The organism is Herpetosiphon llansteffanensis (genome assembly GCF_003205875.1).
GTDB classification, from domain to species: Bacteria; Chloroflexota; Chloroflexia; order Chloroflexales; family Herpetosiphonaceae; genus Herpetosiphon; species Herpetosiphon llansteffanensis.
Map to the genome: position 1 here is coordinate 1 of NZ_PUBZ01000081.1, position 230686 is coordinate 230686.

Sequence of the window (230686 nt, forward strand, 5' to 3'; positions counted from 1 at the left end):
CCCCTGACCCCTGACCCCCTCGCGTCGCAACTTTAGACTTGATTATTCTGCTGATTCCAACTTACCCAATCGCCATCAACAATCCGGTGATCGTTGGTTAAATGTTGGCTAACTCGTTCGCTGGGGTAATACATCCAGGCTAAAATGCGTTGCTCGCCAATCTCAACATAACGTGCAACCCGCAAATACCAACTATTGCTAGTGGGGCTAAATTGCTCTAACTCATCGATGTCGCGCATTACTGCTTCGTATAGCTCTGGCTTAATTTCGACTAACGTGCCAACCACGCTGCCTTCGCCTGGAATCATATACGGGTAGCGGTTGGCATACAGTTGATGTTGATGCACAATGGCTGGAGTTTCGCTGCGGGTTTTGCCTTCAAGATAGATTTTCCAGTTGTATTCGCCTGTGCGTAACGTGCCATAGACAAACAATGGCAAATGGGTATCGTAGCTTGGTTGCTCGCTCATTGCTTAATCCTCGTTAAGCCGCGCATAGGCGCGCACCGGAAATGTGCCAAATTGCTTGACTTTGACGGGCACTGCCGAAAAATGAAAGCCATTGCTTGGTAGCTGCTCAAGCTGGCAAAGATGCTCAACAATTGGAATATTGTTGCCCAACAAAATCGTATGCACTGGCCGTCTGCCATCGGCAGTATCATCAATATTGTATGAATCGATGCCAACCAAGGTAACTTGGGCCTGCACCAAAAACTCAGCTGCTGCCGCTGTTAAGTAAGGATGGCCCTCGAAATAGTGGTCGGTGCGCCAGTGCTGTGACCAATTGGTATTGACCAATACAGCCTTGCCTTTGAGGTCAAGCCCTGCAAATGCTGAAGCCTCAATGGCCCGACCATTCGCTAGATCATGGCGAATCAGCACGCCCTCAAGTTCAGCAATTTGGGTTAATGTTAATTCGGCTAAATCTTTGCCATCGGCAAAGCGATGAAACGGACTATCAATGTAGGTTCCGGTGTTGCCAACCAGCTCAATTTTGCCAATATGAAACTCGGTGCCTTCTGCATAGACGCTGCGCGAGGCTTCGCGGCTCAGAAAATCGCAGATAATCGGGGCTGGCAGGCCCTTGTAGGTTATCATTCCAGCTTCAACAGTATGGCTTAGATCGATAAATTGTGACATAGGCCGATCCTTGTAGTAAGTAGGGTTGGTTGAGTATAGCATAGGTGAACGATGACGCTTCAGACGAGTTTAAATTGTTGGAAACATCATGCCCGTTGGGTATTGCAAACCCTCGCAAATTTCCAACAGGGCGAGCAAACAGAGCTGTTGGCGGCTTTGCAAAAAATCGGCAATTCCCAGATGGATCTGTATCTTGGTGAATTAACCCCAGCGCTGATCGATCACCAAGTGCTGACCCAACTTCAGCAACGTGGGATTGAAACTGAAGCCGAATATGCTGCATGGTTGGCAAGCAACGACCACTATCAACTATTAACCTTGAGCGATAGTTCAGCTTGGGTTTTACGCTGGGGCGATGGTATGGATCAGCGCGTGCATTTGCACCCAGCTCGTTATAGCCCGCTGAGTGTGCGCGTGCGTGCACCAGTTTTGCGCTCGGCCTATGCATTGTTGCTCTGGCAACATTGGCATGGCGGAGATTTACATAATATTTCATTGGTGAATCAAGTGCGCACAACCTGGCTCCAGCTTAGCCCAATTGCCAAACTGCCGCCAAACGATGGCTTAAGCGGATTATTGGCCCGCTTGCAACCGCTCAACGTGCCATATCTTCGGCAACCAACAAGCCCAAATCTGGATTTATAAAATTTTATTAAGAAAATGCTTGACATTGTGGCTTGGCCTATGCTAAGGTGATAGTAAGTAATTTCATTGAAATTACGAAGCAACAAGCCGACTCCCAAGTTGTAGGAGGATCAGTGTATGGCACGTTGGCGTTTTGCAATGATTAGCATTTTTTGTTTGCTCTTTTTGGTATTCAATCTTCAGGCGCGCCAGGTTCCGGCGGCGCGGGCAGCGAGCTTGCCCAACGGTTTTAAGAGTATTGGCTATATGCCTTCGTGGGCAGGCGATGTCAATAGCATCCAATATAGCAAAATCACCCATATCAATTACGCCTTTTTGTTGGCCAACGCTGATGGCAGCTTGCGCAGCTTAGATAACCCAGGCAAATTGCAATCGATGGTGACCTTGGCGCACAACAACAATGTAAAGGTCTTTATTTCGGTTGGCGGCTGGAGCGGCAGCTCAGTTGATGCTACGTTTGAGGCTTTGGGTGCTAGCCCAACCGCCCGCGCAAACTTCATCAATAATATGGTGAATTTCGTCAATCAATATAATCTTGATGGCGTTGATATTGATTGGGAATATCCCAAGGCTTCGTCTGCTGGCAATTATTCGGCCTTGATGAGCGGCTTATCAACCGCAATGCATAGCCGAGGTAAATTGCTGACCGCCGCCGTGGTTTCCGATGGTTCTGCTGCCGATGGCGTGGCCGCCGATGTGTTTGGCTATGTCGATTGGCTGAATATTATGGCCTACGATGGTGGTGAACCTCACGCCAACTACGATTGGTCGATCAATAGCTTGAACTTTTGGCTTAATCGTGGTTTGCCTGCCTCGAAAGCTGTGCTTGGCGTGCCCTTCTATGCGCGGCCTGGCGAAAGTTTCACCTATGCCCAAGCAGTTGCCGCCAACCGCGATAATGCCAACCGCGATTGCGCGACGGTCAATGGCGTATATGGTTGTTACAACGGCCAGCCAACAATTCGGCGCAAAACCCAATATTTGCTTACCCACGCCGCTGGAATTATGTATTGGGAAATGTCGCAGGATACCAAAGACAGCACTTCGCTGGTGAGCACCATCTACGACACGGTGATGGGCAATAGTGGCCCGACCGCAACGCCAACGCCAAATCCAAATGGCACAAATATCGCTCGTGGCCGCAATGCCACTGCTTCATCGACTGAAGCCAGCAGCTATGGCGCAAATTTGGCGGTTGATGGCAATAGTTCAACCCGTTGGTCGAGTGCTTGGAGCAATCCGCAATGGTTGCAAGTTGATCTTGGCAGCAGCTATGCCTTGAATCGGGTGATTCTCAATTGGGAAGCAGCCTACGCCAGCGGCTATCAGGTGCAGGTTTCCAGCGATGCCAGTAATTGGCAAACGATCTATAGCACCACTAGCGGCGATGGTGGCAGCGATAATTTGAGCCTCAGCGGAACCGGACGCTATCTGCGGGTTTATACCACCGCCAAGGCTACCGAATGGGGTGTATCATTGTTCGAATTGGAAGCCTATGGTACGCCAGCTAATGGCCCAACCGCTACGCCACGACCAAATCCAACTGCGACCAGTGTGCCGAATCCAACCGCTACGCCACGGCCAAACCCCACTGCTACGCCAACCACGGGCACGCCCGCTTGGCAGCCAAATACGGCCTATGCAGCTGGCGCAAAAGTCAGTTATGCAGGCAAAAACTATACCTGTTTGCAAGCCCACACCTCGCTTGTAGGCTGGGAGCCAGCCAACGTTCCGGCGCTCTGGCAAGTACAATAATCCGAATACGCTAGCGATGTTAAAACGGGGCAATTTTGCCCCGTTTTTTGCTGCGGATCGAGATCTGCTATACTTTTGCAGAAGCTCGGTTGCAAGCCAGAATGTGGAGCATAAGCAGTTCATGATCTATCGATTGGATATTTTTGGGCGTTCGAGTGATGCCAGTTGTGGCTATGGCTGAGGCCCGCGCATGCCTTCGTTGAAGGTTGCGAGTAATGTTGCGCTCTCATTGGAGCGCTTAGTTGGTGCGCAAGTCAGCGTCAACTATTATGATCTTGATGATCCGGCGGTGCAAAATCAACACGCCAATCAGCTTGAGTATTTTGCCGAAGAAGCTTGGCCATACCCAATTGCCTTGTTCGAGGATGAGGTGTTGTTTGTTGGGGGCTTACAGCCACTTAAATTGCTGGCCGCCGTCGTCGAGCAACTCCGTCGGCGTGGGATCAACCTCGCCTAAACCCACTGCTATTACTTGCGCATCCAGCACGAATCGCGCACAACCAGGTGCGTTGGCACGGTATGCAACAATTGCGCCGATTCGCGATTTTGCAGCCTATCGATTAAGAGGCGCACGCCCAACGAACCCATCTCACGAATCGATTGATCGATGGTGGTCAGGCGTGGCGTGGTTTGCATGGTTTCGGGAATATTATCAAAGCCAATTACCGAGAGATCTTGCGGCACGTTGAGGCCTAGTTCTTGAGCCGCTTCAAGCACACCGATTGCGGTGCGGTCGTTGGCGGCAAAAATGGCGCTTGGCGGATTGGGCTGGTTCATGAGGTGATAGGTTGCTGCTTTGCCGCAGGCCGAGGTAAAATCACCTTCGCAAACCAGTGCGGCCTCAAATTCGATACCCGCTTTGTGCAGCCCAGCTTTGTAGCCTTCAAAGCGTTGCAATGCACTCCACGCTGTGGGATGGCCTTGCACGAAGCCAATGCGGCGATGGCCAAGGCTGACCAAATAATCGACAGCTTGAATTGCCCCTTCGTGATTGGTTGCTACAACCGATGGCACTTCTGCGCCCGCTCCATGGGGATCGATCACCACAATATTGGCGTTTTGTTGGAAGGTTGGGGCTGAGGGCGAAACGATAATGCAGCCGTCGGTCAAGCCACTGCTCAACAAAGCCACGTGCTCGCGCTCCCAAGAGGCCCGTTTGTTACGGGTTGGGCTGCCACTGGTATAAATCAATAAATCGTAGCCAGAATTTTCGATTGCTGCGCCAACTCCTTTGATCACTTCGTGGTAGTAGACCTCAATCAGCTCAGGCACCAACAAACCAAGCACATTGGTTGTGCGGCTGCGCATGCTTTTGGCGGCTAAACTAGCGGTGTAGTTCAGGTCGTCAATCACTTGGCGCACTTTTTTGTAGGTTTCTGGCGAAACATCAGCTTTGTTATTGAGCACCCGCGATGCTGTGCTGACCGAAACGCCTGCCGCTTTGGCAACATCGTGAATGGTGATTGTTGATTGTTTTGAGCGCACAGCACTACCTCTCGCTATCCATGAAACACGCTGGAAACGATACCGGAAACGCGATCATCATAACAGGTTGACCATGAATGTCAATTAGCGTTTGATCCACGAAGGGCACGAAAGAATGAGGGGTCAGGGTGTTTTAACGCAGAGGCGCAGAGAAACGATGGCTATAGGCTCTTGGCTTTTGGCTTTTAGGATTCAAATGTCATCCTTCATCCCTCATCCTTCATCCTTTCGGTTAGCCACAGATTGGCACAGATTGATTTGATTCTTATTCGCCTAGCCCTGCGCCCAGAGCCAAAAGCCCACAGCCTAGCTGTATTGGTACATTGGATTAAAAACAAGCAGCATGCCCTCACCCCCCAGCCCCCTCTCCCACTGAACGCGGGCGAGGGGGAGCATCGGTTTTCACGAAGGAATTGGGGGTGAACCACGGTGTTAAAGCCCCTCGCCCGCGCCACGGGAGAGGGGTTGGGGTGAGGGGATCAGGCAATGGTTAACGTGATGAACCAGTACAGATAGCCGATAGCCCACAGCCCATAGCCCATAGCCTGGCCCCTCGCAGCGCAACCGCGAAGAACGTTTTAGCCACAGATTGGCACAGATTGATTTGATTCTTATTCGCCTAGCCGATAGCCCACAGCCTAGAGCCTTGCCCCTAACACCCGATCCCCAATCAGATCTATTTCCATTGCTCGCTGTTTGTGCTACACTCCAAATGCTATGTTTTGATTGAGGAGATGAACCATGACCACGCTCAATTCCTTTAAGAACTCCACGTTAAGCCTGTTGCTCGCCCGTATGTTGAATGCAGCCAGTTTTGGTCTCGTGCTGATGCTGGCCTATCCGAGCAGCCAAATCAACCAGCTGTATGGAGTGCTGGGTTTGGTGGTGGCGATTGGCATGCTTTGGCTGACCACCCGCTTGACCAAAAATCTCGCCGCGTATCAAGCACGCTGGGTCTATTTGCACGCTGCAATTGTGCTTGGCCTGCTGGTGCTTGGCTTTAGCTTGGGCTTTTCGAGCCTGCAATTGTTTGGCGGTACACTAATTTGGCTGGTTGTTGGCTTGATTGATGGGGCTTTTCGGCTGCGCAAACAACGCTAAAACGTCAACATCTTCGCTGCATCGTGCTAGAATGAAGCTAGATTAACCCTAGTTTGAGGATCGTTCTATGCCACGCTGGCGCGAAATTGTCCAAGTTGATGCCTTCGCTCGGGTTCCGTTCACTGGTAATTCAGCGGCGGTGTTGCTCGATACTGCTGGGCTTGATCCGGTGGTGATGCAACGTTTGGCCCGTGAGATGAATGTTTCCGAGACGGCGTTTGTGCTGCCAAGTAGCCAAGCCGATTTGCAATTGCGTTGGTTTACGCCAACCGTCGAAGTGCCGTTGTGCGGCCATGCCACGGTAGCCGCCTGTCACGCCTTGGCCGAACGCGGCCATTTGGTGATTCCTGGCCAATACACGATTGAAACTGCCTCAGGCATTTTGGCGGTCGAGCTGCAAGCAAGCGAAACTTCGGCCTGTAAAGTGTGGCTCGATATTCCCGTGCCCGAATTCGAGCCGCTTGATTTGCAAATTGTGGCGCTGGCTGCCGCACTTGGCTTGGATGAAGCCGATATTCGCAGCGATATTCCGCCGACGCGCGGCGGCGAATATGGCTATATTGGTTGTCATAATCTGGCGAATCTTTTGGCAATTAAGCCGAATATGAATGATGTGCGCTTCCTCTGTCAGAGCCATCAACTAACCGCATTAACCCTGTATTGCTTGGAAGGGCTGGATGCTGAGAGTGCGGTGCATGTGCGCTTTTTCGGGCCAGTGATTGGCATTGACGAAGATCCGGTGACTGGCTCAGCTCAAGGCCCACTTGGTGCATTACTGGTTGGCGTTGGGGTCATTGCCCAAGCTGATGGCAGCAATGTGGTGCACTATCGCGCTGAGCAAGGCGATGCAATGGGGCGGCCAGGGCGGGTCGAGGTTGCCGTCGAGTTCGATCAAGAAGCCCAAGTTATGAGTTCGCGAATTGGCGGCGAGGCTTTGACGATTCTGCGCGGCCATGTTTTAGCATAGGTAACCGATTGTGGAATATCAATTTCCCTGCGTCAGCGATTGTGTTTCGCAGGCAGAAGGGGTTTATATTGCGCCCCAAGCCTTGGTTTGTGGCGCGGTCGAATTAGCCAGCGATGTGAGTGTTTGGCCGATGACGGTGATTCGCGGCGATAAGGGCCTGATTCGCATCGGCGCACGCTGCAATATTCAAGATGGCTCAATTTTGCATGCCGACCCCGATGCTTGGCTGACAATTGGCGCAGGCGTGAGCATTGGCCATGGCGCAATTGTCCATGGCTGTACGGTTGGCGATGATGTGCTGATTGGCATGGGCGCGGTGATTTTGAACCATGCGCAAATTGGGGCAGGCTCGCTGATTGGTGCGCGCGCCTTGGTTACCGAAGGAATGATCGTGCCGCCCAATTCGCTGGTGTTGGGCATCCCAGGCAAAGTACGCCCGCTTGATGCTGCCCATCTTGAGCGCATTCGGCGCACTGCCGAAAACTATGTTGCGCTCAAAAACGCCTACCTTGCAGCTGCCGCTAAGAGTAGAGATACATAATAATGCACCGCTCACCAGCTTGCTAGAAGTATTTTGTTTAACAATCGCATGAATCCTACATCATGAGGTTATTAGGTTTAAAAACTATAAAACTTTGTGATTGAATATCAGTTGGTATTTGTTCTAGTTGTGGTTGCATCATGCTTGGGGGTATTGCTATATCCTCAAGCATTTGATATTGGGCAAGATTGGTTTCAAGGATTGTATTGCGTTGAACGAGTCGTTGCATTAATGATATAAGCAGTTCGTATTCATTCGATGTATTGCTAGACCATGGCATGAATCTTGAGGCAGATTGCATGTTAACATTAATTGGAATATTTTTTGGAGTTATTTGACGACGTAATTCATCAATCCATAGTAAGCCTTTTGATTCTCCGTGTGCAAAATCCATCCAGTCTATAAGGGTTATTGTACTAATCTGTTCAACGAAATTGCTAGACAAAAAACGTTGTGGATTAGTGGCTAACACTGAATCGCGAGCAATTCGCCTGGAATGTTCTTGCCAAAATAGGAGTGTTTCTTGCGCAATTCTGCTGGCTTGTGCACTTTTAATATCGAACTCAGCATAAGCATGAGCACGTGCGGTTGCAGCTAGAATAAAAAGTTCTTCTAATGCATTGAATTTATGCCAATCATTAATTTTAGAGAGTTGCTCCATATAAAGATGATAAAGGTCGTTGAGATCAGTTAATACATGACTAAGAATGGTCATCCGCCTATCTTCGGTTGAAATTGTATCAAGTATTTGAAGTTCTTCTATCCGCGCTTTGAGTTTTGTTCGGCTTTGTGCTTTAAGTAAATCAAGAATCTCGCCAACATGAGTATTAAGTTTATCAATTTTTGCTGAAAGAAGTTTAAAACTTAAGGCTATTGCAAATACACTAAGCCCAGAGAGCAGTAAGCTCCTGTTTGAAAAGCTAGCAAGGTGATTAGTTATCTGCAATGGCGATAGAGAAGGATTTATGCCATTGCTCATGAATCTTAATAGTAAATATGGGCCAGTCGTAGGTGCGTGAAGATTTGGATCTATTTTCAACCCTGTAGATGGTAATAAATGGCGTACAATTTGTCCTGCATTAGGAGTTCCTGCTGCCCAGCGAATAACTCCTCCAGAAAGTATCATTTGACCACTAAATAAATAGGTTATTAAATCTTTTGGAATAGTTCGCTCTATTGTCCATCCTGAAAACGAATAAACCATGATCACTTCCTTATTTGCTGTATCATATATTCTCTATAAGATTACCATCTTAGCTGATGATTTTCTCTCTAAAAAACGATATTATAATGATGATAAACAAGCACAATTCCATTGGCGGGGCAACTCGTGCTCGCAAACAGCACAAAAAAACCAGTGCTCTTTGATTAAGTTGAGCATTGCACAGGCTGGGCAGCGCCGAAACTCATAGCTGGTTGCCCAAGCGCCAGCATGCGGCAGGCCGATTGAATCGAGCACCTGCTGAACCACCGTCCAGGTTGTTGGCTCGGGGCAATAGCCAGTTGATTGATTGGTTAATTCACAATAGATGAGGCGGTTTGCTTCTAGCACAAAGCTGATCTCGCCAGCTGCCAAAACCGCCGCGCCCCGAGCACAAACCACATGCTCAGAGCGTTGATCAGCAAGCCACAGCTGTAGCGCTTGATCGATGATAAACGTCGCAGTTAATTGCTGATGCTTGCCTGTGTCTCGGGGTTGCGCTGCAATCCACGCCTCCACATCAGCTCGCTGGCGAATTTGGCTACGGCTTGGTAATGGCTTAGGCATGTGGCTTAGTTCGATAGGGCCAACATACCAATACATGCGGGCCATGCGGAAATTCCTCATTATTCAAAATCCCCTCGCCCACGATGTAGGCGAGGGGTGGATCAAGCTTATTCCAAATCATCATCCTCGAACGAATCTTCGTCTAGCTCTGGCGTTTGGGGGCCGAAAACAAAGAGAGCGGCGGCTGCAACCATCTCATCAGGGTCGGCTTTATATTCTGCCAAGCGTTGATAATCGGCTGGCTTCCAGCCGAGCCGATTGGTTTTAAAGACGAAGGCTGCTAAGCCAATTCGCCGCAAATATGGATCGTTGGATGGGTAGAAAAAGCTTTCAAGTTGGTCAGGCTGGCGGAGCCAAATAGTATTTTGAACATAGTGGAGTTCGTCGAGCACGGCGCGAAAATTATCAACATGCAATAATTGCTTTTGGCGCAACTGTTGCACTAAATCGAACCATGCTTGCTCCGTATAGCAACGTGCAGCCAATTGAATTTGCAATTGGATTGTTAAACGATCGCTGGCCAATTCGGCCACAATTGCGCGACCCAAGGGAAAGAAGCTTGGTTGGATTTCGAGCAGCGGCGTAAGGTGCTCAACAAATCGATAGAGAAAAAAGCGTTTTGTCAGAAAGCGACGCACAATGCTGGCGACAACTTCAATGTCACTAATTCCATAGATCTGAACGAGCGATATAATGCAATTTTCGAGTAAATCGTGGCTATCGCTAGCAATGATCGCAATGATTGGTTGGACTAGCAGCCGATCAGGGTCAGGAATCAAACTAAGTGCCAAAAGTGCATCTCCGCGAACTGTTCTATCAGGATGTTCCAATAACCCTGCCACTAGTTTGAGATAGCGTTGCTGAATTGCTGGTGGGTGGCTTCTGACCGAAATATCAGTCAAGCTATGGACCACATTTGAATCATCATGCTGGCGAATGGTTTCTAAAATTTGCCAGGTTTCTGGTTGATCAAGATAGTTGCTCAACGCATGGACAAGGGCAATGCGCACGTCGTTATGCAGCTCAAGCCCATTCCAGCGCAATAATTCTTGGTAGGCAACGTGATTTTTGAGGTCGCCGATCAGGCGGACGGTTTCTTTGACAACGGTTACTTTCGCACTTGGCACATTGCGCAGAATCGCTAAAGCTTGGTGCGTTGACATGCGCAGCAATACGCGGCGCAGCGTATAAATTGCCACGCGTGCGCGGCCATCATCCAAAGCTTCGATCAGCGTTGGTACGCCATCGCCATTTTCGCGGCGACTTAATGCTTCGAGCGCTTTATCGCGCACGACCTCAATTGGGGCGTTAAGCTGGGCCAACTCAATCAAGCGCGTTGGTTCAACCTCGCTAAGGCGGGCCAAGCGTTGCACATAATCGATCAAAGTTGGGTGCGGCAGATCAGGATTATGGGTTTGCTCAATCAGCGTTTGGGCAAATAGCTGTTGTTGGGCGGTTGTCCAACGCTCAAAGCCCCGCTGAATTGGTATCGTATAGCTATCTTGGTTTGTGCTGAATTTGCCTTCGTAGGCTTGGGCTGGCAAAAATGGCGTGAGCAAATCTTGGCGTTTGGTCTGCACAAAATCCAAAATTAGCTTTTGCGTAATCCAGCTTGGGTCGTTGGCGAGCAGCTGTGGCACAAGCTGGGTAAAACGTGGGCGAGCGTCGTTGTAGAGTTCCTGCACGGCGCTGCTTGCTGATGTATTCGGCTCTGTGGTAGCTATTTGCTCAAGCATGGCGATTAGTTCGGGCACCTTCTTGCTTGAAGAACCCATAAAAGCACTCATGCTGAGGATCGCCTCAAGTTGCTGGTTGCGTGGCCATAGGCGGATTATTGGCGAAAGCGCATCCCACAAGGCTTGAGCATTGGCAGCATTCAGCTCATTATGGGCTTGGATAAACAGGTAGCCTTGCTCGCGGCTAATCTGGCTAATTAATCCAATACTTGCTTGAGGATGAACTTCGAGCAATTTGCTGAGCCAGCTTTGTAAGAGCTGAATACTCCCACGTGAGCAATCGCGGGCATTGAGGCTAGTACGAATAATCTGCTCAATGCTGGTGAGATGGTCTGTTTGCCACCGCCGCGCTGGCAATTCGCTTAATGCCATTAGCAACTTAAATCGCACTGGATCTTGCTCGTTGCGCCGCTCATGCACTAAATCCAAGACGGTTTGGGCATATTCTGGCTGATAGCGCACAATCTTGATTAACGAAGCAACTGCCTCGCCACGAAACGCAGCTTCGCTATGATTAAGTGCTGGTTGCACGATTGGCCATGCTTCATCCCACGGCAAATAGGCTACGTGCTGAATTTTTAAAATAGAGACCATTTCCACATACGGCAACTGCTGCGCGCGGCGCACTTCATGCTGGCGTTCATTGCTTGGCAGTGCTTGCCAGACATAATCTTGGAGCAACAATCTATCATCGTACCATTTGCGGTGATTGGCTGCATACAAGGCTGAGCGATAGCTAAGCGGCGTTTTTTTCAGCCATCTAGCCCATTTTGGCAACAGATTAAGCTCGGCCAACTGTAAGACTTGCTCTAAGCGTAGTTTGCTGACTAAGTTGCCCCAATCAAGCTCCACCGCTTGTTGCTGCTGAATCATGAGGTCTGCAATCGCTTGGGGTCGCTGATAGGCCAAAGCTTGGAGTGGTAAAGAGCTTAGCTCTAGGTGTTGATCGAGCGCTGTTTGCACCAATTTGAGCGCCAGATCTGGCTGGCGAGCGGCTAATTTTGGCAGGGCAATGCTCAAAGCTGCCTGTTTTTGTTGCAGACTATGCGCTGGTTGCTGCAAGAAGGTATTGAGCGATTCGCCACACGCAAGCGGCTTGAAGCGTGCCAGTTGGCCCCATTCGCGTGGGCTAAGCCGCTCGATAATTGTTACTTGATGGTCGTTGTAATACTGTTGCGAGCCAAAAATTGCATACTGCACCAATTGCTGTGGCTCTACGGTTGCCAAAAATGCATCAATTAATTGAAATCGCTGGTGTTTCGCCAATAATTTGAGCGCTTTACGCCAGAATAGCGGGGCTAATTGGCTTAAACTGGCTGCAACATCAGCATCATTGCCATAAACCATGAGTACATTAATTGCTAAGCGAACTAACGATTGAGCAGGATCATTGATAAAGCGCCGAATCAGGCTGCTATCGTGGCTGCCGTAGCAACTCCACAAAGCCAAACGGCGTTGATAGATACTGAGACTTTGGGCTAATTGTTCAATTAATTGGCTGCTTTGGGGATTATTGGCGGCTTGTTGGCCCAGCGCAACCATGCGTTTGATTCGTTGCCCATCGCTTAATTGCTCGAACTCGGCCAGGAGTTGATCATGATTCATCAACACACTCTCCATGCTAGTTAACTCGCGCTAGGTTACGAGCACCAGCAAACAATATTCTCCCTAGCCCATCACTATACCAAGCCTGTCAAGCTGGCTGAGAATGCTGCGCGTCGCCCATAAGCAACGCGCAAGCTTGATTTATTTGGTTGGCTCTGTTGTTTCTAGTTGCGGCGGAAAGATAAATTGAGCGGGCACTGCAACCAGTTCAGTGGGATCAGCCTGATACTCGGCGAGTCGTTGATAATCGGCGGGATACCAGCCGAGGCGTTTGGTTTTGAAGCTAAAGGCGGCGAGGCCAATCCGCCGCAAATACGGATGGTTGGATGGATAGAAGAAGGTTTCGAGTTGCTCAGGTTGGGCGAGCCAAAGCCGATTTTCGACTGTTTCAACAACTTCCAAGATTGCCCGAAAGGTATTAACATTCAGCAAACCTTGTTGCTGCACCTGCTGAACGAAATCAAACCATTGTTGTTCGCTGTAGCAATGGCCCGCTAATTGAATTTGCAATAGGATCGTAAAACGGTCGCGAGCTAACTCGTTGATTACCGCATGGCCTACTGGGTGATACGCTGGCCACATTCGCACATGTAAATTAATTGTGCTAAATAGGTGGTTGATAATAACCCGATTCGCTAAGTTAGCGCGTACAATTTCCGCAATAACAGCCTGATCTTTAATTGCATAGATATTCATAATTGCTAAAATGGCTGAATCTCGGAGTTTCGTAATCCCAAAATTAATAGCCTTATTCAATGGTTCCATCAAAATTCGTTGCGGGTCGGTGCCGCGAAATAAGAAACAGCGGGCAACTGCTGCTTCGCAAACTTCAAGATTGGGATGTTCGACCAGCGCTGCCAATAAGCGCAGCACAGGTTGGTGCAGGCTGAGCGGTTGCCCTGCGAGCGAAATTGTGGCTAGGCTTTTGACCACCGTTGTTTCTTCATGGCTCAGCAGGCGTTCAAAGATTTGCCAAGTTTCTGGTTGCTCAAGATAGTTGTTAAGCGCATGGACGAGGGCAATCTGCACATCGCGATGTAACTCAAGCTCGTTCCAGCGTAATAATTCTTGGTAGGCAGCCCGATTCTTGAGGTCGCCGATTAGGCGGATAGTTTCTTTGGCAACGGTTATTTTGCTGGTCGGCACTGTGCGCAAAATTGCCAAGGCTTGGCTGGTTGGCATGCGCAATAAAACGCGGCGCAAGGCATAAATTGCCACGCGTGCGCGGGCATCGCCCAAGGCTTCGATCAGGATTGGCACGCCATCGTCAGTTTCGCGGCGGCTTAATGCCTCAAGAGCTTTATCGCGCAGCACCTCAATTGGCGCATCAAGCTGGGCCAACTCGATCAGGCGGGTGGGGGCAACCTCGCTGAGATAGGCCAAACGCTGAGCATATTCGATTAAATATTGGTGTTGTAGGTCTTCTTGCTCAGTTTGGATGCTGACTGCTTCTGCAAAAATATGTTGTTGGGTGGTTGTCCAGCGCTCAAACCCATGTTGAATTGGCAAAATATAGGCAGCGTCGCCGGTGCTAAATTTACCTTTATAGCGTTGGGCGGGCAAAAATGGCGTGAGCAAATCTTGGCGTTTGGTATGCACAAAGTTTGCTATCAGGTCTTGGGTAATCCAGCTTCGGTCATGGGCCAAAATTCGTGGCACAACCTGATTAAACGTTGGACGTGCATAGCGATGCAGCACATGAATGGCCCGCATGGCAGCCCAATCGATCGTATCATTGGCAATTTCCTCAAGCATGGCCAATAATTCGGGCACATCTTTGATCGTCCGCCCAACAAAATTGATGATGCTCAAAATATCTTGTGCTTGCTGGCGGCGCTGCCAAGATTGCATAATCGGCAAGAGGGCAGCGCACAAGGCTTGGGCCTCGCTGGCGTTGAGTTCGCGGCCATGGCGTTGCACAAAAAGCTTGCCCCGTTCGCGGCTAATTTGGCTAATTAATTCGATACTTGCTTGGGGATGAACTTCGAGCAATTTGCTAAGCCAGCGTTGTAATAAACGAATGCTGGCATCGGAGCAATCGCGGGCATTGAGGCTACCACGAATAATTTGCTCGATGCTGGCGAGATGCTCTGTTTGCCAACGCCGCGCAGGCAGTTCGCTCAAGGCTGACAGCATTTTAACTCGCACCGGATCTTGCTCATTGCGTCGCTCATGCACTAAATCCAAGGCGGTTTGGGCATATTCTGGCTGATAGCGCACAATTTTGATTAACGAAGCAAGTGCTTCGCCGCGAAACTCAGCCTCGTTATGTTTGAGCGCTGGTTGCAAAGCCGCCCATGCTTCATTCCATGGCAAATAAGCAGCATGGCGAATTTTTAAATGCAGATTTATATTTACGTCTGGGAGTTGCTGCATCCGCCGTGCTTCATGCTGGCGTTCGTTGCTTGGCAGCGCTTGCCATACACCATCTTCGGGCAGCCGCAATTGCTCATCATACCATTGGCGATGATGCGCAGCGTACAAGGCTGAGCGGTAGGTGCTGGGGATTTTGTGCAACCATACGCTTGGTCTGGGCAACAAATTGAGTTCGGCCAGCTGCAACATTTGCTCTAGGCGCAATTTCTTGACTAAATGCGCCCAATTAATCGAGGCTGCTTGTTGCTGCTGAATCATCAAATCGGCAATGGCTTGGGGTCGCTGATTTGCCAAAGCTTGGAGTCGCAACGCTTGGAGTGCGATTTGTTGATTGATCGCTGTTTGCAGCAATGCGAGCGCTCGATCAGGATCATAGGATACAAGATCGGGAATGGCTTGGTTGAAAATATGTTGCTTATGAGTAAGATTATGTGCTTCATTTGCCAAGATGCTCTGAACTGCATCGGCACATTCGCGCGGCTTGAGGCGGGCAAAGTGGCTCCAATCTGCTGGTTTAAGTTGATGGATGATCGATGCTTTATGCTGATTGTAATACTGTTCTGAGCCAAATAATTGGTAGGCTGGCAGCTGTTGTGGCTCTAGGGTTGCCAAAAATGCATCAACCAAGTGAAATCGCTGGTGTTTGGCCAATAATTTGAGCGTTTTACGCCAAAATGGGGCAGCTAATTGGCTCAAACTGGCTTGCACATCAGCATCGTTGCCATAAACAGCCATTAATTGAATCGCTAATTGAACTAACGATTGAGCAGGATCGCTGATAAAGCGCCGAATCAGGCTGCTATCGTGGCTGCCGTAGCAACTCCACAAAGCCAAACGGCGTTGATAGATACTGAGACTTTGGGCTAATTGTTCAATTAATTGGCTACTTTGGGGATTATTGCGCGCTTGTTGACCCAGTGCAACCATACGTTTGATGCGTTGGGCAGCGCTTAATTGCTCGAACTCAGCCAAGAGTTGATTATGATTCATTACGACACTCTCCACACTGGTTAACTCGCGCTAGGTTACGAGCACCAGCGAACAAATTCTCCCTAGCCCATCACTATAGCAAGCCTGTCAAGCAAGCAGTTTGGCCAATTTGCCCCAGTTTTACCCCTCTAATTCCCCCGGTTGTACTCGACGGTTTCGCTTTATACTCTTAATACTTAATTAAGTAATTTTAGGAGTGATTGTTCATGATTAAGCGTGTTAAACCGTTATTTCAGCTGCGGATCTGCTTGCTGCTAGGTTTTTTGGGGTTGTTTGGGTTGCTTGGTTTGCCGCGTTCGATTCAAGCGCAAACAGGGGTTAATCTCGCATTAGGTCGGCCTGCGCTTGCTTCATCAATTGAAGGTACTGGCTTTGAAGCGAGCAAAGCCGTTGATAGCAATGCTGCAACGCGTTGGGCCAGCGCCGAAACCTCGGTCGAATGGTTGCGCATTGATCTTGGCGCGACCTATACCCTTAATCGAGTGCTGCTCAAATGGGAAGCTGCATACGCCAAAGCCTATCGGGTTGAAGTATCAACCAATGCCACAAATTGGACGACGATCTATAGCACAACGACTGGCGATGGCAACAGCGACGATTTGAATGTTAGTGGCAGCGGGCGCTATCTGCGGGTGTATGCGACTACGCGCGGCACACCGTGGGGCTACTCGCTGTGGGAGCTTGAAGTCTATGGCACATCGACTACGAATCCAACCCCAACCCGCACACCAAGCCCAACGCTTACGCCAACCCGCACGCCAACGCCAACCCAAACTGGCAATTGGAACTTAGTTTGGAGCGATGAATTTAACCAGACGACGATTGATCAAAGCAATTGGCGCTACATTGTCAATGGCGATGGGGGCGGCAATAACGAGCGCCAATATTATACCAATGGCCAAAATGCCAGTATCACCCAAGATGCCACTGCCGACGATGGCAAGGCCCTGCTCATCGAAGCGCGCAAGGAAAATCCCGCCAATTACACGTGTTGGTATGGCAAGTGCCAATATACCTCGGCGCGCTTGGTGACCCAAGGCAAACGTTCATGGCAATATGGCCGTATCGAAGCCCGTATGCGTTTGCCCTATGGCAATGGTATTTGGCCCGCCTTCTGGATGATGGGTAACCAAGGCAATTGGCCAGCTTCTGGCGAGATCGATATTATGGAATTGGTGGGTGGCAACCAATGCGGGAGCGAATGTGGCGATAATCGCACCCATGGCTATATGTGGTGGTCGGAAAATGGCGACCGCAGCGATGGTGCGCAAGCCAAAAATCTGCCCAGCGGCAGCTATGCAGATGCCTATCACGTATTTGGGGTTGAATGGGATGCGCAGCAAATTCGCTGGACGATTGATGGTCAGCCATTATTGCGCAACGATAATGGCCAGCCGCTGGTGTTGCCGATTACCGGCAGCGGCAAAACCGAATTCCATCAGCCATTCTATATTTTGCTCAATATTGCAGTTGGCGGCGATTGGCCACTTGACCCACCAGCAAGCAGCGTTTTTCCCCAACGCATGTATGTTGATTGGGTGCGCGTGTATCAACGCTAGATTGCTAAGCTAAAATTGTAGTTTCTTTCAGCTCTCGTTGGGTTTGCAACGGGAGCTGATTTGTGTTTGGGCATGATTTTGATCACATGGCTGAAAGGTAGTTTTGGTACTTGAATTGGCGCAATCCTCGCATATAATGACCCTATTCTGCGAGAGAATTTGCTATTTCCCAATCAATTATTAAGCTCGGATTTGGGTCGTTGCCGTAGCAGGTTTGCTGTTACGCTTGGCTTCGCCTATTTGCTGTGATCCATGCTGTACTGCGAGGAGAGTTTATGCGTCAAGAATCACGTTTTCGGCCAGCCCTGCTTTGGTGGATTATCGGCCTTGTACTGCTTGTGCTGGTGCTACCCAAGTCGCCCACCCAAGTTATGGCCGTGCCCTTTGTCGATACCTATACGCGAGTAAGTGCAGGCGGTGCCCATACCTGTGCGATTAAAACCACCGGAACAATTCGGTGTTGGGGATTTGATCAATCGTATGAAACAAGCCCACCGTCTGGGGAATATCGTGAGGTTAGCTCGGGTAGTTCTTTCAGTTGTGCAATCCGCTATGATGTCAGAACTCTTGCCTGTTGGGGATCGAATACTTATGGGCAGACCAATGCACCAAGTGGCATCTTTACCGCCCTTGATTCGGGTGTATGGCATAGCTGTGGGATTAAAACAGATCAAAGCTTGCAGTGCTGGGGCTATAATAGAAATGGCGCACTCAATGCCCCAGCAGGAGCGTATACCAAAATTAGTGTTGGTACTTTGTATTCTTGTGCGATTAATACAGATCAGGCACTAATCTGTTGGGGTAGCGAAGATAGTGAGAATCCATCGCTACCGTTGCCAAGCGGTAGCTATCGTGATCTTAGTGTTGGAGATCGTACTTCTTGTGCGCTGGCAGTCGATAATAGTATCAGCTGTTGGAATAACCATAGCCAAGACCAAGATAGCCCCGAAGTGCCGGAGCTGCCGTTTAGCCAAATGAGTATCGGTGGTTCACATAGCTGTGGAGTTTACAATACTTCACAGGTTTCGTGTTGGGGTTTAAGCGAATATATTCGTGTTCCGGCTGGTAGTTTTATGTATGTTAGTGTTGGTGGTGGGCATAGCTGTGCGATTAAGAGTGATCGCCGGATTTTGTGTTGGGGTGATAATCGTTATGGGCAACTCGATGTGCCAATTGAAAGCACCCCCACGAGAACCCCAACCAAAACCTCAACTGCAACGCGCACGGCAACTCCAACCAATACAGCGACTGCAACTGACATTCCAACAGCCACAGCCACGGCAACAGACGAACCAACAGCGACCGCGACCGATCTACCAACCGATCTGCCAACCGCAACGGCAACACCGACCGATGTGCCAACCGCAACCGATATTCCAACGGCAACCGCGACCGCGACGGACGTGCCCACAGCAACTGCGACTGATGTGCCAACGACGATGGCAACAGCCACCGCAACGGCAATGGCGACTAATGAGCCAACTGCGACTGCGACCGATCTGCCAACGGCAACCGCGACTGACGTGCCAACCGCGACCGTGACTAACATGCCAACGACGACCTCAACGGATGTTCCAACTGCAACAGCCACCACGACTGCAACCACCGCAATATGGCGCTGCTATATTCCTTGGGCGGCAACGAACTAAGGTCTTAATTTGCCGCGATCGCGTACAGCACTGGTGCGCGATCGCGGCGCTAAGCCACTCGCTAAGCACCTGCTGCGTTATTCGCTGCTGCCCTAGCGGAAGGGATGCTTGATCCCACTGCTGGATTGGACTAATGGCTCTGGTTGCCTGCTGATAAGCACGTATAATTGAGCGATCACCATCTTTTATAGAGTGCGTATCTGGGCAATCGTTGTTGAGGAGCTGTGTGGTTATGGATCGCATGCACGTTCGTTTGCGCTCGCCAATCCTGTGCTGGCTGCTTGGCTTGGCGCTACTAATCTTGATGTTGCCCAAGTCCAATCCACAGGCTATGGCTGCGCCCTTGGTCGATACCTATCTGCGGGTAAGTGCTGGCTACGCCCATACATGTGCGATTAAGACCACCCGAACCGTTCAATGTTGGGGTGCTAATTATGATAATGAATCAACGCCGCCGACTGGCTCATTTGAAGAAGTAAGTGCAGGCGATTCATTTACCTGTGGCATTCGCTCCTCGGATCGGACGTTGCAATGCTGGGGTGATAATAGCTATAACCAAACAATTGTCCCAAGTGGCATATTTACTGCACTGGATGCTGGAGTGCGAACTTCTTGTGGGATTAAGCTTGATCGTAGTATTGCTTGTTGGGGTGCAAATTTTAACGGCATCCTCGAAGTTCCAACCGGGAGCTATACGAGAATTAGCATTGGTGAGGAATATGCGTGTGCGATCAATACAGCCAAAGCGTTAGTCTGTTGGGGCAACGAAAACGTGGAAAACCCACCACCGCCAGCGCCAACCGGCAGTTATCGAGAGATTAGCGTTGGGCATGTGTATGCATGCGCTATCGCAACTGATAATAGTGTTAGCTGTTGGAAATATTCGTATGGGTACGATCTGCAGGCTCCACCCAATGCTCGATTTAGTCAAATTAGTATGGGCGCATATCATGGATGTGGCATGATCAGCAATACCACAAGGCTTCATTGCTGGGGCTATTTCGCTGCGGCAATTGTGCCAGTCGGTACGTTTATGCAGGTTAGTTCTGGATATGGCCATACCTGCGCAATCAAGGGTGATCGGCGGATTCTGTGTTGGGGTGATAATAGTTATGGCCAATTGAATGTGCCAATTGAAAGCACGCCGACCCCAAGAGTAACCGCAACACGTACGCCTACTGCTACACCAACCGCTACTGACGTACCCACAGCAACTGCTGAACCAACGGCAACTGCAACCGCTGAACCAACGGCAACCGCGACCGCGGAACCAACCGCCACCGATATTCCAACCGCCAACGCAACTAATACGGCAACTGCAACCGCTGAACCAACGGCGACCGCGACCGACGAGCCAACCGTAACGACCACCGATGTTCCAACCGCCACCGACATTCCAACCGCCACCGCAACTGTCACGCCCACCGCGACTGCAGAACCAACCGCGACCGCAACCAACACTGCAACGGCCACGGCAACAGATGTGCCAACGGCGACCGCAACGGCGACCATACCCGCAACAAATACTGCTACCGCGACTGACGTGCCAACCGTGGAACCGACGGCAACGGCGACTTCGCCCGCAACGAGCTTACCGTGGCGCTGTTACATTCCTTGGGTGGTTAGGTAGCCATAAAAATCCCCGCTCCAATTGCTTAGGAGCGGGGATTTGTTGCTGTTTTTGTGGTTTTGCGTTATTCGCTGCGGACTGGAAAAATCGCGCGTAGCCGTTGATCGCTGAGATACAGGCCACCCCACAATAAGCCCCCAATAATGATTGGAAAGATCAACGAGAATAGCGGATCGCCAACCCGTACATGGCTGGCGATGGCTCCACCAAGATAGCCCGTAAGCAGAATCGCCCCCAGCACTGCTGTGCGTGGAATCGCATACACGATGGTACAGACAATCAGCAGCAATCCCAAACTCAAGGCAATACCATCGGGGTAGCCTAGCGCCGCGAATGATTCGGCAACTGGAGCCGGATTAAAGAGTTTGTAGCCGCCATCAAAAAGCAGGAATAGAATTGGTAACCCACGCATGATCCTGCTGGCCCATAGACTCGTTTTTGAGCTAGTTGCGGTTAGCGCTGTCATGAATTCTCCATTCCACGAAGCCGAATCAACCCTATACGTGCCATCGTGATGTGCGAAACCGATTTAGGCTTCGACTGCTGTTTGTGCAAGCAATTCGAGTGCGACTGCTTCAAGCGTTGCCAATGCGGTTTGCATGCCCGATTCCATGCCTGAATTGACATGGGCATCACGATGTTCTTGACAGCTATGTTGCACCAGCAACGTCAAACGTGAGCCACCTTCGCGATCTGCGAAGCTCAGGCTATTGAGCGCTTCGCCATCGGGCATAGCTTCGTAGACTTCGGTGCAAACGAGCCGCTCATTGGGCATCAGTTCGCGATATTCGCCATGAAACGCTACTTCAAAGCCCGTGTCTGTAACCGTTACCCAACGCCACATGCCGCCAATTTTTAGATCAATATCAGCAATTGTGACCGTGCCATGGCCTGCCGACCACCAGCGTTTCACCAGTTCAGGCGTGGTCCAAGCGCGATACACCAGCTCCTTGGGCACATTAAAATCACGGGTAATCTGAATTTGGGTGTCGGTTGGCAGCGTCACGACTGCTGAATGTTTGTTGACAAGCGTTGGCATGGGTTAATCCTCCTGATCATGCAATTCTTCGAGCACATCATCCAAGGCATCAAAGCGCTCGTTCCACATTTGTTCATAGCGCCGAATCCAATCGTGAATGGGCTTGAGTGCCCGCCCATTTAATCGGTAGTGGCGTTGCCTGCCATCATCGCGCACGAGCACTAGCCCGACTTCGCGCAAGACCTGCAGGCGTTTGGATACCTGCGGTTGAGCCAGCCCAAGCTGCTCAACCAGTTCGTTGACCGAAAGCTCGCCATTGGCAAGCAGGTCGAGAATCTGCCGCCGCCCCGGCTCTGCGATCGCGTTGAATACATCGGTTGTTGTTGCTGCACGTGCCATAAATTTATTATATACCAATATGGGAATATATCAAGCCCCAATTTGATTGCATGAACAAATTGAGCTGATCAAAAATATAAAATGATAGAGCAAAGCCTCTCGCCAGTGCCGTAGAAGCGCGGTTGAGGGATTTTCGCTTAGCGATCAGTTGGTCGCTGGGCAACGATTTTGCCAACAGCTATAATTGTATAGCCATCAATGAGTTTTATCAGTTCGCCACATTTGAATTGTTCTTTGTGTATTGGTATAGCGGCGATGAATTTGCCCAGCGCATAGCCTTGACTGGTGATTTGGTCATATTCCAGCTGTATCCATTCGATCATCCGCATCGGAAATTGGATACATTCTCCTCGAATGCGTGTTTGCATTCGTACAAACGGCGACTGGCTATGGCCGCTGAATTGTTCGGGCAGCCAGAAAAAATCAAAAGCAATTAAATTTGACATAATATTTATCCTTGATCGCTATTCAAGCGTGTTGGTACGATCTTGGCAACTGCTACGATATGTGCTCCCTCACACAGTTCAAGTAATTCGCCTGGTTCAAGCCATGCCTGAGGAAATGGATCATCAAAGGGGAAGATACAAAATGCACGGCCTAAGCGAGTCTGTGGATCATATTCAAGTTCAATTAATTGAATACTCCTAATACTATTCGGGACTTGATAGAAATAGCGCTGCCAACGCACATGACTATACATATTTTTGGAAAATGGATATTTGCGCCCGCCAAACTGGTGTGGAATCATCACAAATTCGATATTCATCGAAACAGTCATCGATGGCTTCTCCTTACGAGGATTCGATTCTGCTGTACTATACTGGGCTTTGAGGTGTAAAGTTCGGCTATACGCTGCTTTGGTGTATCCTAAGGGCGCATACCAAGTTGTTGCAGCAAAGGAATATGTATGGATTCAGCCGAGCCATTTGATGATCAAGCCCACTATCACGCCGTTTGTAGCTTGATTGAAACCGATTTGGCGGCCTTGCCCGCAGGCTTGGCCCACGCTTTGCAAACCCAATTCAGCCAGTTCAAGCAGGGCCGATTTAGCCAGATTGCCGCGCTGTTGCCTTGGTGGTTGCGTGAGCAGTTTCCGCTTGCAAGGCCGTTGTATGCCCACCTTGGTGCGGCCCAACTGTATGGCTGGTGGTATTATTGGGCCCAAGATCAGATATTGGATGGCGATGGCGAAGCAGCGTTATTGCTTGGCGCTCATTTGGCATTGCTGCGCCAGCTTGAGCTGTATACTGAATTGGGTTTGGCGCAAAGCCCAATCTGGCCGTTATTTCGCCAATTGACGCTGGCATCGGCGCTTGGACATCAGCAGGAATTGCGCTACCGCTTGAGCGAATTGGCAAACTTGGGCATGGAGCAACTGGCGCACTTTGATCAAACCGTATTGTTGGCGCGTGCCCAGCCTTTCTTTTTCAACAGTCGTGCTCAGGCTTGGCTGGCTGGTCACGATCCATTTGGCCCAACCGCAAATCTCGTGATCGAAACACTTGAATGCTTGACCTTGGCACGCCAGTTCAGCGATGATGCCAGCGATTGGATCGATGAACTCAAACAGGATAAACTCAATAGCGTGGCTTGTCGCTTTTTGGTCTATTTGCACCAGCAAGCGGTGTTTGGCGATTTTAGCCAGTTGACGGCGGCGCAGGTTGCTGGCCAGCAAATTTTGCATGAGGCATTTTGGCGTGAACTTGAACAAGCGAATCAAAGCTTGATTGAGCAGATGTTGGCCAAATTGCGCGCAGCAAATGCGCATAACTTAGCGCAATTGCTTGAACAGCAAGCCCAAGCCAATGTGGCACTGTGGGCTAATCATGCGACCTATCGCCAACAATTACGTGGTTTTTTTGGCTTAGCAGCGAGTGAATAACGCTTGATGAAAACGCATTACGAGGTTCTTGGGGTTGCCACCAGCGCCGATGCTGCGACGATTGACGCAGCATTTCGCCGTTTGGCGCGCCAATATCACCCTGATATTAATAAAGCTCCCGATGCTACGGCCTTGATGCAGGCCTTGAATATTGCCTATGGCGTACTGAAAGATCCGCAAAAGCGTCAAGCCTACGATCGCGAGTTGAGTGGTCAGCGTGAACAACCGCGCCAACGCCAACAATCGAGCGGCAATGCGATTAACGATTTGTTTGCGGTGGCGTGGCATGCGGCTCATCCGGCAGTGTATCTCTACGAAAATCACACAGTTGAAATTGCTGGCAATAGTTTTCGCTTTGATTTTGCCTATCCTGCGCAAAAAATTGGGATTATTTGCCAAGCTTCGAGTAGCTCGCAAACAACTTGGGCCGATTGGCAGGTGATTCAATTAACCGCCCAGCAAATTTTGAGCAATCCGATGGCGGCGGCAGAATCGGCCTATCAAGCTTTATCCGAAACCGCCTATGCCAGCACCAATCCTGAAGAATATGCTGCTGCACAGGCCGAATTGCGCTGGGCCGAAGACTTGCTTGAGAAATATGATCAAAGCCAAGCCACTGGCGAAGATTTTGAGGAGCAAATTCGGGCTAGTCTGGCCCCGCAATACAAACCAATGCTCGATTTGGCCTTGGTTGGCGGCGTTGGCGCGATTGTCGCTACAACCGTAGTTGGCGCAATGATCAAGCTCGCCATCGTTGGCTTTGTGGCCATGGTTGTCGGCGCGTTGGCGGCGGTGCGTTTTCTACCAAGCTTCATTCGGCCATGGTCGGATGATCTACGGATTAAGGTATTTGGTGGGATTGCTGGAGTGTGTTTGCTCTTGTTGCTGGTGGTGCATGGCGGCAGCGCAATTGGCTTGGTGGTTGGGGCCAGCCTGATTGGCGGCTTAGTGGGCTATGTCTATGCCATGCGCCAACAAGCCCAACCCTAATCCGAGGTGAGCGATGCTGATGCCGCGCTGTGTGCCCTATCAACGAGTGATTTTGGCAACCACGCCTGCCCAACCAAGCTGGCGTTTAAAGCGCCTACTGCTGGAATACGAGCGTTATGTGCGCCAAATTCCCAATACAGAGCGCTTTGCAATCGTGGGTATGCGCCTGATTCCGCAACCCAATCACCTGCTTAGCTTGCGCGATTTAGCTCCGCGCGATGGTAAGTTTTTGGCTTTTGAAGAATTGGCTTGGGCGGTGCAAATTATTGGCCAAACCTTGCTCGCTGTTTTAGTCGAACAACAAGCAGCAGGTCGGGTGATTACTGGTTTGCACTGCGATATTACCAGCTGCGTGGTGCATCCAGTCGATTCTTCTGAGCGCCATTTTGTGCAAGCAACGCGCACTATTTTGGCTCGCTGTTTTACTGACGAGCATCTGTTCTATATTCCATGAAGCTTCGCAATCGAGAGTAAGATACCAACTTTCATGCTTTTTAGCATGCCTTTGGCCAACACTAATGCTCCTTTGAAAGCTATGTCATCAAGAAACTAGTTTGAGTATGTGTTGCCCTCGGCTAAAAAGCACGCTCAAGCCGCTGAAATTCAACCAGCCTGAGCGTAAAGATTAAACTATAAACCTAGTTGCTGGCGTTGTTCAGGGCTGAGCGCCAAATTGCTTAGTTGCATATTCAAGCGCTCAACTTGGTCGCTTTGCTCAAGTGCTTGGGCCAATTCAAGCCGCGCCAGCAGCGCTTGAGCATACTCGAAGACTGGCTCATCGGTATAACGGGCAAGCGCATTGTCGAGGGTTTTGGCGGCAGCCTGATCATCATTTTTGAAATCGCGCAGCCGTGCAGCCACTGCCAGCGCACGTTGTAATGGCGATTGGTCGGGGTTTAGGTAAGCTTGGGCGGCGGATTCATCCTCATCGCCTTGCTTGATGAAAATAATCGAATTGCCAGCATTATCGGTGAGCGTGAAACGGCTTTGGCTCGGCTTCATGCGCGAGATGCGCGGAAAGCCTTGAGCTGGCACTTTGCCTAAACTAGCCTTCAAACGCTCGGCAAATTGCTGGTGCAATTGTTCAACTTCCGCAACTATAATCAGACAAGTGCTATAGTTTTCGGCTGGGGGCAAGTGTTTCAAGCCAAAGAAGTGCAAACAATAATCGTGGGCGTTGATGACGGCGTAGGGGTTGGGCTTGCGTTGGGTATAACTGACCGTAAAACCAAGGTTGCGCCAAAAATCGATGGTCTGGTCGAGGTCGGCGCAGGGCAGTGCTGGAATTGTGGTTGGCATAATCACCTCCAGGTTAAACCGCTTAGGCTGGCAGTATACGCTGGGCAAGCTTGATTTGGCTCAGTCTTGGGCTGCATTTTCTGCTTGGGCGGCCAGTCCCTCGAAAAAGCGATCAAGCCCGCCTGGAATCGCGGTGATCAAAATGACACATGTTTCGGAGTGGTCATTGCGAAAAAAGTGGCGCGTGTTTTGGGGAAAGTGGGCGATGCCGCCAACTTCAAGTACCCATTGATTGCGTTCGTCGCCAACCGTGCAACGCCCCGCCTGCACGACTAAAATCTCCATTTCGACCTCGTGCTGGTGCAGCACCGCGCCTTGGCCCGCCAGCAACGTCACTTCCAAGACGGTGCATTGGTCGTTGGTGGCGGCGCTGGAGATTTTGCAGCGAATATCACCAATTAAAGTTGTGCCCTCGTCAGGCAAAATCACAGCTATCGGCATAAATTGCTCGCTCATGGGCAATCCTTCCTTGCTCAATTGATGATCTATGATACTCGGATTTGACTGGGAAGGTTCATTGCTCAAGCTGAGATTAACGCGATTAAAAAAGAAAGCTGGTCGAATATTGCAATTCGACCAGCTTTCAAACTTAATTTATGTACTGCGTTCCTCAACGATTTTGCCGATTGCTAAGATTCGATTGCCACCAGATACAAGTTCAATCAATAACCCTGGTTTAAGCCAACCTTCAGGTAAGGGCGTATCGATCAGAAACTGACAGCGTGCATAGCCTTCTCTGGTTGTTTCGTCATAGTCGAATTCTACCCATTGTATCGTCCGTGCTTCGCCATTGGGACTATCTCCATAGTTTTGCCAGCCAATAAGCGTCATCAGATTCTTAAAAGGGGGATGGGGATGCCCACCAAAACGGTGTGGAATCCACATAAACTCAAAATGAATCCAAATCGGCATAGTTAATCCTCATAATGAATGCTCCCATCTTGCGAAACCAAGCGATTTAAAAATGAAAGCTGGTCGAATGCTGTAATTTGATCAGCTTTCAAGCTTAATTTATGTCCTGCGTTCCTCAACGATTCTGCCGATTGCTAAGATCCTTGGCCCATTTAATATGATAATAAGTTGATCAGGTTTGAGTCTTGCTTCTGGTAATTGATGATGCGATCCAAAGCTACATTTCGCATACCCTTGGCGGGTTGTTTCATCGTAATCAAATTGAACCCATTGAATATCTATGGTGAATTCTTGGAGTTCACCAAGATGACGTTGCCACCCAATTTCTGTTCGCATATTAGGATAAGGCGTACCTTTGTTCCCTCCAAACGCTGAAGGAATCCACATAAATTCAAAATGAATCCAAATCGGCATAGTCTGTTCCTCAAGATTATCGCGTGCTGACCTACTTTACCCCCGCTTCAGCAAAATAGTTCACTGTTGACCCCTCGCTTGGTGCTAATTTAATGACTTTTGTGCTAAACAGCAAGCCTAGCATAGCCTAGTTGCTGGTGGGCTGAGCAATCCCATTAGAGGTTATTTTTGGATAGGACTATTGGTCGGATTGACTTTGGCTTTGCGTCGGGTAGACTCTGGCTATCCACTGAACCATTTGCCGTATAGATGGAATGACCGTTGATCATGCGATCAAGCGTTCATGGCACTAGTTTGTGACGAGGAGTCCATTCATGAAACGTTTTTCCCTAAAACTCCTGCTCGTATTGTTGGTAGCTGGCACATTTAGTTCAATTACCCTCGCCTCGGAAGGCCAATCGCTTGACAGCGCCGAACGCAACCGTTGCCGCCGCCCAGGCGTTGATTGTGTGTTCGAAAAGGTCGAAGCCTATGTTGAAGCACGCTATGGCGTTACGTCATTGCCAGACTTGGCTCCACCAACTGCCAACTATGTGAATGCCTCACAAGCTGGCGAAATTGTTTTCATCTCATCGGCTGGCCCAGAAATCTTGACCGGTAGCGGTGGATTCCTCAAAGGCGAGTTGCCAACGCTTTCGTTAGCAACCGCTCAAGAAGCTGCAATGTTGAGCTGTGTGCGTGGCTTGCGCTTCCTTAAATCAACCATTGGCGACCTCGATCGGGTTGATCACATTGTGATGGTAACTGGCACGGTCAACGTTGTTCCAACCTACGATGATGTTACCTCAGGCCCAGTTGTTGGCGCACTCGGCAAAACTGTCGATGGCTGCTCAGACTTCTTGGTAACGATTTTTGGCCCCGAAGCTGGCAAACACGCCCGTTCATCAGGCGGTAAAGTTGCCTTACCATTCAACATGGCCACCGAAATTGAATTGATTGTTGAAATCAACTAAATTGGTTGCGTGGGTATGCCGAGCATTCGTTTCGGCATACCCACGTTCATGATACCCCGCTTCTCACAAGGCCCACCGCATTCTTCAATCATTGCGCTCGGGTTCCAGGGACAAGGAGACGCTCCTATGCAGCTTGCAACCAAACGCTCATTTTGGGTTTTAGGCAGTTTATTGGCCTGTAGCTTGGCCGCTTGTGGCACGGCTCAACCAACCACCCAGCCCACGCATACTCCCAGCGCAACGACCGCACTGAGCCAAACCAGTACCAGTGCTAGCTATCAGGTTGAAGTCTGGAACCCACCATTCGACTTTGCTAGCCCACGGACGACCACCGATTATGTGCCGCTCGTGCTCGCTGATAAAGCTGAAACGATTTGTGTTTCGATTCCACATATCAAAGATAGCTATTGGCTGGCAGTTAATTATGGCATCGTTTCCGAGGCCGAGCGTTTGGGCGTGAATGTGGAAATTGTCGAGGCTGGTGGCTATGGCAACTTGCCCACCCAAATTACCCAAATTCGCCAATGTGTGGCCAACGGAGCCAAAGCAGTTATGATTGGCTCAATCTCACTCGATGGGCTAAACGATTTAATTGTCGAGCTGCAAGGCCAAAAGATTCCAGTAATTGCGTTTATGAATGATATTTCGTCCAAGGCTGTTACCGCTAAATCACTTTCGGTGCCAGGCGAGGGCGGCCAAGAAATTGCCAAATACTTGGTGCAAAAGCATCCCAAAGGCAGCGAGCCTGTCGATGTTGCTTGGTTCCCCGGCCCAGAGAAGGCTGGTTGGTCGAAAGCAGCAGACGAAAAATTCAAAGCTACTATTACCAATGGCGCAATTAACCTCGTCGAAACCAAATATGGCGATACTGGCAAAGAAGAACAGGCAAAATTAATCGAAGAGGTCTTGATCGCGCATCCTGAGATCGATTATATTGTAGGTACTGGCCAAACCACGGTTACTGCTGTCGAAATTTTGCGCGAACGCAAGCTGCAAGATAAAATCAAGCTGATGGCCTATTACATCAGCCCAGAAGTCTATGCTGAGCTGCAAAGCGGCGATATTGAAGCAGCAGCGGTAGCGCCACCAGTTACCATTGCACGGATTGCGCTTGATCAAACGGTGCGGATTTTGGAAGGCAAAGAGTATATGGCCCATGTTGGCCCCAAGAGCTTTGTCATCGACACAACATCACTGACAACGTTTGATCCAACGACTTCAATTCCACCAGAAACGTTCAAAATGACACTGCGTGTGTCGCACTAGGTTGTTGTAGGCGGAGGATGGACGATGCTCCATAGTTTACGCAGGCAGGTTATTGTTATTCTCTTATTGGGAACATCACTGTTGGCGTTGCTTAATTTAGCGATTAATACTCGTGGCTTGGTGGCTGTGCGCAACCAAGCCACTAACGATAGCACCGCCGCGCTGCAAGCCCAAGCCGAACAATATCTCCTGCGGATTGCTCAAAGCCACGCTGCCAGCACCGGCCAAACAGTGCGGGCTGTGCAGCAGTTGGCGGTTACCACTCGCACCTATCTGCAACAACCAACCACCCAAAGCCCAAGCTTGCCTGAGTTGAGCGTGGCGCGTAATGGCCGCCAATATGCGAGTGGTGCAACAACAGTCTTGGTGATTGCTAATCCTGATCAGGCCCAAGCGCTGGCCGATATTGGCTATAGCCAACGGCTCGAAGATGTGTTACCAAGCTTGCAAATTAGTGTTCCCGAAATTGTACGCATCTCGTATTTGACTGCCAATACGCTGCGAACCTACCCCAACATGACTCCCAACGATCCACCGGCTGATTGGCAACCAAGCCAAGAAGCAGCCTACGTGGCAAGTCTGCCAGCCAATAATCCCAGCCGCGCCTTGACCTGGACAGAAGTCCACCAGTCGATTGATCAATCGCAAGCTTTGATTTCGGTTGCTGCGCCAGTCTACGATAATGCCGAATTTTTGGGCACGGTTAGCGTCGATGTCGGCCTTGATCGCTTGGCGTTTTACCTCAAAGGCTTGATTCTTGATGAATCGAGTTTTGCCTTTTTGATTACCCAAAAGGGCGAGGTTGTTGCTGTAACTGAGGCTGGCCAAGGCGGCGTTGTGCAGCAAATTTTGACCAATCAATCGAATAACACTGCATCTTCGATGATTAACGATTTACAAGCTGGCCGCGATGGCGTGACGACGATCTTTATGGATGGTCGCGGCTATGTGGTGGCCTATGCAGCAATTAGCGGCATTCCTTGGGCCTTGGGTTTGGCTTCGCCATTGGATGAAATTACTGAGCGCACCCAAGAAACTGCTAACCAAATTGCCACGATTACCAACCAGAGCCTCGCCCTGAACATTGGCCTCGCCTTAATTGCACTGGTTCTGTTTGGCTTTGGCATGGCCATGATTCTGCGTCGCCAATTTGTTAAGCCATTAACCAGCCTGATTGGGGCGACCAACCGCGTTGCTGATGGCGATTTGCAGCCGATTGAGGTTGAAAGTAGCAACGAACTTGGCCAATTGGCCAGCTCATTTAATAGCATGACCGCTGCATTGCAGGTTGCTCGCCAAGAAACTGAGGCCAAAGAAGCTGCCCGCGAAGCAGCCATGCAACGGCTCAACGAAGTGGTAGCCAACCTCGAACACTCATTGGCTGAACGCCAACAATTATCCCAATTGCTGCGCGATGTTGCCTCGCCAGTCATCCCAATTCTCAAAGGCGTATTGGTCATGCCCTTGATTGGCAGTTTGGATGGCGAACGCATGCAACAAGCAACCACGATTATCTTATCGCGGGTTGAACGCGAGCGTGCCAAGAAAGTCTTGATCGATATTACTGGCGTGCCAATGATGGACGAATCTGCGGCCCAAGCTTTAGTAAGTATGATCCATGGCTTGCGGCTGTTGGGCGCGACAGTTACCTTGGTCGGAGTTGGGCCTGAAGTTGCCCAAAGCTTGACGGCGCTATCAGTCGATTTGAGCGCAGTCCAGACCGCAGCCGACCTGCGCACCGCAGTTGCTCAACTCAGCCGTTCGTAATACTATTTGGTTTATTCAAGAACCCATGCAGGTTGTTGCATGGGTTCTTACGATTAAATTGAGCAGGAGTGTGCCATGATTATTGAGCTGACTGGGCCAATTTGGTTTTGGAAAGGGCCAGCACCATGGTATTTTGTGACTGTGCCCGCCGAAGAGAGCCGCACGATCAAAGCAATTGCTGGCTTGGTGACCTACGGCTGGGGCGTGATTCCAGCACACGTGCAAATTGGCAAAACCCGTTGGAGCACTTCATTAATTCCCAAAGATGGGCTGTATCTTGTGCCAATTAAAAAACCGATTCGACTGGCTGAACAGCTCAACGAAGGTGATGAGGTTACGCTGCAATTGGAGATTGGCCAATAATGGTAATGCCTAAACTATCAACCACCAACCTCGTTTTAGCCGCCGATGCAGCCATCGATTTGCAATTGCATACCACTGCCAGCGATGGCCAATGGGAAGCAGCCGAATTAATAGGCTATCTCAAGCATGAAGGCTTTGGTTTGGCCGCCATCACCGACCACGACCGGCCTGAGATTGCCCAATCGTTGCAGGAATTGGCCTTGGCCGAGGCTATGCCGCTCTTGGTTGCCGCTGAAATGAGCTGCGTTTGGCGCGAACAAATGGTTGACGTGTTGTGTTTCGGCTTTACGCTCGAGCCAAATCCACTAACGACGCTGGCTGCGGATCTGCAGCAACGCCAACAGACAATCATCACCAATGCTTATGCCTATTGTTGTGGCGCAGGCTTTTTAGCCGCCGAAATGCAACCGCAACGTGATGCTATTTTGAGCCAACCCTCGGCCAGCCAGCCGCATGCCTTCGCGGCCTTGGTCAAACAGCACAACCCTGATCTGGCTCCAGCCCAGTTTTCGCAATTGATGCAGGCTGCTGGCTGCGATTTTGCCACCACGCCAATTGCAACGCTGGTTGCAGCTGCCCAGCAAAGTGGCGCGCTGTGTATCTTGGCCCATCCAGGTCGGGATGATGGCTTTGTTTGTTTTGATCAAGCGCTGCTTGAACAATTGTGGGCTGAAGTGCCCTTGGATGGGCTTGAAGTTGAGTATCCATTGCATACGCCTGAGCAAATCGCCCTATATCGTACTTTTGCAGCGCAACGGAGCTTGTTAACGAGTGCTGGCTCAGATTCGCATCGCCCTAGCAAGCCGCCAATTCGCTATCGAGCAGGCGATTATCGAGCGTTGCTGGGCCGTTTAGGCATTGTGGTTGCTGAGGAGCAGCCTGCATGACCTACTTTGTAAAAAAGATTGAATGGGAATATGGTGAATCCTATGGAGATGTCTTTTATCCTCGTAATCAAGCGGAATTCCAAGCTCAACTTCAAGCACTTGAGCTACAAGCCCTGCAAAAAAATTATCCATTCTACGTTGAATTAGCATTTGAAGATGCTTGTTATATCGGATTTATTGTTGGGCATGCTCTAAGCTGTTTTAATTTTGGGATTTTTACAGCCGATGATCACCAAGCTGTGAATTGTAGAACGCAGTTTGATAGTCATTATGATCCACAGGTTGATCATCCTGAGATAATGATAGAGTATTCGTTTAAAGCAGACCATGGCGAAACATCTATGCCAGAGTTGCTGCCTCGTGAGCAGATTCTACAGGCAATTGATCAGTATATCGAAACCCAGAAATTACCTGCGTATATTCGATTAAGTAAGCAATCAATTATCGATCGCTATATCGAGCATTAATCAATTGAACGTGTCATCGGCTAAAAGCTAGCGATTAAATAGTAGCCGACTATGCTGCTGAATTGCTGCTTGCAGATCGCGGAAAACTGCTACGTTATCAAGTTCATTGCCCATACTGACCAAGGCTTGGGCCGCCTCAGGCCGAACCCCAATGAAGGCCACTACCGCGCCAAGTAAGCTGCTAGCCTGCACAATTCGCTGCAACATGGCTGCCCCAGCATAATCAAGCACCGCCACGCCAGTCAAATCCAACAGCAAGATTTTGGCGCGATAGGTGCCAACTGCTGCTAAAAGTTGCTGCTGAATATCCTGCAAGCGTTCCTGATCAAATGTACCAATCAATGGAACCAGCAACATCTGTTGATGCAAGGGCAAAATTGGCAAACTCAAGGCGCGAATCGTTGAGCGTTGTTGGTCGTTTTCCGTTAATAATTGAGCTTGTTGATCGATTAAGTGTTGCGAATTTGCCAAGTTTTGGCGTAATTCTTGGGTACTTTCGGCTACGCGCTGGCTCAGTTGATCGCGCTCGGTTTGCAACGTTGAAGTTAATTCGCGGCTACGCTGTTGCGCAAGATTCATGGCATAAATCGCTTGGTGGGTGGTACGAGAGCCAACATAGCCCAGCCCAATGATAATCAACAAGAGCGTGCTGGCCAAGCCATATACATCGCTATTTTGCGGCAAGCTTTGGGGAATATGTTGAGTTAATACTGCTAATAAACCAAGTGCAGCCAAACTTGCTGCGCTAGCAACCAACAAGCCACGGGGCGAGAGCGTCACAAAGCCAATCAAGATTGGTAACAAAAAGAAAAATGGCGTAAATGCAACTCGATTGGCCAAAACTGGCGCAACTACCAAGGCAATTAATGTGACTGCAATCAGGAGACCTGCACCGCTATTGGCTGAGCCACGGCGGGCCAGCCCAATTGCTGCCAAGCCCAAAATGCCAAATGGGCTAATTAGCGCTGTGGTTTCGCGCCAACCAGCAGCAAAAATGCTAAATATGCCAATTAAAACAATACAGCAAACCAAGAAAAAGGTGATGCCGACGATTGCTTTGCCACGTCGCCGTATATTGGCATCGGCGTGTTTGATGCGGAAAAGCAGAGCGAGTAAAGCCTTAAGACGCATAGTGCTATGGTATCCAACTAAATAAATAATCTTTGGTTACTGTAAAACAGTTGCTAGAACTAATCGATATGAATTGCCTTGACTGGGTATATCAAGAATTGCATAACTAATTGTATATGGTTTAGTTCTTTCAGTTTCCTTGTAGCCTAAAATTACATTGTTAAATTCACTATCAATGATTGTTCCATAAAGCCGAATTCTAGTTAAGTCTATCTGATCATAAAACTTTTGTAATTCATCGATCCTAAATGTTGTACTAAATAGTTTTTGCTCAATAATAGTAGCCTGATCAGGATATTCGGTTACGATTGCTTCCTGTAAAATAGTGTAATATTGACTTAATGTCGAGTCTTCAAGTGCATATTTAACTGAGCCTTCAGGGATAATAATTCTAGGTGCTGGTATCACTGTTGGTTCTGGTTCATCAGGAATATCAGTCGTTAATGTTTGAATTACTAAGACTTGATCAGGATGGGCTTCAGAATCAAATAGCATCATGATAACAGTAATCGCAACTGGTATTTGATCGACTGTTTTACTGTAAACGATATGTGAATAGCGATCATCACCTTGACCGCTAATCCGCTCCCAGTCACGATTATTAAGCTTTGAACTAATAGTTGCATACACCAAACTAAGTCGATCTGTACTAATGAACACATTTCGGCCAAGAATAGGCGTATAAGGTTCTGCTTCATCCCAATTGATTAATAGTTGATCAATTTTTTTATCGGAACCAACCGTATAAGCATCACCTAATGTTGGGATTTGATACGACTCAGGAATTGCAACCTCGTAGCCTTTAAGGGTACTGACGACTTTAGTTTGGGTTGGCTCAGCAGTTTGGGTTGGGGCGTGGGTTGGATTTGCGGCTGGAGCCTGACTACAGCCCACCAAAACCAACACCAGAATCAAAAACCAACGCTTCATCTGAACACTCCTCTGCTCATTGGCTTATGCCACAACGAGACTCCAAGTACGCAACTTGGAGTCTCAAACAACCATGCTATTTGGATGAATAGTTGCTAGATATTATCTTTGGTGATCAATTTCAGCTCAGTGCGAATCCAGCCGCTGAATTTCTCGCCCTTGAGCGTGCGGTAGCCATAATCCATGCCGATTGCGGCCATTTGCGCCCCATATTGTTCAACCGTTGCCAGCATTTTACCATCTTTGATCAATGGTTGCACAGCTGGAATGTTATCGAAGCCAACGACCTTGACTTTATCGAGCATTCCTGCTGCTTCGAGCGCTTGCACAGCGCCAAAGGCCATCGAATCGTTGGCCGCCATAATGCCTTGCAGGTCGGGGTATTTTTTGAGCCAAGCGGCGGTGATGCTTTGGCCTTCGCTGGTTTCCCAGTGACCACTTTCTGCTACTACAAGCTTCAGGCTGCCATCGGCTATTGCATCATCGAAGCCCAAGCGGCGTTGCACTGCATTATCAGCCTCGGGATTGCCTTCGAGAATCGCGACCTTGCCGCCAACCCCCAAGGCTTTGGCTAAAACGTCGCCCGACATTTTGGAGCCAGCCCGATTATCTGGACCGAAGAAGGCAAGATCGATGCCTGCGGCTTTTTTGGTCGCCTCATCGAGCGCAACATCAATATTAATCACCACGATGCCAGCTTTGATTGCTTTGGCAACAGGTGCGACCAAGGCCACCGAATCTGCTGGAGCAAGCACAATCACATCATATTGTTCGGTAATCAGGCGCTCAAGGGCGGCAATTTGGGTCGCAAAATCGCGCTCGTCGTTAATGCCTGTGGCCATGAAATCGAAGCTGGTGGCATTTTGGCGGGCATATTCTTCAGCGCCAGCCTGCATTTGTTGAAAAAACTCATTGCTTAGCGACTTCATCACCAAGCCAATTTTGGGCTTGGTTGGGGTGGCGGTGTTCACAGGCGTGGCCTGGGTCGTGCCACAGCTTGCCAAGAGGCCAAGCGTAGCTAGCCCACCTAAACGTAGAAAATCACGGCGGGAATATCCGACGGAGTTTACCAGACCCTGTGCATTGTTAAGTGGTTTTTCCATTGGATGATCCTTCTGCCCATGGAGCATGCGAAAGTAGCGTCAGACGAAAAAATTGAATTAGCTGATCAATCTTGATTAAATTCGTCATAATTTACGAACAAGTTAACTAGCCCATTTTTACGATACTAGATAGTAGGTTTTATGTTAGCCTGCTCTAGGAGTATGCTTAAACCCGTTTAAGCGCTTTTTAACATATCTGCATAATGATTGTTAAAATTTTTTGACAAATCTGTTAAGATCCTTTAAGATATAACTAATCCACTGATATGGAGCTTGATCGTACTGTTAGGGTAGTTTGCTGACTGCGTAAGGAGGACGCAACATCAGGATCATCGGCCTCACCGATCCTTCATGACAACGATGTGCAATAGGTGTAGGTACAGCCGCTGTTGGTTTGGTACTGCACGATTTTGGTTAAATAACCCACATGTTGAGGAGGCACCTTTGAAGCGTCTGTTTGTTTCGAGCATGTTGATCTTAGCGGTTAGTGCGTTTGCTGGCTCAAATTCATCGTTCGCACAGTCACGTGATGTAGAAAAACCCGTCGACATTGGCGAAGCCGTTGGTCTCGACCTCAATGCCCCTGCTGTTCCTGGTCAATTCGTCATCAAATTCAAGGATTCAACCACCAAAGCCAATCGCACCAATACCTTGAGTGCTTTAGGTGCTGTGCAAATCGATCGCATCGAAGCTCTCGATGCAGAAGTTGTCGAATTTGCCAGCCTGAAGAGCAACGATAGCTTGGCTTCGCGCACGGCGCTGGTTGAAAGCTTGCTCAAAAATGACTCCATCGAATACGCCGAACCCAACTTTATCTATGCTTCAACCTACACACCAAACGACCCAGGTCGTAGCTCACAATGGGCTTGGGGTGTAACGCAAGCATACACTGCTTGGGATATTACCCGTGGTAGCAGCAGTGTTGTTGTTGCGGTCGTTGACACTGGGATTCAAAGCAATCACCCTGATTTGGATGCCAAAGTCGTTGCTGGCTATGACTACATTGATAATGACTCAACGCCAACTGATGGTAACGGCCACGGCACCCACGTCGCTGGGACGGTTGCTGCTGAAACCAACAATAGCACCGGCGGCGCAGGCACCTGCCCCAACTGCCGTGTGATGGGCGTTCGCGTGTTGAACAACAGCGGTAGCGGTACCTTGGCTGGTGTGGCCAACGGCATCACCTACGCTGCTAACAATGGCGCGAAGGTCATCAACTTGAGCCTTGGTGGCGGCGGTTCGACCGCATTGCAAAATGCTGTCAACTTCGCTTGGGGCAAAGGTGTATTCTTGGCGTGTGCCGCTGGTAACAGCAACACCTCAAGCACCACCAGCGCCTATCCAGCAGCCTACACCAACTGTTTCGCGGTTGCTTCAACCACATCGACCGATGCTCGTTCATCGTTCTCCAACTATGGTACCTGGGTCGAAGTTGCTGCCCCTGGTTCGAGCATCTACTCAACCTGGATTGGCAGCGGCTATAACACGATCAGCGGTACCTCAATGGCTACCCCGCACGTTGCTGGTTTGGCTGGCTTGTTGTCATCACAAGGCTTGAGCAATAGCCAAATCAAGAGCAAAATCTGCTCAAGCTCCGACCAAATCAGTGGGACTGGCTCACGCTGGACCTGTGGCCGGATCAATATCTACAAAGCTGTTCAATAGTTCTTCTTTCGCCTTGACGGAATAAGTGGTCGGATGACCGCTTGGTGTGTGGAAATGTTCAAGTGATCCTGAAATCCCTAACTTCAATATCAGATCAAAAGCCCATGGGACTAGCTAGACCATGGGCTTTTGGTTTTAGCCATGTGGCTGAAATGGGCGTGGATCAAAGCCAAAATAATGGCGAAAGGCACTTAAATCGGCGATGTTGCCTTGTAGCAGCAGGCTTAATTCAGCTCGATTAATTGGCCCCAAACCTGTCGCTGTGCCAATAGTGGCAAGCAGTTGGCTTAGCCAGTTTGGCACAAACCATGGGCGTAATTTGCGGCCTTGGCTCGCTGCCAAGCGTGCGAGCAGTTGGTGAAAATTCATCCGCTCGCCACCAGCCTCAATTGTGCAATTGGCAATTGCTTGCTGTTCAACGCACAATTTAATCGCTCGTACAAGGTCGTTAATATGAATTGGTTGCACCTGATAGCCGCCATCCCCCAAGATTGGCGTAATTGGCAGCTTGGCCAAACGGCGAAAGAGCCGCATTGAATAGCTGCCTGCGCCATAGACAAAACTTGGTCGCAACACAACCCACGGAATTGCTTGCTGGCTCAAGGCCTGATCGGCCAACGCTTTGCTGCGTACAAAGGCTTGCGCTGCTGTAACATCCGCTCCCAAGGCACTTATTTGAATGATTTTTTGCAGCTTGTGCTGGGCGGCTGCTTCAAATAAGGCAATTGGCACGTCAGCCTGCACTGCTTGAAAACTGGCTTGGCGAGTTTCGCGCAAAATTCCCACACAATTGATCACAATCTCGTGGCCAGCCAATTGATCGAGCCACTGTTCAGGTTTAAGCCACTCAGCCACCAGATACTGAATCGCTGGATCTGCTTGAATTGTTGGTGCTCGCCGCACCAGGCAGGTTAATTGATGGCCGGCATTGCTTAATTCAGCGGCCACATGTCGCCCAATAAAGCCACTTGCTCCCGTCAGAAAAATTCGCATTGCGCACCTCATTGCTCAGTCATGAGCACCTTGCGACGATAGCCACGCAGCCAACGATAGGCGATTGGCTGAATTTCATAGCAAATTTCTGGTTGTACTGGATACTGCTTGAGCAATTGAAAATCAGCCTGTTGGACATGGCGCAAGCTGTGTTGCCATGCAGCTTCATCACGTTCAATGCTCACAATGTTGGCTTCACCTGGCTTGCTAATCGCAATCCCACGGGCCGGATATTTAAGCAGTTTAGCTGCTTGCTCAAGGCTCGCAAATGTTGAATCGCTAGCAAGCGTTGCTGGCTGCTGCTGATCGATCAACACATGCGCGTTTGCGATCGTACTCTTGATTGAAATACTTGTTTGCTTTACAGAACGATTAACAATGATGGGCGTGGAATGAAAGTTGAAATTGGTTACGAGATTGCCGGCCCATGCCAACAGCCTATTATCACAATCGCTACGTACAAAATACAGGCCTTGTTGTATACCAAATGGTGTTTTTAGATTGACATAAATTCGATACGCCGCATGCCAATAGTTAACGCCCACTGCTTGCGGCGCAAACCACGGACGCATATGCGCAACATGGCATATTACGATATTCCAAAAACCGTATCCTTGATATTCGGTGGCGGTTAATTCTGCTGGCAGGATGGCGCGAAACTGATCGATCGGCATGCGATAGGTCAAAAGCCAGCATTGGTCGATTTGGCCTTGCATAGTGATTGGGTTATGCAGGAGTGGCATCAGCAGCCTCATTTCGCTAAAAGATGGCGCAAACGATAAAAGCAAACTGCGCCTGTGCCATTCAGCAGCAGCATCCACAGCAGCCAGGTTTGCCAACGAGCCAATTTAATCACGCTTAGTTGCTCGGCCAACGTGCTGGCCATAGTAATGTTGGCGATTAACACGAGCAACAGATTGCGTTGTTGGGCATAAGCTTGGGTTTTGAGCACATAATTGAGCAAAGCGCCAATTAATAGAATTGTTTCGCCATAGCTCATGCTCACCAAACATGCCTGAATACAGCTATTAATTCGCCCTCTGCTGGCCAATACGAGCGCTGGGCCAAGCGCCAACCAGCCAGCACCCGCCGAGATTGTCAGCCAACCAGCCGCGCCACGCCGCGACCATTGCGGCACTGCTTGCTGAAGCGAGCCACCGTAGATCAGCGAGCCGCCGACTGCTAGCCCAGCATGTTGCAACCACGCCCGATATGGCCATTGCTGGGCTGGCTGATCATGCTGGTCGGCTAGGGTTTGTTTGGGCTGGCGCAATTGCTGAAAAAATGTTTGCATTGAATTCACCTCACATCAACTGATGCAGCAAGCATACAGCGCCTACGTTACAAGCCCGTTACAGCCAATGCTTCCGCCAAGCTCAGCGACGCAAAACCCCTCGACCGCATTCTGGTCGAGGGGCAACTGTTGGCGCAAATAGAATAGACGATCAACACTAACCTTATTAATTGATTTGACGCAGTGGCGAACCAGCCAAAAAGGCCTGAATATCTTCTAGCGCTTCGCCAAAATAGGCCCGATAATTGCGCTGCGTGACATAGCCCAAGTGCGGCGTTGCCAGCAGATTGGGCAAGCGGCGCAACCGATGATCGGCGGGCAACGGCTCTTGATCAAAAACATCTAAGCCTGCGCCAGCGATCCAGCCTTGTTCAAGCGCACTTATTAACGCTGCCTCATCGACAATCGGCCCGCGTGAGGTATTAATCAAATAGGCTGTGCGACGCATCTGCTGTAATTCAGCAGCGCCGATTAAACCACGAGTGCGCTCGCTGAGCACAAGATGAATCGAAACAATATCGCTTTCGTTTAGCAGCTGCTCTTTTGATTCGGCGCGTTGTACGCCAAGTGCTTGTGCATGTTCAGCGCTGAGATTCTGGCTCCAAGCCAGCACGTGCATGCCAAAGGCCTTGGCAATCAGCGCAACCTTGCTGCCAAGTTTGCCTAAACCCAACAAGCCCAGCGTTTGGCCAGCGAGATCCATGCCCATCGTGTGTTGCCATGGGCCATTATTGCGAAAAGCTAAATTTTCGGGCACGATCTGGCGCGCCAAACCTAAAATGAGTGCCCAAGTTATTTCGACTGGTGGTTCTGGGTAGGTGGCTGTGCCGCAAACGATGATGCCTTGGGCTTTGGCAGCAGCCAGATCAATCGAGGCATTGCGCATGCCAGTGGTGACCAGCAGTTTAAGTTTGGGCAATTGGGCCAGCAAATCGGCTTTGAATGGTGTTCGTTCGCGCATCATTACCACAATTTCGCAATCGCCAATTGCCTGCACCAACGCAGCCTGATCGCTAAAATGCTCTGAAAAGACCCGTACATCAACCTGATCGGCGATACCTGACCAATCGGCCATGGTTAAGGCGACCTGTTGATAATCGTCAAGAATTGCACATTGCAGTTTCATAGGGTTTGGCTCCACACTAAGTCATTGCTTTGGTAATACATACTATTTATCATGGCAGTGTTACCCATGGATGGATAGAATTTATTATAACGATACGCTGTTATGAGATTGTAATATGATAAAATTGTTCTACTAACTGAAGTGATTGGTATGTGTTGCCCATCGAAAGACGAAGGGTAGAACATATGAATATGGATAATTATTTATGAAAATTGCTACTTATTCTAATCCGGTAACTGCTGTTTTTTTTGCGAATACTAGCGTGGGAATTGTATATTGCTCAAAAAGAATTGCGAGTTCAAGATATTGTGACGGAACAAGTTCAAGCAGCTCGTACTGATCTTGGCTTACCCTTGTTCAATACTACTGGTGGGGCTGCCCATGATTTTATTCAAAAGTTGCGAAAGCAAGGATTGCTATCAGCCAAAAATACACCCCCCGCTCCCACTGAGATGATTTGGAAAACTGAATGGCGACTACTGTATTTGCCCTCACATCGCATTGTCCGCCAATTATCGTGGTCGCCTGTTATTGATACAGTTCCTATTACGAGTAATGAACAAACACATCATGCATTTCTTATCACAGTACGAGATCCCGCAATTCCAACATTTCGTGTTACAGTTGGGAAGGACATGCCAAACGCAAATCTCTTTCGCCATCGCCGAGGGTTATATTTCTTGCGGCTTGAAGATAGCCTTTATATTGGTAAGTCTGATGAATTTCATGTGCGATTCTCTGGACATCAACAAAAGAAACCGCTTTGGTGGGTATTTATTGCGCTTGAAGCCCATGATACGATGTTCACACTTGATGCAATTTCTGCCGCTGAATCCTTATTAATCTCGTTTTGGAATGAGACCACAGTTATTAAAAACGGAAATCGAGGCAGTGATCAACGGCCTGCATTTTTGTTTTTGCAACAAGCAGTCCTTTTTTCTATGGCGGCATCAGCTGCATTTTTGTGGCTCTTGCGAACGCAAGTATTTGATTATACAGAATGGACGATACCATTTAAAAGTTGGCGTGGGGCTGGATGGCCGCAATGCTATATTGATGAGCAATGATACAGTTTTTGTATTGGTTTGATGGAACCTCGTATTAACATCCACTATCTACGATAATGATGGTGCATGCTGAATTAATTATGAGGATATATGAACTATCATGTTCCCGACAATAATGCGCCAAAAACCACGTATCCCATACGAATATGGAGTATAGTGCTGTGGACAAGTCTGATTTGCATACCGCTTATGGTAAATGGTTTGGCTGTTATGGTGGATGTCCTTCGAGGCTCGAATCCCTTTAACGGTTTCAGTGTCTATGATATGATTGCATTGGGATTGCTCGTACTATCATTCATTGCAAACAGCATAATACTTGTGATTGAGCGCTCTCCAAAACCTCAGTTGTATACCATAAAACGATGGGTCTTGCTTCTATCGCTAGTATGGACAATAATCGCACTTTATTTGTATCTCGCTTATACCCCCTTGATTGCCGTGTAATCGAACCTTACTGGATCAAGGGTGTGGCTCCTTATCAAATGGCTGAATTGCAAGGCTACTAACCCAAGCATTGAGCCATACAGCAAGCAGTATTCTACGCCCAAACAAGCGATTGTTCATCATAACTGCTTGAAATGTGGTTAATTGCCTCACTATTCTTTACAAGCAATCGTTGCTGCGCTAGCATGACAAGGTAACTGAATGGGTGAGGAGGTGCTTGGATGCGACGTTGGCTACTGCGATTTCTGTTGGGATTCAGCTGTTTGGTTGGCTGTCAAACTGCGCAGCCTGCTGCTCCATCGCCACCGCCCACGCCAACAACCCCAATTGATACAATTTACTTTTCGGAAACTCCGTTTGACGCTGCGCATTCGATTGCTGGAATTGCAATTGTTTCATCGCCTGAAGCATTAGATGCGTTATTAAGTCAAACGACGATCAAAATCCTCTATCTTGATCAAACAAGCATTGATCGTGTTTCTAATCAAACATTGTCACTGCTGTATCGAAAAAGCGTTATGCTTGCCTCATTTGATACACCATTGAGCATGCTTGCTAAAAAATCAGGTCATCAGCAAACAATGCCCGATCTTGAACTAAGCGAACCAAGAGTCTATATTTCAGCCTTGGTTCAAATGAAAAATGTTACTTCTGGTACTAAGTACGAATATCATGATTTTTTCTATGGCGATTTTACTGAAACCCATCGCTTGATTCAACTTCAATGGCGTATGAGTCGCTGTAACGCAAAGCTCGATCCTCCATCACAATGTGCTGAATTTCGCTAAAATACAAATCGAGAATTATTAAATTGACAAGCACAATATGCAGATTCTCGTGCTTATTTTATTAATCACGCAGTGCTACGCGATTGATTCGGCACACGTGTTGCCTGTCAAAGAGTATGCTATAATTCGCATTTTGTAGGTGTACTTTGGAAAGGGTAGGAATGACCATGATCCCTGTGCTTGAGCATTGGAATTCCGATGCCCTGCTTGCAATGCCCTTTGATCAATATCAGCGCTATCGGGTGAGTGCTGAAGCGATATTTTTATTAAAACAAGCTGCTGGCGCACACGATCAGCGCTGGCGGATTCTTGATGTTGGCGGCTTTTTTCCGCCGCGCAATGGTGTGATGCCGTTGCAAGCGTTTTTCCCCGCCGATGAAACCTTGGTCGTGGATACTGCTGAGTATGTGGGTGCTGGTTATCAGCAGGCTGATGGCACCAAGTTGCCCTTTGATGATCTGGCTTTTGATATTGTACTTAGTTGCGATACGCTTGAGCATATTCCGCTCTCTGGCCGCAATAGTTTTTTGGCCGAACTGCGGCGGGTTGCCAGCAGAGCGGTTTTTTTGGCAGCACCGCATAATTTAACCAATGTAGCCACTGCCGAAGCGATGTTGCGCGCCTATCTGAGCCAATTGCAGATGCACAATCCCATGCTCGATGAGCATGTTGCATATGGCTTGCCCCAAGCGGCCTTGGTTGAGGCGTGGCTCGCCGCCGAGCAGCTTGATTATCTGGCCTTTGAAAGCGGCTACTTGCCACATTGGCAATTATTGATGGTGCTGAAACATTTATTGTTTCGCCAAAACCAACGCGATGCGATGCACGCCAATTTCGATGCGCTGTATAATCAACGCTTTTATGCCTACGACCAGCGCGGGCCTGGCTACCGCAAAATCTATTTAATTGCCACCAACGGTCAGCTGGATTCCAGCCTACAAGCCTTGGTCGAGCGTTCACTCCAGCCTACGCCAACCGACCCTGCGAGCGATTTGTTGAGCATCGTTTTGCCTGTTTTGACCAGCACAGCCTACGATACGGTGCTGTTTCAGCAAGACCTCACTGCTCAACTTGCTGAATTCAAACAGCACCAGCAGGCACAAAGCCAGCAGCTTGAGCAATTGCAGCAACAACTGGCCCTGCAAGCAAGCAGCTTTGATCAGATGCACGATTTAGAGCGGCGTTTGCTTGATGCATCGGTGTTGGCTGCGCAGCTTGAGGCTGAAAAACGCGGCGTACAAGCCCAACTTGAGTATCTACACTGGCAACATAGCTTGGTTCAACAGCAGCTTAATCGCTCGCTACCACAACGCATAACTGATCGTTTACGCCAGCTTTGGAGGAAATTTCGTTAATGAGTCAGCGTCAATTAAACGTCGTTTTCTGGAGCGGTTGTGGCGGCGAAACCCAGCGCTATCGCTGTCAGCATGCAATTGATCAATTAAAGCAACGCGGGCACAAAGCTCAATTGTTTAACCAGACCGATTCGGCGGTTATTTCAGCAATTGCGACTGCCGATCTGGTGATTGCCCATCGGCCCAAAGCAAGCCATTTTTGGGAAACCGTCAAGCAAGCAGCAGCAGGCAAGCCATTAGTTTATGAAACCGACGATCTGCTGTTTGACCCACGTTTGGTCGATTCGATGCCGATTGTCGCCGAAAGCACTGGCTTCGAACGTCAATTTTGGCGCGCCTATGTGCTGGGCAATGTGCCCGTTTTTGAGCAATGTCAGGCTGCGATTGTCAGCACAACCCCGCTTGCCGAGGCGGCAAAAGCCTTTAATAAGCCCGTTTGGACGCATCGCAATGTGCTTGGCGACGATTGGTTGACCTGGTGCGAAGCAGCGTATCAAGCCCGCGAAGCGCATGAGCATGTGACAATTGGCTATTTTAGCGGCACATTTTCGCACGATGCTGACTTGCGCTTGATCGCGCCCAGTTTATTGAGCCTCTTGCAGCAAAACCCCAAGTTGCGCCTCGTTTTGGGTGGCAAAATTACGCTGCCTGAGGTTTTGGCTCCCGTTGCTGCCCAAATTGAGCAATTGCCGTTTGTGCCGCTGGAAGAATTGCCAAGCCTGATGGCGCAGGCCGATATTATTTTGGCTCCCTTGGATGTGGAAAATGCCTTTACCCGCTGCCGGAGCGAATTAAAATATTTGGAAGCAGCGGCGTTACGCTTGCCAGTCGTGGCTAGCCCTATTCCCGCCTTTGCCGAAGCGATTAGCCATGGTAACAATGGCTTTTTGGCCGCTACTGAAGCGGAATGGACCAGCCATCTGCGCAGCTTGATTGCCGATGCAGGTTTGCGCCAAAAGCTTGGCCAAGCGGCATATGAACATGTGCAAAGCCACTATACGATTGCCGCCGCCGCCGCCGAATATGAAGCGCTGCTGTTAACCATTATTCAACGTTTTTCAACCAATGCTATTCAGCCAGCCAGCCAACCATTAATTAGCCAATTTCAGCGCGATTTGTATTTTACCGATCGCACGGTGCATATGATTACTGGCTGCGATATTGGCAATGCAGGCAATTATCGTTGCCGCCATCGCCAAGAACAACTCGAATGGTTTGAGATGTATAGCGGCGTTACTAGCCTCTATAACGAGCCATTTAAAATTGCCGATAGCGTTAAATTTGGCATTTTAATTTTGCATCGAGTGGCGCTCGATTCGAACATTGAAGCATTAATCAATGCCCATCAGGCGCTTGGGCATCCAGTTATTTTTGATACTGATGATTTGGTGTTCCGCACCGATTTACTGCACTATATCGATGCAATTAAAGATTGGCCCGCCGATGAGGTTGCGCTCTATCGCGATGGTGTTGAGCGCTATCGCAAAACAATGATGCTGTGCGATGCAGTGATTGTTTCGACCGAACCGTTGGCCGAACAGGTGCGTGCTTTAGATCTCAATGCCTATGTGGTGCGCAATGCACTAAGCCAAAACCAAATCAATTATGCTGCGCCGATTGCAGCGCAACGCCAAGCCAAGCCTGTGGCTCAAGCGAATGATCAGGTTGTAATTGGCTATTTCAGCGGCACTGCAACCCATAATCGCGATTTTGAGCAAGTTGAAAAAGCGATTTTGCATATTTTGGCCAAGCACGAGCATGTGCGCTTGCGCATTGTCGGGCCATTGCAATTATCGTCAGCCTTCAATGACGTTGCTGCGCGGATTGAGCGCCGCGATCTCGTGCCACTCGAACAATTGGCCGATGAGATTGCTGCGGTTGATTTTGCACTCGCACCATTGGAGCTTGATAATCCATTTTGCCAATCCAAGAGCGAAGTCAAATATATGGAAGCAGGCTTGGTGGGCGTGCCCTTAATTGCTACACCAATTGAAGCCTTTGCTCATGCGATTACCCACGGGGTCAATGGCATGCTTGCGGCAGATGAAACGGAATGGATTGCAGCACTTGAAGCCTTGGTAACTGATCCCGAGTTGCGCCAACGCTTGGGGCGCGAAGCCTTGGCTGATGTTCACGAGCGCTACACGCCCAAAGCTCGCAGTCGCGAATTACATAATGCCTTGATTCAAGTTTGGGTGATGTATGCCCGCCAAATGTCGTTGATCAAGAGCAATGCGCTGTTGCTTGGCGCGAATAAATCGTTATCGAATGGCACCGAAGTGTTGGTGATGCACATTGATGGCCTAATTACCAGCAATCAAGATTTACATTATCGCGTTCAAGAGCTTGAGCGTGGCAATGCAGAAGCCAAAGCCTATGCCCACCAATTAGAAATTCAGCTGCAAAACATCGCCAATGGCATGTTGATGCAGTTGAGTGGCAAAGCTAAAGGGCTGCTTAAACGTCTTGTAAACCGTAAAGGATAGAACCGAGTTATGCAAGTTACTGAACATCCTCGCCTGCGAATCGCTTGGTTGCTGACGGCACCGATTGTTGGTTCTGGCGGGTATACCAATATTTTTCGAATTATTAATCTCTTGGCGAGCTTCGGCCACGAGCAAGTTATCTTTATGAATCCCAGCGATTACCCAACCGAGGCGCTGGATCGGCCTGAACATTTTGTGCAACGCTATTTTGGCGTGGTGCATGCGCCAATTTATTTTTGGCCGCAAGAAATTAAGGGCTTTGATATTGTTTTGGCAACCCAATGGACGACGACCCAAGGCTTTGATATGTGCGATCCGGCGATTACGCGGGCCTATTTCGTGCAAGATTTCGAGCCATTTTTCTATGCCATGGGCGATGAATGGCTGAGCGCCGAGGCAACCTATAAGCAAGGTTGGCCCTGTATTACCTTGGGGCATTGGTTGGCCAAACATTTGCACGAGCAATATAAGGCTACAACTTTTCCATTTGATTTTGCCGTCGAGCACGAACGCTACTATCCTCGGCCTAAGTTGTTGACCAAAAAACCGCGGGTTATTTTTTATGCGCGGCCATCAACGCCACGGCGCTGTTTTGATTTGGGCATGCGGGCTTTGGCGATTGTCAAAGAGCAACGGCCTGATGTTGAAATTGTGCTCTTTGGCGATAAACATCTCAAACATTTCTCTGCGCCGTTCAAATTTACCGCCATGGGCATTTTAAACCCAGAAGAATTGGCTGAGTTGTATGCTTCGGCCACCTTGGGCTTGGTGATTTCGTCGACCAACCCTTCGTTGATGCCGCCAGAAATGATGGCATCGGGCTGTCCGGTGGTCGATATTGATCTCGCGCCAAATCACTTTTTGGTGACCCACGGCAAAACCGGCTTGTTGGCGACAGCAGAGCCAAAACCACTAGCCCAAGCCTTGTTAAGCGTTTTGAGCGATGAGCCATTGCGCCAACGCTTGATCAAAGCTGGCCTTGAGCATGCCAAAACCTTGCGCTGGGAAAGCTCAGCCCGCGAGGTCGAAAAAGCCCTAGTTAAACTGGTTACAACTGCTTCTGGGGTGATCAACCAACGCTTGCTGACCGATCACGAACATTTGCAAGGTGATGGCGTGAGTGCGGCCTTGAACGCCGATTTTAATATTGGCCAGCGCTTGGTTTGCCAACACGATGGTGTTTGCGGCTTTGAAGTTGCTTTGGCGCAACCTGCCAGCGGTTCGTGGCGGTTACAGATTTACGATGCGCTGATTAATCCCAATCGCAGCTTGGTTGATGTGGAATCGAGCAGCGTTGATCAACAGTGGCTGCATTTTGATTTTCCAGCCTTGCCTGCCAGCCGCAATCAAGCCTTGCATTTTGTCGTGAGTTCGACCAACGGCTCAAGTATTCGCTTTGATTTTCGGGCTGCGGTTGGTGGCTCGCTGAGCTTCAACCATATGCCGCAACTTGGTCAGCTATGTTGTCGCGTTTTGTATGCCGCTGCCTACGATACCCGTGAGCGCAGCGCAACGCCCGAGGTTGACTTTTTGCGTGCCCAACAAGCGCTGGCAAATAGCGAATATATTCTATTAAGCGAATTTACCGAACGTCTGCATAATTTGATTGTACCCAAGAAAACATGGCAAGAACGGAGCAAGAAAACTTTGCAATTAATTCGTTCTGGCAAGTTTAATCATCTTGCCCTCGAAGCCAAACAATATGGCCGTTGGATGTACGATCGAGCTAAGGCTCAATTTCGTAGTTGGCGCTAAAGCATTGAGCAACGATCAACGGCGATCGTTGCTTATGCTTGGTATATTCGTTATCCGTCTATAGATAATGAGGAAGAGTGTATGCCGAAATGGTTTAATCGTGCGTTATTGCTTAAGTTTGCACCAATCTTCTTGGTTATGCTTGGCTATACTGCACGTTTATTGATAATGCCTGTAACTGGACATAACGATGTGCTTTTTATGCCATGGCATGCGCATTTTGTTGCTCAAGGCCATTTCAATGTTTACGAGCATCTACTAAATACCTATGGCGATAGCGTTATCAATATTCCGGTTTGGGCACCATATCCCTATGGTTTTTATGCTTATACTGGGTTTTGGACGAAAATCTACGATCTGCTTGGCTTAATCGATATCAGTAATTGGTCATCGCCATGGGGACTTGCCGACCCAATGCGGGCTGTTTTTCTGTTTAAATTGATCTATTTGCCGTTTGATATATTAATTGGCTGGGCCTTGAAACGCTATATCGGCATAAGTGCACTCATTATGTGGGCACTTTCACCAACTGCCTTATATATGCTTTCAATGGGCCAAAACGATGTGTATGCGACTGCTTCGATGGTACTTGGCACTGCTTTGGTTGGTCAAGCGCTAGCAGCAAGCGAGCAAAAAATTCAATGGCGACGAGCTTGGCAAGCAATGCTTGTTTTAGGCATTGGCGCATCATTCAAGATGATTCCATTATTTTTGGTTGTACCATTAATTTTATTGCTTAATCTATCGTGGACTCGGCGAATTTTACTTTTTGTGATTGGCATATTGCCATTTGTGCTCTTATCGCTACCATTCTTAAGTAGCAAAGCCTATATTACTGGAGTACTGTTTAACCCTGAAGGTACGCGGATATTTAATGAATCAAATTTACTGAGCGAACCTGTATCATTCTTTTTATTTTCATACAGTGCCTTGCTGATCTTTCTCTTGAATTATCGGCGAAAATGGGTCAGCGATTCTGCGTGGTGGGTTGCGGTAGCCGTTATGGCAATGTTCTTTTTGTGGATTCATATTCCAACCTATTGGCTCTATTGGTTTATTCCTTTTGCTATTGTTATTGCTCTACGCTTTGGCTATCGCTATATCAGCATTTGGTTTTTGGCAGAATTTTTATTTGTGATTCAGATATTTAGTAAAAGCCGTGATATTAACATCGGTTTATCGCGCTATTTAGTTAACGAATTTACTTTTATGCATCCAGTGCATGCATTATCCCTTCGCTCACCATTACTCGCCCAACTATTTACCCGTTTTGAAGGATTTATCCAAAGCTTTCAATTGGCATTATTTGGCTTTGTGCTTAGTTTAGCGGTCTATTGTTTATATCGCGTCCGCCAAGCGCAACCTTTGGCGCAACCAGCTAGCTCATTGCTGCGTTTATTGCCAATACCCTTAGTTGTTAATATTGGGGTTATTGTTGCAGCGATCTTGTTAACGAGAGGCATGGTTATTCCCTCCCCAGCGTTTGCCGAAGCCCATTTATCGATTCAATTAAATCAAAATGCGCCGACAGTTGCCCAAACATTCACTGGTTCTGAAACAGCATTAACTGGTTTTGCCGTTCAATTTAGAGAACCAAGTAATAATTATCCTAGCATTAATGGCTGTGTTACAACGATTCAGGAAACACGTTGTGCTCCATTAACCGCACCAAAAGGCGATGTTTGGGAATATGTTGGCTATAACGTTATTTATCCACCAATGGCTACATTTAACCAACCATATACGCTTAGTTTGCAACTTAGGGAATTAAATCGTAAACTCGATTTGGGTTATCGCTCAAATAAAGAGAAATTTAGCTATGGCGATGAAACGATTGCTGGTATTTTACCATTTATGCCGATGCATGAATTAAGTTTGGGTAAAGCTATGAGCCAATTAACCCAACACATTCGTAATGATTGGCTTTTTATTCCTATTTGGCTTGTGGTTTATGCGAGCATCATGATTTTTTGGTGGCGCATGTTGCGTTCTGAAGTTGCTCAATCTACACCAATCGCCGCAGAAATTTAATTTATATGGGATGCTCTGCCATGCAATTGCAACCAATGCCAACTGAAACCCTCAAGGCCTGCCCAAGCTGTGGCGCAACCCAAGCAGATTTGGTTTGGCAGCAACCAGAAACATTTATTGCTGAAGGCTTAAATTTGTACATGTGTTGCACATGTGCTCAAATTTATCTTAATCCGCGTTTGACCCTTGCAAGCACCACCTTGCTCGAAAATCAAAGCGAGGTCTATGCCTATAGCGAGGCCACAGAGCAGCAAGAAATTGCATTAAAAGCCAGCATTCTTGCCCATATTGAACAGCATGGTCAGTTGAAGCCTGGGCGAGTGCTTGATCTTGGCTGTAATCGCGGGTTGTTGTTGGTGGCTGCGCAACATCGTGGCTGGCAACCAGTTGGGATTGAACTTTCGCCAGTGGCCGCCGAAATTGCCCGCCAACGCTACGGCTTGACGGTCTATAGCGATCCCACCAGCCTTGCCCAGCTTGAAGCCTTCGATCTGATTACCTGTTGGCATGTGCTTGAGCATCTGCACGAGCCATTAGCGTTTGTACAAGAACTTGCCGCCGCGCTCATACCAGAAGGTGTTTTGGCGATTCAAGTGCCAGCCTATCAATTTCGCGATCAATTTATTGACGATGGGCAAGCTGGCAGCCTTTTGAGCGTTGTGCATACCTTGTATTTTACTGCGCCAACGCTCATCAGCTTAGTCACCAAAGCTGGCTTGTGTGTATTTTATTGCGATGAATCGCCGGAATATCGTATGTTGACGGTCTATGCCTGCCATCCACAGGCGTTAATGGCTCGTTTAGGACCGCCAGCGTGGTTGTTGTATGATTTGCAGCAAGCGACCATGCGCAATGCTGAATTGACAACCCAGCTGCGTGAAACTCAGGCCCAGATTCCACCATTAACCACCACGACCATCGATCTTCAGCAGTATGTGGCGACGCTTGAAGCAACGCTTGCCAGCAAAAATGCGCATATTGCCCAGCTTGAAACCCAGATCAACACGCTTGAATCGGGCCGACTGCTGCGTTTGCTCAAAGCATTGCGGCGCTCAAGCTAAGCATTACAAAAGCGAGTTAATAAATGAAATATCGATTAGGTTCGTTGCCTAAACTTGCTCCTTTGGGCTGGATTATTCTGGCTGGCTATCTGGCGCGCTTTTTGATTATGCCCTTGGCAAGCCAACACGATGCGCTGTATATGCCGTGGCATGCGCATTTTGTGGCTCAGGGCCATTTCAATGTGTACGAGCATTTATATACAACCTATGGGCCGCGAGTGATCGAAATGCCGGTTTGGGTTCCTTATCCCTATGGATTTTATGCGTATACCGGGTTTGCGGCCAAAATCTACGATCTCTTAGGGCTGATTGATCTCCAAGCATGGCCTTCAACCTGGGAAATTGCCAATCCAATGCGGGCGGTTTTTTTGTTTAAACTGCTCTATTTACCATTTGATCTGTTGATTGGCTGGATTGTGCAACGGGTTGCAGGCCGCTTGGCTTGGGTAATGTGGGCTTGGTCGCCAACTGCGTTATTTATGTTGGCAATGGGCCAAAACGATGTGTATCCAACGGCTGCGATGCTGTTGGGAACCTATTTGGTTAGTCGGGCGCTTGCTGCGAGCGATAATCAGCGCAAAGCGCGCCGCTATGGCTATTGGGCAATGCTGGTGCTTGGCTTGGGAGCTGGCTTCAAGCTCGTGCCATTGTTTTTGGTGCCACCATTAATTGTGCTGCTGACGCGTTCGTGGTGGCAACGGCTCAAACTATTTGGAATTAGTGTCGCGCCATTGTTCCTGTTAAGTTTACCTTTTTTGCGTACTCCAGCCTATGTGAAAGGGGTGTTGTTCAATCCCGAAGGCACGCGCATTTTTGATCAGGTGAATTTCCTCAGCCAGCCTAGCTCGCTCTTTTTGCTTTGCTATAGCCTGTTCTTGATCTTTTTGCTGCTGTATCAGCGGCCTTGGGTTGGCGATAGCGCTTGGTGGGTAAGCATCGCAACCTTGGCGATTTTTTTCCTTTGGATTAAGATTCCATTTTATTGGCTATATTGGCTCGCACCGTTTGTCATTATTGCTGTGCTGCGCTTGAAGCGGGCTGCTTTGGGCTTGTGGATGGGCGCTGAGCTAACTTTTGGTCTGACGCTGTTGCATAGCCATCGTGAACTGAACCTTAATCTCTTCTTTCGCTTTATTCCTGAATGGCAATTCATTAATCCAATTCATGCCTTGGCGCTGCGCTCGGAGTTGGCAAGCCAGCTTTTGGCTAAACTGCGCTTGCTAAGCGAGAGCCTGCAATTGGCACTGTTTATTAGTCTGATCGTGCTGGCGCTAATCAACATCTATTATGGCTATCAGCGGCCTATTAAACCAGTGTTGCGACTGAATCGACTTGGCCTAAGCCTAATGCCTGCTACAATGATTGCAATAAGTTTGCTGCTGTTTGTTTGGATTGCCCGTAGCAATGCGATTCGGCCACGCGAATTTGGCGCGCTAACGAATATGCTCGTTTTGGATGGCCAACAACCCTTTGTTCAAGGTACGATCCAATCGGATCAAACCGAGATAACTGGGTTTGCCCTGAGTTTGGGCCAGCTACCACCAGCAAACGCCAAGCTCCAAGGCTGTGTCGTGGTAGGGTCAAGCGATCGTTGTGCGCCGCTGGTCGTGCCGCGTGAAGCGCTTTGGGAAACTGCTGGCTATGCGGTGTTTCAGCCAGCGCTGGCAATTACGCCAAACCAACCATTCAGCGTAACGCTTAAAACGCTTGAGCCAAGTGTGCCTGTGACCATTCACTACCGCTGGAAGCGCCAAGCGCTCGCATTAGCAACCAGCCAAGTTGAAGGTAGTTTGCCGATTGTGGCCATGGAACATGCCCAATTTGCCAACGGCTGGCAGCGCTTAGGTCGTTTATTGCGGGCTGATCTGCTGTTTTGTGCAATTTGGTTGCTGACCACCAGCCTTGGCTTGTTGTTCGTTGCCAATCTGGTTGCTCCAGCTGACCAACGTTGGCGCTGGAATCGCGCGAAACTGACACGAAAATCAAAATAACATTGTGATATAATGAACACAGTAACGCGGAAAGGAACTGTCTATGGCTATTCTATTGGCGAAGTCGCCACTCTCTGATATTGCCGAAAAAGTTGAAGCAGGCGAACGGCTCTCGTTTGAAGATGGAGTTCGTTTGTATGAAACTAACGATATTTTAGCCTTGGGTAAATTGGCCGATACGGTGAATCGTCGCAAGAATGGCGATGTGGTGTATTTTGTCCAAAATCACCGCATTACGCCAACCAATGTTTGTGCATTTCACTGTAATTTCTGTTCATTCCGCCGCAATGGCAACGAGCCTGATGCGTTTGTGCGCACTCCTGAGCAAATTATTGATCACGTTGGACGTTTGTTTAGCGAACGAACCCGTGAATTTCATATTGTCGGCGGTTTGGTGCCAGATCTCGATGTTGAATATTACGCCGATATTATTCGTGAATTGAAGGATCATTATCCAAATGTTCACGTTAAAGCCTTTACGGCTGTTGAAATTGATTATATGGCGCAAATTTCGAACATGGATTGGCGCACGACGCTTGAGATTTTGCGCAAAGCTGGCTTGGATGCCTTGCCTGGCGGTGGTGCTGAAATTTTCCATCCCGCAGTGCGACGTAAAATCTGTCCCGAAAAGGTCGATGGCGACGGATGGCTGGAAATTCATGGCATTGCCCACGAATTAGGCATCAAAACCAATGCGACGATGCTGTATGGCCATATCGAAACCCTCGAACAACGGGTTGATCACCTGTTGCGGCTGCGCGAGCAACAAGATAAAACTGGCGGCTTTGTGACCTACATTCCGCTGGCCTTCCACCCAGAAAACAACAACTTGGGGCGGGTCAAAAAGCTCGATTGGACAACTGGCTTCGAAGATTTGAAGAATTTGGCGATTGGCCGCTTGTTGCTCGACAACTTTGCCCACGTCAAAGCCTATTGGATCTCGCTTACGCCACGTTTGGCCCAAGTTGCGTTGTCGTTTGGGGTTTCCGACGTAGACGGCACGGTGATCGAAGAAGAAATCTATCACGCTGCTGGTGCGAAAACCGAACAAGGACTCTCACGAGCTGAATTAGTCCATCTTGTGACGACTGCTGGCAAAACAGCGGTCGAACGCGATGCTTTATATAACCACATTGCTGTGAACTAATTGCAGGGTTTTGGGCTGTTGCTTGAAACGTTGCGTATCGCGTGAGTCGCCTAGCGTACTCACGCTTTTAAATTATATGCTTGGTGTAATCGATTATCTCAATACCCAACCGCTGGATTATGGCATTACCGAGCGCTTGCCGCATGTGCCTGTCCAACGCGGCGTGCCAACGGCGATCAACGCGGCAGTTTTGCGCGGCGAGGTTGCTGTTGCGCCAATGTCGGTCTATGAATGGGCCTTGAATGCAGATAAATTGTTGGTTGTGCGCGATTTTTCAATTGCCACGATTGGCGCGGTCAATAGTGTTAATCTGTTTTCGTGGGCTGCTGATCCACGTCAGCTTGATGGCCAGCCGATTGCCTTGACCACCGATTCGGCAACGAGCGTTAATTTGCTCAAGGTGCTGTGCGAGCGTCACTATCGAATTCAGCCTGAATGGCGTTCGATGGCCCCAAATCTTGATGCAATGTTGGCTGAATGCCAAGGTTCGTTGATGATTGGCGATAAAGCCTTGGTCGAAGCGACAGCGCGTCGCCATTTGGGTGAACGTGGTTTGCCCTACTTCTTTGATCTTGGTGATGAATGGCTGAAACTGAGCGGCTTGCCGTTTGTGTTTGCGGTTTGGGTTGTGCGGCGCGATCAAGCTGATGCTGTGCGCGATGCTGGGATTGTGCCAGCGTTGCGGGCTGCTAAGGCCGAAAATTTGACCCGCATCGATGAACTTGCTCAGTTTTATGCTCCACGAATTCAAATCTCGCCTGGAGTTTGTGCCAAATATCTGCGCGATTTGCGCTATCACTTAACGTCGGTTGATTTGGAGGGCTTGCACACCTTTTTGCGCTATGCAGTGCCCAGTTTTCAGCCAAGCCAATTGGAGTGGTTTAGCGAATAGTTGGATAAAGATCCCCTCACCCCCAACCCCCTCTCCCACGAAAACGCGGGCGAGGGGGAGCATTTTGACCGACGAATGACGGACGAACCAGCGCGTTAAAGCCCCTCGCCCGCGCACGGGAGAGGGGTTGGGGGTGAGGGGATCTTAACACCGACCCTTGAAAGGTTGGGGTGAGGGGATCAAGCCGTGGTTAACGTGATGAACCATTACATCTAGAGCCTATCCATATGTTCTATGCTCTCTGTTCTATGCTCTTTTCATCCCTCGTTACGTTCACTCAGCTTTGTGCACGCTATAGATTGTTTGGAGTTCGCGTTTGCCTTTGAGTTGCACTGGCGCTAGTTGCTCCAGTTGGGCTTGATGCGACTGCAAGCGTTGGGCCAACGGCTGTGTAATGATAATTTGGCCAGCCTCGGCGATAGCTACCAAACGACTGGCGGTATTAACCACATCGCCAATTACGGTGTAATCCATGCGTTGGGCCGAGCCAATATTGCCAACTACCGCCCGCCCACAGCTCATTCCAATGCCCAAGCCAATCGGATAGCCAAAGCTTGCTTGCCATTCAGTTTGCAAGCTGGCAAAGGTTTGCTGCATATCGATTGCAGCATTGATTGCGCGCTCTGGATCGTTGGGTAATGCGCGAACTGAACCAAATACCGCCATTAGGCCATCGCCAAGAAACTTATCGATAATTGCATCATAGCGATAAAGCACTGCTGTCATTTCATCGAAAAAGCGATTGAGAATTTGCTTCACCACCACTTGCGGGGCGAGATTTTCGCTGAGCGCGGTAAAGCCACGTAAATCGGCAAACAACACCACGATGTCGCGCTCGCTTGGCTCGCCAAAACCACCTTCACTCAACAATTGTTCAACCAGCGGCGGAGCCATGTAGCGTTGCAAATCGGCGCGCAAGCGTTCGAGGCGTTGGGCTTGGAGTTGCTGGTTTTCCAAGGCTTGGGCAAATAACGTGGCAAGGGTTTGCAGCAAATTATTTTCATTCGAGCGCCAGCTATACTGGGCATCAGCAGGCTTAATCAATAACAGGCCCTGTAAGCGTTCAGCGCTATATAACTGAGCAATCACGACCATGTTAATTTCTGCTTGACGTAATGCGTGGCCTAGCGCCGAATCATGCTGCTGTTTAAACAACTGCACGCGACTTTCATCGAGGCTGGCCAAGAGTTCGGGCAAGGCTGGCAGTTGCTCAAGCCATGGCCTCGGGTAGGCAATGCTGCGGGTAATCTGGCGCTGATCATGATCGATCAACAGCAGCATACTTTGGGGAGCCTGAAAGATCGCCGCAACCTGCTGCATAATCTCGTGGAATGGCGGCTCGCTGCTGGCGCTGGTCAATTGCAGGGCAATTTCATTAACTTGGTTGAGTTGTTGAATATATTCTTGTTCGCGCAAAAAGAGCTTGGCATTATCCAAGCCGACGGTCAGTTGCACCGCAACCGCGCCTAAAATCGATTGCGTCAGACCATCCAAGGCGCTGGCATCGCTATGCCCAACCACCAAGAGGCCTTGAATGCCTTCGTGGGTATGCAAGGGCACAATCAACTCGGCCACAATTTGCGGCTCGGCCCATTGATAATCCAAGCAAAACTGTGTGACATCGCTGCTAAGCCAGCTTTGGTAGTGTTCTAAGGCTGCTAAAATATGTGGTTCGATGGTTAAATAGTGGTTGTATGGATTGTGGGCAAAATTATGCGTACCAGCCCGCAGCATAAATTGATTTTGCTGCTTGAGCAAAATTGCGACGCTATTGAAGCCAAAGCTATGGCGCACTAACGACGTTACCAAGCGCAGCAATTGATCGGGGGTCATCAATTCGGCGAAATTGCGGCCTAGCTCAACCAACAATTGCAATTGATTGGCCCGCGTATGTTCGCGCGCGAACAGCCGATTGTTGTTGACAGCGGTTGTGCCATGGTTGGCAAATACTTCGAGCGCTTGAATCGTGGCCAAATCGGGTGTGATCAAATTATTCGGCAGATCGACGATCATCAAGCCAAGCAATTGTTGTGGGCTGCCCAAAGGCACAAATAAATAATCTGCTTGGCGAATTCCTGTTGCGCCAAATGGCAGATGGTTGGTTTCTTCAGCGTCGAGCGTATAGCCAGATGGCACAAAATAGGAGCGACTAATGCGAAAGCGCTCACGCAGCAGCGGCACGATGCTTTGCTGAATCTTTTCATTCGTCCAACGTTGCTGAATTTGCTCGCGCTGAACGCCAGCTACACCTTGGGCCGACTCAACATCATCAATTCCAAAGACGTGAATAATAACTTGGCGAAAGCCCAACGAGCGATGAATTGCCTGGGCTAGCTCGTTCAACACCTCGTGCAACGGCAAATTAAGGCTTAAGCGTTCGCCGACATTCAGCAATTCTTCCAGCATTTGCGAGCGGCGTTCAAGCAGGCCTTTTTGTTGAACGGTGGTTTGAAACAGTTGGGCATGGGTAAAGGCAGTGACGCTTTGATTGCCAATATTTTGGGCTAATTCAAGCTGATCTTGGGTAAAATAATTAATGCGGGTATGCGCCGCCGTAATCACACCAATCACGATGCCTTGATGAATCAGTGGCACCGAGAGAATCGAGCGCGTGGTATCAATTCGGCGATCCATCGAGATCCAGCGTGGGTCGCGGGCAGTATCGCTGATGATTAATGGTTTCATGGCGCGCATCACCCAGCCTGCTACGCCATCGCGAATGACCCGTTGAATGCTTGCTGTATTGAGGGTTTCTTTGACTGATGAGGCATAAAACGGCGTGTTATGATCATTAACTAAAATGATGGATGTGCGGATTGCGCCCAAGGCATTGGCCAATTGCAGCACCAAATCGCGTAAAATGCTGTTAATATCGAGCGAGCTATTGAGGGTTTGGCTAATTGCATACAGAATATGCATTTGGCGGGTGGATTCTTCGAGGCCACGGCGATTTTTTTGCAGCCGCATCATCACCCGTAAGCGTGCCAACAGCTCGGATAGCTCGATTGGCTTGACCAAAATATCGTCGGCACCTGCATCGAGTGCGGCAACCTTGGTGCGCAAATCGCCAAGCGCGGTAATTTGAATAATTGGAATAAACGGAATGGCGGGATTACTGCGCAAATGGCGGGTCAGATCAACGCCATTCATACCAGGCAAGGAAATATCCAACAAAATAATATCTGGCGTAATGACGCGCACAAATTGCAAGGCTTCTTCGCTGCTATTGGTCAACGAAACCCGATAGCCAGCATCGCGCAGCAGCAATTGAAACATGCGGCTAATACTGAGGTCGTCTTCGACGATTAACACATGGCCATTGCTTGCATCAGGCATGAAGGTTCTCCACTTGGGTCGCTGCCCTCATTGTACGAGGTGTTCTGGCGTTTGACAATGGTATAAAGCCAAGTACGATCATAGTGCACCAATATTAATCTCTATCCGGCGGTGCATATGGAGGTTTCTTGTGAGTAAACATGTTGTCGTCTATGGTCGAACGAGTTTTTGCCCTGATCTTGCTCGTTCGCAACGTTTTTTAGAAGCCAATCAGGTTGCCTACACCCAAATTAATATCGATCAAGATGACGCTGCTGGGGCGTTGGTCGAGGGCTGGGTTGGCTATCGCAGCGTGCCCACGATTGTGGTTGCCGAAGCTGGCAGCAATTTGCCCTTCGAAGCGCCAGCTCCTTTGCCAGCAGGCCGCGAAGCACGCTCGTTTGATCGTGGTACCGTTATCACCGAACCAAGCGACGAAGCCTTGAGTGGTTTCTTGAAGCGCAACGGTTTGTTGGCTTAAGCGTATCTTGAGGGTGGTTGAGAGGCGAAGGTTGGTGTGAGAGCTAACTGATGAGCATGGTTTTAGCTTTGCTCGCTTTGCCAATGATAGGGCAGCCCTGCTATGACCCCACCCGACAGCTTAGAATGGACAGCAGAGGTTGTGCATAGCCTCTTAAACTATCCGCAACGTCTCTTGGCGCATCCTGCTTGGTCGCTGGTGATTGCCGAACTTGGCGGTTTGCGCCATTTGCACCAGCAACTGCTAACCTACCCGCTTAAAAATAAAGAATTGCGCTTGCTGACGATCTTAATCAGCCAGCCAGATGCCTCGGTTGAATACTATTGCGATATGTTGGCAATCCATCCAGCGACGTTTCATCGCCAGCAAAATGCGCTTTGTCAGCGGCTGAGTGGCCTATTGCCACCACCGCAATTACCAAACATTCCCCAACGTGGCTTCCAAATGCCCCAAACCAGCTTCATTGGGCGCACACTCGACCTTGAACGAATTCAATTATTGTTTGATCAAGGTTGCGATTGGATTAACCTCATTGGCCCTGCTGGAGTGGGCAAAACCCGCTTGGCCTTGGAAATAGGCCAGCGAGTTGGCCCAAGCTTCCGTGATGGCGTGGGCTTGTTGCATATACCCACTGGAGCCACCCAAGCAACGCTTGCCCACGATTTTTTAGCGCAGCTCGGGCTTGATTCCCCGCAACTGGACTCGCAACAACAATTGCAAAATTATTTTAGTTCACGTCATATGTTGCTCGTTTTAGACAATCTGAATCAACCGGAGCTGGCTGCTTGGTTGTTTGAACTCTTGCAGGCTGCGCCGTTTGTGCGGGTGCTGGCAACCGGCACGCAGCGCTTGCATGTGCCGCAAGAGCGTTTGCATTATGTTGAAGGATTGAGCTATCTGGTGGCCGCTGATCAACCTATTGCCCTTGAGGAACATCCTAGCTTGCAACTTCTGGGCGAGCGGTTAAGCAATTTTCAGCCGATCGCGTTGCATGATTCTGCCCATGTTGAGGTAGCAAGCCAACTTTGCCAGCTCGTGGGCGGACTGCCTTTGGCGCTCGAAGTATTAGCGAGCCTGAGCACTGAGTATGATTTGACGACCGTAGCGGCGCAACTTCAGCCAATGGCTTCGAGCGAGCAGCGCTTGGCATGGTTGATTAACCTGGGTTATACGACACTGCAACCAGCGACCAAACAGCTGCTCACAACCTTGGCCCGCTTGCCGCGCTGGCTCAACCAGCGAGAAGTGGCTGACTTACAAGGATTATCTGCTCAGCAGCTTCAGGCGAGTTTGCATGAAGCTCAAAGCATGTATCTTTTGGTCGATTGGGCTGTATGGTATGCGCTACCAAGCTGCATCCAGCACTCAATTGCCAACCCTGAATGTGAATTTAAACAGCAGGAAAGATAATCAGCTATGACTCAAGTATCAACCCAGTGGAACGATGTTATTGTGCATGACCTTTTGCATTACCCCCAGCGTTTAGCCCAACACCACACGTGGTCAACCGTGATTGCCGAGGCTGGTGGGTTGGAGCAGTTGCGCCAGCAATTGCTTGAATTTCCGCTCAAAGCCAAGCAACGGCGGGTGCTTGAGGTTATTTTGGCCCATCCTGAAGCGTCGGTGGTGCGTTACACCGATCTGTTAGCAATGCATCACGCGACCTTTCATCGCCAGCAAAATGCGCTATGTCAGAGCTTAAGTAGTTTTCTGAATGCCCAGTATTCCCAACCTGAAGTTCTTGCTGCAACCTCAGAGCCTGCGCCATCGGCACATGTTGCGCTTCCTTGGACGAGTTTTGTGGGCCGCCAAGCAGATATTGAAACGTTGTCCACGCTTCTAACCAACGGGAGCCGCTGGATTAGTTTGGTTGGTACTGGTGGGGTTGGCAAAACTCGTTTGGCCCTTGAGTTGGCTCAGCATTGGCTTGGTTTAGATTCGATTGAGATCCATGTTTTACGCTTTGCCGATGTGCAACGATTTGAGGATGTTGGCTTGGCCTGTGCGCAACAGTTGCAAGTATCGATTCAAGCAGAACAATCGCTGGAACATGCGCTTCAGCATTTTTTCGCACAGCGGCGCAGTTTGGTGATTCTTGATAATTTGGAGCATCTTCCGGCTGCTGGCGAGTGGTTCGCTACACTTTTTGCTGAGGTGGCGCAACTGCAAGTGCTTGCTACCAGTAGGGTGCGGTTAAATGTGGCAAAGGAAGTAATCTACGAAGTCGATGTCTTGGCGTATCCACCGCCTGCACCCAATATGGACCATGTGCGCAGCTATCCAGCAGTGCAGCTCTGTCTCGATCGGCTAGAAGCGGTGCGGCTCATTGATCGCGACGACGAGCAATTGTTAGAGTGGGTTGGCCAGATTTGCCATCAGGTTGCAGGCTTGCCGCTGGCAATTGAGTTAGTCGCGGCCCGAGCTGCTGAGTATTCGCTGGATGCGATTGTGGCGGCGATTCGGACTGATCTTGGCTTGCTTGCAGACGGGCCGCTCGATGTTGATCTGCGCCAACAAACGATGGCGGCCACGATTGGCTGGAGCTATCGCTTGTTACCAGCGGAAACCCAAGCGATTCTACAACAATTAAGCGTCTTTCAGGCTGGCTGGGATGTCGCGGCAGCGGCGGCAGTGTGTGGTGGTGAGCAGGAACTAATTGATGATCACTTGGCTTTGCTTTTAGATAATCACTTAATTACCCAAGTGCAAGGCCATAGGTATCAAACCTATGCAATTTTAGAGCCGATTCGCCAATATGTATGGGCTTTGCTTGATAGCATAAACCAGCAGCAACTCCGGCTACGCCATTGTGATTATTATACTGCGTTGGTCTTGCCTAGCGAAGATTTATTGGTTGGCCCAGATTATGCATTGTGGAGCAAATTACTTCACGAAGCTTACCCAAATATTCAATTGGCTTTGCATACAGCGCGCAATGAGCCAGAACCGTTGCGTTTGTGGCAATTACTGGCGGCACTCTATCGTTTTTGGTGGCAAGAAGATTTGATCGTTGAAGCTCAGGCATGGATTATGCCGCAAGTGCCATTTTTATTGCAAACGAGTCAATATTCCTATTGGCAGGCACGCGCTTTGTATACGACCTTAATTTTTGGGCTAAAAGATACACCAACCTATTCGCGTGAATCGACCTTTCACTATTTAGTCCAGCTTGCCCAAATTCATCAATTTAAGCTGATTGAAGCCAAAGCTAAAAATTTCTATGCAATTATGATTCGAACTAGCAAGAAAACAAACCAAGTTAATGCCTTATTAATGGATGCGATTAATATCTATCGTGAAATTGACGATACAGTTAATATTTTATCGCCAATGCTTAATTATGGTAATTCGATGTATGGATTGAAACGTTTAGATGAGGCGTATCAGATTTATGCAGAACTACTAGAAAAATTTAAGCAAAATGGTGACTATGATGGCATTCATACAAGTATGAAGAATATGGCCATTATGTGTATCTACTTGGAACGTTACACTGAAGCTGAAGATATTATTCTTGATATGCTCAAAGAAGAAAATATTGGCCAGAATTTAATCCAATATAATTTACTCTATATGTTCTTAATTAAAGTCTATTTTTTCTTGGGCGATTACCAGAAAATGCATGCCTGTGCCCAGAATATTTATCCTTTGGCAATTGATAATACAATTTTTATTGGCCGTGTGCTTACAATTTGCGAATCGATAATCTATTTAGCTATAAATAAAGAATATTACCCGCTTGTTCTAAGTATGTATACCTATATGCTCAACGCCATTCATGTAGAGCAGTATACAACTGAATGGTTTCAATATGAATTTATTGATCAAACAAGAATCGTTTTGGCACAATACTATGAAAATCTTGAATTTATTCCAGATGAAGATTTTGTGCTCGATTATCATAGTTTTAACGATACGATGAATTATTATATTAAGCTCATCTATGGATTTTGATATGCTTGATAGGATTAGACCCGATGAGCTGGATAAACGTTCGGCCATGAATGGATGGAACTTGTGATGCAATTGACCGAGGATCTTGTGGCAGATTTAATTTTTGCCCCAGAACAGATTGCCAAGCAACCCCAACTTGCCCAATTTGTGCAGGCTTGTGGTGGGATTCAACAATGCTATGCACTGTTACAAACGCTGCCGCTCAATGAGGCTGAGCGGCGGTTATTGCAGCTGATTTTGGCTCAACCAGGGGCTTCAGTTGATTTCTATTTGCAACAGTTGCATATTCATAAAGCAACCTTTCATCGCCATCAGCGCAAACTGTTGCATAATTTGACCAATGGCCTGAATCAACAACGCGTGCTGCAAACGCCACATTCGTGGTTTGCCCTGTTGCAACAAGCTACCAACTTGCCTGCGGCTCCAAGCGTTGATCGGGCTGGCATGGCTTATCGCCGCATCCAGCACTTATTTGAGCAAGGTGTGCGCTTAATTAATGTGGTTGGTGATGATCAGCCACGCCAACAAGCTTTAGTGCTGAATTTTGCCCACGATTGTGGTGCTAGCTTTAATGATGGCTGTTTATGGCTTGATTTAACTGGCAATTCGTCGCAAGCACTTAGCCAGCATTTGCTGGCTAAGGTTCAAGCTACGCCCAGCCTAAGTCCGACAGAATTATTACATGTATTTCAAACGCGCCAAACAGTATTGATTTTAGCGGACTATCAAACGCATCCTGATGATCCGCTTTGGTTGCGGCGCTTGCTTGAAATTGCGCCGAATTTGGTTGTGATCTGCACCAGTAGCCAGCGTTTGAAACTGTATGGTGAGTTTTTAGTCCCAATTGGCACGCCATCAGTGAGTGCATGATCAAAACAACGATTATTTCGCAGCTAAATGCTGTTCGAGGAGCTAGCCATGATTTTGCCCAAGGAGCGCGACCAGCGCCTGATTACGATTCGCCGTGGTGGCACACTGAGCGACCATGACCATCGGCTGCTTGCGCTTTGGGCGGCTGCATGTGCTGGCCATGTGCTTGGCTACTTTGAGCAAGCGCAGCCCGACGATCAGCGACCTCGCCATGCCTTAGCCCAACTTGAGGCATGGGTGCGCGGGGAGTGTAGCATGAGCGAAGCCCGCGCTGCTGGTGGCCATGCCAATGCTGCTGCGCGTGGTTTGAGCGGAGCGGCACGCTTTGCTGGCTTCGCTGCTGCGCAGGCGGCCTTAGTTGCCCATGTTGCTGCCCATAATCTTGGCGCTGCGGCCTATGCAATTAAGGCGGTGCGCGCGGCAGCAGCCAAGGGCGCTGAGGATGAGGATGGGCGGCAAGAGTGTGCTTGGCAGCGGGCGCAATTGCCTGCAACCTTACGCGAGTTTGTGCTGGAAGATCAACGCACTCGTAATTCAATTTGCTGGTGGGTATTTGATTTTAGCGCTTGATGGCTACCTCCCAGCCCTCGTGAGTCGTTCCTATGAACTGCTGTGAACATGCTGCGAATATGCGCTAAATCTGCTGTTTTAGTCAATGGTTGTTTGATACAGTAGTTGCATACTTGAATTGATTAAAAGTGAGGAACGAGCATGCGACGAATGATGGTGGGTTTATTGGTTGGCATCGTGGCGCTGAGTGGTCAGATTCAGGCCAAACCGCAGGGCGAGGTGATTGATCCGGCAGTTGTTGGCTATCCACAACGCATGGTGGCCTTTGGCGATTCAATTACGCGTGCGTTTCTGGCCGATGGTAATCCAAATAATATTGCTGATCAGCCGCAGTATAGTTGGGCAACTGGTACAAGCTCCGAAGTGAACAGTTTGGCCGAGCAGATTCGCACGGCGACTGGCAATCTGACTGCTACTAATGCTGCTGCTTCTGGCGCAAGTATGAATGCCTTGGTTGGCCAAGTTAATGCAGCTACTTCTGCTGATGCGCAGTATGCCACGATTTTAATCGGGGCGAATGATGTGTGTCGTTCCAACGAAGCTGCCATGACCAGCGTGGCCGATTATCGGGCGCAACTTGTCAGTGGCTTGAATCAATTAACCACCAATGAGCCAGAAGCCCGCATATTCGTTGCTAGCATTCCCGATGTGTTTAAGGTCTGGCAAACGTTCAAAGATAACCCCACTGCGCGCGCAATTTGGAATCAATTTGGGGTTTGTCAGGCGATGTTTGCCAACCCCGAATCAACCGCCCCCACTGATATGGAGCGTCGGCAGCGTGTTCGTCAGCGCATTATCGATTTCAATAGCCAATTAAGCGAAGTCTGTAGCGGCTATTTACGCTGTCGTTTTGATCAAAATCTCTTGTTCAATTCAGCAATTTCGCCAACCTTGGTCACCGCCGATTTTTATCACCCGTCGATTGCTGGGCAACGAACATTGGCCAGCAACCTTGCCCAAGCCTCGTTTGATTTTACTGATCAAACAGCGCCAGTTTCAAACGTCACATTTAGCCAAACCCAAGGAACATGGTTGGCAACGCTCAGCGCGACCGATAATCGCGGCGTGCGTGGCTTGGAATATCGCTTGCCCAGCCAAACAACTTGGACTCGCTATACCCAGCCGATCGAGGTGGACGACCAAGCAACAATTATTGTGCGTGCGGTTGATATTAACGGCAATAGCGAAGGCTCACGCGCTTGGAGCGTCCCAGCTGCTGCAAGCTATAGCGTATTTATGCCTTTGGTAAAATTCAATCAATAATAATCTCGCCCAGTTCATAGGTATCGTTCGCTGCATCAAGCAGCATGCGCTGGCCACTCAGATCATACCAACCAACAATAACTTTATAGCGACCTGCTGGCAATGGCGCTGCCAAATCAATCGCTAGCAGGTCGGATTGAGCTTGATCAATTGGCCAATATTGGCTTGCAGGGTTGGTTGGGCTATCAGTTTGGGCTACCAAATTCCCAGCCTGATCGAGCACATGGATAAAGCGAATTAAGCTCGGCAAAGGCTGCTTGGTTTGCCAGCGCAGAGCAACCAACAGTTGGTTTTGGGCATGGCCCGGTAATTCAAGTCCGGTTAATTGAATTCCATTTTGCCAGCCAATGCTGAGCTGTTGGCTAAATTGCAGTGGTTTGTTCTCAATCTGCCACCAATCGCCAAGTTTACGATGCTGCAAGGCCAATTCTGGAATTGCTTGGAGCGCATAGACCTGGCGACCTTGGGCCAATTGATCGCGAATCCGTTGCTGATCGGCCTGAAAGCTAAATTCGAGGTCGGGGCGTTGCTGCTCAACCGCTTGCAGATAGCGCAAACTTTCGATGCTCCAGCCGTCGCCAATCACCAGGCTGTGCGCGACAAGTGGCTCAGCCAAGCGCTGGCGGGCAATTTGTTCAATCTGGGCTGTGTTGCTAGATTGAATTTGGGGCAAGTTTTGCCATGCTAGCCATGCGCCGATAGCGCAAGCTGCGGCTAAACTCCAGCGTGGCCACGGCACATGCGCCAGCCCAAAGCCAATCAACAAGGCTTGCACAACATAGGCTCCCAGCCCAAAAACCGCCAAATCATCGACGAAATAGGCCAAGCAAAAGCCCAAAATGCTGCAATAACTACCAGCAAGCATGATTGCAATTGGTCGTTGTTGCCGCCAACAGTGCCAAAACCCATAGCAAGCCAAACCAAAGCCGAGCCAGGTTAATTGGGGGCCAAAAAGTCCGACTTGCACTGCAACGAAGCGCTGCCAGGCTTGGTTGGCTGCTCGCTGTGGGTCAAACCATGCGCCACCAGCACTGCCAAGCAGATACTCAGCCAACACGGCCCAACCATTTTGCCAAGCAGGTGCGCGCCAAACAATATACACATATGGGACAAAACTGATTAATCCAGCAGCGATGGCTAGCAGGATTTGGCGTACCGTTGGTCGTCGTTGCCAACCTGCGGCGATCAGCATCCATGGCAGCAAAAAGAGGCTGCTGCGATGATGTCCAAGCATCAGGCCTGCGGCCAGCCCAAGCCAGCAAAATGCCACTTGCTGTTGCCGCCAAGCCAGAATCAGCCAGATTGTGCCAACCTGCAGCAACACCGCAAAGGCATAAATTTCGGCATGAGTTGCTTGTTGCCAAAAGGTTGCAGATAGCCCCAAAATTGCTGCGCAAGCCCAAGCCCAGCGTTGAGCCAGCCCAAGTTTCAGGGCAATTTGCGCAACGATCGTTAAACTCAGGGCAGCAGCAAAGGCCGAAAAGAGATTAACCCGCCAAGCAATGCTGCCAAATGGCACGATGTTGCTCCACAGCCATGTCACGAGACTATACAGGGGATAGCCAGTGCTATGCGCAATCTCAAGGGTTGGGCCAACCCGTTGAAATTCGGCAGTATCGCCGCCACCGAGGCCTGGCAGCAGGGTTAGGCTATAGAGCAGGAATGCAGCGCCAAAGAGCAGCCACGCACCAACATTGCGATCAAACTTTATGTGTTTCACTGAATTTTGCATTAGATAGTCGTGCCAACTGCTTCTCGCCTACGATTATCAGCGGGGCTTGGGTTGATGTCAAGCGGCCCACATTGGCGACGACAGAACGCCGCAACTGCACTCTCACAATTGCGGCGTTCCAGGATTGAGGGACTAGTTGACCACCAGTTGTCCATTGAAGCCTTGAGCTAAGTGTTGAATGCGATCGAACTCTTTGTGCAAGCCCAATTGTTGATACAAATCGCTTGCTTGAGTGAGCGCATGCTGCGCGTCAGAATAGCGTTGCGTTGCATAAAAAAGTTTGGTCAGTTCGCGCCAAATTTTAGCTTCCATAAAGCGATCTTGAATCGCTTGGCTGAGCTGGACTGATTGGTGTAAATAGCGTTCAGCCATGGCAAATTCGTGTTTGAGGTTGGCAACTCGGCCTAGAATATACACACCAAAGGGCACATGGGCCGTTTCTTCATAATGCAGCACTTCTTGGGCATAGCGCTCTGCATCATCACACTGATTGAGTGCCACGTGGGCATTGGCCAAGGTCATTGTATTGAGCGAAACCCAAAACTGCGAATTAATTTGCTTGAAGAAGCTATAGGCCTCTTGGGCGATTGTTATAGACTCGTGGGGTTGGTTGATTTCGCCCAAAAAATAGGCCAAATTGCTTTGGTTGCGGGCAGCACGCACATTGTTGCCAATTGATTGATAATAGCGAATGGCAAAATTGAAATGCTCAATGGCTTCGGTGCGTTCATTGCGGGCATGCACAATCGCCAAACTCGCATGGGCGCGCGCCTGCAGCGATTGATCGTTGAGCGTACAGGCATGTTCTAGCGCGGTTTGATAGCCTTGTAACGCTAGGTCATAGTTGCCTTCTTCATCGGCGATTTCGCCACTCAACAAGGCGGCGATAAAATGGGTCTTGGCCTCAGCCTGGTGCGCTGCTTCAAAATCGCGCTCATGGTTGAGATGCATCAAACCACGCTTGACATATAAAATTGCCTCTTGATGATAGTGGTTGGTATCCAAAATCGTGATTGCGCGCTCGTAGCTCTGCATTGCTTGCTCAATTTGGCCTTGGGCTTCCCACAAATCACCTTCCAGTTGGCGAATGTAGGCGCGTAGTGAATCGCTGCCTGTGTGCGAAACTGCGGCTAAACCAGCGCGGGCTTGATCGTAACTACCAATAAAGCGTGCCAACTCTGCTTGCCCAATCGCTAGGGTTTGGGCCTCGCGGGCTGGTAATTGATCAAGCGGAATTAATTGCAGCATGCGCAGCATGCGGCCAAAATAGCCAGCCCGAATTTCGCTATGGCGTTGTGGAAACCACCAAACAATCGCTTGAGCATAATCGCCTGCGGCAATCGCATGTTCGGCAGCAAGCGTCCATTGACCAAGCAAGGCATGCACTTGGGCAGCGTGTTCATGCAATGGTTGGCGTTGTTCGCTGCTCAGCTGTTGCCAATAATGTTTGCGCAGCAATGGCCACAGCTCCAGCGTATCGCGATAGCCTGCTTGCAGCAATTGATACTGTTCAAGTTGTTGCAGATCGCTGCTTGGCCATAAACTCCGTGGAACCGGTTGCTGAAAACTGGCCAAGATAGTTAATAATTGTTGCGCACTTGGCCCAAGCATGGTGATAATCCGTTCGATCAACGAGCTAACACCTGGATGGGCTTCGAGCATAGCGCAAATTGCCGCCAAACTCCGTTCCTGCTGAATCAACACCATCACAATCCGCATAAGATGGGTGTTGCCAGCAATCAGCGCCAAAAATTGCTCCCATGGATAATCTGGTTGAATGGTTGTGGTTGCATCAAACCATGCCCGAAAGGCGCTATTTTCCAATGGCTCTAGGCTGAGCACTGGCAGATCGTCACTAAATACGCGATTGCCAATAATCAGCACATGCACATTGGGAATTGCGGCTAGCGCACGCCAAAATGAGTGCAAGGCGCTATGGTGTGCTTGCGGCTGCTTGAGCATAACCTCGCTTTGATCAAGACAAAATAATGCTGGAGTTGCCAGACTGGCGCAATCACGCCGAATTAAGCCCAGCGCCACATTGCTATTGAGCTTGCCACCTTCAATTGCCAAATGTTGGGCCAGATTATAGGCTCCATGATGCTGTAAAAATGCGCCGATTAGGGGTAAACAGCTCTCAACCTGATCATTCAAATCGGGCAGGAGCGTCAGCCAAAACACTGGGCCTTGCCATGTATTGGCGAGCGTTGCTGCACAGGCACTTTTGCCAACCCCCGTTGAGCCAATGATGCAAACCTGGTGCTCATGGTTGAGCATTGCATGCGCTTCGGCCAGCCATTCAGCGCGGCCATACAATTGAGCTGGCACTGGTGGCCGCTCCAATTGTAGCGCTGGCTGCAAAATGCTCAACAAACAATCAGCTGCCTGATCCAAAATCAAGGGCAAGCGATCTTTCATATCGCGATGAAAGGTTGCTTTGGCTAAACCAAGCTCATCGATTAGCACATGGACTGGCAATTTATGTTCATGTAAAAAGCGCCAATAAACTAAGCGTTGGTCGCGATTGCCAGCCCGCAATTGTTGCAAGATCTCGGCTAAATCGTGAGGTTGTTCGGGCCGCACTTGGGTTTCGCCAAGCAAGGCATAGGCAACCACCAATTGAATAATTTGGCCCCGTTGCCGCTCATTCGGATACGCTCCATACAGACCATACCAATGCCCAAGTAAGGCTGGTGTTGCCAACGGTTGGATTGTGCCAATCTCAGCAGGCTGATCAAACTGGTTGAGTACAGTGCGTAAGATTGGATTAAGAATATGCGTCATTCCACACTCCTCGTTAATCGAAAGCAGCCGATGGTTGGCTCGCTGGGCCTCATGTGAGACTTTTTGTTGGCAGAATGAGACTTTTTGAGCCACAAGCCCGCTATACTGAAAGCCAAGTGATTCGTTTGTGATTAGGGAGGCTCCAGATGCGACTTATCGTAGTGTTAACAGTGCTGATCAGCCTATTGGGTTCATTTATGCTTAATCAACCCAGTCAGGTTAAGGCTAATACGCCACCTCCACCAGCAGGTTGCGGTTTAGCAGGCGTAGATCTTTCAACGCCTAATACGTGGATGGCTGTTTGGGATTTTGAGACGGCCAATGGATGTTTGGTCGAGCTTGGTACGCCGCAAATTCCAAGCCAAGACCCGCCAATTGTGTCAATGACAACAATTGCTTGTACGGTCAATGGCGTTGTCGATTTCAGCCCAGCAGATTATGCGCGCTTTCAAGGCAATGGCTACCTTTCGTGTGATCTCGATTTGCCAAACAACTTGCAGCAGACTTACCCTGATTTCTGGACGTATGTACAAGCTCAATTTAGCACGAATGGTAATCAGCCGCTCTTACATCACCCTGATGCCCAAATGAGCGTTGATGTAAATGGCTTATATGGCAATCTTGAATGGCAATATCGCCATACCACCAATCTTCTCGAATCGAATGTTGTTGGGCGCTTCCGCCTGACGAGCGATAACCGGATGGTGGTTGGTCAATGTTCTAGCTCAGTGCTTAATTGCCCAACTAGCCAAACAGCGCCATACGCTGGCTACGCCAAAGTCCATGGCGACACGACCTATGCCAATTCGAGCCAAACCATGGTCAAGTTTCGCACCAGTGCTACAACTGTGATCATTGGGTATAACCCAGATACCAACGAGTATCTGAATGGAAAGTTGGGCATGATGATTATTGATCCATATGGCAAAGATCCTGAACCAACTGTGATCAATCCTGATCCAACGCCAACCGTTACTCCAACCATGCCCATCCCACAATAAACCGTGTTGATTCAGATGCGAACAGGCCACTAGGATTATTCCTAGTGGCCTGTTGTTTGTTTTGTTCTAGCCGCTACGAGCTTAGTTCACAGTAAAGTTGACGTTTGAAAGATCAAAGAACACGTTGTTGGCACAGCGCACTTTGATGCGGGCTTGGGTGGTTGCTGTATTCGGAATGGTTACTGCCTGGCTGCCATCATTTGGCGTGGAAGCAAGCAAACTGCTAAAGCTGCTGCCGCCATTGCTGGAGAATAAAATCTCAACATTGGCACAGCTGACTGGGGCAGCAGTGGTGTTGGCAACATTCCAGGTAATCGTGCGGCTGCTGTTGCGCGTCCAAGTAACTGCCGTGTTGGGAGCTGTTACCGTGAAGGGGCCAGCTGCACTATTGACCGTTACGTTGGCCGTATCAATCGCATAGCTGCCGCCGCCAGCCCGATTATCGCGCACAATCAAGCGGAAGGCCAAGGTGCGATTGGTGGTTGGCAACGATTCGCCAATCGTGCTGACATTATTCAGAATATCGCTCAATTTGGGGAACGAGCGTTTTGGATTGCTGCTTGGGTTGAAGCTACGGAAGATTGGGCGGCTGCCATTGTCGGTATTTGGTGGCGCAGCCGTGCCCAAATTATATTGTTCCCAGTTGTAGGTCAAGCTATCGCCGTTGGCATCGCTGCCAGTGCCACTTAATTCAAATGGCGTGCTGCGCGGAATCGTATAATCTGCGCCAGCATTGGCGACCGGAGCCGTGTTGCCAGTGTTGGTTGCCGTGCCACAGCTTGAACCGCCGCCGGTGGTAATAAAGGTCGTAATTTCGTTCAAGCTCTTCGAATGGAAGTAGGGATCGCTGTTGGATTGCAAGTTTTCAGCGCCACAAATGCCTGCATAGGCCATAATCGTCGAGCCGCTGCCTGGTTCGTAGGCGGCGCTGCTAGCGCGATTGCCACCACCGCAGCTGCCCGTTGTGCCGTTGAAGGTGTGGTTGCCGCCAAATTGGTGGCCAATTTCGTGGGCAACATAATCAATATCGAATGGATCGCCAACCGGAGCCGACGAGCCAGTGACACCTTGGGCTTTGTAGTTGGTTGAACAAACTGATCCTAACGATGCAACACCACCGCCACCTGTACTGAACACATGGCCAATATCATAATTGGTGTTACCAATCACGTTTTTGATGTTGGTTTGATTTTGGCCAAGCATCGTTACGCCGTTGTTATTGGTGTAAGGGTCGGTGCTGGCATTGGTGTAAATGATGCTGCTATTGTTGGCAACCAACACCATGCGCACCGCAACTTCGCGCTCGTAGACGGCATTGACGCGGTTGACGCTGGTAGTGATGGCGGCCAATGCGCCGCTGACCGTGCCACCATGGAAGGCGGTATATTCGCCAGTTGCGGCCATGGCCAAGCGATAGGTGCGCAATTTATCGCCAACAGCTTTGGGTGCTGCCAAGCCATCGCTGCTCAATGGCAGATCGATGACATAATCTTCGACTTGGCGTTCGGCCAGTTTCTCGCTGCTTGGCACAAAATTCCGGCTATCGTACACAATGTAGTTTTTGGTATCGCCAGCGCTGTAGGGATCGATGAAAATTCGGCCTTGACCGCCCAAGATCAAGCCATGAAAGCCTGCTGGAGTCAGATCCAAGCGTCCGCTAAGATTCGGTGTATCCACCCCAACAATCAGGTAGGTGCGAATTTCGGGAAACTTCGCCGCCAGCTCGGGCTGCATAATTGGCGATTCGACGATACGGAATTGCTCAAATTTGCCATCGGGCATGGGCAATTGCAGCGTATACAACGAGTTTACCACTGCTTGGTCTTGCTCTAAGGGAGCTTTGGCCAGATATTGACTCAAGCCATCTAAATCAAGCCCAACAGTGCGATAGATGGTTGGTACAATTTGGCGTGCGCCTTTTTGCACCAGCCGACTTTCTTGCACATCTTGCCAAAAGCCATCGGACGAAGCGGCAGTAGGAGTGACGAGGGTGGCGGCAGCAAAGCTACTCAGCAATGCAACCACCAAGGCTGCAACGATCACCAACGATGAACGTTTTCCGGGCATGCCAAACCTCCTAGAGGTAGAAGTGGATACCTATCTATTATACATTAAAAATATTTAATTAAATTGTAATATTTGTGTCTAGGAAGTTTAAATTATTGTTTTATCGATCATCCATTAACTCAACTGGTTAAATTCAAGCGCTGTAAAAACTGAGCTGCTGTTGTAACAACGCTGTAACGTGCTGCGGCTAAGCTCTGGTTCATTCAACCGATTGCTTAGTGAGGTTTAGGGTATGTGGTTTCAGCGCGTTCTTTTATGGTTGGCGGTGCTTGGTTTTGCGATTCTCGTGCTCGCGATTGGCTCAGCGTTTTTAGCGGTTGGTTCAATGTTTTTAGCGGTGTGTGCAACAGCTCTTTTGCTGACTCTGTATTTTTGGCCAATTATTGGGGCTGTGATTAGTTGGAAAAGTATGGGCTTGTTCCAGCGGCCAGAAAAAAAGCCGCATTATTGGGGTTTAGGCTTGCTGTGCCTTATTTATGGCGTAGGCATCAGCTTATTGGCAATCGATGACCTATGGTTCCTTGGCGATTGGATCTTGTTGGGCAATGGCATTGGCCTGATCTTGCGCAGTGTCTTGGTTGAATGGCGGGTTGCCGAAGTCCGCGCGCGCCGATTAATCATTAATTTGCTGCTGGCGCTTGTGCTACCAATCAGTGCTAAAACACTGATTGAATATCCTAGGATCAAGGATCAGGATTGTAAAGTTCAAGCTGCGCTTGATCAAACTGCTGAGAAACTTTTCCAATATTATGCTCAACACGGCAATTATCCCCCATCCTTGGAACTTGAAATTGAATTGAATTCGCTCGCATTTAGGCAGCAATGCAAGCAAACATATGGCTGGCGCTATATTGATGTCGATGATTATGCATCCAAAGAGTGGGTGTATCAACCTCAGGAAACAAGCTACCGCTTAGGATACTATAGAACAGATTCCATTCTATTTCTTTATTCACGGTACATTGATCGGGTCTGTTGGTATGACCCAGCCACGCAGGCTAGCAGTTGTCATTTTGTTCTAAATTAGTAGCTCAATTCAATCAAATAGGTGCTCAATCTCTTGATTGCTGTAACAACGGTGTAACGCGCCGCAGTTAAGCTCTGGTTAATTCGACTGGTTGCTTAGCGAGGTTTTGGATATGTGGTTGCAGCGCTTTAGTTCATATTTGGTTGTTTGTGGGTTTATGCTTCTGATATTGGTAGTCGGCGCATTGTTTTTGAAAATTGGAGCACCGTTTTTATCGTTTGGCTCAGCAGTGCTTGGGATATGTTTAATATTCTTTTTGCTGATTATATATTTTTGGCCAATTGCTGGAATTGTGGTTAGTTGGAAAATCATGGGGCTTTTGCATCAGCCTGAAAAAAAGCCCATTACACGGGTTTGGTCTGGTTGTGCATTATCTATGGCTTGGGAATTGTCGGTTGCCTCAATCGATATTCACCATTGGGCTATTGGATCTTTTTTGGCAATAGCCTTGGGCTGATTCTGCGCAGTGTTTTCGTTGAATGGCGGGTTGCTGAAGGTCGGATACGCCGATTGAGCATTAATCTGCTGCTGGCGCTTGGGCTGCCGCTGATTACCAGCTTGATTTTTCTTTTTCCGCAAATTAAGGATTAATCCGATTCAGGATTGTTTGCTGAGCAACGTTTAATATGCAGAGCCAATAATTAATCAAATATAACACTTGATCGAAGCTTCTCATTTGCCTGAGCCTGTTTATTCTGATTATGCTAGGTTCTATTGGTACAATGGTTTAGTTTAGGAGGCCAATCGATGAGCGCATATTGGGTTGAAAATCAATGGGGCGGCGATGATGCACCATGGCATCCAGGTGGCACATGGGTATTGGGCGCACGCGATAACCAGCATGTTGTAGCAATCAATATTTCTTCGGTTGATAATGGCCAAACATTTACCGGAACCATGACCTACAATAATGAAGGCCCGATTGGCTTCCGCGCAAATCGTACCAGTACCAATAATTATGCTGTCGAAAATCAATGGGGCGGCGATGATGCACCATGGCATCCAGGTGGCTCATGGGTCATCGGTGGGCGTGATAATCAAAATACGATTAATCTTGATGTTAACTCACAAGATGGCGGCCAAACCCTGAATGGCACGATGGTTTATGCTGGCGAAGGGCCAATTGGTTTTCGTGGCAAACTTCAATAACGTTTAATTTTTTGCCCCAGCCATGATCAGCTGATCATGGCTGGTTTTTATTTTAGCTTTAGATTTTACATAAAATACTTGAAGCACATTATGATTGGCATTAGTAATTCGGATTTTTATACATGCTTTGGAATAATTCAGGATTTGCCTAGCTTGAACGTTTTAATTACGAATCGATTCAATGAACTGTAGAATTTGTGTAGTAAAGGAATGAATAATGGCTACTGAACAACAAATTGATTATACTTCGATTGCAAAATCCCAATACGACGCGACGGTTGAATCACTCAAGCAAGCATTTCCTGATGCTGATAAAAATGCACCAAACCAATTAACCGCAGCTGCAACCTCGACCGCAACTGGGACTGCTACATTTGCCACCGCTTTCATTTATGGCACATGCGAATGTATTTTGACCTTTGATAATAACCAAAAAATTCGCTTCTATGGCACGATGTGGGGCATTGGGCTTGGTGGTGGCACCAGCGCTGGCGGCTACATTGGGGTTCCGATCAACCAATTAGTTGGCGATTGCAGCTTCCAAGTGACGGTTGTTTCTGGGGTTGGCGGCGCGGTAACAATTCAATTCTGGCGTGGCAACGACTACCTTGGCAACTTTACGGGCGCAGCCTTGGCCGTGGCAGCTTCGGTTACTGGCGGCAGCGGCAGTTGGAAAATGCAATAACCCTATTTGCAGGTGCGCCACCAACACAATGTTGGTGGCGCATTGGTTATTTTAGGCCAAAATTGCTTCGATTTGGGCTTGGACATCGGCGCTTAATTGCACTTCGCCAGCCTTGATGTTATCGAGCACATGTTCAGGCTTGGTTGCGCCGGTAATCACCGAGCTAATTTGCGGCAAGCGCAAGACCCAGGCCAAGGCCAATTGGCTGGTGGTCAGTTCAAGCTCTTCGGCAATCGCTGTCAATTGGCGAATTTTTTGCAAATTGGTGTCGTTAAGTTCGCGATCAAGCCATTTGGTGGTTGCGCCACGGCTGCCCTCAGGCACGCCAGCATTATATTTGCCAGTTAATAAGCCTTGGGCAAGCGGACTCCAAACGGTTAAGCCAAGGCCATGTTGCTCGCAGGTTGGGATAATTGCTGGCTCAATATGGCGATCGAGCATATTGTAGCGCGGCTGCTCAACTTGGGGCAAGTAGCCATTATATTGTTTGGCGATGCTGACCGCTTGCTCAATTTGATCGGCTTCCCAAACGCTTGTGCCCCAATAGAGCACCTTGCCAGCTTGCACCAAATCGCTCATTGCGCGTACGGTTTCTTCAAGCGGCGTGTTGGGGTCGAAGCGATGGCAGAAATAAATATCCAAATAATCGGTGCCAAAATGGCGGAGCGATTTATCGATCGATTCCATAATGTGCTTGCGACTAAGCCCTTGATCGTTGACATTGCTGCTCATGGGCCAAAAAAGCTTGGAAGAAAGCACCAAATCCGCGCGTTTGTAATCGCGAATTACGCTGCCAACGACTCTTTCAGCTTCACCGTAGGCATATGCATCGGCAACATCGATAAAGTTAATGCCATTGTCGATTGCTGCCCGCAAACATTGGGCGGCCATATCGCTTTCGACACTCCCGCCGTAGGTCAACCATGCGCCCAACGATACGGCGCTAACCCGCATGCCTGCTTTGCCTAGCCGTCGATATTCCACAGAAGCCTCCTAAGTGACGATATGCTGAAATTACAATCTGATCATACCACGGATTTATCGTGGCTCTTGGCATAGCTCTTGCCTTGATGAGCTAGTAGAAATTCTAGTTTGGAGGATAATTCAATGGCAGAGCAAACCCCAGTTCAACAAAATATCGCCAAAGTTGCCGAGCAACTTAAAGGCTTCAAGATTGCTATGTTAACCACCGTTGCCCAAAACGATTCATTGCACAGCCGTCCAATGGTCGTGCAAGAAAAAGAATTTGATGGCGATCTGTGGTTTATGACCAGCCGCGATAGTGGCAAGATCGACGAATTAAGCAATGATAAACAAGTTAATGTTGCTTTTGTGAATGTCGATGACTCGCGCTATGTTTCAGTCAGTGGCAAAGCCCAGTTGGTCGATGATCGCGCCAAAATCAAAGAGTTGTGGACACCACTGGCGAAGGCTTGGTTCAAAGATGAAAACGACCCCAACATTATCTTGATTAAGGTCGAACCAAGCATCGTTGAATATTGGGATACGCCAAACAGTACCTTCGTCCAAGTCAAAGGCTTTTTGACAGCCTTGGTGACTGGCGAACGCCCAGATGTTGGCGATCATGGCAAGGTTAGTCTCTAAATACTAGCTTTTCATTTATCGATTCAGGTCAGTTGCCTTGGGCAACTGGCCTGTTTTTTTTTAGGGGAGGAAAATTACGCTCAACTTGACATGTGTGCTTGACATAGAAAATTTGTTCTGGTATAGTCAAAACGGGTGACTGAAGCAACTACGAAATGAGGCATTCTAATGGCAACAATTCTACAAATACCCTCGCTGCGCGACCAACAAAGCCGTGAAGTTAAGCGTCTGCTCATGAAGCATTTGCGCAGTTTTAGCGATACCTTAGAGGTGAATGATGTTGCCCATGTGCCGTTATATCAGCAATTAGCCGTCAATATTGTTTGGAAAGTGCGGATTCCACCGTGCTCCAAACGCAACATTCGGATTGCCTTCTACTACGATGAATATGGCAACGATCAGCAACTCTTTATTCCAACCTGGCAAGCCGACCCCGATCCTGCTAGTCGTTTGCAAATCACGGCGGCTGAATATTGGTATAGCTATGTGGTTGCTACCAGCAAGGTCTATGTGTTGCCTGTGGCTCAGCTACGGCCATGGTTCAACCAACACAGCCAGCATTTGCCAGCTCACGAAGTTAAACACCAATTGCCCGACCAGCCAGCCTCAATTCAAGCGGTTGGGCGGTTTGTGCCAACCCAACGCTTGCTGCGCGAGCTAGACGAGCTAGAGATTTGGCCGCTTAATCGTTTGCAGCCGAGCAAACGGGTTGCGTAGCTTGGCTGCACTGCTTCAATCCAACAATTAGGTTAATTTGCCAACTTGTGCCTGAATTTGCCCAATCGCTGCATCGCGCAAGCCTTGGGCAATCCCACGATCACTAAGGCTGCTAGCTAGGCCAAAGATTGTGCTAGCACGCAGTACTTCGCTGGCAACTTCACGCCATGGTTGTGGTTGCGGCTTGTCGCTGTATTGATCAAGCCACTGATCGAGTGACCATGGGCCGGGCCATGGGAATGGCCAACGTGGGCAGAGATCATCGCCATCTTCCCACCCAACCAAACTTCCACTGTAGCCACTCATTTTGCGAGCACTGGCCTGAACTTGCAAAATAATTGCTTTGCTCCGCGCAAGGCCAAGGCTGGTATTGCTCATTGATTGGCCAAGGCCATAATTGATCAAGCCCTTGGCTAAATTACCAAGCTGGAGTGCTGGCTCTGGTGTAGGAATACCCGAGCGGCGGATTGGTGGCCATGGCCATGGCCACCATGGTGGGCAAAGATCGTCGCCTGGCTCCCACGCTGCAAAGCTTGAAGCGCGTTTCAGTGCCACAAAATGGCTGCGGATTTCGCTACGAGCCAAGCGCAAATTTTCTGCTTGTAAGGCTTGATCGCCATATTGGAAGGCAATATTGAAGGCATCAAGGCTACGATGCAAATCTAAAACAACCAACCCACCAGCAGGAATGCGGTCGATTGGGGTGAAAACCTGGTCTTTGAGCCGCCACCAAGGGCGTGGCCACCACCAAGGGCGTGGTTCGTAATCGTCGTCGGGGTTGGGTGTGTAGCTCAGGCTGTTGACCGAATCGCTGGCATTCGATAAACCAGTCACATTCTTGTCAAGGTCGGCAAGCGCAAAATCGTAGACTTTTTTGGCAAATGCTTGGTCACTGCTGACTGCGCTCATTGCAAGCAAGGTCAACGAGCGAAAGGCCCGCCGAGCATATTGCGCGCTCGCAGGAATTTCGCCGCCAGCAGCAAGTTGGTTGTCGTCAATTGCGGGCTTGGTGTTGGCAGCAGCGTGATCGAACGCGCCGATTGCTCCAGCAGTTGCCAACGCAGCTAAACCTGTGTTGCGCAAAAACGAGCGCCGTGAATTTGGATGATCGATCGTATCTTCAGCCTGATCATTAATCCCCATTGAAATCCTCCTGACGAACGAACTTAACTCTTCGATGCCATAAAGACGCAATGGGGATTGAGTATCTTTCCTTGATTAAACCAATTTAGTTGCGCCCAAATAAGCGCTTGAGCTTTTGGCCTATGTTGCTGAATTGGGCTTGGATGGCAAAACTCTGTTTAACCGACTGTGGCAGGTGTTCTGTCCAGTAGTGGGTGGTTTTGGCCACAACCGTAATCACGCTTTTGATTTCGCTTTTGAGGCTAAAATCTTGGTGAATTGGTACCCAGAGTTGTTGGCCATTGGCTTGGGCCGCAACATGCTCTTGATTAATTGCGCCTGCCAGCCATTGGGCTTGACCAACAATTGGGCATTCAATCGCCAGCCATTCGGCGGCTTCGCTAATATGGGCACTTAGGCCGCTGACCTCGTAAATGCCGCGACATAGCTCTGCATAGACCTGCATATAGTTGGGATGCTGCGAATTGGCCTTGATTTGAATTGGAATGCTGGCTTCGACACCACGATGCGGCGGCCCGCCCTCAAGCGCCAAACCACAAAAGTTTTCCCACATATTAGCCCAATCGACCTCGCCATCATCGCGATATTTGATTGGCGCAGCGGCCATTGGTTGTTGCTCTGTCATCACTCGCTTCCTTGCATTGTATGAATTCGTGACACACTATCTTAACTTAATTCTCGGCCACAAGCATCGTATATAATGGTGAGGCTGTTCGCTGTGTGCTCTCAGTTAAGGAGTATTTGTGCAATGACGCACCCTGAGCTTGATCCAACGACAATGCAGTTGTTGAATGCTGCCCATACCTACACGGGAATTCCTGCCTCGACGGTTCAAACGCCATGGCATTCGCTGGCTGAGCTGTTGCAGGCTCGCGCTGCAAGCGATGCTCAACGTGAATATTTGGCCTATTTCAACGATCATGCTGGCGAAGAAATTCGTTGGAGTTATGCCGATTTGTACGAGCGCGCAGCCCGAATTGCGAATTTGCTGACGACGGTATATGGCGTGCGCCATGGCGAGCGGGTTGCCACTTTGGCCTATAATCACCCTGATACGGTGGCGATTTATGCAGCATGTTGGCTGATTGGGGCGACGATTGCGCCGCAAAACGTTGGCGAAGATGACCAGCGGATTGGCTTTATCTTGAGTAATGCAGCAGTGCGCGTCGTGTTGGCGCGGCCCGAATATCTCGAACGTGCTACAACGATTAGCAGCCATGCAGCAGGCGTTGCGCATGTTGTGGCTTTGGATGCTGATTTTGAGCAAGCCTTGGCCGCGCAAGCAGAAACCTTTGAACCAAGCCAAGCCCCAAGCCTCGCTGATGAGGCCTTGTTGGTCTATACCTCGGGCACAACTGGCGCGCCCAAGGGTGTGCAACTCAGCCACTATAATTTGTTGGCCGATTGCACTGGCATTATGCGCTGGCATGGCATCGATGCTGATAGCCGTTTGATGGCAATTTTGCCAATTCATCATGTCAATGGCATTGTGGTGACCTTGGTTACGCCGTTGCTGGCCCAAGCCTCGGTCGTACTCAATCGGGCATTTAGCGCAGGCACATTTTGGCAGCGCATCGCCAACGAACGGGTGCAGATTGTCTCGGTTGTGCCAACCATTTTGCAATATTTGTGCGAAGCCAAGCCAGAGCATAGCCAATTTGAGCGCAGCCACTTGCGCTATTTGATTTGTGGCGCTGGCACGTTGCCCGTTGCTTTGGCCAAACGCTTTTACGATCAATTTGGCGTGCGCGTGCTGCACGGCTATGGGCTTTCCGAAACCACCTGCTATTCATGTTTCTTGCCAACCACCCTGAGCGATGCAGAATATCGCCATTGGATGGAAGATTTTGGCTATCCCAGCATTGGGGTGGCGATGTGGCCGAATGAAATGGCGATCCACGATCCGCAAGGTCATGCCTTATCCGAGGGCGAACGTGGCGAGATTGTGATTCGCGGCCATAACGTGATGATGGGCTATTTCAATCGACCTGATGCGAATGCAGAAGCCTTTAAGTATGGCTGGTTTCGCTCTGGCGACGAAGGGTTTTATCAATGGGATGCCCAAGGCCGCCAATTTTTGTTTATTACAGGCCGGCTGAAAGAGTTGATCAATCGTGGCGGGGTCAAATATAGCCCGTTTGAAATTGAGGAAGTGATGTTGGCAGTGCCTGGCGTGCGCACAGCCTTGGCAATTGCCTTCCCAAATAATTGGTATGGTGAGGAAGTTGGAGCCTATATTGTGCCCGAAGAAGGTGCGCAACTTGATGCCGCCGCAATTTTAGCCCATTGTCGTGCCCACATGCCCTTTGCGAAATGCCCAAAAGTTGTGGTATTTGGCAACGAAATTCCGGTGACCGCAACGGGCAAATATCAGCGCTTGCGTTTGCAAGAACTCTTTGCCGAATGGAATGACAGCCAGTTTCGTGAGTAGTGGCTGCTGTAGTTGAGGATGCTATGAGCCGAATTGCCCAAACCTTTGAACGCTTGGCGAGCCAAGGTCGGACTGCCCTGATGCCGTTTTTGACGATTGGCTACCCTGAGCGCGATTCTGCCCTCAGTTTAGCCCAGGCCTTGGTGGCTGGCGGCGCGGATATGCTGGAACTCGGCATGCCGTTTTCCGACCCATTGGCCGATGGCGCGACGATTCAACGCACGACCGATATTGCGCTGGCCAATGGCGTTGATCTTGAATTTTGCTTGGAAACCGTGCGCCAGTTGCGGGCCGCAGGGCTGAGCATTCCGCTCTTGCTGATGGGCTATTTCAACCCCATGTTTCAATATGGCGTTGAGCGATTTGTGGCAGCGGCCAAAGCAGCCGGAGCCGATGGCTTTATCGTGCCCGATTTACCACCAGAGGAAGCCCAAGAGTTTCATGCGGCTACCAAAGCCCATGCACTTGATTTAGTTTTTCTCTTAGCTCCAACCTCAACCGATGCGCGGATTGCCAAAGTTACTGGCTTGTCATCGGGCTTTATCTATTGCGTGGCGTTGCGCGGGGTAACGGGTGCACGCGCTGCCTTGGCCGACGATTTGGGCGATTTCTTGGCTCGGGTACGCCAACACAGCCACTTGCCGCGCGCAGTAGGCTTTGGAATTTCCAAGCCTGAGCATGTTGCATCAGTTGCTAAAATGGCTGAAGGCGCGATTTGCGCCAGCGCCTTGCTCGATTATATTGGTAGTTTGCCAAGCGACCAACAAGCTGCTGGCGCTCAACAATTTGTCCAACAGCTGCGCGATGCCGCCGACCAAGCCAATGGCTATCACCAATAACTTAATTCCCCTCACAGCGAACCCGCGCCTGTTGAAAAGGCGCGGGTTTTTGCTCTCCAAATGTTTAATTACAGCTCATCAGGATATTGAATGCCCCAGCTTTGGCGCAATTGATCCATGGTGTTAATCAGGCTGCGTGACGCTTCCCACGTGACGATTGGGCTTTCGATCAAGCCTGCCTGAATACATTCGGCCACGTGGGCAACTTCGGTAACATAGCCATTGCCAATAAATGGCAAATCGAGGGTTTCGCTTTGGCCGTTGCTTTCGACGCGCAATTGTTGCGAGTGCCAAAAATTGCGTTGAAAGCGAATATAGCCGTTGCTTCCGGTGATGGTGGCTTCGCATGGCCCCGCCGCGCGTACGCTTGCAACACAATTGGCATGGCGGCCATCGGCATATTGCAAAATGATGCTTTCTTGCTCATCGACTCCGGTTTGGCCGATTTGCGCTTGGCCATAGACGCTACTTGGCGCACCAAACAGATACAAGGCCAAGGCCAAGGGGTAAATGCCAATATCAAGCAAGGCTCCGCCGCCAAGCGCAGGGTCGTACATGCGATGGGTCGGATCAAATGGGAAGTGGACGCTAAAATCGGCATGAAACAGATGTGGCGTGCCAATCGCGCCTGCTTCAATTAATGCTTTTGCTTTGATGGTGCTTGGATGAAACCACATCCACATTGCTTCCATCAAAAAGCGCTGATTGGCTTTGGCAGCGGCAATCATTGCCTCAACTTGTTGGCTGTTGATGCCCATTGGTTTTTCGCACAACACATGCTTGCCTGCATTCAAACAGGCGATGGTTTGTTCTGCGTGGCGCGGGTGCGGCGAGCCAATCACCACCACATCTAGCTCTGGATCAGCCAAAAATGCCTCAAGATCGCTGTGGGCATGGGCAAATTGATGGGTTTGGGCGAAGGTTTCAGCTGAGGTTTGATTGCGCGAAAGCACGCTCCAGCGTTGAGCACCGGGCAAGTCGGCCAAGGCATTAGCAAATTGTTCAGCGATCCAGCCCGTTCCGAGCAAACCCCATTTGAGTTGTTGCATGATTGTTCTCCATCAGTTGATGAATCCGGTCTCATGCTACCACGTAATTTGGGCTTGCTGGTTGGCGCAGCGTTAGCAATGAGCCAATACTCCTAGCATGTGGATAGCCTAGAGGGTTGGCGATCGGCCAAAAATTCCCTCTAAATCTCAACTGCTCATGCGACAGGTTGTGTGCTAGACTTGCCATGCGGCAGCGTGATTTAAGCAAAAATGCTCATTGTTCATAGCCTACTAAGCCATGTGGTATCCCATACAGGAGGATTGACCATGCTCAAACGAGCCAGCTTGGGAATGCTTCTCTTCATCGGCTTGGCCTTGGTTAGTGCCTGTGGAAGTGCTTCTCAGCCCCAATCAGAGACGATTAAAATTGGCTTTTTCGGGCCATTAAGTGGTGCGAGTGCGAGCGATGGCAATAATGCAATGCATGCGGCTAAGCTGGCGATTGATCAGGCGAATGCCAACCAAACCGTGCCTGGCAAAACCTTTGAATTGGTTGCCTACGACGATCAGCTTGAGCCAAATCAAGCGATTACCGTGGCCCAAAAACTGGTAACCGAGGATAAGGTGCGGGCGGTGATTGGCGGCTCCTACAGCAGCACAACCCGCGCAGCTGCGCCAATCTTTCAGCAGGCTGGCATTCCAATGCTCGCGGCCTATGCAACCCATCCCGACGTAACCAAAACTGGCCCGATGATTTTTCGGGTAATTTATGTTTCGACGGTGCAAGGTCAGGCGCTTGCTCATTATGCGACGACCAAGCTGAACTATCGCAATTTCCATGTGTTGAATATCAATAATGATTATGGGCGCAGCATTACCGAAGCCTTTACCAAAACCGCCATCGCCAATCAATCAACAATTGTCAGCACCAACGAATATGCCAGCGATAAGAGCGATTTTAGTAGCCAGATTGCCATAATCAAGGCCAAACCAGCAGATGCCCTGGTATTGGTTGGTTATTATGCGCAAAGTGCTGATATTATTAAACAAGTGCGCCAAGCAGGCATTACATTGCCAATTATTGGCTCCGATGGCTTGGATTCGCCTTCGTTGGTCAAGCTTGGCGGCAGTGATGTCGAAGGTGTCATTTTGGCAACCGATTTTTCACGTAACGATCCCCGCGCAATTGTGCAGAACTTTATTCGTGAATTTCGCAATGCCTATAGTATCGAGCCTGATGTGGTGGCTTCGTCGACCTACGATGCAACCAACTTATTGATCGATGCCTTCAAACGCAGTCCAAATAGCAGTTCGAGCACAATCCGCGATACGCTGGCAGCAACCCAAACCTTTGAAGGTGTGACTGGGGTTATTGCCTTTACGCCAGAGCGCGAAGTCAACAAAACTGTCTTGTTTGTGCAAATTGAGCGCGGAAATTTTATTTTTCTCGATAAACTTGACCCAAGCCAGTTGCGCTAAGCACGCTGCTTGAGGCACCAGATTTGATTCAACGTCGCAAGGCAACGTTTCAGCAAAGATAGGATCATTGATATGCGGGCACGGGTTCGCCAACGAGTTACATTAATAGTTTTGCTTGCGGCGCTGTTGCCGTTATTAGCCGTCTGGGCCATTGCCTTGACGATTAGTTATCGTGCACAACAGAATTCAGCCCAAAATCAACAAATTGCGCTTACGAACCTTGCAGCTGAAGATTATCGGCGCTTTATCCTCAACAGTATGGATGAATTGCGCAACGCGAGCAATACGATTGGCAATAATGGCAATCCCAGCCAGCTGAGCGATTTGCAATTAGGCTCGCAAGTTTTGTTTGGCTCAAGTTTCTCTGAGGTTGGTTTATATCGCGTTACTGGCGAACGGATTGCTGTGGCAGCCCGTTTGCGCGGCGTGCACATGCCCGAAAGCTTGGCAGGCTCGCCATTATTGCAGATGCTACAAAATCGCCAAGTTGCAATTCAAAATCCCGAGCCATTGCAGGCAGTTTCCTTGCCACTTGCACCAAGCGAAGTGCCACGTTTTCGCATGGCCTTGCCTGTTTTGGGCCGTGCGAATGGCGAATTAATTCTGGTTGCCGATATTAGCATGGATCGGATTTGGGAAACGACTTCGCGGATCGAATCAGCGGCCCAGATGCGCGTGTTGGTGGTTAATCAGCAGGGCCAGTTAATCAGTGCAGCCAATACCCAATCGCTGATCGAACACCAAGATCTGACTAATTTGCCGTTGCTGACAAATGGCAACACGATTGAAACCTACGATAGCCCGTTTGGTGAAGAAGTCTTAGGCGTGCGCACCGCGCTTGATCCCACCGATTGGATGTTGATTGTTGAACGACCACTTGACGTAATCTATAGCAATGTTCGAACGTTGGCGCTCAGCCTCTCAATCGTGATTGGGATTGCCTTGCCATTAGTGGCGGGGATTGGCTGGTATGTTGGGCGGCGAATCGCCTTACCTGTTCAAGAACTGTATGCTAGCGTTACGCGCTTTACGAACGATCCCAATGCCTATACGCCAGTACACCTCAAAACCCGCGATGAATTGGCCAGCCTTGGCGATGCCTTCAATACGATGGTGGTGGGCTTGAATGCCTCGCAAAGCAAGCTATCGAAGATGAACGAGGAGCTAGAAGGCTTGGTTGTCACCAGAACTGGCGAATTACACCATGCCTTGGCTGAGGTGCAGGCCCAAAATGTTGAGCAAGAACGCTTGCTTGAAACCGTGCGTCGCCTGAGCATGCCAACTATCCCAATTACCAAGCAGATTTTGGTTATGCCGTTGGTTGGCGAATTTAGCGCCAATCGTGCTGGCGATATTAATGCCACATTGCTTAAAGCGATTGAGCAGCAACAAGCCAAAGTTGTGATTATGGATATTACGGGGGTTCCAGTGGTTGATGCGGCGGTTGCTCGCGCCTTGATCAATGCCTCGCATGCAGCTCAATTGCTTGGCGCACGCGTCATTCTGGCTGGGATTCGCCCTGATATGGCCGAAACCTTGGTCAATTTGCACTTGGATCTGGCGGTGATTGATACGGCAGCAACCTTGGCCCAAGCCTTCAGCCGCGCCAGCGACTATTTGCAAACCCGCCGTCGCGCGTAAAATGGTGTTCCCTCACCCCCCAGCCTCTCCTTTCGAGGGGAGCTGACCCTTGTTCACCGACGAATTGCACAAGAATTAGGGCATTAAAGCCCCTCGCCCGCGTCACGGGAGAGGGGTTGGGGTGAGGGGATATTAACACCTACCCTTATAAATTGCCTCTCGCCCACGTAGCAGTCTATAGGGTGAGGAAATGTAATTTTAGTTCTGTTCTGGCTCGTTGCGAATATACAATTGCTTGAGCAACGGAGTAAACACGCGGTAGAAGCGTTCGAGCGCGTCGATCATCCAGACATGATGGTCGGCCCAATGCTGATGATCATGCAGGTTGGCGTTGCGCCGAATCAGCCAAATTTGATATTCCTTGGTTAAAGGATTTTCGCGCCATTCGAGGCCAACGCCCAGCTGTTGCTCGATTGCCACCCGTTGTTGGCGCAACCAGCGAAAGCGCAACTTGGCGGAAATTCCACTTAACATCACGGCGACCCCAAGCCAATTATCGCGGGCATTCAAGCTCGCTTGCAAGGTGCAATCGGCTCGACCTAAGGCAAAGCTAGTGCTTGGCTCGGCATGTGGTTTTTTGGCTCCAAGGTGGCTATTACGATCGCGCAGCATCGCATTAAAGCGCATCCAATAGCCTAAATAAAGGTTTTTGCTGGGGTTGTTTATGGCTGGAGCTACGGGCAAACTTGGCTCGTTGGTAATCGCCAATTCCCAATCATCTGGTTTGCAAATTAGCTTGAAATGCGGGGCAAAGGGCGAATCATCAATTTGCCATAATTCCAGTTCAATCGCAAAAAACAGCAAATGCGGCAGGGTTTGTTGATTGAGCCATTCGATTGTGGCGCGATGCTCAGGCGTAAAATGCTCAGCAATCCAAATTAAAATCGTCGCTTTGACGCTGCTCGCGGTGGTGAGCAATTGGCCAAGATGGGCGTGATCGCTGCCAGCTAATTGATTTTCGATCAAGACTTTGGTTTCGGTGCGTTGATCGTAGCAGACAAGGCTTTGGCGCAAATTGCCAGTGCCTTTGTTGAGAGCCTCAAAGCGTAATTCAAGGTTGGTGGCGGTGTTCAATTGGGCGATATTTTCGGCCTGGGTGAGCCAATGGGTAAAATGGCTGGCTGCTTGTCGCCAAGCATCGTGAATCGGAACCCGTTTAAGCCGACCAAGCTGATTCATCGCCGTAATTCCTCACTACACCGTTGGGCTGCAAAACTGCTACCGATTATAGCACGAAGGTCGCAGGGCTGATTTTACGCTCAATCAAGCGATTGATTTGCAATGCGGCTTAGGCTGATAGGATGCAGTAAACAGTTTAAGGAGCAGTTATGGCTGACGCTGATCAGATTATTATTGAAACCGAGCGCCTGATGTTGCGCAAACTAACGCCTGATGATCTTGATGGCTTATTTCGATTGTATCGCGATCCGGTTATTCGCGAGCATTTCCCCGAGGGCGTGTTGGATCGTGAGGAAACCAAAGCTGAGCTGGATTGGATTATCAAGGTTTATTATGGCGAGTATGGCTATGGTTTATGGGCGACGATTCATAAACCGACGGGAGCATTTATTGGGCGTTGTGGATTGTTGCCATGGGTTATTGATGAGCGACAAGAAGTTGAAGTGGCCTATTTGCTCGATCAAGCCTACTGGGGCCAAGGCTTAGCAATCGAAGCCGCGCAGGCAATTGTGGCTTATGGCTTTGATGTATTGAAATTGAAGCGCCTGATTTGCTTGCCAGTTCCCGAAAATGCTGCTTCAATGCGCGTTGCTGAAAAAATGGGCATGCACGTAGAGCGTGAAATTGTGCTCGATGGCACGCCTGCGATGCTCTATTCGATTGAAAAAGATTCATATTGATCCACGAAGCGCACGAAGGACAGTATGGCTTTTGGCTATGGGCTATGTGTATTGGTACATTGGATTGACAACAAGGAGCATGCCCTCACCCCAGCCCCTCGCCCACTGGACGCGGGCGAGGGCAGCACGGATCGCAGGTTCCCCCTCGCCGCGCGGGCGGGAGCGGGGGCTAGGGGGTGAGGGGATCAATCCATGGTTAACCTGATGAACCAATACATTGCCTCTGGGCCGCTGCGTTAAAAAACTGCTCCACGAAGTTTTGTTTTTAGCCACAGATTGACCCAGATGACCACAGATTATATTCCCATAGCCAAAAGCCTATAGCCTATAGACTGATTCCTTTTTGACTTCTGACTTTTGACTTCTGACTTTTGCGTTCATCCCTCATACTTCATCCTTCTGACTTTTTTTCTATGCTCTTTGTTCTATGTTCTCGTTGCTATGACCTAACTTTTTGGCCTGCTCTTGGATATATAAAGCGAGAGCGCTCTCAATCTTAGGCTGAAAGGAAGGATATGCACGATCACGAGGCTATAGCTCGACTCAAACAAGGTGATATTGCTGGGCTAGCCCCCTTGGTTCACCAATATCAATATCAGGCGGTGCGAGCAGCGATCTTGGTTGTCCGCGATCGATCTGCCGCCGAAGATATTGTTCAATCGGCTTTTCTGCGGGTGGTGCAGCGCATCCAACAATTTGATAGCCAGCGCGCCTTTGGGCCATGGTTTATGAAAATTGTGCTCAACGATGCATTGAAAGATGCTCAACGCCGCGAACGTCAACGCTCACTTGATCAATCGAACGCTGCTGGGTTGGCATTGTTTGAGGAATTGATGAGCAACGAGCCGCAACCAGAGGCCTTGTTGGAACAAGATGCTATGCGCGAAACCGTCGTGCAGGCCTTGAATCAACTAACGCCGTTGCAGCGTGCGGCAATTGTGCAACGCTATTACCTTGGAATGAGCGAAGCCGAAATGGCTCACGATGCAGCCACCAGCCCAGGCGCGATCAAACAACGCCTGTTGGGTGCTCGCGAACGCCTGCGCCGGCTCTTAGCCCCAATTATTAACGAATCTGTGTAGTCGAGGAGTCTGCAATGCATAACGATAACAATATCGCAAAAGCGCTCGCCAATGTGGCAGAGCACGAAGTTCCCGAAGGTTCGCTCAACTTGCTCAAACCATTGCAACAACAAGCTAACCTCAAGCCACAAACTCGTCGAAATGGGTGGTTGCGCCCAGCAATGATGGCCGCAACTGGGGTTGCCTTGGCCGCAGTTGGCTTTGGCTTGCTGCCCAGCCAAGTCAGCCAAGTCAGTGCCAAAGAAGCCTTGCGCCGTGCCGAACAAGTAACCGCCTTTGGCTTGAATAACATCGAATCGCTGCATGGTGTGCTCGAAACCCATGTGCCTGCAACGGGCAGCGTGGTCAGCGAGAAAATTTGGGTCCAGCAACCAAATAAATTGCGCAAAGAAATTGTTTGGCCAGGCAGCGAAACTCGCGACGAACAATATGAAACCCAAATTATGAATGGCGCTGATGCGTGGGCTTGGATCTCGCCAGCAGGCCAGCCAAATACGGTTGATGGCACTGTTTCGCAGTTCAGTTCAAGCGAATTGGATGGCGCATTGTATGTGATTCCAAATCCAACCGCTTCGCTCGACTCGAATGGCAATAGCGAAGGTTTGTGCGCCCAACCAGGCGATCAGCTTTCAACTGTTGGTCAAGAAAGCTTCTTGGGCCGCGATGCCTTGGTGATCGAATGTGTGATTGGTGGCGATAGCGACCAAGCCAACACGCGGCTCAAATTCTGGATTGACGATGAGTTGTTTGTGGTGCTGAAATCGGAGTACTACGAGGCAAATGGCGATATATTCGTTGAATCAGCCTATACTGAATTCGAAGTCAACGGCTCATATCCAGCCGATTTCTTCGCTCCACCAGCAGGCGCACCAATCGAAGTTACCCAATAAGCCTTGAATAGCTGGCCAGCGATCATGTGTTGATCGCTGGCTTTTTTTGGTTTAATCTAGGTATAGGTGCTGTTGAATGAACTTAATAACAGATACAATTGTTAAGTTGATAGGATATGGAAGGAGGGAATCGTGCGCTTTAAAAGAATTATTGTTAATCGTTATTGGATTTACTCTTATCTGCAAGTAGGTGATGCAGAAGCAAACGAATCGGGTTTGCCGCAATCACTGTATATGGATGATCCGCTTAATCAAGAGCGTTATATTCGGGCATTTATAGCACCACATTTTGCAACATCTTACTATCCGAACGATATTCGATTTCAGTATAAATTTAAAGAATCGTTACGTTATTGCTTAAATGTGTACGATGCTGATATAGAATCCGATCTTGAGCATGAGTGGGCACAACCATATGGCATTTATAAAAAACCGCGTGATCTTCAAGCTTTTTTGCAGCGTGTTTGGCAGGTTTTATTTCCTGATGAGCCATGGCAGATCGATGATCTCGATTATTATTTCGATCTGAATGATTCACGAATAAATATGTTTGATCCATTGCCTGCTGTAATTCGTGATCAACGTGATCGTTAATTAGGATATTCGTTGCTCAATATAGGCGTTCATTTCCGTCCCTTCGACAGAGGGAAACACGGGGGTTTTGCGCGAGGGGTCAGGGGCTGGGGATCAGTTCCGTATAGTGCCAACCACCGTTGCACAACCCACCAATTGTTCCGCATAGCCAATAGCCTAGAGCCAATAGCCATACTGTCCTTCGTGCTCTTCGTGTTCTTCGTGGTTAAAAAACGGTTCCCCTTGCTAGAAAATGGATAAAAATCGATCGTCGAGCTGGTTATGCTCGATCAGGTGCGCAACCATGTGTTCGATGGTTGGTCGATCAATACTCTGAATTAAAATATCTGGTGATTTAAATAAACTCAATTCAGCAGAATTATTGAGTTGAAGATCAAAAAAATCGAAGGTTTCAACGGTAAAACTAAACTCTGCGCTATCGCTAAATTGAATAGTGATATTGATTGCATCAAGCAATGGGTTAAATTGGGCACGAAATTCAGGTGCACTTGCCTCAGATTCAAGCCAAATTGTATAATCAATGCCACGTTTATCGATAATGCTATTGGGTCGATTGATCAGTTGATCAAATAGAATGATTTCAGTATCTTGACCAATAGTGATTAGACTATTGGAAAAATGAATTGGTTTAAACAAATATAATCCATTCAGATTAATCGAATAATCATGCATTGTTTGGCGAATAATTGGCAAATGCAAGCTCTTGATCAGCGCTAGTTCAATGCCTTGAATGCTGATTGAATCGATAATATCAAGATTTGTCTGTGTTTTGATAATTGAACGAATGTGCTCAAGGGTCGATTGATAGACGATCATTGAAAATATTTCTCCGCAAAAATTGAGCATGCTTGATGATTCTTCTCTGATCCCAGACCCCAGACCTTACAAGGGCCGGCTGTGAAGATCCCCTCACCCCAACCCCTCGCCCGTGCGCGGGCGAGGGGCGTTCATTCAGTGGTTTTGCCACAATTCGTCGGTAAAAAATGGTGCTCCCCCTCGCCCGCGTCCAGTGGGAGAGGGGGCTGGGGGGTGAGGGAACGCGCCACACCACCAATTCTTAAAACCCTACCACACTGACCCCTGACCCCTAGAACCTGACCCCTTGTTGCTACCCATGCTCATTGCAGCCCAACGAGTTGCAATCGGCGGCCAAAGCGCAACCAACCAAGTGGCGCAGCGATTTAGGCGCGTAGGTTTGTTGTCCAAAGCTAAACTGTTGTGGCAACATGCGGCGTAAGGCTTGATGATCGGCTGGTGGAATTGGTGCGCCGAGGAGTTCGCGTAGCCAGCATGCGCCAGCCCACAACGCTTGAGCCCGCTCTGGCTGCTGATTAAGCGCGCTCCAAATCGCCAAGCCTTCAATCGAAGCCGCCACGCCTTCGCGATCACCAACGCGATAGAGCGTGGCAAGGCTTTCATGCAACAATTGTTGGGCATCGCTGTAGCGTTTTTGGGCCAAGGCCACCCGCCCGAGAAAGGTTTGGCTCCGCGCAACCGCTGGCCAATTGCCCAATGGCTCAAGCATGGCGATGCTTTGTTCGAGCCATTGTTGAGCTTCGTGATCGTCACCATAGATCAAGAGTGCACGGCCATAAAAGCCCATTGCTGTGCCAATGCCGCTTTTGCTGCCAAGTTCTTGATAAAAGCTGAGGCTTTCGGCCAACAAAGCCAAGGCACTGCGCGAGCCATGCTGTACGAGTTGGCTCATGCCCAAATGGCGCAAACTGCTGGCTAATCCATAGCGATCATCAAGCATTTTGAGCAAAGGCAAGCTTTCTTCCAAGGCTTGAATTGCCTCGGCATAGCGGCCTTGCCAATACGCTACCATGCCAATATTGGTCAAGGCATGGGCAATTGCCTTTGGTTGATGTTCGCTGCGTGGCTCAACCAGCACTTCGCCAAACGCACGATTGGCCGCAGCATAATCATCTTGGATAAAGGCTAAAACGCCAGCGCCAAGCCGCACTTTATCGCGAATGGCCAACGGAATGCTGGTTGGTTGCAAATGTTGGATTTTGGCCAACCACTCGCGGCCTTCGCTGATCTGGCCTTGCTCGTGCCAAAAACGCCAAAAGCTCGCGCACAATTGCCAGACTGCCAAGGCATTATCTTGCTGAATGCCCCATGCGAGGATGCTGCGAATCGTGGGCAATTCGCGTTCGAGCCGTTTGATCCAGCCGGTGTGATTGCTGACCAAGAAGGCTTGCTCTGCTTGTTGCATTAACTCGACATAATAATTTAATAATTGTTGTTGCAGCCAATGAGCCTCGCTTTTGGGCAATTTGCTTAGGCTATATTCGCGAATGGTGTCGAGCATGGCAAACCAGCTTAATCCATCGCTGCTGGTTTCGCGTTGCAACAAACTAGCATTGACCAAGTGATGCAAGCCGCGTTCGATTCTGCTTGGCTCGTCGTTGGGCCACAAGGCTTGGGCCGCCTCGCGGGTAAAACTGCCAGCAAACAAGCCAATGCCTTGGAAAATAGTTTGTTCATAGCTGCCAAGCAGTTCGTAGCTCCAATCGATTGCGCCGCGCAAGGAATGCTGGCGTGGCGTGCGATCAGGGCTGTTGTGCTGGAGAAAATCAAGCCGCTGATTGAGCCGTTGCAGCATAGCAGGCGGCGGATAGAATTTGCTATGCACTGCTGCCAACTCAATCGCCAAGGCCAAGCCATCGAGTCGCACACAAATTTCGGCCACGATGGCAGCGTTTTCAGTGGTCAAGCGAAACTGGCTATCAACCGCCTGCGCGCGCTGGACAAAAAGTTGAATTGCGGGGCTGGCGGCAATCTGCTCGAATTCAGGTCGTTGTTGCAAATCGGGCAAGCCCAGCGGCGGCAGCACAAACTCATATTCGCCATAAATGCCCAACACAATGCGGCTGGTCACGACGATTTTTAGATTTGGGCAATGCTGGAGCAATTGGCTAACTTGTGGCGCTGCGGCCAGCACTTGCTCAAAATTATCTAAAATGAGCAGCATGGTTTGCTGTCCAACCCAATCTTGCAAGCGCTCAAGCGACTCGTCATCGCCATGGTCGCGCAATCCTGCGGCGCGGGCGAGAGTTGCAGCAAGCATCGTTGGGTCATTAATCGTGTCGAGCGCTACAAAAACCACCGGAATTTGTTGCGCTTGGTGCATCGTTTGGGCGATATAGCTTGCAAGGCTGGTTTTGCCTGAACCGCCCATACCCGTAATCGTGATCAGCCGCGCCTCTGGTTTGGCCAACAATTCTTGCAGCGTGGTTAATTCATGCTGGCGGCCAATCAGGGCGGCGATGGGATAGGGCAAACGTAAATGGGCAAGGCTTGAGGGATTGGCTGCTGGCGCATAGCTGGGGGCTTCAATGCGCGCAAAGCGATAGCCAATTCCCGATTCGGAGTGAATTAACTGCGGCTTGGTTGGGTCGTCTTCGAGCTTGGCCCGCAAGCGCCGCATATAGGCGTGCAAATAGGCGCGATCTTCGCTATAGCTGTTGCCCCAAACCTGTTGCAACAGCATCCGGTGAGTCAACACTTGGCCATGATATTGAATAAATAATTTGAGCAAGGCCCATTCAGTTTTGGTCAGATGCACCAGCTCGCCATGTTTGCGCACCTGCTGATCCTGCCAATTGATCAGCAACGAGCCACATTCGGTATAGTGAGGTTGTTGTTGAAGCGTGGTTTGTTGGCTGCGGCGCAATAAAGCTCGCACACGGGCCAAAAATTCGCTTTCGTGAAACGGCGTAATCACATAATCATCAATACCTTGATCGAGCGCAATGCCGCGCATATAGGCATCGCTGCTGGCCCCAACCATCAGCAATGGCACGCTCGAATGCTCGCGCAAACTCCGGCAAAATTCTAAAGCATCGTGGTCGGGCATCCACTGATCGATCACCACCAAATCGAAGGCTTCTTGCTCGACTAAGGCTTGGGCCTCGTGAATGCTGGTGCTGCGCACAACCTGAAAACTAGCGGTTTTTAATACCCGCACAATCAAGGCTTGCAAGGCGCGATCTGGTTGAATCACTAAGATCGTAGGCTGTTGCGTCATGGAACCTCCTAGTGGCTCGTTGCTCCTTGAAGGCTTCTTAAGATGTTTTTTAGAAATATACCAAGTTTTTTAGAATTTTTTAAGAAGCGTTGTATATAGTATACCTACGAAAAGCGCTTTTCGACAATCATGCAACAGTCCCATTCCCGATCTTTTTTGGTGTCATTCACAAGGAAGGATAGCGATTATGCACAAGCGATGGGCATTTTGGTTCAGCGGCCTAACCATAGCCTTAGTGGCGTTTGCGAGTTTCGGCCCGTTGGCCCGCGGCGTAGCAGCCCGCACTTGGGCAACGGTCAGCAATGGCAACACTGGCGATAACGTCTACACCGTGCAAGCAATGTTGAAACAACGTGGCTATAGCTTGACCGTCGATGGCGATTTCGGCCCAGGCACCTTGTCAGCAGTCAAGAGCTTCCAATCGAGCAAAGGCCTCAGCGCCGATGGTGTGGTTGGCCCAAATACTTGGGAACAATTGGTGATTGTCGTGCGCTCAGGCGATAACAATATTGTTGTCAATGCCTTGCAACGCCAATTGCGCAAGCACGGCCACTCGTTGACGGTTGATGGCGATTTTGGCGCTGGCACCTTGTCAGCAGTCAAGAGCTTCCAATCGAGCAAAGGCTTAGGCGCAGATGGCATCGTTGGTGCTGATACCTGGGCTGCTTTGACTGGCAATGCCAGCGGTGGCGGTGGCTCAACCCGCGCCGATTTGGCCCGCACCATCCGCGATAGCAGCCGCATTGCCTTGGCAACCATCCATACCTCAGGCGTTTCCGATAGCGCCACCGCCCGCCAAAACATTGTTGATACTGCTAATGGTGGCGCAGCTCGCCGCAGCAGCTATGGCAATGCTCCAGGTGGCTCGGTCAACCTCGCTACCTCATTATTGAACGGCATGATCACCCTCTCGCAATCGTGGAGCTACTCGGTCAGCGAAATTGCTGGCGGCTCGCACAGCGCAACCTCACGTCACTATGCTGGCGTTGCTGTCGATGTCAATGTCATCAATGGCTCACACGTTAGCGCATCGCACCCCAACCAACAATCATTCCGCAACAAATGCGCAAACCTCGGCGCAACCGAAGTGCTCGGCCCCGGCGATTCCGGCCACAGCACCCACATTCACTGCGCTTGGCCGCGCCCATAATCGACGTTGCCTGCAAGCCTCACGTTGTCTAACGTGGGGCTTGTTTTTTGAACAAAGGAAGCCCTGCAATGAAGAAAATTTCGCGCCGAACGTTTGGCAAGTTATCCATGGGCGTAGCCATGAGTGTGGTCGTTGGCGGCACTGAATTGCGGTTGTTGCGCTCGGCCCACGCCGTCGTGCCAACGCCAGCCATCGATGGCACTGCTGCTTGGGGCGCTGCCGCAGCCAAAGAGCCAATCAATGTGCTCAATCAAAAGCCAATTGGCATCGTTGTCCACCACACCACCAACCTCAACACCAACGATTTTACCCGCAATAAGGCTTGGCAAGTGGCCCGTCAAATTCAACAAAGCCACTTCAATCGCGGCTGGATCGATACCGGCCAACAATTTACGATCAGCCGTGGTGGCTGGATTATGGAAGGCCGCCATCAAAGCCTCAGCATTTTGCAGGGCGGCACGAAACATGTGCAGGGCGCGCACGTCGATGGCCATAATGAAACCCATATTGGCATCGAATGCGAAGGTTTGTATATGAACGTCACGCCAAGCCTGCCATTGTGGAATAAGCTGGTAGGCTTGATTGCCTATATTTGCCAGCAATATGGCCTTACTGCCAACGATATTGTGGGTCACCGCGATTTGGATAGCACCAGCTGCCCGGGCGATACGCTATATAGCTTGTTGCCTCAATTGAGAACCGCCGTCGATACAACGCTCAATGGTGGTGCGGTTGGCCGTATGTGGCCAGTTTTGCGCCGCAACACGCCAGCAACTGGCCTTGCCAAAACCATGCAATATCTTTTGCGCGCACGTGGCGCGACGATTACCGCCGATGGTGCGTTTGGCCCGGGCACCGAAACCGCCGTCAAGAACTTTCAAACTGCCAATGGCCTTACCTCCGATGGCATTGTTGGGGCGGCGACATGGGAAAAATTGATTATGACCGTGCGCTTGAACGATACTGGTGAGGCCGTCAAAGCCTTGCAAAATCAGCTGAGCGTGCAAAATTATCCAACCACGATTGACGGCAGTTTTGGCACCGGCGTAAATACCTTGGTGCGCGCCTTCCAAACCAATCGTCAATTAACGGTTGATGGCGTGGTTGGCTTGAATAGCTGGAATAACTTAGCGATGTAGTGAGGTTACTTCATGAAAGCTTTGGTTTGGCGAATCGCCAGTTGTACATTAATTCTTGGCATTATGCTGAGTTCGATCAACACGGCGCAGGCATTTTCAGCGGCATTTTTTCATACTGTTAGCAAGGGCAATCGCGGCAACGATGTCAAAGCAATGCAATATTTGCTCAATATCGGTGCCGATGGCGTATTTGGCTCAGGTACCGAAAGCTCGGTTAAGAGCTTTCAATCCAGCAAAGGCCTTGGAGCCGATGGCATCGTTGGTCCAAATACGTGGGGTGCGTTGGTCGTCACCGTGCGTCGTGGCGATAATGGCAACGCAGTCAAAGCTGTGCAAACCTTGTTGAACGCCAAACGCAATGCTGGCCTGACGGTCGATGGCGATTTTGGCGCAGGCACCGAAAGCGCTGTCAAGAGTTTTCAAAGCCATGCTGGCTTGAGCGCCGATGGCGTAGTTGGCCCAACAACCTGGAAAAATTTGATTTGGCATTATGAATATGCCGATATGAGCGCCAATATCTGCGATAAAGACCCCGATGGTAATGGCAATGCCAACTGGGGCGTAGCCTCAACCGTCGCCCAACTTGAAGAAGCAACGAGTAATTTTGCTAGCTTTGGCAAGGGCAAAGTGCCACTTGGCGATATTAGTTTCGAGCATGGCGGCGATATTCCAGGCCATGCCTCGCACGAAACTGGCCTCGATGTGGATATTTGGCCAATTCGCAGCGATAGCAATCAATGCACTGGCAGCCGCATCACATGGCAATCAAGCACCTACGATCGCGCTGCAACCCGCAATTTGGTCAAAGCGATTCGCGCCGCCGCACCTGGCCAAATCACTGTGATCTATTTCAATGATCCAGTGTTGATTAGCGAAGGCTTGACGACTTCCTACCCAAATCACGATAATCACTTACACATTCGCTATAAATAATTGTTATCTGTCTGGCATATAATCCGTCATGGCCACTGCTGCAAAGGAGTGAGCCTGACGGATTCTAGTTATTTAGGGGAATTTGATCGCATGCGTTGGATCGTAGTTTTAGCAATTATTGGTAGTTTAATTAGTTGTGGTGCGCAGCAATCAACCGCAGTGCCAACTGTTTTGCCAACTGCTGTCGCAACTGCTGTGCCGCAAACGTGGCGCTTGAGCTATGTGCAACAACCATTGACAACAGCTCATTTGATCATCAATGGTGTTGCTGGATTTAGAACAATTGACGTTGGGGTGAATGGCCCAGCCTGTTTCAGCCAAGGCCGTTTGATTTACACGACGAAGCTGAGCGGTACGAATCGCTTGTTAGCAAGTGATGTGAATACGCGCCAAACCCAAACCTTGGTTGATGATCCTGCGGCGGTGTTGAGCCAAGCCACCTGTCATCCAACCAGCGAGCAGATTGTATATTTGCGTTCACCATTGGAGTTGATTGATGACGAGCCTGCGCCACCAAGCATTTGGCAAACGAATCCAAATTTGAGCCAACCCCAAAGCTTGGATGCGGCCCAAACGCCAGCTTTGAACCAACAATGGTCGCCTGATGGACGTTGGCTGATCTATGAATTGGCTGAGCGCCCCAATTTAGTCTTGCAAGCGGCGACTGGCGAGACCCGCGAACTAACCTTCACTGGTACATTTACGTGGCAGCCTGATAGCCAAGCGCTGATTATTGCTCAACTGACCGAGTTTGAGAATGGGCGTTTTGGCCGTTTGGTGCGCTACGATCTGGCTAGCCAGCAACTAAGCGTTGTGCTCGAAAGCCCTGATGCTGATGTTTACTATCCACGGCTGGCTCCCGATGGCCAGCAATTAGCCTATATTCGTCGCCCGTTGGGAGCCGAAGTTGGCGATATTTGGCTGCTACAACTCGCTAACTCCAGCCAGCCCCGCCAACTAACAAGCGATCAGCAATACGACAATTTAGACCCGCAATGGTCGTCTGATAGCCAACAATTGCTTTGGAGCAGACTTGACTTGCAGCAAATCCGCTATTCAATTTGGCAGCAATATATCACTGCGCCGACTGCCAGCCAATTTGCTGATGATGCGATTTGGCCGCGCTGGTTGCCCTAAAACACAATGCAGCAGGTTTTGCCTGCTGCATTGGTGATCGTGTGTCGAAAATGGTAGCTTATTGTTTGATGATGCGGTTTTCGACATTGGCATTGACTGGTTGCGCCAATTTTTCGATGTAGCGTACGAGGCCATCGAGGTCGGTTGGGCCAACTTCGCGGTTGGTGCCTTGTTTGAGCACTACGAAGCCGTCGCCGCCATCGGCCAAGAAGCTATTGACCGTGATGGTATAGCTTGCTGCTTTATCCAACAATTGGCCATCGCCACCGCGCACTTCCAAGACCTTTTGGCCAATTGGGTTGGCATCAGTCCAGGTGTAGCTCAAGCCTGAAATTTGCAGGATGCGAGCGCGAACCGTGCCATCGCTTTGGGTTTGCCATTGTTGGTTAAGCAAGGTGTAGATGTCATTGCCGCTAACCGTCATTTTAACCAAATCGTTGCTGAATGGTTGAATTGCATACAACTCGCCCCAAGTAATTTCGCCAGCATCGAGTGGTGCGCGAATGCCACCAGGATTCATGAAGGCAAATTGGGTGCTCATGGTGTTGCGTTGGGCATCGGCAATCAAGTTGCCCAAGGCCGATTCGCCTGCATCGTTCGGGGTGTTATTGATCGCGATTGAGGCTGAGCCAACCACGCGGTTGACTTGCGGGGCAACTTGGTCTTCATATTTTTTGACCATGGCTGCAACTTCAGCATCAGGGGTCATACCTTCGTGGAAGGTCGTGACGATGGTGGCTTTTTTGGCCACAATATCGCGTTTGGCGCGGTCAATCGTCAAATCAATATCAGCAAACGCGGTGCTATACGACAGCGCTTGGGTGACCAATTTGCCATCGACTTCGCCACTGATTGAGGTGTGGGTGTGAGCGCTGACAATCACGTCAACATCATCATTCACATTATTCGCAATTTCGGCGATTGGGCCAGTAATTACGCCACTGGTAGCGTTTTGGGTGCCACCTTCGTGGGCCAAAACAACGATTGCATGCACGCCTTGGCCGTTCAATTCGGTAACTGCTTGGTTGATTGCGGTTACTTCGTCGATGAACTCAAGGTTCGCAACACCCGAAGGAATCACGATTTCAGGCGTGTTTTTCAGTACAACCCCAATAAAACCAATCCGTGCGCCATCGACATTGACAACGTGGTAGGCTGGCAAGATGGTTTTGTTAGTGCGTTTGTCAATCACGTTGGCAGCGATATAAGGATAGTTTGCGCCATCCCAGCAGCCAGCGGTTGGGTGACAGCCACCGTCGATCAAGCGCATCAGTTCATCAACGCCTTCATCAAACTCGTGGTTGCCCAAAGTGCCAACGTTCACGCCCAAGGTATTCAAGAATTCCATGGTTGGTTGGTCTTGCAACAAAGCCGAGCTTGGTGGGCTTGCGCCGACCATATCGCCTGCTTGCACCGTCAACGAGTAGCGGGCTTTGGCGCGGGCTTGTTTGATGTAGCTGCTCAAATAGGCAGCGCCACCAACATCTTTGTTGCTCACTTTGCGGCCAGTCGAGATTTGGCCGTGGAAGTCGTTGATCGCCAACATTTTCAGTTGCATTGGCACCAAGGTCACACCAAGCCGGGTCAACAAGATTTGATTCTTGCCATCTTTGGTGTGCCATTCCATGCGCGCGCGCTCGAAGTGTTGGGTTACAACTTTATCGCCATCGATATTGATTTCTTCTTGCGGATCAGAGAGTGGCAAGCCCCACAAAGCGAGTGATTCGCCGTAGGTAATGCCATTTTCGCCCAAATCCAAGCCTTGCGCGTTCCAATATTTCAAGAACTCACCACAAACGCTGTGGCCAGTTTCGCTGAACAATTGGCAGCCGTTGGCTTGAGGAGCGGCGGGGAAATCGCGCCAGACGCGGTTTTCGCGCAACAGCACTTCATCATTAATCCGTCCGAGCAAAATCGTGAACGGAGCTGGAGTTTCGGGGTGATATTCAAGCCGTTGGCGCTCGAAATATTGCACCAAGAACTTGCCTTCAGGGGTAGCTTCTTCATAGGCTGCGGTTTGGGGATAGCCAAAAACGGGCAGCCCACCGTTCTTTTCCCAATAATCGCGGAACTCGGGAGCAATACATTCAACAACGCCTGGCTGGTCGAAACACAGCTTCTCGGCGGCTTTGGTTGGAGCAGCTTGGCCAATTGAGCCGGCCAACAGCGTCAAGCCAAGTAGAATACCTACTTTGCTTTTCACGTTATGCCACATTGCAAAATCCATGAATTGTTTCTCCTGGACACACAGATCAAAGAGTATTATACGTCAAAAAAAACTAAATTTGGTTAAATTTAATTCAAATTTTGAGGCAATTTTATTAACAAAGCCAAAATAAGCTATATAGCTAGCAAATAAATTGGCTTTTTCAATTCTATAATTTATTGGGTGCTATACTTAAGAATGAGTTATTTGGGTATCTATTTAACTGCCTTCCCAAATTTGTTCACCATTCATGATGCGGCGCAGCTGTTCTGGAAAACGTTGGAAATGGAGTGGTTTGGCCAGAAAACCATCAAAGCCAGCAGCGCGAATTTTGGCTACTTCTTGAGGGGCAGATTGGGCGCTGACTGCAATCACAATTGCATTAGCTAATTTTGGGTGCGCCCGAATTTTGGGCAACAGCACATAGCCATTTTCACGCGGCAGATTAATATCCAACAAAATTAAATTAATTGCAGGCACTGCATCGTTTTCGAGGAAGGCAAACAGCTGACGACCTGAGGGCCGCACATTACAATAGCGCACTTCTGGCATAACATTCAATAATTCGGTTAATACCAGCATATTATCGATATTATCTTCGACAATCAATACAAATGCTTTGGTCATTTTTTGAATCAGCGACATACAATTAACTCCTTCGTGAGTCGATTAATGTGATTGATAACCGGAAGTATTGACGTAAATCGTTGTCGCTGATCTGGGATATGGAATGGATAAAATGAGCACAACAATTGGATTAATGATGGCTGAGTTTAGCCACGTTTGCGCGCTACAATCAACACATAGCGCACAAATTCTGCATAAATTTTCTCAACCATCGGCCATGTTTGTTCGATCATCGCCAACATTGGCCCTGGATAGATTGCTTCAAGCTCAGCCCGTTTTTGTTCGATGCCAAGTTTGGTGTGGACGAGCGTTTTGGCAATGCCTGCGGTCAAATCGATCAATTCAAGCTGTTCGAAGCCAGTTTGGGCAAAAAGCTCAAGGTAGCCTTGCTTGGTCGTCAGGGTATTGATCTGAAATGCTGGGTAAAAGATTTGTTTTTGCTCAAGGCTCAGCGGCTTGACCTCAACAATATCGGTTAGCACCAAATAGCTACCAGCTTGCAACACCCGATTCGCCTCTTGCAACACCGTCAGGCGGCTGGGCATATGGAAGATTGATTCAAAGGCCCATGCGGCGTTGAAAAACCCATCAGCAAAGGGCAATTCCATGGCGTTGCCCCAAGCAATCTGCACCTGATCCTGCATCTGCATGGCTTGGATGGTGGTTTGAGCTTCGGCAACTTGACCATGGGCGACGGTGATGCCATGAACGTGGCAGTCTTTGGCGGCGGCCATGCGAATTGCTGGTAAGCCTGTGCCACAACCGAGGTCAAGCATACGTTGGCCGGCAGCAATTGGCGTTTTCTCAATCATCAAATTGGTCAAATGTTCTTGGGCTTCGGGCAACGATAGATGTTCTAAGCCTGCTGGCCAATAGCCGCCGTGGACGCTATCGCCCCAAATCAACTTATAAAACGGTCCCATTGCATCGTAATAGGCTTCGACATCGTTGATGCTTGGTGAGTTGGGTGCTGGAACATCCTGTGCTAAGACTGTCATACACAATTCTCCTTAAAACGCTGCTACAACTCTGATTCGATGCTGGTTGATTGTGGATACCAAAAGGGGCCTAGTTGTTGGCCAAGCCCGAGAATTGGGCCGCGCTCCCAGTGCTGCCGAAATTCCAGGGCCGCCTTGGTGCGTTCGGTCTTATCGGCTTGCCAGGTTTGGCGCAAAAAGGCAAAATCATACAAGATTTCGCGAAATTCGCGTTCGCTCAAGGTATAACCAGGCTTTTGCGTCCAGTAACATTGCAGATTGCCCACCAACAAGGGTGGTAACACATCATGGTTAATCTGCGGTTTGCCAAACGAAACAAATAATTCAGCAGGCGGAATTATTTCGCCATACAGTGCTTCAATTGCTTGACTCCGTGTTTTAAATGCGGTCTGATGGGCGGCTTGGAAAATAGCTTGCCATGGATCTGCTGAATCGCGCACAATAAACCACCAAAGGGTTGGCTGCTCTGGATTATCATCAGGTTGATGGAGGCTTTGAGCAGCTTCGGCGATAATTGGTGATGCTTGGCTATCGAGCAGCCGCACCCGCCAATTGTGTTCGCGGTAATAGTCACGCATAGCCGGGCTAGCGGCTCCCCAAGCAACCCAGCGTTCAATATGTTCGCGATAATTAGGCGTTGTTTCTTGGAACTGATTGGGCAAAAGCATCGGCAAGAAAAGATGCTTGATACCGTGACGGAAAAAGAGCTGTAAACATGCTAATAATTGTCCATGCGACCAACGCGCATACTCTTCGCCAGTTGCTGGCAAATTGGCCAATGCTGCTTTACGGCGGCTGCCGCCACTTGAAAAAACCATGGTTGTTGGCGCAACTTGGCGGATGGATTCAAGTGGAGCTTGGAGAAATTCTGCAAGCGTTGGAATGCTCTCGCGGGTCATATCCGTAAATCTCCTAAGGTGACTGCTAACATGGCGCTTAGCTCATAGGCGCGATCAATCCGTTGCGGGCAATAAATCTCTTTATTGAGCCAACATTGATACTCTTTCATGCGGAAAGGGCGATAATGAGTGCAGAGCCAATTATAGCCACGTTGGAGCATATGAATGTCGTCATTGTCTAAGAGGCCAGCTTCACGTAAGTTGTGGAGCGCGAGCACTGCATAGGCAGTTTCAACCGTCGTCGAGCGTTGAATAATGCCCCAGCCGCCATCAGGGTGTTGGTGCACCTGTAGCGCAGCGACAGCATCTTTCATGGCAGTTTTGTAGGGCGAGTTCTTCAAGGCGATTAATACATGACATGTTGTATACAGCCACGAGGTATTCCATTTATCGCCACTCCAGCTACCATCGAGCTTTTGGGCATCAATAAAAATTTTCCACCAGCGCGAAATATCAATCCCAGCCAAATCGAGTGCATGTACTGCCCGCGCTGTCAGCGAGATTGAAGGTTGTGATTCTCCTGGATAGCCCTCAAAGCATTGCTCGCGTTCATATTGCTTTAAAATTGTTAAATCAACAGAATAGCCAGCAGCAATTAAAACCGCCACAGCTGCCGCAGTATCATCGCCATCGGGCATAAAATTATCACTGAAACCAAGGCCTTGTGGTTTCAGTGCTTGCTGTAAATCAGTAATTTGTGGTTTGAGCACATCTTGAATACTGGGAAAATCGAGAATTCCAGCGGTTACCAACGCATACAAACTGAATGCTTGCTCATAGCGAGGAATTGGCCATGCGGTTGGCATAATACAGGGCGCACTTTCTGAAGTGGCCAATGATGCTTGGCGCAAGTAATTCTCAGCACCAGCAATCTCGTTGTGCAAACTAGGGTGATGATTTGCAGTAAATAACCAAGCGGCAGTCGCAGCTGGGCTATGGCCGATGCCACCTGATCCATCAATTAATGTTGGGTCGGCATGGCTAGCCCATGCTTCCCACGAATAAACTGGGGCGGTTCCTGCAGGTGGTCTTTTTTGCTTAATTCTCGAGCGTTTATATTCGCCAAGCGCAATTAATTCACGATAGGGTGCAAGCGGAATATTAAGGTGGAGCCTGATTGGCACTTCGTCAATTGTATCTTGCTGCTCTTCGCGATAGGCTTCCTCAAGCATATAAGGCAGTAATAATTCCATGCCAACCGGCAAATCATCGGGCAATGGTTTGCCCCAATATTCAAGTTGGCGGCGCAGAAAACGTTTTGCTTCAAGCAACCCATCAAAGGTTGAGCGCCGTTGGCAATGGCGGCGTAGCGCTAAAATTGCCGCCAAGGTTGGTACAGCCCGGCTGAGCGGCATGGCAGGATTGCCCCAGCCACCATCAGCATGTTGTTGGCTAATGAGCCAATTGACCGCTGTCCAGACATGATCCTCGCCAGGCATAGGATATAAACGCAAGGCTTGGGCTGTATCATAGACTGACGGACTCATCAGACCGCCATTCTGGCCAAGGTCGCGAATTAATGCGCGCAGATCTTTGAGTAAAATGTCAAGAATTAAGCTCATAGGCAAAGGGTCGAGATCCTACACAAGGTCGTAATCTTAACCCTGCTCCTTTCTGAATGCAGCCCAACCAGCGCTTAGTAATCAAACACTGGTTGGGCTACCGCGATCTAGTAGGGTTCCCAGACCGATTCGCCATTCAAAATACGGGTAATTTGATTGGGAAAGCGATTGCGATTAATCGGCTTGCCAATCAGGCCATTGAAGCCAAGCTCGCGGGCTTTGGCCACATCCTGCGGCATCACGTTGGCCGTAACCGCAATCACTTGGGTGTTTTTAAGTTGCGGCACATGCAGCATATTTTTGAAGACGGTAAAACCATCTTCATAGGGCAGCTGAATGTCGAGCAAAACCAAATCGGGGTGCAGGCGGGGATTTGCCTCAAGCAACTTAAAGAATTGGCGGCCAGAGGCTCGTCCGTTATAATATTTGACCCGCAAATCTTCGCGGAGCAGAATCTCCAAAACGAATAAATTATCGGGATTATCCTCGACAATAACCACCGATGCGTCGCTGGGTACAACGGGAACAAAATATTCATTACTTGCCACGGGCATACTCTACTCCTTGGTTAAAGATCTCATTAATGCGTCTAAGAAATTCTTCCTCACTAAGTTGGCGTTTAGCAATGACCCCTTGGGCGCGGGTACGCAGCCAATCATGTTCCTGTTGGTCAAGATCCTTGGCGCTGACGATAATCACTGGAATGTCGGCGTAGTTAGGATTATTACGCAGGGCTTCGAGTACTTCAAAGCCATCCATATTTGGCATCATCAGATCGAGAATAACGAGATCGGGCTTGGATTGGGCGATGAGCGTCAAAGCCTCAACACCATCTGCTGCCTCGCTCATCGCATAATCTCGGGCAGCGAGAATGTGTTGAATTACTTGGCGAGCATCAGGGTTATCGTCCACAACCAAGATCTCAGCAGTTGGTTCAACACATTCTTGAACAATAGCCAGCAATACCTCCTCACGTACAGGTTTGACGATATGTTTTCTTGCCCCCAAAACCAGCCCAATTGTTCCCTGATCAACTACTGAACAGACAACAATCGGAATATGGGCAATCGTTGGATCATTCTTGATTTGGGCCAGCAACTCCCAACCATCAAGATTTGGCATTTGCACATCAGTAATAATTAATCGTGGTTCAATTTGTTTGATCGTGCTAATCGCCAAGCGGCTATCTAAGACGCTATGCACCCGATAGCCCCCTGATTCCAGCATAACCCGAAAGGTTTCATGGGCATCAGGGTTATCATCAATCACCACAATCTCAATGCTCGCTGGGTCGTTTGATTCGGCTTCAAGCTCGACCAAACTTGGTGGTGCAGTAAGATCAACGGTTGTGGTTTCGACCAAGGTATTGGTAATTGGCAAGCTAAAGTAAAAGGTTGATCCTTCACCTTGGCTGCTTTCGAGCCACATGCTGCCGCCGTGCATTTCGACCAACAGTTTGCTAATTGGCAACCCCAACCCAGTGCCTTGATATTGATGGGTAACTTCGTTTTGCACTTGTTGGAACTCCTCGAAAATCTGTTGTTGATGCTCAGGAGCGATTCCAATTCCGCTATCTTGGACGGCAATTTGCACAGTTTCAGCATCTGGTTGGCTGATCGTGACCTTAACGAGACCTTGCTCGGTGAATTTGACGGCATTTGAAAGCAAATTGAGCAGCACTTGGCGAATCCGCACTTTATCGATCACCATCGTTGGTAGTTCTTCGGGCATTTCTAAGTCAAGCTCAAGCCCTTTATCGCGAGTCAGGCCGCTAGCGGTGGCCATTACTCCAGTGATAATGGGTTCAAGCTCGGTTTTTTCATACATCAATTCCATCCTGCCAGCCTCGATTTTCGAGAGGTCAAGGATGTCGTTGATCAAACCAAGTAGGTGATCGGCGTTATACAACACCCGTTCTTGCAGCTCGCGCTGGCGTTCGGAAAACTCACCATAGCGATCAAGAAAGGCGGTGAAATTGATAATTGCATTGAGTGGTGTGCGCAGCTCGTGGCTCATATTGGCCAAGAAGCGCGATTTAAGTTGGTTGGCTTCTTCGGCAGCGTTTTTGGCGCTTGCCAACTCAATATTGGTTTTTTCAAGCCGACCTTCGCGTTCTTCGACTGCATGCAGGGCATCTTGCAAGGCCGCAGTGCGCTGATCGACCAAAATCTCAAGTTTATCGCGAATCTGTTGTAGCTCGTATTCACGTTCAAGGGCACGTCGGAGTGCATCGCTGAGTGAAGCACTAAAACGATGAAATAAAAATCCAACAATTAAACTACTTAAAATAAATGTGCTAATAATTGGTGGTAGAACATCATCAACCCGTGGGAAGGCCCCAATCATGCGGTTATTAAATAATTGCAATGTCCCAATCGTAACAATGATGCCGATACTAATGCTTGCAACGGTGATAACGCCCTTGCGTCCAGTTAACAAACCTGACAATGTGATTGGAATCATAAATGCAGATAATATCCAACCACTATTTCGTAACCCTTCAACAACAAGAATTGCGCCAAAGCCAACTAACAGTCCAATTGATGCAATCAAAACTGACGGTCGGAAATGACCTTTGCGTAGATACAAAATTGCAATGCTAAAAAACAAGAAAATTAAAATAACAGCGCTACTGGCACGAATACCACCGCCAAATGTGCTTGAAACAACAAAGGCTGCTGGAACAGCACAAACACAAATAATGCACATCCCAATTAACATTATCTGTAGTAGGATGGCTTGCTCGCGTTGCACAGGGTCGGTAATACTAATGCGATTCAGCCAGCGCTGGATTGAGGCTTGCATGGGTGCTCCTTCAGCATAGCGCCTGCTATGCTCTACCAAACTTACACAACTCTTCCATCAGTCACCACAAAAATCTGCTTGATATGGATGCTAGGAGCAAAGCGCAGAATGGGTTGGTTTCAAGTAGCGATGGCTCAATCCTGAGCGGAATTATTTACACTTTACATACATCAATAGCTGCATACGACTATGGATTTATGTGTGAGAAGTGTACCATAGCTGGACTATGGTTGTATAGTATTTAAGTTGGATATTAGGCCCGAAGCTCACCTATACCAGTACCATGATTTCCATGTGACAAATTTCGCAATTCTTGGTATGATACGGCCTACACTGATCCTAACTATTTGATAGTCAGGACTAGAACATTCGTTGCCTAATTATTCCTATGCGTGTTATACCATGGCATGGGTAATTCATTCTAGAAGTGCTAGTACTGAGTTCCTATACACTCTAGGTCAGAAACCAGGTGGTACTATTGGTACTATCCAAATGGTTTCTAATTACCTAGTGGTATGGCGGGTAATCTGTGTATAATCTCCCCACAACCCACAGATAAACCAACCGGATCTGAACAACCATCACCAAATTATCGTGGCACGACCTGCCACAACAATTGACGATTTATCCCCCTTGTGGGGAAAGGTGTCGGGCTGAAAGTTCTAGCAGGCAACCCTGTACAAGGCTCATAGCCTCGTTGCTGATTTGGAACTTTGGCTGGTGATTGTGGGTGATATACCGCAGCGTACTGCCAGCGTATAAACTAGGCACTAGCCTAGCGTGGTAGGAGCTATCGGAGGCGGGATTTGTATCGGCCCGTGTTTATATGGCATAAACACACCAAATTCTTACCTCAGACCCTGACCGTCTGATGTTTGGAGTTACCATGTTGTATTGTCGCGTATCAGACCACGGTGAAGCGACATTCACCGACCAATCATCCGTTCGTGTTGGTATCATTGCCCAAACAATTGCTCTTTTGGTTTCATTCTTGCCTGCAATAGCCTCAGTTCAACAGCGTAGCTGGAGTTCTAGATACCTTTTGGCTTGGTCACCGAACGATGAGCATAGTTCTTGCTTAGGCAACCGCTAATCGCAAACCTTCGCTCATCATAATTCGCCCTTGCTCTTTTAACCACGTCGTTAAATGAAGGTAGACTGCTATGACAACCCTGCGCGATGTCTTGGTTTTGGATGTACAAAACCACCCTGTTCAAATGCCCGTTTTGTCGGCCTATCGCAGCAACATGCAATTTGCCCGCTTGCGCCACCACGATCTCTGTGATGCAAACTTGGCAGATACTCAATTCAACTTGGCTGATTTAGTGCGTGCTCAATTAAACGGTGCAAATCTGCAACGCTGTAATTTTCACCGCGCTCGACTCAATCGGGTTGCCGCTATCGCTGCTGATTTCCGTGATGCGAATCTGAATCAAGCCCAATGTGATGGTGCTGATTTCACCAATGCCGATCTTTCAGGGGCCAATTTGAGCCAAGCTCAATTCTGTGGCGCACGCTTGGTCAACGCTTCATTGTTCGGGGTTCACTCCAATCAATCAGCGCATCCAGCCCGCCAACAATTGAACTTTACTGGCGCTGATTTGCGCGGTGCCGATCTGCGTGATGCTGATTTGCGCAACGCTATCCTGACTGATGTTCAACTCCAAGGTGCTCGCTATAACGCTGGCACGGTGTGGCCATTGGGCTGGAACACTGCTGATCATGGCATGATTTTCGACGACCATCTGCTCGCTCGTGAGGTTGCTTGCTAGTTACTTATTTTTTTGGACTGGCATTTTCCTGAGCAACGCCCATTTCAGCAGCTGAAACGGGCGTTGCTCCTTTTTAGCTATTGGTGCATGCTCTCTGCTTGTTGCAGCAAGTTTACAAATTCGGCTGCACCTTGGTTGTTGGGCAAATCAAGGGTTGCTTCTTCAGCCAGATCGATAACATCGAAGAGATTGGTGCCGTTGTTCCAGCGCGAATGGCGCAACAGTTCGGCAAATTCGGCAACGCTGGCCGCCAAATGCATCCGCGCACTCGAACGATCAAAACTGCTATGAATTTGCTCGGTGCTAATGCTTAGGCTTTGCTCAACCGCAACATTCGTATCCATATCGACATAACGAATATTGACTTGGGCAATTGGGCCACGCGCATCGGGATGGCGTTTGATTTCATACAGCGCGGTTACATTATGCCCACCACCGACTTCGCCCCCATCAACACTATCGTTGCGGAAGTCGCTATCGGCGACATCACGATTTTCGTAGCCAATGAGGCGATAACGCTTGACCACATTGGGATCAAAACTAACTTGGATTTTGGCTTCGCGGCCAATAGTTTCCAGCGAACCAGTTAGTTGCTCGCCAAACAAGCGTTGGGCTTCGTCTGCTGAATCGATATAGCCATAGTTGCCATCGCCTTTATCGGCCAATTGCTCCAACAGGATATCGTTGTAGTTGCCCATGCCAACGCCATAGGTCGAAAGTTGCACGCCAGCATCAAGATATTCTTGGAAGGTTGCTAGGAGTTGGCTTGGCTCGGTCATGCCGCTGTTAGCCACGCCATCGGAGCACATCAAAATCCGGTTGATACCTTCTGGTTTGAAGGCTTGCCAGGCTAAATCGAAGCCAGCACGCAGGCCTGCCTCTGCATTGGTGCCACCGCTTGGCTCAAGCGAATTGATTGCCGTGATAATATCCATCTGATTTGCGCCCGTGGTTGGCTGCAAAACCACCCGCATATCATTGTTGAAGGCCACAATCGCCAAACTATCGTCTGGTTGCAACTTGCCAGCCAAATAGATCAAGGCATTTTTGACCATTCCTAAGCGGCCATCTTGGGCCATCGAGCCTGAGCTATCGATCACAAAGGTCAGCGCTGCTGGCTTGCGATCAGCAACCGCAATCTCGCGGGCTTGAATGCCAATTTGGACCAATTCGTAGTTGGGGCCACCAAATGGCGATGGTGCTACCTCGCTGTAAATTGCAAAATCACCATCTTCTGGCTGTGGATACTCATAATCAAAGGCGTTCAAATATTCTTCGACCCGCACTGAATCTGCTGGCGGCAACATTCCTTGGTTGATACTGCTGCGCATCAGGCTGTACGAGGCACTATCAATATCCATCGCAAACGTTGATAATGGGTCAGTTTCTGTGCGCACGAATGGATTGGTACCATAGTTTTTGAAGTACATTGAGTCGAAAACTTCTTGATCTTGATCGCTTGCGTAGGGCCGACCTGGATCAAGCGGTTGGGTTGGCATTACTTGCACATCTGGCAATGGCGCGCCCGCTGCATCTGCTGGTGGTTGGCTGGGAATTGGCCGTGGTGCTGGTTGTTCAGCTTCGCTGGTTGGCTCGGCTTGTGGCGCTGGTTGTTCGGCGCTACTGGTTGGGATACTTTGTGGTGCTGGGCGTGGTTTTGGATCGCTGACTGACGTTGGAACACTCGCTTCTCCCCCACAAGCGCTGATGATCAGTGCGATCAGCACAATGCTGCCTCGTTTGAATCGCATAACATCCTCTTTTCGGCTAATGTTGATAAAGCATTGTGGACCACACCTATCAAACGGTACCAAAGTAATTTTTGTTCCATAGCTATCTGTAGTTTCTGCCTCGCTCTGCATAGCTCAATGCTGCGGATTGAACGCGCTATCAATTAAAGCTCCTTGGGTGATCCAGCTTTAGCATACCTGCCACAAATGGCGAAAAAATGGATTTTTACTGGTGAAATACTGCCATTTACTGTACAAAACGCCAGTACAATGCTAAAAATCGAGGTTAATCCAAGCAAGAAAGGCCTTTGTCATGCAACTTTCAAGAGTCGATCCCGAATTACAGCCCTATGTTCGCCGCATTCCACCACTGCCGCTTGGCAGCAATTGGGGGCGGCGTTTTGTGCGTTGGTTGGGCAAGCGCCTGCCAAGCAAGCAGTTTGATGGCGTGAGCATTGAACAACATAACGAGCTGAATCCCCCGTTGCGCATCTATCGCCCAGCTGTTTGTCACTCAAGCGCCGCCCTTGTATGGATTCACGGCGGCGGGATGATTATTGGCCAAGCTGCGCAAGATGATCAATTTTGTGCCACGACCGCCCAAAAATTGGGGATTGTGGTGGTTTCGATTGATTATCGGCTTGCCCCTGAACACCCGTTTCCTGCGCCGCTTGATGATTGTTTGGCTGGCTGGCATTGGCTGCAACAGCATGCGCCAACACTTGGGGTTGATCCAACGCGGGTGATCATTGGCGGTGAAAGTGCTGGCGGCGGTTTGGCTGCTAGTTTGGTGCAGCGCTTGTTTGATCTGGGCCAATCACAGCCCATTGGCCAATTGCTGTTATGTCCGATGCTTGATGATCGCACGACGCTTGATCAAGGGTTGACTTCAATCGATCATTTTGTGTGGAATAATCACAAAAATATGCTTGGTTGGCAGGCATATTTGGGCCAAAAACCAAGTATTGATGAGCTTCCAGCCTACGCGGTTGCTGCTCGGCGCGCCGACTTGGCTGGTTTGCCAGCAACTTGGATTGGGGTTGGCGATATTGATTTGTTTTACGAAGAAAATCGGCGTTATGCTGAGCATTTGCAGGCTGCTGATGTTGACGTAACGTTTGATGTTGTTGCTGGTGGACCACATGGCTTTCAAAATTGGGCCTTTGGTACGGCGATTGGCCAACGCTTTATTGCCAAAGCCCATACATGGCTGCAAAATTTGCTTGAACCTGCGAGTGATTGAGAAGTTCAGGTTATAAACTGCGTAATCGTAGACATAATGATGAATTTTGGAGAAGAAACTGATGGATTCTCGCGCTGCTATCTTTATTATTACAGGTGCTCCAGGCGTGGGCAAAACCTCGGTAGCCCGCCAGTTGGCCCAACGCTTCGATTTAAGTTTGCATATCCCAACTGATGAACTGCGTTCGTGGGTGATTGCTGGCAAGGCCGAGCCGATTCCGGTTTTGACTCCTGCTGCACATGAGCAACTGCGGCTTGCTCGTGAGGTTGTGCGCTCGATGGCCACGCTCTATCGCGCCAATGGCTACACAGTTATTATCGACGCTGTGCTTACGACGCATGATATTGATGGGATGTTTGCTCAATCTGATCAGCCTCAATTGCATAAAATTTTGCTCTGCCCAACGCTTGAGCATGTGCTGGCACGCAACCAAGAACGCTATGCCAAATTTGATCTTGAAACATGGGGGCCGGTCATTGCGGCGTTGTATCAGGATTTACGCCTGCAAAATACCGCCGATCAAGGCTGGATTGTGCTTGATAGCGGTGGCTGGAGTATTGAACAAACGGTTGATGCAATGCTTCAGGCGGTGCGCTCCGAGGCTGGCTAATATGCATTCGGCGCTACATATGCTCGGTTGCTAGCATTAAGACTCTGTTTTAATAAATTCTAAAGTTTTAGTATTGACAGGCTGTTTTTTTTGACTAAGATACTTTATTAATCGCTATTTAATTTTTGAGACCGGTTCCACTAGGTTGAATAGTGAAGGAGATTTTATTCGTTCATTGGGCTTACTAAGCCTTAAAGCATTCTTTTCTTTGGAATCGATTCCAAGAAGACTTCTAAACATTTTCTCACGGGCCAAGCCCATTTTACTTCCGTTGTGCCTGGTGCTTGCCTGCTGCTTTACCTAATAGATCTGATTCTAGGGTGCAAAGGAGACCCCATCTATGCGGATGCTAAAGATGGCCGCAGCAGTAGTGGTGCTGTTTGCAGGCGTGATTCAAGCAATGGTCGCCGTACCGCAATCGCGGGCGGCAAGCAGCCAGCCCTATACGTGGGCCAATGCTGAGATTGTTGGCGGCGGTTTCGTGCCGGGCATTGTTTATAATCCGACCGAACGCAATTTGGTTTATGCGCGTACCGATATTGGCGGCGCATATCGTTGGAACCCAACGACGAAACGCTGGATTCCCCTCACCGACTGGATTAACGCAACCGATTGGAACTGGACTGGGATTGATAGCTTAGCAACCGACCCAGTTGAACCCAATCGCCTCTATTTGGCCGCTGGTACGTATACCAACGATTGGACTTCGGCCAACGGCGCAATTTTACGCTCAAATGATAAAGGCAATACTTGGAGCCGTAGCGATTTGCCATTTAAGCTTGGCGGCAATATGCCAGGCCGCTCGATGGGCGAACGCTTGGCAATCGACCCTAACAAAAATAGCGTGCTCTATCTTGGGACGCGCGGCCAAGGGCTTTGGCGCAGCACCGATTATGGGGTGACGTGGGCGAAAGTTACCAGTTTTGCTGCAATCGGCAACTATACCGATCCCTATTTTGGCGACCGAACTGGGGTTGTGTGGGTGACATTTGACCCACGCAGCGGCAGCAGTGGCAACGCTTCGCAGGTGATTTATGCAGGTGTGGCCGACACGACCACCAGCATTTATCGCAGCACCGATGGCGGCGCGACATGGGCTGCTTTGGCGGGCCAACCAACTGCTGGCTATTTGCCACATCATGGCACCTTGGCCTCAAATGGCATGCTCTATATCACCTACAGCGATACGCCTGGCCCCTACGATGGCGGCAAAGGTGATGTTTGGAAATACAACACCGCCAATCAAACTTGGACGAATATCAGCCCAATTCCTTCGAGCAGCGCCGACGATTATTTTGGCTATGGCGGATTGGCGGTTGATGCCCAAAACCCCAATACCTTGGTGGTCAGCAGCCTTAATTCATGGTGGCCCGATGCCTTGCTCTATCGCAGCACCGATGGCGGGGCAACCTGGAGCGGCATTTGGTCATGGGGCAATTATCCCGAACGTATTTTCCGCTATACCCAAGATATTAGCACTTCGCCATGGCTTGATTTTGGTGGCGTAATCAATGCGCCGGAAGTTGCGCCAAAATTGGGTTGGATGATCGGTGACATTGAAATTGATCCATTCGATTCAAACACCATGCTCTATGGCACTGGCGCAACCATCTATGGCACGAGCAATTTGACCGCTTGGGATACTGGCGGAACTGTAGCCTTGGATGTGCGGGCGCATGGCCTCGAAGAAACCGCAGTGCTCGATTTGATTAGCCCGCCATCGGGCGCGAATTTGGTCAGCGCATTGGGCGATATTGCTGGGTTCTATCATACTAGCCTCAGCGTTGCCCCAGCTTGGTCGAGCGGCCTGCAATTTGGCACATCATCAGGCATCGATTTTGCTGAGCGCATGCCAACGATGATGGCGCGGGTTGGCTATGTTTCCGAAGGCAGCACGACCAAAAAATTAGCCTGTTCATGGGATGGTGGCAAGAACTGGTCGCATGCATCGAGCGAACCAACTGGTGCGGTTGGTGGCGGTAAAGTTGCGGTTGCTGCCGATGGTTCGAGCATTATTTGGAGCGGTACGAGCGCGCCTGTGAGTGTAGCCAGCGGTTGTGGCAACTCGTGGACAGCTAGCGCTGGGATTCCAAGCGGCGCGGTGGTGGTTGCCGATCGGGTCAATGCCAAAACCTTCTATGGCATTGCCGCAGGCAGCTTCTACCGCAGCACCGATGGCGGCTTGAACTTTAGCCTTGTTGCTAGCAACCTGCCTGCTGAAACCACAAAAATCAAAGCTGTGGCTGGGATTGAAGGCGATGTTTGGTTGGCTGGGCGCAAAGATGGCTTGTATCATTCGACCAATGGCGGCACGAGTTTCAGCAAAATTGCTGGAGTGCAAGTTGCCAATGTGGTTGGTTTTGGCAAGGCTGCGCCGGGCCAAAGCTATCAGGCAATCTATATCACTGGCACGATTGATGGAGCTGAGGGCTTCTTCCGCTCCGATGATGGCGGCACAACTTGGGTGCGCATCAACGACGATCAACATCAATATGGCTCGACCAACGAAACCATAACTGGCGATCCACGAATTTATGGCCGAGTTTATATTGGCACGAATGGGCGCGGCATCATTTATGGCGATATTGCTGGCTCAACCCCAACCAATACGCCAGCCCCGGCCACGGCTACCGCAACGCGCGTGCCTGCTACCGCGACCAGCATGCCAGCAACCGCAACCCGTGTCCCAGCAACTGGCACACCAACCTTTGTGCCGGCGACTGGTACTCCAACCGCGACCAGCGTGCCGCCGACAGCAACCGCGACTCGCGTGCCAGCGACGATGACACCAACCGCCCTGCCATTTACCGCAACGCCAACGCGCGTGCCAACCGCAACGTCCACGCCTACAGCTGGTGGTTGCCGGATCAATTATGCGGTCAATCAGTGGAACACTGGCTTTACTGGCGGCGTAACAATTACCAATTTGGGTGCGCCGATTAGCGGTGGTTGGACGTTGACCTGGAATTTTGCCAATGGCCAAACAATTTCCAGCAGTTGGAACACGGTTTTGACGCAAACTGGTTCAGCAGTGACGGCCAAGCATAGTGCCGATTGGAACGCGAATATTGCAACCAACGGCACCCAAAGCTTTGGCTTTATTGCCAATCATAATGGCACTAATGCTGTGCCAACCAACTTTGTTTTGAATGGAGTTGCTTGTAGCGTTGCTCCATAGTTGGTGGTGGAGCGCGCCTGTTTCTAGGCAGCAGGCGCGCTCAATGTCGGCGGCCACTGGCGAGCTTGCTTCTAGGCAGCGGGCTTGCTAGTGGCTTTGTTGTAGCAGGTCGTGAATTTTATTGGCCAAATCGGTAATTTCAAATGGTTTGCTGAGCAATTCCATATATTGTTCAAGCTCTCCACTACGCACTGCCGCGCGATCGGTATAGCCACTGACCAACAAGATTGGTAAATTTGGGTAGCGTTGGCGCAGCTGCAAGGCTAAATCGTAGCCATCGGTTTTTGGCAGCCCAATATCAGTAATCACCAAATCGATTGCCGCATTTTGGGCAAAAATGGCTAAGGCACTGGTTGCATCGTACGATTCTAAGGTGTGGTAGCCCAACTCGCCAAGCACATCAATTAAGACCATGCGCACTGCTTCATCATCCTCGACGACCAAAATTGTTGCCCCTTCAATGCTGCGAGCTTGGGCCGATTCGGCAGCAAAATTTGGGTCGATTCCGCTTTCATCGCGTGGCAGATAAAGCTTAATAGTGGTGCCTTGCTCAAGTTGGCTATCAATCTGAATATGGCCACCAATTTGCTTGATAAAGCCATAAATCATCGATAAACCTAAACCTGTGCCTTGGCCAAGCGGTTTGGTGGTAAAAAACGGATCAAAGGCGCGATCGACGATTTCACTACTCATGCCAGTGCCGGTGTCGACAACCTCAATCAACACATAATCTGCTGGATCAAGTTGTTGTTGATTGGCTTGCTGCGCATTGATGTTGCTGGTGGTAATGCGCAGCGTTCCGCCGTATGGCATGGCATCGCGGGCATTGATGGCTAAATTGAGCAAGGCGTTTTCAAGTTGATTAGCATCGGTGCGCACCCGCCAAACAGCGCTTCCAAGCGTCGTTTCTACCTCAATCTGTTCGCCAAGGCTGCGTTGCAGCAAATCGTCAAGCGATTGAATCAGGCTATTAACATTGATTGGCTGCACATCGAGCGCTTGTTGGCGCGAAAAAGCGAGCAGGCGTTGGGTCAAGGCTGCTGCGCGTTTGGCCGATTTCACCGCACTATTGATGTAGCGTTCAATCGTATCAAAACGACCAGCATTAATTCGGCGTTGCAGCAAATCAAGCCCGCCCAGAATGCTGGTCAAAATATTATTGAAATCGTGGGCGATGCCCCCAGTGAGTTGGCCAATCGCCTCCATCTTTTGCGATTGACGCAGTTGGGTTTGCATCACTTCAATTTCAGCTTGGCGTTGTTTTTCGTTGGTAATATCGCGTGCGACACAATAGAGATAGTTATTGTCGAGCACTGCTGTCCACGAAAGCCAATGATAGTTGCCTTCGCGGTCGCGGAAACGATTTTCAAACGAGCTGGTGGGAACTCCACGAGCCAATTTGGCAATTTCCTGCTGGGTGCGCTCATGATCATCTGGGTGTTCAAGCCAGGTGGTGGTGCGCCCAAGAATATCGGCATCATCCCAGCCGAGCGCGCGCTGCCAGGCAGGATTGATCGAGAGCCAATTGCCCTCAGGATCGGCAATGCCCAACAAATCTTGGCTGACCAACCAAATACGGTCGCGTTCGCGGGTGCGTTGGGCCACTAAGCCTTCGAGATCGTTATTGAGCGCTTGGAGTTGCTTTTCGGTGCGTTTTTCGCGGTCAATATCGATAATGGTGATTAAGCCACCAGTGATCGTGTTGTCAAGGTCGCGGACTGGGCCGCCGATAACCTTAATCCAAGCCCGCGAGCCATCGCCACGCTGATAGTGAAAATCGCGTTCGGAAACTTGGCCTGTTTGCACGGCAATCGCCAGCGGATATTCGTGGATTGGCACAAGTTGATTATGTTCGTCATAGGCAATCCATTCGCCATAGGCATCGGTTGCAGGCGAAGGCAAAACTGGATGCAGCAAAATGCGTTCGACATGGGCATTGCCATCGGTAATTCGTCCGGTCGGGGTTTCGGCAAAGACCAAACCAACAGGCAAGGTATCGAAAATGGCGCGTAATCGTGCTTCGCTATGGGCCAACGCATCTTCGCGACGCTTGCGTTCAGTAATATCGATCAGCACGCCGGGAAAGCGCTGTGGTTGATTATTTTCAAAAATGCAAAACCCATTGGCTTCGACCCAACGATATTCGCCATCGCGATGGCGAACCCGATATTCGGCGCTGTAGGTTTGGCCGTTGCGAATCGCGCGCTCAATTAATTGGCCGATAACTGCTTGATCATCTGGATGAATTGAGCTAAGCATGTCGCTTACGCTTACGCCTTGGCTGGCAAGCACCGGATCAAGCGAAAAATACTCGGCAAAACGCCGATCGACGATACAGCGATCGGTCACAATATCCCAATCCCACGTCCCGATCAACAACCCAGCATCCAAGGCTAATTGATAGCGTTCTTCGGCGCGATAGCGTTGTTGTTCGGCGAGCACTTGCGAAGTTATTTCGACAACTAAGGCCATAACGCCCAGAATTTCGCCTTGCTGATCTATAATTGGGCTATAACTTAAGTCGAACCAACATTGTTCGTTACGACCATTGCGTTGCAGTATGAATGATTGCTTTTGATAGGTCAGGCTTTGGCCAGCAAACACCTGATCGAGGATCGATTGATTGAATTCGGCAGCTTCAGGCCAAGCCTCGGTTACTGGTCGCCCAAAAAGCTCAGGGTGGCGCGAACCAGCGATGCTTGAATAGCCAGCATTGTAGATCAGCACGCCTTGCCTGCCCCACATAGTAGTAATCGCAATCGGAACCGCCAGCATCATATCAACGATGCTGCGCATGGCAATTGGCCATGTTTCGATGGCCCCAAGCGGCGTTGCGCGCCAATCAAAGCTCTGAAATAAATTGCTGATTGTCGCTTGATCGACGTGAGGCTCGGCGGTTCGTAACGAATTCGGCATGGCAATCTGATCCTTTATGTCCTGAAAATGCGTGTTGTTATTGTACCAAAAACGTTGCCACCAAACCGACTTTTAGCAAGCCAATTTTTACTTAAGAATTTCTAAAGAACTGCTATTGACAAAATAGATTAAAAGCTTTAACATTCGTCCAACAGTTTTGGGATCGTTCTCAAAAAACGTCCTCGCCTTCCATCCCAAAGCCTGTTTTCACCCAAATAAGCTATATAAATGAGACCGGTTCCAAAGGAGGTTAGCCACTCTTTTACCTAGTTTCCACGTTGAACGGCAATGAATTGTTTGTGTACATAAAACCATGCGCGTTTTAATCGATGAAGAGTACACATACTACGCAAGGAGGCGAATTCGATGGCTCGGATCTTTAATTCCCGTGGATTAATTCTTGTTCTTTTAACCGCCGTGGTTAGCAGTGGCTTAGGCCAATTGAATGCTAAACCAACCGCCGCAGCCACCAGCTGCGAAGTCGTCTATAACATTGCTAACGATTGGGGTAGCGGTTTTATTGGCGATGTGACCCTCAAAAACACCGGTTCAGCGGTTTCAAGCTGGACAGTTGGCTGGTCGTTTGCAGGCAACCAAACCATTTCAAATCTTTGGGGTGGGGTTGTGGCCCAAACTGGCGCGAATGTCAACGTCAGCAACGCTGGCTGGAATGGTAGCATTGGCACTAATGGCACGGTAAACTTCGGTTTCCAAGCAACCTATAGCGGTGCAAATGCCAAACCAACCGCCTTTACCCTCAATGGTGTGACCTGTGGCGGCGTAGTTGTTCCAACGAGTGTTCCTACCAACACCACGGTTCCCACAACTGCACCAACCAATACACCAGCTCCAAGCGCAACTACGCGCCCAACCAACACGACTGTTCCGACGAATGTTGCAACCAATACACCGGTTCCAAGCGCAACCACGCGCCCAACCAACGTTCCTACGAACACTCCAGTTCCAAGCGCAACTACGCGCCCAACCAACACGACTGTTCCAACCAATGTTCCGACGAATACACCAGCTCCAACGACTGAGCCTGGGATTCACGTTGCGAACCCATTTGTTGGGGCACAAGGCTACATCAATAGCGAATATGCTGCTCGCGTGAACGCTGAAGCAAACGCCACTGGTGGCACGCTTGGTTCACAAATGCGCCAAGTCGCTTCGTACCCAACCGCTGTCTGGTTGGATCGGATTGCCGCTATCGCTGGCAGCAGCGACGCAATGGGCTTGCGCGGCCACTTGGATGCTGCCCTCGTGCAACAACAAACCAGCGGCCAACAAGTTGCAATCTCGATTGTCGTGTACGACTTGCCCAACCGTGACTGTGCCGCTTTGGCCTCAAACGGCGAGTTGAAAATTTCGGAAAATGGCTTAGCTCGTTACAAAGCTGAGTACATCGACCCCATCGCCACGATTCTGAGCGATAGCAAATATGCCTCGTTGCGGATTGTGGTGGTGTTGGAACCGGATTCACTCTCGAACTTGGTGACCAACGCCAACATTCCAGCCTGTGCCGAAGCGATTTCGAGCGGCGCGTATGTGCAAGGTGTCCAATACGCCATCAACAAACTGAACGTGTACAGCAACGTCTACATCTACATGGACATTGCACACTCCGGTTGGTTGGGCTGGGACAGCAACTTCACGCCAGCGATTCAGCTGTACACCCAAACGGTGCGCGGCACGACCAAAGGCTTGGCTGGGATCGATGGCTTTATCTCGAACACGGCGAACTACACGCCATTGAACGAAGTGTTCTTGCCAAACTCGGGCTTGACCTTGGGTGGTGGCAATCCAATTCGCTCATCGTTGTTCTACGAATGGAACCCGTACTTCGACGAAGTGGATTATGTGGTGGCGATGCGCAATGCCTTCATCACCGCAGGGTTCCCAAGCGGCATCGGGATGTTGATTGATACCAGCCGCAATGGCTGGGGTGGCACAGCCCGCCCAGTGACGGTGAGCAGCTCGAACTCGTTGGAAATCTATGTCAACGATTCGAAGCTGGATCGTCGCCCTCATCGTGGTGGCTGGTGTAACCAAGCAGGGGCCGGGATTGGCGAGCGGCCAACGGCAGCACCATTGACGGGGATTGATGCCTATGTCTGGGTCAAGCCTCCAGGCGAATCAGACGGTGTGGCAACGGCAGGGGTGATTGACCCAACCGACCCAGCCAAGCAGTTTGATGCCATGTGTGACCCGAACGCGCAAAACCGCTACAATCCAGCCTACCCAACCAATGCATTGGCTGGTGCACCACACGCTGGTCGCTGGTTCTCATCACAATTCGCCATGTTGGTTCGCAATGCGTATCCACCAATTTCGCAATCGACCAACCCAACCACGACTCCAGTTGCAACGACGGTTCCTGCAACCAGCACGCCAGTTGGCACGCCTGCACCAACGAGCACGCCTGCACCAACGAGCACGCCTGCACCAACGAGCACGCCTGCACCAACCAGCGTTCCTGGTGTCCACGTGCCAAACCCATTTGTTGGGGCACAAGGCTATATCAATAGCGAATACGCTGCGCGGGTGAACGCTGAAGCAAACGCCACTGGTGGCACGCTTGGTTCACAAATGCGTAAAGTTGCTTCGTACCCAACCGCTGTCTGGTTGGATCGGATTGCCGCTATCGCTGGCAGCAGCGACGCAATGGGCTTGCGCGGCCACTTGGATGCTGCCCTCGTGCAACAACAAACTAGCGGTAGCCAAGTCGCAATCTCGATTGTCGTGTACGACTTGCCCAACCGTGACTGTGCTGCTTTGGCTTCAAACGGCGAGTTGAAAATTTCGGAAAATGGCTTGGCCCGCTACAAAGCCGAGTACATCGACCCCATCGCCACGATTCTGAGCGATAGCAAATATGCCTCGTTGCGGATTGTGGTGGTGTTGGAACCGGATTCACTCTCGAACTTGGTGACCAACGCCAACATTCCAGCCTGTGCCGAAGCGATTTCGAGCGGCGCGTATGTGCAAGGTGTCCAATACGCCATCAACAAACTGAACGTGTACAGCAACGTCTACATCTACATGGACATTGCGCACTCCGGTTGGTTGGGCTGGGACAGCAACTTCACGCCAGCAATTCAGCTGTACACCCAAACGGTGCGCGGCACGACCAAAGGCTTGGCTGGGATCGATGGCTTTATCTCGAACACGGCGAACTACACGCCATTGAACGAAGTGTTCTTGCCAAACTCGGGCTTGACCTTGGGTGGTGGCAATCCAATTCGCTCATCGTTGTTCTACGAATGGAACCCGTACTTCGACGAAGTGGATTATGTGGTGGCGATGCGCAATGCCTTCATCACCGCAGGGTTCCCAAGCGGCATCGGGATGTTGATTGATACCAGCCGCAATGGCTGGGGTGGCACAGCCCGCCCAGTGACGGTGAGCAGCTCGAACTCGTTGGAAATCTATGTCAACGATTCGAAGCTGGATCGTCGTCCACACCGTGGTGGCTGGTGTAACCAAGCAGGGGCCGGGATTGGCGAGCGGCCAACGGCAGCACCATTGACGGGGATTGATGCCTATGTCTGGGTCAAGCCTCCAGGCGAATCAGACGGTGTGGCAACGGCAGGGGTGATTGACCCAACCGACCCAGCCAAGCAGTTTGATGCCATGTGTGACCCGAACGCGCAAAACCGCTACAACCCAGCCTACCCAACCAATGCGTTGGCTGGTGCACCACACGCTGGTCGCTGGTTCTCATCACAATTCGCCATGTTGGTTCGCAACGCGTATCCTGCAATTGCACCGTAGGCTAGTTCCAACGCTGGACTATCCACGATACGCTCGCGAATAATTATTCAAGGCGCAACGATTGTAATAATCGTTGCGCCTTGGTTTTTTATGAAACTTCACTTGAGCGATCAAGCGCTTTTGGCTGTTTACGTTGGCGCTGTTGCCAACGCCGTAATACAGGCAAGCGCAATAATAAGAGGATGGCAATCGCTGCGCCATACAGCAGTGGTTCACGCACATCAGCCTTAACTAACCAGACATAATGTAAAACGGCTAGGCCAGCGATCACATAAACCAGCCGATGTAACAGCCGCCAACGCTTGCCAAGCCGTCGCATCCAGCCTTTGGTCGAGGTAATGGCCAACGGGATCAGCAAGAGCCAGGCAATTAAGCCAACGATGATATAGCGTTTTTCGCCAATCGCCTCGCCAATAAACTCCCAATCGAAGCCATAATCCCAGGCCACAAAAATTAACAGGTGCAAGCAAACATAGAAAAAAGCGTATAAGCCCAATGGTCGTCGCAACACCGTTACTTGTTTGAATGGCGTAAAGGTTTTGATTGGCGTACAGACAAGTGATAGCACCAGAATGATTAATGCGGTTTTGCCTGTGCGCAAGGTTGCTGCCTGAATTGGATTGACGGTTAACTGATCGTTCAGATAATCGATGATCAATAACCCAAACGGCACCAGACACCCGACATGCACCAAATAGCGTAGCCAATGACGTTTGAGTTGATTGAGCATGTAAGCTACCTTTTAATAATTAACAGTTAAATCCAGATCTTTGTAGAGCGAAGCAACTTCATCGGCGTAGCCATTGAAGGGCAAGGTGCGGCGGCGGCCTGCCTCGCCAATTCGGCGCTCGCTTGATTGCGACCAACGTGGGTGGGGCACATCGGGATTAACATTGGCATAGAAACCATATTCATCTGGCGCTGCGTTCATCCACAAACTGGTCGGTTGCTCAGCCACAAGCTCAATTTTGACGATCGATTTGATGCTTTTGAAGCCATATTTCCATGGCACAGCGAGGCGCAACGGTGCACCATTTTGCGGCAAAATAGGCTTGCCATACACTCCAGTTGCCATCAAGGTCAAATCGTGCATGGCTTCGTCGAGCCGTAAACCCTCGACATAGGGCCACGTGTAGTAGCTGCTATTTTGGCCGGGCATTTCTTCTGGGCGCATCACGGTTTCAAAGCGCACATATTTGGCAGCGCTGGTTGGCTCGACTTGTTTCAACAAGCCAGCAAGGCTAAATCCTGTCCATGGAATGACCATCGACCAGCCTTCAACACAGCGCAAACGATAGACCCGTTCTTCTTGCGAAAATTGCTTGAGCAAATCCTCGATTGCAAAGGTTTGGGGTTTGTTGACCAAGCCGCCAACTTCGACCGTCCATGGCGTGGTGGTAAAGTTTTTGGATTTTGCGGCAACTGCTTCTTTATCGGTGGTGAATTCATAGAAATTGTTGTAATTGATGATCGATTCGTAGGGAGTTTGCACATCAACGCCAGCGGGCAGATTGCTGGTGTCTTCGCTGCCACAGGCGGCTAAAATGGCAGCACTGCCAACCAAGGCGGCTGCACCCTTGATAAACTGGCGGCGTGAATGAAACAAAGCTTCGGGAGTTATCTCCGAGGAAGGAATCTTTTTCATGCTCAGCATCCTTATAACTAACAACCACTAACCCAACCTACGTTTGGCTAGCCCAAATAGATCCACGTTGCTGTTGCTAGTATAGCGCTGAGATATTAATAGAGTATTACACCACGCTTACAGCTTGCGATCAATTGCAACGATGCTGAGCATGTTGCTGAGTACCTGCTGTTATGTGGAACAGAAGAACCGAACCCTACGTTCTTTGCATAGACTTTAGCGCTATGCTGGGAGGATTGTATGCGTGCATTTGGATATTTGGTCGTTGTTGGCGGACTGCTCAGCGTGATTCTTGTGGGATGTGGGGTTGCAGATAGCCTACCATCTACAGCAAGCCCTCTACTAAACCCCAAAAGCGCCGTTGATCCGCCATCTACCGAGTATATTGGATCAGAACCAAAATTTCCGAATCGCGTTTATACTGCGATTGTGTTTGAGCCATCCACACTGCCCATGACCGCCCCTCAGCCGCTCGAAGTGGTGTTTTTCTCTACTTTTTCACGGAATATCTCTGCGACCGTAAGTGTGTCATTGACAACCTCTGGCGTGCTTGCTGTCGACCCGCCAACCGTTGCTCAGATTGTTGTGCCTGGACTGGGAAGCGGAATACTGACCACGACCTTTCGGGTTGACCATGAAGGGTTTGGTCAAATCATTGCCTTCGTGACGGTTGATCCCATTGTGGCCGCGACTGATACTCCTCCATGTCCTCTCCACTATGCGTATTATCAGGAACGGGGATTTCTGGCCAGCAAAATTGGAATTTTCCAAGGTAACGAATGGGGTAGTGCAGTTGACAATTATCTTAAGGCCGCCGTTGAACACCACGTTATAACGATTGATGAGCATGATGAGATTCAACGCAAACGGCGGAGAGTTAGTACTTGGAATGAGGTAATCATTATGGGTGTCGATGGTCTGTTAGATGATCCACTATCTATCGATATTCCTCTACCACCAATTCCTGATTGTCGATGATAGACTGGCGGCAAGTGCTGGCTCGTTAATCAAAACCAAGCATTAAATAAAAACGCCACACTGATAGCTAATCAACTATCAATGTGGCTTTGAACTATCGTGCCACTACACCTTTAATCGCATTAGCATGGGCTTGAAGCGTGATTTGACCATTTGCTTCGAGCGGCAAAGTTGCGCGAATTTGGGCTTGGAATGCTTGCTGCTTACTGGCACTCATGGCATTCAGTTGCGGGCCAATGCTGGGTGCGCCAAGCACAGTTTCCCAATAATCAGCAAAATCAACAAAACTACGGGTTACGCTGATAACTTCAGTTTGAATATTGCTGAGACCCGCTTGCAGCCAAAGCTCGTGCATAACTTCCATGCGTGAGGCTTCGATACTTGGCGGATAGGGCACGGTTACCCCTGCTTCGGTGATGGCTTTTTGGATCGGGGAATAGGGAAAGCCGCCGCCAAACATATCCCACGTGTAGGCTGCGACGGTTCCGCCAGGGGCAACCACCCGTGCCATTTCGGCTACGCCCTTGGCTGGCTCTGGCACAAAGAAAATTACCAAGGGCATAACGGCGATATTGACGCTGTTATCATCTAAAGGCACGTTTTGAGCATCGGCTTCGTACAAGGTTGCGCCATATCCATCCAACCGCTGATGGGCATAGGCAATTTGGGCTGGCGCTGGATCAATCCCTGTGACGGTGCTTGGTTGGTGCTGTTTGAAGATCATTTCGGTAAACGCGCCGTTGCCACAGCCAACATCAAGCCAGCTTAAGCCTTGTTGTGGAGCGAGCCACGTCAAGAATTTGGCTGCTACCAGTTGGCTCCAGATGCCCATGTAGCGCTCATAACTTGCGCCATCCTCGAAGCGAATTTGATCGTTTGACATAATATCCTCAAGCCACACATTAAATCTATGCTGCTACTATAGGCGTATTGACAGGGTTTTTCAAGGGTGTTGGGGCGAGGGGCTGAAGATTTGGTAGGTGTTCAATGCCCAGCATTTTTGCCAAACCCGTTAATTGCTTCCGATAGCCAAAAGCCAAGAGCCTAACGCCGCATCTTCGTGTGCTTCGCGGTTCCTGATCCCCCGATCCCTGACCCCTCGCTTTTTCATGCAAATGACCGATTGACAAGCCTAGCACTGGCCTTTTAGACTACAGAGGTTTTCTTAAGCTAAACCAGCGGAGTTATGAATGAACCACGCAACCAGCGACGACATTGCGGCAATTCAGCAAGCGGCCCTCGACTATTTGGAATCGCAGCATAATCTTAATCCTGAACAAATGCAGCGCAGTATTCATCCGCGCATGGTCAAACGCACGGTCTGGACGCATCGCGGCACGGGCAAGGAATATTTGCGCGAGGCAAGTGCCGAAGAGATGATTTTGCTGGCAGCAAGTTACAATCAGGCAGGCGATAAGTTTCCGCCAAATCCACAAAAAACTGTTGAAATTCTTGATGTGCAAGGAGTCGTTGCCAGCGTGAAGTTAGCTGCTGATGAGTGGATCGATTACATGCATATTGTCAAAATTAACGATCGCTGGACGGTCGTCAATGTGCTGTGGGCCTATCACGATCTTGCGGCCCACCGCTAATCAGCGAGCCTTAATCGATCAATAATTGATTGCGTGGTTGAAGCTTATATGCTGCACCAGCCACGCAATTCTCCTGTGAGCTACCTACTCAGCAAAGCTTGGTTTTTTTAAGGAGAGAAGAACGATGGCAACGAATGAGCACGAACTGCGCGCTGCTGCCAGGCATCGCGAAAGTGAACGCCTGCTGCAATTGCGGCTGGAAGGATTTGTCGGGCGGGTAGCCGAGCAAGCAGCAATTCACGCATGCATTGCGCAGCTCCGCCCGACGGGTGGCTATCTGTTGGTGACGGGTGGCGCTGGTGAGGGCAAAAGTAGCCTGATCGCCCAGCTTGTGGTTACTGCTGGGGTCGAGACCACGCCGCATCATTTTATTGCGCTCACGCCAGGCCGCAACTATCAGTTGGATGTGCTGCGCAGCGTGCTTGCCCAGCTGATGCTCAAACATTCCCGAACCAGTGGCTATTTCCCCACCGACAGCTACCCTGCGCTGCGGCTGGAATTTATGCAGCTGGTGCAGGATCTTGCCACGCGTGGGATTGAAGAAACGATCTATCTTGATGGCTTGGATCAGCTGCAACCGGAGCTGGATGGCAGCCGCGATGTGAGCTTTTTGCCCTTACAATTGCCAGCGGGTATCGTGATTGTGCTTGGTTCGCGGCCCGACGAAGCCACCGAACGCCTTGCGCGTGGGCATGGCCTGCGCTACGCGGTGCCGCCGTTGAGCATAGATGATGCGATCACACGCTGGCAGCAGGTGCAGCCGAGCCTTGACCTTGAATTGTTGGCGCAATTAGCCGACTCGCTCAAGGGCAATGCCTTGTTGATCGAACTCGCGGCGACGGCCATGCGCGCGCTGCCTGAGGTCGAATTACTGCCGATGCTTGCCGCGAGTAGTGCCGATGCAACGAATTTGTTTCGTTTGAGCTTGGCGCGGATTCAAACCACTGCGCCAAGCACGTGGCAACCTATCACACGGCCAAGCTTGGCCGTGTTGCTGGTAAGCCAAGAGCCATTGCCGCCCGCCGTGCTCGCCGCTATCCTCGAGCAACCAGTCGCAGCGCTTGCTGAGTCGATTGCGCTGCTGGTGGATTGGGTCAGTGCTGCCGCGGATCAGCGTTTGGCGTTGCGCCATTTGTTGTTTCATGATTATTTGCAGCAGCATGAATTGAGCAATTCCGAACTGCAGACATGGCATAGCCACATGGCCGATTGGTGCAGCGCCGAGCTTGAGACGATTTGGCAGGAGAGCAGCGACCCTTTGGAACAGGCGCGGCGTTGGTATGGACGACACCATTACCTCACCCACTTGGCGCACGCCGAACGCTGGGCCGACCTGTGGGATGTGGTCGATGCAGGCGCGTATGGCGCACAAAAAATACGCTTTGAGCCAAGCACCCGCTTATATGGCTTGGATTTGGATCGGGCACGCGCAAGTGTGATTGCGGCGGGACAAAGTGTTGAAGCCCAGCTTGAATTGTTGCCACGACTGTGGCGCTATAGCCTGCTGCGCACCAGCCTTACCAGCCATGCTGATCAATGGCACGATGATCACTTTGTCGTTTTGGCTGTGGTTGGGCGGGTATCCGAAGCCTTGGCCCAGATTGAGATTTGCTCCGATCCAGCGCGGCAAGTGTACTTATGGTCGCGGGTTGTAGCCTATGCTGAACCGCAGCGGCGCTTGGCGATTTTGCAGCGCATGGAGCAAACAGCTCGCAGTATTCCTGATGCACGAGAACGAGAGTATGCTTTGTATCGATTGGCCCTCGTCTACGCAGAGAGCGGCATGAGCACGCTGGCGAATCAAATTGCGCTTGCACTGACCGAGTATCGTGATTATAGCTTGATTGGCCTGACCAAAATTGCAATTCAACAAGGAAATCTACGACAGGCAGTTACCTATCTTAGCCAAGTCATAATTGTGAATCCAATTGAGCATGCCCATGAAGAATATTTAGATTGTTTGCTGATGTTAATAGAGGTATTGATTGGGGTTGATGAGCTGGAACATGTGCCCCACTTATTAAGTTCTGCTGTTGCATATGCTCGGCCTCTTGAGTGGGAACACGCGTTGGGTGAGATTGCCACGCTTTATTGGCGACTTGGGCACTTTGAGCAGGCGCATGCATTACTTAATGAGGTTCAGGCAATGCTTATCGATCAAACGACGTTTGGCCTGAACTATGGTTTAAGCATACTCGTCAAGGCATATGCTGCCCAAGATGGTTTGGCAACCGTGGAAGCATTAAGCGTTACGAATCAAAGTAGACTGGTTGTGCATGCGTTGGTGTTGGCCTATTGCGATCATAACGATCTGGAAAAAGCAGTTGCTCGAGCAGCAATGATGGACAATTCATCCGATCGTGATAAGGCCTATGCAGTGATTGTTGCCTGGTATTGTAAGCATAAAGCGTTCAATCATGCCCAATCGATAATTGAACGCATGTCTGCAAAAGCCCTGCAAGTTGAAAGTTGCTGTTTGCTGGCAACGAGCTATGGCCAAGATCAGCAATTTGAAACCATGCATAGTATGCTTGATCAAGCCACGAAACGGATAGCAGCTTTAAATGATCAATCAGATGCTTCAGGGTTATTGCTGAAAATAGCCGTTGTTTATGCTGATCATGCTTGGCATGAAGCTGCCCAAAACAGTCTAATGGCCGCGATCACAGAAGCTTCAAACATCGATTATCGCGATGACAAGGCTGAGGGATTCAAACAAATTGCCGAAGTTTTAGTGAAATACAATTATGCTGCATGCTATGAGCCGTTGCTCCAAGCGGCCTTTGTCCGTGAAATAGCGCAAGAATCGTATCAAGTACGAGCACGCATTGCACAAGCCTATGCCATGCAGGCTGATTTTAAAACTGCCTTAGAACTTATCACCTTCATTCTGCCAAGCGATGTATTGATCGATGCATTGCATGAGCTCGCAATGCTTGCAATTGAAAAGCGTGATTTGGATCATGCGCAATTGGTGTTGGTCGCAGCGCAAGAACGACTTGCTACCAGTTCAAATGTTGATCGCTATGGATGGATGTTTTGTTGGCTTGCCGATAGTTCATGGCGGCTAGGCTTGGCTGATCTTGCCCAAACCCTGCTGCATAATGCCCAAGAATTGACAAAAGTCATGCCTGATAAATCTCGGTGGTATTTTGGGCAGGCTCTGGTTCAGTCGTATATGGTTCAACATAAACTTGATCAAGTATTCAGTATCACAACCCTTATTGATAATGCTCATTGGCGGCGCATGATTATTAAAGAGCTTAGCGATTGTTATCTTCTTAGCGGTGATGTTGTTCAAGCGTATGCCATGCTGCAGTTGGTTAAAACCCAAGATGATATGTATGTGCGATATTTATCTGCGATTGCGATCAAAGCATTGGAACTGCGCTTAACAGATCTTGCTGTTCAATACTGTGCCGAGGCGATGGCGGCATGTTCGTTTTGTTCCTCTGAATATAAGCGCCTTGAGTTCTACAAACGCCTTGCAATTGGTCAGATTAAGTATGGCAGCAATGACGTATTGGCAGATTTATTGACAATTATTCGGACAACAACAATCGACTCGGATTCAATCTATGACTCTATTGAACTGTTATGTGAGATTGCTACGGCCTATGCAGAACATGGCCACTATAGCCAGTTTATTGATTGGTTGAACTATACTCATCAACAATCAAAAGCAATTAAGAATGTGCGCCATGCAATGCTTGCATATGAAAAAATTGCCAAAATCTATCTTGCTTATGCACATGATTCAGCAATTAAATTGTTTTTTATTGATATGGAACAGCAGGCTCAAGTGAGTATAGAGCAAAATGATGCTGCTTTTGGGTTAAACACATTGACCAAGGTTTATACTGACTATGCAGTCCGCGGCCATCCTGAGTTTTTTGCTAAGGCCTATCAAACTGCAAACCGTATCTCTGATTCTAGGAATCGGGGTTATGCGCTTAAGAGCCTTGCTTATGGCTATGCCCAGGTTGATGATCGGGCGCAAATTCAGGCATTGGTGAGTGAAATAAACCAGCTTGATATTGATGATATGGATTTTTTAATGATAAGCGAGTTGTATGCCAACCGCGGCGAGGTAGAGTTTAGCTTAACACTCTTGGAAAATGATTGGCCATCATTAAGCAAAGATGAAATTTTTGCCTATTTGATTCCAAAATTGCTTCTATCCAACAAGGTAAACGCTGCTTATGAATTAGTGCTTGGCTTTTTTGATCCACAAGAACAATCTAAAGCCTTACACAAAATTATTACTTATTATGCTGAACTCCAGAAATTACCTGAAATTATCAAAATTGTGCAGACAACATTTCAGACCTGTCGCCATAGCCATGATCTATGGAAACTGACCACTATCATCACACCCTTGATTTCCCTTTACCCATGGCTTGGAACGGCCTTGCTCGATGAGGTTCCATGGGTTGAGCAACAACTTGAGCGCTATGGTTGAAGCTACACCCAGATAATTGCTCTCTCCTTCATTATGGCGTTGGCGTGCCTTCCAATAATGGTGTGATTGTGACAACCTGGCCCTGTTGACATTGCAGGTCTGGTCGAAAATGGATGGTATTTAACTCCTGTTGAATACAGGGGCTAAGGGTACAGAATTGCTTCCGTGTATCTTGATACGTGTTGCGCTCAAATGAGCGTTCATTCGGGTTCCACGGTTGCCTATCATTGCCACGGAGTGCGTCAGGATATTGCTCGCGATAATTATCCGTTAAATATATGCGGTAGAGATAGAACTGATCGCGGCTAATTCGGCCTTCGGCAAAGGCTTGCCGCAATATATCCATTGAATACATGGTTGTTTGAATGGCGCGTTGGGTTGCAATGGGCACGGGCACAATCGCATTGCCATACACATCGGTTGTGGTTGGCCGCGCCCGCCATGATTCCGGCAGCATGGCCGCGATGACGAGGCCGCCGAGCAGCACCCCAAGACCCGCGAGTAACCAACGCATGCGCTTGCTTTGACCCATCAACGGCTTCCTTTCTGACTTATGGCGTTGGCGTGCCTTCCAGTAACGGTGTGATCGTGACAACTTGGCCCTGCTGACAGTGCAGCTTTGATCGAAAATGGAGGGTATTTAACTCCTGTTGAATACATGGGCTAAGGGTACAGAATTGCTTCCGTGTATCTAGAACATTATCACGAGGAAATGTCCGATCACGCGGGTCCCACTTATCAAAAAGATTTCCACTGAGCGTGTCAGGATACTTCTCGCGATTATTCGTTAAGTACATGCGGTAGAGATAGAACTGATCGCGGCTAATCCGGCCTTCGACAAAGGCTTGCCGCAATATGTCTGCCGAATACATGGTTGTTTGCATGGCGCGTTGGGTTGCTAGCGGCACTGGCACAATCGCATTGCCACACACATCGGTTGTGGTTGGCCGCGCGAACCATGTTTCGGGCAGGATGGCAACGATGACGATGCCGCTGAGCAGCAATCCAAGGCCAGCAAGCAACCAGCGCAGATGTTTGGTTTTGCCCATCAGCGGCTTCCTTTCTGCTATTGCAGCCCAACAGCATTGCCAATACGGGCACAAATGCATGCTATGAACTGTTGCGCATCTGCCCACACCATGCTGCATAATTAACCCAAACCCGTTTATGGGTGGATTAACCATGAGTTGTGATGATTGTTATGAATTTGGCAACATTGATTGAGTTAGTGTATGGGGAAATCCCCTTCTTTCACGGTATAGGGTAGTTGATCGCTTGGGATTTGTCAATCAGTTTTAATTGTATGTTTTGGTATAGATTTGGTTGTGTTTAAGTGCTGCCGAGATCTAATCAGCCAGCAGCTAAGCACAAGTAGCAAAGGAGCAGTATGCAGCCTCCGTATTATCTCCGTCGTCCGAGTTTGCCAACCGAGGCTCGTCAAATTGCCGAATTCGAGGCAATCTGGGCCGCAATCGAAGCATCACCCACGCTGATCGACCTAACAGCATTGGTTGATTCGCCACGCTGGCAATTTTTGGCCTATCTTGCAGAACACAAGCCGGTGCTGTTTCATGGCTCTGGCAACCCAAATTTAGCCACACTTGTGCCTCGCCAAGCAAGCGATATTGTCGAATTTGGCAATCAGTTGGCAGTGTATGCGGCCTCTGATGGCATTTGGCCCATTTTTTATGCCATTCTTGAGCGCAGCCAAGCAGAGGTTTCGTTGTTGAATGCTTGTTTTCGTAGCGTTAATCAAGATGGTAGCTTCGCTGAGCCCCATTATTTCTTCTCAATCGATGATGAGGCGCATCAACGCCAACCATGGCGGGCTGGCACGATTTACATTCTGCCACGCGCTGGCTTTGTGGCCAAACCAAGCAGTTATAAACGCGGCATGACGTTGCAAATTATGGAATGGGCGAATGTGAACGAGGTTTCACCAATTGCTAAACTCACAGTTGAACCCCACGATTTTCCGTTTCTCGATCAGGTGCGCAGCCACAATCTAGCAACCCTCATCGAGCGTGCCACCGTCAATCCCGAGGGCTTTCCATGGCTTGAATAGCGCAAGGCTTGGTATAATGGGCTATTGGTTTGATGAGGTTGGCAATGCAAACAATTGATTTTGATGTGTTGATTGTTGGAGCTGGTTTATCGGGCATTAGCGCTGCCTATTATTTGCAAACCCGCTGCCCGAATAAACGCTATACTATTTTAGAAGGCCGCTCGGCAATTGGCGGCACATGGGATCTGTTTCGTTATCCTGGGATTCGCTCGGATTCGGATATGTACACGCTGGGCTACGCTTTTCGGCCATGGCACAGCTCCAAGGCGATTGCCGATGGCGCATCGATTTTGCAGTATATTCGCGAAACCGCCCAAATCTATGGGATTGATCAGCAGATTCGCTTCGAGCAGATGGTGCGGCGGGTTAGTTGGTCGTCGGAGCAAGCGCGCTGGACGGTCGAGGTTGAGCGCTTGGCCGAAGGCGATATGGTGCAGTATCGCTGTAATTTTCTCTACATGTGCGGCGGCTACTACGATTATAGCCAAGGCTACACGCCAGAATGGCCGAGTTTAAGTCAATTCCAAGGGCAGGTGGTGCATCCGCAAGCCTGGCCGCAACAGTTCGATTATCGCGATCAACGGGTGGTTGTGATTGGCAGTGGCGCAACCGCCATTACCTTGGTGCCAGCAATGGCCAAGCAAGCAGCCCATGTGACGATGCTTCAACGATCACCAAGCTATGTTGTGGCTCAGCCCGCCCATGATCAAAGCGCTGAGCGCATTCGACGTTGGTTGCCAGCCAAATTGGCCTTTCATGTGATTCGTTGGCGCGCGATTATCCAAAGTATCTTCTATTATTTGTTGATGCGTGGTTTGCCGAGCATTGCCAAACGAGCCTTGATCAAGATGGCCCAACAGGAGCTTGGCACGAGCTACGATGCGCAACGGCACTTTACGCCAAATTATAATCCATGGGATCAACGACTGTGTTTAGCGCCTGATGGCGATTTTTTCAAAGCCTTGAAAGCAGGGCAAGCCAGCGTTGTAACCGACCAGATTGAGCATTTCACCTCAACGGGCATTCAGCTTAAATCAGGCCAGCATATAGATGCGGATCTGATTGTGACCGCCACCGGCCTGAATTTGCGCTTGCTCAGCGGTATTGAAGTGCTGGTTGATGGCCGCAAGGTCGAGTTGGGCACGACCCTGAATTACAAAGGCATGATGCTCAGCGATGTGCCGAATTTAGCCTTGGCTTTTGGCTATACCAACGCTTCGTGGACGCTCAAATGCGAATTAACCTCGATGTATGTCTGCCGTTTGTTGAATTATATGGATCGCCATGGCTATGCTTATTGTGTGCCCAAGAATTTTAACCCAGCCATGGCCACCGAGCCAGCGCTTAATTTTACTTCCAGCTATGTGCAACGGGTGATCAGTCATTTGCCGCGCCAAGGCCGTAATCGCCCGTGGAAGCTCTATCAAAACTACCTGCTCGATTTGCTCATGTTGCGGCTGGGCACGCTCGATGATGGCAATATGGAGTTTTTGCGGCCTTGGCCAAACCAACGTCAGGTTGAATAATTAGACTTCGGCGCTTTGCTGCAAGGCTTCGCGATAGGCGGCGAGTGCTCGTTCGCGCGCAAAACCATGATCAACCAGCGGCGCTGGATAATCACGGCCAATCACACAGCCGAGATGTTCTTGCAAGGTTTGCGGCATTGTCCATGGCTCGTGAATGTAGCGATCGGGCACTTTGGCTAGCTCAGGCACAAAGCGCCGAATGTAATCGCCGCGCGGGTCGTGCTTTTTGCTCTGGGCAATTGGGTTGAAAATGCGAAAATAGGGTTGGGCAGATGGCCCGCTTGATCCTGCCGCCCACTGCCAGCCACCATTATTGGCGGTCGGGTCGGCATCGCACAATTGCTGCATAAAATAGCGCTCGCCCCAACGCCAATCGATCAGCAGATCTTTGACCAAAAACGAGGCGCTGATCATCCGTACTCGATTGTGCATCCACGCCGTTTGGTTGAGCTGGCGCTGGCCTGCATCGACGATGGGATAGCCAGTTTGGCCCTGTTGCCACGCCGTAAATTCGTCAGGATCGTTGCGCCACTCAATCCGATCGTAGCGCGGATCGAGTGAATGTTTGAGCATCTGCGGATTGTGATAGATCAATTGGGTGTAATAATCGCGCCATGCCAATTCCTTGATCCAGGTATCGACTCCTTGGCGCTGCTCGGCGGTTAGTGGCTCGGTCAGCAGATCGACGGCGCGTTGCAGACATTGGCGAATCGAAATGCTGCCCATGCGCAAATCGACCGAAAGCCGCGAGGTGCCAGTTTCGGCGGGCAGTTCGCGAGAATGGTCATACTTCAACACCGATAAACTGCGCCGCCGATCAAAAAATTGGCTCAACCGTTGGTGGGCAGCTGCTTCGCCAACTGCTGGCAGCGTTTGCTGCAAATCAAAGCCCAAATCGGCCAAACTCGGAATTGGCAAACTTTCCAGAGTGCTCGCAGGTGCAACCAGTTTGCTTGGGGCTGGCACACGTTGCTCGGCCTGTGCGTAAGCCAATTCACTCCAGCGCTTGACATATGATCCAAATACGAGATATGGTTTTTGCTGGCCCTTGGTTTTTAGCCCTTCAGGCTCGACTAAAACGCTATCGTGGAACGAATGGGCTTGCAGGCCCTCTTGGCGCAGCCAGTGTTTGACCGCAGTATCACGCTTAATTGCATACGGCAGATAATCGCGATTCCAATACACGCCGCTCGCTTGAGTTTCGCGCACGAGGCGTTGCAATTCGGCCAGCGGTTGGCCATGACGCACAATCAAGCGGCTGCCCAATTGGCGCAAATCGTGATCAAGCGCTGTGAGCATGGCAAGCGTTACGCCCGTGAGTGCTGCTCCCACATAGCCATCGTGCAAAATTGCATCATCGAAAATGAAAACCGGAATAACCTCGCCAGCGCTTGCCACGACCGCAGCATGCAAGGCGCGATGATCAGCCAAACGTAAATCGCGCCGGAACCAACAAATGACAGGCATAAAAAAACTCCCCAACTGTACGTAGAATATACGCACAATTGGGAAGTTGGATGGTTGATGCTTAATTGGCTTCTTGCTTGCTTGCGATTGGCAAGTAGACCTTTTGATTTTGTGGGTCTGGCGTAACGATTGGCGTGACGCTCGCAGTTGGCGTGACGCTTACCGTTGGGGTTGCGGTTTGGGTTGGCGTTCCGGTTGCGGTTGGGCTAACCGTCGCTGGGGTTGAAGTTGGCGTGCGAGTTGGGGTCGTAGTTGCCGTCGCTGTTGGGGTAATTGGCGTTGGCGTGATGTTGACCCCGTTGATGGTAAAGTTGGCGTTAGAAATATCGAAGAAGATATTATCTGAACAGCGCACTTTGATCCGCGCAGCTGGTGCATTGACGTTTGGTGAAACGACAGTTTCGCTGCCATCGTTGGGCGTATTGCTGACCAAGGCATTGAAGCTGGTGCCGCCATTGGTTGAGAGCAAAATATCAACGTTGGCACAGTTGATTGGTGCAGCAGTGGTGTTGGCCACATTCCAGGTGACGCTTTCGTTAGCATCGCCAGTCCAAGCAATTGCCGTATTTGGCGCGGTTACTTGGAAGGGGCCAGCGCTATTGTTGACCGTCAGCACTGCCGTATCCAAGCCATAACCACCAGCCCCAGCGTGATTGTCACGCACGGTTAAGCGGAAGTTCAAGGTGCGGCTGGTGGTTGGCAAGGCTTCGCCAATTGTGCTGGTGTTGTTCAAAATGTCGCTAAGCTTGGGCAACGTGCGCACATTACTAACGGTTGAATTGAAACTGCGGAAGATTGGGCGCGTGCCGTTATCGGTATTTGGTGGCGAAGCAGCCCCCAAATCATATTGTTCCCAATCGTAGGTCAAGCTATTATCTTCTGCATCGGTCGCATTGGCGGTCAATTCAAATGGTGTGTTGGCAGGAATCGTGTAATCGCCGCCAGCGTTGGCTACTGGTGGGGTGTTGCCCGTGGCTTGGGTCGTGCCACAGGTTGCGCCGCCGCCAGTGGTGATGAATGCCGAGATTTCTTCCAAGCTCTTGACGTGGAAATCGAAATCGCTGTTTGGTTGCAAGTTTTCGGAACCACAGATACCTGCGTAGGCCATAATCGTCGAGCCGCTGCCTGGTTCGTAGGCTGCACCGCTTGAGCGATTAGCACCGCCACAACTGCCAGTTGTACCGTTGAAGGTATGGTTGCCACCAAATTGATGGCCAATTTCGTGGGCGACATAATCAACATCAAATGCGTCGCCAACAGGCGAGCCAGAGCCGGTGACCCCACGGGCTTTACTGTTGGTTGAACAAACTGAGCGTAATGCGGCAACCCCACCGCCGCCTGTGCTGAACACGTGGCCAATATCATAATTGGCAGCACCGATTACGTTGGTCAAGTTGGTTTGATTTTGGCCGAGCATGGTGCTGCCACTATTATTGGTGTAGGGATCGCTGCTGGCGTTGGTGTAAACAATCAAATCGTTGTTGGCGATCAATTCCATCCGCACCGAGAGATCGCGTTCGTAGATGCCGTTTACGCGGTTCATGCTGGTGACGATTGCCGCCATTGCGCCGCTGACCGTGCCACCGTGGAAGGTTGTATATTCGCCGGTGGCGGCCATAGCCAAGCGATAGGTGCGCAAGGTTTCGCCGATGGAATAGCGTTCTGGCACGGTTAATGGGGCATTATCCAACAAATTTGGTTCGTAATCGATGCCTGTGCGTTCGGCTAACTTATTGGGATCAGCCATAAAATTACGGCTATCGTACACAACGTAGTTGGCGGTGTCGTTGCGGCTGTAGGGGTCGATAAAAATCCGGCCCGATTCGCTCAAAATCATGCCATGAAAGCCCCGAGGCGTGAGGTCAAGCCGCGCGCTGGTGGCTGGCTGATCGATTGATTGGGCCAAGAAGGTGCGAATTTCGGGGAACTTGGCTGCCAAGGCTGGAGCCATAATTGGCGATTCGACGACCCGGAATTTGCCAAATTGGCCATTGGGCAATGGCAAATCCAAAATCAGCCCAGATTTTTGAACGTTGGTTTGGGCTTCTTGTGGCACGCGGCTCAAGTGTTGTTCGAGCAAGGCCAAATCGAGGCTGACCGTGCGATAGACCACTGGAATAATTTCGCGCGAGCCTTTTTGTTGAATGTTCTGTTCATCAACATTCGCCCATAGCCCATCAGATGAGCTGACGCTGGGTGTGACCATTGCAGTTGCCGTAATGACACTAATTAGGGCAATCGTCACCACTGCAAAAATGATGACCCATGAACGACCAAAACGCATAGATATTCCTTTCCACAAAACAGCAAGGCCTATTATACAATTAATTAAGCAATGATTAAGCGGCTGCTAGTGTGGATTGGTTGCTTGATCGAATCTCGCAGGATACCAGCTTGGTTTGGCTGTATCCTGCGTTATGCTAAGGCGAACTATTGGACGTTAGGTTGGCCTAAACGAGGCATTAATTCCATTAGCGTTGTATGAATATAGCTCAATTCTGGCGATTCAGTATCCCATGATTCGCTATCTGGAGCGCTTGATTCCCAGGTTGGTTCCGTTTCGAGCACCTGATACACCCACCACAGATTGTGCCATGGGTCGAGGATGCGCGAGAAAAGCTCGCCATAGATTGGCGTTGGTTCGGTCACAATCGTGGCACCATTTGCAACCGCCGTTTGCAAGGTTTGGGCCAAATCGGCAACATAAATTTGCAAAAAGCTTGGTGTCCACGGCCAATCTGGTTTACGATCAACCACCATCACGGTCGAATCACCAATTTTAAATTCAGAATGCAGCCATAGGCCATCAGTATCGAGCGTATGTGCGGCCTCAACTGCTTGCGCCCCAAAAACCGTTTGCAGAAATTGGCTTAACTGCTGAGCAGCGTTGGTAATAATAAATGGATTGACGGTGGCATAGCCTGCTGGTACATAACCCATACATGTGCTCCTTGCTGATTGATTTGATAGCTTGAGCATAGGCTAGAATTAGGACAGAATTGGCCCTAATTTGGAGCAATGACGATGTATTCACCAACGATGCGGCTTTTGGCGGTGCTCGAACTCTTGCAAGCACGCCAGCAGATCAGCGGAGCCGAGCTTGCCCAACGGCTCGAAGTTGATCAGCGCACGGTGCGCCGCTATATTCAACAACTGCAAGATATGGGGATTCCAGTAGAAGCCGAACGTGGAATTTATGGCGCGTATCAGCTTAAGCCTGCTCAGCGCGTGCCACCGCTCTTATTTACTGAATCGGAAACGCTGGCGCTGACATTGGGCTTATTGACAATTCGCGAGTTGCAATTTCCGGTGGAACGGGCGATTGTTGAAACAACCTTGGCCAAGATTGAACGGGTGCTGCCAGCGCATTTAATTCAACATGCCCGGGCAATTCAAGCGGCGATTAGCATTCAGCATGGCTTTCATCGGCAACGGATCGAGCCTGCTTGGCTGATGCAGCTCAGTTTGGCAGTGCAACAACAGCAACAGGTGCAGCTTGAATATAGCTCATATAGCGAGCAGCTCAGCACGCGCAGCATCGACCCGTATGGGATTGTATTTAATGAGGGAGCCTGGTATGTGGTTGGCTATTGCCATTTGCGCAGCGCCATGCGGATTTTTCGCCTCGATCGGATTCGCAGCATGACTTCGTTAGCGATCAACTTCGAGCGTCCAACGTCAATTAATATTGTCGATACGTTGCTGGCCGCCTTGAATGCTGCCAATGATCAGCAGCAGGTTGAAGTGTTGCTCAAAACGAGTCTCGATCATGCTCAACAGCTGATTGCGCCCGAAATTGCGACGTTGGAAGCAACGGCGCAGGGCGTGATGTTGCGGCGGGCCGCAGTGCATTTGGAGTGGGTGGCCTTTTTGTTGCTGGAGCTTGATGTTCCCTTGGTTGTGCTGCAACCACCAGCATTACGCAGCCTGATTCAGCGCATGGCAACCAAGGCTTTGGCCATGCTGGAACCGCTTGATCAAATGGATTGATGATCGAATTCCCCAATCGATGAAAGGATGAATTGATGCAGTTTCCTTTGCTGCGCTATCGCCGCCTGCTGAGCACCTATTTGCGGCCCCAACGTGCGCGGGTGTTGGGCTTGGCTGGGTTGGTTTTTGGTGGAATCGGCGTGCAATTGTTCAATCCACAGCTGATGCGTAACTTTTTGGATGCAGCTTTAGCAGCGCAACCGTTAGCACAGCTCACCACGCTAGCCTTGCTTTTTATGGGCCTTGCCTTTGGCCAACAACTGCTTGCCTTGGCGGCGGTGTATCTGAGCGAAACCATTGGCTGGACGGCAACCAACGCCTTGCGCACTGACTTAACTGCCCATTGTTTGCGCTTGGATAGTCGCTTTCATGCCGAAAAAACGCCAGGCGAGTTGATCGAGCGCATCGATGGCGATATTACCAGTTTGGCCAACTTTTTTACCCAATTTATTATTCAATTGGTTGGCAATGGCTTGTTGTTGTTAGGAATTATTGTGCTTTTGGCCTTGGAAGATTGGCATGTAGCCCTCGGCTTAGTTGTGTGTGTTGCAGTTGGAATTGGCCTTTTGCAAAAAATGCAGCGGGTTGGCGTGCCACGCTGGGGCGAATCGCGGCAAGCCAGTGCTGAACTGTTTGGCTTTTTAGAAGAACGCTTGGCGGCAACTGAAGATATTCGTTCAAGTGGCGCACGGAATTATGTGTTGCAACAGCTGTATCGGCATATGCATAAGCTTTATCACAAAACCCGTAGCGCCGAGTTGGCGACCGCTTGGCTCTACAATGCTGGCCAATCAATGTTTATTCTTGCTAGTGGCTTGGGCTTGGGCATTGGCATCTACCTTTATCAACAACAGCAGACGACGCTTGGCGGCGTGTATCTGATTACCGCGTATATTGGCTTACTTACCACGCCGCTTGATCAAATTTTGCGCCAAATTCAGGAGTTTCAAAAAGCCAGTGCCAGTATTATCCGCATTGATGCGTTGCGCCAAGAACAGCCAGCAATTGTCGATGGTACAACCGCAACGCTGCCGCAGCAGGCGCTTGATGTTCAATTCGAGCAGGTGACGTTTGGCTATAGCGCCGCTGCGCCGATTTTGCGATCGCTCTCGTTTGAATTGCCAGCAGGCCAGATTTTGGGTGTATTAGGCAGAACTGGCAGCGGCAAGACCAGCCTGATTCGGCTGTTGCTGCGCTTGTATGATCCTCAACAGGGCAGCATTTGCTTAGGCGGCACGGATATTCGTGACACCAGTTTAAGCGATTTACGCCGCTCAATTGGCTTTGTTACCCAAGATGTACAACTTTTTCAAGCCAGTGTACGCGATAATCTGCGCCTATTTGATCAAACGATTGCTGACCAACCATTGCTTGATAGCGTAGCAAGCTTGGATTTAACGCCGTGGTTGCAGAGCCTTGAACATGGCTTAGATACGATCATTCAACCCAATGGGCTTTCTGCTGGCCAAGCACAGCTTTTGGCCTTTGGGCGAATTCTGCTCAAAAATCCACGCTTAATTATTCTTGATGAAGCCTCGTCGCGGCTTGACCCTGCGAGCGAAGCAATTGTCGAACGGGCCTTGGATCGGCTGCTTGCAGGCCGCACGACGATTATCATTGCCCATCGTTTGGCCACCTTGCAACGCGCCGACAAGATTTTAGTGCTTGATTCTGGCCGCATTCAGGAATTTGGCCCACGGCAAACATTGCTGCAAAATCCCCAATCGCAGTATAGCCAACTGGTACAGCAAGGATTAACGGGAGTCTGGGAATGAAATCTTGGCAATTAATGCTGCGCTTGATGCGCTATCGGCCTGCGTTGTATGGCTTTGGCGTGTTCGTTTGGAGCATCTTTTTCATGTGGCCCTTATTGCCTGGCTTGATCAATCGGGCAATCTTCGATCAATTGAGTGGTGCAGCTCCGGCGGTCTTTGGCATCTGGACGCTGGTAGCGCTTTTGGTCACGAGCGAATTGAGCCGCCGTTTGTTGACTCAACTTGGCACGGCCATGGATATTGCGGTGCAATACAACATTGCTGGCTTATTGCGCAAAAATATGCTCAAGCGAATTTTGGCTCAGCCAGGTGCTCAAGCTTTATATGAATCGTCGAGTGCAGCGATCAACAGCTTCCGTGATGATGTTGAAGAAATTTTGACTTTTAGCGTTTGGCTGCTCGATGTGCTTGGCCATGTGCTATTTAGTGTGATTGCCGTGGGCATTTTGTTGAACATCGATCTGCGCATAACCTTGGTTATTTTGATTCCTTTGTTGATTGTGGTTTCGGCTTTTACGGTTGCCAACCAACGAATTCAGCGCTTTCGCAAGGCCAGCCGCGCTGCTACGAGCAACGTCTCGAATTTTCTTGGCGAGCTGTTTGGTTCAATCCAAACGATCAAAGTTGCCAATGCCGAATCGGCGGTGGTTGCGCATTTTCAGCAGCTCAACGATCAACGACGGCAGGTAATGGTTAACGATCGGGTTTTTACTGCGCTGCTCAATTCGGTCTATGCCAACACAATTAGCCTTGGCACGGGCATGATTTTGCTGTTGGCTGGCGAGGCAATGCGCAATGGCAATTTTAGCGTTGGCGATTTCTCGCTGTTTGTCTATTATTTTGCGATGGTTACCCGCTTGCCATCGCTGATTGGTTTGTTGCTGACCCATTCCAAACAGGCTGGGGTTTCGTTTCAACGGATGCAAGCATTATTAAACGAAGATCCTGCTGCGGCTTTGGTTGAACATGGCCCAATTGCTCCCAATTCGCCTGCCGATTTTGGCCCAACCAGCGTTTTGCCTCGCTTGCAGCGCCTTGCCGTGCAAGATTTAAGTTATTGCTATCCACAAAGCCAAGCAGGCGTTCAGGCGATTAATTTCAGCATCGAGCAGGGCCAATTTGTGGTCATCACTGGCAAAGTTGGCTCTGGCAAAACCACCTTGGTACGGGCCTTACTGGGGTTGCTGCCAGCAAGCGGCAGATTGCTATGGAATGATCAGCCGATCATAAATCCCGCTGAGCAATGTATTCCCCCAAATTGCGCCTATACGCCGCAAGTGCCACGCTTATTCAGTGGCTCGCTGCATGAAAACATGAGCTTAGGCTTAACCATCGCCGAAATACAGCGAGCGCAGGCGATTAAGACCAGCATGCTCGAAACTGATTTAGCCAGCATGCCCGCTGGACTTGATACTGAACTAGGCACGCGTGGAGTGCGCTTATCGGGTGGCCAACTGCAACGCACGGCACTGGCGCGCATGCTGGTTCGTCCAAGCCAATTAATGGTTGTCGATGATTGTTCGAGTGCCTTGGATGCACCAACAGAACGCCAACTTTGGCAAGGGTTACGGCAACTTTCAAGTACATGGCTGGTCGTTTCGCATCGCCGTGCGTTGTTGCAGCTTGCCGATTGGGTGATTGTGCTGGACGCTGGGCGAATTGCCGCCCAAGGCCGCTTGGCTGATCTGTTGCAAACGTCGCCAGTTATGCAGCAACTATGGCAAATTGAAGCCAGAAGCGAAGTTGTATAAGCCATGTTGGCTGCTTGTAGTTTTGTGAATTCTAATAAAAATAAATCTGCTTTACAAACAAAATAACTGAAATTACTGCTGCTTCATGTGAGCTAACAGCCAAGCGTGAATCGATTCAGCGAGGGCTACATTTTGCTCTAAATAATGGAGCAGCAAATCATAATATGCTTGCGACGCTGGATCGATTTGTGCTTGATCTATCCGTGCAAGAATTCCACGCATTAAAGAGAGCGCAGCATTAGCCCGATGGCGCAATTCATGGTCAATTTCGGCGATTAATGCAATTGGATTCGAATCCATTGAAGCTCCTTATTGAGCTAAAAATCAGTGATTATTGGACTACATGTTGGTGAATAAACAGCGCGTGATTAAAGGTAAGTGACGCGTTCTCCTGTGGTTGTCGACTCTTAACGCAGCAATGCTGCTTTCGATTATATACTGCATACATCGATAAGAAACAACGTTCGAACAGCGAAATCGATAACAAGCAAGATTCAAACAGCGGCTCGATACACAACAACATTCAAATATAGGGGGATGTTATGAAAGCCTTACGTGTATTTCCTAAACTGGTCATTGTCGTCGGGATCATCTTTGCCTTAGGTGGCGCAGTGACGATGGGGGCTGGTATCTATATCAATAATTTCGTTGGCGATAAACTTGAAGCGCAACAAATCACGACACCTGAGGATGCATCGATTCCAAATGCACCGGTGAACGATATTGCAACCGCCTTGAGCATGGCCGACATCATTCAACACCACGCTGCTGATAGCTCACAAGGTCTGTCGTACGCACAAATGGGTCGGTTCTCGACTCCCGACGGTGCACCAGCTGGTACGAATAAAGCAGAAGAAGCTTTGAAAGATGCCAATGGCAAACCAGTTGCCAACCAAGCTCGCAATACCCAATTGACGGCTGCTGGGCTTGTAACATCACTGAGTCTTTCAGCAATGGCCCTTGGCGCTTCGTATGGCGCAATCGCCCTTGGCCTTGGCTTCTTGGTTCTTGGCATCATCGTTGCTGGACTTGGTTATGCCTTACTAGGCTTGATTACTCCAGAAGTTGCCAAACGCTTCGGCCTACAACCAGTAGCAGCAAGCAAATAACCTTTCAAAAGCCCGCCAGTCACAACGACTGGCGGGCTTTTTGTTGTGTTTAATAGCCTTCGTTGCTAAGCGATTGTTGATAGGCTTGGCGTACGCTTGGGCTGATGCTTGCTTCGCCTGCCGCGAAGGTTAATTCTTGATCAACTGCTGGATTGAGCGCCGCTTGCGCTGCATACTGTTTGTTTTTGGTGATGTGGCGGGCGACGATTGCCAACAAATTGGGTGTTGGCAAGGCAGCTTGGGCCGCTTGGCTGGCTGCATCCCAAAGCTTGGCTTGTTGCAACGCTGAATTAGCTTGTAATACGATTTGTTGGACTGCAATTACAAATGCTGCATGCGGTGGTTTTTCGCCCAAGGCCATGCTTGCACACAGCGCCGGATCATCGGTGAGGTAGCCAGTGCCATTGATGTGCAACACTTCCTCGTGGCCTGGAACCAGAAATGCTAGCCCAATCTGAGCCGATTGTAACAGATTGCGCACGGTGTCAGCCCGCTGGTTGCCTTTACGATCAGCGATAGCCAGCGTTCTTTCATCGATTATCCGCACAAATCCTGCTGTATCGCCTTTGGGGCTGGTATCGCTGCCGCCGTTGGCATCCCACGATGAGAGCAGCACAAACGGCGATTGGGCCAAAAACGAGCTAATCAGCGGATCGTTGAGACTTGTTGCGCTATGCTGAGGGCTAAAATTACTTGACGTAATCGTTGGGCTTGTAGCAAAAAGCTTTGAGCGCAAAATGCACTTGGCACAATGCACAAACGCCTCTTCAACGGTAATCGTTACGTGAGTTGACGTAATGTCAGTTAGTTGGCCATTCACCCGCAGCGTTTCGCCGTGGGTTCCGGGCAAAAAGAAGAGCAACGAAACACTGGGATACTGCTCGGAGAGCGCGAGCGCACTTGGACGATCAAACGTTATTTGGGTGGTCGATTCGACCCGCATAAAACCAGGCGTACCGCCAATGATCGTTGTCTGCGGCTGGCCTGCTGGATCGCGAAACCCCAAACCAGCGATCGGCGCAAGCGCCAGAATCGCTTGGCAATCGTCGTCGAGGCTAGTAACCGTTTTCATCAAAACCAATTCGTTAGGTGAGCCAATCAGTGCTTCAACTTCGCTGATAGTCGTTATCCGTCGCATCGTTATTTCCTTTATTGTTGTGATTATGGAGGGCAACAATGAACATCACAATCAACCATAAACATCGATGCTGGTTACGATAATCGATGCTTGCTTATTTGGCGAGGACAATAGTCGCCCCTATGATTGATTTTTGAATATAATCGGCACACGATGGTGCTTTTTCGGCCTCCAGCAATATGCATAATTGCTGCGGTGATAATCAATAGAAGGAAGTTGAGAATGAATAAAGAACCATATGATTACAAAGCAACTGAACTGTCGGCTGCTGAAAATCGCATCCGAATTCGGCGTTGGTTATTGATCAATCTGTAAAATGGCAAATGGCTCGCCAAACGGCTGTTCGTCGGTTTCTACAAAACCAAGCGATTGATACAAGCGGCGGGCGACATGATTCGCATCTTCATAACTGACCGCTACCGAGCTACCCCCAGCGGCGCGAATTGTCGCGAGCATGTGTTGAATCGCTGTGCGTCCATAGCCGCGACCCTGAAATGGTGCATCAATTAAGAGCCGCAGCAGCCCCCAACCATAGACGGGATCATGGCCATACATAATGAAGCCAACCAGCGTTGCATCTGCATAAATGCCTTGGGTTTCCCAATGCGGTTCGAATCGCGATTGCACCAACGATGCTGCGGTGCTGGCGACAAACTGCTGCTGATGCGGCGCAACGCTTAATTCCAAACAGGCCCGCGCGTTGGCTAGGGTAATTGGTTGCAGGGTAATTGTGGCGTTTGGCGTAGGTCGTGGCGGCAGTGCCAACGCCACATTCACCGCTTCCGCTGAATCGCTGGCGATAGCTTGTGCTCCAAGTGCGGCCAAAAATTGGTGAGCCAGCTGATTACTGGTTGGATAAGCTGCATACAACTGCTGAATGCTGTAGTCCTCAGCGCGCTCTGCAAATAAGGCGGCGATTGTCGCTCGGCCATAGCCTTGTCGTCTCAGCTGCGGATCGATGATCAGATCGTAGAGCCACCAACGGCCATCAGCGATCGATGTACCTTCGACTACCACTCCAACCACCTGCTGCGTTACCTGCGCGACAATTGCGCGAATTTGGGCATGTGGAATGATTGCGGCGTTGGCATAGGCGCTGGTGATCGCTGGCTGCTCAGCATCGATGGTGGTCAATGCGTCAACTAGGGCTTGGTTGAGTGCTTGTAACTGAATTTTCATTGCAACAACTCCTTTGGGCTACCGAGCTAAACCAAAAGGGACGGCATCAACAGACCCGTAGGTCTCTGCGATGGCCGTCCCCAAAAATTGGTAGTCGGAATTCAATTAGTAGCATGGTATATCGCGCACCGCCGCTGTGTCAAGCGATTAAACTCCTCAGATTTCGTTTATTCAGCACGCTATCAGCCAAGTTTCATTTGTTGATCAGCATGTTTGATCGAGCGCACTCTATACTGCAACGAGGCCAGATCGTTAGTGTCAGAGAAATGAGGATCGATTATGCGTCGATGGTGTATGCTGATCAGTCTGCTGTTGCTTGGATGTATGCAACAACCAGCCCAACCGCGTCCGACCGCGCTGCCTCAAGCAGCAGTTTTGCCAACCCAAGCAGTGCCTGCCACCTTACGTGCGCCCACGACTGAGCCAACGCTCCAACCAAGTATTGTACCAACCGCCAGTTTTGCTAGTGCTACGCCAACAATCGAAGCACCACCAACCAGCACGCCAATCAGCGCGCCGCCGTTTACAGCCCCAGTCGATTTAATTGTTGCTGGCTTGGACATTAGCCATACAACAATCATTATCTCACAGCTGTATGGCGATAGCGAAACCAGCCCGATGTATGAAATTCCATGCTTTGCGGAAGCTGGGTGTGATGAGGTCAGTATTTTTTCGATTCCCCACCACCAAGAACTTGCGCTCAAAATCAATGCTCGTGGCGATAGCCGTTTATACTTAGTCAACCTTGAAACCCAAACCCATAGCCAAATTGCCGATCAACTTATATCATTTCGTAGCAATGTTGTGGCCGCACCCGATGGTAACACGCTAGCCTTTATTAAAATGTATCCAGAAATGCGCAAGGCTGCTCCGATGAACGAAACTTCGATCTGGGGCTACGATCTGACAACCAAAGAACTGTTTGCGATTACTGATTGGGGTTATTACAGTAGCGAGATTTATTGGCTCGATTCGAACAACCTTGTATTTTGCATTGGACGGGTAGCAGGGACGAGTGCTTTTGAAACATGGCAGGTTGCAATTGATGATCTGGAACCGCCAGCCTATCAAATCAAAGGGAAATTTATTGCTGGGCAGATCGATCCACCACGCTGGTTTCTAATCAATGAGCAAGAAGGATTAAGCCAGCTTAATCATTATTTCCCTGCTACTGCTGAGCTTATTCACTATTCTGAGCCTTTTACAACGACGGACGGTTTGGACCATGCGAAAACTATAACCATGCAGGCATCGCCTGATCTGCGCCAAGCCTTGCTGATTGAAAATGATACGTTGCTGCAACAGAGCACCCTGACGATCATCACATCATCGTCAGCAATCACACTGCCTATTCCGTATCAATATTCCTATCAGGCTATCTTTTGGAGTTCGGATAGTCGCTATGCCTTTGTAATGGCGCATGACACCATCATTCCGGTTGATCCTGAGCAGGCTGTGCTTTTTGCCCCAATTCGGCAACCGACGAAGCTCAATATCTGGGATGGCCTAGATTCTTTTCTTGCTATTCAAGGGCGCTAAGCAATTTCACACTACTGCAAATTTATGCGCTAGAATACAGCCAATTACAGGTAGCCATGCCACACAGCACAGCATTTGCTTGGTTGTGTGGCCTTTAGATTGTATCCCAATCAGGATATGCAATCTAGGAAGGTTTCTATGCTTCGTCGTCTCTTGGTCGTTGGCCTGAGTGTATTGGGAGGGTTGCTGCTAATCCAGCATGCGCTTGCCGATCAGCAGCCTGTTGCTTCAATGGCTATACCCGTTGGTGGTGGCGGAACAGCTACTGCTACGATTGTGCTTACGCCCACCGCAACCCTCACGCCAACCGCAATTCCAACTGCTGCGCCAATCAGCCTTGATAACTATCTACCAATCGTGGTCAAAGCGCCGCCGCCACCGACGGCAACGCCAACGCCAATCCCAACTGCTACGCCGATTCCAACCGCAACCCCGATTCCACCAACCAGCATTCCGCCAACGCCGACGCTGGGCACGGTCAACCCAAGCTGTGATGGTGCGGCGAGTTCGGCGGCTCCCAACTATCCAGTCGCGATTACCAATGTCAACAAGGCTGGTAATCCAGAAACTGTGACGATTCGCAATACATCGAACCAACCTGTTGATATAAGCAACTGGTGGATTTGTTCAATGACTGGTAATCAGCGCCATGCGATCCTGAGTGGCACGTTAGCTCCAGGCCAAACCTTGGTCGTTGTTTCGCAGGCAAATGGGCCGATTTGGAATAACACGGCAACTGATCCTGCTGCGCTCTATCGCCGCGATGGCTTGCAAGTTGGCTATCGCAGCCAATAGCCGCCAATTAACCTGTGGTTGGTATGCTTTATGCTGGGCAATGCTGCTGAAACGTTGATTGTGCTGGTTGTTGATGCAACGAAAGGAGTATCCTGATGGCTGCTATTGCTCACAAGATCGTGCCTCATCTGTGGTTTGATACCCAAGCGGTCGAGGCGGCAAACTTCTATTGTTCAATCTTTCCCGATTCACAGATTACCAGCAATACCACATTGCCAGATACGCCCTCAGGCGATGCGACGACGGTTACATTTACGCTTTTGGGCCAGCAGTTTATGGCAATTAGTGCTGGCCCGCTGTTCAAATTCAATGAATCGATCTCCTTTATGGTGTATTGCGATGATCAAGCTGAGGTCGATTATTACTGGGAAAAACTTTCCGCCGTGCCCGAATCTGAGCAATGTGGCTGGCTGAAAGATCGCTATGGGCTGTCATGGCAAATTGTTCCCAAGGCCATGAATACCATGCTCGAAAACGCTAATCCAGCGCAAATTGCGCGGGTAACTCAAGCCATGCTCGCCATGAAGAAATTGGATCTGGCGGCACTGCAACAGGCCTATGCTGGCGAACAAGGCCACGCTTAAGCCTGACGCAGGTGCTCAGTCGCCGTTTGAACCAGCTCGATAAACGCTTGGGTTGCATGACAGCGGTAGACATCGCGCTGCCAGAGCAACCCAACTTTACGAGCAGGCGTTGGGTTGATTAAGCGAATTCGCGTTAAATTCGCTGTTGGCCGATCATTCAAGCTTAGCGCTGGCAAGACGGTTGGCAACCCTGTGCGTTCAACCACCGCCAAAATACTGCTGACAGTATTGAGTTCCATCACAATTTGGGGCTGCGCAGGAGCCAAGCGCGCGCTTTCTTCCCACAGGCGGCGGGTACAAAAGCTCTTGGCAAGCAACACCAAATCCATGGCATCAAGCGCTGTAACCGCAACTTCCTGCTGGCTAGCAAGCGGATGATCGTTGCGCACAATCAATGCTAAGCGTTCCTCAAACAACTCTTGGCTTGCTAAAAGTTCGTGCGAACTTGGCACAAAACTCAAGCCAAGCTGCAACTCACCTGCTAGCAACCGTTGTTCAATCGTGTCTGCTGGCGCTTCCTCGATCAACAATTTAATCCGTGGGTGGCGTTTTGCAAAGCTTGCGGCGAGCGCGGGAATCAAATAATCGTTGACTGTTTGAACAACGCCAATCGTTAATTCGCCCCGTTGCAGGCCTGCAAGTTCACGAATTGCCGTTTCTGCTTGCTGCAACTCGCCAAAAATCCGCTCTGCATGCTGGTATAAAATGCTGCCTGCTGCGGTTAGGCTCACGCCACGTTTCGAGCGATTGATTAACACAGTGCCAACAGTTTGTTCTAAAACCTGAATTTGCTGCGATAACGCTGATTGCGAAATGAACAGCGTTTCGGCGGCCCGCGTAAAATTGGCAGCCTGCACAACCGCTACCAAATAGCGCAGTTGACGTAATTCCATCATCACCTCAGCTTATCAAAAGTATAAGATCTATCTGTTAGACTAATTATAGCAGGCGGGCTAGAATCATGGTGTTGAACGTTCGCGCCATTCAATGGCGTTGTTTCTGGAGAACCATATGCCTTCGACAGCATCGATTCCTGGTTATACGTATGGTAGCGCTGAGGTGGCCGAATCGCCATTTCACTTAGCTGATCTTGCTATTCTCAAGCAGACGCTTCTTTTTACTGAAGCTGATGTGCACTATTTGCGCATGGCTGGCACTGTGCTCGAACCACAAGTTGAGGCCATTTTGGATGTTTGGTATGGGTTTGTTGGTGCGCATCCGCATTTGGTCGCCTATTTTTCCACCACTCAGGGCGTAGCGATCCCCGATTATTTGGCTCGGGTGCGCGCGCGATTCGCCCAATGGATTCGCGACACAACCCAGCGCGAGTATGATCAGACATGGCTTAATTATCAAATGGAAATTGGCTTGCGCCACCATACTGAGAAGAAAAACCACACCGATGCTGCTGCTGGAGCGCCACCGATTATTCCGCTGCGCTATATGGTTGGATTTATCGTGCCGATTACGATCACGATCAAAGAGTTTCTCAAAGCTGGTGGCCATAGCCCAGAAGAGGTTGAACAGATGTATGCTGCTTGGTTTAAGGCAGTGGTGTTGCATGTTACGCTGTGGCTCCAACCCTATGCCCAGCCAGGTGAATTCTAATTTTCTCAGCTTCTCAACCCTCTCGCCCACTGAACGCGGGCGAGAGGGCATAAACTCTACCCTTGAACGCTTGGAATCAGGTTATCTCCTTTCAAGGCTTGCTGCAACCACCAATGCAGCCCAAGCATCAGCCCAATTTCGGCAATTAATGCAATTAACAATTCGCTGCTGAACAATATAGCGAAATTATTGGCGCTGAAGCGCAATAATCCACCAACAATAAAGGCTGTAAATATCGTTTGCAGCAGCAGCCGATATTTGGCCAAATCGCGTACTGCCAGCAGGATGCAAACGCCGAGCGTGCCAAACACCCCAGCCAAAAACCGAAAATGGCTATCTTGCACGCCATAGCGCAGATTGTTTGCATCGGCAACGTTTGGTGGCGCACCTTGCCAACCAAGCGTTTCAAACCCGCCAATCCCAAAATCAATGCTGATATACAAACTATACAATCCCACCAATACCAACACGATCTTGAGGCCCATCAAACTTGCTCGTTGCATCAGGTCGCTCCCAATTTCAATTAATGGATGCACGATACAAGTTGCCGTAGGGTTAACTGCAAGCCTTGGTAACAAATATTCATTTTTGTTCAGGTTGGAGCTATCGAAGAGTGCTTAGCCGCTGATGCTACTAAGTAACAGGCGTTTTTTGCCCAGTTGATAGGCCTTATCGCCAACGACCAGCTGTTGATCGTCAAAGGTAAAGCGCCAGCGTTGGCTTAATTGGCTTGGTTGGGCCAGCCAAACCGTTTGTTGCTTTGGTTCAAATACCAAAGCCAACTGGGTTGGAAAATCACCAGTATGTTGTTGGGTTGCAGCCAAAATTGTAAAGGCTCGATCAACATCTGGCTGTTGCTGCTGATTCAATAATTGCTGACAGCGCAAGTAGCGATCGGCGCTTGGTTGTTGGCTCAGGCTAGCTGCTGGCGTGCTATTTGAAAAGTTGGTTTGAATCAGGCTATGCTCGTGTTGGACCAGCCCAGTTTGGCCTGGCTCCAAGATGCCAATCTGGCCATGCTCATCGCGTAGCAAGCTATGCACGCTATGATTGGGCACATTGACAATTTGTTGGCTTTGCAGCGCAGCAACATCAATTGTTCCGGTCAGAAATTGCTCAAAAACTTTCATAATGTGCAGTACATCTTTGCCACGCCGATAGGCTCCGGCAGCGGTGGCAGGCAACATTTGCAAATTCATAAAGCGGCCAGTGCTGGTGAGGCCAATTGCTGGCAACCATTGGCCCTGCTCCGCTTGTAAAATTAATAATTGGGCTGGATTGGGCATGCTCAAAGCGATTGGGCGCGGCCCAAGATCAAAATTCATTGCCACCAAGGCTTGAGGCTGGTTAATTGCAAAACTGGTACACATACATCCTCTGTGGGTAAATGATTAAGCATGGTATACCCCACAATGCTTGCAATGCCAATCCTGCTTTGGCCTGATCCATGCGCTTGCTGCTCGTTCTATAGTTGAGTTCTAGCAACTGAAAGAGTGAGGTTTCCCATGGATGAAGAATGGTTGCCACAGCATTATTATGCAGCGCTCGAGATCGACGCTGCGACAATTCTACCAGCCCTCCGGCAGCTTTTAGTGCCAGCTACGCCAGCGAGCAATGGTTTTTATGAGCTGATCGTGATGCATGATCTGGCTGCTAGCCTAATTCAAGGTTGTGCTGAACTTGGTGTTGTAACCTATGCCCTTTCGTGGTGGTGTCATGTTACGCCAACCAATCAGGCGCTATATGGTTGCCCCCATGGGTTTGGTGGCCCGCCAACTCATGAGGGCCACTTCTGCGAATGTGGGCAATACCCCGATTACGAGATTCTTGCTCCACGCTCTGGTTGGCCAGCTTCGCCGCAAGCGATAGCGCTGCTTTGCGCTGAACAATTGCAGCAGGCTATTGCCCAAAAATTGCCATTCGAACCATTTTTTCGGCCTTGTTTGGCTATTGGGCTATGTTTGGCAGTGCCAGCAACTTGGGCATACGCTCGTTAATCCCATAAGCCTTTTTGACCAAAATCCACCAAAATTGCCCTAAGTTGGACATGCTGAATTTGGAGATAGACCTGTTCAGAGGTCTTGATCGATTGGGTTTGTTGCGTAAGATCGAGCATTGGACCAAACGTTACGCGAACTATGCGGCGGGTTTGGTTTGTCTCAAACGCAATCGGCGTTGCGACAAAACGCTCTGTTGCTAGCGGAACGTGAAATTGCACTCCGCCATGTTGCGCTAAATTGGGAATTGCAAGCTGATCGTTTAAGCGCGGCTTGACGAGCAGATCAATATTCATAATCCAGCCCTGCGCATCCAAATCGATGATGACATAGTTATCGAAGTTGATGCTATAAGCCCATTCGCGGGCTAGTGGGTTTGAAATTGACATAATTTTCACTGAGCGATCATAGCTGGCGTGCAACTCGCCATAGCTGCTCGTTGTGCTCATTTTTGCCACATTAAGCCCCATCGTTGCTCCTCCTTATGCTCACACTCGATCATCGTTCGAGTAGTATAGCGCTTGAATCGGATGGCGCTGCTTTTTGCTAAGCCACTTGAGCAGATGTTTCAGGTTGACGTTTGATGATGGGCGACGGTAACGACAAGAGTTGCCGCCGCCCATCGTGCTATGCCAGCAAAAATCGCTTGATCGAGAATGATTGTAAGCAACAGGTGTTAATGCTCGTTAGCTTGTAATGTTTCTGCGAAGATGATTGAAAGGCCTGCCTTGAGATCGACAGGTTTGCGGCCAAGCAGCGTTTCTAAGCTCGCTGAAACTTGATCTTCTTGACCAAGCTTTATATCGGTCATAAACCCAATGATCCGTTGAATGACTTGCTCATCCAGACCGCGCTGCTTGAGGTTTGCGGCAAATGCCGACCCTTCAATCGGCGTATAGGCAATTGCTTGCCCCGTCAGTTCGGAGAGATACTGCGCCACATCAGCAAATGACCACGTTTCACTCCCAGTAAGTGCGTAGATCTGGCTCTCATTGCTCATCTGAACAAGTGCATTGGCCATTGCCTCGCCTTGCTCACTGCGTAGCGCGAAGGCAACGTTGCCATCACCTGCAGGGAGCGTAATGCCACGCTCAAAGCCACGTGCTCCGCCAATAAATTGCGGAATTGCATCCATATACAAGGCATTGCGAAAGATCGTATAGGCCATACCGCTGGCTTTAATCGCTTCTTCGGTCTCAAAATGCTCATGCATCAGCGTATTGGCGAGGGTCGCCGGATTGCGTAAGTTTCTACTGGTATAGGCAATTCGTTTGACCCCGGCTTTTTTTGCTGCATCGATGACATTTTGGTGTTGTTGAACCCGTTTGCCTTCTTCGGTTCCCGAGATCAGCAGCACCGTATCGATACCTTGCAGCGCTCGATCAAGCGAATCCAAGTCGTCATAACTGCCAATCCGTAGATCTAGCCCTTGGGCTTGAAGCTGGCTCGCTTTGGCTGGATTCCGAACGAAAGCGGCTATTTGGCTGATGGGCAGTTGGCGTAAAAGCGTCGTGATGACTGCTGTCGCGATTTGTCCGGTTGCGCCTGTTACCAAAATCATAGCTTCTCCGATTCAAGTAATGTTATCGATGATAACTATATCATGGTATCATCGATAATTCAATCACTGTTATCACTTTTATGCTATCATTGCTACTATGCAAAATTCTGAAACAACAGCAAGCCTTAATTCACACGATCGCATTGTCCGCGTTACGGCTCATTTGCTGGCCAATGGCGGTCTTGAGAGTGTTTCAACCCGCGCAGTTGCTGAGGCTGCTGGGGTTCAAGTGCCAATTATCTATCGGCTTTTCGGTGATATGCGTGGTCTGCTCAACGCTGTTGTTAGCCATGGCTTTGAGGTTTATCTTGAGAGCAAACGCGAACGACTAGCGCAGCATGATCCTGTTGAGGAAATTCGTCATGGCTGGGATATGCATGTGGAGTTTGGATTGCTCAATCCTGCCTTGTATCGCCTGATGTATGGCGAGCCACAGCCAAGCAAAGAGGTTCCGGCTGCGCTCAAGGCTTTAGCAATCTTGCGTGAACGAGTAACCCAGATTGCTGCGACAGGTCGTTTGCTGGTCGATGTTGAGTCGGCGGCTCAGATGCTGCACGCTGCCTGTCGCGGGGTGACGTTTAGTTTGCTCGAAATCGATTCTGCCGTACGTGATCTCACGCTTTCGACTCGGGTGCGCGAAGCCATCTTAACGGCGATCACGCGACCTGCTGAGGCCAACACGCTCGATGCAACACAGAATGCTCCAAGTCAGTTGATCAGTACGGCAGTCGCACTCAAAGCTCTGTTGCCAAACGCCCACAGTTTGACTTCAGGCGAGCGTGCGTTACTCAGCGAGTGGCTTGATCGCCTCAGCCTGAGCCGTTAATTCATCGAAAGATTGGGTTTGATAGCAGCCGTTTAAAAGTGCAATCCCCGAACACTATCAAACTAGAGGGCTAGCTTGACGAGTTCGGGGATTGCAGCGGATTAAAAAATTGCTAGGCCAAGGCTTCGGCTGCTGCGCGGCCAGCGGTACGGCCAGAAAAAATACAGCCGCCAAGGAAGGTGCCTTCAAGCGAACGATAGCCATGCATGCCACCGCCGCCAAAGCCCGCCACCTCGCCAGCAGCATACAAACCGCTGATCGGCTGACCATCTTGGCCAATCACCCGTGCCGAAAGATCGGTTTGTAGCCCACCCAACGTTTTGCGGGTCAGAATATTCAAGCGCACTGCAATCAATGGGCCTGCCCTACGATCCAAAATTTGATGCGGTTTAGCAACGCGAATCAATTTATCGCCAAGGTAGTTGCGTGCGCCACGCAAAGCAGTAATTTGCATATCCTTGGTAAATGGATTGGTAATTTCGCGGTCGCGGGCCTGAATTTCGCGCTCAATCGCTGCTGGGTCAAGCAATGGTTCTGGGGTGAGCGCATTCATGCCTTTGATTAAATCGGCCAAATTATCGCGCACAACAAAATCGGCTCCATGGCGCTTGAAGGCCTCAACTGGTGCGGTTGCGCCGGGCAAAACGCGGCCCAACACTTGACGCACGCTTTTGTTGGTCAAATCGGGGTTTTGCTCCGAGCCAGAGAGCGCAAATTCTTTTTCGATAATTTTCTGCGTCAGAATAAACCAACTATAATCGTAGCCTGTGTGCATCAGATGTTTGAGCGTGCCAAGGCTATCGAAGCCAGGAAACAGCGGCACTGGCAAGCGATTGCCTAGCGCATCGAACCACAACGACGATGGCCCAGGCAAAATGCGAATGCCATGGTTCGTCCAAATTGGCTTCCAATTTTGCAAGCCCTCGGTATAGTGCCACATGCGGTCGGGATTGATAATTGTGCCGCCAGCAGCCTCAGTAATTGCCAACATCCGACCATCAACATAATCGGGAACCCCCGCAACCATGGTTTTTGGCGCTTGGCCAAGCCGTTCAGGCCAGTTTTTGCGCACTAAATCGTGGTTTGCGCCGATGCCACCAGAGGTCACAATTACTGCTTGCGCCTGAAATGTGAAACTACCAACGACCTTGCGCGAGCTTGGCACGCCGCGCGCTAGGCTGCTTGGCTCCAAAATATCGCCCTCGATGCCAGCGACTGCCCCGCCATTGAGCAACAATTGATTCACTCGATGGCGAAATTTCAGCGTAATCAGACCTTTTTGGGCTGCTGCACGCACGCGGCGCTCAAATGGCGCAACCACACCGGGGCCAGTGCCCCATGTGATATGAAAGCGCGGCACTGAATTGCCATGGCCAATTGCGCCATAACCGCCGCGCTCAGCCCAGCCAACCACTGGGAAAAAGCGCATGCCCTGATCGTAGAGCCATTGGCGTTTTTCGCCAGCAGCAAAGGCCAAATAGGCTTCGGCCCATTTGCGCGGCCAATAATCCTCTGGCCGATCAAACGCGGCGGTTCCCAGCCAATCTTGCAAGGCCAGTTCATAAGAATCTTTGATTTTGAGACGACGTTGTTCTGGGGAATCGACTAAAAATAACCCACCAAACGACCAAAATGCTTGCCCACCAAGATTCTGCTCCGATTCTTGGTCGACCAAGATGACTTTTTTGCCGGCATCGGCCAATTCGGCGGCGGCAACCAGCCCGGCCAAACCTGCTCCAACAATGACCACATCGGCATCATAGTGCATGGACGCTCCATTCTGCTGCATTAGGTATTTGTTGATTATACGCGATTTTAGCTGCTTGCAACCACTTAAATGCGTCGCTGATGGTGCAGTATTCTAGGCCATCATCATCATGATTCTTGCTGCTTGTGCCTAAAGCATAATTAGGTAAATATGAACTTTTGTGAACATAGATGAAATGAAATTAACTAGCAGAAATTGATTGAAATAGATTAATTAAATTATTATAGCGCTAGAATAAAAAATGGATGTACGATTAATTATTTGACATGGCTGATTGCTCAGGCTATACTTCCTGCTGATAAAAACTGTTTTTTCAGATAAAATAGTTTTTAGCATTTGATTAATACTTGCCAAAACTTGCTCAATAAGCGAGCAAGCAGGCTTAAGGAGTAGCTCGTGAAACTTGTGCGTTCTTTGATGCTGTTGCTCTGTCTGAGCATGGTTATTGCAGCCTGTGGTGGTGCAGCCACCCCAACGACTGCGCCAGCAGCACCAACCACCGCTGCAGCAACCCCAACCACCGCTAGCGCAGCTGAAGCTACCGCTACCGTCGAAGTAACCGCCGTTGCTGAGGTTTCGCCAACCGTGCCAACCACGACCACAACTGAGCCAGCAGGCGGCAGCTTGGTGGTCTATTCAGGTCGTTCAGAAAGCTTAGTCGCTCCATTGTTGGAGCTGTTTACCCAAGAAACCGGCATTGCAGTTGAAGTTCGCTACGGCGACACCGCCGAAATGGCTGCTCAAATTCTCGAAGAAGGCGAAAATAGCCCAGCCGATGTGTTCTTTGGCCAAGATGCTGGCGCATTGGGTGCATTGAGCGATCGTTTTGTCCAACTCGATAGCAGCTTGCTGAGCTTGGTCGACCCACGCTTTGCTTCAAGCGGAGGCAAATGGGTTGGCGCTTCGGGCCGCGCTCGGGTTTTGGTGTATAACACCGATGTCTTGACCAGCACCGACTTGCCAGCTTCGATTCTCGATTTGACCAAACCAGAATGGAAAGGCCGCTTGGCTTGGGCTCCAACCAACGGCTCATTGCAAGCATTCGTCACCGCGTTGCGCGTCAGCCAAGGCGAAGATGTGGCCAAACAATGGCTCGAAGGCTTGATTGCCAACGAAATCAAAGTCTATGAATCAAACTCAGCAATCGTCAAAGCTGTTGCCAATGGCGAAGTTGATGCAGGCTTGGTCAATCACTACTATCTGTTTGCCTTGAAAAAAGACCAACCAGATGCTAAGGCTGCCAACCACTACTTCAGCAATGGCGATATTGGCTCATTGGTCAATGTTGCTGGCGTAGGCATTTTGCAAACCGCCAAAAACCCAGCAGCAGCCCAAGCCTTTGCTAGCTTCTTGCTGAGCGAAACCGCCCAAAATTATTTCACCGAAAAAACCAATGAATATCCCTTGGTTGCTGGCATTACCACCAACCCAGCGATCAAGCCATTGAGCGAAATCACCACCCCCGACATCGATTTGAGCAACCTGAAAGATCTCCAAGGCACCTTGGAATTGTTGCAAGATGTTGGCGCGATTCAATAATGGTCTGACTTTCGGTGTGCGCTTGGGAAGATTGTTGGCACTATGGTTTTTAAACGGCTTCAATTAACTCGGCCACGCCGCTGGCCAGCACTGATGTTGACGATCAGTGCTGGCCTGATTGCGTTAATGATGGTTTTGCCGCTTGGCTATTTGCTCTTGCGCACCAGTGAAGCGGGCGATGCTGCTTGGGCGCAATTACAACGCCCCACCACTTTGCGCGTTTTTACTGGCTCGGCGTTGCTGGCGATTACGGTCACGCTTGGCTCGCTGCTGATCGGGTTGCCCTTGGCCTGGCTGACCACCCGCACCAATTTACCTGGCGCACGCATTTGGTTGGGCTTAATTATGCTGCCAATGGCAATTCCTTCGTATATTGGGGCTTGGGCGATTATTGCTGTGCTTGGGCCGCGTGGCTTGTTGCAACAATGGCTCGCACCGTTGGGCGTTGAACGCTTGCCTGAAGTTTATGGATTTTGGGGCGCAGCCGGAGCGTTAATTCTGTTTGGTTATCCCTATATTGTGTTGAATGTGCGGGTTGCCTTGCGCAAGCTCGACCCAGCCTTGGAAGAAGCAGCGCGCTCGCTTGGCCAACGTTCGGGCCAGATTTTCTGGCGAATCACCCTGCCTCAATTGCGCCCAGCGCTTGCAGCTGGTAGTTTGTTGGTGGTGCTGTATGCCTTGAGCGATTTTGGCGCAGTTTCGTTATTGCGCTATAGCTCGTTTACCCGCGCGATTTATTTGCAATATCGAGCCTCGTTTGATCGAACTGGTGCGGCGGTGTTGTCGTTGTTGCTGGTTGGCTTAGCTTGTGGCTTATTGGCTGCCGAAGCACTCAGCCGTGGTCGGGCGCGCTATTATCGCTCGTCTGCTGGCGTTAGTCGCCAAGCGAAAGTTGTTGAGCTTGGACGCTGGCGGTGGCCAGCTTTGCTATTTTGCTCGGTTGTGGTGCTGTTTGCGGTGGTTTTGCCAATTGTGGCGATTGTGGCTTGGCTGATTATCGGCATTCGCTCTGGCCAAGCGTGGAATGTGCAACTTGCTGATCTCGGCAATTCGTTGCTGGCCGCTAGTTTGGCAGCCCTGGTAACGATTGTTTTGGCCTTTCCGGTGGTCTTTTTGGCCGTGCGCTATCCGAGCCGTTTAACGAGTTTAATTGAACGCGCAACCTATGTTGGCTATGCCTTGCCTGGCATCGTCGTCGCCTTGGCTTTGGTTTTCTGGGGTGCTAATTATGTGCCATGGGCCTACCAAACCTTGGGCTTGTTGATTTTGGCCTATGCTGTGCGCTTTTTGCCGCAAGCCATTGGCAGTTTGCGCACGAGTTTGTTGCAAATCAACCCGCGCTTGGAAGAGGCTGGCCGTTCGTTGGGCCAACCACCATGGCGGGTAGTGCTAAGCATTACCTTGCCGCTGCTACGGCCTGGCATTGTTTCGGGAGCTGCCTTGGTGTTTCTTTCGACCTTGAAAGAATTGCCAGCAACCCTGCTGTTGGGGCCGACCGGCTTTCATACCTTGGCAACCGATATTTGGAACAACACCACCGAACTACGCTTTTCGCAAACCGCGCTGCCTGCTTTATTATTGATGTTGGCCGCCTGTGGCTCCTTGGCCCTGCTGCTGGCGAATGAACGCAAGACGTGAGATAACAACCATGCATGAACCAACCACATTCGCGATAAATTGCCGTGACGTGAGCAAAACCTTCAATGCAACCAAGGTATTGGATCAGATTGATTTTCAATTGCCAAGCGGCAGTTTGGGGGCACTGCTTGGGCCTTCAGGCTGCGGCAAAACAACCTTATTGCGATTAATCGCTGGCTTCGAAACCATCGATCAAGGCCATATTTGGCTTGGCGACCGCGAAATTGCCAGCGCCAAAACCCATGTGCCAACCGAACAACGCCAGATTGGCATGGTTTTTCAAGAATATGCCTTGTTTCCGCATTTGACGGTTGGCCAAAATATTGGTTATGGCTTAGGTCGCCAAGCTCGCCAGCAGCGTATCGACGAATTACTTGAATTGGTTGGCTTAGCAGGCTTGGCCAAACGCATGCCCCATGAACTTTCTGGCGGGCAGCAACAACGGGTCGCTTTGGCGCGCGCGCTTGCTCCCAATCCGCAACTCTTGCTGCTCGACGAGCCGTTTTCCAATCTCGATGCAGGCTTGCGCGACCAAGTGCGCACTGCGACCAAGCAGATTTTGCGCCATGTTGGGGCCACCGCCCTCTTTGTAACCCACGATCAAGAAGAAGCCCTGAGTTTGGCCGATCACGTGACGGTGATGCTTGGGGGTAAGGTGATGCAAAGCGCCAGCCCGCACGAACTCTATTTGCGCCCAACTAGCCAAGCAGTGGCCCAATTTGTGGGCGAAGCCAACTTTTTGGCTGGCATCGCTCGTGATAATAGCGTTGAATGTGGATTGGGCCAATTGTTGCTAACCAAGCCAATGCATGGCCCTGTGACCCTGATGATTCGGCCTGAAGCGCTGCAACTTGTCCCCGACCCAACTGGCAATGGTCAGATTCTCGGCCAACGTTTTTATGGCCACGATCAACTGCTTGATGTACAAATTGGTGCGTTGCACCTGGCGGCGCGAACTGGGCCACGGCTTGATCTTGCGCCAAATTTACGGGTTGCGGTGAATGTCCAAGGGCCAGTTGTGGCGTTTCAGGCCGAATCATCCTAGAAGCCTTGTTGGCGCAGTTCCGCTAGTTGGGTTTCGGCTCTATTGATCCAATGATCAAAATATTTAGTTCGCAGGATCTTAATATTCGCTTTGGCCTGCTCAACAATTGTTTCAGCAGCATCAAGCCGCTTGGTTGACTGTAAAACCTCATATAAATACATCAAATTTAATGTCATTCCTTGTAGATCACTATTAGCTTTTGTATGTGCTAAAGCTTCATTTAACGCCTCGAGTGCCTCATCAATTCGATTAACTGCGAGTAACCCAGATGCATAATTCCCTAGCGCAATTGGTAGCTTATGCGTATCATTCGCTAAACGAAAAGCATTAATCGATTTTTGATAAACATAAATCGATTTTTCGAAACGATCACCCATACGAAAAAGATTGCCAATATTGTTATAAACTCTACCAATATCAATGTACATTGGATATTTTTTATAAATTGCTAAACTTTTCCTCCAATAATTAAATGCAATGTCTTTATTGTTAATTGATTGGATAACCGCTAAGCGATTGTATACTTCTGCAAGAAACAATAGCTCATCCGGATATTTTTGTATTATTTTGATCGATGTTTCTAAATATGTGGCTAAAATATAAACATCATCACTAACATAATTCCAATAGCTCCCATGAAATACACTAAAATGATAGAGTGTTTTTGCATAAATAAGATCAGCTTGGCCATTATTAGTATCAATGATTTTCTTGCACCAATCTAAACCATCCTTATTATAACTCTTTTTAAGCCAATAAGGAATAATTGCATACACTATTTCAGCTAAGCGATGATCATATGCTGCATTATCCAACCAGTGTAGTGATTGAATAATATGCGGATAATAGAATTGAATTTGATCGATCCATTGTTCTTTATTTGAATCAGTATGCGGATTAATCTGCAAATAATGATATACATAATTAATAATTAATTCTTGAACCGCTGCTATATGTTGTAGGCTGCTTAATTGCTGTTGGGCATAATCACGAATTGTTTCCAACATCATATAGGCTGATACATTGTTAATTGATACTCTTTTTAGAAACTGATGTTCTACCAAAAGATGCATCTGTTGTTCAATATAATCGTGACTAAATTGGGGAAAGAGCGGATATGTTAATTCAAGATTCCAAGGAGCTTGAAAAATACCTAAATGATTGAAGATATATTTGGTTTCTGGTTCAAGCAGTTGATAACTCCAATCCAAGGTTGCATATAACGTTTGATGGCGAGCTTCAGCATCATTGGTACTATTGGTTAATAATTCAAAGCGTTTATTTAAACCAATAACGATCGCTTCGGCAGTTAAATGATTGCAATGACCAGCAGCAAATTCAATTGCTAATGGAATTCCATCAAGTTTATGACAAATACGTTGGATTGCTGCAATAGTATATTGATTAACTTGAAAAAAAGGATTGATTGCTTGTGCTCTGCTAACAAAAAGCCTTAAACTATCAAAATTATCGATATCGCTTATGGCTAATTGGGTTTGCGGATCTGCAACACTGAGGCTTTGAATTGGCAGTACATGTTCACCATAAAGATTTAATCGAATTCGACTAGTCGTAATAATTTTTAGGCTTGCAGTTTGGCGCAATAATGTACTAAGCATTGGTGCAATGCTTAACATATGCTCAAGGTTGTCTAAAATAAGAATAGTTGACTGCTCAGAAAAATATTCAGCCAATAAGTCAATCAAGTCATCTGTTTGCGGGTTATAAGGAATCGCTAACTGACGAGCTAAAAAAAGCAAGGCTGCTTCAGGCTCACGAATATCAACAAATGAGCAAAAATAAACCTTTTGGTCTGCTTCAGCCTCTAGTTCATGGGCTAACTGAATTGCCAAGCGGGTTTTGCCGATGCCACCGATTCCAGTCAAGGTGATGAGCCGAACTGATTGCTGCAATATATTATGGATAAAGGCGATTTCTTGCGAACGCCCAATTAATGGCGTTAGCGGATGCGGGAGTTGGCTGCGTTTCTGGGGCTTTAACCGTGCTGGTGGTGCTTGTTGAGCCTGCTTAAGTGGCATTTCACTGGTTAGTTGCAGGCTGAGGGTTTGCCACAGATCGCGCTGATGGCGATGGAAGGTTGCGGCATGAATATGCAAGCGCTCGCAATATTCGATAACGCTGGCTTTTGGATGTGCTGTAATGACCGTTAAAAGATTTAATTGACGCTCACTTAAGCGTAAGTTTTGCAGATATTGATAAAAGCCACTTAAGCCACCAAATTGTTGGATTGCTGTTTGCCACTGGGCATGCTGAAGCAGCCGCTGCGGGTTTTGCAGCAATGTTTGAATATTCGTTGGTGTCCATTGAAGGCTCAGGTCGGTTTTCATCAACAAAACCCATGGCTTTGAGGCTCGTATGCTGCCATTATACCCTGAAACAACGCTCCTGTAGCGTAAATTGCATCAGGAGCGTTGTAAAGCTATTCAATCGAAGTGTTAATCGGTTAGTTGCCAGAGCATGGCATCGGTAAAGAAATAAAACGTATCATCATAATCATCATAGCCAACAACTTGGTTCGCCTCATTGATCGCCACCGCATTGGTGCGCGAGGTGCTCATGCCTGAGCTGCCTTCCCAGAGGTAGAGCACTGTACTATTGCGCCAAACCGTCGCTTTGGCATTGCCAGCATCATCATACGTCCGTCCTACGACAATGCCAGCATCGTTAATATCATTTGCATAGGTATAATCAGTACCAGTGCTTAAGTCGGTGGTTACGCCATCGTCCCACACAAAGGCCCGTGGGATGCCATCGGTCAAGACCATGGTGCCAACAATTTGCTCATGGTTATTAATCCCATTACCAAAACTTTGTATAGCCGGTACATTCAGGTCAATAATCTGGCCATTTTTCCAGATCACGGCCCGGTTTTGGCCGTTGGCGTTGGTGCTACTGCCAACAATCACCTTATGATCGTTAATTTCGTTGGCGGAACTGGTTGTACCACCAAGCGTCCCAAGATCAGTCATGGTGCCGCGATACCACATAAAGGCGTGGCTTTCGCCATTGGCCGTATCACTCGTGCCAATGACCCGTTCGCCATTGCTCACATCGCTGGCGCTACTATTCGTGCCGCCCAGCGTGCCAAGATTGATTTTATTGCCACCACCCCGCCAATAGAAGGCCCGCGTTTGGTCGTGACCAAAGGTGCTTTTACCAACAACATAGCCAGTATCATTGATGCCATAGGCATAACTTTTTTCGTTTTCACCGCTCAAGAGCGGTGAAATTTCGGTTTTGGTGCCGCGCCGCCACATAAAACCACGATAATCTGACGATTCGGTCTCGGCGTAGCCACTGACTCGCCCAAAATCATTAATATCGGAGGCAAAGCCATCGTGGCCACCAAGCGAGCCAATGGTCGTTGAGGTATAGCCAGGGTTGGTTGGAGTTGGGGTTTGGGCATAAACAGCGGGGGCTTGCAGTTGACTAAGGCCAACAAGACTAACAACGAGCAGGCCACTAGCAACGATTTTTCTTCCTACATGCATTGATCGCTCCTCCAAAAAACTCTTCATGGAATGGAAGCAATGCTGAAGGCAAGAGTTTATTTGATTCGTATGGTTTGGCTGTTAGGCCTAGTATACCCCATCAACGAGCACGTGGCTAGACCAAAGATCATCCTTCATCCCTCATCCTTTGATTCAACTTCTCACCCACAATTAAGCTGATTCGGCTACAATAGCCAGCGAATTCGACGCTACACGACGCTCTTGCCGTGTAAAAAGGAGTTTGTATGCGTATTTTGGTCTCCGGTGGCGCTGGCTATATTGGCAGCGTAACCAGTGCCGCATTGCTTGATGCTGGCTACGATGTTGTGATCTTTGATAATTTGCGCCAAGGCCATCGCCAAGCGGTTCCTGCTGCTGCGACCTTTGTCTTCGGCGATCTCAATAATATTGCCGAAATTCGCGCGGCCTTCGAAGCTCATGGCCCCTTCGATGGCATTTTAAACTTTGCTTCGCATACCTTGGTCGGCGAGTCGATGCAGCACCCTGAATATTATCTGCGCGATAGCGTTGTGGCTGGGATTAACTTGTTGACGGTGGCCGCAGAGCATGGCGTAAAAGCGTTTATTCTTTCTTCAACTGCCAATTTATTCGATGACCCGGCCAAAATGCCGATCGACGAAAACGAGCGCATTGTGCCTGGCTCGCCCTATGGCGAGATGAAAGCATGGACGGAGCGGGCGCTCTATTGGTATGAACGTGTGCATGGCATTCGTTATGGAGCCTTGCGCTACTTCAATGCCTGTGGCTGTACGCCCACAATTGGCGAACATCACGACCCCGAAACCCACCTTATTCCCTTGATTTTGCAAGTTGCCTTAGGCCAACGCGAATCAATTGCGATCTTCGGCGACGATTATCCAACGCCAGATGGCTCGTGTGTGCGCGATTATGTGCATGTGAGCGATTTGGCTTCGGCACATATTCTGACCCTGCAAGCCTTGCTCAATGGTGGAGCCAGCCGCCGCTACAATTTAGGCAACGGCGGTGGGTTCAGCGTCAAAGAAGTTATTCAAGCTGTGCGCAATGTAACAGGGCATGAGATTCCCGCAGTTGTTGCCCCGCGTCGCGCTGGCGATCCAGCGACCTTGGTTGCGTCGTCGGATACAATTCGCCGTGAGTTGGGCTGGGAGCCACGCTATGCCACAATCGAGAGCATTATCGAAAGTGCTTGGGCTTGGCATCAACAACATCCCCATGGCTATAGCGAATAATTAAATTTCAAGGAGCAGCACTGATGGTTTCAACGACGCAACCAGCCTTTCAAGATCAATTGCAGGGCAATCATTGTTGGGGCTGTGGCAAGGATAATCCGCATGGCTTGCAGATCAAAAGCTATTGGGATGGCGCTGAAGCTCTTTGTCATTGGCAACCACAAGCGTGGCATTGTGCCTCGCCAACCCATGTGCTCAATGGCGGAATAATCGGCGCATTGATCGATTGCCATGCAATTATCAGCGCCATGGCCTTGGCTGCTCAACAGGCAGGGGTTGCGCTCAGCAGCACCACGCCAATTTGGTATGTGACTGGTAAGCTCGAAATTGCCTATCATAAACCAACCCCACTTGGGCCAAGTGTTGTCTTACGGGCACGTTTCGATGTGCAAAGCGAACGCAAAACCTTGGTAACCTGTACGCTCAGCGCAGATGATCAGCTGTGTGCAACTGGCATAGTGTTGGCCGTGCGCGTGCCCAGCGAGTGGATGCAGGCCTAAATTTAAGCTCTACTCACCCTAACTCCTCGCCCATCTAACGGGGCGAGGGGTTTTTCGGTTTAAGCTGAAGAGATGTGATCACGTAACCTTCTGGGTTGTTTGCGCGTAAAGCGTACCAAGAATGGTATTTGATTAAACGATTAATGCATAAAGGGGTTTTGCATGGACGAGGAATGGGATATTAATAATAGTCGCCGACCAACGATTGGCCAATATATTGATCTTGCCAAACGCGATTATGCAGCTGCCATGCAAGCTCTCGAACCTGATCCCAACGCTGATGCCCTGACATACCTCGATCAGCAATGGGCTAAAGAAAGTGTCAAATATACGGGGATGCAAACATCACGCAATGGCATGCCAGTGCAGCAAAGCCCAATGGTCTTGATTGTGGTGTGTAGCGTGTTTGCAAGTGTTTTGGTCGCGACGATCGTGATTGGCTTTCGAGCGCATATGCCACAACTGTATTGTTTTAGCCTGTTTTCGTTGTTGTTTGTGGTAATGTCTGGGTTTGGTATCCGTAACCAATTGCGCTTTGCCCAAGCCAAAAAGGCCTATTTAGCCCAACGAGCTGCATTAATCGCCCAATTAGGCATCAAACCACAAGATGTTCCGCGAGCGCCGGTGATTGAAAAACCACTGATCCATAAATCGGTAACAACGTCTGCGGCAAATCAAATTCGCCAATTACAATATCATTATCATAGTATCAATGATCAAGAACAATATCGGCGTTCGGTCTTGAGCATTATTGCTCAGGCACCTGAGCATGAGCGCCAGTATCTCAAGGCGCTCGCTGCCATTGAATCGGAATGGGTCCAAGAACGGCTTAAGTATGTGCGTTTTGAAAATGGTCGTCGTGAACAACGAGCAAATCGTCCGGCTAATTTGTGGTTTGTCTTAGGTATCTGTTTCTTATTTGCTGCAGTTGGCATTCAGCAAGGCATCTCAACGGGCAATTGGGTCAATATGCTTGGATTTCTTGTAATCCCGACAATCATTTCCATCACAACCATATATTCAAATCAACGAATCAAAGCCTATCGCGCTTTAGAAGATAAATATGCTGAACGTCGCAATCAACTGCATGGCCGCTTTCGCGATCAAGATCCATTTTAAGATTTTGGAATTGACATAATTAATATCTAAAGCGTAACCTTCCTGTTAGCAATGCGTAGAGCCTAACAGGAAGGTCTTTTGTGATTAAATAGCTAAAAATGAAATTTGTTTGAAGGTTAAAGGAATAAAAAAATGGCAAAATTAACTGAATTTCCCGCCATGATTGCTGAAGCGTACAAAGAGCAGCTTGCAATTGAACACGCCTTAGAACCTGATCCTAATGCCGACCCCGTGACCCAACTTGACCAAGCATGGCGCAAAGAACGCGCAAATTATGTTGGTATGCTGCATAGTGATAGCCCAAATTCCTATGCTGGGCCATTAATTAGCATAACCTTCTGCTTATCATTTTTTGGAGTTGGGGTTATGTTGTGGCGCGAGGCCAACGCGCTGTCTAGTTGGTTTGCCTATTTCCCTGCAAGCTTTTGTATTATTTGGAGCTTGCTCGTTCTCTTGGCGCTGCCAAATGCGATTAAAGCGGTACTTGGCGAACGCCACTATCTGCAAAAACGGGCTATGTTGGTCAAACACTATGGCGACCCAAAAGCAACCACTGAATTGCTACTTTCAGGCAAGCGTTTACGTTATTCATGGCCCAAAAAAAGCCGCTCGGAAGCAGAAAGCCGTTTTCATGAGCTGCAAGCTGAATATTACGATTCAGGCCGCCGTGACCAAACTTATTATGCTACGCTGCAACGCTATATTGCCCATGCCCCAGCAGCCGATCAACGCTATCTCAGTGAATTAGCTCAATTAGAAGAGCGCTGGCTTAAAGAGCGGTTTGGCTCGTTGCACTATGTTAATCAGCTGGAAACCAATCAAGCCCCGAGTGTTTTTGGTGCTTGGTTTGTCTTTGGTCTAGGGCTGGGCTTAATGGGATTTGGGTTTATGCTGCTCAATCGCAGTGCTTCATTATTGTATCCGTTGCTCTGTGCTGCTTTTGGGTTAACAATGTTGGCTGGCTCTTTTTCAATTCGCAAACGAGCAATTGCCTTCAATGCAGCAGAGCAACGCTATTTTGCCCAACGCCAACAGCTGTGCCACGATTATGGCCGCTAAATAGTTGAAGCTAATGATTTGGATGGAGGCTTAGGTTATGCCCGAACCAACCACATTTGGCACATTGATCGACCATACTGCTCATTGCGAACAAAACCTCGTAGCGAAAGATCCCTTGGATTCGCTTGATCAGCAATGGGAGCAAGAACGGATCGGCTATGTTGGTAAACATAACGCTGATCCACGGATTAAGCTTGTCAGCAGTTCGATGTTTGGTTCATTGTTATGTGTCGTGCTGATCTATGCGGCAATGACTTTGCGCACTGCAATTGATCAAGCTGACATTCGCTTTTACTTGGCAACGCTTTTGCTCACTGTAGTATACATGCTCCTAGGCTTTGGCTTGCGCGGGAGTATCCGTTTGCGCTTGGCCGAACGCCGCTATCTTAAACAGCGAGCAGCACTAGCCAAAGCCCTAAATCGGCCAAGCAAGCCGAAGCTATTAATTCCCAAACAACGCATCTCTTCACCAGCAAACCCTTATGCAAACCAATGGACAGCTGCTGAACAACAAATCTATGCGTTGCAAGAAGCGCATTATGCTGAACCAAAGCGCGATAAACATTATCACGCAACCATCCAACGGATCATTGTTGATGCGCCAAAAGCTGAGCAAGCCTACCTGACCGAATTGGTGCAATTAGAGCAACGTTGGCTCAGCGAGCGGCTGCGCTATCGCAATATTAAGCCCGATTATTACTATCATCCGGAGCGTCCCGATGAAGATGGATCGTATACGATTCGGTTTGCGATGAACAGTTTGGTTACTTTATTGATTGGGCTAGGGATAGCGGGCTTTGGAATCTGGCTGGTTTGGAAATACTCAGCTGCGCTGCTGAATGGCATGGCATTCATTGCAATGGGTGTTGTTTTCATGATAGTGGCATGGGAGACGAAGCACACAACACCAAATCTCCACCAAGCAGAACAGCGTTATCTGCAACATCAATATGCCTTGGCCCAAAAATATGGTCGCTTGCATCAATAAGCAAGCGATCTGAGGCAGCGGCTTAGGACCCATGCTCAGATCGCTTGGTGGTTGGTTTAGCGTTTTTGTTCGCCCTCGGCAGCCTGTCGCCGCAGCAATTCAAGAATTTTAGTTTGTGGTAGGCCAGTTTGGGCTGCCAAGCGAGCTATCTCCAGTGAAAGCTCGCGCGGATTTAGGGCCAAGATCCGTTTGGCTTCGGTGGCTTGGGTCTTTTTATCAATCATCGCGGAACTCCTATGCTAGCTCACAACTGAGTTAGACTCATTGTAGCGCAAATGGCTTAAGCTTCAAGTTATGAACGCTTAAGTTTATTGAGTATGCGCATGGCTCGACCATTATTAACCGCGTTGAGCTGTTGTTCAAGGTGTTCGAGATATTGATTTTTGACCTCAAGGGTTGCTTCGAGACGACGAATATACTGATTCATGCTCTGGAGTTGCTTGGCAATCTCTGCATGATCGGCCTCGAACCAAGCAAGTTTTTGGCTGGTTTGATCAAGCTGGGCTTGCAGTTCAGCACTATGGCGGCGTTGGGCATTGCGCGAAGGTTTGGCTGCATAGATCGTGAGAAACAAATACTCTGCTGATTCATCGCTATACAAGACTTCAAAGCCAGCTTTTTCCAAAACCATGGTTAATGTGGCAGCAGTATAGTGGACTGGATGCGAGGCACAAAAAATATGCAAGCCATGGCCACGGCGCAAATATTCATCGGCAAAGCTGTAGGCGGGAACTTGAATAGCCAAAACGCCATCGGGCGTGAGCAAATCGTAGAGTTGTTGCAGCATCTGAACTGGCTGCTGCAGATGTTCGACCACATGCCAACAGGTTATCAGATCGAATAATTGACCTGCTGGCAAGGCTTCGAGATTGGGATAGATCGGAAAGCCAAAGCGTTCGCGGGCCGCTGCTGCTGAAACGAGCGATAATTCTACCCCGCTTGGCCGCCAGCCGCGACGCTCTGCTGCCGCCAACAAATAGCCCCGATTACAGCCAACATCGAGAATCGAACGCGGCTTGAGGTCGGTCATTGTTTCAAGCCAGGCAATGATCTCATCGCGGTCGTCAACGGCTTGGGCTTGTTGCTCAGCATCGTAATCATAGACATCGCTTTGATCTTCAAGCATATGAATGCCTGCTAAGCTCAGGCGTGGATTCTGGTAGACCACCGAGCAGCCAAGGCATTGATTGAGCGTTACGCCTATTTCAAGATGTGGTTCTGGGTAATGGGCCACAAAGCGTGCCTCTGGGTGCTGACAGATAGGGCAGGCATTGATAGATTCGATTGGGAACGCTTGAGTCGTCACAGCACAATCCTTTCGATACAAAGTTGCATGGCGCATCGCTTGGGATGCTGAGTGCTTGCCCATTATACCAACGCTGATTGTTACGCAAGCGATACAATTGCGCTTGATATTATGCAGTATAATTGGCTCGCTATGAAACATATTGCTGTTGTGATTCTTAATTTCAATTCGGGCGATGTCTTGAAACCCTGTTTAGCTTCCTTGGCAGAGCAAGACTGGGATGGTCGGCTTGATGTCTGGGTGGTTGATAATGCGTCAGCCGACTCCAGTGTGGCGATGGTGCGCGAGCAGTTTGCTTGGGTGCGCCTGATCGCATCGCCGGAAAATATTGGTTTTTCTGCGGGCAATAATCTCGCCTTGCGCCAGATTTTGGCTGAAACGCCAACGCCTGAGGCGGTTTTGGTGCTCAACCCCGATACGGTTGTGCCAAGTAATGGCATTGCTGGCTTGGTTGCGGCCTTGGTTGAACGGCCAAAAGCGGGGATTGTCGGGCCAAAGTTGGTGCTAGCCGATGGCTCGCTCGACCTTGCGTGTCGGCGTGCGTTTCCTTCTGCCGAGGTTGCGCTCTACCGCATGATTGGTTTATCGGCGCTGTTTCCACGCTCGCCGCGCTTTGGCCGCTACAATATGACCTATCTCGATCCTGATGTGACAACCGAAGTTGATTCGATTGTCGGTGCTGCAATGTTGTTGCGCACTGAAGTCTTGCGCGATGTGGGCTTGCTCGATGAAGCCTTTTTTATGTATGGCGAAGATCTCGATTGGTGTTATCGCACCAAGAGCTACGGCTGGCAAGTTTGGTACGATCCACGGGTAACCATTTTGCACTATAAACGGGTTTCGAGCACGCGTCGCGCAGTGCCCTCGATTCGGGCATTTTATGATGCGATGCGAATTTTTCATCGCAAGCATTATGAGGCAACCACGCTTGCACCGCTGAATTGGTTGATTTATCTCGGCATTCGATTAAAAGAATGGCAAGCGTTAGTGCGCAATCGATTGCGCCCGTTAGCCTCTCGACGAGCAATGCATGGCAACAACAAGAATGCTTAATCAAACAACCGTCGTTACGCGCCGCTATCGTTACGTTGTGCTATTGCTGCTGATTAGCTGCGATATTATTGGCGTGAACGGTGGTTTTTTCTTAGCCTACTATCTTAATCTCGATGCGATTGTGCGCGAATTTCAGCCGCCCAGTGCCGGCCAAGTGCTGCTGACCTTGGCGGTGCTGAATGCGTTGTTTGGCACGCTGTTTACGGCCAACGGGTTGTATCGCATGCAGCGCGGTGGCTCGCGCATCGACGAAGGCTACCATATTTTTCGGGCGATTGCGATTGGCACGGTTATGTTTATCGCGCTCAATACCGTGTTCCCGTTGCTCAATATCACCACCCAAACCTTGGTCTATGGCTGGATTTTGGCGATTATTCTGACGACGATTTTGCGTTTGCTCTATCATCAGGGCATTGGTCAACTGCGTTTGCGCGGCTATGATACGCGGCGGGTTTTGATTGTTGGGGCTGGCGAAATTGGCCAATTGGTCTATCGCCAGATGAGCAAAGCGCCAACTTTGGGCTACCAAATTATTGGCTTTCTCTCCAACGATATTCCGACTGGCCAGCAAGTGCTTGATGATGTGCCAGTCCTGGGTAAACGGGCTAAACTTGGCTTAGCAGTGCGCACCTGTGCCATCGATGAAGTGATTATTGCCGTCAGTGGCGCTTCATATAACGATATTTTTGCTTTGGTTTCGCAAATTGATGATGAAAGTGTGGCGATTAAAATTTATCCCGACGCATTTCAATTGATCACCAATAATGAAGTGTCGGTTGGCGAATTGAGTGGTTTGCCGCTGATTACCTTGCGAGCTGTGCCGCTTGATCGCCAATTGAACCGTACGATCAAGCGCTTGCTTGATGTGGCAGTTTCGGCGGCAGCCTTGATTATGCTTTCGCCGTTGTTGCTATTAATTGGTATTTTGATCAAGATTGATTCGCCAGGCCCAGCATTTTTTATTCAAGAGCGGGTTGGCCGCGATGGTCGGCCATTTAAGATGATTAAGTATCGTTCGATGCGAACTGATGCTGAAAAAATGGGCACTTGGACAACGCCAAATGATGATCGGCGGACGCGTTTGGGCACATTCTTACGGCGTTTCTCCATCGATGAATTACCGCAATTTATCAATGTGTTGTTGGGTGATATGAGTGTGGTTGGGCCACGGCCTGAGCAACCGCGCTATGTAGCTCAATTTAGCGAGCAAATTCCGCGCTATATGCATCGCCATCGCGAAAAAGCTGGCATTACTGGTTGGGCACAAGTTAATGGCCTACGTGGCGATACCTCAATCGAGGAGCGGACGCGCTACGATTTGTACTATATCGAAAATTGGTCGCCCATGTTCGATATTAAAATTATTATTCGCACTGCCTACGATGCGATTCGCGGCAATGAGAACGCCTACTAAACCAGCCCCGCTCCACAAAACTTGGAGCGGGGCTGAATTTTTTTAGGCAAAAATTGGCGTATCGCCTTCGCTGCGTTCGCGCGGCAGCCACCAAATCGGAATCAATGCCAACAAGCAAATGACGGCGGCAGCAAAAAAAGTACTGTGATAGACCGTCATCTCATTTTGGGTGAACGCTGCTAGCGCCTTGCCATTCTCTAAATCTTCGAGGGTTAATACCAAGCGGCTGTTGAGGGTGTTGCGATAGGCTAAACTCCACGAAGCCAAAGCCGAAACGCCCAAGGTAATGCCGACCATGCGCAAGGCATTCAGCAAACCAGCTGCCGTGCCCATTGATTCGCGGGCAACGTTGCCAATTGCGGCGGCACTTAAGGCTGGCAACACCAACCCAAAGCCAGTTCCAGTCAGCAACAGATAGATTGTTAATATCCATTGGTTGGTTTCAAGGTTCCAAAAGCCAAGCAGGCTAAAACCCACCGCAGTGATGATCATGCCAAGGCTGGCAACCAAGCGCGCGCTAATCCGCCGCATCAGCATGCCGCCCAAAACAGCGCCAATCGGAATCATAACCGTCAAGCGCATGAGGGTTAAGCCACCGCTTAGAGCATCGCCTGAGAGTACAGTGCCAACAAAAAACGGCACATTGACCATACCAACAATCAAGGCCATGCCCACCAGCAAATTGGTGATATTGGCGGCGCTAAATGCTGGAGTGCGAAAGGCGCTTAGTTCAATTAACGGCGTTTTGGTGCGGCGTTCCCACCAAATAAAGCCGATAAAACTAACTACGGTTAACGCCAACAACCCAATTGTGAGCGGCGATGTCCACTCGACTGCATATTGGTCGAGATTGCCGCTTTCGGCGCTTGGCTCAACGGCGAGACTGCCGAGTGAGCGTGAAAGTGCCACTGTTAACGCGGTTAAACTGATCGCGATCAAGCCGCCACCAATATAATCGACAGCGCCACGATTGCCTGGCCGATCGGGCAACGTGCGAATAATCGCCCAAGCTAGCACTGCGCCCAATGGTACATTCAACCAAAAAACCCAGCGCCAACCATCAATATCCAGAAGTTGAATTTGGGAGATCAGGCCGCCATAGGCAGGGCCAAGCACCCCGCCAGCTTCGCCAGCAGCGCCCATAATCCCTAACGCAGTCGCATGATGAATTGGTTTAACTTCGTCCATGGCGATTGCAAGACCAATCGGCAAGACCGCGCCGCCGCCAATGGCCTGAACGATGCGCCAAGCAACCAACGACCAAACGCTATTGGCCAAGGCACAGCCAATCGAGCCAACCACAAAAACCGCTAGCGCGGCCAAAAATAAACGCCGATGGCCGTAGGCATCGGCGATGCGGCCAAGCAACGGCATGGCAACGGTGTAGCCAAGCAAATAGCCAGTAATAACCCAAATGCCCTGTTCAAGCGCTTGATCGACGCTCAAACCCAAAGTGCTGACCACATTTGGTAAGACGGTGATGACTACCGTTTGGTCGAGTGCAGCCAGAAAAATAATCAGGGCTGTCCAAACAAGGCCCCATGGCCAGCGACGTGTTTCTGCCATATTGTTGGATTCCTACCGCTAGTTTCTCTTCGTGCTGCATCATAGCATGTAGCTTTGGCCCTCGACAAGGATTGTCACGAGCGTTAACAGATTGGGCTTTGGGAATGTGGCTTCGCAGATCGATTTAAAAACCATTCTAATAAAAGGTGGTATGTACGATATAGTGGATGCAATTGATTGCAGTATGGAGGCTAACGATGCACTTGCCACGCGGAAGCACTGGTTTTTGGATGTCGCACGACGATCCATTACCAGTATTTGATCCGAAGGATTTTACGCGGCTTGGCTATGCGGTAGCCCAAACCCTCGGCGCGCGGATCGTGAAGCGTGATATTCATTCGCAGTTCGCTCGAAGTTATCATGTGCTGATTGTTCAAACTGGGCAGACTGCTTGGAGTTTGCTTGGGCATACGGTTCACCCAATTATCGCCAGCGTTGCAGGAATTGTCGATCCCTATGTTGATCAGCGGCCTTTTTGCGATCTGCCAGGTTTGGCAGCGCTTGCCGTAAGTTTTGGTGTGACTAGCTATCCCCCAACGATGCTGAATCATCGCGTTGAGGAAGCATGGCTCAGCAATTTAGCACCAGTCGAGGTACGCGAGATTCGCGTTTGGAAACCACAACGCATGGGTGATATTCTGTTTAATTATTGGGACTAAGAGCACGCTTGCGGCTTAGCTTGGGCTTGCATCTCGTGTACAACCTCGGCTAAGCTTTTATTGGCCAGCACTTGTTGCATCGCTGCTTCGGCACTGCTGAAAATGGTACTGAGCACTGGCTGAATTGTGCGCCCACAGCGGCAATCTTGGTTGGGCGAGCTGGCATGCAACGGTAAAATGCGACAATTTTCGGTCGCATGATAAATATCGTTGAGGGTAATTTCGTTGGCGGAGCGCGCCAAGCGTGTGCCACCATCTGCGCCATATTCGGTATGCACTAAGCCCGCTTTGTTCAATCGGCCCAAAATTCGCCGAATAACCACCGGGTTGGTGTTGACGCTGGCTGCAATTGAGCTTGAGGAAAGAGCTTGATTGGCATTGGTTTCAAGCAGTGCCAAAATATGCACCGCTACAGCGAATCGACTGCTTGCACTCATGGTTTTTTGCCTCATTGTGAATATGAAACAAGTATAGTTACATTTTAACCAGCTGTCAATGAAGCTCAAATAGCGATTTGGTGATGCTTTGATAACAAACGTATCAATACCATTTTTCAACTAGGTGCGATCGTTGGGCGCAAATAGGCTTGCAATCGCGCTGCGTGGGCTACTTAAAATAGGGATTCTTTGTTGACATAATTGTATGGCATTAGCCATTGATGCCTGCGCGAGCACAATCACATCGGCGGCCTGAATTTGCTCAAGCTGGGTGGCAATTTGCTGGAGATAGCTGGCTTGATCGTTGGCTAAAAATGCTTGCCAGGCAGCGCCACAAAGGTAGGTATCGATCTGAATTGGTTTGGCTTGGGCAATGCTGTGCAAGAGTTGCTTGGTTGGCTCGAGCGTGCTTTCCAAGGCTGCAACCACGGCAATTCGCGAGCCAAACCCAATTGCCTGCTCAGCCATCGCGCGATCAACGCGCACAACCTTGGGGTTGAGCGTCTCAGCGAGGCCGCCAAGGGTTGAGCAGGTGCAAAGCATTTGCTGCATTCCTTTGGCTTGTAAGTCGGCAATGATGGCTGTGAGTTGCTGCGCCACGGCTGCGCTTAGACCTTCGTGGCGTGCTTGCTCAAGTAAGGCTGGCACAACCACGTGCTCAACCGCACAGTTTGGCTGAATTTCAGCAATTAATTGATCAAAGGTTGCCACGTGCACAGCGGCAGTGTGAATCAAACCCAAGCTGTTGATCATTGTTTTTCGACGACCTCGGCCAATTGCTCTGCTGCTTCTGGATTGTTGGCTGTGCTTTGGATGGGCGTTTGATCGCTGGCTTGGCGTGGCACACCAGCCAAGGCTTCTTGAACCAAGGTTTGCATGCGCTTCATTGCATCACGGGCAAAACGCAACTGTAAATGCCGCCCAAACAATTTAAAACCAATCCAATAGATCGGGTTGCTAATGCGCCCAGTCTGCGAGAAGGCATGAATGCGGAAGAGCACTTGGCCAGTTTCGACCATTTTAACAATGCTGAAATCAATTTGGCCGCGCTCGAAATGGCCTTGCAACGTTTGGTAGTTGTAGCCCCAAATGCGCTCGCTGCCATGGTCGGTCTGGCGGGTTTCGTCGATCACGCCACCAATTTTTACCCCGAAATAGAAGGTAAAACCCAAAAATGTGCCACGCAGCAGCATAATTCGCTGTTCTAGCGGCTGATCGGGAATATAAATGCCAGTGATCAGATCTGGTGGTGGAAAGCGATATTCGCGTAGCACGGCGCAGGCTGCCTGCCATGAGCCATGGGCTTGCGGCTCGCCTGGCTGTTCTGGCGGCAATTCAGCCTCGTAATCATCAACATTCCAGCCATTTTCCTTGGTATATTCGTGGACGCGCTGCAAATCGAAATTCAGTTGTGCATCGCGATACGCTTCAATTTGTTGGCGATATTGTTGCCATAAAGGTGTTTCAGTCATGGATCACTACCTCGCCCTCGGTTGTTTGTTCAATGGTGCTGGTTTGAATTTCGCCAAGCTGCTCTGCTTGGGCATATTCAACTACCCGTTCGCAAAAGGTGCGCCACACTTGGGTCTGGACTGCTTTGCCGATGCGATAAGCCATTTCGACCAAGCCATCGCGTGAGCGGGCCTCTGAGCCAATTTCAAAGCGCCAGGTTTGGGCTTGCTCAGGGTGTGGTTTAAGCTCAAAGCGAATCTGGCCTGCTTCGGGGTGGCCTTCGAGCGTGCTAAAACCGAAGCTCAACGGTTGGCTTTCGCGCACGCGTACCGAGCCATTCCACGGCCCCAAGATGGCAATATCATATTCATCGCCAATCTGCATCACGCGCTCATCGCCAGTGGCTTTGCGAAAATCGGCAAACAAGCCAGGGCTGAAATCGGGCAAATTGGCCTTAATATGTTTGACCAAGCTTTCTGGTGTTTGCTTGGGCGCTGCAAAATCGACCCAATAGCGGCGACGATAGAGCGAGCCGCTACCTGCTTGTGGTCGTTGGGTTGTTTTGCCGCGTTTGAAACGGCGCTGCCAGAGTTGGCTTAGGCCGATGAATCCAAGCCCCAGCCCGAACAAATAGACGATATGCCGTCGTTGCATGGTTGACCTCAGTGTAAACCGTAATTGATCATAGCTGATCTGCATTGTATGCAAAAAGAGCACCACGAATGTTGCTGGCTAGCGGTTTGTAGCGATCGTTTAAGTAATGCTCGTTCTCAAGGCAGGCAAGTGGTGGTTTGGATTTTGCACTTAAGCCCGCAGTGCATCCCCTCGATCCTTATGCTATGATAGATGAACGCTGCATTGATGATTGAGGATATGTTGATGGATTTGCTCCCCCATTTACCCATCCTGCACACACGGTTTGTCTATCAATTGTTGGTGGATGCACGCCTTCCGCGCTGGAAAGGTGCGTTACTCCGTGGCGGTTGGGGACGGGCACTCTCCGCCGTATTTTGTTATCCAGACTGCGATCAGCCGGCTCACTGTTCGCATGCCTGTCCTTACCGCATGCTGTTTACCCCCGAAGCGCCACCTGGCCAGGTTGCTGGAGTCCGTGATGCGCCGCGTCCCTTTCTTGTGCGCCCTCCGTTGACTGATCACACGACTATGTGTCGTGGCGATCAACTGGTGTTTGAGGTGGTCTTGATCGGATCTGCGGTGCACTATGCCCATGTCATGATGGCCGCCTTTGCTCATTTAGGTCGCTTGGGATTAGGCGTGGATCGTAGCCCCGCGACGTTAATCCAAGGTTTCAGCTTTTCTGATCACACGCAGCAATTCATCCCATGCTTTCACGATGGACAATGGCTGCCGTTGACACCGCCCATCCAACCCCAATTTTTTTACGATGCCGTGCGTGATGCAGGCGATCGCTGGCAACTTCAGTTTGTCACGCCAACTCGTATTAAGCATGCAGGAACGATGTGTCGCCAATTTGACTTGCCGCTGCTGGTTAGCGCCGCTATTCGGCGATTGCAGCACCTCAATACCCTCTATGGAACAACCCCATGGCAGCCCCCAGTCGATTCGCTGCTGGCGGATGCGCGCGCTGCTCACGTTGCGAGAGATCGCATGCGCTGGGTGGATTGGGGACGAACATCCGAGGCAACTGGCCAAACTATGCACTTAGGCGGGATGCTCGGGACGCTTGATGTCTATGGTATGACACCCGCCTTGGCAACCCTGCTCATGATGGCATCAACCGTCCATCTTGGGAAAGCCGCTGTCTTTGGGAATGGCTGGTTTCGTGTGCAACCCACCATGGCTCCGCCTCAGGCGCTATGATGTGACGATCTCTCATAAACGTCGCAGACCACGAAATTAAGCTTCGTGGTCTGCGAGGCGTTGGTTATTCAAGCAGCAGCCGAATGGCCTCGCCAAAGGGAAATGCCTCGCTATCAAGGCCGCCAGCAACCACTACCCACAAGAAGGGATAATCAGGCGGCATTGCCGGAAAGCTGCCATAGCCATCAGTCAGATAGACCGCTACGACTGGCATATGCGGGCGAATTAAGCCCTCGAGGGCTTGAAAGAATGGCCGAAAATCAGTCCCGCCACCGCCGATTGGCTCAGGAATCGGGCTATAGGCGGTGAGTTGAAATGGGCCATGGGCTTCTGCATCAACATAAAACAGATCGCAGCTGATATGTGGATAGGAGCGCAAAATCCCTTGCACTTCATCCATAAACAGCTTTAAATGTCGCTCATCGATGGAGCCGCTGGTATCGACCGCTACAAAAACTTGCAGACTCTCGCCAGCTAAGGCATCGAGGTAGAGGCCGCGACTAATAAACCGCCGATCAAAGCCGACGAAATCGGTCGGCGTTTGCACCAAATAGCGCCATAAATAGGTTCGCCAATCAAGGTTCTCAGGATCGGTGCTGCTTAATTCGCGGCGCATGCTGCTCGGTAAACTACCTTGGGCAACCATCAGCGCAATCAGATCTGCTTGGTGACGCGCATTGCGCCAGTGCGCTTCCAGCACTGCATTGCGTTTTGTACCGCGCGTCTCTTGTTCAAAGCCACCTTGGCCACTGAGACCTGAGCGATCGGCCTCGGTTGCTTCGAGCAAATCGAGTGAGTCGGTCAAGGGGTAGCGGCTGGGGTCGCGCACTAATAATTCGTAGACTTCTTCGACGCTTAAGGCTTCAAGCTCAGGGTCGCGCTGGGTCAGGGGGTCGCAGCCAATGCCTTCAATTGTGCTGACAATGCCATTCAGCACAATATCGCAGGCCGTGTTCCAAATCTGTGGATTGCGATTGCCACGGCGGGGAATATGCAGCAACGCCGCATGCAACACCTGATGCAAAATCAAACGATCTTGGTCTTGCTGGCGCAGGGTGGCGAAATAATCAGGGTTGACATACACCCGCTCGCCATCGGTTGCTGATTGATTAACATTGGTTGCAGCCACAACTGGCGCAAACAACACCAGCGTGGCAAAGTAGGCCGAACGGGTGCGTAGCCGCAGCACCGACGCACTAATCATGCTTTCGAATTCGCTGGCACTCATGCCAGCATCCGTTGATAGGCTTGGAAGAAGGCTTGCAACTGGGCATCGCCTTGAACATAGGCGGCAAAGGCCCCAATTTGGCCCTTGAGCCGTAACTGCCGCATCAGATCGGCAATAAACACCTGTACCCATTCGGTTGGTGCTTGCGCTGCCATCCAACAAAAAGCTTGATAGGCGCTATCGGCGCTTGCAGCCCGCAAGGTCAAGCCAATCGTGTTGGCATAACGAGCACCTGGCTCGCTTGGAAAGGCAAGGTTTGCGCCTTCACCACGCAGAATCGCCTCAAAATCGGGCAGCGTTTGATAGAGTTCAGTGTAGGAGTAAAACTCAGCTGCTGCATCAATGCCCACCACCGGAGCAAGATCAAGTGCTGCTTGGTAGAGTTGGCTTGCCATAACCCACGAGCGTGGCGACGGCCAAGCTGGATGTTGAGGATTGAGCTTATGCAACAGGGTTGGGCGAAATGAGAGAAACGCAATCACCTGCTCAGCCACATTGGCATTCAGCGCATAGGCCTTGAAACTATCAAAATCGGGCGTAACTTCGAGGTGCACAAAGCGATTGGCCAACGGTGCTGGCATATCGAAGACCGAAGCCCGATCCTCTTTGCGATTGCCTGCAGCCCAGACAAACCAGCCCTCTGGCAGGGTGTACGAGCCAACCCGGCGATCAAGAATCAGTTGTTGGGCAACCCCTTGCATAGCTGGCGGAGCCATGTTTAATTCATCAAGAAATAAAATACCTTGGCCCGTTTGGGGCAGAAACTCGGGCGGAAACCAGCGCGCAATGCCGTTATCGGGCACTGGCAAGCCCCGCAGATCGGTTGGCGCAAGCTGCGATAAGCGCACATCAATAAACTCGATGCCACTGTGCTGAGCAATTTGGGCCACAATGCTCGATTTGCCAATCCCTGGCGGCCCCCAAATCATGGTGCTGAGATAAATCTTTTTTTGCACCAGCGTATCAAGGTAGTGCTGTAATTCTAACGGATTCATGCCTGCTCCTTCACTCGTTGCGCAAGCTGCGATTGAGCTGCGCGGCGGACAAAACAATGCGCATCATTGGTCAATGCGCTAACAATTTCTAGCGGGGATGATGGATTGAGCGCCAAGGCATAGCGCCCATACCAATAGGGGGAGCGCAGGCCTTTGCCCAAATGCTGAGGATCGGTGTAGGGATTGGCCATGGCAATAAAGTGAAACATGGGATGTGCCGAATAGAGCGCGGCGGTTAATGCCCGATCAAGCAACTGTTGGCGCGCAGTGACCGATGTTTGTGGATTGCGGACGACTGCATTGCGCACCTGAATCGATTCATCAGTGGCCAAGCGGGCTAAAATGGCGGGGGTGACATTGGGATGCTGGGCAATCGCCTTGCGCATGCGTAACGCCGACCAGCTATAATCGCGAGCCATCGTCGCCAATAGTTCGGCAGAAACATTGGGGTTCAACGCGAGTGCATTACGCACCGGCTGCACATCATCAAGCTCTAGGCGGGGCAACACCTCAAGCGGCGTATGAATATTGAAGGCAACTCGAGCACGCACGCTTGGATCATCATCATCAGCCAATAATTTGAGGATCTCGGGGTCGCTCGATTCAGCGGCGAGCTTGCGTTGCTCCCGATCTGCCATAGCAATGCTGGCCAGATCAAAAGGTTGGCTATTGACCGTATAGTTCATGGCCGCAAACACTTCATCTTCCAAGACCGTGACTGTTTGCAACAAGGCTTGTTGAATATGTTCCTCGTTTGATGCACGAATGCGTTGCTCAAGCCATGTTGGCAGCGTGCCCAGCGCCAGATGTTCAATCAAGGCTTCTTGACCATCAACTGGTGGTAGGGGGATCTGGGCCAATAGTGCTTCAGCCTGCGCTTGCCAATCAGCGCCAGCCTCGCCATAAACATTAATATGATAGGCAATGGCTTGGGCGACGTTGGGCGAGGCATAGCCGCGAATCGTATTGAGCAGATTGGCAGGGATTGCTGGGTGGCGCAGAAATACTAATAAGCGCAGTTCATCCATCTGGCGAAATAAATCGGGATGTTCGAGCAACAGCAACAGCAAAACAGGATTGGCCAGAAACGCTTCGGGAAAGTCAGCGGCAAAGTGTAAAAGCGTTTTTTGCGGCGTATTGGGGTTGGCAACTAAGGCGGCAACAATCGCCGTGCGTGGATGCGGCTCTAAAACAACCGCTAATGGGCCTTGGCGACCAACAAAGCGCAGGAAGTCGGTTCCGGAAGTGGGTCGTTCGAAGTCTGGGTCGGATACCAACTCAAGATAATTAGCAATCCGCAACAGCTCCTCGGGCGCGGTTGCAGGATCACCTGCTGCGTGGACCATGGCTTGTTCATCAAGCGATAAGGCATCATTTATCACAGGAAACCCTCCCAATAAAGCGCTTGTTTACCCAACCGCTCACATGGATAAACTCGGCTGATTGTACCATTTATCTAGATATCCTAGAATGTGTAATTTTTAAACGTCCAAGTTGCAACTTGACATTCATGCGATGATAAGCCTACACTACCCAATTAATCCACAGCCAGCAGCAATTTGGCTCAAATCCACATACACAGCGGCCCTTGGTATAATAGGTGGAGCAAGGTTCGCTATCGGCACGATCCTCAATCTATCTGCTTGGCCCAAACTATCTGAAGCGCAAGACAATAACGCTGGCGTGCGACGACGCATGAGAGGCGCAACGATGACCTACAAACTCTTTTTAGTCGAGGACGAGATTATCACCCGCGAAGGAATTCGCGATGCGGTTGACTGGACGGCGGCAGGCTATCAGTTCTGCGGCGAGGCTCCAGATGGCGAAATTGCGCTCCCGCTCATTCGCGAGCGCCGACCAGACATTGTTATCACCGATATTAAGATGCCGTTTATGGATGGCTTGCAGCTCTGTCGAATTCTCAAGGAAACGTTACCAAGCACAAAGATTATGATCCTCAGCGGCCACGATGAATTTCGTTATGCCCAAGAAGCGCTACAAATTGGGGTCACTGAGTATCTGCTGAAACCCATTGTTGCTCACGATCTGCTAGCGGCGCTGCGTAAAATCGCTGGCCAAATCGATGAAGAGCGTCAGGCGCTGGCTCACTTGGAGACGCTACAAGCTCAGATGTCCGACCATCAACCACTATTGCGCGAGCGTTGTTTGCTTGATCTAGTTGCTGGTAGTAGCTCGGCGACCGATTTTATGGAGCAAGCACGCAGCCTTGAGATTGATCTGCTGGCACCTTGGTATCAGGTGCTGGTGCTGCACGTTATGCCACCTCATGCCAGCACACTCCCGCTATATGCAATTTGTCAGCAGGTTGACGTAATCGTCGCCAGAATCCTCGCTGAGTCGCGGTCGGTTGTGGCCTTCAAGCATGGTTTAGAAGATACCATCCTCATTGTCAAGGGCGAAACCCGTGCTGATGTGGCGCAACGAGCAGATGAGATTGGTGCTGCATTAAGTCATCACGTGGCCGAGCAGCTGAATTGGCGGGCGAGCATTGGGAGTGGCGAGCCAACCGAGCGCTTGAGTATGATCGCCCAATCGTTTGCACAGGCGCTGATCCAGCTTAGTGCTGGTGAGCGATCAGCGGAGGTTGGGCTGGGCGAGCAAGCGCAAGCTCACGGCGATCCGATGATTATGAAAGCGCTCGCCTACATCAATGCCAACTATGCAGATCCAGCGATGTCACTAGGCCAAGCTGCTGCTCAAGCATTACTCAGCCCAACCTATTTCAGCGCGCTTTTTCACCGCGAAGTTGGCGAAACCTTCATCGACTATCTGACCAATATTCGCATTCGCAAAGCCATCGAGCTGCTACGCTCAACCTCACTGACCGCCAGCGAAATTGCCTATCGAATTGGCTATCAGAACCCACGCTATTTCTACTCGGTGTTCCGCAAGGTTGTCGGGCAGCCACCCAACGAGTTTCGCCAACGCGCCTAGGCTACGAGAGGCTATGTATGGATAATCTTTTCGATCGTGCTCGGCTCAGCAGCTTGGCGAGCAGGCTTACCATCCCTCGGCTACGCATGCGGCTTTCTATTCGCGACAAAATTTTGCTGGCGCTGCTGATTGTGGTCATCCTCATGAGCGTGCCCTATATTTTCTTGATCGTCCCCGGCCTCGAATACAAAACCCAATACGATGGGCTGATTCAGAACATTACAACTGCTAATAGTATCAACGGCTATATCAAACCATCGATTGATGCAGAACTGTGGGAAATCATTGCTGGCAAGAAACCGTTTGCCCAAGGGACGCAATATGCGATCCTGAGCGATGTCGACCATCGAATCGAGCAGATGATCAATAACTCTAGTTCGGAAAAGGGGCGGGTTAAACTCAGCATTATCCAACATACGCTGCAAACCCTGCGCAGTTCGATCGATCAGGTTGGTATTCAGATTGCCCAAGGCAAAACCTTTGCCGAAAATTTGGTGCTGATGGAGGAGATTCGCAGCATCACCCAATTGATTGAGGGCAACGTGCAGGCCTATGCGTTGTTTGAGGTTAAGCGGACGCAACAGCAATATCAGGCGATGCAAAGCGACCTTACTAGCTGGGCGATTGGTGGCTTGAGCGTCATCATCACGTCGATTGGATTCTCGATCGTCGCTGCTTGGCGCATTTCAAAAAGCATTTATATTCCGATCAAAAAATTGCACGATGTGACCACTACGATTGCGCGTCACGATCTCGAAGCCCTCGTTATTGCCGATAACGCCGACGAGATTACCGAACTTGGCTTGAGCTTTAACATTATGGTTGGCAAGATCAAAGAATTGCTCGATGCCAAACTCGAAGAACATGAGAACCTCAAAAAAGCTGAATTGCGGGTGCTGCAAGCCCAAATTAACCCCCATTTCCTCTACAACACGCTTGATGCGATTATTTGGATGGCTGAATCCAAGCGCACAGCACAGATTGTCGAGCTTGTTTCGGCGCTGTCACGCTTCTTCCGCATTACGCTCAGCAAAGGCAGAGACTGGATCACCATCCGCGATGAGATCGCGCATATCGAAAGCTATTTGGCGATCCAGAAGATTCGCTACCGCGACATCCTCGACTATCAGATCGATATTCCCGAGGAAACCAAGAGCGGCGAGATGCTTAAACTCACGTTGCAGCCGCTCGTGGAAAATGCGCTCTATCATGGCATCAAGAACAAGCGCAACGGCGGCGCGATTGTGGTGCGTGGTCGTTGGCTCGCTGGCGATCGGCTGCAAATCGAGGTTGAAGATAATGGCATTGGCATGCTGCCAGAGCGGCTTGCCCAGATTCAGGAGCTGTTGGCGGCGGGCAATCTCTGGGTGGCGGGGGCGATGCCGATTGTCGAGGATGGCTATGGCATCAGCAATGTTAACCAGCGCATCAAGCTCTACTATGGCCCCGAGTATGGGCTATCGATCGAAAGCACCCATGGGCTTGGCACCTGTGTAACCTTGATCATTCCGCAACGACGATCATAAAAAATTAACCATCAGCTTAAAAAAATGAACACGTTGATTGCTAAAAAAACATTAAAATAGCAGCTATTCTGCATATGAATCACGCTTGTTTGGTGCGAGCCAGCCGCTATAATACCCAGCATCCCAACGCTGATCAATCACATGTAGCTACCGACCATGACTGGTCTGGAACGCGCCAAAGGAGGCGACCTCAATGATTGCTCTTGCTCTCTACCGCAGCGTGATCGCGCTGGCCATAGTATCGACTCTGGCGGCGTGCGGCAATTCTGCGCCTACAGCGAGCGGAGCACTAACAACTCCACAAACTATCCAACCTAAAACCTATCCTGAACTCGTTGTCGGGTTTGCGCAAATCGGAGCCGAAAGCGAGTGGCGCACCGCCAACACCCGTTCGATCCAAACGACAGCAGACCAACTCGGGATCGAATTGGATCTTTCCGACGCTCAGCAACAGCAAGCCAACCAAATCAAAGCAATCCGTTCGTTCATCGCCCAAGGTGTCGATGTCATCGGGGTTTCACCAGTCGTTGAAACCGGATGGGACGAGGTTTTTGCCGAGGTCAAACAGGCGGGCATTCCGCTCATTCTGCTTGATCGCAGCGCCAATGTGCCAGCCGATCTCTATAGCGTTCGGATTGGCTCGGATTTTGTCGAAGAGGGACGGCGTGCCTGTGGCGAGTTAGCCCGACTGCTGGATGGCCAAGGATCAATCGTGGTTTTGGAAGGCACACAAGGCTCGGCTCCAATGCTTGGGCGCGGCGCTGGCTTCCAAGAATGCTTGCAAGCCTATCCAAACCTGCACGTACTCGACAGTCAATCCGCTGATTTTATTCGCGCTCGCGGCAAAGAGGAGATGGCTGCCTTACTGCAAACCCATGGCAATAGCATCGACGGCGTATTTGCCCAAAACGACGACATGGCGCTTGGCGCAATCGAAGCTATTGAAGAATATGGATTGCGGCCAGGTATCGACATCAAAATTGTTTCGATCGACGCGGTGCGAGCCGCCTTTGAAGCCATGATCGCTGGCAAGCTGAATGCCACAATCGAGTGCAACCCGCTGCTTGGCCCGCTTTTCTTCGCAACAGCATTAAACTTGGCCAATGATCTGCCGGTTGAAAAATGGATCAAGCCGGACGAAGGCATTTATCGCCAAGATACCGCCGCGCAGGAATTGCCCAATCGGCTCTACTAGTAACTTCCTTTTCTTTTGAATATGTTCCTTTTCGGTGCGCACAAGCTGCGTGCTGCGTATCAAGCCGCGCTCGATACGGGAGGAATCATCTAAAACAGCTCTTTTCTCGTGGGTAACGACCGTTTACAAAGACGATTTTCGCGTTCTTCGCGAAGGAGGACTTTCCATGAGCAGTTCACGATCATTCGCCGCGCGTCTGATGGCGCTACTGGTTATCATCGGGTTGGTTGGTTGCGGTGCTCAAACAGCGACAGAAGCGCCTGCCAACGCACCTGCGACCGGGGCAGCAAAAACCTACAGCGACATGGTGCTTTGCTATCCGCAGCTTGGGGCCGAAAGCGACTGGCGCACAGCCAATACCGCCTCGATCAAAGAAACAGCAGCAACGTTGGGCATCAAACAACTGGTCTTCTCTGATGCTCAGCAAAAGCAAGAGAATCAAATTTCTGCTGTGCGTGCGTGTATTCAGCAGGGCGTGGATGTGATTGCCTTGCCACCAGTGGTTGAAGATGGCTGGGATGCAGTTTTGACCGAGGCCAAGAATGCTGGCATTCCGGTGATCATTGTTGACCGCAGCGTGAGCGCCGACAAATCGCTGTATAGCACCCACATCGGCTCGAATATGACCTTGGAAGGCGAGCGAGCCGCAGCAGAATTCAACAAAATGATGCCAAACGGCGGCGTGATCCTCGAACTTTCTGGCACGACCGGCTCTGGTGCTGCTGTCGGGCGGGCCAAAGGCTTACGCAACAAACTCAACTCAAACATCACCATCCTCGATTCGCAAACTGGCAACTTCACCCGCGCCGAAGCTGTGCCGGTGATGCAAGCGTTGTTGAAAAAATACACGCCAGGCAAGGATTTCCAAGGGTTGTTTATTCACAACGACGATATGGGCATTGGCGCGATTGAAGTGCTCAAGGCGGCTGGGGTCAAACCAGGTGATCTCAAGATTGTATCGGTCGACGGCACGCGTGGCGGCTTCCAAGCTATGGTCGACGGCTGGTTCCAAGCAGATGTCGAATGTAACCCATTGCTTGGGCCACAGGTATTCGAATTGGCGCTGAAGCTGATGAACGGCCAACCAGTTGATGCAGAAGTGCTGACCGATGAAACGGTTTACTACCCAGAAAACGCCGCAGAATTGTTGCCGACGCGCAAATACTAGTCATCAAACAACCGTTGGAGAAGGTATCGAGCCTTCTCCAACGGTTATTTTGCTGCTAGAGGAAAGGCGAGTGATCGTTATGGCAGATCCGCAGAATCTTATCACCGTCAGCGGCGTTTCCAAAGCGTTTCCTGGGGTCGTCGCCCTTGAAGGGGTCGAGTTTACGCTGAGAAAAGGCGAGATCCATGCGCTGATGGGTGAGAATGGGGCTGGAAAGTCAACTCTGATCAAAATTCTCACTGGCGTGGAGCAGCCCGACACGGGCAGCATTGAGCTAGAGAATACGGCGATCAGCATTAGGTCGCCGCACCATGCCCAAGAGCTTGGCATTAGTACGGTGTATCAAGAGATCAATCTCTGCACCAACATTTCTGTGGCCGAAAATATTATGCTTGGCCATGAGCCACGGCGTTTTGGCGGCATCTGTTGGAAAAAGCTGAATGAGTTGGCCCGTCAGGCGCTCGCGCGGCTTGGCATTGAATTGGATGTGACGCAACCCTTGGGAATCTACTCGATCGCAATCCAGCAGATGGTTGCGATTGCCCGCGCGCTGGCGATTGCCTCGGCCAAAGTGCTGATTTTGGATGAACCAACATCGAGCTTAGATGCTACCGAAACCGCTCGCCTCTTTGCGGTTATGCGCTCGCTGAAGCAGGCAGGCATCGGGATTGTGTTTGTCACCCATTTTCTCGACCAAGTGTACGAAATCGTCGATCGAGTGACGATTCTGCGTAATGGGCGTTTTGTTGGCAGCTTCGAGATTGCAGCGCTCTCGCGGGTTGAGCTGGTGGCCAAAATGCTTGGGCGGGTGGTCGATGAATTACAAGCCTTGGCCCATGACAAAGACCAGGTGGAGTCCCAGAGCGATAAGGGTCGATTGATCGAAGCCTCTGGTCTGGGTTTGCGCGGCGCGTTAGAACCGCTTGATTTGACGGTTGGTGTCGGCGAGGTGCTTGGCATCGCTGGGCTGCTCGGCTCTGGACGCACCGAACTAGCAAGTTTGCTTTTTGGCATCGCAACCCCTGATAGTGGCTCGCTGTTGATCGATGGTCAGCCAGTGACGCGGTTCTCGCCACAGGCATTGATCAAGCGTGGGGTCGCCTTGTGCCCAGAGGATCGCAAGGCCGAGGGGATTGTGGGCGATCTCAGCATTCGCGAAAATATCATCTTAGGCTTGCAAGGGCGTTATGGTTGGTTCAAGTTTATTGGCCGCCAGAAACAGACGGAAATCGCCGAAAAATATATCAAGTTGCTTGGCATTCGCACGCCATCGCCCGACCAATTAGTTAAAAACCTAAGCGGCGGCAATCAACAGAAGGTCATTTTGGCTCGCTGGCTGGTTACGCAGCCCCGCCTGCTGATCTTGGATGAGCCAACGCGGGGCATCGACGTTGGAGCCAAGGCCGAGATTCAAAAGCTGGTGCTTGAACTGGTGAAGGATGGCATGTCGATCGTCTTTATTTCCTCGGAGTTGGAAGAGGTGGTGCGGATCAGCGACCGGATTGTGGTCTTGCGTGACCATGTGAAAGTGGCCGAATACGACCATGCGGTAAGCGATCGGACTCTTATGCAAACGATGGCAGGTGAGGCATGAACAATCGAATTTCCTTCAGCCGCATTCGCGAAAGTCGGCTGTTTTGGGTGCTCACGGCGTGGGCAGTTATTCTGGGTTTTAATGCGCTGTTTGTGCCTGGATTTTTTCGGATCAATGTGCAGGATGGCCATCTCTACGGCAATCTGATCGATGTGTTGAATAACGGTGCGCCGCTGATGCTGGTAGCAATCGGCATGACCTTAGTCATCGCCACTGGCGGGATTGATCTTTCGGTTGGGGCGGTGATGGCAATTTCGGCGGCCATGGGTGCTGTTTTGATCAACCCAGCGCCTGGTGACAAGCTGGTCTCAAACGAGATTCTGACTAGAAATGCAACCAACACGCCACTGGCAATCATTGTGATTGCGACGCTGGCAGCGGGCACGCTGTGCGGCCTTTGGAATGGCTTATTGGTATCGCGGGCCAAGATTCAGCCGCTGGTGGCAACTCTGATTTTAATGGTAGCTGGTCGGGGCATCGCCCAGTTGATTAGCAACGGTCAGATTATCACAATCTACTACACGCCCTATTTCTGGTTTGGCAATGGCTATATCTTGGGCTTGCCCGTCTCAATCTACATTGTTGCAGCGGTCGCTATCCTCGCATGGGTGGGTGTACGCAAAACCCCGATTGGGCTGTTTATCGAAGCAGTGGGTCTCAACTCCAAAGCCACATATTACAGCGGTATCAGCGCCAAGAATATTCAGTTGTTAGCCTACACCTTTAGCGGTTTTTGCAGCGCGCTTGCTGGTTTGATTCTTAGCTCGTATGTGCATAGCGCCGATGGCAACAACAATGGCCTTAATTATGAACTCGACGCGATTTTGGCCGTGGTGATGGGTGGCACGATGTTGTCTGGTGGGCGTTTTTCGCTGCTGGCGAGCGTGATTGGCGCAATTGTCATCTGGACATTTACGCTTTCGATGTATGCGCTGGGAGTGCCAGCGAACGCCTTGTTGGCCGGACGGGCGGTGCTTGTACTGCTAGTGATCCTGCTCTATTCCGATCGGCGGCTGATCAAACGTCGGGGCAAGAGTAACCCAGCGGCGGTGCAGCCGCAGGATGAGAAGCCAGGCCTGCCACATCCATAGCATCGAACCAGCGCTTTGAAAGGGATTGACCATGACACAACGACTGAAGCTTTCCGTCCTGCGGCATGGCCCGCTGCTGACTACAATCACAATTTTTCTTCTGGCCTACATCATTGGCGCGCAGTTGTACCCTGCGATGCAACGGCCTCAGGCATTTTTCAACCTCTTTATTAACAATGGCTTTCTGCTAATCCTTGGCATTGGCATGACCTTTGTGATTTTGACAGGAGGGATTGATCTGTCGGTCGGTGGTGTTTTGGCCCTGACGACGGCAGCATCGGCGGCGCTACTCAACCTTGGGGTCAGCCCGCTTGTAGTTATGCCGCTGATGCTGGTAATGGGTACAACGATTGGGCTTGGTTTGGGCTGCCTCATCCATTTTTTCAAAGTGCAGCCGTTCATCGTTACCTTGATGGGCCTGTTTCTTGCCCGCGGTCTTGCTTATATCATTAGCCTTACATCGGTCACCATTACAGACCCATTGTACAAATACTTGGCCTTGACACCGATCTATCTGCCTTTTTTTGCCAAAGCCTACATTTACATTCCGACCCTCGTCGGGCCAGCGCTCTTGGTTGTGGCGGTCTATCTTGCCTACTTTACCCGTTTTGGCCGAATTGTTTATGCTATCGGCAATAATGAGCAGTCGGCGGCGCTGATGGGGTTTCCGGTTGGCCGCACCAAAATTTTGGTCTATGCGCTTAGTGGCTTTTGTTCAGCCTTGGCTGGAATTGTATTCAGCATTTCGCTGCTGGCTGGCTATGGGCAGTTCGCGACCGGCGTGGAGCTTGATGTTATCGCGGCGGTGGTGATGGGCGGCACGCTGCTCACCGGTGGGGTTGGCAACGTGATCGGTACCTTGTTCGGCATTCTGATCGAAGCAACGATCATTTCTATTCTGCAATACAACGGCACGCTAAGCTCGTGGTGGACGCGGATTTGCGTCGGCGTGCTGACATTGATCTTTATTGGCATCCAAAGCGGCTTTGCGTTGCGCAAAAAGAAATCATAATCAGCAACACAGAACTGAGGGTTCTATCTACGTCCAAATTCGGTTATCATGCTGAAATCCATGGGATTGGATGGGTCGTGTGCCAATCCATGGATGGATGCTGCATGTTTAGGGTGAGCGCCAGCGGTCGATACCGTTTTTTGAGGCTTGCCAGATTGCAAGGATTTGGGATGGATAGCATCATCAGGCCCGCAGACAGTCGTGATACTGCTGCGCTTGTTCGGCTGATCGCCAGCGAAGGCAGCACGGTGCTTACAGGTGATAGCCCGCTGGCGCATGATCAGCCGACCCCCGATGGGTATGTTGCTCAGCGGATGGTTGCCTTGGCTCATGATGGCAGCCTGCTGGGATCGAGTTGGATCGCCCGCGCTCCGTGGCGGCCTGATGGCTGGTTTGAACTGCAAGTCGTGGTCGATGCGGCGCAGCGTGGCCAGGGCATTGGCACGGCCTTAGTCGTTGCTGCCCAGCAGTTGCTTGAACGCCAAGCATGGCGGACGTTGCAATGTCATGTTCGCGATGGCGATGCGCTGGCGCTGCGGTTTGCTCAGCAGCATCGATTTAGCCTGAGCCAGCGTTTTTTCACGATGGTGCTCGATGTGGCCAGTTTCGATGCCAACGCGTTTCAATCAGTTGTCCAAACAGCTGAGGCGGCAGGATTTTCCTTCTTCACCTTCGCCGAGGTGGCCAAACAGCCTGATGCAGCGTGCAAACTCTATGAGCTTAACCGTCGCTTAGCGCCCGATCTTCCTGGCAATGACGATTCCTTTCCCACCTTTGAAGAGTATGTCCATGAAATTATTGGGGCTGACTGGTTCCGCTCTGAGGGGCAGTTTATTGTGGCCGATGGTGAGCGCTGGGTTGGTCTGGTTGGCATGGGCTTTGATGATGCAGCGCGAACGATGAGTCATGAGTTTAGCGCGGTCGATCGGGCCTATCGAGGCCGCCGGCTGGGCATGGCCCTCAAGGTGCAAAGTGCCCTGCTTGCCCAACGCTTAAAGATGGAGCGGATCGTCACGGGCAACGATAGCACGAATACAGCGATTGTGGCGCTGAATCATACCTTAGGCTACAAGGAGCAACCAGGCATGTGCAAACTGCTGCGTGAACGCTGAGCCATCATGATCAATGAATTGAGTGGCGCGCAGCGAATATGCTCCTTAAATTAATTGACATAATTTCGCTGTCAAGCTCACTGAATCCTTGCAGCTAACTGTACTGGTACATCATGTCAACCTCCGCCTGATTCCCACACCCCCAATTCCTCGCCGCGTGCAATGGGCGAGGGGCTTTAACGCTGCGATTTTACTGCACTGTGTCGTGAAAAACGGTCGGCTCCCCCTCGCCCGCGTGCAGTGGGCGAGGGGGTTGGGGGGTGAGGGAACATGATTTTCAATCCGCTAAACTCTTGCACCTAACCGCTGATCGCGCATATGATTAAACAAAAAACCAGCGCTATGGGGAATTCCATAGCGCTGGTTGAACCAATCGACTTAGGCTTGGGTGCTCTTTGGCATGCGCAACCAAACACCAACCATCGCGACGAACAAGACCAAAGCAATGATGAATTCCATGGTGTAACTCCTTATAAAAGAATACGAGAAAGATTCAAATCGATTAGGCACCCATCCGATAGGCGACTTCGCCGTGTTGGCTACTATCCAAGCCTTGTTCTTCTTCGGCTTCGCTGACCCGAATACCAAACAAGAGATCAACAACTTTGAGAATGCCCCAGGTCATTGCACCAGCATAGACTGCCACAATCCCGACCGTGAGTGCTTGTACGCCGAGTTGGCTCCAGTTGCCTGCCAGTACGCCATCAGCGCCAGCTGGATTGATGCTCTTGGTAGCGAAAACGCCGACCAAAAGTGCCCCCAGCAAACCGCCAACCCCGTGTACGCCGAACACATCAAGCGCATCGTCGACCCGACCACGCACCAAGTTTTCGACCACGAAGTAGCAGATCCCACCAGCCAAGAAGCCAATCAGCAACGAGGCCATTGGGGTAACAAAACCAGCAGCAGGGGTGATTGCGACCAAGCCAGCGACGGCCCCAGCAGAAGCGCCAAGCACGCTTGGGCGTTTGTGTTGAATCCAGCCAGCGGTCATCCAAGCCAGCATTGCCATGGCTGCGGCGGAGTTGGTGTTGACAAAGGCTGAAACGGCCAAGCCGCCAGCACCCAACGAGCTGCCTGCATTGAAGCCGAACCAGCCAAACCACAACAAGGCGGTGCCAATCACGGTCATTGTGGTATCGTGTGGCTCCATTGCTTCTTTGCCATAGCCTGAGCGGCGGCCAAGCACCAAGGCACAAACTAAGGCCGAAACCCCTGAGGTAATGTGCACAACCGTGCCACCAGCAAAGTCCAACGCGCCTAATGAGCGCAACCAGCCACCATCAGCCCAAACCCAGTGCGCTACTGGCGCGTAAATCAGGGTTGACCAAGCCAATGAGAACACGACAAACGATTTGAAGCGCTTGCGTTCGGCAAATGCACCTGAAATCAAGGCAGGCGTAATGACCGCAAACATCATTTGGTAGATCATAAACGCTTGGTGCGGGATGGTTGCTGCATAGGTTGGGTTTGGCTCAATGCCCACGTTGCGCAGGCCAACCCAATCGAGGCTGCCAATTACGCCACCAACATCAGGCCCGAACGCCAAACTATAGCCAAAGAGTACCCATTGCACACTGATTAAGGCCAACATAAAAAAGCTGTGCATCAAGGTTGAAAGCACGTTCTTCTTGCGAACCATCCCACCATAAAAAAGCCCTAAGGCGGGGGTCATCAACATAACCAGGGCGGCTGAGAGAAGCACCCAAACCGTATCGGCTCCGTTAATCATTTCCATGCTGCGGGTCTCCCTAACTTGTGCTGAATGTCGGACGCTAACTGCTTGAACATTCGTGATCCGCAGCGCTGGGGATCATCGGATTGTGGATGATGGTTGAATGGTTGAAGCTGGTTTTTGTTGGACACTTGTACAAAACGTACAAACAAAAACCGGTTTTGGCTTGCTTGGCAGCAATATGATGACTGAAACTTGGTTAGTGCTAAGCATAGCCGATCCAAATATGGGCTTGAATTAGCAAATTGCACGATCTTAATTGATTGTTAATTGTGCATGTTGTACAAATGGCCAGTGAGTCAATCAATTAGCTAAATTGCCCAAGCCCAAACATGCTCCTGACCGATTCGTAATAATTAATTAAGCTTTTTACCTGCCGCTATGCACAGATCGCCCTAAACTTTCTTGGTTAAAGTGCTTAACAGATTATTGATCTTATTTGACATAATGAATTGATTTACTTGATCACATAACTGATTAATTGTGCTACTTGACACGGGTATCATCCCGATGTATGCTCTTTGTATTCCATATGGAATACAAGCGGAGGATATATGGCGGATATTGAAAAAGTATCGATCAATTTGAGCGTGGTCGATTTGGGCCAGATCGACCTTTTGGTTGATCAAGGCTTTTATTCCAGCCGCACTGATTTTTTTCGTGCCGCAGTGCGCACCCAGCTTGGCAACCACGATGAAGCCATTAAACAGGCAGTTGTGCGCACCTCATCGGTTTTAGGCGTGATTAGCTTTGACCGCGAGGATTTGCAGCGCATGCAACACAATAATGAGCAGGCGCGGATTGTTGTTGTTGGTTTGTTGATTCTAAACAACGATATTTCACCAGAATTGGCCCAAGCAACGATTAAATCGATTAAGGTTTATGGTGCGTTGCGGGCTAGCCCTGCGGTTAAAGCAGCGCTGGCTGATCGAATGAGCTAGCAGGAGAAGCGAATGCAATTAACTACATTTAAATTAGGTCAAGCAACCGAGGCTGAATATGCAGCCCTTGCCCAATTTGAGCAGCAGATTCGCCATGAGCGCACGCCCGACGAGCCGCTGATTGCTGCTCCGCTCTTGATTAAGCTATGGGAAAATCTGCCCGATTTTATCGATTATCGAGTTTGGGCATGGTGGGATTCCGAGCGGATTGTGGCAGCAATAATGGTGCATATGTTGCTGCTCGATACCAATCGCAATCTTGCTGACCTTAATCTCGCAGTATTGCCTGCCTATCGTGGGCGTGGCTTGGCACGTGGTTTATTGCAGGCCATTCAGCCGACGCTTGTTGAGGCCGAGCGTAATGTGCTTGTGAGCGCGACAACCCAGTCGGTTGCTGCTGGCGAGCATTTTGCCCAAAAAGTTGGCGCTGAGGCCCGTCTGAAAACCCATGTTAACCAATTAATTCTGGCTGAACTTGACCATCAATTGGTGCAGCAATGGCTTGAACAAAGCCAGCATTTGGGCGAGCGCTTTGAATTGGGTTTGTGGCAGGGGCCATATCCTGAGGCTGAATTGGCTGCGATTGTGGATCTCTACACAGTGATGAATCAACAGCCCTACGACGATTTAGAGTATGAGCCAATTCAGTTTACTCCCAGCCAATTACGTGAGCTTGAGCAAACTCAGATGGCCAATGGCATGCAACGCTGGACGTATTATGTCCGCGAACGCTCGACCCAAGCGTTGGCAGGTTTTACCGAAATTTTTTGGCATCGCGAACGACCGCATGTTGTTCAGCAAGGAGATACCGGTGTTTTTGAGCACTATCGTAATCACGGGCTAGGGCGTTGGCTCAAGGCTGCCATGGTCGATTATATTCGGCACGAGTTGCCAATGGTGCAGTTTGTGCGTACGACCAACGCTAACTCGAACGCGCCGATGTTGAAAATCAACCAAGCCCTTGGCTTCAAGCCCTATCTATCCCAAACTATGTGGCAACTATCGCGCGAACAACTGGCTGTGTATCTCAACAATGAACGTTAATAAGCGTACTCTATTCGACATAAACATAGTGGCTGGCGAAAAAAGCAACATTTTAGTGTCAGCTACTATTCTGCTATACAAAACGAAAATTATAGCTAGCAATGCTGGTTGGCGTAAAAATGTGTTACCCTAAAGCTGAGCCGAAGCCTACCCCAAGGCTTTGGATAGTGTGAGATGCTAGTATGAAAAACCCGTACACGATTTCACGAACTGATCTCCAGATGTCGCCAATTGGCTATGGCTGTATGACGATTGGGGGTAATTGGAGCAACGAGCCGTGGACGAGCAGCGAATATGAAACTGGGCGCAAAGCGCTGGCTGCCGCACTGGAACAAGATATTACCCTGTTTGATCATGCCGATATTTATACACGGGGCAAATCTGAGCGAATGTTTGGTGAACTGTTGGCAGAGCAACCAAGCCTGCGCGATCAGATCGTTTTGCAATCGAAGTGTGGTATTCGTTTTGCAGATGAGCCTGCTGGCTCGCCGCAGCGCTACGATTTCAGCTACGAGCATATTATTGCCTCGGTTGAAGGCAGCCTCAAACGACTCAACACCGATCACCTTGATCTGTTGCTGTTACACCGACCTGATATGCTGGTCGAGCCAGAGGAAATTGCGCGGGCTTTTGACCAATTGCAACAAAGCGGCAAAGTGCGCTATTTTGGGGTCAGCAACCATTCGCCAGCCCAAATTGAGCTAACCCAAGCGGTGCTTGATCAGCCGTTGGTGGTGAATCAGGTGCAATTAAGTTTGTTGCATCATCAATTAATTAGCGAAGGCATTGATACCAATCGTAGCAATTTGCCGTTTAATGCAGCCTTCGGTTTGCTCGATTATTGTCGTTTGCACAAGATTCAAATTCAAGCCTGGGGGCCATTGTCTGGTGGCCAGTTGGTTAATTTCAAGGATGATGCGCCAGCGAACGTTAAGGCAACGGCGGCCTTGGTCAATCAATTGGCTGAACGCTATGGCGTAAGCTCCGAAGCGATTCAGTTGGCATGGTTGTTGCGCCACCCAGCCCAGATTTTACCAATCATTGGCACTACCAACCCAGGCCGAATTGCCGCAACCAAAGAAGCCCTGCAAATCGAACTCAATCGCGAAGAATGGTATCATCTGCTGGCAGCAGCCCGCACCGCCAACGTGCCCTAAGCAGATTAAACGGGCGCTGTGGTAACCACAGCGCTCATTCCAATGCATAAAATTGGTCGATCAAATGTTGATCAAAGACCATATCATGGCTGATGAGCATGGGAACGCCCGAACTTTGGGTGCAGACAACCATTGGGCCACACCAGGCGGCGATTTGATGCACAATCCATAAAACTAACTCATAATTCCCTTTGTGAAAATGAATCCTGAGTGGTTCGTGCTCGTCGCCTTTGAATTCACGAAACCAAATCGGCGTATACTGATATGCTTCGCGACCTTGAATATACAAATCGCAGACCTGATCATTAATGCTTTCGCTGACTGTATATTCGGGAAAACGCTGGAAGAAGGCTCGCATTTCGGCCAACGTGGGATAGCGACTATCAGCGTGTAATGTTGGCAGCGTAATCCCATATTCTGCTACCCAATCAGCCATCTCAGGATCACACATAACTGGAATCATGACGATTGAATTTCCCATAGATCTCCGTATTAAGTAGCTTTTGCTAAGCTGCGGATGCTGCAACACGTGCTGCACAACCAAGCGAACGATTGTCGAAGTATTGAGGAACGCAACCGATGAGCCAACAACCAACCATCAATTGGCGAAGAATTGCATGGATTAGTTCGATTGTGATGGTGCTCTTTTATATTGGAATCTCGTTTGTAATGCCGTATGGCAGTGATTTATATAATCATTATATTCCATTTGCCAAAGGTTGCCTTGATTGTGGCTATGTTCCTTATTATGCGCGTTGGTTTTTGGCTCCGTTAGGGCTTTTACCGCATAACTCAATTGAATGGCCACTTTGGAATATGGTAATGTTTGCCATTCTGTTTTGGCTCATTTATACGATGGATGTCAATCCATTAATTGTAGCCTCGTTTGCGGTTATTGGCCAATTTTGGTTGGGTCAGATTGATATTTATTTATGCATAGGGATATATTTAATTCTCAAGCACGAAAACCCCTTAGTTAATGGAATTGGCTTATGCTTTTTGGCAATTAAGCCGCAAATTATGGCTTTAGCGATGCTCTATCTGATCATTGGTCAATCATGGCCGGTATTAGGCAAAATGTTGGTTGCGCCGATCATTATGGCCTTGCTTAGTTTTGCGGTGTTTGGCATCGATTGGCCAGTGCGTTGGCTGACCAATACTGAAGCCTTGCCGGTGCATATGTGGCGCTATTCTGCTTTGGATACATGGCGCTTTGGCTTGCCCTTTATTTGGATTCCCTTGCTCTTCAAGCAGCGTGATTTACGGATTGTGCTTAGCATTGCGGTGATGGCGTTGGCCTCGCCATTTTTTGGCATTTATACCTATATGGTGTTGGTTCTGTTCTACCCCAAATGGTGGACGATTCCGCTCTCGTATGCATGGGTTTTGTTTATTCCATTGGCTGGCTCAACTGCTATGCGCTTTGCTTGGATTCTGCCTTTGGCGATCATTATTCATATTTGCTATACAAATTGGCCGCAAAGTTGGTGGGCGCAACGGCAACAACGCTTGGCAAATTAAGTTTCTCGTAGCCCAAATACTTTACTGGTGATTGGCAACCGTGTTCCCTCACCCCCAGCCACCTCGCCCACTGAACGCGGGCGAGGTGGAGCCAACCGTTTTCACCATTGAGTGCGGCAGAACCATGGAGTTAAAGCCCCTCGCCCGTGCACGGGCGAGGGGTTGGGGTGAGGGGATCATGCCGTGGTTAATGCATGGCTGCAACCTAGCCGAGAATGCTGAATGCTTGTGAGGAGGATAGATGCAACGCTGGTTTGCCCAAGGATTGATCTTAATTGCGGTTGTGGTAGCAAGTATTGGGGCCTTGGTTTGGATTAATAATCAGCAGAATTGCCAAAAAGTTAGCCTGCTTTTTATTGGTAATAGCCATACCTATGGCCACAACATGCCCAATTTGTTGGCGGAATTGGCTGCTGCTGGGGAGCCGCGCTATTGCCTTGAAATTGAAACTGTGGTCGAAGGCGGCGCAAGTTTGGCTAAGCATTGGAATGATGGCGTGGGCTTGCAGGCCTTGCAACGCCAACGCTGGCAATATGTGGTGTTGCAAGAGCGCAGCCTTGGGCCAATTGAAGATCCGCAGGGGTTTCAACAAGCAGCAAGCCGCTGGATTCAAGCGATTCGTCAGCAAGGCGCAACGCCAGTGATCTTTGCGACGTGGGCGCGTGAGTATGCACCTGAGCAGCAACCACAGCTTAATGCGGCCTATGCGCAGGCCGCTGGGCAACAGGCAATCTTGGTTAAGGCGGGCGCTGCTTGGCAACAAGTTCGCCAACACGATCGCTCAATCGCGCTCTACGAGCCAGATCAAAACCATTCAACATTAAACGGTGCATATTTAACCGCCTGCGTTTTTTATACGACCCTCTTCCTGCCACCAAGCCAATCCTTGCCAAACTTAACCGATTTACCTGATGCGCAAGCTCACTATTTGCAGCAGGTTGCGTGGCAACTAGCTAAAAATTAGGCTTTCTATTGAGACAGCCTTTCTGGTATACTTTGCTGCAACCTCATTGGAGAGAACAACCTAGCTGCATACTCGATTGATGGGAGATTTTCGCATGACAACCAGCTTTTTTCGGCGTGGCCTGCTCGCAAGTGTTGGCACTCTTTTGGTGAGCAGTTTCTTGATTGTTAATGCCAATAGTCAAGAGTTAACTGCTCAAAACTTGCCTAATCCAATTGATTTTCATCCTGTAGTGACCTATGCTGCGCCAAGTCGGCCTTGTGAATTGGGGCGTGGCGATTTCAACGGCGATGGTTTTGTCGATTTGGCAACGACCAATCAATTGGTAAGCGAAGTTCAGATATTTATCAATGATGGGGCTGGCGGTTTTCCAACCCGCGCTAGTTATGGAATTGCGGCTCCGTGTGGGATTGATGTTGGGCGGCTGAATAATGATCAGCATCTCGATATTGTCGTGACGAATCAAAGTACGCATCGACTGGTTGTTATGCTTGGCAATGGCGATGGCACCTTCGTGCTGGGCCAATCGTTTGCTACTGGTTCACGCCCAACCGACGTAATTTTGAGCGATTTCAACCAAGATACTCGGCTCGATGCGGTCGTAACCAACATCAATAGCCAAAGTGTCAGTGTGTTATTGGGCAACGGCAATGGTACGTTTGCCAATCAGGTTCTCTATAATGTTCAAGCATCGCCAACGCTTGAGGCAGTCGGCGACCTAACCGGCGATGGCTATCCTGAGGTGGTTGTGGCCAATGCTGGCAGCAATAGCGTCAGTGTGTTGCGTAATAATGCTAATGGCACGTTTGCCGCTGCGCTTCATTATCCTATTGGGTCGGTGCCGCATAGCGCTGGCATTGGCGATATTGATGCTGATGGCGATAACGATATTATTGGGGTTAACCGCTTTGAACAAAGCATGACCCGCTTGATCAATAACGGCACTGGGAGTTTTAGCCAACTTACGCCAACGATTTTCTTGCAAGGCCCAGGCGATATTGAAATCAGCGATCTTGATGGCGATGGTTTGCTTGATATTTTGGCAACCAATACGCTTAGCGATGTCGATCCAGGCACGGTCAGTATTTACTTTGGCTTAGGCAATGCCAATTTTAGCGCGCCGCAACTTGTGAGCGTCGGAGTGCACCCAACCTCATTAATCTATGCCGATTTGAATAATGATGGTTTAGTTGATCTTGCAACCTCGAATTTTTATGGCGATAGCATAAGCATTTTGTTGCGCCGCGTTCCGCTTGCAACCGCAACACCAACTGAAACCCCAACCAACACGCCAACCGAAATTCCAACCAACACGCCAACGAGCACTGCAACGCCAACCGAAATTCCAACCGAAACGCCAACGAGCACTGCAACGCCAACCGAAACCCCAACCGCAACGCCAACGAGCACTGCAACGCCAACCGAAATTCCAACCGCAACGCCAACGGTACAACCAAGCGTTACCCCAGGCGTTGGCAATTCAATGACTTTCTTGCCGTTGGTGACGAATCAGCGCCAGATCTTTCCGGTTGTGATCAATCCGATTGCCCAAGCCTTGATTCCGATCACGCAGCAAGGCCAAATTTACTACACCACGACCCTGACGATTCATGGTCCGCTGCCAACGACTGGACGTTTTTACCTCTCGTCGCGCCGCGATGCGGTGGCCGAAGTACGGGTTGATGATCGCATGACGGTTTGGGCGAACAATCAAATCTTGTATGAAAACACGTTGACTACGCCGCAAATTGTCGAAATTTCACGGAGCGAGTTGCAAACATGGCTCGATCAACCGCTGACGATTACCTTCCGCGATGTGGCTGGCTCGGTCTATGGCAATAGTGAAGTTTGGTTAATCTGGCTGCCCTAAATTATTCATTGCCCTAAAATAAAGCAAGGCGCTGGGTTACCCAGTGCCTTGCTTGTTTAAGCAGTTATTCGACGATCAAGGTTTCGTAGGCCGAGTAGACATTGCCATCAAAATCTTCGGCAAAGAAGCCAACCAAATAGTTGCCTGCTGGCGCTGGCTCAAGCTGCCAGGTAAAGTTATCCGAGCCAAAGACAAAATCTTCGCCTTCGTAATTGACGAATTCGCTCTCGCCTGTTTGCTGCGATTCTTCGAGCCAGGTATCGAGCAGCACAAATTTATCACCAGGCTTGGGGTTAATTTCGCGCAACGAGCCAGTATCTTCTTTGCCCGTGTAGCCGAGCACTTGCACCAACTCGCCATTGCTGAACAGCAACAAGGCGCGACGGCTCTTTTTGCCTTTGGCAGTCGTATACAAGCCTTCAACCGTGTAGGTTGCGTCTTCTGGCGATGCGCCATAATCTTCGGGGCTGAACAAGGCTAAGCTCGATTGGGTTTCATTCTGCATGGCAAACACTTGCGTATCCCATTCGAACTCAATATCAATCGTCGAGGCCGCGCCCCAATCGGGATAAAAGACCCCACCAATTTCGCGGGTTTGCTCAGCATCAAGATAATCCATATCCAACACGCGAATCGCATCGGATTCTTGATCGTAATAGCCGATGAAGATATAGACAAAGGCAATATTATCGCCAGTGATGCTGCTGTTGAGCACAACTGGCCGATCAAGGCTGGCGGTGGTGGATGAAAGCTGAATTGGCGCAACCGTAATTGGCTCAGCGCCAGGAGCTTCAACCTCGCCGACATCAACTGGTTCAGGCGTTGGCTGGCGTTCGATGGTGGCGGTTGGTTGCTCAACGCTGGTTGGCAAGGGCTTTTTGGCGTATTGGAAGGCCAAAAATTCATCCCACAGCGAATCGTTAACGAAGCTTACCGCAACCGTGTTATACGATTTATAGCCAGCATCGGCACTGGTGTAGAGCTTCGAATTGGGAAAGTGAATCGAGATGCCAGTTGCGCCAGCTTTTTCGTCGCCATGTTTTTCTTCGATCAAGCTCTTGTCGATGGCTTTAATCAAGTCGTCGGCTGCTTTGTTGACGCTTGGCACATTGACTTTTTGCTTGAGCAATTGGGCAAAGTGACCAAGATCAATATAGGGCTTGGGCTGATCGCTATCAAAAACGCTCTCGAAGGCTTGGGTATAGCGGCGAGCGGCGGCAATATCTTTGCGCTCAGCTTCGGCCAAGGTTATCACCAAGCGATCAAGCGCATCGATAACCGCTGGCAATTTGCCCAAATCAACCGCCGTCAGCGTGATGGCCTTGCGTTCTTGCTCCAATACTTCTTCTGCAGAAACCTCGCCATCGAAGTCGTAGGTCCGCGAAACATACTTGGCCCGCGCATCATCATCGAGAATTTGTTGATCTTGCTCGATATAGCTATCGACGATCGCCCGCGAAAGCTCAGCGCCGTCAATCTCTGGGCTATCGGTTAGGCGGCCAAGAATGGCGGCATAGGCCCAACCAAGCGATGGCTCGACCTCTTGCGAGGCCACTGCATAGCGGGCATAGGGTGCAATCGCGCTATAGACTTCCACATGGCTCATCAAACAGGCATCAAAGCCAATCAGTTCGAATTCGCCAATCCCCGTTTCGGCAATGATATGCTCAAAAGCTTCGCTCATTTCCATCAGAAACAGCATATCGCCAAAGCTCTCGGCCAAGGGAATATCGTGGCGACCGAGGGTTGAAGGTTCAGGGTCAGTCCAGCCACCAGGCCAGCCCGAGCCATGATCCGACATAATCAGCACATATTTATCCGAGGGATAGGCTTTGGCGGCCCATGTGACAAAATCGATCAAGGTATCGGCATCGGCCATGTTTTGCTCGCCAAGATCGGCAACTTCCTTGGAGTTCATTTGCTCAAGGTTGTCGTCTTGCTCGATGTAAAAGCGTTTGGTGCTTGTCCAATCGCCATCGCCATCGTAGCCACCATCGTAGCGATCCACTTGGGCGACCACGCGCACCCGATCGGTCGAGCCGACCAATTCGGCCTCGTTGAGATCGTTGAGCATATCTTCCTCAAGAATCTCATCATCGGCATCGGAGTAAAGCATAATCAGCCAGGTCTGATCATCGCGGCCAGCGGGCGTGCGGGTTGGAGCGGCGGGTGTGGCTTGGCCAGTAATCGGAGTGCGTTTTGCCACCGGAGTTGGTTCGGAGAGATCGGCACAAGCGGCTAAGAGCAAGAGTAAAACGAAGCTAAAACGCGTCAAACGCCAGCGTCGCGGCGCAATCTGCTGCATACAACACTCCTACAAAGTGCAAAAATCGGCGAGTATTTCCAATCGTGAGCAGGTGATTATTCGTTATCGTTGCCACTTGGGCGGCGGCGTTTGCGCAAGGTAATATGTTCGTCTGCTTCCTTGGCTGGGCGACGATCGCGCGGCTCGCTTGCTTGGTCGAGTTGATCGTCAGTGCTATTGGTTTGGGCTTTTTTCAAGCCATCTTCAGCGGCTTCGCGAACTTTTTTGGCAATGTCTTCAGGTTTCATCGTAGGACTCCTTATTAACAATTAAGTGCCTAGTAGATAGAGCATCGTGGCGCAGATTTATTGCAGTTGGGGTATGCTTGGATTATACCATCGCTTGCTGGTAGAATCTGGTTATTGAGTAAACGAAAAAGGAGAGGTGTTGCCATGGAGAACTCACAATCCATCAGTTCGATCGCGCGCTTGATTCTTGAGCGTTGGGATACAGTAGGTCTTCAGATCAGCGCGCAGGAACGGCAACAGGTGTTTAACTGTATCCAAACCAATTACCTTCTCAATCCAAGCATCACAGGCAAGATTAATCGGCATATTTTGGTCTATCCACCGCCAGCGCTGGACCGCACGTGGTTGCGCATGATTGATACGAACTTGTATAGTTTGATGACTGAAACACAATCAATGGCTGAACGTGAAAATCTCGCTTGCTCTTTTGTTACCATCTTTACCCTTTTAACGCCACTGGTCTATTTTGATGCGATCCTTAATCTACAGGTATATGATGATTTTTTTATGTCCTACATAGAGCTAGCTTATCTGCTCCGCTTAGCAATTCCCCGTAGCGTTAGCGAGGCCGAGCGCATGTATAACGCGATTTTGGCTATGCCAATGGTCTATCAGCATACGACCATGAATGGAATTCAGCTTATTCCCCAACCATTTAGGGCACAATTTTGCTTTGTTATGCTTTTTCTGCGGCCAGATGTCCCCGAGTCAGACCTTTGGCGCTTTCAAAAGGCTTGTTTGGAACGCTGCCCACGCTATTTGCTCGCTTATCCAGCGATGTTCCAAGCGGGCTATTCTTCTCGCCCAGCTTTTTGGATGGGCTATAACGTTGATGATCCAACCTTGCGAGCTATTATTGCTGAACGGGGAAGTGTCGAGGTACGCTGCGACCTTATCCATGCTCAGGCATATACGGCTTCGCGGGCAGCGGCGGCAGCGGCGCTTGCTGAACCAGTTCGCTTGCCACGTCCCCAAAAACAGCCGATTCTCCCAGCCCAACAAGCATTGGTAGCGTTGCTTACTGAATTCGAAGACTTTCTTGCTCAGCATGCAGCTGATCGCTATGCCCAACTTAAGCCTGGCATCAGCGAGGACCAACTTGAACAACTCAACGCTTTGCTTACTCCCTTGCGCTTACCCGACGATGTAGCGACGCTTTATCGTTGGCATAATGGCACTGAGCATGGCGCTACGTTGTTTGGCCATCTCGATTTTCTGCCGCTGGAAGAAGCGCTGGCAACCTATCGCGATGATAACGAGTTTGGCGTTGAATTTCCATGGTGTACAGTTTGGTTTCCAATTTGCCAAAGCTATGATAGGCGTTTAATTCCTCTGACAGAGCAAGCAAACGATCATGCGCCGGTGCTCTGGAACGATTCACATGATCCAACCATCGTGGTTGATTATTCATCGATTAGCGCGCTGATTGCGACCTACGTTGCTGCCTATCAAACAGGCGTGATTGCAATTGATCCAGCAACTGGCTGGTGGCGCTGTGACGACGAGGGCTTAGCAACGCTTCGCGCTATCCACGATCCATCAGCCGATACACAGCGCATTAGCTACGATATTTATGAGCCTGAGGATTGGCCAGCAGCATGGCAGCCCTATGCAATTGGCGAACGCTAGATTAAATGGTTTAGTGCTCCTTGCTGGACTAAAAGCAGAACGCAGCATGCTCATTAAAAGCATGCTGCGTTCTGCTGGGCTCTTATTACGAATGTTCTATTTCTACGCTGCTGGGCATATTGGTGGGCTTTTGAACCCGCATTGCCAGCCCATAGACCCCAATCATCACCGCATAGACGATCAGCAAGCAGATTGGGATAATTTCGAGCGACATTCGGCGGGCCAGCACGCCCAAAAGGGTAGGGATGACTGCCATGCCAAAGCCAGTTGCGGTCATTTGCATGCCGATGGTATTGGCAGCATGATGGTCGCCAACGCGCGTTTTGGTGCCCGACATAAGCGCTGGAAAGATCGGCGCGATTGCAATGCCGATGATTGCCACTGCAATCACGTTCGCGATTGGTGAGGGATTCCAGAGCAGTAATGCTGCACCGAGAAAAGCTCCAGTTAAGCCACCCAACACCAGCCGATGAGATCCCAAACGAGTGGCGATCAGGCCAGCGACAATCCGCCCGATGGTAAAGCTGAACCAATAGCTCCCAGCAAAGAATCCCGCTAAGGTTTCTTCCACGCCGCGCGATTCGGTCAGTAAACTGTAGGCCCATGTGCCAAGCGACGCTTCAGCCCCAACATACAGAAAAAACAGTGTAATACTGAGCCAAACCCGCGGCTGGCTCAAGGTTGCGCCCATCGGCGTTTTGTAATCTGTCAGGCGAACCTCTGGTTCAGCGCTGGCTGCCGCAGCATGGCGGCTCCACATGTGGCTGGTCAGGGCAAAACAAAGCGCCAAACCAATTTGAAAACAACCGACCACAAGATAGCCAAAGCGCCATGTATTCAGGTTCGCAAGCCCCAAAGTCATGATGATTGGGCCGAGGGTTATGCCAACGCCCCAGCTAGCATGTAGCCATTGCATCAGCCCTTCGCCAAAATGGGCTGCCACATAGGTGTTGAGGCCTGCATCGATCGCGCCAGCACCCATGCCAGCGATGACCCCAAGCGCTGCCATCATCCACCATGCAGGCACAAGGGTATAGCCAATTAATGCAACTCCCGTGAGCAAACAACTAATCGCCAGCATTCGGCCTACACCCAGCCGTACCAGCAACATGCCGCTGAGGAAGGTCGAACCCATATAGCCAACAACCGATGCAGTCAAAAATAAACCAATCGCATCGATTTGTTGAGCGAAACTTGCCCGAATCGAGGGCCAGCCGACACCAAGCAACCCATCGGGCAGACCAAGAGCCACAAAGGCAATAAAAGCCAGGAGAATCAGGCCAAGATTGGCCGGACGTTGGATCTTCACAGCATATCCTTTCGAACTGCAATCGAATCTGCTTTATCACCAGCGTGGCGGGACTGATCACCCTGATGAGCTGCAACACCAATCCACAATTAACCGCCAGCATTGAATGGTCAATCGGTGGTTATTGCCGTGCGCTGGCCATCATAGCCGATAACCACCAATATAAATGCAGGATACGCAAATGTCGTTGCTGGCCTATTTGAGGCTTGCAGATTACACGGTTTTGCACGATGATAGCTGTAAAAATAGCATGGATGTTCGGATAGTGCCATGCATGGTGTATCGGTTAGCGCAAAACTCATATGATTGCAGCCCAACGGCTGCCCATTTGGAAAGGAATGTGATTCATGGTTGATTCAAATGCAGTTCAAGGCCAGTATGCCGAGCTTAACGGGCTGAAACTCTACTATGAAATTCATGGGAGTGGCGCGCCGCTCGTTCTGCTGCACGGAGGCGTTAATCCCAGCGATACCTTTGGGCCGACGTTGGCGGAGTTGGCCAAGACGAACCAAGTAATCGCCGTCCATTTGCAGGGCCACGGCCACACACTCGACATTGATCGACCGCTGCGCCGCGAGTTTATGGCTGACGATGTGGCGGCGCTAATCGAGCTATTGGCGCTTAAACAAACGGCGGTGATGGGCTATTCGATGGGTGGAGCAGTGGCGTTACAGTTGGCGATTCGCCATCCTACGCTGGTGCGGCGCTTGGTGCTGGTCTCAACGCCCATGCGCCGCGCCGATGCCTACCCAGAGGCGATTGCTAGCTTTGACAATATGAGTGCTGGTGCGGCGCAGATCGGTGCGGCCTTGCAGCAGTCGCCGTTGGCTCAGCTCTACCCTGCGGTCGATTGGACGCGGCTTTTTACCAAGCTAGGCGCGATGGTAGCCCAAGACTATGACTGGTCGGATGCGGTGGCATCATTGCCAATGCCCGTGATGCTGGTCTTTGCCGATGCAGACTGCTGGCGGCCCGAGGGTATTGTTGCCTTCTACCGCCAGTTGGGCGGCGGCCAGCGCGATGGCGGCATGGATGGTTCTGGTCGGCCAGCTGGTCAGCTAGCGATTGTGCCAGGCACAACCCATTACACACTGATGGCAACACCGCTCGTCGCTCAGCTTGTGGCCCCATTTCTGTTGGCGTAGCGCTGCATTTATACCTATGCTGCTGACGGCTGATCATTGCAATGTGGTCAGCCGCTGGTCGATTTTTGAATTCTCTGGATCTAAATCCGATGCTTTACCAGCGTTTGTTAAGTAGGGCGTTACCCATAATCCAAGCGAAGCGGGTTCCAACGCATGGCCTTCAAGCACTGGTTCGACTAAACTTGCTCAAAGCGTTGGAAATCAGCTCTGATTGAAGGTTTATTCTATATGCTAGAAAGGTTTACTCATGCGTTGCACAACCATGATTGCCCAGCATCGCTGTTGTTATCTTCAGCTTAGCCCTACGCGCTTTGTGCTGGTGGTTCCAATGGTTGCCTATGTTGATCCGTTCCAGCTTGATCGGGCGATGAGCACGTTTATGATGCATGTGATGCAGGCTCCCAAGGTACAGCAATCGACCATCGCGATTGCACTTTCCCAAAGTTTGGTTGGGCTTGATCTTCCTAACCCTGATCATGACCCGATGCTCGAATTCATGTGTGAAATGGGCATTGTGGATGAGCAGCCTGATGGATGGCACATTTTTACGAGTGGCCGAATAAGCTTGTTTATTGAACAGTCTCAACAGCTTTGCCTGCTTGCTACCCCCGCAGATCTTGTTAGCCAAGGGGCGATTGGCGCAGGCTTTACCCATCGCAATCGGATTGCCTATCGTCTCATCGCAACCAGCTTTTCGACACCAACAAACTTGCACTTGCAGACGCTTCATTGGCAGCCCCGAACAGCATTATGGATGAGTACCAATGCCAATCTCATCGAGCTAAGCAACGCTAGCGATTTGCCGAATCTCGCTGCGTGGGCGGCAGCTGGTGTTGATGATAATCGCGTGCTGGTAGAACTTCAACCATCAATCTACCCATTGAGCCACTTCGAAGCTTGACATTTGTAAAAATTTGCTTAAAGTATTGTTTGTAATTTCATTGAATTTATTAACATCCTTGCCAAGAATGAAATCGCCTGTTATGCATGGTTTGGAGGATTTGATGGCACGGATTCAAGCTCAACGCATGATTATTGGCCTGTGGTTGCTGTTGGCTATGCTGCTTGCTTCGGCCTTGCTGGTTGCCAAAAGCAATGCGCAATCGATGCAGGCTATCAGCAATCCATGGGCTTTGCGCACTGGTCGGGCTACCCATTATGACCCAACGGTTGGCATGGGTAATTGTAGCTTGCCAGTGCCCAGCGATCTGCTTGTGGCTGCAATCAATACCAGCGATTATGGCTTGGCCGATTATTGCGGGGCCTCTGTGACGGTCAATGGGCCACGCGGCAGCGTAACAGTTAAAATTATTGATCGCTGCCCTGGTTGCGTGGTTGGTGGCATTGACCTAAGCCCTCAAGCGTTCGAGCGCATTGCAGCACTTGAGGCTGGGAATGTGCCAATTACATGGCAATTGATCAGCGTGCCCAATCTTGGCGGCCAGCTCATTTACAATTACAAAGAGGGCAGCAGCCAATGGTGGGCTGGGGTGCAAGTGCGCAATCATCGCAATGCCATCGCTAAGTTTGAGTTTCGCAATCCGCAAGGGGTTTTTCAAGCTGTCGAGCGGGCGCATTATAACTATTTTCTTGTGCCTGGCGGCATGGGCACCGGCCCCTTCACGTTTCGGATTACTGATGTGTATGGCAATGTTGTGACTGATAGCAATATTCCGTTGCGCGCTGAGGGCGATGTTGCTGGCAATCAGCAATTTCCCTATGTAGCCAACCCTAGTAGCACCAATACGCCAACGCCGCTGGCAACCCTAACGCCGACGCGTACCAACACGCCAACCCCAGCAGCAACGACGTTGCCGCCAACCAAGACCTTAATTCCTGCGAGTGCCACCCCAACCCTTGTGCCGACCATGGCCCCACCATCGCCAACTGCCACCCAGAATGGAATTAGTGCATGGCAAGCCTACACCAGTTATAGCGTTGGCAGCCTTGTGCGTCACAATGGCCTAAACTATCGCTGCATTCAAGCCCATACCTCATTGCCCGGCTGGGAACCGCAGATTGTGCCAGCGCTTTGGCAACCAATCTAAGTTCACCCAAACTCCATGCTTGTTGCGCCTGCTGCTACGATACTAAGCAGATTGAAATGGCTTGAGCATGGAGTTTGTTGCTATGATTTTACATAATGAATATCGCTTGCCACGGACAACCCCAGAACAGCAGGGAATTGCCTCAGCAGGCTTGCTGCGGTTTATCGAAGCGCTTGATAGCCAGATTCACGGTCTGCATAGTGTGATGCTCGTGCGCCATGGCGCGGTTGTAGCCGAGGCATGGTGGTCGCCATACGAGGCTGAACGACCACATTTGTTGTTTTCGCTGAGCAAAAGCTTTACGGCGACGGCGGTTGGGCTGGCAATTGACGAAGGCTATTTCGCGCTCAATGATTTGGTCATTGGCTTTTTTCCTGCTGAAACGCCGCCGCTGGTGAGCGACCTGCTGGCAGCAATGCAGGTTAAACACCTGCTTACAATGGCAACTGGCCATGCCAGCGACCCATGGACGGCAATGAACGAGCGGCCTGATGGCAATTGGATTAAGGCCTTTTTGGAGTATCCAATTGCAACTGCGCCTGGCAGCCAGTTTGTTTACAACACTGGCGCAACCTATCTGCTCTCGGCGATTATTCAAACAACGACTGGCATGCGCTTGAGCGAGTATCTTGGCCCACGCTTGTTTGCGCCCTTGGGCATTGAGCAGATGCGCTGGCAGGAATCGCCGCAAGGCATTACGCTTGGCGGCATTGGCCTGAGCCTAACGACCGAAGCTGTGGCTAAATTTGGCCAGTTGTATTTGCAAAAAGGTCTGTGGAACAAACAAAGAATTCTATCCGAAGCTTGGGTCAAGCAAGCCACGGCGCTACAAATAGCGAATGGTGATGATCCTGATTCTGATTGGGCGCAAGGCTATGGCTATCAATTTTGGCGTTGCCGCCATGGAGCCTATCGTGGCGATGGCGTGTTTGGCCAATATTGCCTTGTGCTACCAGCGCAGGATGCAGTGCTGGCGATAACCGCTGGGATTGATGTTTTTGCGATGCAGCAGCCCTTGGATTTGGTGTGGGATCTGTTGTTGCCAAGTATGAGTGATGCTGGTTTAGCCGCTGATCCTGCGGTGCAACGAGCGTTAACTGAAAAATTAGCAAGTTTGCATGTTCCTACGGTTGCAGGCCAAACAAGCTCGCCAATTGCCGCGCTAGTTTCTGGCCGCAGCTATCAAGTGGCAGCCAATCAGCTGGGGCTGGAACGCCTAAACATCCATTTCAGCGACGCTGGTTGTCGCCTGCTTGGCCAAACTGCGACGAGTGTCGAAACGCTTGTTTGTGGTTATGGAGTTTGGCAGGCTGGGGCGACGGCGCTGTTTCAGCAAGCATTTTTTGGCCATACCCCGTTTGTTGCTAGTGGCGCATGGACGAGCGAGGCGAGTTTTACAATGCAGGTGCTGCTCTATGAAACGCCATTTGTGCATAGCTTAACGCTGGATTTTATTGATGCTGAACTGTTGATTGAAATTCGGATCAACACTGCTCTCGATTCATTAGGGCCAGTTGTATTGACGGCGCAGCAACTCCCAAATTAACCAATTGCTGCCGCGATTGCTTTTTTGGCATCGCGGCAGCATGTTCGATTTTAGCGGCTTGCTTGCGGAATGAAGGTGAAATTTCCGCTGCTGGTTGGGCGTGGGGCAGGACAGCCTAGATTGTCGGTTGACCAGACGACTGAAAAGCGCCAAACGCATTGGCTGAGGTTTGGAATATCCCAAAAGATATTGAGCCTAATCGGTGATGCTGCGCGCAGGCTCGAATGCAGTTGGTAGAGTTCATCAGCTTGGCGTTGCATCACGAGGGGCTGCGGATGGCATCCATACATTCAGCTGATGCCATTGAATGTACATATCGCCACAATTGTTGGTTTCGGCCCAAAAAAAGCTTTCCATTCTATCGCCAAAACCAAGCCGCCCAAATGCTCCTTGATAGCGTTCGCGGTAGCTCTTGGCGTAATTGTTGCCACGAGATTGGGTCGCAGCCATGCGGCTGGGAAGGTGCTGGAGACCAGCGTTGAACAGCGTGGGTCGTTGCGGTATTGAAACGACCAGACCGATGAGTAGGGCGAGGATTACGCTTTTTAAGGAGGTAGTGTTGCGCTGAAACGCCAAACCACGCTGGTCAAGCAGCTTTGTGCTCGACCAGCGTGGTTGTGTGATTACGTTTGTGATTGCTTAGCCTTGGTTGAGGCTAGTTGTATTGCCAGAGTTGATGGCTATCTTGGCCATTGATAAAGCCGTCAATCATCAAGAAGAACCGATCATCGTTTTTGACCAAATCGAAGTCATCTGCCCAAGTGTTTAAGGTCTTGATGGGATTGGCCAGGCTCAGATTGCTGCCGTCGAACGTGTAGGTGATAAAGCGAATGGTTTGCCAATCGTTGTCGTCGGTTGCGCTAGCAGTTTGCCCAACTACCACCACTTCGTTGCCTTGGTCGACGAGTTGCACTCTGCCCGAGAAGTAGACTGGCAGCGTTGCTTCATCTTCGTAGACCAAGATATTTGGTAGTGGTGCGCCGCTGCCAGCTGCTGCTACTGTCCAGCGGGCAACTTCGGCGGTTGCTAATGGCGAGGCTGTGTTTGTTGCCGCAGTGTAAATCCGATTGCCCGATAAGGTAATATCGGCAAAGCCAATCGTGTTGCGAGCACTTTGCGCCAATTTGATCAAATCGCCGTTGACATCAACCTGCCAGAGCGTCACGATCATATTGTCGTTAGAATCTTGGGCGGCCATCGCAAAGTTGCGCGAACTCTTGATATAATCGGCGCTCATTGCGATGCGGCCAGTTTGGCCAACCGAAATTCTGCTTGACTTATGGGTAAAGGTCTGGCCATCGGAGCTGAGGCCCCACACATCAAAGCGGGCACGGCCATCGCTCAGTTGAACTGCCGATACGAGTGATGGATTGGTGGTTGGGCCAACCCGCACAACGTGAACATAATTGATGCTGGCTGGAATCGTGGCCACGCCATCGGTATCACCAAGCCGTTGCAAGCGATTTGCGCCAGTAGCATTAGTTTTGAAGGCAATCAATTTGAGCTGATCGCTGGTAATCGCGGCAACTACGACGATATTATCGCGATATTCTGTCACATCGACATCTTGAATCGGGCCTTCAGTTAACACGAAGTTGGTGCTAATGGCACCGTTGGCATCTGTGTAAATCCCATTGATCCGCAAGGCATTGTTGTTACTGGTTTGTTTGGTCGCCGCCACATAGACGCGGCCACCATTGTAGGTTCCACCATTGGCGGTTGAGACATTATCAACCGCAGTCGCGTTTTGGCTATCCAACAGGTCGAAATCGGCGGTGGCCGCAGCGGGCAAAATGCTGAGGGCCATCAGGCTCAGAACCGACAAAATCCGCATACTTAGTCGTCGAACGTCCATGCTTACCTCCATACAACCATACTCTTAATTGGCTTTAGCATAGCGGAGTGCAGGCTGCAAAAAGTCTCATTTTGGGCCTGAAAAGTCTCATGCTGAGCAAAAAATGGCTTCAACAGATTAAAATCATTAACCTGTACTATGAAATGCAAACATTTGTGCTATACTTGTGAGGTTTTTGGCTACCAGGGTAGGAGAATTGGGCTTTTCCTAGCTCAAGCTGGCAACCTTGTGTAAGGAGCATAACGATGACTGATGAACGGACAGCGGCGATCGAACAGATTTTGCAAAGTGTGGTTGGGCAATGGCAGGGAATTGCTCGTACATGGTTTGGACCGGAGACGCTAGCCGATGAATCGCCAATTCGTGGCAGCTTGCGCCGGATTGGCACCAGTCGCTTTATTATTCACGAATATGAAAGTGCGTTTGAGGCCACGCCACTGCATGGAGCTGCAATCTATGGCTATAATCAATTGACCGCTAGCTTTGAAGGGGCGTGGGTTGATAGCTTTCATATGCCTACGAACATCATGCTCAGCACTGGCAAGCCCGCTGATCCGACGCTGAATGTGCTTGGCAGCTATGCGGTTGAAGGCAGCAGTGATTGGGGTTGGCGCACCGAAATTGTTGCTGATGGCCCAGATAGGCTGCTGATTACGGCCTACAATCGCCAACCTGACGAGCCAGAAGCCAAAGCTGTTGAGATAATTTATAGCCGCGTGACTGCTTAGCCCTTTTCCCGCAAAACCTACGCACAATCAGAGTGCCATGCTATACTCAAGCAACAGAAGCCTAGTTGTTAAGGAGGTTGTGTGTGCGTAAATTAGTCTATTTTGTGGCTTGTACCGCCGATGGCTTTATTGCGGACGAAGCTGGTGGCTTTGATTTCTTTCCCATGACTGGCGGCCACTTGGATTACATTCGCCAAGAATACCCTGAAACCATGCCAACCCATGTGATGACCATGCTGGGGATTCCAGCTGAGCAAAAGCGCTTTGATACAGTGCTGATGGGGCGGCATACCTATGCGGTTGGCTTGAATGAAGGCGTGACCAGCCCCTATGCCCATCTGCGCCAGTATGTCATTTCCTCGTCGCTCGGCAAGCTGGATAGTCCCGATGTGACGCTGGTTGCCCAAGATCCGCTTGGTTTGGTCCAGAGCTTGAAACAAGAGGCTGGCCGTGATATTTGGCTATGTGGTGGTGGCTCCTTGGCCAGTGCCTTGATCAGCGAAATTGATGAGCTAGTGCTCAAAGTTAATCCGGTCATGATTGGCCAAGGGATTCGCCTATTTGCTGGTTTGGGCCAACCAGTCCAACTCGAATTGCTTGAGCATCAGGTGTTTGAGGGTGGCGTTGCGGTGCATCGCTATGGCCTGAAGCAGGCATAAGCAAGGTTGGGCATGGGTTTTTCCATGCCCAACTTTTTGATTTCTTCGGCGGCTTTTAGTTACTACTGGTCGCTGGTTTGGGCAATTTCGTGCTCCGCGAGCAGCTGCGGGTTTGGCAAAAAGCCTTGTAAATGCAATGCTGCTGGGCCAAAACCAGCCTTGATCACCGCAGCGCGATAGCGCAGCGCTGCTTCAACCTCAACCAAACCCCTCGTCAAAGGCAGCGTTGGATCGGCTGCCCATAACAAGGCTTCGAGCTGACAGCTCGCGGCTGCATCGGGCAAAATTTCGGCCAAAATTCGCTCGCGCACGGTATGGTCGCCAAGCGGCAGGTCGATTGTGCGCTGGCTTGGCCCACAGGCCAACTGCCCACCGCCCACAATCAGCACATCGCCACGCGTTTGCATGCGCTGAATCGCTCGCTTGGGATCAAGGCATGGCGGAAACGAATCATCGACCAGAATCGTGCCTGCTTGCAAGCGCTCAACCTCGATAATGCCCGCTGTGCTGGTGGCCGCAACAATGATTTGGGCTTGATACACGGCCTCGGGCACACCACTGGCGGCGGCAGCAACAATCGCAATCGGGCCTGAATAGCCGGTTGTTTGCCGAATGAGCGCTGCCAAATCGACGAGCCGCTGCTGATTGGCTGCTGTATCGCAGAGCACCAACGAGCGTGGATGCGGCAAGCTGCGTAAAATTACCTGCAACACTGATTGACCAATTGAACCAAGCCCAAGCATTGCCAAATCGCTGTCAGCCAGCTGTCGCCCGCTGGCTTTGAGCGCAGCTTCCAGCGTTTGGCTCACCGCAACCACGGTTGTGGCATGGCCAGTTGTCAATGCTGGCCGCGCTTGCTGATCGCCCGCTAGTGCTCGCAACACGCCAAAGCCATAGCCAGTCAGCGCTGGCAACATTCCCGCGAGCGAAACGCAACGCGCGCCGCGCGCTTGAGCGAGCAGCATGCCAGCTGCAATCGCGCTTTCGAGATCGGCGGCATGCTCGGGCCGTAGTTCTTCTGCAAACCAAGGCAAACAAAGCATGGCCGAAGCGCCGATTGGGGTCTGAAGCAGTTCAACCCAACGCGGTTTTCCATCAGCAAACAGCAATTTGCGCAGCTGTTCGCGAATTGTTGATTCAGTGCCTTTGAGGCCGAGGAGCGCCGCAATGCTGCTGCTGGGCGGCAAATAGCCGATTAATGCTGCATCTAATGGGGTGGTTTTCACATCGTGCTGGCGATTAGCAAATTGAATCATGCTGCTCGTGCTGTAGCTTGGTTTGGCAATCAACAGATTAATCTCTGCAATCATGCCAGCGAGCAAACGCTGGAGGGTTGCAGCATCAAGCTTGGTTGGGGCTGCTTGTAGCGTAAGCCGTAACTCACCATTGGCAGCGCGGGCGGCAAATAGCAACTCAGTTGCACCTAGTGGCGGTTGAATTTCGGTGTGCGAATTGGCCCAATCGAGCGCTAGCGTTTCACTGCTGAGGGTTCCGAGCGCATCAAAATCGAGATAGGTGAAGAAGAATTGTGCACCAGTCGCGGTTATTGCTGCATTGCCGTTGTTCGTGCCAATCAGGCGTACGATCTCGCTTGGGGGCAGCGTATGCTGATAGGCGTTGCGGAATGCCTGGGCAACTGGTGCTAACAACACCTGTGCCGACGAAGCGGGCTGGCTATGGCTGAAACGAATTGGCAGCGCGGTCGCAAAACAGCCAAATATCCGCTCAATATCGGGCAGCGCTAGGTCGCGGCCAGCATGGGCAGTGCCGATCACAAGGTCATCAACGCCGGTTAATTGGCGCAGCTGCTGAATAAACACGCTCAACAGCAATAGATACGGAGTCAAGCCCGCCGATGCTGCAACGTGGCGCAGTTGGCCGAGCATTGTTGCTGGCAGTATCTGGCTCTCAATCAACGGCGCGCTTACTTGAACGGAATTGCGTGCTTGAAGCAGTGGGCGCTGATAGGCTTGGCCAAATGTGCTGCGCCAATAATGTTCATGCAGCGCCGCAGCGTTGCTTGGTTGCTGAAGCATTGCAACATAATCACTGAAGCTTGAGCGTAACGCTGGTAGATTTGGCGCTTTGCCAGCCACAAGGGCATCGTAGATTTGCAGCAATTCTTGGCCAAAAATCCATGCGCTCCAACCATCGCCAATAATGTGATGGGCTGCGATCAGCCAAACATGGCGTGTTGGTGCGAGTTGCAGCACCCGCATCCGCAGCAGCGGCAGCTGATCAAGCTCAAAGCGTTCTGCCTGTTCTGCGTGCCAATAATGCTCAATCAGCTGAGTCGCATTCGCCCCTGCCGCCAGCGCTGGGATTAAGTCGTTGAAGCTGATTTGGATTGGTTCAGCCAAGGCTTGGACTTGTTGGCGCGGTGGGCGTTGATCCACCAACATTCGCACGCGCAACATCTCATGGCGCTGTACGAGCAAGGTCAAGGCTTGTTGCAGCAATGTTCGATCGAGCGGGCCATTGATTGCTAGCCGCGCGCACCAGGTGGTTGCCGCCGCCGGATCGAGCGTTTCGGTCAGCATAAAGCCAATTTGGGCTGGAGTCAGCGCAAAAGGTTCGTGGGCAGCCCGCACATGCGCCGAATGCTCAGCTTGCTGGGGCTGCTGATTACTATTTGCTGCATCTAAAGCTTGGGCAAAACTGGCGAGCGTGCTGTGTTGATACAATGTGGCCGCCCGTGGCAGCACTGGCACACGGCCTTCCAAGCGGGTCAACACTTGGATCAACAATAGTGAATCGCCGCCCAATTCAAAGAAATCTGCATCGCGATTGACGCTTGGCAGTTTCAGCACAGTTTGCCAAATTTCAGCAACCAGCAGCTCGCTTGGTGTTTCGGGCAGTGCGCCATGCTCCCCGCTGCTTGGCGCTGGCATTGGTAATTGGCCCAGTTGGCCACGATCAAGCTTGCCCGAACTGGTGGTTGGCAGGGTTGCTAAGCCAAGAAAACGCTGCGGAATCATCTGCGGCGGCAAGCGTTTTGCCAGCCAGCGCCGCAACTCAGCATCGCTTGGCAAGCTTGTCTTAGTCTCCAGATAGGCGACAAGAGTCGGTTGCTCAGCCTCAGCTACGAGACAAACAGCGGCTTTTGCAATCGCGGGATGCTCATGCAGCACCGCCTCGATTTCTGCTGGCTCAATTCGGTAGCCACGTAGCTTTATCTGCTCATCGGCGCGACCGATAAACACCAAATTGCCGTCGGCAAGCTCGCGCACCAAATCGCCAGTGCGATACAAGCGTGCACCTGAACCCACTGGATCGGGCACGAATTGGCGTGCTGTGAGATCGGGCCGCCCAAGGTAGCCAGTCGCCAGCCCAATGCCGCCGATATATAACTCGCCAGCTGTCAAGGCAGGGCAGAGCTTGCCCTGCTGATCGAGCACCCGCGTAATGATTCCGCTGATTGGTTTGCCAATCGGAATGTGCGTGCTCGTCGCGCTAGGCCGTTGCTCAACCAGATAGGCGGTTGCGTTGATCGTCGCTTCGGTTGGCCCATAATGATTCACAATTTGCTGGCGCTGGCCATACATATCCATCCAGCGGCGAACATAGCTGGCGGGTAGCGCTTCGCCACCAACCCCAATTAACCGTAGCTCTGCCAAGGCTGGGGGCGCTTGACCCTCGGCAATTCTGCGCTCAATCGTCGTAATCAGGCTTGCCCACAGCGCTGGCACCGAGCGCCAAATCGTTGGACGCTCACGCTCAAGCGCTTCTAATAAGCCAATCGGATCGCGCACAACCAGCGGCGCAAGCATAATGACGCTGCCGCCAGCAGTGAGCGGGCCAAGAATTTGGCTGATTGCAGCATCAAAACTGAGCGCAGCGGTCTGGAGCAGCCGATCGTTGGGGCCATAGGCAAAGCGTTCGACCAGCCAGTAGAGATAATTGGCAAGTGAGCGCTGGCTAATCGGCACGCCTTTTGGCTGGCCAGTTGAGCCAGAAGTAAACATAATATAGGCCAAATCGTCTGGTTTGGGGTTGGCGATCTGAGGCGTTAATGCTGGCTCAAACGGCGTTTGCAGCAACTGATCGAGATCGAGCAACCCAAGCTGGTTGGCCGCGCTGATTTGCAGTTGTTGCGCAAGCTCGGTAGTTTGCTGGTGGTAGAGCAACAATTGTACATTTGCTTGATTAAGCTGGGTTTCAAGTTGACGTAATGGATAGCTCGCGTTCAAGCCCAGCCATGGCACGCCCGCCCAGAGTGCGCCAACAATTCCAACAACACTGGCAATTGTTGGCTGGGTTAGCAAACCAACTGGCTGATTGGGCCTCGCACCATTGTCTAAGAGCCAGCGCGCAACCAGAGCGGCGCTACTGGCAAGTTGGGCGTAGGTCAGCGTTACTCCATCGGCCTTGACCGCGATTCGCTCTGGGTATCGCAAGCATTGGGCCAGAATGCGAGCTGGAGTCAACAAGTTTGGCTCAATGGTTGGCAACGATGTTGGCACACTCGCTTGGAATGCGTGCTGGATCGTGGTTGGTTGTCCAAGCGCCGCAAGTTCTCGTTGATAGCTATCGGCCAGTTGCGCGATGGTTTGGCTTTGAAATGCCGCCGTTGCATACATCCACGTGGTTTGTAGCTGGCCATTGACTTCGGAAATAAGCAACGAGAGCTTGGTTGCTGCGGTGGCTGTGCTGGCCGTCAGAGCTTCGATGGCAATTGGGCAATCGGCGGGCAAACTCGCGGGAAAGCGAGCCAGACTAAACGAGGCTGCACCTGGCGCGCGCGGCCCTGTCTGCTGGCGAACTCCCGCCAAGCGCGCTAAATCAAGCGCCGAAACTGTGGCATGCTGTTGAATTTGCGCCCATTGATCGCGAATTGTGACCGCAAGATCGTCGATCTGCTGATTGGCTTCAAGCTCCAAGGGCAAGGGCAAATGATCGGCGCAACAGCCAACGATTTGCTCGATTCCAGTTAAGCGAATGCCGCGCCCATGCTCTGCCACGTTGATCGCGATGGCGTTGGTTTGGCTCCAAGCCGCTAGCTGACGGGCATAGATTGCCAACAATAGATGAAAGAGTGAAACATCGATGCTTGCTGCATGCTGGCGCAGTTGCATGCTCGTTGTTGCAGCCAATTGACGATGGATGCTGCCAATTGGCTGGACGCTTGCTTGCTCTGCAGGCGCATCGTTTGGTAGCGACCACGAGAGAGCGGCGCGATGCTGGCGCAACAGTGCTTGCCACCAAGTGCGATCTGCACTTGCTTGCTGGCTTGCTGCTGTTTGCAGCGTTTGGATGACATATTGTTCAAAGCTCGCAGTCAGTGCTGGCAACGCAATTGGCTGTTTTTGAACCAGTTTGGTATAGACCTGCCAAAGCTCATCAAGCAGAATGCTGGTGCTCCAGCCATCAGCAATACTATGATGCAGCAGCACATACAAATGCCAACCATCAGCTGCATCGCTGCAGAGTACAACCCGAAACAGCGGCACGTTAAGCAGATCAAATTGATAATGCGCCAAGTGTTGTTCGAATGCTGCCCGATCCGTTGGAGCCTCACGCTGCTCAAACCACATGCTGGGCGGCAGCAACTCTGCATCCATGATCCGCTGGCGTGGCTCAGCTTGGGCCTGATCAACAGGCTCGAATTTGGCCCGCAGCATGGGATGCCGCGCCACCAAATAGCTGAATGCAGCGCGCAAAACTATTGGATCGAGCAAGCCCGCAATCTGCTGGCGAATGAGCGTAAACGCTGGGCTTGCTGGATACAGCTGATGCCCAACGTAAAAGGCAATCTGCGCTGGCGCAAGCGGAAATGGTGTTTTGTTGCTGATTTGCGGAATGGTCTGCGCAACAGTATCAATGCTTTGAATTGCAGGCTGCTCAGTTTTGAGCAACGTACTCAGATGCGCCGCCAATTCACTGATCGTCTGAAACTCAAAAAACAGGGTTAATGGCAAAACCGTGCCAGTAGCTTGCTCAAGCTGCTTGACCAAATCGACAGCTTGCAGCGAATCAAGGCCCAGCGCCAGAAACGAGGCATCAGCAGGAATCTGCTCTGCTGGTAGTTTCAGGGCTTTGGCAACCAAGGCTTGGATTTGCTGGCTAAGCTCGCTTGAATTCAGCATTGCTCCTGATGATCGTTTAATTTGGGGTTGGCTGGTTGCTTGGGGCTGAGGTTTGGTTTCAGCAGGAGCCACAATCACAATCTGGCTCTGATCTGCATACAGCACCTGCTCGAAGGCGTGCAGCGCTTGGCTTGGCTGCAAGGGTGGCAAGCCACGTTGGCGCAAATGCTCGGCCAGCAGTGGCGTTGCTGCTAAGCCGATCCCATCCCATGCGCCCCAATTGAGAGCTGTCATCGCCCGACCTGCTTGGCGCTCGCTGGCGGCAAATGCGTCGAGAAAGGCGTTGGCCGCCACATAATCGGGAATACCACCGCCAAGCCCCGGAACAACCGCCGCAATCGACGAGCAATTAAGAAAAAAGGCTGGTTTTTGCTGATGGCGCTCAAGTGCCCGCGCCAAGAGCCATGTGCCCTTGACTTTTGGCTCAAGCACTGCCGCAAATTGCTCGGCGCTTTTGCTGTGCAGCGAAGCGACATCGACAATGCCAGCTGCTTGAATTACGCCAAAAATGCCAGCCTCGGTTGCTGCCAGCTCAGCGATCAGCTGCTCGACCTCGTGAGCAACGCAAATATCAACTTGGCGATAGTGGGCAGTTGCACCTAAAGCTGTAAGTTCAGCAAGTAATGTTTGGCGGTCTTGGTCAAGCGCAGCGCGGCCAAGCAGAAGTAACGTTGGTTGGTTCTTCGTTGCTAAATGGCGGGCCAGCTGTGCGCCAACTCCACCAGCACCACCAACGATCACAATTACGCGGCCTGGCATTTCTGCTGGTTTGCTGCTAGTTGTGATCGCTGGCAAGGGTGCTAATTCACGAGCTAGGCGTTTGCCGTTACGCCATGCCACCACAGCGTTGTTTGGTTGGGCCTGCAACTCATGGGCAAGCGCTTGGAGTTGCGCAGCAGCCTCAGCATTCAGCGCCAGATCAAGCGCCACGCATGCCACGCCAAGGTGCTGATCCTGCAAGGCCGCCGCCAAGCCTGCAATTAATGCTTGCTCAGGTGCAAGTTGCGCTTGCTGCTCAATTGGGTAGGCTCCAGCAGTAACAACCCACAAGCCTGCTGGCTGAGCTGCTTTCGGCTGGGCCAGCAACGATTTGCTGAGTGCTAAAAGGTCTAAAACGCCAGTAGTGGAGGGCTGGTCGGATGGTGTAGTCCAATCAGCCAACACAATCATGCCATAGTGCTGAGCGTTGAGCGTTGCCAGCTGCGTTGCCAGCGATTCGCTGTTGGTGAGCACGCAGGGTTGATTGTTGGCGTTGAGCATTGCAGCCAGCTGCTTGGCCAGCCCATGATCGTGCTTGGCGACGAGAATCCAGCGTTCGATTGGCTGCGTTGCTTTGGCTGGGAGTGTCGTCGGTTGCCAAGCCAGTTGTTGCAATAAGGCTGGCGCAAAAGCTGGTTGCGGGGCTTCAGCGTTGCTCAAATCATTTAGGGCAAGCAATATCTGGCCATCGGCGGCCTTGAGTTGCAAACGATAGCCGTTTGGGGTCGCTTGCAAACTGACTGCGCTGATCTGCTGGCCGTGCAAATTGGCTGGTTGGTCGGTTGCTGGCCGCAATTCAAGCGCTTGTGCTGTTGGCAACAGCCGTTGTGAGGTTGGCAACCAATGACGTTCTCGCGCAAAGGGATAATTTGGCAACAGCACTCGTCGCCCAGTTGTGCTTGCCAGCGCTGGCAAATCGAAATCAACGCCCTGCACCCACAAGCGCCCGATTGCGCTGTGAATTGTGGCGTGATCATCCTCGCCACGGCGCAGGAGCGCCTCAACACTCCAGCCAGGCTCATGGCTTGCCAGCATTTGCCGCGCAAAAGCCGCCAACGTGCTACTTGGCCCAATCTCAATAAAGGTATCGAAGCCTTCAGCAATCAGCTGCTTGAGGGCTGGAGCAAAACGTACTGGTTCAACAACTTGGCTTGCCCAGTAGCTAGCATCGAGTTTAGCAGGGCCGCGCATCCATTCAACCGTGACGGTACTCAACAATGGAATGGCTGGAATTGTTGGCTCAAGCGCACTCGCTGCCTCGGCGATGGCTTGGACAGCGGGCTGCGTCAAGGGCGAGTGATAGGCCATGCTCTGATTAACGATGACTGCATTAAAGCCATCACGCTCTAGCTGCTCTAAGGTGCGTTTGACCGCTGCGCTCTGGCCAGAAATGACTACTTGATTTGGTGTGTTGTAGGCAGCAATGCTGATTGGCTCTAGTTGTTGGGCCACCAGCGCAGCAACCAGCGCTTCGGGCGCCAATACTGCTGCCATCATGCCCGGCTCGGCCAAACTTGCCATGAGTTGGCCACGTGCTCGCGCCAACTCCAAAACTGCCTCAAAACTCAGCGCACCTGCAATGCATGCTGCCGCAAGTTCGCCAACACTATGACCCACAACCGCATCGGGCGTGAGGCCCCAACGAAGCAGCTGCCGCGCTAAGGCAACTTCAAAGGCAACCAGCAGCGGTTGGGTAACTTCGGTATCAGCTAAATCTGCACTTTCAACTTCAGCAGCAAAACACCATTCAAGTAGCGTTCGACCTTTGATCAAGCCAAGTTGGGCTGAGGCGGCATCAAATGTGGCCTTAAACACTGCTGCTTGGTGGTAGAGCACCGCCCCTTGTTGCGGATATTGCGCGCCTTGGCCTGCAAACAGCAGCGCCACTTTGCGCCGTTTGGGTATGAGCGGCCCAACTAACAAACTTGGTTCAGCAGTGCCAGCAGCGTAATGCTCCAAGCTCGTGGCCACCGCTGCCAGATCTGCGCTAACAATGGCTGCTCGCTGGGCAAATACTTCGCGCTCTGCTAAACTGAAATACAAGTCTGCTACACATAACGATTGATCAGATCGAATCCGTGTAGCCAATTCAGCAGCAAGTTCGCGCAATGCTTGTTCGTTGCGCGCCGAAATCGGAATGAGCTGGAGCGCAGCCTCGGTACTTTCAGCTACTGGCGCTGGTGGCGGCTCCTCAAGAATGATATGGGCATTTGTGCCACCAAAGCCAAAGCTATTGACCCCAGCTCGCAGTGGGTGCGGCCCCTGCCACGCTTGCAGTGTCGGGTTAATCGCCATGCCAGCAGGCTCCAGTTCAAAGCGATGATTGGGTTTTGAATAGTGCAGGGTTGGCGGAATTTGGCGTTGCTGCAACATCAAAATTACTTTGATCAGCGCAGGGATGCCTGCAGCGTTGAGCAAATGGCCGACGTTGGTTTTGACCGAGCCAATCAAGCGTGGCGCTGCATTCGTCGTAGGCGGAAAGATTTGGGCCAATGAGCGGGCCTCAGTTGGGTCGCCAATTGCTGTGCCCGTGCCATGGGCCTCAATATACGAAACACTTGCCGGATCGATCTGGGCCTCAGCATAAGCTTGACGCAGGGCTTCTGCTTGGCGCAACGGATTGGGAGCCATCGGGCTGAGCGAGCGGCCATCATTATTCACTGCCGAGCCGCGAATCAACGCCATCACGCTATCGCCATGGTGTTGGGCCTTGGTTAGGCGCTCAATAATTAAGATTCCAGCCCCTTCACCAAGCACAATTCCATCGGCTGCATCATCGAAGGCGCGGCAACGCCCGCTTGGCGAGAGTGCTCCAGCCCGCTCGAGCAGCTGAAACGGCGTTTCAGTCAGGTTAAGATTTATCCCGCCAACAATCGCCAGATCACAATCGCCGACCAAGAGGCTGGTGCGTGCCAAATGCAATGCAACTAAAGTCGATGAGCAGGCAGTATCGATTGCTATGGCTGGGCCATTCAAATCAAGACAATGGGCAATCCGTCCGGCAATCAGGTTGCGCATGTTGCCCGTTGCCGTTGATGGGTGTATTTGTTCGCTATTTGCTACTAGCGGCAGCAACAGCTCTTGATATGCTGCCTCGCCAACGCCAATAAATACGCCAACCCGCCGATTTTCTCTCCGCCATGCTGCATAGCCAGCACGTTCAAGGGCGTGGTAGGCCAATTCCAAAAGGATGCGCTGTTGCGGGTCCATCGCTGCTGCTTCGGCAGGGCTAAGCTTAAAAAAGCTTGGATCAAAATAACTCACAGCATCTAATTGGCTGCCCCAAGCTTGGCCAGATGGTGCAGGGCTGGCTAGCCCATCGCGCCGTTGGCGTGGCAGCTGCCCAACGCTATCGACCCCAGCCACCAGATTGGCCCAAAATTGTTCAGGTGTTGCTGCATCGGGCAGCCGACAGGCCATGCCAATAATGGCGATTGGCTCAGGCGTGGTGGTACGCTGGCGCTGGATTGGCTCCTGTTTGATATTTCTTGTTGACATAATTAATGATTGTGCTTGCAGCCAAGCAGCGAGGCCAGCTGGCGTTGGCTGTTGGCGCAGCGCAGCAACATCAGGCTCGACATTAAAGCGATCGCCAATCGCCGCCAACAGATCCATCAATTGCAATGATGTAGCGCCCAAATCAAACACTGAATCGTGCAGCCCAATCTGGCTTGGATCAATGCCGATGATCTGGCCACAAAGCGTGATGATTATTTGTTCGATGCTGGCGGGAGCCATGCTGGCCGCTGGCTGGTTGTGTTCTGCCAACGCTGTTTGGACTGCGGCAGTCAGGCTGCTAAACTCGCCTGCTTGATAGCGTTGGCGCAACTCAGTGCGTCTGATTTTGCCGCTAGTTGTGCGCGGAAACTGGCTAGCG

At 50.2% G+C, this 230686-nt stretch carries 187 protein-coding genes and 2 pseudogenes (1 of these 189 cut by a window edge); 109 read left to right on the forward strand and 80 right to left on the reverse strand.

Annotation, left to right across the window (positions count from 1 at the left end; all coding sequences use genetic code 11):
- Positions 1–32: 32 nt before the first annotated feature.
- Together C5S61_RS06785 and C5S61_RS06790 are read right to left on the reverse strand one after the other, a co-directional pair.
- Positions 33–470 carry a gamma-glutamylcyclotransferase family protein gene (locus C5S61_RS06785; RefSeq protein ID WP_110514304.1) on the reverse strand — a complete coding sequence of 146 codons (438 nt, stop codon included), beginning with the start codon at positions 468–470 and terminating at the stop codon, positions 33–35.
- 3 nt (positions 471–473) lie between these two features.
- The gene (locus C5S61_RS06790; protein WP_110514305.1) at positions 474–1139 is read right to left on the reverse strand and encodes a cyclase family protein; all 666 of its coding nucleotides are present in this window, start codon (positions 1137–1139) and stop codon (positions 474–476) included.
- A gap of 51 nt (positions 1140–1190) precedes the next feature.
- Here C5S61_RS06790 and C5S61_RS06795 point away from each other — a divergent pair, with 51 nt between their 5' ends.
- From C5S61_RS06795 to C5S61_RS06805, 3 genes are all read left to right on the forward strand, one after another.
- Positions 1191–1784 (forward strand): hypothetical protein, encoded by a 594-nt coding sequence (locus C5S61_RS06795; protein WP_110514306.1) that lies wholly within the window; start codon positions 1191–1193, stop codon positions 1782–1784.
- A 117-nt stretch (positions 1785–1901) separates the two neighbouring features.
- On the forward strand, positions 1902–3539 hold the full coding sequence (locus C5S61_RS27065; RefSeq protein WP_110514307.1) for a glycosyl hydrolase family 18 protein: 1638 nt from the start codon (positions 1902–1904) through the stop codon (positions 3537–3539).
- Between the two features lie 190 nt (positions 3540–3729).
- Positions 3730–3996 (forward strand): hypothetical protein, encoded by a 267-nt coding sequence (locus C5S61_RS06805; protein ID WP_110514308.1) that lies wholly within the window; start codon positions 3730–3732, stop codon positions 3994–3996.
- An 11-nt stretch (positions 3997–4007) separates the two neighbouring features.
- On the opposite strand, the gene C5S61_RS06810 is transcribed toward C5S61_RS06805, so the two are convergent.
- Entirely contained in the window at positions 4008–5024 is a 1017-nt protein-coding gene (locus tag C5S61_RS06810) for a LacI family DNA-binding transcriptional regulator (protein WP_110514309.1), read from the reverse strand.
- A 741-nt stretch (positions 5025–5765) separates the two neighbouring features.
- Here C5S61_RS06810 and C5S61_RS06815 point away from each other — a divergent pair.
- From C5S61_RS06815 to C5S61_RS27395, 3 genes are all read left to right on the forward strand, one after another.
- On the forward strand, positions 5766–6125 hold the full coding sequence (locus C5S61_RS06815) for a hypothetical protein (protein ID WP_110514310.1): 360 nt from the start codon (positions 5766–5768) through the stop codon (positions 6123–6125).
- Positions 6126–6192: 67 nt separating this feature from the next.
- The gene (locus tag C5S61_RS06820) at positions 6193–7092 is read left to right on the forward strand and encodes a PhzF family phenazine biosynthesis protein (RefSeq protein ID WP_110514311.1); all 900 of its coding nucleotides are present in this window, start codon (positions 6193–6195) and stop codon (positions 7090–7092) included.
- A 10-nt stretch (positions 7093–7102) separates the two neighbouring features.
- Entirely contained in the window at positions 7103–7633 is a 531-nt protein-coding gene (locus C5S61_RS27395) for a gamma carbonic anhydrase family protein (RefSeq protein WP_276309099.1), read from the forward strand.
- 55 nt (positions 7634–7688) lie between these two features.
- On the opposite strand, the gene C5S61_RS06830 is transcribed toward C5S61_RS27395, so the two are convergent.
- From C5S61_RS06830 to C5S61_RS06845, 4 genes are all read right to left on the reverse strand, one after another.
- Entirely contained in the window at positions 7689–8837 is a 1149-nt protein-coding gene (locus C5S61_RS06830; protein WP_110514313.1) for a hypothetical protein, read from the reverse strand.
- Positions 8838–8918: 81 nt separating this feature from the next.
- On the reverse strand, positions 8919–9446 hold the full coding sequence (locus C5S61_RS06835; RefSeq protein ID WP_110514314.1) for a hypothetical protein: 528 nt from the start codon (positions 9444–9446) through the stop codon (positions 8919–8921).
- Positions 9447–9508: 62 nt separating this feature from the next.
- Entirely contained in the window at positions 9509–12742 is a 3234-nt protein-coding gene (locus C5S61_RS06840) for a HEAT repeat domain-containing protein (protein WP_110514315.1), read from the reverse strand.
- Between the two features lie 141 nt (positions 12743–12883).
- Positions 12884–16108, reverse strand: coding sequence for a HEAT repeat domain-containing protein (locus C5S61_RS06845; RefSeq protein WP_110514316.1), 3225 nt, complete (start codon positions 16106–16108; stop codon positions 12884–12886).
- A gap of 206 nt (positions 16109–16314) precedes the next feature.
- Between C5S61_RS06845 and C5S61_RS06850 the strand changes: the two genes are divergently transcribed.
- The 3 genes from C5S61_RS06850 (at position 16315) to C5S61_RS06860 (ending at position 20946) form a co-directional block, all read left to right on the forward strand.
- Positions 16315–17667: a discoidin domain-containing protein gene (locus tag C5S61_RS06850; RefSeq protein WP_110514317.1), complete on the forward strand. Its 1353-nt coding sequence runs from the start codon at positions 16315–16317 to the stop codon at positions 17665–17667.
- A 275-nt stretch (positions 17668–17942) separates the two neighbouring features.
- A complete protein-coding gene (locus C5S61_RS06855) occupies positions 17943–19316 on the forward strand; it encodes an RCC1 domain-containing protein (RefSeq protein ID WP_110514318.1) in 1374 nt (457 codons plus the stop codon).
- A gap of 232 nt (positions 19317–19548) precedes the next feature.
- Positions 19549–20946 (forward strand): RCC1 domain-containing protein, encoded by a 1398-nt coding sequence (locus C5S61_RS06860; RefSeq protein ID WP_110514319.1) that lies wholly within the window; start codon positions 19549–19551, stop codon positions 20944–20946.
- Positions 20947–21010: 64 nt separating this feature from the next.
- Here C5S61_RS06860 and C5S61_RS06865 read toward each other — a convergent pair whose 3' ends face one another.
- From C5S61_RS06865 to C5S61_RS06885, 5 genes are all read right to left on the reverse strand, one after another.
- Positions 21011–21412, reverse strand: coding sequence for a DoxX family protein (locus tag C5S61_RS06865; RefSeq protein WP_110514320.1), 402 nt, complete (start codon positions 21410–21412; stop codon positions 21011–21013).
- 63 nt (positions 21413–21475) lie between these two features.
- Complete coding sequence (locus C5S61_RS06870; RefSeq protein ID WP_110514321.1) at positions 21476–21985, reverse strand: SRPBCC family protein; 510 nt, start codon at positions 21983–21985, stop codon at positions 21476–21478.
- Between the two features lie 3 nt (positions 21986–21988).
- Positions 21989–22324: an ArsR/SmtB family transcription factor gene (locus tag C5S61_RS06875; protein WP_110514322.1), complete on the reverse strand. Its 336-nt coding sequence runs from the start codon at positions 22322–22324 to the stop codon at positions 21989–21991.
- A gap of 137 nt (positions 22325–22461) precedes the next feature.
- Positions 22462–22770 (reverse strand): hypothetical protein, encoded by a 309-nt coding sequence (locus C5S61_RS06880; protein WP_110514323.1) that lies wholly within the window; start codon positions 22768–22770, stop codon positions 22462–22464.
- A 5-nt stretch (positions 22771–22775) separates the two neighbouring features.
- Positions 22776–23102 (reverse strand): hypothetical protein, encoded by a 327-nt coding sequence (locus C5S61_RS06885; RefSeq protein ID WP_110514324.1) that lies wholly within the window; start codon positions 23100–23102, stop codon positions 22776–22778.
- 129 nt (positions 23103–23231) lie between these two features.
- Here C5S61_RS06885 and C5S61_RS06890 point away from each other — a divergent pair, with 129 nt between their 5' ends.
- The 3 genes and pseudogenes from C5S61_RS06890 (at position 23232) to C5S61_RS06900 (ending at position 25650) form a co-directional block, all read left to right on the forward strand.
- A complete protein-coding gene (locus C5S61_RS06890; RefSeq protein WP_110514325.1) occupies positions 23232–24206 on the forward strand; it encodes a hypothetical protein in 975 nt (324 codons plus the stop codon).
- A 6-nt stretch (positions 24207–24212) separates the two neighbouring features.
- Positions 24213–24407: pseudogene (locus C5S61_RS27680) on the forward strand (DnaJ domain-containing protein); the annotation flags it as partial.
- 802 nt (positions 24408–25209) lie between these two features.
- A complete protein-coding gene (locus C5S61_RS06900; RefSeq protein ID WP_110514327.1) occupies positions 25210–25650 on the forward strand; it encodes a hypothetical protein in 441 nt (146 codons plus the stop codon).
- 176 nt (positions 25651–25826) lie between these two features.
- On the opposite strand, the gene C5S61_RS06905 is transcribed toward C5S61_RS06900, so the two are convergent.
- From C5S61_RS06905 to C5S61_RS06920, 4 genes are all read right to left on the reverse strand, one after another.
- Positions 25827–26495: a DUF8817 family protein gene (locus C5S61_RS06905; RefSeq protein ID WP_110514328.1), complete on the reverse strand. Its 669-nt coding sequence runs from the start codon at positions 26493–26495 to the stop codon at positions 25827–25829.
- A 60-nt stretch (positions 26496–26555) separates the two neighbouring features.
- On the reverse strand, positions 26556–26951 hold the full coding sequence (locus C5S61_RS06910; RefSeq protein ID WP_110514329.1) for a cupin domain-containing protein: 396 nt from the start codon (positions 26949–26951) through the stop codon (positions 26556–26558).
- A 138-nt stretch (positions 26952–27089) separates the two neighbouring features.
- A complete protein-coding gene (locus tag C5S61_RS06915; RefSeq protein ID WP_110514330.1) occupies positions 27090–27407 on the reverse strand; it encodes a hypothetical protein in 318 nt (105 codons plus the stop codon).
- A 99-nt stretch (positions 27408–27506) separates the two neighbouring features.
- On the reverse strand, positions 27507–27821 hold the full coding sequence (locus C5S61_RS06920; RefSeq protein WP_110514331.1) for a hypothetical protein: 315 nt from the start codon (positions 27819–27821) through the stop codon (positions 27507–27509).
- Positions 27822–28135: 314 nt separating this feature from the next.
- Between C5S61_RS06920 and C5S61_RS06925 the strand changes: the two genes are divergently transcribed.
- From C5S61_RS06925 to C5S61_RS06950, 6 genes are all read left to right on the forward strand, one after another.
- On the forward strand, positions 28136–28774 hold the full coding sequence (locus C5S61_RS06925; protein WP_110514332.1) for a RidA family protein: 639 nt from the start codon (positions 28136–28138) through the stop codon (positions 28772–28774).
- Positions 28775–28900: 126 nt separating this feature from the next.
- A complete protein-coding gene (torT, locus tag C5S61_RS06930; protein WP_110514333.1) occupies positions 28901–30040 on the forward strand; it encodes a TMAO reductase system periplasmic protein TorT in 1140 nt (379 codons plus the stop codon).
- A 24-nt stretch (positions 30041–30064) separates the two neighbouring features.
- Positions 30065–31807 carry a cache domain-containing protein gene (locus tag C5S61_RS06935; protein ID WP_110514334.1) on the forward strand — a complete coding sequence of 581 codons (1743 nt, stop codon included), beginning with the start codon at positions 30065–30067 and terminating at the stop codon, positions 31805–31807.
- Between the two features lie 75 nt (positions 31808–31882).
- Positions 31883–32170 carry a DUF1905 domain-containing protein gene (locus C5S61_RS06940; RefSeq protein WP_110514335.1) on the forward strand — a complete coding sequence of 96 codons (288 nt, stop codon included), beginning with the start codon at positions 31883–31885 and terminating at the stop codon, positions 32168–32170.
- Positions 32170–33057 (forward strand): PHP domain-containing protein, encoded by an 888-nt coding sequence (locus C5S61_RS06945; protein ID WP_110514336.1) that lies wholly within the window; start codon positions 32170–32172, stop codon positions 33055–33057. Before C5S61_RS06940 ends, C5S61_RS06945 begins: the two co-directional genes overlap by 1 nt.
- Positions 33054–33524 carry a hypothetical protein gene (locus tag C5S61_RS06950; protein WP_110514337.1) on the forward strand — a complete coding sequence of 157 codons (471 nt, stop codon included), beginning with the start codon at positions 33054–33056 and terminating at the stop codon, positions 33522–33524. The genes C5S61_RS06945 and C5S61_RS06950 overlap by 4 nt, the downstream gene beginning before the upstream one ends.
- A 27-nt stretch (positions 33525–33551) precedes the next feature.
- Here C5S61_RS06950 and C5S61_RS06955 read toward each other — a convergent pair whose 3' ends face one another.
- The 3 genes from C5S61_RS06955 to C5S61_RS06965 all read right to left on the reverse strand — a co-directional run bounded on the left by C5S61_RS06955 (position 33552) and on the right by C5S61_RS06965 (position 36688).
- Complete coding sequence (locus tag C5S61_RS06955; RefSeq protein WP_110514338.1) at positions 33552–34655, reverse strand: STAS domain-containing protein; 1104 nt, start codon at positions 34653–34655, stop codon at positions 33552–33554.
- A gap of 36 nt (positions 34656–34691) precedes the next feature.
- Entirely contained in the window at positions 34692–35585 is an 894-nt protein-coding gene (locus tag C5S61_RS06960; RefSeq protein ID WP_110514339.1) for a hypothetical protein, read from the reverse strand.
- A 95-nt stretch (positions 35586–35680) separates the two neighbouring features.
- Positions 35681–36688 carry a sugar ABC transporter substrate-binding protein gene (locus tag C5S61_RS06965; RefSeq protein ID WP_110514340.1) on the reverse strand — a complete coding sequence of 336 codons (1008 nt, stop codon included), beginning with the start codon at positions 36686–36688 and terminating at the stop codon, positions 35681–35683.
- A gap of 444 nt (positions 36689–37132) precedes the next feature.
- Here C5S61_RS06965 and C5S61_RS06970 point away from each other — a divergent pair, with 444 nt between their 5' ends.
- Positions 37133–38356 carry a S8 family peptidase gene (locus C5S61_RS06970; protein ID WP_240614460.1) on the forward strand — a complete coding sequence of 408 codons (1224 nt, stop codon included), beginning with the start codon at positions 37133–37135 and terminating at the stop codon, positions 38354–38356.
- 135 nt (positions 38357–38491) lie between these two features.
- Here C5S61_RS06970 and C5S61_RS06975 read toward each other — a convergent pair whose 3' ends face one another.
- The 4 genes from C5S61_RS06975 to C5S61_RS06990 all read right to left on the reverse strand — a co-directional run bounded on the left by C5S61_RS06975 (position 38492) and on the right by C5S61_RS06990 (position 41769).
- The gene (locus C5S61_RS06975) at positions 38492–39349 is read right to left on the reverse strand and encodes an NAD(P)H-binding protein (protein WP_164689264.1); all 858 of its coding nucleotides are present in this window, start codon (positions 39347–39349) and stop codon (positions 38492–38494) included.
- Between the two features lie 8 nt (positions 39350–39357).
- Entirely contained in the window at positions 39358–40092 is a 735-nt protein-coding gene (locus tag C5S61_RS06980; protein WP_164689265.1) for a DUF2071 domain-containing protein, read from the reverse strand.
- Positions 40093–40100: 8 nt separating this feature from the next.
- Positions 40101–40643, reverse strand: a complete 543-nt coding sequence (locus C5S61_RS06985; protein ID WP_110514344.1) for a hypothetical protein — start codon at positions 40641–40643, stop codon at positions 40101–40103.
- A 166-nt stretch (positions 40644–40809) separates the two neighbouring features.
- The gene (locus C5S61_RS06990; RefSeq protein WP_110514345.1) at positions 40810–41769 is read right to left on the reverse strand and encodes a D-2-hydroxyacid dehydrogenase family protein; all 960 of its coding nucleotides are present in this window, start codon (positions 41767–41769) and stop codon (positions 40810–40812) included.
- Between the two features lie 269 nt (positions 41770–42038).
- Between C5S61_RS06990 and C5S61_RS06995 the strand changes: the two genes are divergently transcribed.
- From C5S61_RS06995 to C5S61_RS07045, 10 genes are all read left to right on the forward strand, one after another.
- Entirely contained in the window at positions 42039–42836 is a 798-nt protein-coding gene (locus tag C5S61_RS06995; RefSeq protein WP_110514346.1) for a GIY-YIG nuclease family protein, read from the forward strand.
- Positions 42837–43501: 665 nt separating this feature from the next.
- On the forward strand, positions 43502–44068 hold the full coding sequence (locus C5S61_RS07005) for a hypothetical protein (protein ID WP_110514348.1): 567 nt from the start codon (positions 43502–43504) through the stop codon (positions 44066–44068).
- Positions 44069–44229: 161 nt separating this feature from the next.
- On the forward strand, positions 44230–45423 hold the full coding sequence (locus tag C5S61_RS07010; protein WP_110514349.1) for a class I SAM-dependent methyltransferase: 1194 nt from the start codon (positions 44230–44232) through the stop codon (positions 45421–45423).
- Positions 45423–47909, forward strand: coding sequence for a glycosyltransferase family 4 protein (locus C5S61_RS07015; protein ID WP_110514350.1), 2487 nt, complete (start codon positions 45423–45425; stop codon positions 47907–47909). Before C5S61_RS07010 ends, C5S61_RS07015 begins: the two co-directional genes overlap by 1 nt.
- A gap of 9 nt (positions 47910–47918) precedes the next feature.
- Complete coding sequence (locus C5S61_RS07020; RefSeq protein WP_110514351.1) at positions 47919–49664, forward strand: glycosyltransferase family 4 protein; 1746 nt, start codon at positions 47919–47921, stop codon at positions 49662–49664.
- A gap of 81 nt (positions 49665–49745) precedes the next feature.
- Positions 49746–51695, forward strand: a complete 1950-nt coding sequence (locus C5S61_RS07025; RefSeq protein WP_110514352.1) for a hypothetical protein — start codon at positions 49746–49748, stop codon at positions 51693–51695.
- Positions 51696–51715: 20 nt separating this feature from the next.
- Positions 51716–52756, forward strand: coding sequence for a methyltransferase domain-containing protein (locus C5S61_RS07030; protein ID WP_164689266.1), 1041 nt, complete (start codon positions 51716–51718; stop codon positions 52754–52756).
- A gap of 23 nt (positions 52757–52779) precedes the next feature.
- Positions 52780–54747 carry a hypothetical protein gene (locus tag C5S61_RS07035; protein ID WP_110514354.1) on the forward strand — a complete coding sequence of 656 codons (1968 nt, stop codon included), beginning with the start codon at positions 52780–52782 and terminating at the stop codon, positions 54745–54747.
- A 43-nt stretch (positions 54748–54790) separates the two neighbouring features.
- Positions 54791–55894, forward strand: a complete 1104-nt coding sequence (gene mqnE / locus C5S61_RS07040) for an aminofutalosine synthase MqnE (RefSeq protein WP_110514355.1) — start codon at positions 54791–54793, stop codon at positions 55892–55894.
- A gap of 76 nt (positions 55895–55970) precedes the next feature.
- On the forward strand, positions 55971–56786 hold the full coding sequence (locus C5S61_RS07045) for a menaquinone biosynthetic enzyme MqnA/MqnD family protein (protein WP_110514356.1): 816 nt from the start codon (positions 55971–55973) through the stop codon (positions 56784–56786).
- Between the two features lie 273 nt (positions 56787–57059).
- On the opposite strand, the gene C5S61_RS07050 is transcribed toward C5S61_RS07045, so the two are convergent.
- Positions 57060–60122: a GAF domain-containing protein gene (locus C5S61_RS07050; protein ID WP_110514357.1), complete on the reverse strand. Its 3063-nt coding sequence runs from the start codon at positions 60120–60122 to the stop codon at positions 57060–57062.
- Positions 60123–60252: 130 nt separating this feature from the next.
- On the opposite strand from C5S61_RS07050, the gene C5S61_RS07055 reads away from it, so the two are divergent.
- From C5S61_RS07055 to C5S61_RS07080, 6 genes are all read left to right on the forward strand, one after another.
- Positions 60253–60582: a glutaredoxin family protein gene (locus C5S61_RS07055; RefSeq protein WP_164689267.1), complete on the forward strand. Its 330-nt coding sequence runs from the start codon at positions 60253–60255 to the stop codon at positions 60580–60582.
- Between the two features lie 102 nt (positions 60583–60684).
- Complete coding sequence (locus tag C5S61_RS07060) at positions 60685–61992, forward strand: NB-ARC domain-containing protein (protein WP_110514359.1); 1308 nt, start codon at positions 60685–60687, stop codon at positions 61990–61992.
- A 6-nt stretch (positions 61993–61998) separates the two neighbouring features.
- A complete protein-coding gene (locus C5S61_RS07065; protein ID WP_110514360.1) occupies positions 61999–64536 on the forward strand; it encodes an ATP-binding protein in 2538 nt (845 codons plus the stop codon).
- 66 nt (positions 64537–64602) lie between these two features.
- Complete coding sequence (locus C5S61_RS07070) at positions 64603–65406, forward strand: hypothetical protein (protein ID WP_110514361.1); 804 nt, start codon at positions 64603–64605, stop codon at positions 65404–65406.
- A 48-nt stretch (positions 65407–65454) separates the two neighbouring features.
- On the forward strand, positions 65455–65976 hold the full coding sequence (locus C5S61_RS07075; protein ID WP_110514362.1) for a putative immunity protein: 522 nt from the start codon (positions 65455–65457) through the stop codon (positions 65974–65976).
- A gap of 141 nt (positions 65977–66117) precedes the next feature.
- A complete protein-coding gene (locus C5S61_RS07080) occupies positions 66118–67239 on the forward strand; it encodes an SGNH/GDSL hydrolase family protein (protein WP_110514363.1) in 1122 nt (373 codons plus the stop codon).
- Here the strand turns inward: C5S61_RS07080 and C5S61_RS07085 are convergent.
- Entirely contained in the window at positions 67229–68959 is a 1731-nt protein-coding gene (locus tag C5S61_RS07085) for a protein O-mannosyl-transferase family (RefSeq protein ID WP_164689268.1), read from the reverse strand. The two genes, C5S61_RS07080 and C5S61_RS07085, sit on opposite strands and share 11 nt — an antisense overlap.
- Positions 68960–69103: 144 nt before the next feature.
- Entirely contained in the window at positions 69104–71755 is a 2652-nt protein-coding gene (locus C5S61_RS07090; RefSeq protein WP_110514365.1) for a tetratricopeptide repeat protein, read from the reverse strand.
- A 146-nt stretch (positions 71756–71901) separates the two neighbouring features.
- On the opposite strand from C5S61_RS07090, the gene C5S61_RS07095 reads away from it, so the two are divergent.
- A complete protein-coding gene (locus tag C5S61_RS07095; protein ID WP_110514366.1) occupies positions 71902–72756 on the forward strand; it encodes a hypothetical protein in 855 nt (284 codons plus the stop codon).
- An 81-nt stretch (positions 72757–72837) separates the two neighbouring features.
- On the opposite strand, the gene C5S61_RS07100 is transcribed toward C5S61_RS07095, so the two are convergent.
- Positions 72838–74823: a reprolysin-like metallopeptidase gene (locus tag C5S61_RS07100; RefSeq protein ID WP_110514367.1), complete on the reverse strand. Its 1986-nt coding sequence runs from the start codon at positions 74821–74823 to the stop codon at positions 72838–72840.
- Positions 74824–75055: 232 nt separating this feature from the next.
- On the opposite strand from C5S61_RS07100, the gene C5S61_RS07105 reads away from it, so the two are divergent.
- From C5S61_RS07105 to C5S61_RS07120, 5 genes and pseudogenes are all read left to right on the forward strand, one after another.
- On the forward strand, positions 75056–75850 hold the full coding sequence (locus C5S61_RS07105) for a hypothetical protein (protein ID WP_110514368.1): 795 nt from the start codon (positions 75056–75058) through the stop codon (positions 75848–75850).
- 112 nt (positions 75851–75962) lie between these two features.
- Entirely contained in the window at positions 75963–76307 is a 345-nt protein-coding gene (locus C5S61_RS26580; RefSeq protein ID WP_124033399.1) for a hypothetical protein, read from the forward strand.
- A complete protein-coding gene (locus C5S61_RS26795) occupies positions 76268–76441 on the forward strand; it encodes a hypothetical protein (RefSeq protein WP_164689269.1) in 174 nt (57 codons plus the stop codon). The genes C5S61_RS26580 and C5S61_RS26795 overlap by 40 nt, the downstream gene beginning before the upstream one ends.
- A 153-nt stretch (positions 76442–76594) precedes the next feature.
- A pseudogene (locus tag C5S61_RS07115) lies at positions 76595–76999 on the forward strand (lectin OAA family protein); the annotation flags it as partial.
- Between the two features lie 217 nt (positions 77000–77216).
- Positions 77217–77684: a VapA/VapB family virulence-associated protein gene (locus C5S61_RS07120; protein ID WP_110514371.1), complete on the forward strand. Its 468-nt coding sequence runs from the start codon at positions 77217–77219 to the stop codon at positions 77682–77684.
- A gap of 51 nt (positions 77685–77735) precedes the next feature.
- On the opposite strand, the gene C5S61_RS07125 is transcribed toward C5S61_RS07120, so the two are convergent.
- Positions 77736–78668 (reverse strand): aldo/keto reductase family protein, encoded by a 933-nt coding sequence (locus C5S61_RS07125; RefSeq protein ID WP_110514372.1) that lies wholly within the window; start codon positions 78666–78668, stop codon positions 77736–77738.
- Positions 78669–78791: 123 nt separating this feature from the next.
- Here C5S61_RS07125 and C5S61_RS07130 point away from each other — a divergent pair, with 123 nt between their 5' ends.
- On the forward strand, positions 78792–79289 hold the full coding sequence (locus C5S61_RS07130; protein WP_110514373.1) for a pyridoxamine 5'-phosphate oxidase family protein: 498 nt from the start codon (positions 78792–78794) through the stop codon (positions 79287–79289).
- Positions 79290–79457: 168 nt separating this feature from the next.
- Entirely contained in the window at positions 79458–80006 is a 549-nt protein-coding gene (locus C5S61_RS07135) for a hypothetical protein (protein ID WP_110514374.1), read from the forward strand.
- 27 nt (positions 80007–80033) lie between these two features.
- Here C5S61_RS07135 and C5S61_RS07140 read toward each other — a convergent pair whose 3' ends face one another.
- Together C5S61_RS07140 and C5S61_RS07145 are read right to left on the reverse strand one after the other, a co-directional pair.
- Positions 80034–81149 (reverse strand): hypothetical protein, encoded by a 1116-nt coding sequence (locus tag C5S61_RS07140; RefSeq protein ID WP_110514375.1) that lies wholly within the window; start codon positions 81147–81149, stop codon positions 80034–80036.
- A gap of 85 nt (positions 81150–81234) precedes the next feature.
- Positions 81235–81774 carry a hypothetical protein gene (locus tag C5S61_RS07145; RefSeq protein WP_110514376.1) on the reverse strand — a complete coding sequence of 180 codons (540 nt, stop codon included), beginning with the start codon at positions 81772–81774 and terminating at the stop codon, positions 81235–81237.
- A gap of 123 nt (positions 81775–81897) precedes the next feature.
- Here C5S61_RS07145 and C5S61_RS07150 point away from each other — a divergent pair, with 123 nt between their 5' ends.
- The gene (locus C5S61_RS07150) at positions 81898–83580 is read left to right on the forward strand and encodes a class I adenylate-forming enzyme family protein (protein ID WP_110514377.1); all 1683 of its coding nucleotides are present in this window, start codon (positions 81898–81900) and stop codon (positions 83578–83580) included.
- 23 nt (positions 83581–83603) lie between these two features.
- Entirely contained in the window at positions 83604–84419 is an 816-nt protein-coding gene (gene trpA, locus C5S61_RS07155) for a tryptophan synthase subunit alpha (RefSeq protein WP_110514378.1), read from the forward strand.
- Between the two features lie 68 nt (positions 84420–84487).
- On the opposite strand, the gene C5S61_RS07160 is transcribed toward trpA, so the two are convergent.
- Complete coding sequence (locus C5S61_RS07160; protein ID WP_110514379.1) at positions 84488–85468, reverse strand: Gfo/Idh/MocA family protein; 981 nt, start codon at positions 85466–85468, stop codon at positions 84488–84490.
- 267 nt (positions 85469–85735) lie between these two features.
- On the opposite strand from C5S61_RS07160, the gene C5S61_RS07165 reads away from it, so the two are divergent.
- The gene (locus C5S61_RS07165; RefSeq protein WP_164689270.1) at positions 85736–86887 is read left to right on the forward strand and encodes an ABC transporter substrate-binding protein; all 1152 of its coding nucleotides are present in this window, start codon (positions 85736–85738) and stop codon (positions 86885–86887) included.
- Positions 86888–86959: 72 nt separating this feature from the next.
- The gene (locus C5S61_RS07170) at positions 86960–88528 is read left to right on the forward strand and encodes an STAS domain-containing protein (RefSeq protein WP_110514381.1); all 1569 of its coding nucleotides are present in this window, start codon (positions 86960–86962) and stop codon (positions 88526–88528) included.
- A 198-nt stretch (positions 88529–88726) separates the two neighbouring features.
- Here C5S61_RS07170 and C5S61_RS07175 read toward each other — a convergent pair whose 3' ends face one another.
- Entirely contained in the window at positions 88727–89707 is a 981-nt protein-coding gene (locus tag C5S61_RS07175) for a DUF4268 domain-containing protein (RefSeq protein WP_110514382.1), read from the reverse strand.
- A 149-nt stretch (positions 89708–89856) separates the two neighbouring features.
- On the opposite strand from C5S61_RS07175, the gene C5S61_RS07180 reads away from it, so the two are divergent.
- The 4 genes from C5S61_RS07180 (at position 89857) to C5S61_RS07195 (ending at position 92953) form a co-directional block, all read left to right on the forward strand.
- Positions 89857–90387, forward strand: a complete 531-nt coding sequence (locus C5S61_RS07180; RefSeq protein ID WP_110514383.1) for a GNAT family N-acetyltransferase — start codon at positions 89857–89859, stop codon at positions 90385–90387.
- A 515-nt stretch (positions 90388–90902) separates the two neighbouring features.
- On the forward strand, positions 90903–91469 hold the full coding sequence (locus tag C5S61_RS07185; RefSeq protein ID WP_110514384.1) for an RNA polymerase sigma factor: 567 nt from the start codon (positions 90903–90905) through the stop codon (positions 91467–91469).
- A 14-nt stretch (positions 91470–91483) separates the two neighbouring features.
- Positions 91484–92359, forward strand: coding sequence for a LolA family protein (locus C5S61_RS07190; RefSeq protein WP_110514385.1), 876 nt, complete (start codon positions 91484–91486; stop codon positions 92357–92359).
- Positions 92360–92491: 132 nt separating this feature from the next.
- A complete protein-coding gene (locus tag C5S61_RS07195) occupies positions 92492–92953 on the forward strand; it encodes a hypothetical protein (RefSeq protein ID WP_110514386.1) in 462 nt (153 codons plus the stop codon).
- Positions 92954–93178: 225 nt separating this feature from the next.
- Here the strand turns inward: C5S61_RS07195 and C5S61_RS07200 are convergent, their stop codons facing one another.
- Both C5S61_RS07200 and C5S61_RS07205 read right to left on the reverse strand, forming a co-directional pair.
- Positions 93179–93769 (reverse strand): hypothetical protein, encoded by a 591-nt coding sequence (locus tag C5S61_RS07200; RefSeq protein WP_110514387.1) that lies wholly within the window; start codon positions 93767–93769, stop codon positions 93179–93181.
- Between the two features lie 292 nt (positions 93770–94061).
- Complete coding sequence (locus C5S61_RS07205) at positions 94062–96989, reverse strand: winged helix-turn-helix domain-containing protein (protein WP_110514388.1); 2928 nt, start codon at positions 96987–96989, stop codon at positions 94062–94064.
- Positions 96990–97176: 187 nt separating this feature from the next.
- Between C5S61_RS07205 and C5S61_RS07210 the strand changes: the two genes are divergently transcribed.
- The 4 genes from C5S61_RS07210 (at position 97177) to C5S61_RS07225 (ending at position 101348) form a co-directional block, all read left to right on the forward strand.
- A complete protein-coding gene (locus C5S61_RS07210) occupies positions 97177–98139 on the forward strand; it encodes a peptidoglycan-binding domain-containing protein (protein ID WP_110514389.1) in 963 nt (320 codons plus the stop codon).
- Between the two features lie 68 nt (positions 98140–98207).
- Positions 98208–99278, forward strand: a complete 1071-nt coding sequence (locus C5S61_RS07215; protein ID WP_110514390.1) for a peptidoglycan recognition protein family protein — start codon at positions 98208–98210, stop codon at positions 99276–99278.
- 12 nt (positions 99279–99290) lie between these two features.
- The gene (locus C5S61_RS07220; RefSeq protein ID WP_110514391.1) at positions 99291–100211 is read left to right on the forward strand and encodes a penicillin-insensitive murein endopeptidase; all 921 of its coding nucleotides are present in this window, start codon (positions 99291–99293) and stop codon (positions 100209–100211) included.
- 90 nt (positions 100212–100301) lie between these two features.
- Complete coding sequence (locus C5S61_RS07225) at positions 100302–101348, forward strand: TolB-like translocation protein (RefSeq protein ID WP_110514392.1); 1047 nt, start codon at positions 100302–100304, stop codon at positions 101346–101348.
- A 58-nt stretch (positions 101349–101406) separates the two neighbouring features.
- On the opposite strand, the gene C5S61_RS07230 is transcribed toward C5S61_RS07225, so the two are convergent.
- The 7 genes from C5S61_RS07230 to C5S61_RS07260 all read right to left on the reverse strand — a co-directional run bounded on the left by C5S61_RS07230 (position 101407) and on the right by C5S61_RS07260 (position 110445).
- The gene (locus C5S61_RS07230; protein ID WP_164689271.1) at positions 101407–103575 is read right to left on the reverse strand and encodes a bifunctional metallophosphatase/5'-nucleotidase; all 2169 of its coding nucleotides are present in this window, start codon (positions 103573–103575) and stop codon (positions 101407–101409) included.
- Between the two features lie 198 nt (positions 103576–103773).
- Positions 103774–104199, reverse strand: a complete 426-nt coding sequence (locus tag C5S61_RS07235) for a response regulator (protein ID WP_110514393.1) — start codon at positions 104197–104199, stop codon at positions 103774–103776.
- A 128-nt stretch (positions 104200–104327) separates the two neighbouring features.
- Entirely contained in the window at positions 104328–105179 is an 852-nt protein-coding gene (locus C5S61_RS07240) for an SAM-dependent methyltransferase (RefSeq protein WP_110514394.1), read from the reverse strand.
- A 23-nt stretch (positions 105180–105202) separates the two neighbouring features.
- Complete coding sequence (locus C5S61_RS07245) at positions 105203–106078, reverse strand: (+)-kolavelool synthase (protein ID WP_110514395.1); 876 nt, start codon at positions 106076–106078, stop codon at positions 105203–105205.
- Complete coding sequence (locus C5S61_RS07250; RefSeq protein ID WP_110514396.1) at positions 106075–107640, reverse strand: prenyltransferase/squalene oxidase repeat-containing protein; 1566 nt, start codon at positions 107638–107640, stop codon at positions 106075–106077. Before C5S61_RS07250 ends, C5S61_RS07245 begins: the two co-directional genes overlap by 4 nt.
- A 107-nt stretch (positions 107641–107747) precedes the next feature.
- The gene (locus C5S61_RS07255; RefSeq protein WP_054533867.1) at positions 107748–108194 is read right to left on the reverse strand and encodes a response regulator; all 447 of its coding nucleotides are present in this window, start codon (positions 108192–108194) and stop codon (positions 107748–107750) included.
- Entirely contained in the window at positions 108178–110445 is a 2268-nt protein-coding gene (locus C5S61_RS07260; protein ID WP_110514397.1) for an ATP-binding response regulator, read from the reverse strand. The genes C5S61_RS07255 and C5S61_RS07260 overlap by 17 nt, the downstream gene beginning before the upstream one ends.
- Positions 110446–111608: 1163 nt before the next feature.
- On the opposite strand from C5S61_RS07260, the gene C5S61_RS07265 reads away from it, so the two are divergent.
- Complete coding sequence (locus tag C5S61_RS07265; protein ID WP_110514398.1) at positions 111609–112217, forward strand: pentapeptide repeat-containing protein; 609 nt, start codon at positions 111609–111611, stop codon at positions 112215–112217.
- A gap of 77 nt (positions 112218–112294) precedes the next feature.
- Here the strand turns inward: C5S61_RS07265 and C5S61_RS07270 are convergent, their stop codons facing one another.
- The gene (locus C5S61_RS07270; RefSeq protein ID WP_240614462.1) at positions 112295–113968 is read right to left on the reverse strand and encodes a YfbK domain-containing protein; all 1674 of its coding nucleotides are present in this window, start codon (positions 113966–113968) and stop codon (positions 112295–112297) included.
- 292 nt (positions 113969–114260) lie between these two features.
- Between C5S61_RS07270 and C5S61_RS07275 the strand changes: the two genes are divergently transcribed.
- The 3 genes from C5S61_RS07275 to C5S61_RS07285 all read left to right on the forward strand — a co-directional run bounded on the left by C5S61_RS07275 (position 114261) and on the right by C5S61_RS07285 (position 118978).
- Positions 114261–115190 (forward strand): alpha/beta hydrolase, encoded by a 930-nt coding sequence (locus tag C5S61_RS07275; protein WP_110514400.1) that lies wholly within the window; start codon positions 114261–114263, stop codon positions 115188–115190.
- 61 nt (positions 115191–115251) lie between these two features.
- Positions 115252–115800 (forward strand): AAA family ATPase, encoded by a 549-nt coding sequence (locus C5S61_RS07280; RefSeq protein ID WP_110514401.1) that lies wholly within the window; start codon positions 115252–115254, stop codon positions 115798–115800.
- Between the two features lie 340 nt (positions 115801–116140).
- Positions 116141–118978, forward strand: coding sequence for a cellulose binding domain-containing protein (locus tag C5S61_RS07285; RefSeq protein ID WP_110514402.1), 2838 nt, complete (start codon positions 116141–116143; stop codon positions 118976–118978).
- 87 nt (positions 118979–119065) lie between these two features.
- Here C5S61_RS07285 and C5S61_RS07290 read toward each other — a convergent pair whose 3' ends face one another.
- Positions 119066–121894: a hybrid sensor histidine kinase/response regulator gene (locus C5S61_RS07290; protein WP_110514403.1), complete on the reverse strand. Its 2829-nt coding sequence runs from the start codon at positions 121892–121894 to the stop codon at positions 119066–119068.
- A gap of 366 nt (positions 121895–122260) precedes the next feature.
- Between C5S61_RS07290 and C5S61_RS27070 the strand changes: the two genes are divergently transcribed.
- Entirely contained in the window at positions 122261–125668 is a 3408-nt protein-coding gene (locus C5S61_RS27070; protein WP_205701373.1) for a glycoside hydrolase family 6 protein, read from the forward strand.
- Positions 125669–125756: 88 nt separating this feature from the next.
- Here the strand turns inward: C5S61_RS27070 and msrQ are convergent, their stop codons facing one another.
- Complete coding sequence (msrQ, locus tag C5S61_RS07300) at positions 125757–126398, reverse strand: protein-methionine-sulfoxide reductase heme-binding subunit MsrQ (RefSeq protein WP_110514404.1); 642 nt, start codon at positions 126396–126398, stop codon at positions 125757–125759.
- Between the two features lie 12 nt (positions 126399–126410).
- On the reverse strand, positions 126411–127322 hold the full coding sequence (msrP, locus tag C5S61_RS07305; RefSeq protein WP_164689272.1) for a protein-methionine-sulfoxide reductase catalytic subunit MsrP: 912 nt from the start codon (positions 127320–127322) through the stop codon (positions 126411–126413).
- A 231-nt stretch (positions 127323–127553) separates the two neighbouring features.
- Between msrP and C5S61_RS07310 the strand changes: the two genes are divergently transcribed.
- Positions 127554–128291: a hypothetical protein gene (locus tag C5S61_RS07310; RefSeq protein WP_110514406.1), complete on the forward strand. Its 738-nt coding sequence runs from the start codon at positions 127554–127556 to the stop codon at positions 128289–128291.
- A 94-nt stretch (positions 128292–128385) separates the two neighbouring features.
- Here the strand turns inward: C5S61_RS07310 and C5S61_RS07315 are convergent, their stop codons facing one another.
- Positions 128386–129174 (reverse strand): class I SAM-dependent methyltransferase, encoded by a 789-nt coding sequence (locus tag C5S61_RS07315; protein ID WP_110514407.1) that lies wholly within the window; start codon positions 129172–129174, stop codon positions 128386–128388.
- Between the two features lie 307 nt (positions 129175–129481).
- On the opposite strand from C5S61_RS07315, the gene C5S61_RS07320 reads away from it, so the two are divergent.
- Positions 129482–129883 (forward strand): nuclear transport factor 2 family protein, encoded by a 402-nt coding sequence (locus tag C5S61_RS07320; RefSeq protein ID WP_110514408.1) that lies wholly within the window; start codon positions 129482–129484, stop codon positions 129881–129883.
- A gap of 124 nt (positions 129884–130007) precedes the next feature.
- Entirely contained in the window at positions 130008–134345 is a 4338-nt protein-coding gene (locus C5S61_RS07325) for a P-loop NTPase family protein (RefSeq protein ID WP_110514409.1), read from the forward strand.
- A 31-nt stretch (positions 134346–134376) separates the two neighbouring features.
- Here the strand turns inward: C5S61_RS07325 and C5S61_RS07330 are convergent, their stop codons facing one another.
- Both C5S61_RS07330 and C5S61_RS07335 read right to left on the reverse strand, forming a co-directional pair.
- Entirely contained in the window at positions 134377–134877 is a 501-nt protein-coding gene (locus C5S61_RS07330; RefSeq protein ID WP_110514410.1) for a hypothetical protein, read from the reverse strand.
- A gap of 19 nt (positions 134878–134896) precedes the next feature.
- Complete coding sequence (locus C5S61_RS07335) at positions 134897–135394, reverse strand: hypothetical protein (protein WP_110514411.1); 498 nt, start codon at positions 135392–135394, stop codon at positions 134897–134899.
- Positions 135395–135732: 338 nt separating this feature from the next.
- Here C5S61_RS07335 and C5S61_RS07340 point away from each other — a divergent pair, with 338 nt between their 5' ends.
- The gene (locus C5S61_RS07340; protein WP_110514412.1) at positions 135733–136410 is read left to right on the forward strand and encodes a hypothetical protein; all 678 of its coding nucleotides are present in this window, start codon (positions 135733–135735) and stop codon (positions 136408–136410) included.
- Positions 136411–136454: 44 nt separating this feature from the next.
- A complete protein-coding gene (locus C5S61_RS07345; RefSeq protein WP_110514413.1) occupies positions 136455–137936 on the forward strand; it encodes a flavin-containing monooxygenase in 1482 nt (493 codons plus the stop codon).
- Here C5S61_RS07345 and C5S61_RS07350 read toward each other — a convergent pair whose 3' ends face one another.
- From C5S61_RS07350 to C5S61_RS07360, 3 genes are all read right to left on the reverse strand, one after another.
- Positions 137937–139403, reverse strand: a complete 1467-nt coding sequence (locus C5S61_RS07350; protein WP_110514414.1) for a cryptochrome/photolyase family protein — start codon at positions 139401–139403, stop codon at positions 137937–137939.
- A 61-nt stretch (positions 139404–139464) separates the two neighbouring features.
- Positions 139465–141687 carry a reprolysin-like metallopeptidase gene (locus tag C5S61_RS07355; protein ID WP_110514415.1) on the reverse strand — a complete coding sequence of 741 codons (2223 nt, stop codon included), beginning with the start codon at positions 141685–141687 and terminating at the stop codon, positions 139465–139467.
- Positions 141688–141833: 146 nt separating this feature from the next.
- Positions 141834–142343, reverse strand: a complete 510-nt coding sequence (locus C5S61_RS07360; protein WP_110514416.1) for a VOC family protein — start codon at positions 142341–142343, stop codon at positions 141834–141836.
- A gap of 84 nt (positions 142344–142427) precedes the next feature.
- Between C5S61_RS07360 and C5S61_RS07365 the strand changes: the two genes are divergently transcribed.
- Genes C5S61_RS07365 through C5S61_RS07375 form a run of 3 tightly spaced genes read left to right on the forward strand, consistent with a single transcriptional unit; the run spans position 142428 to position 146919 of the window.
- Entirely contained in the window at positions 142428–143393 is a 966-nt protein-coding gene (locus C5S61_RS07365; protein ID WP_164689273.1) for a helix-turn-helix transcriptional regulator, read from the forward strand.
- Positions 143394–143428: 35 nt separating this feature from the next.
- Positions 143429–145168 (forward strand): ABC transporter ATP-binding protein, encoded by a 1740-nt coding sequence (locus C5S61_RS07370; protein ID WP_110514418.1) that lies wholly within the window; start codon positions 143429–143431, stop codon positions 145166–145168.
- The gene (locus tag C5S61_RS07375; protein WP_110514419.1) at positions 145165–146919 is read left to right on the forward strand and encodes an ABC transporter ATP-binding protein; all 1755 of its coding nucleotides are present in this window, start codon (positions 145165–145167) and stop codon (positions 146917–146919) included. The genes C5S61_RS07370 and C5S61_RS07375 overlap by 4 nt, the downstream gene beginning before the upstream one ends.
- 72 nt (positions 146920–146991) lie before the next feature.
- Here the strand turns inward: C5S61_RS07375 and C5S61_RS07380 are convergent, their stop codons facing one another.
- Positions 146992–147219 carry a hypothetical protein gene (locus C5S61_RS07380; protein WP_110514420.1) on the reverse strand — a complete coding sequence of 76 codons (228 nt, stop codon included), beginning with the start codon at positions 147217–147219 and terminating at the stop codon, positions 146992–146994.
- A 242-nt stretch (positions 147220–147461) separates the two neighbouring features.
- On the opposite strand from C5S61_RS07380, the gene C5S61_RS07385 reads away from it, so the two are divergent.
- Positions 147462–148028 carry a hypothetical protein gene (locus tag C5S61_RS07385; protein ID WP_110514421.1) on the forward strand — a complete coding sequence of 189 codons (567 nt, stop codon included), beginning with the start codon at positions 147462–147464 and terminating at the stop codon, positions 148026–148028.
- Between the two features lie 49 nt (positions 148029–148077).
- Here the strand turns inward: C5S61_RS07385 and C5S61_RS07390 are convergent, their stop codons facing one another.
- Positions 148078–149166 carry a pyridoxamine 5'-phosphate oxidase family protein gene (locus tag C5S61_RS07390; RefSeq protein WP_110514422.1) on the reverse strand — a complete coding sequence of 363 codons (1089 nt, stop codon included), beginning with the start codon at positions 149164–149166 and terminating at the stop codon, positions 148078–148080.
- Positions 149167–149463: 297 nt separating this feature from the next.
- Positions 149464–150345 carry a GNAT family N-acetyltransferase gene (locus tag C5S61_RS07395; RefSeq protein ID WP_110514423.1) on the reverse strand — a complete coding sequence of 294 codons (882 nt, stop codon included), beginning with the start codon at positions 150343–150345 and terminating at the stop codon, positions 149464–149466.
- Between the two features lie 279 nt (positions 150346–150624).
- Between C5S61_RS07395 and C5S61_RS07400 the strand changes: the two genes are divergently transcribed.
- From C5S61_RS07400 to C5S61_RS07410, 3 genes are all read left to right on the forward strand, one after another.
- Positions 150625–151884, forward strand: coding sequence for a hypothetical protein (locus C5S61_RS07400; protein WP_124033400.1), 1260 nt, complete (start codon positions 150625–150627; stop codon positions 151882–151884).
- 138 nt (positions 151885–152022) lie between these two features.
- The gene (locus C5S61_RS07405; RefSeq protein WP_124033401.1) at positions 152023–152679 is read left to right on the forward strand and encodes a lamin tail domain-containing protein; all 657 of its coding nucleotides are present in this window, start codon (positions 152023–152025) and stop codon (positions 152677–152679) included.
- Positions 152680–152774: 95 nt separating this feature from the next.
- On the forward strand, positions 152775–153263 hold the full coding sequence (locus C5S61_RS07410; RefSeq protein ID WP_110514426.1) for a VOC family protein: 489 nt from the start codon (positions 152775–152777) through the stop codon (positions 153261–153263).
- Here C5S61_RS07410 and C5S61_RS07415 read toward each other — a convergent pair.
- Positions 153260–154156: a LysR substrate-binding domain-containing protein gene (locus C5S61_RS07415; protein WP_110514427.1), complete on the reverse strand. Its 897-nt coding sequence runs from the start codon at positions 154154–154156 to the stop codon at positions 153260–153262. The genes C5S61_RS07410 and C5S61_RS07415 overlap by 4 nt on opposite strands.
- Before the next feature lie 118 nt (positions 154157–154274).
- Here C5S61_RS07415 and C5S61_RS07420 point away from each other — a divergent pair, with 118 nt between their 5' ends.
- A complete protein-coding gene (locus tag C5S61_RS07420; protein ID WP_110514428.1) occupies positions 154275–154871 on the forward strand; it encodes a protoglobin domain-containing protein in 597 nt (198 codons plus the stop codon).
- A 56-nt stretch (positions 154872–154927) separates the two neighbouring features.
- On the opposite strand, the gene C5S61_RS07425 is transcribed toward C5S61_RS07420, so the two are convergent.
- Together C5S61_RS07425 and C5S61_RS07430 are read right to left on the reverse strand one after the other, a co-directional pair.
- Positions 154928–155374 carry a DUF4345 domain-containing protein gene (locus tag C5S61_RS07425; RefSeq protein WP_110514429.1) on the reverse strand — a complete coding sequence of 149 codons (447 nt, stop codon included), beginning with the start codon at positions 155372–155374 and terminating at the stop codon, positions 154928–154930.
- 114 nt (positions 155375–155488) lie between these two features.
- Positions 155489–156241, reverse strand: coding sequence for a hypothetical protein (locus C5S61_RS07430; RefSeq protein WP_110514430.1), 753 nt, complete (start codon positions 156239–156241; stop codon positions 155489–155491).
- A gap of 135 nt (positions 156242–156376) precedes the next feature.
- On the opposite strand from C5S61_RS07430, the gene C5S61_RS07435 reads away from it, so the two are divergent.
- Positions 156377–156868, forward strand: a complete 492-nt coding sequence (locus C5S61_RS07435; RefSeq protein WP_110514431.1) for a hypothetical protein — start codon at positions 156377–156379, stop codon at positions 156866–156868.
- Here the strand turns inward: C5S61_RS07435 and C5S61_RS07440 are convergent.
- Together C5S61_RS07440 and C5S61_RS07445 are read right to left on the reverse strand one after the other, a co-directional pair.
- Positions 156865–157338 carry a hypothetical protein gene (locus tag C5S61_RS07440; protein WP_110514432.1) on the reverse strand — a complete coding sequence of 158 codons (474 nt, stop codon included), beginning with the start codon at positions 157336–157338 and terminating at the stop codon, positions 156865–156867. The genes C5S61_RS07435 and C5S61_RS07440 overlap by 4 nt on opposite strands.
- Positions 157339–157544: 206 nt before the next feature.
- Positions 157545–158429: an SDR family oxidoreductase gene (locus C5S61_RS07445; protein ID WP_110514433.1), complete on the reverse strand. Its 885-nt coding sequence runs from the start codon at positions 158427–158429 to the stop codon at positions 157545–157547.
- 97 nt (positions 158430–158526) lie between these two features.
- On the opposite strand from C5S61_RS07445, the gene C5S61_RS07450 reads away from it, so the two are divergent.
- Positions 158527–159255, forward strand: coding sequence for a TetR/AcrR family transcriptional regulator (locus C5S61_RS07450; protein WP_110514434.1), 729 nt, complete (start codon positions 158527–158529; stop codon positions 159253–159255).
- 112 nt (positions 159256–159367) lie between these two features.
- On the opposite strand, the gene C5S61_RS07455 is transcribed toward C5S61_RS07450, so the two are convergent.
- Positions 159368–161023, reverse strand: coding sequence for an FAD-binding dehydrogenase (locus tag C5S61_RS07455; protein ID WP_110514435.1), 1656 nt, complete (start codon positions 161021–161023; stop codon positions 159368–159370).
- Positions 161024–161419: 396 nt separating this feature from the next.
- Here C5S61_RS07455 and C5S61_RS07460 point away from each other — a divergent pair, with 396 nt between their 5' ends.
- Genes C5S61_RS07460 through C5S61_RS07470 form a run of 3 tightly spaced genes read left to right on the forward strand, consistent with a single transcriptional unit; the run spans position 161420 to position 165245 of the window.
- On the forward strand, positions 161420–162562 hold the full coding sequence (locus tag C5S61_RS07460) for an iron ABC transporter substrate-binding protein (RefSeq protein WP_110514436.1): 1143 nt from the start codon (positions 161420–161422) through the stop codon (positions 162560–162562).
- A 42-nt stretch (positions 162563–162604) separates the two neighbouring features.
- Positions 162605–164200, forward strand: coding sequence for an ABC transporter permease (locus C5S61_RS07465; protein ID WP_110514437.1), 1596 nt, complete (start codon positions 162605–162607; stop codon positions 164198–164200).
- Between the two features lie 10 nt (positions 164201–164210).
- Positions 164211–165245 carry an ABC transporter ATP-binding protein gene (locus C5S61_RS07470; protein WP_110514438.1) on the forward strand — a complete coding sequence of 345 codons (1035 nt, stop codon included), beginning with the start codon at positions 164211–164213 and terminating at the stop codon, positions 165243–165245.
- Here the strand turns inward: C5S61_RS07470 and C5S61_RS07475 are convergent.
- Positions 165242–167593: a tetratricopeptide repeat protein gene (locus tag C5S61_RS07475; RefSeq protein WP_110514439.1), complete on the reverse strand. Its 2352-nt coding sequence runs from the start codon at positions 167591–167593 to the stop codon at positions 165242–165244. The two genes, C5S61_RS07470 and C5S61_RS07475, sit on opposite strands and share 4 nt — an antisense overlap.
- A gap of 108 nt (positions 167594–167701) precedes the next feature.
- The gene (locus C5S61_RS07480) at positions 167702–168757 is read right to left on the reverse strand and encodes an HAF repeat-containing protein (protein WP_110514440.1); all 1056 of its coding nucleotides are present in this window, start codon (positions 168755–168757) and stop codon (positions 167702–167704) included.
- 245 nt (positions 168758–169002) lie between these two features.
- On the opposite strand from C5S61_RS07480, the gene galE reads away from it, so the two are divergent.
- The 5 genes from galE (at position 169003) to C5S61_RS07505 (ending at position 173655) form a co-directional block, all read left to right on the forward strand.
- Positions 169003–169989, forward strand: a complete 987-nt coding sequence (gene galE, locus C5S61_RS07485; protein ID WP_110514441.1) for a UDP-glucose 4-epimerase GalE — start codon at positions 169003–169005, stop codon at positions 169987–169989.
- Positions 169990–170012: 23 nt separating this feature from the next.
- On the forward strand, positions 170013–170489 hold the full coding sequence (locus tag C5S61_RS07490; protein WP_110514442.1) for a PaaI family thioesterase: 477 nt from the start codon (positions 170013–170015) through the stop codon (positions 170487–170489).
- Positions 170490–170651: 162 nt separating this feature from the next.
- Positions 170652–171608, forward strand: a complete 957-nt coding sequence (locus tag C5S61_RS07495; RefSeq protein ID WP_110514443.1) for a hypothetical protein — start codon at positions 170652–170654, stop codon at positions 171606–171608.
- A gap of 132 nt (positions 171609–171740) precedes the next feature.
- Complete coding sequence (locus C5S61_RS07500) at positions 171741–172667, forward strand: hypothetical protein (RefSeq protein ID WP_110514444.1); 927 nt, start codon at positions 171741–171743, stop codon at positions 172665–172667.
- A 37-nt stretch (positions 172668–172704) separates the two neighbouring features.
- Positions 172705–173655, forward strand: a complete 951-nt coding sequence (locus C5S61_RS07505; protein WP_110514445.1) for a tetraspanin family protein — start codon at positions 172705–172707, stop codon at positions 173653–173655.
- Between the two features lie 56 nt (positions 173656–173711).
- On the opposite strand, the gene C5S61_RS26800 is transcribed toward C5S61_RS07505, so the two are convergent.
- On the reverse strand, positions 173712–173879 hold the full coding sequence (locus C5S61_RS26800; RefSeq protein ID WP_164689274.1) for a hypothetical protein: 168 nt from the start codon (positions 173877–173879) through the stop codon (positions 173712–173714).
- A 68-nt stretch (positions 173880–173947) separates the two neighbouring features.
- A complete protein-coding gene (locus tag C5S61_RS07510; protein ID WP_164689275.1) occupies positions 173948–174961 on the reverse strand; it encodes a class I SAM-dependent methyltransferase in 1014 nt (337 codons plus the stop codon).
- 132 nt (positions 174962–175093) lie between these two features.
- On the opposite strand from C5S61_RS07510, the gene C5S61_RS07515 reads away from it, so the two are divergent.
- Together C5S61_RS07515 and C5S61_RS07520 are read left to right on the forward strand one after the other, a co-directional pair.
- A complete protein-coding gene (locus C5S61_RS07515; RefSeq protein ID WP_110514447.1) occupies positions 175094–176014 on the forward strand; it encodes a glycosyltransferase family 2 protein in 921 nt (306 codons plus the stop codon).
- The gene (locus tag C5S61_RS07520) at positions 175992–177428 is read left to right on the forward strand and encodes an undecaprenyl-phosphate glucose phosphotransferase (RefSeq protein ID WP_110514448.1); all 1437 of its coding nucleotides are present in this window, start codon (positions 175992–175994) and stop codon (positions 177426–177428) included. Before C5S61_RS07515 ends, C5S61_RS07520 begins: the two co-directional genes overlap by 23 nt.
- A gap of 42 nt (positions 177429–177470) precedes the next feature.
- Here the strand turns inward: C5S61_RS07520 and C5S61_RS07525 are convergent, their stop codons facing one another.
- Positions 177471–178994 carry an MFS transporter gene (locus tag C5S61_RS07525; protein WP_110514449.1) on the reverse strand — a complete coding sequence of 508 codons (1524 nt, stop codon included), beginning with the start codon at positions 178992–178994 and terminating at the stop codon, positions 177471–177473.
- A gap of 197 nt (positions 178995–179191) precedes the next feature.
- Between C5S61_RS07525 and C5S61_RS07530 the strand changes: the two genes are divergently transcribed.
- Positions 179192–179653 carry a hypothetical protein gene (locus tag C5S61_RS07530; RefSeq protein ID WP_110514450.1) on the forward strand — a complete coding sequence of 154 codons (462 nt, stop codon included), beginning with the start codon at positions 179192–179194 and terminating at the stop codon, positions 179651–179653.
- Here the strand turns inward: C5S61_RS07530 and C5S61_RS07535 are convergent.
- The 4 genes from C5S61_RS07535 to C5S61_RS07550 form a co-directional block, all read right to left on the reverse strand.
- Positions 179650–180090, reverse strand: coding sequence for an Rrf2 family transcriptional regulator (locus C5S61_RS07535; RefSeq protein WP_110514451.1), 441 nt, complete (start codon positions 180088–180090; stop codon positions 179650–179652). The two genes, C5S61_RS07530 and C5S61_RS07535, sit on opposite strands and share 4 nt — an antisense overlap.
- Before the next feature lie 120 nt (positions 180091–180210).
- Positions 180211–180843 (reverse strand): arylsulfatase, encoded by a 633-nt coding sequence (locus C5S61_RS07540; protein ID WP_110514452.1) that lies wholly within the window; start codon positions 180841–180843, stop codon positions 180211–180213.
- Positions 180840–181562 (reverse strand): DUF1990 domain-containing protein, encoded by a 723-nt coding sequence (locus tag C5S61_RS07545; RefSeq protein ID WP_110514453.1) that lies wholly within the window; start codon positions 181560–181562, stop codon positions 180840–180842. The genes C5S61_RS07540 and C5S61_RS07545 overlap by 4 nt, the downstream gene beginning before the upstream one ends.
- Entirely contained in the window at positions 181555–182196 is a 642-nt protein-coding gene (locus C5S61_RS07550; RefSeq protein ID WP_110514454.1) for a DUF1990 family protein, read from the reverse strand. Before C5S61_RS07550 ends, C5S61_RS07545 begins: the two co-directional genes overlap by 8 nt.
- Before the next feature lie 225 nt (positions 182197–182421).
- Here C5S61_RS07550 and cas6 point away from each other — a divergent pair, with 225 nt between their 5' ends.
- Positions 182422–183384 carry a CRISPR system precrRNA processing endoribonuclease RAMP protein Cas6 gene (gene cas6 / locus C5S61_RS07555; protein ID WP_164689276.1) on the forward strand — a complete coding sequence of 321 codons (963 nt, stop codon included), beginning with the start codon at positions 182422–182424 and terminating at the stop codon, positions 183382–183384.
- Positions 183385–183448: 64 nt separating this feature from the next.
- On the opposite strand, the gene C5S61_RS07560 is transcribed toward cas6, so the two are convergent.
- Genes C5S61_RS07560 through C5S61_RS07570 form a run of 3 tightly spaced genes read right to left on the reverse strand, consistent with a single transcriptional unit; the run spans position 183449 to position 186989 of the window.
- A complete protein-coding gene (locus tag C5S61_RS07560; protein ID WP_110514456.1) occupies positions 183449–184612 on the reverse strand; it encodes a vWA domain-containing protein in 1164 nt (387 codons plus the stop codon).
- Complete coding sequence (locus C5S61_RS07565; protein ID WP_110514457.1) at positions 184609–185607, reverse strand: AAA family ATPase; 999 nt, start codon at positions 185605–185607, stop codon at positions 184609–184611. The genes C5S61_RS07560 and C5S61_RS07565 overlap by 4 nt, the downstream gene beginning before the upstream one ends.
- Positions 185604–186989: a hypothetical protein gene (locus C5S61_RS07570; protein ID WP_110514458.1), complete on the reverse strand. Its 1386-nt coding sequence runs from the start codon at positions 186987–186989 to the stop codon at positions 185604–185606. The genes C5S61_RS07565 and C5S61_RS07570 overlap by 4 nt, the downstream gene beginning before the upstream one ends.
- A 328-nt stretch (positions 186990–187317) precedes the next feature.
- Between C5S61_RS07570 and C5S61_RS07575 the strand changes: the two genes are divergently transcribed.
- From C5S61_RS07575 to C5S61_RS07610, 8 genes are all read left to right on the forward strand, one after another.
- Positions 187318–188562 (forward strand): response regulator, encoded by a 1245-nt coding sequence (locus tag C5S61_RS07575; protein ID WP_164689277.1) that lies wholly within the window; start codon positions 187318–187320, stop codon positions 188560–188562.
- Positions 188563–188579: 17 nt separating this feature from the next.
- Entirely contained in the window at positions 188580–190088 is a 1509-nt protein-coding gene (locus C5S61_RS07580; RefSeq protein ID WP_110514460.1) for a sensor histidine kinase, read from the forward strand.
- A gap of 193 nt (positions 190089–190281) precedes the next feature.
- Positions 190282–191283, forward strand: a complete 1002-nt coding sequence (locus tag C5S61_RS07585; RefSeq protein WP_110514461.1) for an ABC transporter substrate-binding protein — start codon at positions 190282–190284, stop codon at positions 191281–191283.
- A 166-nt stretch (positions 191284–191449) separates the two neighbouring features.
- Positions 191450–192451 carry an ABC transporter substrate-binding protein gene (locus tag C5S61_RS07590; protein WP_110514462.1) on the forward strand — a complete coding sequence of 334 codons (1002 nt, stop codon included), beginning with the start codon at positions 191450–191452 and terminating at the stop codon, positions 192449–192451.
- 79 nt (positions 192452–192530) lie between these two features.
- Complete coding sequence (locus C5S61_RS07595; protein WP_110514562.1) at positions 192531–194045, forward strand: sugar ABC transporter ATP-binding protein; 1515 nt, start codon at positions 192531–192533, stop codon at positions 194043–194045.
- Positions 194042–195136 carry an ABC transporter permease gene (locus C5S61_RS07600; RefSeq protein ID WP_110514463.1) on the forward strand — a complete coding sequence of 365 codons (1095 nt, stop codon included), beginning with the start codon at positions 194042–194044 and terminating at the stop codon, positions 195134–195136. The genes C5S61_RS07595 and C5S61_RS07600 overlap by 4 nt, the downstream gene beginning before the upstream one ends.
- Before the next feature lie 31 nt (positions 195137–195167).
- Positions 195168–196148 carry an ABC transporter permease subunit gene (locus C5S61_RS07605; RefSeq protein ID WP_110514464.1) on the forward strand — a complete coding sequence of 327 codons (981 nt, stop codon included), beginning with the start codon at positions 195168–195170 and terminating at the stop codon, positions 196146–196148.
- Positions 196149–196318: 170 nt separating this feature from the next.
- Positions 196319–197260, forward strand: coding sequence for a GNAT family N-acetyltransferase (locus C5S61_RS07610; protein WP_164689278.1), 942 nt, complete (start codon positions 196319–196321; stop codon positions 197258–197260).
- A 502-nt stretch (positions 197261–197762) separates the two neighbouring features.
- On the opposite strand, the gene C5S61_RS07615 is transcribed toward C5S61_RS07610, so the two are convergent.
- On the reverse strand, positions 197763–198998 hold the full coding sequence (locus C5S61_RS07615) for an ammonium transporter (RefSeq protein WP_110514466.1): 1236 nt from the start codon (positions 198996–198998) through the stop codon (positions 197763–197765).
- 100 nt (positions 198999–199098) lie between these two features.
- Here C5S61_RS07615 and C5S61_RS26805 point away from each other — a divergent pair, with 100 nt between their 5' ends.
- From C5S61_RS26805 to C5S61_RS07630, 4 genes are all read left to right on the forward strand, one after another.
- The gene (locus C5S61_RS26805; RefSeq protein ID WP_164689279.1) at positions 199099–199236 is read left to right on the forward strand and encodes a hypothetical protein; all 138 of its coding nucleotides are present in this window, start codon (positions 199099–199101) and stop codon (positions 199234–199236) included.
- A 313-nt stretch (positions 199237–199549) separates the two neighbouring features.
- Entirely contained in the window at positions 199550–199936 is a 387-nt protein-coding gene (locus C5S61_RS07620) for a ribbon-helix-helix domain-containing protein (protein WP_110514467.1), read from the forward strand.
- A 12-nt stretch (positions 199937–199948) separates the two neighbouring features.
- A complete protein-coding gene (locus tag C5S61_RS07625; RefSeq protein WP_110514468.1) occupies positions 199949–200980 on the forward strand; it encodes a GNAT family N-acetyltransferase in 1032 nt (343 codons plus the stop codon).
- Between the two features lie 182 nt (positions 200981–201162).
- Positions 201163–202137, forward strand: coding sequence for an aldo/keto reductase (locus C5S61_RS07630; protein WP_110514469.1), 975 nt, complete (start codon positions 201163–201165; stop codon positions 202135–202137).
- 34 nt (positions 202138–202171) lie between these two features.
- Here C5S61_RS07630 and C5S61_RS07635 read toward each other — a convergent pair whose 3' ends face one another.
- Positions 202172–202618, reverse strand: a complete 447-nt coding sequence (locus tag C5S61_RS07635) for a hypothetical protein (RefSeq protein WP_110514470.1) — start codon at positions 202616–202618, stop codon at positions 202172–202174.
- 98 nt (positions 202619–202716) lie between these two features.
- On the opposite strand from C5S61_RS07635, the gene C5S61_RS07640 reads away from it, so the two are divergent.
- The 3 genes from C5S61_RS07640 to C5S61_RS07650 all read left to right on the forward strand — a co-directional run bounded on the left by C5S61_RS07640 (position 202717) and on the right by C5S61_RS07650 (position 206492).
- Complete coding sequence (locus C5S61_RS07640) at positions 202717–203658, forward strand: glycosyltransferase family 87 protein (RefSeq protein ID WP_110514471.1); 942 nt, start codon at positions 202717–202719, stop codon at positions 203656–203658.
- A 241-nt stretch (positions 203659–203899) separates the two neighbouring features.
- A complete protein-coding gene (locus C5S61_RS07645; RefSeq protein ID WP_110514472.1) occupies positions 203900–204622 on the forward strand; it encodes a hypothetical protein in 723 nt (240 codons plus the stop codon).
- 94 nt (positions 204623–204716) lie between these two features.
- Positions 204717–206492 carry an FG-GAP repeat domain-containing protein gene (locus C5S61_RS07650; protein ID WP_164689280.1) on the forward strand — a complete coding sequence of 592 codons (1776 nt, stop codon included), beginning with the start codon at positions 204717–204719 and terminating at the stop codon, positions 206490–206492.
- Positions 206493–206556: 64 nt separating this feature from the next.
- Here C5S61_RS07650 and C5S61_RS07655 read toward each other — a convergent pair whose 3' ends face one another.
- Positions 206557–208797, reverse strand: coding sequence for a clostripain-related cysteine peptidase (locus C5S61_RS07655; RefSeq protein WP_110514474.1), 2241 nt, complete (start codon positions 208795–208797; stop codon positions 206557–206559).
- A 56-nt stretch (positions 208798–208853) separates the two neighbouring features.
- Entirely contained in the window at positions 208854–209045 is a 192-nt protein-coding gene (locus tag C5S61_RS07660) for a hypothetical protein (protein WP_110514475.1), read from the reverse strand.
- A gap of 144 nt (positions 209046–209189) precedes the next feature.
- Between C5S61_RS07660 and C5S61_RS07665 the strand changes: the two genes are divergently transcribed.
- Positions 209190–210674, forward strand: a complete 1485-nt coding sequence (locus tag C5S61_RS07665; protein WP_110514476.1) for an SMI1/KNR4 family protein — start codon at positions 209190–209192, stop codon at positions 210672–210674.
- 85 nt (positions 210675–210759) lie between these two features.
- On the opposite strand, the gene C5S61_RS07670 is transcribed toward C5S61_RS07665, so the two are convergent.
- The gene (locus C5S61_RS07670; RefSeq protein ID WP_110514477.1) at positions 210760–211983 is read right to left on the reverse strand and encodes an MFS transporter; all 1224 of its coding nucleotides are present in this window, start codon (positions 211981–211983) and stop codon (positions 210760–210762) included.
- 347 nt (positions 211984–212330) lie between these two features.
- Here C5S61_RS07670 and C5S61_RS07675 point away from each other — a divergent pair, with 347 nt between their 5' ends.
- From C5S61_RS07675 to C5S61_RS07690, 4 genes are all read left to right on the forward strand, one after another.
- Positions 212331–213128, forward strand: coding sequence for an alpha/beta fold hydrolase (locus C5S61_RS07675; protein WP_110514478.1), 798 nt, complete (start codon positions 212331–212333; stop codon positions 213126–213128).
- Between the two features lie 247 nt (positions 213129–213375).
- Complete coding sequence (locus C5S61_RS07680) at positions 213376–214029, forward strand: hypothetical protein (protein WP_110514479.1); 654 nt, start codon at positions 213376–213378, stop codon at positions 214027–214029.
- 103 nt (positions 214030–214132) lie between these two features.
- Positions 214133–215176, forward strand: coding sequence for an expansin EXLX1 family cellulose-binding protein (locus C5S61_RS07685; protein WP_164689281.1), 1044 nt, complete (start codon positions 214133–214135; stop codon positions 215174–215176).
- A gap of 82 nt (positions 215177–215258) precedes the next feature.
- On the forward strand, positions 215259–216722 hold the full coding sequence (locus C5S61_RS07690) for a serine hydrolase domain-containing protein (RefSeq protein ID WP_164689282.1): 1464 nt from the start codon (positions 215259–215261) through the stop codon (positions 216720–216722).
- Between the two features lie 50 nt (positions 216723–216772).
- Here C5S61_RS07690 and C5S61_RS07695 read toward each other — a convergent pair whose 3' ends face one another.
- Together C5S61_RS07695 and C5S61_RS07705 are read right to left on the reverse strand one after the other, a co-directional pair.
- Positions 216773–217012 (reverse strand): hypothetical protein, encoded by a 240-nt coding sequence (locus C5S61_RS07695; RefSeq protein WP_124033402.1) that lies wholly within the window; start codon positions 217010–217012, stop codon positions 216773–216775.
- A 365-nt stretch (positions 217013–217377) separates the two neighbouring features.
- On the reverse strand, positions 217378–218577 hold the full coding sequence (locus tag C5S61_RS07705; RefSeq protein WP_124033403.1) for a hypothetical protein: 1200 nt from the start codon (positions 218575–218577) through the stop codon (positions 217378–217380).
- A gap of 245 nt (positions 218578–218822) precedes the next feature.
- Between C5S61_RS07705 and C5S61_RS07710 the strand changes: the two genes are divergently transcribed.
- Together C5S61_RS07710 and C5S61_RS07715 are read left to right on the forward strand one after the other, a co-directional pair.
- Entirely contained in the window at positions 218823–219305 is a 483-nt protein-coding gene (locus C5S61_RS07710; RefSeq protein ID WP_110514485.1) for a DUF1579 domain-containing protein, read from the forward strand.
- 83 nt (positions 219306–219388) lie between these two features.
- A complete protein-coding gene (locus tag C5S61_RS07715; protein WP_110514486.1) occupies positions 219389–219964 on the forward strand; it encodes a dihydrofolate reductase family protein in 576 nt (191 codons plus the stop codon).
- A gap of 62 nt (positions 219965–220026) precedes the next feature.
- Here C5S61_RS07715 and C5S61_RS07720 read toward each other — a convergent pair whose 3' ends face one another.
- Positions 220027–230686: the 3' portion of a non-ribosomal peptide synthetase/type I polyketide synthase gene (locus C5S61_RS07720; protein ID WP_110514487.1), read on the reverse strand. It continues 1604 nt past the right edge of the window; 10660 of the gene's 12264 nt are visible here — the last part of the coding sequence; its start codon lies off the right edge, out of view; it ends in the stop codon at positions 220027–220029.

Bases quoted from the DNA above. Each gene is read 5' to 3' on its own strand.
- C5S61_RS07705 (WP_124033403.1), bottom strand. From the start codon at position 218,577: ATGGACGTTCGACGACTAAGTATGCGGATTTTGTCGGTTCTGAGCCTG.
- C5S61_RS06850 (WP_110514317.1), top strand. From the start codon at position 16,315: ATGATTAAGCGTGTTAAACCGTTATTTCAGCTGCGGATCTGCTTGCTG.
- C5S61_RS27070 (WP_205701373.1), top strand. From the start codon at position 122,261: ATGGCTCGGATCTTTAATTCCCGTGGATTAATTCTTGTTCTTTTAACC.
- C5S61_RS07620 (WP_110514467.1), top strand. From the start codon at position 199,550: ATGGCGGATATTGAAAAAGTATCGATCAATTTGAGCGTGGTCGATTTG.
- C5S61_RS07205 (WP_110514388.1), bottom strand. From the start codon at position 96,989: ATGACGCAACAGCCTACGATCTTAGTGATTCAACCAGATCGCGCCTTG.
- trpA (WP_110514378.1), top strand. From the start codon at position 83,604: ATGAGCCGAATTGCCCAAACCTTTGAACGCTTGGCGAGCCAAGGTCGG.
- C5S61_RS06890 (WP_110514325.1), top strand. From the start codon at position 23,232: ATGGATTCAGCCGAGCCATTTGATGATCAAGCCCACTATCACGCCGTT.
- C5S61_RS07665 (WP_110514476.1), top strand. From the start codon at position 209,190: ATGGAGAACTCACAATCCATCAGTTCGATCGCGCGCTTGATTCTTGAG.
- C5S61_RS07430 (WP_110514430.1), bottom strand. From the start codon at position 156,241: ATGTGTACCAGTTTTGCAATTAACCAGCCTCAAGCCTTGGTGGCAATG.
- C5S61_RS06945 (WP_110514336.1), top strand. From the start codon at position 32,170: ATGGTAATGCCTAAACTATCAACCACCAACCTCGTTTTAGCCGCCGAT.
- C5S61_RS07520 (WP_110514448.1), top strand. From the start codon at position 175,992: ATGGCAACAACAAGAATGCTTAATCAAACAACCGTCGTTACGCGCCGC.
- C5S61_RS07425 (WP_110514429.1), bottom strand. From the start codon at position 155,374: ATGCAACGAGCAAGTTTGATGGGCCTCAAGATCGTGTTGGTATTGGTG.
- C5S61_RS06905 (WP_110514328.1), bottom strand. From the start codon at position 26,495: ATGCCAACCACAATTCCAGCACTGCCCTGCGCCGACCTCGACCAGACC.
- C5S61_RS07615 (WP_110514466.1), bottom strand. From the start codon at position 198,998: ATGGAAATGATTAACGGAGCCGATACGGTTTGGGTGCTTCTCTCAGCC.
- C5S61_RS07710 (WP_110514485.1), top strand. From the start codon at position 218,823: ATGACTGATGAACGGACAGCGGCGATCGAACAGATTTTGCAAAGTGTG.
- C5S61_RS07575 (WP_164689277.1), top strand. From the start codon at position 187,318: ATGACCTACAAACTCTTTTTAGTCGAGGACGAGATTATCACCCGCGAA.
- torT (WP_110514333.1), top strand. From the start codon at position 28,901: ATGCAGCTTGCAACCAAACGCTCATTTTGGGTTTTAGGCAGTTTATTG.
- C5S61_RS07505 (WP_110514445.1), top strand. From the start codon at position 172,705: ATGCCCGAACCAACCACATTTGGCACATTGATCGACCATACTGCTCAT.
- C5S61_RS06845 (WP_110514316.1), bottom strand. From the start codon at position 16,108: ATGAATCATAATCAACTCTTGGCTGAGTTCGAGCAATTAAGCGCTGCC.
- C5S61_RS07335 (WP_110514411.1), bottom strand. From the start codon at position 135,394: ATGGGCAAAACCAAACATCTGCGCTGGTTGCTTGCTGGCCTTGGATTG.
- C5S61_RS07230 (WP_164689271.1), bottom strand. From the start codon at position 103,575: ATGGATTTTGCAATGTGGCATAACGTGAAAAGCAAAGTAGGTATTCTA.
- C5S61_RS07145 (WP_110514376.1), bottom strand. From the start codon at position 81,774: ATGACAGAGCAACAACCAATGGCCGCTGCGCCAATCAAATATCGCGAT.
- C5S61_RS07025 (WP_110514352.1), top strand. From the start codon at position 49,746: ATGCCGAAATGGTTTAATCGTGCGTTATTGCTTAAGTTTGCACCAATC.
- C5S61_RS07325 (WP_110514409.1), top strand. From the start codon at position 130,008: ATGGCAACGAATGAGCACGAACTGCGCGCTGCTGCCAGGCATCGCGAA.
- C5S61_RS07120 (WP_110514371.1), top strand. From the start codon at position 77,217: ATGGCTACTGAACAACAAATTGATTATACTTCGATTGCAAAATCCCAA.
- C5S61_RS07515 (WP_110514447.1), top strand. From the start codon at position 175,094: ATGAAACATATTGCTGTTGTGATTCTTAATTTCAATTCGGGCGATGTC.
- C5S61_RS07370 (WP_110514418.1), top strand. From the start codon at position 143,429: ATGCAGTTTCCTTTGCTGCGCTATCGCCGCCTGCTGAGCACCTATTTG.
- C5S61_RS06795 (WP_110514306.1), top strand. From the start codon at position 1,191: ATGACGCTTCAGACGAGTTTAAATTGTTGGAAACATCATGCCCGTTGG.
- C5S61_RS07280 (WP_110514401.1), top strand. From the start codon at position 115,252: ATGGATTCTCGCGCTGCTATCTTTATTATTACAGGTGCTCCAGGCGTG.
- C5S61_RS07685 (WP_164689281.1), top strand. From the start codon at position 214,133: ATGGCACGGATTCAAGCTCAACGCATGATTATTGGCCTGTGGTTGCTG.
- C5S61_RS07375 (WP_110514419.1), top strand. From the start codon at position 145,165: ATGAAATCTTGGCAATTAATGCTGCGCTTGATGCGCTATCGGCCTGCG.
- C5S61_RS07290 (WP_110514403.1), bottom strand. From the start codon at position 121,894: ATGCCGAATTCGTTACGAACCGCCGAGCCTCACGTCGATCAAGCGACA.
- C5S61_RS06870 (WP_110514321.1), bottom strand. From the start codon at position 21,985: ATGCCAACGCTTGTCAACAAACATTCAGCAGTCGTGACGCTGCCAACC.
- C5S61_RS07060 (WP_110514359.1), top strand. From the start codon at position 60,685: ATGACCCCACCCGACAGCTTAGAATGGACAGCAGAGGTTGTGCATAGC.
- C5S61_RS07050 (WP_110514357.1), bottom strand. From the start codon at position 60,122: ATGCCTGATGCAAGCAATGGCCATGTGTTAATCGTCGAAGACGACCTC.
- C5S61_RS06975 (WP_164689264.1), bottom strand. From the start codon at position 39,349: ATGCGAATTTTTCTGACGGGAGCAAGTGGCTTTATTGGGCGACATGTG.
- C5S61_RS06980 (WP_164689265.1), bottom strand. From the start codon at position 40,092: ATGCCACTCCTGCATAACCCAATCACTATGCAAGGCCAAATCGACCAA.
- C5S61_RS07130 (WP_110514373.1), top strand. From the start codon at position 78,792: ATGGCAGAGCAAACCCCAGTTCAACAAAATATCGCCAAAGTTGCCGAG.
- C5S61_RS06960 (WP_110514339.1), bottom strand. From the start codon at position 35,585: ATGAAGCGTTGGTTTTTGATTCTGGTGTTGGTTTTGGTGGGCTGTAGT.
- C5S61_RS07380 (WP_110514420.1), bottom strand. From the start codon at position 147,219: ATGGATTCGAATCCAATTGCATTAATCGCCGAAATTGACCATGAATTG.
- C5S61_RS07475 (WP_110514439.1), bottom strand. From the start codon at position 167,593: ATGAAAACCGACCTGAGCCTTCAATGGACACCAACGAATATTCAAACA.
- C5S61_RS26805 (WP_164689279.1), top strand. From the start codon at position 199,099: ATGGTTGAAGCTGGTTTTTGTTGGACACTTGTACAAAACGTACAAACA.
- C5S61_RS07600 (WP_110514463.1), top strand. From the start codon at position 194,042: ATGAACAATCGAATTTCCTTCAGCCGCATTCGCGAAAGTCGGCTGTTT.
- C5S61_RS07320 (WP_110514408.1), top strand. From the start codon at position 129,482: ATGAACCACGCAACCAGCGACGACATTGCGGCAATTCAGCAAGCGGCC.
- C5S61_RS07030 (WP_164689266.1), top strand. From the start codon at position 51,716: ATGCAATTGCAACCAATGCCAACTGAAACCCTCAAGGCCTGCCCAAGC.
- C5S61_RS06940 (WP_110514335.1), top strand. From the start codon at position 31,883: ATGATTATTGAGCTGACTGGGCCAATTTGGTTTTGGAAAGGGCCAGCA.
- C5S61_RS07210 (WP_110514389.1), top strand. From the start codon at position 97,177: ATGCACAAGCGATGGGCATTTTGGTTCAGCGGCCTAACCATAGCCTTA.
- C5S61_RS07550 (WP_110514454.1), bottom strand. From the start codon at position 182,196: ATGCAACGACGGCATATCGTCTATTTGTTCGGGCTGGGGCTTGGATTC.
- C5S61_RS07500 (WP_110514444.1), top strand. From the start codon at position 171,741: ATGGCAAAATTAACTGAATTTCCCGCCATGATTGCTGAAGCGTACAAA.
- C5S61_RS06875 (WP_110514322.1), bottom strand. From the start codon at position 22,324: ATGGCACGTGCAGCAACAACAACCGATGTATTCAACGCGATCGCAGAG.
- C5S61_RS07045 (WP_110514356.1), top strand. From the start codon at position 55,971: ATGCTTGGTGTAATCGATTATCTCAATACCCAACCGCTGGATTATGGC.
- C5S61_RS07410 (WP_110514426.1), top strand. From the start codon at position 152,775: ATGGCTGCTATTGCTCACAAGATCGTGCCTCATCTGTGGTTTGATACC.
- C5S61_RS07355 (WP_110514415.1), bottom strand. From the start codon at position 141,687: ATGCGTTTTGGTCGTTCATGGGTCATCATTTTTGCAGTGGTGACGATT.
- C5S61_RS07680 (WP_110514479.1), top strand. From the start codon at position 213,376: ATGCGTTGCACAACCATGATTGCCCAGCATCGCTGTTGTTATCTTCAG.
- C5S61_RS07690 (WP_164689282.1), top strand. From the start codon at position 215,259: ATGATTTTACATAATGAATATCGCTTGCCACGGACAACCCCAGAACAG.
- C5S61_RS07395 (WP_110514423.1), bottom strand. From the start codon at position 150,345: ATGAAAATTCAGTTACAAGCACTCAACCAAGCCCTAGTTGACGCATTG.
- C5S61_RS06965 (WP_110514340.1), bottom strand. From the start codon at position 36,688: ATGGAAAAACCACTTAACAATGCACAGGGTCTGGTAAACTCCGTCGGA.
- C5S61_RS07495 (WP_110514443.1), top strand. From the start codon at position 170,652: ATGGACGAGGAATGGGATATTAATAATAGTCGCCGACCAACGATTGGC.
- C5S61_RS07020 (WP_110514351.1), top strand. From the start codon at position 47,919: ATGCAAGTTACTGAACATCCTCGCCTGCGAATCGCTTGGTTGCTGACG.
- C5S61_RS07470 (WP_110514438.1), top strand. From the start codon at position 164,211: ATGCATGAACCAACCACATTCGCGATAAATTGCCGTGACGTGAGCAAA.
- C5S61_RS07190 (WP_110514385.1), top strand. From the start codon at position 91,484: ATGCATAACGATAACAATATCGCAAAAGCGCTCGCCAATGTGGCAGAG.
- C5S61_RS06865 (WP_110514320.1), bottom strand. From the start codon at position 21,412: ATGACAGCGCTAACCGCAACTAGCTCAAAAACGAGTCTATGGGCCAGC.
- C5S61_RS07340 (WP_110514412.1), top strand. From the start codon at position 135,733: ATGCAGCCTCCGTATTATCTCCGTCGTCCGAGTTTGCCAACCGAGGCT.
- C5S61_RS06925 (WP_110514332.1), top strand. From the start codon at position 28,136: ATGAAACGTTTTTCCCTAAAACTCCTGCTCGTATTGTTGGTAGCTGGC.
- C5S61_RS06915 (WP_110514330.1), bottom strand. From the start codon at position 27,407: ATGCCGATTTGGATTCATTTTGAGTTTATGTGGATTCCACACCGTTTT.
- galE (WP_110514441.1), top strand. From the start codon at position 169,003: ATGCGTATTTTGGTCTCCGGTGGCGCTGGCTATATTGGCAGCGTAACC.
- C5S61_RS07035 (WP_110514354.1), top strand. From the start codon at position 52,780: ATGAAATATCGATTAGGTTCGTTGCCTAAACTTGCTCCTTTGGGCTGG.
- C5S61_RS07140 (WP_110514375.1), bottom strand. From the start codon at position 81,149: ATGGGGATTAATGATCAGGCTGAAGATACGATCGATCATCCAAATTCA.
- C5S61_RS07580 (WP_110514460.1), top strand. From the start codon at position 188,580: ATGGATAATCTTTTCGATCGTGCTCGGCTCAGCAGCTTGGCGAGCAGG.
- C5S61_RS06815 (WP_110514310.1), top strand. From the start codon at position 5,766: ATGACCACGCTCAATTCCTTTAAGAACTCCACGTTAAGCCTGTTGCTC.
- C5S61_RS07445 (WP_110514433.1), bottom strand. From the start codon at position 158,429: ATGATTTTGGTAACAGGCGCAACCGGACAAATCGCGACAGCAGTCATC.
- C5S61_RS07235 (WP_110514393.1), bottom strand. From the start codon at position 104,199: ATGTCGCTGATTCAAAAAATGACCAAAGCATTTGTATTGATTGTCGAA.
- msrQ (WP_110514404.1), bottom strand. From the start codon at position 126,398: ATGCTCAATCAACTCAAACGTCATTGGCTACGCTATTTGGTGCATGTC.
- C5S61_RS06910 (WP_110514329.1), bottom strand. From the start codon at position 26,951: ATGAGCGAGCAATTTATGCCGATAGCTGTGATTTTGCCTGACGAGGGC.
- C5S61_RS07450 (WP_110514434.1), top strand. From the start codon at position 158,527: ATGCAAAATTCTGAAACAACAGCAAGCCTTAATTCACACGATCGCATT.
- C5S61_RS07015 (WP_110514350.1), top strand. From the start codon at position 45,423: ATGAGTCAGCGTCAATTAAACGTCGTTTTCTGGAGCGGTTGTGGCGGC.
- C5S61_RS06990 (WP_110514345.1), bottom strand. From the start codon at position 41,769: ATGAAACTGCAATGTGCAATTCTTGACGATTATCAACAGGTCGCCTTA.
- msrP (WP_164689272.1), bottom strand. From the start codon at position 127,322: ATGCTGAGCATGAAAAAGATTCCTTCCTCGGAGATAACTCCCGAAGCT.
- C5S61_RS07655 (WP_110514474.1), bottom strand. From the start codon at position 208,797: ATGCAGCAGATTGCGCCGCGACGCTGGCGTTTGACGCGTTTTAGCTTC.
- C5S61_RS07330 (WP_110514410.1), bottom strand. From the start codon at position 134,877: ATGGGTCAAAGCAAGCGCATGCGTTGGTTACTCGCGGGTCTTGGGGTG.
- C5S61_RS07105 (WP_110514368.1), top strand. From the start codon at position 75,056: ATGTGGTTTCAGCGCGTTCTTTTATGGTTGGCGGTGCTTGGTTTTGCG.
- C5S61_RS07640 (WP_110514471.1), top strand. From the start codon at position 202,717: ATGAGCCAACAACCAACCATCAATTGGCGAAGAATTGCATGGATTAGT.
- C5S61_RS07595 (WP_110514562.1), top strand. From the start codon at position 192,531: ATGGCAGATCCGCAGAATCTTATCACCGTCAGCGGCGTTTCCAAAGCG.
- C5S61_RS07080 (WP_110514363.1), top strand. From the start codon at position 66,118: ATGCGACGAATGATGGTGGGTTTATTGGTTGGCATCGTGGCGCTGAGT.
- C5S61_RS07435 (WP_110514431.1), top strand. From the start codon at position 156,377: ATGGATGAAGAATGGTTGCCACAGCATTATTATGCAGCGCTCGAGATC.
- C5S61_RS06900 (WP_110514327.1), top strand. From the start codon at position 25,210: ATGCTGATGCCGCGCTGTGTGCCCTATCAACGAGTGATTTTGGCAACC.
- C5S61_RS07645 (WP_110514472.1), top strand. From the start codon at position 203,900: ATGCAACGCTGGTTTGCCCAAGGATTGATCTTAATTGCGGTTGTGGTA.
- C5S61_RS07535 (WP_110514451.1), bottom strand. From the start codon at position 180,090: ATGAGTGCAAGCAGTCGATTCGCTGTAGCGGTGCATATTTTGGCACTG.
- C5S61_RS07345 (WP_110514413.1), top strand. From the start codon at position 136,455: ATGCAAACAATTGATTTTGATGTGTTGATTGTTGGAGCTGGTTTATCG.
- C5S61_RS07245 (WP_110514395.1), bottom strand. From the start codon at position 106,078: ATGACCCGCGAGAGCATTCCAACGCTTGCAGAATTTCTCCAAGCTCCA.
- C5S61_RS06785 (WP_110514304.1), bottom strand. From the start codon at position 470: ATGAGCGAGCAACCAAGCTACGATACCCATTTGCCATTGTTTGTCTAT.
- C5S61_RS26580 (WP_124033399.1), top strand. From the start codon at position 75,963: ATGTGGTTGCAGCGCTTTAGTTCATATTTGGTTGTTTGTGGGTTTATG.
- C5S61_RS06955 (WP_110514338.1), bottom strand. From the start codon at position 34,655: ATGCGTCTTAAGGCTTTACTCGCTCTGCTTTTCCGCATCAAACACGCC.
- C5S61_RS07215 (WP_110514390.1), top strand. From the start codon at position 98,208: ATGAAGAAAATTTCGCGCCGAACGTTTGGCAAGTTATCCATGGGCGTA.
- C5S61_RS07175 (WP_110514382.1), bottom strand. From the start codon at position 89,707: ATGAATCAGCTTGGTCGGCTTAAACGGGTTCCGATTCACGATGCTTGG.
- C5S61_RS07455 (WP_110514435.1), bottom strand. From the start codon at position 161,023: ATGCACTATGATGCCGATGTGGTCATTGTTGGAGCAGGTTTGGCCGGG.
- C5S61_RS26800 (WP_164689274.1), bottom strand. From the start codon at position 173,879: ATGATTGATAAAAAGACCCAAGCCACCGAAGCCAAACGGATCTTGGCC.
- C5S61_RS07465 (WP_110514437.1), top strand. From the start codon at position 162,605: ATGGTTTTTAAACGGCTTCAATTAACTCGGCCACGCCGCTGGCCAGCA.
- C5S61_RS07360 (WP_110514416.1), bottom strand. From the start codon at position 142,343: ATGGGTTATGTACCAGCAGGCTATGCCACCGTCAATCCATTTATTATT.
- cas6 (WP_164689276.1), top strand. From the start codon at position 182,422: ATGGATTTGCTCCCCCATTTACCCATCCTGCACACACGGTTTGTCTAT.
- C5S61_RS07590 (WP_110514462.1), top strand. From the start codon at position 191,450: ATGAGCAGTTCACGATCATTCGCCGCGCGTCTGATGGCGCTACTGGTT.
- C5S61_RS07650 (WP_164689280.1), top strand. From the start codon at position 204,717: ATGACAACCAGCTTTTTTCGGCGTGGCCTGCTCGCAAGTGTTGGCACT.
- C5S61_RS07480 (WP_110514440.1), bottom strand. From the start codon at position 168,757: ATGCATGTAGGAAGAAAAATCGTTGCTAGTGGCCTGCTCGTTGTTAGT.
- C5S61_RS07525 (WP_110514449.1), bottom strand. From the start codon at position 178,994: ATGGCAGAAACACGTCGCTGGCCATGGGGCCTTGTTTGGACAGCCCTG.
- C5S61_RS07365 (WP_164689273.1), top strand. From the start codon at position 142,428: ATGTATTCACCAACGATGCGGCTTTTGGCGGTGCTCGAACTCTTGCAA.
- mqnE (WP_110514355.1), top strand. From the start codon at position 54,791: ATGGCTATTCTATTGGCGAAGTCGCCACTCTCTGATATTGCCGAAAAA.
- C5S61_RS07180 (WP_110514383.1), top strand. From the start codon at position 89,857: ATGGCTGACGCTGATCAGATTATTATTGAAACCGAGCGCCTGATGTTG.
- C5S61_RS07185 (WP_110514384.1), top strand. From the start codon at position 90,903: ATGCACGATCACGAGGCTATAGCTCGACTCAAACAAGGTGATATTGCT.
- C5S61_RS07265 (WP_110514398.1), top strand. From the start codon at position 111,609: ATGACAACCCTGCGCGATGTCTTGGTTTTGGATGTACAAAACCACCCT.
- C5S61_RS07565 (WP_110514457.1), bottom strand. From the start codon at position 185,607: ATGAATCCGTTAGAATTACAGCACTACCTTGATACGCTGGTGCAAAAA.
- C5S61_RS07165 (WP_164689270.1), top strand. From the start codon at position 85,736: ATGCTCAAACGAGCCAGCTTGGGAATGCTTCTCTTCATCGGCTTGGCC.
- C5S61_RS07005 (WP_110514348.1), top strand. From the start codon at position 43,502: ATGCGACGTTGGCTACTGCGATTTCTGTTGGGATTCAGCTGTTTGGTT.
- C5S61_RS07220 (WP_110514391.1), top strand. From the start codon at position 99,291: ATGAAAGCTTTGGTTTGGCGAATCGCCAGTTGTACATTAATTCTTGGC.
- C5S61_RS07625 (WP_110514468.1), top strand. From the start codon at position 199,949: ATGCAATTAACTACATTTAAATTAGGTCAAGCAACCGAGGCTGAATAT.
- C5S61_RS07490 (WP_110514442.1), top strand. From the start codon at position 170,013: ATGGTTTCAACGACGCAACCAGCCTTTCAAGATCAATTGCAGGGCAAT.
- C5S61_RS07405 (WP_124033401.1), top strand. From the start codon at position 152,023: ATGCTTCGTCGTCTCTTGGTCGTTGGCCTGAGTGTATTGGGAGGGTTG.
- C5S61_RS27065 (WP_110514307.1), top strand. From the start codon at position 1,902: ATGGCACGTTGGCGTTTTGCAATGATTAGCATTTTTTGTTTGCTCTTT.
- C5S61_RS06830 (WP_110514313.1), bottom strand. From the start codon at position 8,837: ATGGTTTATTCGTTTTCAGGATGGACAATAGAGCGAACTATTCCAAAA.
- C5S61_RS07090 (WP_110514365.1), bottom strand. From the start codon at position 71,755: ATGACGCATATTCTTAATCCAATCTTACGCACTGTACTCAACCAGTTT.
- C5S61_RS06985 (WP_110514344.1), bottom strand. From the start codon at position 40,643: ATGCAAACATTTTTTCAGCAATTGCGCCAGCCCAAACAAACCCTAGCC.
- C5S61_RS06880 (WP_110514323.1), bottom strand. From the start codon at position 22,770: ATGTCAAATTTAATTGCTTTTGATTTTTTCTGGCTGCCCGAACAATTC.
- C5S61_RS07610 (WP_164689278.1), top strand. From the start codon at position 196,319: ATGGATAGCATCATCAGGCCCGCAGACAGTCGTGATACTGCTGCGCTT.
- C5S61_RS07255 (WP_054533867.1), bottom strand. From the start codon at position 108,194: ATGCCCGTGGCAAGTAATGAATATTTTGTTCCCGTTGTACCCAGCGAC.
- C5S61_RS07250 (WP_110514396.1), bottom strand. From the start codon at position 107,640: ATGAGCTTAATTCTTGACATTTTACTCAAAGATCTGCGCGCATTAATT.
- C5S61_RS07675 (WP_110514478.1), top strand. From the start codon at position 212,331: ATGGTTGATTCAAATGCAGTTCAAGGCCAGTATGCCGAGCTTAACGGG.
- C5S61_RS07530 (WP_110514450.1), top strand. From the start codon at position 179,192: ATGCACTTGCCACGCGGAAGCACTGGTTTTTGGATGTCGCACGACGAT.
- C5S61_RS07695 (WP_124033402.1), bottom strand. From the start codon at position 217,012: ATGTATGGATGCCATCCGCAGCCCCTCGTGATGCAACGCCAAGCTGAT.
- C5S61_RS07630 (WP_110514469.1), top strand. From the start codon at position 201,163: ATGAAAAACCCGTACACGATTTCACGAACTGATCTCCAGATGTCGCCA.
- C5S61_RS06840 (WP_110514315.1), bottom strand. From the start codon at position 12,742: ATGAATCATGATCAACTCCTGGCCGAGTTCGAGCAATTAAGCGATGGG.
- C5S61_RS06885 (WP_110514324.1), bottom strand. From the start codon at position 23,102: ATGACTGTTTCGATGAATATCGAATTTGTGATGATTCCACACCAGTTT.
- C5S61_RS07065 (WP_110514360.1), top strand. From the start codon at position 61,999: ATGACTCAAGTATCAACCCAGTGGAACGATGTTATTGTGCATGACCTT.
- C5S61_RS07385 (WP_110514421.1), top strand. From the start codon at position 147,462: ATGAAAGCCTTACGTGTATTTCCTAAACTGGTCATTGTCGTCGGGATC.
- C5S61_RS07270 (WP_240614462.1), bottom strand. From the start codon at position 113,968: ATGCGATTCAAACGAGGCAGCATTGTGCTGATCGCACTGATCATCAGC.
- C5S61_RS06950 (WP_110514337.1), top strand. From the start codon at position 33,054: ATGACCTACTTTGTAAAAAAGATTGAATGGGAATATGGTGAATCCTAT.
- C5S61_RS06805 (WP_110514308.1), top strand. From the start codon at position 3,730: ATGCCTTCGTTGAAGGTTGCGAGTAATGTTGCGCTCTCATTGGAGCGC.
- C5S61_RS06935 (WP_110514334.1), top strand. From the start codon at position 30,065: ATGCTCCATAGTTTACGCAGGCAGGTTATTGTTATTCTCTTATTGGGA.
- C5S61_RS07605 (WP_110514464.1), top strand. From the start codon at position 195,168: ATGACACAACGACTGAAGCTTTCCGTCCTGCGGCATGGCCCGCTGCTG.
- C5S61_RS07635 (WP_110514470.1), bottom strand. From the start codon at position 202,618: ATGGGAAATTCAATCGTCATGATTCCAGTTATGTGTGATCCTGAGATG.
- C5S61_RS07310 (WP_110514406.1), top strand. From the start codon at position 127,554: ATGCGTGCATTTGGATATTTGGTCGTTGTTGGCGGACTGCTCAGCGTG.
- C5S61_RS07135 (WP_110514374.1), top strand. From the start codon at position 79,458: ATGGCAACAATTCTACAAATACCCTCGCTGCGCGACCAACAAAGCCGT.
- C5S61_RS07240 (WP_110514394.1), bottom strand. From the start codon at position 105,179: ATGACAGTCTTAGCACAGGATGTTCCAGCACCCAACTCACCAAGCATC.
- C5S61_RS07415 (WP_110514427.1), bottom strand. From the start codon at position 154,156: ATGGAATTACGTCAACTGCGCTATTTGGTAGCGGTTGTGCAGGCTGCC.
- C5S61_RS07010 (WP_110514349.1), top strand. From the start codon at position 44,230: ATGACCATGATCCCTGTGCTTGAGCATTGGAATTCCGATGCCCTGCTT.
- C5S61_RS07285 (WP_110514402.1), top strand. From the start codon at position 116,141: ATGCGGATGCTAAAGATGGCCGCAGCAGTAGTGGTGCTGTTTGCAGGC.
- C5S61_RS07160 (WP_110514379.1), bottom strand. From the start codon at position 85,468: ATGCAACAACTCAAATGGGGTTTGCTCGGAACGGGCTGGATCGCTGAA.
- C5S61_RS06860 (WP_110514319.1), top strand. From the start codon at position 19,549: ATGGATCGCATGCACGTTCGTTTGCGCTCGCCAATCCTGTGCTGGCTG.
- C5S61_RS07440 (WP_110514432.1), bottom strand. From the start codon at position 157,338: ATGGGGCTTAATGTGGCAAAAATGAGCACAACGAGCAGCTATGGCGAG.
- C5S61_RS06790 (WP_110514305.1), bottom strand. From the start codon at position 1,139: ATGTCACAATTTATCGATCTAAGCCATACTGTTGAAGCTGGAATGATA.
- C5S61_RS07075 (WP_110514362.1), top strand. From the start codon at position 65,455: ATGATTTTGCCCAAGGAGCGCGACCAGCGCCTGATTACGATTCGCCGT.
- C5S61_RS07390 (WP_110514422.1), bottom strand. From the start codon at position 149,166: ATGCGACGGATAACGACTATCAGCGAAGTTGAAGCACTGATTGGCTCA.
- C5S61_RS07225 (WP_110514392.1), top strand. From the start codon at position 100,302: ATGCGTTGGATCGTAGTTTTAGCAATTATTGGTAGTTTAATTAGTTGT.
- C5S61_RS07660 (WP_110514475.1), bottom strand. From the start codon at position 209,045: ATGAAACCTGAAGACATTGCCAAAAAAGTTCGCGAAGCCGCTGAAGAT.
- C5S61_RS06835 (WP_110514314.1), bottom strand. From the start codon at position 9,446: ATGGCCCGCATGTATTGGTATGTTGGCCCTATCGAACTAAGCCACATG.
- C5S61_RS07170 (WP_110514381.1), top strand. From the start codon at position 86,960: ATGCGGGCACGGGTTCGCCAACGAGTTACATTAATAGTTTTGCTTGCG.
- C5S61_RS07070 (WP_110514361.1), top strand. From the start codon at position 64,603: ATGCAATTGACCGAGGATCTTGTGGCAGATTTAATTTTTGCCCCAGAA.
- C5S61_RS07420 (WP_110514428.1), top strand. From the start codon at position 154,275: ATGCCTTCGACAGCATCGATTCCTGGTTATACGTATGGTAGCGCTGAG.
- C5S61_RS07095 (WP_110514366.1), top strand. From the start codon at position 71,902: ATGCGACTTATCGTAGTGTTAACAGTGCTGATCAGCCTATTGGGTTCA.
- C5S61_RS07260 (WP_110514397.1), bottom strand. From the start codon at position 110,445: ATGCAAGCCTCAATCCAGCGCTGGCTGAATCGCATTAGTATTACCGAC.
- C5S61_RS07100 (WP_110514367.1), bottom strand. From the start codon at position 74,823: ATGCCCGGAAAACGTTCATCGTTGGTGATCGTTGCAGCCTTGGTGGTT.
- C5S61_RS07315 (WP_110514407.1), bottom strand. From the start codon at position 129,174: ATGTCAAACGATCAAATTCGCTTCGAGGATGGCGCAAGTTATGAGCGC.
- C5S61_RS07350 (WP_110514414.1), bottom strand. From the start codon at position 139,403: ATGCCTGTCATTTGTTGGTTCCGGCGCGATTTACGTTTGGCTGATCAT.
- C5S61_RS07540 (WP_110514452.1), bottom strand. From the start codon at position 180,843: ATGATCAACAGCTTGGGTTTGATTCACACTGCCGCTGTGCACGTGGCA.
- C5S61_RS07200 (WP_110514387.1), bottom strand. From the start codon at position 93,769: ATGATCGTCTATCAATCGACCCTTGAGCACATTCGTTCAATTATCAAA.
- C5S61_RS07560 (WP_110514456.1), bottom strand. From the start codon at position 184,612: ATGAGTGCCAGCGAATTCGAAAGCATGATTAGTGCGTCGGTGCTGCGG.
- C5S61_RS06920 (WP_110514331.1), bottom strand. From the start codon at position 27,821: ATGCCGATTTGGATTCATTTTGAATTTATGTGGATTCCTTCAGCGTTT.
- C5S61_RS07545 (WP_110514453.1), bottom strand. From the start codon at position 181,562: ATGACTGAAACACCTTTATGGCAACAATATCGCCAACAAATTGAAGCG.
- C5S61_RS07400 (WP_124033400.1), top strand. From the start codon at position 150,625: ATGCGTCGATGGTGTATGCTGATCAGTCTGCTGTTGCTTGGATGTATG.
- C5S61_RS06820 (WP_110514311.1), top strand. From the start codon at position 6,193: ATGCCACGCTGGCGCGAAATTGTCCAAGTTGATGCCTTCGCTCGGGTT.
- C5S61_RS07150 (WP_110514377.1), top strand. From the start codon at position 81,898: ATGACGCACCCTGAGCTTGATCCAACGACAATGCAGTTGTTGAATGCT.
- C5S61_RS07275 (WP_110514400.1), top strand. From the start codon at position 114,261: ATGCAACTTTCAAGAGTCGATCCCGAATTACAGCCCTATGTTCGCCGC.
- C5S61_RS07585 (WP_110514461.1), top strand. From the start codon at position 190,282: ATGATTGCTCTTGCTCTCTACCGCAGCGTGATCGCGCTGGCCATAGTA.
- C5S61_RS06855 (WP_110514318.1), top strand. From the start codon at position 17,943: ATGCGTCAAGAATCACGTTTTCGGCCAGCCCTGCTTTGGTGGATTATC.